The organism is Micromonospora sp. NPDC050795, assembly GCF_044456785.1.
In the GTDB taxonomy this organism is placed as follows: domain Bacteria; phylum Actinomycetota; class Actinomycetes; order Mycobacteriales; family Micromonosporaceae; genus Micromonospora.
This window is the reverse complement of the sequence record NZ_JBITGE010000004.1, coordinates 1-227094: the sequence shown is the minus strand read 5'-3', so window position 1 is coordinate 227094 and position 227094 is coordinate 1. Positions and strand designations below refer to the sequence as shown.

The following is a 227094-nucleotide window of genomic DNA, read 5'->3' as shown; positions in this document are numbered from 1 at the left end:
CGCCGCGATCTGGCACAACCGGACCACCGGCCAGCCCGTGACGAGATCCCTGATCGCCTACGACCACTGAACCAACTTCGGACTTACTCGTCTAGGTCAGACTCGATACGCTGCGTCTGACATGGACCGACCCGGCGGGTCGGGGACGGGGGAGGAATCGCATGGGTAGCATCCCGCCGCCGAGCATCGGCGACCTGCACGTCAGCGTCGAGGACCTGGACGCCGCCGCCACATACGTCGAGCGGCTCCGGCAGTACATCGACGACACCATCAAGTACGAGATGGAACGCATCAAGACGCGGATGAAGGGCGACAGCAACAACGCCCAGGCCGTCCCGAACGGCACTCCCTTCGGCGCGTACGAGGACGCCGTCATGCAGTGGCGGGCCCTGGAGGCGTCATCGGTGAACATGGAAGCGCACCTCACCACGCTCTCCCAGAAGCTCGCCGCGCTCAAGGAGGGCACTGAGGAGATCGCCAAGGCGTTCCGCGACACCGAGGCGCGCAACGGCGCCAACGGCAAGGAGATCGAGCGGCTGCTGGAGTCGGCGGCGCCGCCGCCCACGGCCAGCGGCGCGCCCACCTACCCGTACACGGCCTGAGGGGGACGTCATGGCTGGAGGAACCTGGGAGCGGTGCGTCCGCGAGGTGACGCTCTCCGCGGACCCGGAAACGGTCGGATCGGTCGGAGCGGGCTGGAGCAACCTCTCCAGCGGCCTGCAACAGCTGCGGGACGCGCTCGTCGGTCGCTCGTTCGTCGGCCCGATCGCGACCGGCCAGGAGCGCCCGCACGTCGGCGGCCTGCCCGGGATGCTCGCCGGTTGGAAGGGCAGCGGTGGTGACGCGTACCGCGAGCACCTGGGCAAGATAGGCAAGCAGATCGAGGATCTCATCACCGACGCGACCAACGTCAGTGGCGCGTTGACGCGGATCGAGGGCGACATCCGCAAGTCGGTCTCCACGATCCCGATCCCGCTGATGGACGACTTCGGCTTCAACGAGTGGAGCCTGCCCAACGGCACCGAGCTCGACGATGCCCGCGACGGCGAGAGCTCGTCGGGGTTCCTCGCCGCGCTGCGCAAGGACTACCAGAGCAACCCCGGCTCGTACGCCGACGGCGCGTTCCGGGACAAGGCCGACGACCTGGAAGCGACGATGAAGGTCGACGGCCAGGCCGGTGACCAGAAGCGGGGCGGCTGGTGGGACACCGGAGCCCACCTGGACAACTGGTACCGGGACAATCAGAACGCGGCGAACACGGCGATGGCGCCGCTGCCCCAGGCCGTCTACACGGAGCGCCCCAAGCTCACCGTCAACAGCCCGGAAAAATGGGCCGTAGAGGACGATCTTCGTCGGGACCCCCGGGTTCCGCCCTCGGGGCGGCCCGACATCGGTGGTGGCGAATTCGGCGGGAAGCCCGACATCGGTGGTGGCGGCCCCACGATCGGCAGCAGGCCGCCGGGAATCGGTGACACGGGCGGTCCGACGTCCACCGTCGACCCGTTCAACCCGACCAAGCCCGGTGGGCTTGGCGAGGGCTCGCCCACCGGCGGCACGGGTCAGTTCACACCCCCGTCGACGGGCTCCGGCTTGCCGGGCTACGCGGACGGCGACGCTGGCTACAGCAGCGGGCTGGCCGGCGCCACCCCGGGCGGGGTCGGCGGCCTGGGCGGCGGCATCGGCGGCGGCGGGGTCGGCAGCGCCGGTCTTGGTGGCGCCGGCGGTGGTTTCGGAGGCGGTGCCGGGGTCGGCTCCGCCGGGGGGATCGGCGGCGGTGCCGGCGGTGGTCTGGGCGGCGGTGCCGGGATCGGCGTGGGCGGCATCCCCGGCATGGTGGGTGGCGGCAACGGAAAACTGCCGCCGATGACGAGCGCGGCGAACGCGTTGCGCACCGCCCAGGCGGCCGGCGGCGCCGGAATGGCGGGCGGCGCGCGTGGTGCCGGCGTCGGCGGTGCCGGAGTGATGGGCGGCGGAATGATGGGCGGCGCGGGTGGCGCCGGCCAGGGTGGCAGCACCGGCTCCGAGCACTCGTCGTGGTTGACTGAGGATGACGATCCGTGGGGTCCCGGTGACGGGGCGTCCCCGGGTGTCCTTCGATGAGGATGGACGGATGAGGGTGAACGTCGGACGCCTCCGGCCGGTAGTCGCCTGTCTGCTGGCGGGGTTCCTGGTGGTGGGGGCCGCTCAGCCGGCGGCAGCCGCGCCCCGGCGGGCCGAGCAGTGGTATCTGGACGAGCTCCGGATCGACCAGGTGCACAAGATCTCGACCGGGCGGGGCGTGGTCGTGGCCGTTGTCGACACTGGCGTCGAGGCCAGCCACCCGGACCTGCGAGGTCAGGTGCTTCCCGGTGGACGCAGCTACGGTGCCTCCGGAGACGGCCGAGCCGACGAGGTCGGGCACGGCACGCACATGGCCGGCATCATCGCGGCGAAACCCAGCGGCGACGGGGTGGACGGCATCGCCCCCGGCGCGAAGATCCTGCCGATCAAGATGCTCAAGGAGGACGGGGTCTACACCGACGCCGGGATTGCCCGGGGCATCCGGATGGCCGTCGACGGCGGGGCCAAAGTGATCAACATATCCATTGGTAGCCCCGGCTTCGCCAATCCCGTGCAGCAGAGCGCAATCCAGTACGCGTTGGACCGTGACGTCGTCCTGGTCGCCTCCGCGGGTAACACCGCCCAAGGCCGCACCACAGTGGGCAAGCCCGCCAACACCCCCGGCGTCATCGCGGTGACCGGGACGACCAGGGGCGGCGCGTTCTGGTCCGGTTCGGTCCAGGGGCCGGAGGCGGTGGTCGCCGCTCCCGGCGACGGGATCTACAACGTCGCCAACGAGGGGGGCTACGGCTGGGGCGACGGAACCTCCGACTCGAGCGCGATCGTCTCCGGTCTCGCCGCCTTGATCCGGTCGAAATATCCGGACCTCAGCGCCCCCAACGTGATCAACCGGATCATCCGGACCGCGCGGGACGCCGGTGCGTCCGGGCGGGACCCGCAGTACGGCTTCGGGGTGATCGACCCGACGCGGGCGCTGACCGCGAACGTGCCAGCGGTCACCGCCAATCCGCTGCTCGACCCGGCCGTCGCGGCAACCGACCCGGGCCCGGGTCGTGCCGAGGGTGCGGACGAGGAGTTCGACGTCACCCAGCACGGCGATCGCGGTGGCCCCACCGACCAGCAGGTCATGGTGGTCGGCATCGGCATCGCCGTGGTGCTGGTGTTGCTGCTGGGTCTGGTGGTCTTCCTCATCTGGAACCGTCGTCGGTACCGGCGGGAGGCGGCCCGGGCCGCCGACATCCCGGACGAGGTGCTCGACCGGGTGGCCCAGGGCGCGTACCCCCCACCTGACGCGGGTTACGCCCCACCGCCGGGCTACCCACCCCCACCCGGCTACGCCCCTCCTGGCGGGTACGCGCCGCCTTCCGGCTACGCCCCGCCCTCGGGTTACGCCCAGCCCCCGGGCCACACCCCGCCCTCCGGCTACGGTCCGCCTCCGGGCGGGTCGTCGCCCGCGCCCCCGACGGAGCGGTAACCGGTCCCGATCATGGTGGCCGGCTGGTGACCTCCGCGTCGCCGGCCGGCCACCGACTTTCGCGATCACGCCCGTGATGACCGGTTCGTGTCCGTCCGTCAGGGCGGTTTCGGCCGCCCCGGCTGCGTACCGTCACGAGCCCTGCGCCAGGATGGGCGAACACGCAGGTACACCCGAGGAGCCCACGATCGCCAGAAAGCCTCAACCCGAGGGCGGCCAGGCACCGGTCGTCCAGCGCGTCCGCATCCGGTACGCCAAGCGCGGGCCACTGCGATTCACCTCGCACCGGGACTTCGCCCGGGCGTTCGAGCGCGCGCTACGGCGGGCGGCTGTGCCGGTCGCCTTCTCCCAGGGTTTCCACCCGCACCCGAAGATCTCCTACGCCAGCGCCGCCCCGACCGGGGTGGCGAGCGAGGCGGAGTACCTGGAAATCGCCCTTCAGGCGGCGGTCGACCCGCAGGCGTTGCGCGCCGCGTTGGACGCCGCGCTCTCGCCGGGGCTGGACGTCCTGGACGCCGTGATCGCCGAAGGGGGCAACCTGCCGGACCGGATCGAGGCGTCGCACTGGCACATCGAGTTGCCTGGGGTCGACACGGCGGTGCTGCGCGACGCGGTGGACGCCTTCGTCGCGGCCGAGGAGGTGCTGGTCGAGCGGATGACCAAGCAGGGTCGACGTACTTTCGACGCCCGAGCCGCCGTGATGTCGATCGATGTCCAACTGCCAACGCCGACGCCTTCCGGGGTGCCGGCCGTACCGTGTGCGATACTCGAACTGGTCGTGCGGCAGGTCACCCCGTCCGTACGGCCCGATGACGTCCTTTCCGGCCTCCGCGTGGTGGCCGACCTGGAGCCGCCGGTTTCGCCGAGGGTGACACGGCTGGCTCAGGGCACGTTGACCGCGCAGGGTGCGATCGTGGATCCGTTGGATGCGGACCGCGACGGGGCAGCCATCGTTGGGCACTGACCGACGGTCGGTGTTCTGGCAGGCAGACTTCGGCGGTCGCGCACCACGCGCGCCCGGCGGAAACACTTTTGCGGCGACCCTGCGTGGCAGCGCTCACCCGCGCCCGGGCTAGCCAGAACTGGAGAACGTCCATGCTCGAGAACGAGCCCGAGGGCGGCGAACGGGCCGGTTCACAGCCGGCCGGTGCAAGCGCCGACCAGAGCACCACGGCCGACGGCGGCGCCGTCGAGACCCCCACCACGGCTGTCGGTTCGGCCTCGGTGGAACCGGCCGGCGCGGAGAGCGCTTCCGCCGAGGCCGCCGAACCCGCCGCGCCGGTGCGACGCACCCGGGCGACCCGTCGTCGGGCCGCCCCGCTCAACCAGTCGGAGCAGACCGACGCCCCGATCGAGGCGCCCACCGGTGGCGCCGGCAACGTCGAGTCGCCGCAGGCGGAGGTCTTCGCCCCGATCTCCGGCGACCTGGACGTCGCACCGAAGACCCCCCGGCGTCGCCGCAAGGCCACCCCCGTCGAGACGACCGCCGAGGAGCCGCTGGTCGCCTCCGCTGCGGAGGCGGCCTCGGCCGAGGTGGTGCCGCCGGTCAAGGTGACCCGTACCCGGCGCAAGAAGGCCACCCCGGCGGCTGTCGAGGAGCCGCCCGCCGCCGAGCAGCCGCCCGCCGCCGACGAGCCGCCCGCGGTCGAGGAGCCGGTCGCCGAGGAGCCGGACGTCACCGAGGAACCGGCGGAGTCCGACCTGCGCGAGGCCGAGGCCGAGTTGAACGACTCCCCGGCCCTCCCGAGCACGTCCGCTGCCGAGCTGGCCTGGAGCAGCGGTGCGCAGGACCGCTCCGGCGAGGTGCCACCGGGTGTGGCTGTCTCCGGTGTGACGGATGAGCCGAACGAGCCGGCCGAGATCGAGCCGGAGCAGCCGCGTACCCGTCGTCGGCGCGCTGCGCTCTCCGCGCCCACCGTGCTGTTCATGGCACCTCAGCCGGACGCCGTGCCGGTGACCCGACCGGTGGAGCCCGCCGCGGCGACCGAGGAACCGGCCGTCGAGGAAGCCGCCGAGCCGTCCCGCCGCCGTCGGCGTGGTCGCCGTGAGGCCGAGCCGGTGGAGCCGATCGAGGCCGTCGAGGCCGAAGAGGAGCCGACCGAGGAGGCCGACGAGGCCGCCGAGGCGGATGAGGACGACGAGGACAGCGCCGCCGCGCGCCGCCGCCGCCGACGTGGTCGCCGGGGCCGTGGCCGGGGCAAGGGCGGAGCCGACGACGCCGAGGACGAGGAGTCCGAGGAGGCGGCGCAGGCCGACGAGGAAGAGACCGCCGAGGTCGAAGCCGAGGGCGACGAGGACGAGGAGTCCGAGGGCGGGGACGGTCTGACCCGTCGTCGCCGTCGCCGTCGCCGTCGTGGCGCCGGTGACACCGAGGGTGCGGCGGACGACGGCGTGCCGACCGTGGTGAAGATCCGCGAGCCGCGCCGGACCGTCGACGAGGTGCAGGGTGTGTCCGGCTCGACCCGGCTGGAGGCCAAGCGCCAGCGCCGCCGGGACGGTCGGGAGCAGCGCCGTACCCGCCCGCCGATCCTCAGCGAGTCGGAGTTCCTGGCGCGCCGCGAGGCCGTCGACCGGGTGATGGCGGTCCGCCAGCGCGGTGACCGCACCCAGATCGCCGTCCTGGAGGACGGCGTGCTGGTCGAGCACTACGTCACCCGCAATTCCTCCGGGACGATGGCCGGCAACGTGTACCTCGGCAAGGTGCAGAACGTGCTGCCGAGCATGGAGGCCGCGTTCGTCGACGTCGGTCGGGGCCGCAACGCCGTGCTGTACGCCGGCGAGGTCAACTGGGACACCTCCGGGTTGGAGGGGCGGGCCCGCTCGATCGAGCAGGCGCTGCGCTCCGGCGACTCGGTGCTGGTCCAGGTCACCAAGGACCCGATCGGGCACAAGGGCGCACGGCTGACCAGCCACATCGCGCTCTCCGGCCGGCACCTGGTCTACGTGCCCAACGGCAACGCCTCCGGGATCAGCCGCAAGCTGCCGGACAACGAGCGCAAGCGACTGCGGGACGTGCTCAAGAAGCTGGTCCCGGACGGCGCGGGCGTGATCGTCCGTACGGCCGCCGAGGGTGCCACCGAGGACGAGTTGGCCCGCGACGTCAAGCGGCTCCAGGCGCAGTGGGAGGACATCCAGGCCAAGGCTGCCGAGGGTGGCGCTCCGGTGCTGCTCTACGGGGAGCCCGACCTGGTCATCCGGGTGGTCCGGGACCTGTTCAACGAGGACTTCCGCGAGCTGGTGATCGAGGGTGAGCAGTCGTACGACATGGTCGAGTCGTACCTGTCGCACGTCTCCCCGGACCTGGTCGACCGGGTGCGCCGGCACGTCGGTACGAGCGACGTCTTCGCCGAGTACCGGATCGACGAGCAGATCATCAAGGGCCTGGACCGCAAGGTCTTCCTGCCCTCCGGCGGCTCGCTGGTGATCGACCGTACCGAGGCGATGACTGTCGTCGACGTCAACACCGGCAAGTACACCGGCTCCGGGGGCAACCTGGAGGAGACCGTCACCCGTAACAACCTGGAGGCGGCGGAGGAGATCGTCCGTCAGCTCCGGCTGCGGGACATCGGCGGCATCGTGGTGATCGACTTCATCGACATGGTGCTGGAGTCGAACCGTGAGCTGGTGCTGCGCCGACTCACCGAGTGCCTGGGCCGGGACCGCACCAAGCACCAGGTCACCGAGATCACGTCGCTCGGCCTGGTGCAGATGACTCGTAAGCGGATCGGCGCGGGCCTGCTGGAGGCGTTCAGCGAGACCTGCGAGTGCTGCAAGGGCCGGGGCGTCATCATCCACACCGAGCCGGTGCCGGAGAAGCCGCGTCCCGCCGGCGCGGGGGAGAAGGTCAAGGCGGTCGCCTCAGCGGTGGCTCCCGCTCCGGCGGCCGAGCAGGGTGCCCCCTCGTCCCGTCGCCGGGCCCGTAAGAACGCCCCGGCCGCTGCCGAGCGGACCGCTGTCGAGGTCGTCGACACCGACACCACGGCCGAGCCGGACGCCGACTACCAGGACACCATGGGCTACGACCTGTCCCGCTACGAGTCGGACAACGCCGCCGCACCGGCGATCTCCGACGCTCAGCAGGGTGAGTCGGCTCGGTTGGCCGCGGCGGACGACCCGGACGCGCTCGCCGACGCTGAGGGCGACGAGGAAAGCACCGAGGGCGGTGGCGGCCGTCGCCGGTCGCGTCGCGGTGGCGCCCGTCGGCGGACCCGCCCCTGAGCGCCTGACCGGCCACGTGTTTGACGAGGTCCCTTTCCCGGCAAAGTGACGGGGGAGGGATCTCGCCGTTGTGGCCACCCGGTCCTCGGTCGGCTGTCCCAGGTCAGGAGAAGAAGATGCGCCGTCTGCTCGCGGTCACCGCGCTGCTCACCCTGCTCTCCGTCGCGGCCGGCTGCTCCACCGGTGGGACCGCCGAGGACGCCGGCTCGGCGGTCGCGGGCACCCCTGGCGGCCCGACCGGCATGCCGGCCAGCGGTGGTGTGGCGGGCGGCAACGCCACCCAGGTGTGCGCCGCCGCACAGGAGGCCAGTACCACTGCCGTTCGGACGTACGTGGCTGAGCTGGGTCGGATGCTCGCGGCGGTGGGCGCCGGGGACAGCCGCACGGCCGAGGCCGCCCGGGGCCGGGCCGAGGGGGCGCTGGCGGGCTGGCGGACCGTCCTGCGGGAGCAGTCGGAGCGGACCGACGATCCGCAGCTCAAGACCCTTCTCACCGACCTCGGCACCGAGGTTTCCGCGCTCGGTGCCGACGTCGAGTCGATCGACGAGACCGAACTCGACCGGCTCCAGCAGCGCCTCGACCAGCTCTGCGCGCGCTGACCAGGGCGGGCCGGTTTGGGGTCCGGGCCAGCGATGGCGTACTCTTGCCTGCGGCCCACCTTTGGTGTGCCGAGTTCCCGTGTGCCCGCGCCGCCGTGCACTGCTACCCGGCGAGCCGCTGCGGGAACGACCGCCAGCAGCCTCAACGACAGGGAGTCCGCCTCCGATGTACGCGATCGTCAAGACCGGCGGCAAGCAGTACAAGGTCGCCGAGGGCGACGTGATCGAGGTCGAGAAGCTCACCGGTGCCCCCGGTGACGCGGTGAAGCTCACCGCGGTGCTCCTCGTCGACGGTGACGACCTGGTGACCGACGCGGCGAAGCTTGCCGAGGTCGCGGTGTCCGGCGAAATCGCCGCGCACACCAAGGGCCCGAAGATCCGGATCCACAAGTTCAAGAACAAGACTGGCTACCACAAGCGCCAGGGTCACCGTCAGCCGTTGACCCAGGTCAAGGTGACCGGCATCTCCAGCGGGAAGTAGGTCGTCCTCCAATGGCTCACAAAAAGGGTGCGTCCAGCTCGCGTAACGGTCGTGACTCCGCGGCCCAGCGACTCGGCGTGAAGCGCTTCGGTGGTCAGGTCGTCAGCGCCGGTGAGATCATCATCCGGCAGCGTGGCACCAAGTTCCACCCCGGTGACCTGGTCGGCCGTGGCGGCGACGACACGCTGTTCGCGCTGTCCGCCGGTGCGGTCCTGTTCGGCACCAAGCGCGGTCGCAAGACCGTCAGCATCGTTCCGCAGCAGTAGTTCTCTTCGCTCAAGCGGGCCGCGGACCTCCGGGTCCCGGCCCGCTTAGCCTTTTTCGCGTAGTGCGAGGTTGGACCTCGCTGGAAGGATTGACGCCGTGGCAACGTTCGTTGACCGGGTCGTTCTGCATCTGCAGGCCGGCGATGGCGGGCACGGTTGTGTCTCGATCCACCGCGAGAAGTTCAAGCCCTTCGGTGGACCGGACGGCGGCAACGGTGGGCACGGGGGCAGCGTGTCCCTGGTGGTCGACCCGCAGGTGACCACGCTGCTCGACTTCCACTTCCACCCGCACGTCAAGGCCGACAACGGCAAGGGCGGCGCTGGCTCGAACCGGGACGGGGCCAACGGCCGCAACCTGGTGCTCAAGGTGCCCAACGGCACAGTGGTGCAGACCTCCGACGGCACGGTGCTGGCCGACATGGTCGGCGCCGGCACCACCTTCGAGGTTGCCCGTGGTGGGCGCGGCGGGCGGGGCAACGCCTCGCTGGCCAACGCCAAGCGCAAGGCACCCGGTTTCGCCGAGCTGGGGGAGCCCGGCGACCAACTGGACATCGTGCTGGAGCTGAAGAGCGTCGCCGATGTGGGCCTGGTGGGCTTCCCGTCCGCCGGCAAGTCGTCGCTGATCTCGGTGATCTCCGCCGCGAAGCCGAAGATCGCCGACTACCCGTTCACCACGCTGGTGCCCAACCTCGGCGTGGTCCGGATGGACAACCACACCTTCACCGTCGCGGACGTGCCGGGCCTGATCCCCGGCGCGGCGACCGGTAGGGGCCTGGGCCTGGAGTTCCTGCGGCACATCGAGCGCTGCGCGGTGCTGGTGCACGTCATCGACTCGGCGACCCTGGAGCCCGGCCGCGACCCGGTGGCCGACATCGACGCCATCGAGGCGGAGCTGAGCCAGTACGGCGGCCTGGCCGACCGTCCACGTCTGGTCGCCGTCAACAAGGTCGACGTGCCGGACGGTCGCGACCTCGCCGAGATCGTGCGCCCCGACCTGGAGGAGCGCGGTTACCAGGTGTTCGAGGTCTCCGCGGCCACCCGGGAAGGGCTCAAGGAGTTGACCTACGCGATGGCCGAGCTGGTCGACGCGGAGCGTAAGGCCGCTCCGCCGGCCGAGCCGACCCGGATCGTCATCCGGCCGATCGCCGTGGACGACGACGGTTTCACCATCACGGCCGAGGCGGACGGCTCGTTCACGGTGCGCGGTGTGCGGCCGGAGCGTTGGGTCAAGCAGACCAACTTCGACAATGACGAGGCGGTCGGCTACCTGGCTGACCGGCTGGCCCGGCTCGGGGTGGAGGACAAGCTGGCCAAGGCCGGCGCGCAGCCCGGTGATCTGGTCCGGATCGGCGCGCGCGAGTTCGACTGGCAGCCGACGCTCTTCGCCGGCGTGGAGTTCGTGCCCGGTAACCGGGGCACCGACGTCCGCCTGGAGGAGAAGTCGAACCGGGCCTCCGCCGCGGATCGGCTCGCCGCCCGGAAGGCTCGCCGGGTGCGGCCGGAGGACGAGGTGGGCGCGGACCTCTCCGACGACGACATCGACGACGAGGACGACGCCGAGTAGTTCGTTGCGCTCCGTGGTGGGGTTGATTTCCGGAAACCTCCGCGAAATCCACGCGTCCTAGCGTGGGGTGATGCTGATCGAGTCCCGGCCTTCCATCGATCCGGAGATCGCCGCCATGGTCATCGCGCAGCAGCGTGAGCTGCGCGAAGCCGACGGCGGGTTGGACGGGCAGGTCTTCGTCCCCCATGACGACGTCCAGTACCTGGCGGTGGTGCTGAACGGTCGGGCGGTCGCCTGCGGCGGGCTCCAGGCACTTGATGCCGAGACCGGCGAGGTCAAGCGGATGTACGTCCGGCCCGCGTACCGGGGGCGGGGGATCGGTCGTCAGTTGCTCGCCGCGCTGGAGGAGTGCGCGTTCCGGCAGGGGCAGTCGGTGGTCTGCCTGGAGACGGGCACCTACCTGCCGGCCGCCATCGCTCTGTACTCCTCGTGTGGCTACCAGCAGATCCCGGTGTACGGCGAGTACGTGGGCAACCCGTACAGCGTGTGTTTCGCCAAGCGGTTGCCGGTCGCGGCCTGACGGCCGTGTCTTCGCTGCTGGCGTGCTCGACGGTCACCGGCTTCGGCCCGGCTGAGCCCCGCTGCACCGAAACCCAGGTCAGTGCCGGTTGGCTGGGTTGTCCAGGCGTCCGCCGGTGCCGGCCTGGTTCGACAGCAGCAGCCCGAGCGCGAGCATCCCGAAGCCGAGCGCCAGGTGCAGCCAGTTGTCGGCGTCGTTGACCGGCAGGATGTTCGCTCCGCCCTCCGGGTTGACCGCCTCGATCGCCAGGCCGTACAGCCAGAGAGCGAGGTAGACCGCGCCACCGGCGGCCAGGAACACGCGGGCACCGGCGACGCTGCGGGCCAGCACCAGGCCGACCAGCCCGAAGAGCAGATGCACCACGTTGTGCAGGATCGACACCTGGAACAGCCCGAGCAGGTGGGCGTCCGAGTGGTGCCCGGCGAACCGCAGCTCGCCGTAGTCGGTGGTGATGCCGGGGATGAAGCCGAGGACGCCGATCAGCAGGAAGACCCCGGCCACCACCAGCGCGGCCAGCTGGACCCGGGGTCGGGGACCGGCCGCTCGGCCGCCTCGTGCGTCTCGTGCCATCGCTGCCCCCTCCGTGGATCTGCCGATCTCGCGAACCTCACTGTCCGCAGCGGCGACGTGACGCAGCCCGACGATCCTCCATTTTGAAGACCAACCAGGGGGCCGCGCAGATAAATGCACGAAGAGGTATGGAAGCCAAAACGCAGGGTAGGTCAATGGTCAGCGGCCGCGGCAACGGGCCGCATCCCCCCAGCACAACCGCGACGACTTTCTGAGCGGAAGGGACATCATGACTTACGATCTTTCACCTACGTCTTCCACGTACGGGCAGCAGTCGACCAACGGCGGTGGCGTCCGCGACCAGGCGCGCCAGGTCGGGTCGGAGGCCGCGCAGGCTGGTGGCACGGTGGCCCAGACCGCCAAGGAGCAGGGCACCGAGGTCGGCCGTGAGGCGGCCCGGCAGGCCCGCAACCTGTACGGCGAGGCCCGCAGTCAGCTGGCCAGCCAGACCGGTGAGCAGCAGCGCCGGGCTGCCGGCGGGTTGCGTTCGCTGGCCGACGAGATGCGCTCGATGGCCGAGCAGGGTGGCCAGGCCGGCCCGGTGAGCGAGCTCGCCCGCCAGGCCGCCGACCGGGTGCACGGTGTCGCCGGCTGGCTCGAGGAGCGTCAGCCCGGCGACCTGATCACCGAGGTACGCGACTACGCGCGGCGTAACCCGGGCACCTTCCTGGTCGGCGCGGCGGTGCTCGGTGTGCTGGCCGGCCGGCTGACCCGTGGCATCTCGGCTGCCGGTGACGACTCCGGCAACGGTTCCTCGAACTTCCGGGGCGCCGGGGCGTACGACCCGGAGCAGACCGCTGTGATCCCGACGCCGCCGCCCGCGCCCCGCGCGGTGCCGGACGCCGTCCCGCCGGGCGGCTACCTCGACCCGACCCCCGGTACGCACACCCCGCCGACGTCCGGTGGCTACGCCGACCAGACGCCCGGTACCTACGCCGACTCGGCGCCCGGTGACTACGCCGAGCCCACTCGGGGTGACCACCCGGAGCACTCCGGCACCGGTCAGCCGCTGCCGCCGGTGACCCAGACCGACCCGCTGCCGGGCGTGCCGTCCAGCGGCAGCCCCCGCCCGTGAGCCGCCGAGTCATCCGAAGGGAGGCGACGGCATGAGCATGCCGACGCAGGGGTCCGGACTGGACTCCGGTTACCACCCCGACGCGGGTGCCCCGCACACCGCGTCGGAGGTGAAGAGCAGCTCGCTGGGTGACTTGATGCGTCAGGTCACCACCGACCTGTCGACGCTGATGCGTCAGGAGGTCGAGCTGGCCAAGGCTGAGATCCGGCAGGAGGGCAAGAAGGCCGGCAAGGCCGCCGGCCTCTTCGGCGGTGCCGGCTTCGGTGGCTACATGGTGGCCCTGTTCGTGTCCATCGCCATCTGGCAGTTCCTGGACAACGTCATGGACTCCGGCCTGGCCGCGCTGATCGTGGCCGTGATCTGGGCAGTGGTCGCCGCGGTCCTCTACTCGATGGCCAAGAAGAACGCCCAGCACGTACGCGGGCTCAAGCAGACGAACGACAGCGTGCAGCGGATCCCTGACGCGCTCAAGCCGCACCCGGAGGGAGTCACCCGATGAGCACCGATCCCGATCAGATCCGCCGGGAGATCGAAGCCACCCGCAACAGCCTCAGCTCCGACGTGGACGCGCTGGCGTACAAGGTCAGCCCGAGCCGCATCGTCGACGACCGCAAGCAGCGGGCCCGTTCCGCTCTGCAGAATGTGAGGGACAAGGTCATGGGAACCGCGTCTGACCTCGGCCACGGCACCGGCCAGGCCGCCCACTCGGTGGGTGACCGCGCCTCGTCGGCGGCCTCCAGCGTCAGCGACGCCGCGCACTCGGCGGCGACCACTGTCAGCGACGCCGCGCACAGCGCGCCGCGGGTGATCCGGCAGAAGTCCCAGGGCAACCCTCTCGCCGCCGGCCTGATCGCGTTCGGGGTCGGCTGGCTGGCCTCGTCGCTGATCCCGGCCTCCCGCCGCGAGCAGGAGGCCGCCGCCCAGGTGAAGGCCAAGGTCAGCGAGCACAGCGGGGCGGTGAAGGAGAAGCTGAGCGAGGTGGCCAGCGAGCTGCGCGAGCCGGCCCAGCAGGCCGCCGAGTCGGTGAAGTCCACCGCTCAGGACGCCGTGCACGCGGTGAAGGACGACACGAAGTCCGCCGCCCACCAGGTCAAGGACCACGCCACTCCCTGAAACACCCCTTACCAGCACGACAGCTCGCGGTCACCCTCGGTGCCCGCGAGCTGTCGCGTTGAGGTCAGCGCCGATCTTGCGGTTTCGGCTGGGGTTCTGTGCTTTATCGGCGGTAATGTCCCAACCGAAAGTGCAAGATCGCGGGGAGGCGTGGGTTGCGCGGGGAGGGGTTGGCGGCTCGGCGGATTCGGGTGTCGCCGTAGCGGACGCCGCCCAGCAGGAGGCGTCGGGTGACCGCCAGCCAGCCGCACACACCGCGTTCCAGCAGCCAGAGTGGGGCCGCCAACGCCGTGTTCGGCGGGAACACCCGGGTGCCGCCCGCGCGGCGGCGACCCGTCTCGGCCAGGGCGACGACACCGGCCACCGCGCCGAGCAACAGCCTGGGGCGGCGCGACGCGACCGCCACCGCCGGCAGCACCGCGAGCGCGGTCAGCAGGCGAGCCGGCTGAGCCAGATCGTCGTACGCCTGACGCACTCGCTGACCACGGAAGTGCGCGGCGTCCGGAGGCAGTCGGCGGACGTACAGCCAGGCCGGAGTCGCCTCGGTGCCGCCGTACCCGCGCACCGTGCGGATCAGCTCCAGGTTCTCGAAGAGCACGTCCGGGTCGTACCCGCCCATGGCGAGGAAGGTGCTGCGCCGCACGGCGAGGGTGCCCGGGTAGTCCGCCCCGAGCGCCCGGTTGAGCAGGGTGCGGCCGGTGTCCCACCAGGCGTGCCAGGGCAGCGGGTCGAAGTAGTTCTGTGGTCGTACCAGGTCGGCCCGGTCCAGCAGCCGGTGTACCGCGGTCAGCGCGGACTCGTCGTACCGGACGTCGTCGTCGGCGATCACCACGTGCTGGTGGCCGGCCGCGCGGACGCCGGTGTGTACGCCCAGCACCTTGCCGTTGAGCCCACGCTCACCCGGATCCGGTGGAAGGTGCCGGATCAGCCCCCGCCACGCCTCGGCGTGCCGGGCGAAGACCGGCGGAGGCGAGCCGTCGACCACGAGCACCTCCACCCGGTCACCCAGCCAGCGCAGGTAGTCGGTCAGCTCGGTCAGGCCGGTGTCGGTGTGCCAGCGCAGCGGCAGTACGTACGTCATCGGTAGGCGGGTCGGTGGGGCTTCGGTCCGCCGTGTCACGTCGTCACCTCGACCACGCACGATCATCGTCCGTTCGGGAGGAATGGCGGACGTTGGTGAGGGTCAGCCCGAGGGGCGGCAGCGCGGGCATCCGGTGCAGATCCAGGGCCAGGTTCTGGACCGGCACGTCGTAGCGCATGGTGGTGGTCAGGTTGGTGACCGCCCGTTTCATCAGGTCGATGGTGATCCACTCGCCGGCGCAGCGGTGCCCGGCCCAGTGGTCGCCACCGCCCTGCGGGATCAGCTCGAACGGGTCCACCCGGCGGCCGGCGAACCGCTCCGGGCGGAACAGCTCCGGTTGCGGCCAGAGCGTCGGGTGGTGGTTGGTGCCGTAGAGGTCGAGCAGCACCCGCCGACCCTTCGGGAAGTGGTGGCCCTGCCAGTCGAAGGACCGCCGGACCCGGGCCGCCGCCATCGGAAAGAACGGGTAGTAACGGCGTACCTCCTGGACGAAACGCTCGGTGGACTCGTCGTCGTCGCGGACCCGTTCCCGCCAGGCCGGATGGTCGTGCAGGGCGAGCGCGGCGAAGGTCATGTACTGGTCGACGGCGACCACCGGGCGCAGCACGTTGAGCAGCTCCACCGCAGCGATCCGCCGGGGCAGGAGGTTTCCGCGCCCGTCCCGGTGTTCGGCGATCACGGCCAGGGCGCTGCCGGCGGGCGCCGGGGCGAAACCGACCCGGGTCCGTTCGACGAGGTCGGCGAGCCACCGTTCGGCGCGGTACCGGGCGATCCGTCCCCGCCAGTGTCGGGGTCCCATCACCGCCGGGGCCTCGATCATCGCGTGCAGCTCGACGGCGCGGCGTTCGACCTGTGACTCGGGCAGCGGAATCCCGGCCCAGGCGCAGACCACCCGGGTCAGCAGCCGCCCCAGCTCGTCGTAGAGCGACACCGGACCGGCACGCTCCCAGGCGGCGACCCGGGTCCGCCACTCGTCGTCGAAGAGCTGACCGAGCCGCTGGATCGCCGCCGGCGTCATGATCGACATGAACATGGCCTTGCGGTCGACGTGCTCCGGCCCGTCCAGCCCCTGCACCCCGCCCCTCCCGGTCAGGGTCCGCTGCACGCGCAGCGGCATCGCGGTGGCCCGCTGGAAGCGGTCGTCGTCGTAGAACAACGCCGCCGCCGGCCGGCCGCGCAGGCAGATGGTCGGGGCGAGCAGGATCCGGGTCGTGAAGACGTCGCTGCCGTACCGCTCGCAGCGCTCGCCGATGAACCGGTAACCGGAGCGGAGCAGCGCGAGGGTGCTGTCCGGGCTGCGGTCGGCCGGCATGGTCGCCATCGGGTCTCCTCACGCGCAGGTGGGGCTGGTCGCGTTTGCGGCTGCGCTTACCCCCGTCATCGCCGCTGAACCCCCGCTTGGCTGGCCCCTCCCAGGGACGGCGGAACCTGGTTTGCTGGTGAAACGAGCACGGGGAGGGCGGATGCGTGACAACAGAGCGCCGCACTGGCGGCAGCGGCGAGTGGCCGGGGCACTGGGCGGGGCCCGCGACGGGCGGTCCCTGATCGGGCCGCCTCGGCGACCCACCCGTCCGCATCGGTTCTTCACTGTGCACCTGGGCTTCACCGCGCCCGGCCAGGTCGAGGCGCGCGAGCTGGCCGTGGCGTACGCGGAGGCTCTGAGCCTCCTGCGCTCGGAGGTGGCACTCGGTGCGGCGGCCCTGTCACCGGCGGACGCCTGGCAGCGGGCCGAGCGGCTGTTCTGCGGAGCGGTCGGCCCGGACGGAGAGCGCTGCGTCGACGTCGCCGACCATCCCGGTTTCCACCACGCCCCGGGCCCGGGTGGCCTCGGTTGGGGTGACGGCGACGGCCCCGGCGATGGTTGACCACCAGCTCCGGGTGGCCGATCCGGGAGTGCGCCGGCCAACCCGCCAGCGTGGCCGTGCCGGTGTCCCGACCACGGGCACCGGCACGGCGATCCACCACCGACTCGTCGGCGGGCGCGGTCAGTCCAGGTCGAACTCGCCGTCCTGCGCGCCGGCCACGAAGGCGTCCCATTCGGCCTGCGTGAAGACCAGCACCGGCCCGTTCGGCTCGGCCGAGTTGCGCATCCCGATCAGATCGTCGACGAAGGCGACCTCGACGGCGCTGTCGGAGGTGTCCCCCTCGGCCCGCTGCCAGACCGCCCGAGAGAGGTCGAAGTCGCCCTTGGGGTGTTGCGCCATGGTTCTTTCCTCCAGTGCCGAGGGCCGTGTGGTGACCGGGTGACGATCCCCATCGGGCAGGATAAGCGGATGCCGAGCCTGACCCGTGTAGAGGCGACCGCGCGTGGCGCGGCGATTACTGTCGAGTCCTATCAGGTGGACCTCAACCTGACCGCTGGCGGCGACCTGTTCCGCTCCCGCGTCGAGATCCGGTTCCGGGCCACCGCCGGCGCCGCTACCTTCGTCGAGGTCAGGCCCGTCACACTTCACGGTGTACGCCTCAACGACCGGGACCTGGACCCCGGCCTGCACACCGACAACCGGCTACCCCTCGACGGGCTGGCCGAGGAGAACACGCTCGTCGTCGAGGCCGACATGGCGTACTCGAAGACGGGGGAGGGGATGCACCGCTTCGACCCGGCCGACGGCGAGACGTACCTCTACGCCACGTCCTTCCTCGACAACGCGCAGCGCATCTTCGCCGCCTTCGACCAGCCCGACCTCAAGGCCCCGATCACCCTCTCGGTCACCGCGCCGTCGCAGTGGATCGTCGCGGGCAACGCCGAGCTGGCCGCCAACCCGGCCCCCGGGCGTTGGGAGTTCGCCCCGAGCGAGCCCCTGGCGACCTACTTCTTCTCGCTGATCGCCGGGCCGTACCACGTCCGGCGGGCCGAGCACGACGGCGTGCCGCTGGGCATCTACTGCCGCCGGTCGCTCGCCGAGCACCTGGACGCCGACGCCGACGAGATCTTCGACGTCACCCGGCAGTGCCTGGACCGGTTCCACCAGCTCTTCACCGAGCGCTATCCGTTCGGCAAGTACGACCAGGCGTTCGTGCCCGAGTTCAACGCCGGAGCGATGGAAAATCCCGGCATCGTCACCTTCCGCGACGACTACGTGTTCCGTTCGGCGGTCACCGACACCGAGCGCGAGCAGCGGGCCACCACCATCGCCCACGAGATGGCGCACATGTGGTTCGGTGACCTGGTCACCATGCGCTGGTGGGACGACCTGTGGCTGAACGAGTCCTTCGCCGAATACCTCGGCACCCGGGTCACCGCCGAGGCGAACCGCTTCGACCAGGCCTGGACGACCTTCGCCATGCGGCGCAAGGCCTGGGGTTACGCCGCCGACCAGCGGCCCTCCACCCACCCGATCGCCCCGCCGGAGGTCGTCGATGCCGAGGCGGGCCTGCTCAACTTCGACGGCATCTCGTACGCCAAGGGCGCCAGCGTGCTCCGGCAGCTGGTCGCGTGGCTCGGCGACGAGGCTTTCCTCGCCGGTCTGAACGCGCACTTCGCCGCACACCGCTTCGGCAACGCCACCCTCGCCGACCTGCTGGCCAGCCTCTCCGCCAGCAGCGGGAGGGACTTGTCCGACTGGGCCGAGCTGTGGTTGCGCCGCCCGCAGGTCAACACGCTGCGTGCCGAGGTCGCCGTGGACGCGGACGGTCGCTACAGCGAGGTGGCAGTGGTGCAGACCGCGCCCGAGTCGTACCCGGTGCTGCGCCCACACCGGATCGGCGTGGGCCGCTACTCGATGGACGGCAGCGCGCGGCGCGACGAGGTGGACATCGACCCGAACGCCGACGGGGGTCGTACCGTTCTCGGTGCGTTGACCGGCGAGCCGGCGGCCCGGTTGTTGCTGCTCAACGACGGTGACCTCACCTTCGCGAAAGTTCGCCTCGACCCGGCGTCGGCGGACGCCGTCCCGCAGGTGCTGCCCGCTCTGACCGACCCGCTGGCCCGGGCTGTGCTCTGGCGCGAGGCATTGGACGCGACGACCGACGGCGAGCGGCCGGTCACCGGCCTGGTCGACCTGATGGCCGCCGCGTTGCCCGCCGAGACCGAGGTGATCATCGCGGAGGACGTCCTGACGCTCAGCAGGTCCCTGGTCGACCGCTACCTCGACCCGCTGACCCGCTCCGCGGCGCTGGCCAGGGTCGCGGGAACGTGCCAGCGGCTGCTCGACGGCGCGCCGGCCGGGCAGTCGTTGCAGCTTGCCGCGGCACGGGGTTGGATAGCCGCGACCACCGACGCGGATCTGCTCGTCGGTTGGCTCGCCGGCCGCGACGTGCCGGCCGGTCTGAAGGTCGACGCGGAGCTGCGCTGGGCGGTGCTGCGTCGCCTGGTGGTGCTGGGCGCCGCCGGCGAGGCGGAGATCGCCATCGAGGCCGCCGCCGACAACAGCTCCACGGGCGCGGAACGGGCCGCCCACTGCCGGGCGGCCCTGCACGACCCGGAGGTGAAACAGGCAACCTGGGAGATCATCGTGCGGGACACCGCGCTGTCCGGTCGGCTGCTGGAGGCGATCGCCGAGGGGTTCTGGCAGCCCGAGCAGGCCGACCTGACCGCCGGGTACGTCGATCGGTACTTCGCGGAGATGCCGGCCGCCGCGCACTTGCGTACCCCCTGGACGGCTGACCGGGTGGCAGCCCTGGCGTTCCCCCGCTACGCCGTGGCGCAGTCCACCCGGGAGGCGGCCGCGGCGCTGCTGGCCCGCGACGACCTGACCCCCGGCCTGCGCCGGGTGGTGACCGACGCCGACGACGACCTGCGTCGCGCGCTGGTCGCCCGGACGGCGGTGGCAGCCGCCTCGGCCTGACCGCTGCCCGCGCCTCTCTGACGCCGTGGGTGGCCGGCCCGCGCTGGCCGCTGCGGGGTGGCTGGCCGGCCACCCCGCAGTCACCGCTCAGCGCAGGGCGGGCTCCGCCGTGACCGGCGCGTCCCAGTCGATGACGTAACGCTGCTCGTCGGCGACGGTCTTCTCCGGGTCCAGCACCGTGTGCACCATCAGCGGCATCAGCAACGGCATCAGCGTCCGGGCTACCGCACCGGGGGCCTTCGCGTGGTTGATTCGGGCCGCGCGGGCCGCGACCTTCTCCACGCGGGCACGACGCAGCCGCACGTACGCGGCGAACGCCGTCTGGGCGTCCGGTAGGTCCCGCAGGCAGCGGGCGAGTTGCACGGCGCTCTCGATGGCCAGCGACGCGCCCTGCCCCGAACTGTTCGACGGTGCGTGCGCGGCGTCGCCGACCAGCACCATCCGACCTCGATGCCAGTGCGGCACGGGCGGCATGATCTGCAACGACCCGACCACCTGGAGATCGTCGGCGTTGCTGGTCGCCATCAACTCCCGGCCCGGGTCGTCGTCGCCGTAGGTGGCGCGCAGCGTGTCCAGCCACTGCTCCGCCGGCAGCGCCCGGGCCTCGACGAGGCTCATCGGCCGCTGCTGCGGCAGGTTGGCCCCCCACCGGGTGCCGCCACCCGGCTCCGGCCAGTACAGGTAGTAGCCGCGCCGGCCAAACGCGAACGTCATCGTGCCCGGCTCGGCGTCCACGTCGTGCCGGGCGACCGCCTCGAAGCCGAGCAGCCCGGTGAACCGGGGGCCGGGCGCGGCCGGGTCGATGAGACCCCGGACCGTGGAGCGGATCCCGTCCGCGCCGACGAGGATGTCCGCGGTCGCGGTGCTGCCGTCCTCGAAACGCGCGATCACGCCGTCGCCGGTCTGCTCGGCGTCGACCAGCCGCTTGCCGTACGCGAACGGCACGCCCTCGGCGAATGCCTGGTCGTGCAGCGCCTGGTACAGCTCGGCCCGGTGCACCACGCGCAGCGGCGGCACCCCGGTCAGCGTGGGCATGGCGATGCGACGCCGGCCGACGGCCAGAGCGCTTCGTTCGATCGGTGTGGCGATCGCCGTCACCGCCTCGTGCACGCCGACCGTACGCAGAGCCGCCACGCCGTTGGGCGCGAGGGCGAGGGTTCCGCCGATGCCGCTGGCCGTGGTCGGGTACGCCTCGTAGACGGTTGCGGTGATGCCGGCGCGGCGCAGCGCGAGCGCTGTCACCGGCCCGGCGATGCCACCGCCGATGACGATCGCGGTTCGTACAGTGGTCATGCTCTCTCCCTGGTGTGGTCGTCGGTGCGCGGGCACGCGGACCTGGTGTGGTCGGTGCGCGGGCGCGCGGGCCTGGGAGGGAGCCCGGTTATCCTCGTGGTTGCCGCTTCGGGCCGGGTGCCTTCCCAGGCGTCGGTTCGGGGTCAGGGCCCCGGTGAGGTGTTGGCGCACCTCGCCGGGGCCGTTCTTCAGCCGGTGGTGTCGGTGCTCGCCTCCGGGGTGGGGGTGTCGGCGTTGGACTTCGGGGCGTGCGGCCTCTCGGCCAACTCGGTCAGTTCGGCCGGCATCTCGCCCGTCTCGTGGAAGGCCCGCCAGGTGTCCAACCCGGGGTAGCTCCCCGAGGTCAGCTCCGCGAGCAGTGCCCGCAGCCAGTCGGCCTCCGCGTTCCGGATGGCGAGGTCGTACTCCGACTCGACCAGGAACAGCCGGGGGATCTCCCGCAGGTGCGTGTCGAGCGTCTCGCGGTCCTGGCGAAGCGCGGCCTCCAGCAGGTCGAGTCGTTGCCGCAGCAGGCCGGTGGCCTCGTCCGGGTGGAGCGCGGCGAGCACCGACAACCCGGCCCGGAAACGGGGATGTTCCGCCATCGGGGTGGAGACCAGCTCGCGGGCCCAGTCGACCAGCTCCGCCCGACCGGCGTCGGTGATCCGGTAGACGGTGCGTTCCGGGCGTCGGCCCTCGCGCACGTTCTCCACCGCCTCGATGAGGTGGTGTTTGTCCAGGTTGCTGATCACCGTGTAGAAGGACCCCCACTTGAAGTCCATGTCCTGGTCCTTGCCCCAGGCTCGCAGTGTGGTGGCGATCTCGTACGGGTGCATCGGCCGCTGGACCAGGGCGGACAGCACGGCCAGCGCCAGCAGGTTGCCGACCTTGCGCCGCTTCGGCATGGTGACCCCCTCGCTCGTCAACGGTTACTCGTCGACGAATATACGCCGACGGGCGAGAAGCCGCGACCCCCTACTTGCCGAGTCGAGTCGATCACCGTACGGCGGCGGGGTGGTCGCGGCGCGCTGGACCGTGGGCTGGGGTGACGTGGTGTACGGCGGGGGCAGGCCGGGACGGTCGGCCACGACGCTCGGCCTACGATCATCGGGTGGAGGAAGATATTCGGCGGATCGGGATCATGGGTGGCACCTTCGACCCGATCCACCACGGGCACCTCGTCGCGGCCAGCGAGGTGGCGGACCGGTTCGGCCTGGACGAGGTGGTCTTCGTACCCACCGGGCAGCCGTGGCAGAAGGCCGACGAGCCGGTCAGCCCGGCCGAGGACCGCTACCTGATGACGGTGATCGCCACCGCCTCCAATCCCCGCTTCCAGGTCAGCCGGGTCGACATCGACCGTAGTGGGCCGACCTACACGGTCGACACGCTGCGTGACCTTCAGGCCGAGTACGGCCCGAAGGTGCAGTTGTTCTTCATCACCGGCGCGGACGCCCTGCAACGCATCCTGTCCTGGAAGGACCTGGACGAGATCTTCGAGTTGGCCCACTTCGTCGGCGTGACCCGGCCCGGTTTCCCGCTGAGCGACAAGCACCTCCCGGCGGACACCGTCAGCCTGATCCAGGTGCCCGCGATGTCCATCTCGTCGACCGACTGCCGCGCACGGGTCGCCCGAGGTGAGCCGGTCTGGTACCTGGTGCCGGACGGTGTGGTGCAGTACATCGCCAAGCGGAGCCTCTATCAGCGCTGAGCACGCCCGTTATGACCAGTTTAGTGGCGCTAACCGACTAGAACTGGACGATCGGGGTGCCGCCGGGTATGAGACGCTTGGAGCATCGCACGCTTGATCGAAGGAGAACGGTGACAGTTTCCGAACGCGCTCACGAGCTGGCTATCGCTGCCGCCCAGGCCGCCGCCGACAAGAAGGCGCAGGACATCACGATCATCGACGTCGGCGACCAGCTCGCCATCACCGACGCGTTCGTGCTCGCCGCTGCCCCCAACGAGCGTCAGGTGCTGGCCATCGTCGACGCCATCGAGGAGAGCCTCCTGGAGCTTCCGGAGAAGGCGAAGCCGGTGCGGCGCGAGGGCGAGCGCGGTGGCCGCTGGGTGCTGCTCGACTACGTCGACGTCGTGGTGCACGTCCAGCACACCGAGGAGCGCGAGTTCTACGGGCTCGACCGCCTCTGGAAGGACTGCCCCACCATCCCGTTCGTCGATCGCGACCTGGTCGAGGCCGACGCCAGCGGGTCCGCCGCCGCCGAATGACCCGACTGATCGTCTGGCGGCACGGCAACACCGACTGGAACGCCGCCAACCGTGTCCAGGGGCAGCTCGACGTACCCCTCAACGAGCGTGGTCGCGACCAGGCTCGCGCCGCCGCGCCGCTGCTCGCGGCGCTGCGGCCCGACGCCATCGTGGCCAGCGACCTGAGCCGCGCCGCGGAGACCGCCGCCGCGCTCGCCGCGCTGACGGGCCTGCCGGTCCGCACCGACGCCCGGCTGCGCGAGCGGCACTTCGGCCAGTGGCAGGGTCTGCACCTCACCGAGGTCGCCGAGCGATTTCCCGACGAGTACGCGCGCTGGCGGGCCGGCGACCCGGACCCGGGCGCGGATCTGGAGCCCCTGCACGACCTCGGCGAGCGGGTCGGTGCCGCGCTGCGGGAGGCGGCCGAGGCCGCAGCCGGCGGCACGGTGGTGATCGCCACCCACGGTGGCGGCTCCCGACAGGGCATGGGTCATCTGCTCGGCTGGGACACCGGTGTGCTGCGCTCCGTCGGCTCGTTGGCCAACTGCCACTGGAGTGAGCTACGGCACGACGACCGTGCGCCGGCCATCGGGCGTCCCCAGGACGTCAGTGGCTGGCAGTTGCGGGCGCACAACGTCGGCCTGATCACCGCCCCGGTCGCCGTCGACGCGGTCTGAGCACTCGCGCCTCGGCGTTCGCGGCCTCGATCGGCTAGCGTGCCGGGCATGCCCGTCGCGGTTGTCATCGACTCCACCGCCTACCTTCCGTCCGAGCTGGTGCAGGCGCACCGGCTGACCGTCGCGCCGTTGACCGTCGTGCTCAACGGCGCGGAAGGGCTGGAGGGGGTGGAGACCCAGCCGGCCGACGCCACCCGGGCGTTGAGCGCCCGCCGGGTCACCGCGACCACCTCCCGCCCGGCACCCGAGCAGTTCGCCCGCACGTACCGCCGACTGCTCGACGCCGGTGCCGACGGGATCGTCTCGGTGCACATCTCCGCCGCGCTGTCCGGCACGGTGGAGGCCGCCCGGCTCGCCGCCGCCGACCTGGACGGCCGGGTCGAGGTGGTGGACAGCCGCTCGGCGGGCATGGGGCTGGGCTTTCCGGCCATCGCCGCCGCCACCGCCGCCGAGGCCGGCCACGACCTTGCCGCCGTACGCGACGCGGCGCTCGCCGCCATCGCCCGCACCACGGTCTGGTTCTACGTCGACACGCTGGAGTTCCTCCGCCGGGGCGGCCGGATCAACGCCGCCGAGGCGTTGGTCGGCACCGCGCTGTCCGTCAAGCCGATCATGCACATGCCGAACGGGGCGATCGTGTTGCGCGAGAAGGTTCGCACCGCCAGCCGGGGAGTGGCCCGTCTCGTCGACCTGGCCGTCGAGGCGGCCGACGGCGACGACGTGGATCTCGGGGTGCACCACCTGGCCGCGCCGCAACGGGCCGAGGCGTTGCGCGCCGCACTGACCGAGCGGTTCGGCGACCGGCTGCACGACACGTACGTCTCCGAGGCCGGTGCCGTCGTCGCCGCGCACGCCGGGCCAGGCCTGGCCTGCGTGGTCGTCCACCGCCGGTCAAAGGGCTGAGCGAGCGGTGTCCACCTCACAGGTGGTGACCGGAGGCGGTCGCGGTGTCGGCCGGGCCGTGGTGGAGCGGCTGCTGGCGACGGGCGCCACCATCGTCGTACTGGAACGCGACGCCGACGCGGTCGACTGGTTGGCCGCCCATCCGGCCGCCGATCGGCTCGTCGCGGTGGTCGGCGACGCCGCCGACGAGCAGGTGGCCGAGCACGCCGCCGAACTGGCGGACCGCGCCGCGCCGCTGACCGGCTGGGTGAACAACGCAGCGGTGTTCCGTGACGCCACGCTGCACTCCGCGTCGGCCGACACGGTACTGGACCTGATCGGGTTGAACCTGCGGCCAGCCGTGGTGGGCGCGGCGGTCGCCGTCCGCCGCTTCCTGGCCCGCGAGGCTGGCGGCGCGATCGTCAACGTCTCGTCGCACCAGGCCCGTCGACCGGTGTCCGGTGCCCTGCCGTACGCGACGGCGAAGGCCGCGGTGGAAGGGCTGACCCGGGCGCTGGCGGTCGAGTACGGGCGGCACGGCATCCGGGCCAACGCGGTAGCGCTCGGCTCGATCGCCACCGAGCGGCACGCCGCATTCCTCGCCACCCAGGAGCCCACCCAGGCCCAGTGGATCGACGCCGAGCTGACCCGGCTGCACCCGGTGGGCCGCATCGGGCGGGCCGACGAGGTGGCGGAGGCGGTCGCGTACCTGCTGTCACCCGCGGCGAGCTTCATCAACGGGGTGATCTTGCCGGTGGACGGCGGACGGGCCGTGCTCGGCCTCGACCCAGAGGCCCGCTGACCGTCGGTAGCCCGCGTCCCGGTCGGAGCCTAGCTGTCCGCGACGAAGACGCCCTGACCCTGCTGACCGTAGATCAGGTTCCGCTCGTGCAGCTCCTTGACGGCTCGATAGGCCGTTGAGCGTGCCACGTTGTACAGCTCGCCGATCTCGGACACCGATGGCAGTTGTTGGCCAGGTGAGTATTCGCCCGAGCGAATCTTCTGCTCGATGTCATCCGCCACCCGGCGGTAGTGCGGTGGTCTCGTCGGCATGAGCGGCTCTCCCGGACTTCAGCGGAGATCATGGTTCCAGCCCGGGCGTGATCGAGGCAAGGCGGCAACGCAGCAAAGTGGAGATAGTGAGAACTTGACTACACCGAGACACTGGATACAGTGAGACAGTGACCGGGTGCTCCTGGACCCCCGGGGCGGGCCACTTCGAATCGCGCGGAGGCGCCGAACATGCCAATCGATGAACCGGTGTCAGCGGCGACCGAACTGTTCATGGCCAGGCGGGTGCTGGATGCTCACTGGACCCGGGCGATCGACCTGCCGTGGCGGGCGGGCGGATGCCTGGAGTGCCGAGGACACAGCGACTGCCGGCAACTCGACTGGGCGTTGGCGCTTCTGGCAGAAGTCGCCTCGGTCATGCTCCAGAAACGGTGAATGGTCCCTGCCCGCGCCGCTGTGTTAGCCTCCGTGCGCGCCCCAGATGGGCCTACCCCCCGGAGGTTCTGGCTACTTCAGCCACCACGCCGAGATCGACGCGACGCGTCTCTCGTGCGGGATCCGGGGCGTCGGCGCCCTCGGGGCTTCGTCATCTGCGGGGTGGGGTGAACGCTGCTGGGCCTCCGGTCGGGTCTTCGGATCGACCGGGAAGAAGACGATACGGATGACAGTCACGTTCAACCACATCATCATCGCCAGCAAGGACAAGAGCGCCTCCGCGGCGTTCTACCGGGAGCTGTTCGAGCTGCCGGAGGCACCGTCGTGGGGGCCGTTCGCCAACGTCCAGCTGGACGAGGGTGTGCTGCTCCAGTTCGCCGAGCCGCCGGTGGACATCCAGATGCAGCACTACGCGTTCCTCGTCGACGACGAGTTGTTCGTGCGGTGCCTGGCGTTCGTCGAGGGGCGTGGCATCACGTACTGGGCCGACCCGCAGCTGAAGCGGGAGGGCGAGACCAACACCGAGCACGGTGGACGGGGCTTCTACTTCTTCGACCCGGCGGGACACGCCATCGAGATCATCACCCGCCCGTACCTGTAGCAGGCCCGTCGGCCGGTCGGGCGCTGTCGCCCCACCGGCCCCGTCAGCCTTACGCATAACAGATCGATGCATGATCAGGGCGTTGTCCACAGTGGCGATGGTTGTCCACAGGACGAGCCGGTCACCCTCCACCGTCCCGGCCGCCGCCATAGCGTCGCGCTGTGTCGCACGACGAGGAGACAGAGGTACGCCAGCGCCTGCGCCGGCTGACGGAGCCGGCCGTCGCACCGCCGCCCCGGCCGGAGGCGCCGCACGCGGGCGTACCCCCGTCGTCCCTGATCGGCGTGCTGCCGGCGGACGTGTTGTCCTCCCCGCCTTCCCTGCCGGTCGTGGAGCCGGCTGCGGACGGCCCGGCGGTCCGGCTGGAGTCGCGGCTACCCGGCCCGGGCGCGTTCGACCCCGGGCGGCGGGGTGTGCGGGCGTTGGCGGTCGTCGCCGTGGTGGTGGTGTTGGGCGCGGCCGGTTGGGCCTGGCGCTCGCGACCGCAGTCGGAGTCGGTCGCCCCGCTGGTCGCCGAGGCCGCGTCGGCCGCACCCTCGGGTGACCCGAGCGTGCCCAGCTCCGGCGAGCTGGTGGTGGCGGTCGCGGGCAAGGTCCGAAAACCCGGTCTGGTACGCCTGCCGGCCGGGTCCCGGCTCGCCGACGCGGTGCAGGCGGCCGGTGGCGCGCTCCCGGGGGTCGACGTGGCGTTGCTCAACCCCGCCCGCAAGGTCACCGACGGTGAGCTGATCGTGGTCGGGGTGACGCCACCGCCGGTGCCGGGCGGTGCGGCCGGGCCCGCGGTGGGCGGTGCGGCTCCCGCCGCCGGGCCGGTGAACCTCAACACCGCGACACTGGCGCAGCTCGACGCGCTGCCCGGGGTGGGGCCGGTGCTCGCCCAACGGATCCTCACCCACCGGGATCAGCACGGCGGGTTCAAGTCCGTCGGCGACCTACGCCAGGTCGACGGGATCGGCGATGCCCGTTACGAGCAGCTCAAGGACCTGGTGACGGTGTGAGCGAGTCCGCCGTCGCCACTGACCCACCGCAGGTCGGCGGACCCCAGGCCGCGCCGCCGGCCGTGCCTTCTCAGGCCGCGCCGCCGGCCGGCGGGGCCCGGTCGGAGCCGCCGGATCTGCGACTGGCGGGGCTCGCCGTGGCGGCCTGGCTCACCGCGCTCGCCGGGCTGCACCTCGGCAGCCGAGCGGTTCTGCTGGTGGCCGGCGCGGCGGTCGGTCTGACGACAATCGGTGCTGTGCACCTGCTCGGCCGTCTCGGCCGTCCCCGAGCCATGGCGCTGCGCTACGGGTGGGTGGCCGTGGCGGTCGGTCTCGGTGTGGTCTGCGGGGGTGCGGCCACCGCCGCCCAACTCGCCGTGCGCGACGCGCCGGCGATCCGTGCCCTCGCCGAGCAACGCGCGCCGGTCACCGCCGATCTGGTGGTCCGGGATGACCCGCGCGCGATCCGGAGCGCCGGGCGACCGGGGATGCTGCTGGTGTCGACCGAGCTGGTCCGGCTCACCGGCCCGGATGGTCGACGGTTCCACGCGTCGGTGCGGCTGCTCGTCCTGGCGACCGACCCGGCGTGGCGGGGCCTGCTGCCCGGGCAGCGCATCACCGTCGACGGTCGGCTCGGCGTTCCGCGCGGGGGCGATCTCACCGCAGCGGTGCTCAGCACCAATGACCCACCGGAACGGCACGGCAAGCCGTCCTGGGCGCAGCGCGCCGCCGGGACGCTGCGTGCCGGCCTGCAACGCGCCTGCGCGCCGCTGCCCGATGACCCCGGCGGGCTGCTGCCGGGTCTGGTGGTGGGCGACACCAGCCGACTCCCACCCGCCGTCGAGGCGGACTTCCAGGCCACCGGGATGACCCACCTCAATGCGGTTTCCGGCTCCAACGTCGCGATCGTGGTGGGTGCGGTGTTGTTGCTGGCCCGGTGGTCGCGCGCCGGCCCGTGGCTCGCCGCCGCGCTGTGCGGCGTGGCGCTGGTGGGGTTCGTCATTCTGGTCCGCCCGTCGCCGAGCGTCGTACGGGCCGCCACGATGGGAGCGATCGGGCTCGCCGCGCTCGCCGCCGGTCGACCTCGGGCGGCGCTGCCCGCGCTGGCCGCCGCCGTGACCGTGCTGGTGCTCGTCGACCCCGAGTTGGCCGGGGATCCCGGGTTCGCCCTCTCCGTGCTGGCCACCGGTGGCCTGCTGCTGCTCGCGCCGCGTTGGCGAGACGGACTGCGTCGGCGAGGCGTTCCGCCTGGGCTGGCCGAGGCGTTGGCCGTGCCGGCGGCTGCCCAACTTGCCTGCGGCCCGGTCGTCGCCGGGATCTCCGGCACTGTGAGCCTGGTGGCGGTGCCGGCGAACCTGCTGGCGGTGCCGGCCATCGCGCCGGCGACAGTGCTGGGCGTGCTGGCGGCAGTGGTGTCGCCGATCTGGCCAGCCGGCGCCGAGTTCGTCGCGTGGCTGGCGAGTTGGCCGGCCTGGTGGCTGGTGGTCATCGCCCGGCACGGAGCCCGACTGCCAGGTGGCACCCTGCCGTGGCCGGGCGGGGTGCCCGGTGCCCTGCTGCTGACCGGGCTGACCGTCGCGCTGCTGATCGCGGTGCGCCGGCCGCTCGTACGCCGGCTGGTGGCCGTGGTCGGGGTCGCCGCCGTGCTGGGTGCCCTGCCGGTTCGACTGGTAGCCGCCGGCTGGCCGCCCGCCGGTTGGGTGGTGGTGGCCTGCGCGGTGGGGCAGGGCGACGCCCTGGTGCTCCCGGCCGGCCCCGGCCGAGCCGTGGTGGTGGACGCCGGGCCGGAACCGGGTGCGGTGGACGGTTGCCTACGTCGGCTCGGCGTACGGGAGGTGCCCCTGCTGGTGATCAGTCACTTCCACGCGGACCACGTGGGCGGGGTGGCCGGGGTGTTCCGGGGACGGCGGGTGGGTGCCGTGCTGACGCCGCCGTCCACCGACCCGGAGAGCGGTCGGGACCTGGTTCGGGCGGCGGCCACCGGCGGGCGGGCCGCGCTGCTGACCACCGCTGCCGGCGCTCGTCACCCGGTCGGCGGGGTCGACCTGCTGGTGCTCGGCCCGCCGTACCCGCTGGCCGGGACCAGGTCCGACCCGAACAACAACTCGCTGGTGTTGCGCGCCACCGTGGCCGGGGTCCGGATCCTGTTGGCCGGCGACGCGGAGACCGAAGAGCAGCACGCGATGGTGGCGCGGGCGGCCCCCGGCCAGTTACGGGCGGACGTGTTGAAGGTCGCGCACCACGGTTCGGCGTACCAGGACCAGGGCTTCCTCGATGCGGTGCGGCCGGCGGTGGCACTCGTGCCGGTGGGCACGGGCAACACCTACGGGCACCCGAGTCCGGGGCTGCTCGCCCACCTGGGCAGGGGTGGCGTGCGGGTGCTGCGTACCGACACGGACGGCGACGTGGCGGCGGTCCGGACGGACGGCGGTCTGGCGGTGGCCCGGCGAGGTGTACCCGCCGGCCGGCAGCCCTGACCCCGTGGGACGACAGGCCTCTGATCAATTGGGCGACTTGCGAATTAGAAAGGTAATTGAGTTGGATGTCTGGATTTGCGCTGTGTGCGGGCTGCGCCGATCAAGCAGCGAATGAGCAGGCACGATCCCGCCGCAGGCCGTGCGAATATGGGCGGCGTGACCCCCGCCAGCCTCGCCCCCATTCTGCTCGTCCTCGGTGACGAGGAGCTCCTCGCCACGCGAGCGGTCACCGAAGCTGTCGCGAAGGTTCGCAGTGTCGACCCCGAGGTGGACGTCCGCGAGTACCAGGCCAGCGCGCTCACCGTCGGCGAGATCGCCGAGATGCTCAGCCCTTCGCTGTTCGGCGGGCGGCGGCTGCTGATCCTGCGCTCCGGTCAGGACGCCCGCAAGGACCTGGTCGCCGCGCTGTTGGCGTACGCGAAGAATCCCGACCCGGAGGTCCAGCTGCTGGTGCTGCACCTGGGCGGCGCCAAGGGCAAGGCGTTCGCCGACGGTCTGCGGGCGGCTGGCGCGACGGTGGTCCCGGCCGCCAAGCTCAAGGGGCACCGTGACCGGTTGGCCTTCGTCCGCGACGAGATCCGCCGGGCCGGCGGGAAGTGCACCGACGACGCCGCCGAGGCGCTCATCGCCGCGGTCGGCAACGACCTGCGTGAGCTGGCCGCCGCCTGCTCCCAACTTGTCGCCGACACCGATGGGCGGATCAGCGCCGAGACGGTCTCCCGTTACTACCGGGGCCGGGTCGAGGTGACCGGCTTCACGGTGGCGGACGCCACAATGGTCGGCGACGTGCCGGCGGCGCTCGAAGCACTGCGCTGGGCCCTGCACGTCGGGGTCGACCCGGTGCCCATCGCCGATGCCCTGGCGGACGGGGTGCGCACGGTGGCCCGGGTGGCATCGGCCGGCAGGGGTAGCCCGTACCAGCTCGCCAGCAGCCTCGGAATGCCCTCGTGGAAGATCGAGCGGGCGCAACGGCAGGGGCGGGGCTGGACACCGGAGGGCCTGGTCCGGGCCATGCAGGTCGCCGCCGAGTGCAACGCGGCCGTCAAGGGCGGCTCCGACGACCGGGCGTACGCCCTGGAGCGCGCGGTCTTCTCGGTCGCGGCGGCCCGGCAGGGCAGCGCGAGGTGACGGGGGCGAACCGCCCAGCGTGGGCCACCATTCCCGTGGACGAGGCGCGTTACCGGCCGCTCTACGCCCGGCTCCTCGGCCTGCGGTTCGTCAACCCCGGTGGTGTGCTGTGCTTCCTCTTCTTCGAGGGTGCCATCGCCCTGGCGGTGCTGCTCGCCCTCGCCGAGTTGGTCAGCTGGTGGGCGGTGCTGGTGCTGCCGGTCGTGGTAGCCGCCATGGTGAAGCTCAACGACATGGTTGCCGCGATCGTGGTCCGCTCCGCCGCGCTCGTGCCCGAGCAGGAACGGGACCGGTTTCGTCGGCAGATGGAACCGGTGGTGGGCCGAGCCCGGGTGGAGTGGGTCTCGCACAGCGTCCCCGGCGTGGTGATCACCGCGGATCCGGTGCCACCGCCCCGGCGGGCCAACCCGTCAGACTGAGCGCCGCCGCCCGTCGGGCCCTCGCCCGCAACGGCCGGCTCGGTTGAACACGGCCGGCCTCTGGACACACGGAAACCCCGGGCCTGGGGCCCGGGGTTTTCCGAATCAGTCTGACTGTGAAATCGTCAGGCGGAGAGCGACACCACGCGCTTCGCGATCGCGGACTTGCGGTTCGCGGCCTGGTTGGAGTGGATCACGCCCTTGCTGACGGCCTTGTCCAGCTTGCGCGAGGCGTCCAGCATGAGCGCGGTCGCCTTCTCGACGTCACCGGCCTCGGCAGCCTCGTGGAACTTCCGGACGGCGGTCTTCAGCGACGACTTGACCGACTTGTTGCGCAGCCGGGCCTTCTCGTTCTGCCGGTTGCGCTTGATCTGGGACTTGATGTTCGCCACGCGACAGCCTCGTCTTGATAGCTCGGGTTGGTCAGCTTATTGCGCGTGATGACGAACGTGCGTCATCGCTACGCGAAGAGCCAGGTTACCAGGTCGCCCGGGACGAGCCAAAACGGCTCGGTCCGAACGGCGGTCGCCCGGGCCGCGGGGGCTCCCAGGGCGCTGAACGCTTGATCCACTCGGCTTCCTGAAAACCGGGGCAACCGACCATGGCGGAAGGCCCGACTTCAAGGAACCCGAGTCGATCATAAGCCGCCGGGCCGGCGGTCCGCGTCACCGCCAGCCCTGACGGTGGGCCAGCCAGTCGAGTGACTGCTCGCCGCTCCACCGCTGGTGGGCGGGCAGGTGCGGCGAGGCCGTCGGCGGTGCCGCCGCAGCACCGGTGAGGTAGTAGCCGGCCAACGCCGCCAGGGTCGCGTCCAGCGCGTCCGGGGGCGCGCCGGCGGTGGCCGGGTGCGCGGCGAAGAGCCGGTCCGCGTCCAGCCCGCTGGCGTACGCGGTGAGCAGCAGGCCGGCCAGGTCGAACCAGGCCGGCCCGGAGCAGACCCAGGTCCAGTCGCAGAACCAGGCTCGGCCGTCCGGGTCGATCAGCACGTTGTCGACCCGCAGGTCGCCGTGAATCAGGCCGGTCGCTCCGGCGGCGTAACGGGGGAGGAGGGATTCCAACTCCACCAGCTCGGGCAGCCGGCCGAGCAGCGGCGCGGGCAGTGGTGGGGTCGGCTCCCGACCGGCGGCGACCTCCTCCCACCAGAGGATGTCCGACCGGGCCAGGTCGGCCAGGTGCGGCAGGCCGAGCGCGGTCAGCTCGCCCGGCGGGTCGGCCAGGGCGGCGGCGACACGCGCGTATCCGGCGAGGGTGGCGTCCAACTCGGCGGGTACCCAGGGCAGGTGCGGGGTGCGGCCGTCGACGGCATCGGTGCAGAGCACGAACCAACCGGCCGCGGCGAGGGTCCACCGGGGGCGGGGCGCCGGCAGGTCCGCCGGCAGCCGGTCGAGGATCGCGGCCTCTCGGGCGTACCAGTCGACCAGGTGCGGTTGCTCGGCGGCGGGCGCGGCCTTCACGAAGGCCCGACCACCGTCGGCGGTGTCGAGCACGGCGGCGAACCCGCGGGTGAAGCCCGCGCCCGCGACCCGGGCGGTGACCACCGGCGCGCCGAGCCGTTCGGCGATTGCGGCCCGCAGCGCCGCCGGTAGCGCCGGCCACGACGGGCGCTGGGCGCTCGCGTGGTACGGCGGCAGCGGGGGAGGGGACATCACACCATGCTGCACCGGGGTACGTGCGCGACGCACGGCGACACTGCCAGACTGCCAAGCCATGAGGACCGAGGACTTCTGGCAGCTGATCGACCAGGCGCGGGCCGGCGGCGGGGGTGAGCCTGGCCCGGTCGCCGCGCGAGCCGTGGCGTTGCTCGCCGAGCGCGACCCGGCGGACATCATCGGGTACGCGCGGCACCAGACGCGGGTGCTGGCCGCCTCGCACAAGGCGGATCTGTGGGGTGCCGCGTACCTGATCAACGGTGGCGCCTCGGCTGAGGGCTTCGAACACTTCCGGGGCTGGCTGATGACCCAGGGTCGGGCCGTCTTCGCCGGCGCGGTCACCGAACCGGACTCGCTGGCCGAACTGCCCCAGGTGCGGGCGGCCTCGCTCAGCGGCGAGGAGTTCTCCGCCGAGCAGATGCTCTCGGTGCCGTGGGACGCGTACCGCAAGGCCACCGCTACCGAGTTGCCGGCGGACCGCGACCCGGTGCGGACGCCGGATCTCAACGACTTCTGGGACTTCGACGACGAGGACGAGGCGCGTCGCCGGCTGCCCCGGCTGGCCGCGCTCTTCGTCGAGCCGCCGATGGAGTGAGGGGTCCTCGGGCCGTTCCATCGCCCGCGCAGTGGGCGCACCCCGGCGGCGTGGGAACATAGAGGGGGTCGGCGGCGCGCCGGCCTGTTCACGTCAGCCGACCAGAACGGACCGCTGTGCCACCGAAGCTCGATCCCGGCGCGAACGCCCCTGGTGCCACCGACCCCGGTCGCATCCGGAACTTCGGCATCATCGCCCACATCGACCACGGGAAGTCGACCCTGGCCGACCGGATGTTGCAGCTCACCGGCGTGGTCGACCCGCGGCAGATGCGCGCGCAGTACCTGGACCGGATGGACATCGAGCGCGAGCGCGGCATCACCATCAAGAGCCAGGCCGTCCGCATGCCGTGGACCATCCGCGAGGGTGAGCGGGCTGGTGAGCAAGCGGTGCTCAACATGATCGACACCCCGGGGCACGTGGACTTCACGTACGAGGTGTCCCGGTCGTTGGCCGCCTGCGAGGGTGCCGTGCTGCTGGTCGACGCCGCGCAGGGCATCGAGGCGCAGACCCTGGCCAACCTCTACCTGGCTCTCGAGAACGACCTGCGCATCATCCCGGTGCTCAACAAGATCGACCTGCCGGCCGCGCAGCCGGAGAAGTACGCCGAGGAGCTGGCCCACCTGATCGGCGGCGACCCGGCCGACTGCATCCGGGTCTCCGGCAAGACCGGCGAGGGCGTCCCGCACCTGCTCGACGAGATCGTCCGGCAGTTCATCCCACCGGTCGGTGACGCCGTGGCGCCCGCCCGGGCGATGATCTTCGATTCGGTGTACGACGTCTACCGCGGCGTCGTCACGTACGTCCGGGTCATCGACGGGCGGATCAGCGCCCGCGACCGGATCAAGATGATGTCCACCGGCGCGGTGCACGAGCTGCTGGAGATCGGTGTCATCTCACCCGAGATGGTCAAGGCCGAGGCGCTCGGCGTCGGCGAGGTCGGCTACCTCATCACCGGTGTGAAGGACGTCCGGCAGTCCCGGGTCGGTGACACCGTCACCATCAACAGCCGGCCGGCGGCCGAGGCGTTGGGTGGCTACAAGGACCCGAAGCCGATGGTCTACTCCGGCCTCTACCCGATCGACGGCTCCGACTACCCGAACCTGCGCGAGGCGTTGGACAAGCTCAAGCTCAACGACGCCGCCCTCGACTACGAGCCGGAGACCTCCGGTGCGCTCGGCTTCGGCTTCCGCTGCGGCTTCCTCGGCCTGCTCCACCTGGAGATCATCCGCGAGCGGCTGGAGCGCGAGTACAACCTCGACCTGATCTCCACCGCGCCCAACGTCGTCTACCGGGCGATCACCGACGACGGCGAGGAAATCGTCGTCACCAACCCGAGCGAGTACCCCACCGGCAAGATCGCCGAGGTGTACGAGCCGGTGGTCCGGGCCACCGTGTTGACGCCCAACGACTACGTGGGTGCGGTGATGGAGCTCTGCCAGGGCCGGCGCGGCACCCTGCTCGGCATGGACTACCTCTCCGCCGACCGGGTGGAGCTGCGCTACACGCTGCCCCTCGCGGAGATCATCTACGACTTCTTCGACCAGCTGAAGAGCCGCACCAAGGGCTACGCCTCACTCGACTACGAGCCCTCCGGCGAGCAGGCGTCCGACCTGGTGAAGGTGGACATCCTGCTGCACGGCGAGCCGGTGGACGCGTTCAGCGCCATCGTGCACAAGGACAAGGCGTACAACTACGGCGTCACCATCGCCGCCAAGCTGCGCACCCTGATCCCGCGCCAGCAGTTCGAGGTGCCGATCCAGGCGGCCATCGGCAGCCGGGTCATCGCCCGGGAGACCATCCGGGCGATCCGTAAGGACGTGCTCGCCAAGTGCTACGGCGGTGACATCAGCCGCAAGCGCAAGCTGCTGGAGAAGCAGAAGGAAGGCAAGAAGCGGATGAAGATGGTCGGCCGGGTCGAGGTGCCGCAGGAGGCCTTCATCGCCGCCCTCTCCTCCGACTCCGGCGACGGCAAGGCCGCCGGCAAGAAGTAGTTCGCGTCGCCGTACGCGCCCGGGTGCCATCCGCACCCGGGCGCGTCGCGTTTCGGGGTGTACTCGCCCCCTGGCCCCGGTGCACCGCCGTGTCTGCCGGCCGCCCAGCGCTGCGGTGCCGTGCGTGCGACCACCAGTGCGGAAATTTTTTCGGTCGCTGCCGAGGGGCGGTGGGCCGAGGAGATGGGCTCCTACCTGTGTGGACGTACCTCCGCGCCAACCGACGCACCTTCGAAGCATTGACAACTGGCGTTGTCTTTCGAAGTGAGTCGGTTTGGGCTTTCGGTGGGTCGGGCACTTAGCCGTCACGACAGGAAGCACACACCTCGTGTGTCAGACATTCTTTGAAGGAGGGCGACCGTGGAGTTCACCGTGTGGGGCATCATCACTGCGATCGTTGTTGGTCTCATCGTCGGCGCGCTCGGCCGCCTGGTCGTCCCGGGTAAGCAGAACATGCCGATCTGGCTGCACATGCTGATCGGTATCGGCGCGGCCCTGCTGGGCACCGTCCTGGCCCGTGCCGTCGGCATCGCGACCGAGACGAACGGGGTCGACTGGGGCGAGCTGCTGGTCCAGGTCGTGCTGGCCGCGATCGCCGTCGCGCTGGTGGCCGGTGTGGGTGGCCGCCGCCGCGTGACCCGCTAACACCAGCAACTCGTAGTACCGCAACACCTTCGAGGGGCGCTCGGCCATCAGGCCGGGCGCCCCTCGGTGCTTGATCGAATTCGATCGACGGGGGTCTGATCCGGCTGGGTGCCCGTCCAGCGCCAAGATCGTGCTCCATCCTGGTTCTAGTGGCCTCCACCTGGCCGCGGTACCACTACAACCAGGATGGAGCACGATCTTGGGTGCGATACGGAACGGGCGCACTGGAGCGTGAGCGCGGGACGTGGTTCGAGCAGTACCGCGGAGTCACGGAGTCACTCCGACCGGGCCGATCTTGCACTTTCTGCTGCGACATTCCGGGTATCCCACTCCTATCGACCACCGAAAGTGCAAGATCGGCGGGCGCGGGGCGCGGGCGCGGGGCGGTTTGTGGTCCGTGCCTGTGTTCACCAAGTCGTGATCGTCTGGGCCGTGAAGTCGGTTTGGATTTTGGGTGGGTAGGGCAATTAACGGTCACGACAGGAAGCACACGCACCGTGTGTCAGACATTCTTGAAGGAGGGTGGCCGTGGAGCTCACCGTGTGGGGCATCATCACTGCGATCGTTGTTGGTCTCATCGTCGGCGCGCTCGGCCGCCTGGTCGTCCCGGGTCGGCAGAACATGCCGATCTGGCTGCACCTGCTGATCGGCGTCGGTGCCGCGCTGCTGGGCACCGTCCTGGCGCGGGCCATCGGCATCGCGACCGAGACGAGCGGCATCGACTGGACCGAGCTGCTGGTGCAGGTCGTGGTTGCCGCGATCGCTGTCGCGCTGGTGGCCGGTGTGGGTGGCCGCCGCCGCGTGACCCGGTAACGACCTGGCATCATCTGGCGACACAGCACCACCGGTAGGACAGTACGACTGGAAAGAGCGCCCGGCCGAGAGCCGGGCGCTCTTTCGTGCTGTTAGGCCCGACTTTGGCCAGATGTTGGAGTGCCGGTCGTCGGGCCGCTGCGGTACGGTCGCCACGCTTCGGCCAGTCCCTCCCACTGTCGTAAAGGAATTCTCCGTACTAGGGTGCGGCGGAGAAGGTTAGTTCCAGGCGGCGCGAGGGGAGAAGTGGCGTGAACAGGTGGAAGCGGCTGGCCCCGGTCACCGCCATGGTGGCCTCGGCCGCGATGGTGCTGACCGGCTGTGGAGGGTCCGGCGACGACGCGGCCGACGACAGCAAGCTCACGGTCTGGATGATGGGTGAGGGCGGGGACGCGCAGAACTCCTTCCTCGACGGGGTCGAGGCCGAGTTCCGCCAGAAGCACCCCGACACCGATGTGGTCGTGCAGTACATCCCCTGGCTGGAGGCGCCGAAGAAGTTCCAGGCGGCGCTCGCCGGCGGTGAGGGGCCGGACATCACCGAGTTGGGCAACACCGAGACTCAGGGTTGGGCCGCCCAGGAGGCGCTCGCCGACGTGAGTGGTCGGATGGGCGGCTGGGCCGACGGCAAGGATCTGCTGCCCGACCTGGTGCGCAACGCTCAGCTCGACGGCAAGCAGTACGGCGTGCCCTGGTACGCGGGTGTGCGGGCGATCTACTACCGCACCGACTGGTTCGCCGAGGCCGGCGTGCAGCCCCCGAAGACCTGGGACGACCTGGTCACCGTTGCCAAGACCGTGCAGGCGAAGAAGAAGGGCACCTACGGCATCGCCCTGCCCGGCAACTCCGAGCTGCCCTTCTACTCCTTCCTCTGGGGTGCCGGCGGCGAGATCGCCAGCAACCAGGGCGGCACCTGGAAGTCCGGTTACACCACGCCCGAGGCGCAGCGGGCCGTCAAGTTCTGGACCGATCTGGTGACTGTGCACAAGGTCGCCCCGCCGGCGGCGGCGGGTTGGAACGAGATCGACGCGCGTACCCAGTTCGCCACCGGCAAGGCCGCGATGGCCTTCGCCGGTAGCTGGCAGCAGGGCGCCATCAAGAAGGACAACCCCGAGATCGAGAAGGTCTGGGGTACGTTCCCGATCCCCGGCCCGGACGGCAAGGCGGCGCCCGGTTTCGCGGGCGGCTCGGACGTGGCGATCTGGAAGGACAGCGAGCGGCAGGACCTGGCCTGGGACTACCTGACCGTGCTGCTGAAAAAGAAGAACGCGCAGAGCTTCGCGAGCAGCCTCGGCTTCTTCCCCGTCTACCAGGACCTGGTCTCCGGTGACGCGTACGCGAACGACAAGGTGATGGCGTCGTTCGCCACCACGATGCAGAACACCAAGCTCACGCCGCTCACCCCGAAGTGGGTGGAGGTCAGCCGGACGAAGACGGTGACCCAGGCGATGAACAGCTCGGTCATGAAGGGTCAGAAGACGGTCGAGAAGGCTACCGCCGACGCGGCCGCTGAGATGGAAAGCATCCTCAACGCCAAGTGACCACGCTGACCGAGGTGCCGGAGACGTCCGCCGCGCGGGAGACCCCTGCGCGGCGGCGTCGCCGGGTGGACCGCCTGCCCTACCTGCTGCTCCTGCCCGCCCTGCTGATCATCGGAGTGCTGCTGCTCTGGCCGTTGGGCCAGGTGGTGGGGATGTCCTTCTACCGGCTGAACAGCGTCCGGCAACTGCGCGGCGATCGGGAGTGGCCGTGGGTGGGGCTCGGCAACTACACCGACATCCTCTCCGACCCGTTCTTCCTGACCGTGCTGCGCAACACGGTCCTGTTCGCCGCGGCGAACGTGCTGCTCACCATGGTGCTCGGCACCCTGGTGGGGCTGCTGCTCAACCGGCTCGGTCGAAAGATGGCGACGTTCGTGGCCAGTTGCGTGATGCTCGCCTGGGCCACGCCGGCGCTGACCGGCACCATCGTCTGGAAATGGATCTTCGACGACACGAGCGGCCTGGTCACGTGGCTGTTCAACGCGTTGCCGGACGGCCTCTCGACCAGCCTGTTCGGGCGCAGCGACTGGACCGGCTACGGCTGGTTCAACTCGCCGCTGCTCTTCTTCGCCATCCTCACCCTGGTGGTGGTCTGGCACTCGTTCCCGTTCATCGCGGTGAGTGTGCTGGCCGGTCTCAAGAGCGTGCCGAGCGAGTTGCACGAGGCGGCCCGGGTGGACGGTGCCAGCCCGTGGCGGGTCTTCTGGAAGATCACGTTCCCGCTGCTGCGTCCGGTCTTCGGGATCCTGATCGTGCTCTCCACCATCTGGGACTTCAAGGTCTTCACCCAGCAGTTCGTGCTGGCCGGCGGCACCCAGGACCGGCCGACGTTCATGCTCGCCATCTACTCGTACGCCGAAGCCTTCTCCCCGCCGCCCAAGTACGGGCTCGGCGCTGCGATCGCGGTGATCCTCACGCTGATCCTGCTCGTGGTCACCGGCTTCTACGTGCGGATGGTGCTCAGGCAGGAGGACGAGTCGTGAAGAAAATCGCCCTCAACGGCGCCGGGCTGCTGGTCGCGCTCTTCGCGGCGTTCCCGGTCTACTGGATGATCTCCACCTCGCTGAAGCCGAGCAACGAGATCTTCTCGGCCACCCCGCAACCGGTGCCGACCCATCCGACGTTGGCGCACTACCGGGAGATCCTGACCGGCAACCTGATCCCCGGCGTCAGCTTCCTGGACTTCTTCCTCAACAGCGCGCTGGTCGCGGTCTCCACTGTGGTGCTCAGCGGCCTGGTGGCGTTGCTCGCCGCGACCGCTGTGGCCCGGTTCCGCTTCAAGCTGCGGACCAGCTTCCTGATCATGCTGCTGGTGGTGCAGATGATCCCGCTGGAGGCGTTGGTCATCCCGCTGTTCCTGATGATCCAGCGGCTCGGGCTCTACAACACCCTGCCCAGCCTGATCCTCACGTACCTCGGTTTCTCGCTGCCGTTCGCGGTCTGGATGCTGCGCGGCTTCGTCGCCGCGGTGCCGAAGGAACTGGAGGAGGCGGCGGCGATCGACGGGGCCAGCCGGGCCCAGATCTTCCGCCGGGTGCTCTTTCCGCTGGTCGCGCCCGGCCTGGTGGCGACCAGCATCTTCTCCTTCATCACCGCGTGGAACGAGCTGATCTTCGCGTTGACGTTCATCAACGACCAGGGCAGTTACACCCTGCCGGTGGCGATGACTTTCTTCTTCGGTCGGGACGACACCAACTGGGGGCCGGTGATGGCCGCGTCCACCCTGTTCACCCTGCCGGTCATCATCTTCTTCCTGCTGGTGCAGCGCCGGATGGTCTCCGGCCTGGTGGCTGGCGCCGTCAAGGGCTGAGCCCGCATCGGGGGGCTGGGCGGTACCAACCCGAAGCCGGGTGGACTGCTCGGCGGTGCACCGCCACTAGGCTGGCCGTCATGACGGGCAGGGTGGCAGCGGTGAACCTCGGCGTGGTGACCGAGGCGGAGTGGGCCGGCGATGCGAGCGGTCGCAGCGGCATCGACAAGCGGCCGGTGGACGGCCCGGTGCCGATCCGCTTCGACGGGGTGGTCGGCGACTTCATCGGTGAGCGAGCCCATCACGGCGGCCCCGACCAGGCGGTCTACGCCTACGCGGAGGAGGACGCCGCATGGTGGGCGGCGGAGCTGGGCCGCGACGTCCGGCCGGGTGGCTTCGGGGAGAACCTGTCCACCTACGCGGTCGACGTGACCGGCGCGGTGATCGGTGAGCAGTGGCTGGTCGGTTCGGCCCTGCTCCAGGTCACCAAGCCGCGCACGCCGTGCACCACCTTCGCCGGGTTCTGGGGCGTACCAGATCTGATCAAGCGGTTCACCGCCCGGGCGATGCCCGGTGCCTACCTGCGGGTGCTGCGCGAGGGGGACGTCGGCCCGGGCGACCCGGTCGAGGTGGTAGACCGGCCGACGCACGGTGTGACCATCGGTGAGGTGTTCCGGGCGACCAGCCTGGAGCCGGAGTTGCTGCCTCGGTTGCTCGAGGCGGAGGACCTGCCGGAGTCGATCCGGGAGAAGGCCCGCCGTCGCCTCGCCGCCCGTGGCTAGCTGGTCGGCGTAAGCCCACGCGGCCGGCGACCGCCGGCGTCGACATGTGGAACGGCCCCCCGTCATCGCTGAGCGTGACGGGGGGCCGTTCCACGAGCAGGGATCAGCGGAGCCAGGGGATGTTGCGGTCGAGCAGACCGCGCTCCTTGAGCTCCCTGCGCAGCGGGATCTCGTCGTCGACGTACCCGTCCCAGTTGATGCCCCAGTAGTTGGCGGTGTGGGTGCCCTCACCGATCAGCTGGCGCTGCACGGGGGTGCGGTTGCGGTACCACTCGCCGTTCACGTCGGGGTGCAGCTCGTCCAGCGGACGGATCCACCGGTAGGTGTAGCCGACGAAGAGCATCTTGCGGGTGATGGTCGACAGGTTCGTCGACCGCGAGTGCCACTGCCGGCGGTCGAAGATGAAGGCGTCGCCCGGGTTGGCGGTGATCTCCACCGTGCCCTCCGGGTCGGGGTTCTGCACGGTCAGGTCCGCCGGCCGGGGCAGCGAGTTCTTCAGGTGACTACCCGGGATGACCTTGGTGGCGCCGCGGCCGGTCTCGGAGAGATCCGACAGCACGTACGCGACCTTCAGCGAGAACATCGGCCGAGGCAGGTTCGGGTCCATCGTCTCCGGGTCGGAGTTCTGCCGGTACCCGTCCTGGTGCCAACCCCAGTACGGCTTCTCCGGCTCGGCGGCCGGCGGGGTGACGTCCAGGTGGTTGTGGTGGGTGTAGATGTTCCAGCCGGCCAGCCCCCACATGTACGGGAAGGCGATCGGGTGGGTCAGCAGCTCACCGAAGAGCTCGTCGCGCTCCAGGAAGCCCAGCAGGTGCAGGGTGCCGTCCTTCTTGGTGGTGCCCTTGGCCTGCTCCTCCGCGTAGACGCGGTCGACAGCCGCCTCCAGCGCCGCCCGGTGGTCCTCCGTCAGGACGTTGCGCAGCAGGAGGAAGCCCTGCTCGTGGAACTCCTTGCGGTCAGTGTCGCTGATCGGTTCGTAACCGGTCCGGTCGCCGTAATCGAACACCGCGTCGTACCCCTCCCCATGAGGTGAAACCTTTTCTGGCACAGGCCGCCGATCGTAACGCGGCTGTCCAGGCCTCGGGGAGGGCGTGGTGCGGGATTGGGCCACGGCGGGACCCCACGCAGCGAGAGAAGCGCACAGAGTGAGATCTGCGTGATCAATAGTGCGAATCAGTGCGGATTGCCCGATTGTGCGGTGACTGCCGGTTAAGAGATCCGGGTCGGTCAGCCCTCGTTGAACACCTCGGCGACCACCTGGCCGGCGGGGTTCTGGCGGCCGTCCACCCGGCCCCACGAGCCGCCGCGGGCGGTCCATTCCAGGTCGCCGAAGCTGACCCGCTTCACGCCGTGGTCCTGGGCGTGCGAGACCAGCCAGTGCGCGTACCGCCAGCCGTCGCGCTGGTCGCCCGGAGTCACCGCCAACCCGGTCTGGTCGGTCGGGTCGGTGCCTTTGAGCCCCCAGTCCAGCACCAGGTTGCGGGTCAGTTGCGCGGCCGCGGCCGCACCGTGCATCGCCGGGGTGCGCCCCACGGTGCACGCGACCGCGCCGCTGGCGTCGCCGAGCAGGGCCCGGCTGAGCACCTCGGAGTCGTCGGCCCACTTCTGGTACGCCTCGGGGAACGCCGAGCGCTGCACCCGCTGGGCGGCATCGGTGACGCGCATCTTCTCCCAGCCGCGCACCTTTTTGAGGGCCGCGTAGAACCGGTTCGCCGCGTACCGCGGGTCGCGGATCTGCGCCGGGGTGCCCCAGCCCTGGCTCGGCCGCTGCTGGAACAGGCCGACCGAGTCGCGGTCGCCGTCGGCGAGGTTGCGCAGCCCGGACTCCTGGTACGCGGTGGCGAGCGCGACCACGACGGCCCGCTCGGGCATTCCGCGCTTCGCGCCGATCGCCGCGATGGTCGCCGCGTTCGCCATCTGGTCGGCGTCCAGCGCGACACGTCCGTCGGCCTGCACCGTGCACTTGCGTGCCACCAGCGGCAGTCTGAGGTTGTCGCCGACCTGTCGTACGACGAGCCAGATCGCGATCACGGCGACGAGGATGAGCACCACTCCACCCGCCACGGTTGCCCGAGTTCGCACCCACACCCCCAGATCGACAGTCCGACAAGCGTACGTCCCCGCAGGCCCCTTCCGGGTCGTCCGAGCGGTTCGGGCCCGGCCTGGCCGAGTCCGACCGGTTCGGGGCCGGCTCCGCTGCCGCGTACCGGTTGGCGACGTTCCCGCTCCGGTCGCGATCTCACCTGCCACGCCATTGCGACGTGCAGGGCTGTCGTGCGCGTCACGGGGTACGCGACATCGGGAAGCGATTGAGCGGTCAAGGACTTAACTCGGTTGACATGTCAATCTGACCTACCGCCACAAAGCCGGGCGCGTTGGTCATTGAACGAGGAGGAGTTCCATGGGAACGCTCGATGGCAAGGTCGTGCTGATCACCGGCACCGGCGGGGGCCTGGGCCGCGTCGCGGCGCTGACCTTCGCCCGCGAGGGCGCCAAGGTCGTCGGGGCCGACCTCCAGGTCGCGGGTAACGACGAGACCGTCGAACTCGTCCGGCGCGCGGGCGGCGAGATGACCGGCATCGCGCCGGTCGACCTCACCGACCCCGAGCAGGTACGCAAGCTCGTCGACGACGCCGCGGCCACCTATGGCGGGCTCGACGTGGTCTACAACAACGCCGCCGCGCTCCGCTTCGGCCCGATGCCCGACTTCTCCGTGCAGGACTGGCGCTACACCATCACCGGAGAACTCGACATTCCGTACTTCGTGTCGAAGTTCGCCTGGCCGCACCTGGTCCGACGCGGCGGGGGTGTCATCATCAGCGCCGCCTCCATGGCCGGGATGATCGGCGGCCACGTCCCGCCGATGGTCGGTCACACCGCCGCGAACGCCGGCATCATCGGCATGACGCGACAGCTCGCCCTCGAAGGTGCGCCCCACGGCATCCGCGCGGTGGCGGTCAGCCCCGGGCCCACCCTCACCCCGGCCAGCGAACGCGACCTCGGTGACAACCAGGAGGCGCGGGACGCCATCACGGCCAAGACGCTCCTCAAGCGCTTCGCGCGCCCCGAGGAGATCGTCGAGCTGGTGGTCTTCCTCGCGTCCGACCGGGCGTCGTACATCACCGGGGCGAACTACCCGGTCGACGGCGGCGCGACCGCCTGGTGACCCGGCAGGACACCGTGGGCGCCGCCGAACCACGGCGGCGCCCACATCGTCAGTCTTCGAGAGCGGGCACCCATCGAGCCGGCCGACGTTCGCGGAACGCGGAGACCCCCTCGCGCCCCTCGTCGGAGAGGAAGTAGCCCGTCGAGACGGCGGAGAGTCGGGCCAGGTCGGCCCGCAACTCGGCGGTGCCCGGTCGACGCAGCAGCTCCTTCGCGCCGGCCAGCGCACCGGGGGCGCCGCGCACCAGCGAGTCGCAGTAGCCCCGTACCGCGTCGTCCAACTCGTCCGCCGGGACCGAGGCCGTCACCAGGCCGACCTCGGCGGCCCGGCGGCCGTCGAAGGTGTCCCCGGTCAGGTACAGCTCGGCGGCGGCGCGCGGGTGCAGCCGGGGCAGCACGGTCGCCGAGATCACCGCCGGGATCACCCCGATGCGGACCTCGGTGAACGCGAAGGTCGCCTCGTCGGCGCAGACCGCCAGGTCGGCGGCGGCGATCAGGCCCAGCCCGCCGGCCCGCGCCGGCCCGCCGACCCGGGCCAGCACCGGCTTCGGGCACTCCCAGAGCGCCGCGAGCACGTCACCCAGCATCGCGGCCGGCACCGTCCCGCTGGCGTACGCCGCAGCGGTCTCCTTCAGGTCCGCGCCGGAGCAGAACACCGGGCCGGTGTGGTCGAGCACGATCACTCGCACCGCCTCGTCGGCGACCGCGTCCGCCAGCCCGGCCAGCAACTGGGTCATCAGGGCGGTGGAGAGGGCGTTGCGGTTGTGCGGGCTGTCGAGGGTGAGGGTGGTCACCCCACGGGCCGTGGCGACCCGCACGAGGACGTCGGGAGAGGTCATGCCGGGCACACTAGTGGCCATGCCCGGCGTCCTTCCAGATGGTGAGACCGTCCCCGTCGACGGATCGTTGCCCGCCACCGCCACCGCGGCGGTCGGCGCGCGCGGCTTCGGCGTGTACGTGCACGTGCCGTTCTGCACCAGTCGCTGCGGATACTGCGACTTCAACACCTACACCGCGGCCGAACTGGGCGGCGGCGCGAGCCGCGAGGGGTACGCGGACACGGTGCTGGCCGAGCTGAGGCTCGCCGCCCGGGTGCTCGGCGACACTCCGCCGCCCCGGGTCGACACCGTCTTCGTCGGCGGCGGCACGCCCACCCTGCTCCCCGCCGACGACCTGGCCCGCATCCTCGACGGCATCGACAGCACGTGGGGGCTGGCCGCCGACGCCGAGGTGACCACCGAGGCCAACCCCGAGTCGGTCACCCCGGAATCGTTGAAGCTGCTGCGGGCCGCCGGCTACACCCGGATCTCGCTGGGCATGCAGTCCGCCTCCCCGGGGGTGCTGGCGATCCTGGACCGCAAACACAGCGCCGGTCGGGCCACCGCCGCCGCCCTGGAGGCGCGCGACGCCGGGTTCGAGCACGTCAACCTGGACCTGATCTACGGCACCCCGGGGGAGCGTTCCGAGGACTTCGCCGCCTCGCTGGAGCAGGTCGTCGCCGCCGGGGTGGACCACGTCAGCGCGTACGCCCTGATCGTCGAGGACGGCACCCGGCTCGCCGCCCGGATGCGGCGCGGCGAGCTGGCGTACCCCAGTGACGACGTGGCCGCAGACCGCTACCTGGCGGCCGAGGCCGCGCTCGACGCGGCCGGGCTCTCCTGGTACGAGGTCTCCAACTGGGCCCGCACCGAGGAGGCCCGCTGCCGGCACAACCTGCTCTACTGGACCGGCGCGGACTGGTGGGGGCTGGGGCCGGGGGCGCACAGCCACGTCGGCGGGGTCCGCTGGTGGAACGTGAAGCACCCCTCGGCGTACGCCAAGCGGTTGGCCGCCGGGGAGTCTCCCGGCCTGGCCCGGGAGGTGCTCACCGTCGACGAGGCGCACATGGAGGACGTGATGCTCCGGCTGCGGTTGGCCAGCGGTCTCCCGCTGGCGGTGCTCGACGCGGCCGGCCGGGCCGGTGCCGAGCGGGCCCTGGCCGGCGGTCTGCTGGCAGCCGACGAGTACGCCGCCGGCCGGGCGGTGCTCACCCTGCGCGGGCGGCTGCTCGCCGACGCGGTCGTCCGCGATCTGCTGCCCTGAGTGGCCCACCGCTCCCGGATGAGGGACGGCGGTGAATCGGGCCGGCCGGGGGAGCGGCCGGCCCGGTTCACTTGATGAAGGTGGCAGTCATCGGGTAGCGGTACGGGGTGCCCTCATTGGCCTTCATGCCGGCGATGATCCCGAACAGGATCTGGATCACCACGACGGCGATGCTGGGCAGGAAGAGCAGGCACCAGCTCACGAAGAGCAGCACGAACGCGATGATCGACCAGAGGATCTGGAAGTTCAGGGCGGCGAGGGCGTGCGCCCGGACGGTCGGCGACTGCTGGCCGCGGGCCAGGTAGGCGATCAGCGGGGCGACGAAGCCCAGCGGGCCGAAACTGACCAGCGCGCCGAGCGCGCCGCCGAAGTGCGCGACCAGCGCCCAGGTCTTGTCCTCGTTGTTGGCGTAGCCACCGCCGGGGCCGCCGTAGGCCCCACCGGCCGGGTAGCCGCCGGGCGGGGGATAGCCCCCGGGCGGGGGGTATCCGCCTGCCGGAGGGTAGCCGCCTGACGGCGGTTGGTCACCGGTGGGCGGCGGATAGCCACCGGGCGGGGGATAGCCGGCCGGGCCGGGCGCCCCGGAGAGTGGTGCGGTGGGCGGCTCGGCCGACGGGTACGGCCCGGGGGAGGTGGGCTCCGGCGGGTAGTTGCCGGGGTCGCCCGACCCGGGAGGGCGAGGAGGTTCAGTCATGGATGTCACGGTAGGTGCCGGTGGCAACGCCGCACCAGAGCGACTTCGCCTCGCAGTGCGGGCCGATCGGCCCACCAGGGTGTCGTGGGCCGCACCGAAGGGTGGCCGTTGATCATCGCGTGGGCGGGCCCGCCGACGTAGACTGGCACTCGCTACAGTCGAGTGCCAGGACGGCCCGGCCGGCCCAGAGCGCCGGCGGCCGACGTGCGACAGGAGGTGCGGAGGATGGGTCTCGACGACCGGAAACTCGCCGTGCTCCGCGCCATCGTCGAAGACTACGTCTCCACCCAGGAGCCGGTCGGCAGCAAGGCGCTGGTCGAGCGGCACCAGCTCGGGGTCTCCCCGGCCACGGTCCGCAACGACATGGCCGTGCTGGAGGAGGAGGGCTACATCCGGCAGCCGCACACCAGTGCCGGCCGGGTGCCCACCGACCGCGGCTACCGCCTCTTCGTCGACCGGTTGTCCCGGGTCAAACCGCTCAGCCCGGCCGAGCGCCGGGCCATCGAGCGCTTCCTGGTCGGCGCGGTCGACCTCGACGACGTGGTGCACCGCACGGTGCGGTTGCTCGCCCAGCTGACCCGACAGGTCGCCGTCGTGCAGTACCCGAGCCTGGCCCGCTCCTCGGTGCGTCACCTGGAGCTGGTGCCGATCTCCACCACCCGGTTGATGCTCGTCATGATCGCCGACACCGGGCGGGTGGAGCAGCGACTCGTGGAGCTGCCCGGCCCGGTGCCCGCCGACGACGTCACCGACCTGCGCCGACTGATCAACGAGAAGCTCGCCAACGCCCGGCTGTCCGAGACGCCCCCGCTGGTGCAGGCGCTGGTCGAGGAAGCGCCGACCGGTCTGCGTCCGACCATGACCACGCTCGCCACCGTCCTGCTGGAGACGCTCGTCGAGCGGCACGAGGAGCGGATCGCCCTCGCCGGCACCGCGAACCTCACCCGGGGTGGCCTGCTCGACTTCCAGGGCTCCCTGCGGCCGATCCTCGAAGCTCTGGAGGAGGAGGTCGTGCTGCTCAAGCTCATCGGTGAGACCGAGCCGAGCACGACCCGGGTGCTGATCGGCGACGAGAACGAGTTCGACAACCTGCGAGCCGCCTCGGTGGTCAGCACCGGGTACGGCCCGGGCACCACCATCCTGGGCGGCCTGGGGGTGCTGGGGCCCACCCGGATGGACTACCCCGGCAACATCGCCACGGTCCGCGCCGTGGCACGCTACGTGGGCGAGTTGCTGGCCCAGAACTGATTGGTCAGGGCCGATGCGGCCGGCTGCGGCCGCCGACCGGCGCAACGCGAGACGAACATGAGGACACGGAACGCAGTGGCCAGGGACTACTACGGCATTCTCGGTGTGAGCCGGGAAGCCTCCGATGACGAGATCAAGCGCGCCTACCGCAAGCTGGCGCGCCAGTTCCACCCGGACGTCAATCCGGACCCGGAGGCTCAGGAGAAGTTCAAGGACATCAACGCCGCGTACGAGGTCCTCTCGGACGACCGGAAGCGGCAGATCGTCGACCTGGGTGGTGACCCGCTCGCCCCTGGTGGCGGCGGTGCCGGCGGCCCGGGTGGCCCCGGAGGCGCCGGCCCGTTCGTCGGTTTCCAGGACATCATGGACGCGTTCTTCGGCGGTGCCGGAGGTGGCGCCCGTGGCCCCCGGCCGCGTACCCGCCCTGGGGCCGACGCGATCCTGCGGCTCGAACTCGACCTGCACGAGACGGCCTTCGGCGTGGAGGCCCCGATCACCGTCGACACCGCGGTGCTCTGCACCACCTGCTCCGGCGCCGGCACGGCCGCCGGCACGCACCTGGCGACCTGCGAGGCGTGTGGTGGTCGGGGCGAGGTGCAGTCGGTGCAGCGCACCTTCCTCGGCCAGGTGGTCTCCGCCCGGCCGTGCACCGTGTGCCAGGGCTACGGCACCACCGTCCCGCACCCCTGCCCCACCTGCGCCGGCGACGGCCGGGTGCGGACCCGCCGTTCGCTGACCGTCAAGATCCCGGCCGGTGTCGAGGACGGCATGCGGATCCGGCTGGCCCAACAGGGCGAGGTGGGCCCCGGCGGCGGCACCGCCGGCGACCTCTACGTGGAGATCCACGAGCGCCCGCACGACGTGTACTCCCGCAAGGGCGACGACCTGCACTGCCGGGTCACGGTGCCGATGACGGCGGCGGCGCTGGGCACCCGGCTGACCATCAAGACGCTGGACAGCGAGGAGACCGTCGACGTCAAGGCCGGCACCCAGCCGGCCAGCACGCTGCGGCTGCGCGCCCGGGGCGTGCCGCACCTGCGCGGCACCGGCCGGGGCGACCTCTACGTCCACCTGGACGTGCGGACGCCGACCAAGCTCGACCCGGACCAGGAGAAGATGCTGCGCGACTTCGCCAAGACCCGTGGTGAGGAGGTCGCCGAGCTGTCCAAGCAGGGCGGCTTCTTCTCCCGGATGCGCGACGCGTTCAACGGGCACGCCTGAGGTGTCCGCGCCGCTGTTCCTGGTGGAGGCGCTGCCCACCGGCGACGCGCTGACCCTGGACGGCCCGGAGGGGCACCACGCCGCGACCGTCCAGCGGTTGCGCGTCGGCGAGGAGTTGCTGCTCGCCGACGGTCGGGGTGGCACGGCCGCCGCCGTGGTCACGGCCGTCGGCCGGGGCAGCCTGGAGGTCACCGTCACCTCCCGGGGGTACGCGGACGCGCCCGTACCTCGACTGGTGACGGTGCAGGGCATCGCCAAGGGCGACCGGGGTGAGCTGGCCGTGCAGGCGATGACCGAGGTCGGGGTGGACGAGATCGTGCCCTGGGCGGCGTCGCGTTCGGTGACCCAGTGGCGCGGCGACCGGGGCGTACGCGCCCGGGAGAAGTGGGTGGCCACCGCACGGGAGGCGGCCAAGCAGGCCCGCCGGCCGTGGCTGCCGGTGGTGGCCGGAGCACCGGACGAGTCCACCACCACCGTTGCCCGCCGGATCGCCGGTGCCGCCGTCGGGTTCGTGCTGCACGAGGAGGCCGACGACCGGCTCACCACCGCCGAGCTGCCCCCCGCCGGCGAGATCGTGCTGGTGATCGGCCCAGAAGGTGGCATCGCCCCGGCCGAGTTGACCGCCTTCGTCGAGGCCGGCGGGCGACCCGTACGCCTCGGGCCGGCCGTGCTGCGCACCTCCACCGCCGGGGTGGCGGCCCTCAGCGTGCTCGCCGCCCGCCTCGGCCGCTGGTGACCCGTCCGCTCCGCACTCGATCAGGGCCGGGGGAACACCGGCACCACCTCTTCCTCCGGGCCCAGGTCCAGCCCGGCCGGCCCGATGATCTGCGGGTCCGGTGTGCCGACCACAGCGGGGTCCTTGCCGGCGTAGTCGAAGCGGTTCAGCACGTGCCGAATCGCCTCGAGCCGGGCCCGCTTCTTGTCGTTGCTCTTCACCACCGTCCACGGCGCGTCGGCCGTGTCGGTCCAGAAGAACATCGCCTCCTTGGCCTCGGTGTAGTCGTCCCACCGGTCGAGTGAGGCGATGTCCATCGGGGACAGCTTCCACTGCCGGACCGGGTCGACCTGACGGATCGCGAACCGGGTGCGCTGCTCGTTCTGGGAGACGGAGAACCAGAACTTGACCAGCCGGATGCCCGAGCGCACCAGCATCCGTTCCAGCTCCGGGGCCTGCCGCAGGAACTCCAGGTACTCCTTGCGGCTACAGAAGCCCATCACCCGCTCCACGCCAGCCCTGTTGTACCAGGAACGGTCGAACAGCACGATCTCGCCGGCCGCCGGCAGGTGTGCCAGCCAGCGCTGGAAGTACCACTGGGCGGCTTCCCGCTCGTCCGGCTTGGCGAGCGCCACCACCGACGCGCCACGCGGGTTGAGGTGCTCCATGAAGCGCTTGATGGTGCCGCCCTTGCCGGCGGCGTCCCGGCCCTCGAAGAGGATCACCAAACGCTCGCCGGACTCCTTGATCCAGTCTTGGAGCTTCAGCAGCTCGATCTGGAGCAGCCGCTTGTCACGGTCGTACTCGTCGCGGTCCAGTCGCTCGTCGTACGGGTAGTCCTCGCGCCAGGTCTCGACGGGGGTGCCGTCGGGGCGGAGCAGGACAGGGTCGTCGTCGTGGCCATCGGCCACCCGGTAGTCGGCGGTGAGGTCCAGCAGCGCGGAGTCGGCCATGTCGGTGGGACTTACCCTCCCCTGACCCGCCAACCACCTCCCCGGTCGGGTGATCTGCGGACGGCGTGGACGTCAGCTGCGCAGGTAGGAAGCGCCGTTGAGGTCGACGATCGTGCCGGAGGCCCACTCGGCCTGCGGCGAGGCGAGCCAGTGCACGGCGGCGGCGATCTCCTCCGGTCGGCCCACCCGGTCGAACGGGCTCTGCGCCCGGATCGCCGCGCCCTGCTCGCCGTGCAGGTACTCGGTGACCATGTCGGTCGCCACGAAGCCCGGCGCGACGGTGGCGATCGTGATGCCGTACGGCGCGAGCGCCACGGCGAGGGACTGGCCCAGCGCGTTGAGCCCCGCCTTGCTGGCCCCGTACGCCGGCTGGTGCGGCTCGCCGCGGAACGCGCCACGGGACGAGACGTTGACGATCCGCCCCCCGCGTTGGCGCATGTGCTGGGCGGCGCACCAGATGACGTTGCCGGCGCCGGTCAGGTTGGTCTCCACCACCTGCCGCCAGCGCTGCTGCCACTCCTCGTACGACGCGCCGAAGATCGGGTGCGGGTCGTCGCGGTCGCCGTACGTCCCCGCGTTGTTGACCAGCACGTCCAGCCCGCCGAGCAGTTCGGCGGCCCGGTCGACCATGACCCGGACCGCGTCCGGATCGGTGAGGTCGGCGCGGACCACCACGTGCCCGGTGCCCGGCAGGTGCGCGCGCAGTTCCTCGGCCGCGTCGGCGGAGTCCCGGTGGTGGATTGCCACCCGGTCACCGCCGGCTGCGAACGCCTCCGCCACCGCGCGGCCGATCCCGCGCGAGGCCCCGGTCACGAGTACCGCCCGATCCGTCATGCCGGCCATCCTGCCTCAGCGTGCCTTCCCCGCGAGCAGGCCGGTGGCGGTCGCCGCGCCGGAGCGTTCCCGGCCCGTTGGTCCCTACACTGCTCCGATGGGATCCGACTGCCTGTTCTGCCGCATCGTCGCCGGGGAGATCCCGGCCACAGTGGTCCGGGAGACCGACACCACGCTCGCCTTCCGCGACATCGACCCGAAGGCGCCGGTGCACGTCCTGGTCATTCCGAAGGAGCACTACGCCGACGTCGCCACGCTCGCCCAGGGTGACCCGGCGCTGGCCGCCGACGTGCTGGCGACGTCCGCCGCCGTGGCCGAGGACGAGGGGCTGCTCGGCGACGGTTTCCGCCTGATGTTCAACACCGGCGCGTACGGCGGGCAGGAGGTGTTCCACGTGCACGCGCACCTGCTCGGTGGTGCGCCGCTCGGCCCGATGCTCGCCCGGGACCTGGCGTGACCCCAGCGGCGGCGCCCGGCTCTCCGGTGGATGAGCACCTGGCCCGGTTGGTCCGGCGGGTGCAGGCCGAATCGCGGGTGCCGGCGGTCTCCGCGGCCCTGCACCGGGCCGACCGACCGCTCTGGAGCTGCACCGTCGGCGAGACCGGCACCGACAGCCCCCTGGGCGCGGGCACCCAGTTCCGGATCGGCTCGATCACCAAGACGTTCACCGCGGTGCTGGTTCTGCAGTGCCGCGACGACGGGCTCCTGGATCTGGACGACCCGGTGGGCCGGCACCTGGACCTCCCGGCGCACGGCGAGCTGACCGTACGCCGGTTGCTGTCGCACACCGGTGGCCTGCAACGCGAGCCGTTCGGCGATGTATGGGACAGCCTGCGCGCACCGGACGACGACCAACTGGTCGCCGAGCTGGACCGGGCCGAGCGGGTGCTGCCGACCGGCCGGCGGTTCCACTACTCCAACCTGGGCGTGGCCGTGCTCGGCCAACTCGTCGCCCGGCTCCGGGGCGGCGGCTGGGCGCAGGCGCTCACCGAGCGGATCCTGACTCCGCTGGGGCTGACCGACACCACGGTGACCCCACGCCCGACGGCGGCCACCGGGTTCCTGGTCGACGCGTACTCCGACGAGGCGCACCCGGAACCGCCGACCGACTTCGGCGCGGTCGGCCCGGCCGCCCAGCTCTGGAGCACCGCCGCCGACATGGCCCGCTGGGCGGCGTTCCTGGCCGACCCGGCGGCGCTGGACCCGGCCGGCGCGGTCCTCGCCCCGGCCACCCTGGACGAGATGCGCTGGCCGCTGACCACCACCGACGAGACGCTCTGGGGCGCGGGCTTCGGGCTCGGGCTGATCCTGATCCCGCAGGGGGAACGGGTGATGCACGTGGGGCACGACGGGGCGATGCCCGGGTTCCTCGCCGGGGCGTACGGCCGTCGCGGCGGTGACGGCACGCCCGGGGCGATGGGCGCCGCCGTGCTCGGCTCGTCCGGCACGGCGACCGAACTGTTCGACCTGTCGCACCGGCTGCTCGCCGCGGCGGTCGAGCGCGACCCGGCCGAGATCGAGCCCTGGCGGCCCGGCGCACCCGCGCCGGCGGCCCTGCGGGGTGTGCTCGGCCGCTGGTGGGGCGAGGGCTCCGAGTACGTCTTCTCGTGGCACGACGGCAGCCTGCGGGCGCGCGGGGTCGGTGACCCGACCGGACGTCCGCCGGCGATCTTCACCCCGCTGCCGGACCAGCCGGACGTGTTCCGGGTGGTCTCCGGTCGGGAGGTCGGGGAGCTGCTGCGGCTGACCCGGGACGAGGCCGGCGCGGTGGTCCGGATGCACTGGGCGACGTACCGGTTCACCCGCCACCAGGAGACCTTCGACCGGTACGACTTCCGGGCCGGGAGTTGATCGCGGCCAGCGGAAATGGGCGCGATGCGGCCCGCGTTGAACCGATACGATGGGTGTAACGTCCGCACGCCAGGCCAGCAGGCCGGCGCCGAGATCGAGAGCAGGTGGCGCAGGGCCCTTCGGCCCAACCTATGACCGGCACCCCACCTCCCGGCCCGCCCCGGGTGCAGACCAGGATCACCGTGCCCGACCCGAAGATCATGGTCAATCTGCTCGGCGCAGGCGACGAGATCCTCAGACTCGTCGAACGCTCGGTCACCAGTGACGTGCACGTCCGCGGCAACGAGATCACCATCACCGGTGACCCCGCGGACAACGCCCTCGCCGAGCGGGTCTTCAGCGAGCTCCTCGAACTCATCGAGAAAGGCGAGACCCTGACCACTGACGCCGTTCGGCGTACCGTCGGCATGCTCGAGCAGGGCAGCGCCGAGCGGCCCGCCGAGGTCCTGACACTCAACATCCTCTCCCGGCGCGGGCGCACCATCCGCCCCAAGACGCTCGGGCAGAAGAAGTACGTCGACGCGATCGACACCCACACCATCGTCTTCGGCATCGGCCCCGCCGGCACCGGAAAGACCTACCTGGCGATGGCGAAGGCCGTCCAGGCGTTGCAGGCCAAGCAGGTCAACCGGATCATCCTCACCCGACCGGCGGTCGAGGCGGGCGAGCGGCTGGGCTTCCTGCCCGGCACGCTCAACGAGAAGATCGATCCGTACCTGCGCCCGCTCTACGACGCGCTGCACGACATGCTCGACCCGGAGACGATCCCGAAGCTGATGGCCGCCGGCACGATCGAGGTCGCCCCCCTCGCCTACATGCGGGGTCGGACGCTCAACGACGCGTTCATCATCCTGGACGAGGCGCAGAACACGACGCCCGAGCAGATGAAGATGTTCCTCACCCGACTCGGCTTCAACTCCAAGATCGTCGTGACCGGTGACATCACCCAGGTGGACCTTCCCGGCGGGACGAGCAGCGGCCTGCGGGTGGTTCGGGAGATCCTGGAAAACGTCGATGACGTGCACTTCTCCCAGTTGTCCAGCTCCGACGTGGTCCGCCACCAGCTCGTCGGGGAGATCGTCGACGCGTACGCCCGCTGGGACGCCGAGCGGGAGAACCAGCAGGCGCAGGGCGTTCACGCCGTGCCTGGGCGACCCGCCCAGGGCGGCCGGGCCGGCCGCCGCCGCTAAAGCAGAGGAAAGCAGTTGTCCATCGAGATCGCCAACGAGTCCGGTGTCGACGTCGACACCGACGCCGTGCTCGCCGTCGCCCGGCACGCCCTCGACGAGATGGGGGTCAACCCCCTCGCCGAGCTGTCAGTGCTGCTGGTCGACATCGACTACATGACCGAGCTGAACCACCGCTGGATGGGTGGCGACGGCCCGACCGACGTGCTCGCCTTCCCCATGGACGAGGGCAGCGTCGACCACGGCCCGGGTGAGTCCGCGCCGGCCGGCGGCGAGCCCGCCCTGCTCGGCGACATCGTGCTCTGCCCGGAGGTGGCGGCCAAGCAGGCGGCGACCGCCGGGCACGCGCCCGCCGACGAGCTGCACCTGCTCACCGTGCACGGGGTGCTGCACCTGCTCGGTTACGACCACGCCGAGCCGGAGGAGGAGCGGGAGATGTTCGCACTCCAGGCTCGGCTTCTGGCGAGCTGGCGGTCGACCCGCACCCAGTGATGTCCACTCCTCCGTTACTCGCGGCCGGCGCCACCGCCGGCCTTCCCGACTTTCAGCTGATCGTCTTCGCGGCCGGTCTCGTGGTGCTGGCCGGCCTGATCGCGATGACCGAGGCGGCCCTCGCCGCGGTCTCACCGGCCCGAGCCGCCGAGCTGGCCCGCGACGGCGTGCGTGGCGCCCGTACCCTCCAGGTCGTGGCCGGCGACGTCGTCCGGCACCTCAACCTGCTCCTGCTGTTGCGGCTGCTCGCCGAGCTGACCGCCACCACACTGGTGGCGCTCGTGGCGGTGGACAGCTTCGGCGCCGGCTGGCGGGCCGCGCTGGTGACCGCCGGCGCGATGACAGTGGTCAGCTTCGTGGTGGTGGGCGTCGCCCCGCGCACCATCGGCCGGCAGCACGCCTACGCCGTGGGTCGTGCGGTGGCACCGCTGGTCCGCTGGCTGGGCCGGGCGCTCAACCCGCTCGCGTCGCTGCTGATCCTGATCGGCAACGCGGTCACCCCGGGGCGCGGCTTCCGGGAAGGCCCGTTCGCCACCCAGGTGGAGCTGCGGGAGCTGGTCGACCTGGCCGAGCAGCGCGGCGTGGTCGAGCACGGCGAACGCCAGATGATCCACTCCGTCTTCGCGCTCGGCGACACCATCGCCCGTGAGGTGATGGTGCCGCGTACCGAGATGGTGTGGATCGAGGAGGGCAAGACGCTCGAGCAGGCGCTGGCGCTCTTCCTGCGCTCCGGTTTCTCCCGCATCCCGGTGATCGGCGAGAGCGTCGACGACGTGCTGGGGGTGCTCTACCTCAAGGACCTGGTCCGGCGCTCCCGTGGTGGGGACCCGAGGGCCGAGCAGTTGCCGGTGGCCGAGCTGATGCGCCCGGCGACCTTCGTACCGGAGTCCAAGCCGGTTGACGACCTGCTGTCCGAGATGCAGGCGGCCCGCAACCACCTGGTCATCGTGGTCGACGAGTACGGCGGCACCGGCGGTCTGGTCACCATCGAGGACATCCTCGAGGAGATCGTCGGTGAAATCACCGACGAGTACGATGTCGAGCGCCCTCCCGTCGAACGTCTGGCGGACTCCTCGGTGCGGGTGACCGCTCGCCTGCCGGTGGAGAACCTCGGCGAGATGTTCGACACCGACCTGCCCACCGACGAGGTGGAGACGGTCGGCGGTCTGCTCGCCCAGTCGCTGGGGCGCGTGCCGATCCCGGGTGCCGAGGCCGAGGTCGCCGGCCTCCGCCTGGTCGCCGAGGGCACCACCGGCCGGCGCAACCGCATCGACACCGTCCTGGTCAGTCGGGTGGAGCCCGGCGATGAGCAGGACACCACGGGGCGCGGCGAGCACGCCGGCCCCGGGGACGACACGGACAACTATCGAGACGACGAGAGGCAATCCGCCGATGCCTGACACTCCCGCCGCGCCTGCCGCCCGGCCCACCCCCACCGCGTCGGGCGCGCTGAGCGCCGAGGACGGCAAGCTCGTCGTCCTGGCCCGGGGAGCCCGCGCGCGGATCGGTGCCGTCGAGGGCGCCGCAGTCCGCGACCAGGACGGCCGGACGTACGCGGCGGCCAGTGTCGCGCTGCCGTCGCTGACGCTCACCGCGTTGCAGTTGGCGGTGGCGTCGGCCGTGGCGGCCGGCGCGAGTCGGTTGGAGGCGGCGGTGGTGGTGACCGAGGCGTCGACGCTGGATGGTGCCGGGCACGCGGCGGTACGGGACCTCGCGGCGGACGCACCGGTCCACGTGGCCGCTCCGGACGGCACGGTCCTCGGCACGGTGACCCAGTGAGCCCGGTGCAGGATCCGCAGGCGCGTCCGTACCGGGCGGGGTTCGGTTGCTTCGTCGGTCGCCCCAACGCCGGCAAGTCGACGCTGACCAACGCCATCGTCGGCACCAAGATCGCCATCACCTCGAACAAGCCGCAGACCACCCGGCACGTCATCCGGGCGGTGCTGCACCGACCGGAGTCGCAGCTGGTCCTCGTCGACACCCCGGGCCTGCACCGCCCCCGTACGCTGCTCGGCGAACGTCTCAACGACCTGGTGCGGTCCACCTGGACCGAGGTCGACGTGATCGGCCTCTGCATCCCGGCGAACGAGCCGGTCGGGCGCGGTGACAAGTTCATCACCGGCGAGCTGGCCGAGTTGAAGGCGACAGTGCTGGCGGTGGTCACCAAGACCGACCTGGTGGACAAGCGCCAACTGGCGGAGCAGTTGCTCGCGGTCAGCAAGATGGGGGAGTTCGCCGAGATCGTGCCGGTGAGCGCGGTGTCCGGGCACCAGGTGGACACCCTCGTCGACGTGATGACCAAGTACCTGCCGCCGTCGCCGCAGCTCTACCCGGACGACATGCTCACCGACGATCCCGAGCAGGTGCTCGTCGCCGAGCTGATCCGGGAGGCCGCCCTGGAGGGGGTCCGCGACGAGCTGCCGCACTCCATCGCCGTGGTGGTGGAGGAGATGATCCCCGAGGGGCAGGTCATGAAGATCTACGCCGACCTGTACGTGGAGCGGCCCAGTCAGAAGGCCATCGTGCTCGGGCACAAGGCGAGTCGGCTCAAGGAGGTCGGCACCACCGCCCGCAAGCAGATCGAGGAACTGCTCGGCGGTCGGGTCTACCTCGACCTGCACGTGCGGGTCGCGAAGGACTGGCAGCGCGACCCGAGGCAACTGCGCAAGCTGGGCTTCTGACCCACCTCGTCGGCGGTGCCCGACCGGCGGCACTGTCGCCTTCGGTCGGGCAGCCGGGGATGTTCACGTTCGGTTGAGATCAACGCTCGCTGATCGTGAGGTTGCCGCTGTCAGCCGAACCGTCGAGCACCAGGGACGCCGCCGGGTTGTCGGCGACGGTGACGGTCTCGTCGCCGGAGTCGGCGTTGGACCTGACCCGGTAGCTGCCCTGCGGCACCACCAGCGTGACGTCACCGCTGGAGGCGTGGACCCGGGCCGAGGCGGGCTTGTCCAGCTCCACGTTGACATTGCCCGAGCTGGCCCCGGCGTCGACAGTGCCGCCCAACCGGCGTGCGGTGATGTCTCCCGACGAGGCGCGCAGCCGTACCGCCGCGGCAGCCTCGTTCACCTCGATGTTGCCCGACCGGGCCTCCACGCCGACCGCGCCCGACGCACCGGAGATCCGCACGTCGCCCGAGCTGACCTGTAGCTCCACGGTGCCGACCCGGCTCAGCTCGACGTTGCCGGAGCTGGTCTCGCCCTTCACCGCCACACCCTCCGGCACCGTCACCTCGTAGGAGATGCTGCATCGCGAGCCACAGTCGGTGTCCAGCACCAACTCGCTGTCCTTGATCTCGTAGCGGGTGTTGTCCGGTTCGCCGCCCTGGTAGCGAACCACTCGCTTGATCCGCACCTCGGACGCCGCGCCGGTGCCGCGGATCACCACGTCGCCCGAACCCCCGGAGACCCGGACCGTGGTGATCCGGGCCGCCTCGGTGTTGTCGTAGTCGAGCCGACGGAACGACAGGTTGTCGCACCCGGCGAGCACGATGAGGGTGGTGGCGAGCCCCAGCGCGACGGGCGCGGCGACGCGACGACGGCGGGCGGTGGTGGTCAGGTGCAGGGCCATGACCAGCACGCTACGGTCGGGCACGACGCCGCCGCATCGGGGTTCAACCGCGCTTGCACCCCGAACCAACCCTGATTTCACACCCCGAGGGAGAATGGCCCGATGGCCGGGTATCGCCGACAGCTCTACCGCGACGACGCGGTGGTGCTGCGTGTGCAGAAGCTCGGCGAGTCCGACCGGATCATCACCCTGCTCACCCGCCGGCACGGCCGGCTACGCGCGGTGGCAAGAGGGATCCGCCGCACCACCAGCAAGTTCGGTGCCCGGCTGGAGCCGTTCGGCCACGTCGACCTGCAACTCGCCGGCGACCCTAAGGGCAACCACGGCAGTTCACTGCACACCGTGAGCCAGGTCGAGGGCATCGACCTGTACGGCAAACGGTTCCTGGGCGACTATCCGCGCTACACGGCGGCCAGCGCGATCGCCGAGACCGCCGAGCGGCTGACCCCGGTGGAACGGGAGCCGTCGCTGCGGCTGTTCCAGCTCACCATCGGTGCGCTGAAGGCGCTGTCCCGGGGCGAGCACGCCACCACCCTGGTGCTCGACGCGTACCTGCTGCGCGGGATGTCCCTGGCCGGCTGGGCGCCGGCGCTGATCGCCTGCGCGGTCTGCGGCACGCCCGGGCGGCACCGGGCGTTCTCCGTTCCGGCCGGCGGCGCGGTCTGTCCGGACTGTCGGCCCCCCGGGGCGGCTCATCCCGCCCCGGCCACCATCGACCTGATGTCCGCGCTGACCTCCGGCGACTGGGTGATCGCCGACGCCACCGACGCCGCCGTACGTCGAGAGTGCAGTGGGCTGGTCGCGGCTCACCTGCAGTGGCACCTGGAGCGCGCGCTACGCTCGCTGCCGCTGGTCGACCGGGGTCCCTCGGCGGCCGGCACGGCCCCTCCGCCGGAAGGCACCGGGGCCGTGGTGCTCCGGCCGCGCGGCGACGTCGAGGCCGGGGCGGACGGCGCGAACAGGGAGTGACCGAGTGATCCGATCGAAGAAGGCTGGCCGGCGCGAGCCGACCCCGCCGGTGCCACACCCGTCCGGGGCCCGACCGCCGGCGCTGCCCAGCGACGCGGTGCCGAAGCACGTGGCGGTGGTGATGGACGGCAACGGCCGCTGGGCCAAGGACCGCGGGCTGCCCCGCACCAAGGGGCACGAGGCGGGGGAGCACAGCCTCTTCGACACCATCGAGGGCGCTATCGAGATGGGCATCCCGTACCTGTCGGCGTACGCGTTCTCCACCGAGAACTGGCGGCGTTCGCCCGACGAGGTCCGGTTCCTGATGGGGTTCAACCGGGACGTGATCCGTCGCCGCCGTGACCAACTGGTCGACCTGGGCGTACGGGTGGTGTGGTCCGGGCGACCCGGGCGGCTGTGGAAGAGCGTGATCACCGAGTTGCAGACCGCCGAGGAGATGTCCCGCGACAACTCGACGCTGACCCTGCAGTTCTGCGTCAACTACGGCGGGCAGGCCGAGATCGGTGACGCCGCCGCCGCGATCGCACGGGACGTGGCGGCCGGCCGGCTGGATCCGGCGAAGGTCACCGAGAAGACCGTGGCGAAGTACCTCTACCACCCGGAGATCCCGGAGGTTGACCTGTTTCTGCGCCCTTCCGGTGAGGAACGGATCTCCAACTTCCTGCTCTGGCAGACCGCGTACGCCGAGTTGGTCTTCCTGGACACGCTCTGGCCCGACTTCGACCGCCGCCACCTCTGGTACGCGTGCGAGCTCTACGCCCAGCGGGACCGACGCTTCGGCGGCGCGCTGCCCAACCCGGTCGCCCCGGTTATCTGAGCCGACGTGCTTACCCGCACGTCACTCTGGGTATCAGAGACGTCAGAAGCCACTGACGGAGGTGAACCCACATGATCCAGAAGCGCATTGCCCAGTGGGCGGTGATGGCTATCGCGGTGCCGCTGGCCGCGGCCGGTGCCCGCCGACTCAGCCACACCCTGGAGGCCCGGCGTGGTCCCTCCGGGGCGACCCGGCTGCTGACCAAGGGTGCGGACCTGATCCGTCCGCAGAAGGCCAAGCGCCGCCGCTTCTTCTGACCGATCCCTTATCTGTCCTCGGCGCCGTCCGCACTCCCGTGCGGGCGGCGCCGTCGCGTCCCCACCAACTCACCCCGCCTGTGCGGGTGGGTGCGCTCGTTTCGGGGTCCTGCGCAAAGGCGGCGGGTAGGGTCCGGAGGTGGTGGGACGACGGCGGTTGGGGGCCAGATGCGGGATCTCCGCTTCAAGATGATCATGGCGTTGAACGCCGCCGACCTGGGCGACCCGATCTGCGAGCAGGTAGCCGAGATCTGTGCCGAGATCGCCGAGCAGCACTGCGCCGAGTTCGGCCACACACCCCAGTTGCGCACCGGTGAGATCGCCGAACTGGCCAGCGGCGAGCCGGCCCTGACCTGGGCGCCGTCGACCCCCGACGCCGGGCAGCGTGCCTGGTGACCGCGCCGGCGCCCGCCGTCGACGTCCGTCGTGCCGATGATCGCTTCGCCACCCGGATCTCCTGGCTGGACTCCAAGCACTCCTTCTCGTTCTCCCGGCACTACGACCCGGCCAACACCCACCACGGCCTGCTGCTGGTCAACAACGACGACGTGGTCCGGCCGGGCGCCGGCTTCGAGACCCACCCGCACCAGGACATGGAGATCGTGACCTGGGTGCTGCGCGGTTCTCTGGTGCACCAGGACTCCACCGGGCACTCCGGGGTGATCTACCCGGGTCTGGCCCAGCGGATGAGCGCCGGCACCGGCATCCTGCACTCGGAGAAGAACGACGCCTGGCGACTCAACAACCAGGAGCCGCACACCGACCCGGTCCACTTCGTGCAGATGTGGGTGCTCCCCGACGAGCAGGGCGTAGACCCCGGCTACGAGCAGTTGGAGATCGAGGACGAGCTGCTCCGCGGGGGCCTGGTGCCGATCGCGTCCGGGATGGACCGCTACGACGGCGCGTCCGCGATCCGGATCCGCAACCGGTACGCGACCCTGCACGCCGCCCGTCTCGCCCCCGGCGACGAGGTCACCATTCCGGACGCGCCCTACGTGCACCTCTACGTGCCCAACGGCACGGTGACCCTGGAGGGCAGTGGTCCGCTCGGCAGCGGCGACGCCGCCCGGCTCACCATGACCGGTGGCCGGCGGGTGAGCGCCGACGAACCGGCCGAGATCCTCGTCTGGGAGATGCACGCCACGGTCGCCTGACCGCTACCGGTTCGTACCTGCCGTCTCCCTAGATCACGCTTGAACATGGATGTAGTGGCCTCCACGGCGAGGGAGGCCACTACATCCTGGATCAAGCACGATCTTGCGGGGCGCGGGGCGCGGGGCGCGGGGCGCGGGGCGCGGGGCGCGGGGCGCGGGGCGCGGGGCGCGGGGCGTCGCGAACCGGGCGCCGCCTCAGCTACGCCGGCGACTCGGTGCGGTCGGCGGCCCAGGTGGTGTGGAACGAACCCTCGCGGTCCACCCGCTGGTAGGTGTGCGCGCCGAAGTTGTCCCGCAGACCCTGAATCAGCGCCGCGGGCAGCCGCTCCGCGCGCAACGCGTCGAAGTACGCCAGCGACGACGAGAACGCGGGCGTCGGCACACCGGCCCGGGTCGCGTCGGCCACCACCCGCCGCCAGCTCGGCACGCCAGCGCTGACCGCCTCGGCGAAGTACGGCGCCACCAGCAGCGTCGGCAGGTCGGGCTGCTCGTCGTACGCCTCACGGATCCGGTTGAGGAAGCGGGCCCGGATGATGCAGCCGCCCCGCCAGATCGTCGCGGTGCCGCCAAGGTCGATGTCCCAGTTGTATTCCTGGCTGCCCGCACGGATGTGGTCGAAGCCCTGCGCGTACGCCACGATCTTTGAGGCGAGCAGCGCCCGGCGGACGTCCTCGACGAACGTCTCCCGGTCGGTCACCTGCCACTTCTCACCCGCGTCGGGGAACGCCCGGCGGGCCGCCTCGCGCTGGTCGACGTGCCCGGAGAGCGAACGGGCGAAGGTCGCCTCGGCGATCCCGGTGATCGGGATGCCCAGGTCCAGGGCACTCTGCACGGTCCACCGACCGGTGCCCTTCTGCTCGGCCCGGTCCTGCACGATGTCCACGAACGACCGGCCGGTCGCCGCGTCGGTGTGCGCGAGCACGTCGGCGGTGATCTCGATGAGGAACGACTCAAGCTCGCCGTTGTTCCACTCCCGGAAGATCTCCGCGATCTCGGCGGGCGTCGCGTCCAGGCCGGCCCGGAGGAGGTCGTACGCCTCGGCGATGAGCTGCATGTCGGCGTACTCGATGCCGTTGTGCACCATCTTGACGAAGTGCCCGGCGCCGTCCGGCCCGACGTGCATGCAGCACGGCACGCCGTCCACCTGGGCGGCGATCTTCTCGAACATGGGCCCGAGCTTGGCGTACGACTCGGCGGAGCCGCCCGGCATGATGCTCGGCCCGCGCAGCGCGCCCTCCTCGCCGCCGGAGACGCCGGTGCCGCTGAAGTGCAGCCCCTGGGCCCGCAGCGCCTCCTCACGGCGACGGGTGTCGGCGAAGTGTGCGTTGCCACAGTCGACGATGATGTCGCCCTCGTCGAGCAGCGGCACCAACTCGTCGATCACCGCGTCGGTGGGCGCGCCGGCCTTCACCATCACGATGACCGCGCGGGGTCGTTCCAGTGACGCCACGAAATCGGCCATCGTCTCGCCGGGCAGGAACGTGCCCTCGTCGCCGTGCTCGGCAACCAGGCTGCGGGTGCGCTCCGGCGAGCGGTTGTGCACTGCCACCGTGAAGCCGTTGCGGGCCAGGTTGCGGGCCACGTTGCGGCCCATCACCGCCAGCCCGGTCACACCGATTTGTGCCCTCGCCTGATCAGCCATTCGTGCCGCCACCTCTCGTCACACCACTATCAGCGCTTGGAAACTTACCGTGATGTGAGCCGATACGGGCCAGTGATCGACGTCCCGTTACTGCACGTGATGCGGACGTTGCCCCTGGCGGCTCGGGCCCTCGGGGCCGGTCGGCGAGCCCCGCGCAGGGAAACGTGTCGTCATTGCGCGCCGCGCGCGTCAGCCTTCGGCGAGACGGGCTTCGATTCGGGCGATCTTCCCGGTCAGCGCGTCGGTGACCCCGGGTCGGACATCGGCCTTGAGCACCACACTCACCCGGGGCGCCCGCGCGGCGACCACGTCGACCGCCCGCTTCACCACCGCCATCACCTCGTCCCACTCGCCCTCGACGGTGGTGAACATGGCATCGGTCCGGTTGGGCAGGCCGGACGCACGGACCACCCGCACCGCCTCGGCGACCAGGTCACCCACAGAGTCGTCACCGCCGAGCGGGGTGATCGAGAACGCGATCAGCATCTGCCGATCGTGCCAGTAAAAACGGATGCGCGTCGGTCGGGCGGTGGCTACGGTACGAACATGCGTAACTGACGCCCCAATTCCGAGCCGGCCCGCCGCCCCGCGTCGCGGTCCGTGCGCTCCCGGGCGTCGCGCATTCCCACCCCGCCGTTCGGTGGCGATGGCCCTGCCTGGCCCGGTGAGCAGTCCCTTCCCCACTCGACCGTCGCGCAACGGCGGTCACCAGCCGATCCGACCGACCGCCGCAGCGCGGGACCGGCCGTGCCGGTCGGCATTGAAGGAGGCCCGGATGCCTGCCAGGCGTAACCCGAAGAAGACCCGTACCCCGAGAGCGACACCCCTCGGCGTCGACCCGGCGGCCGGCCACGGCCCGCTGCCAACCGCCCTCCCGGCCCTCGACCTCGCGGTCGAACCGGCCCTGCCGGCCCTGCTCGTGGAGCCTGCGCTGCGGGCTGGGTCGGCGTCGCGGGCTGGGTCGGCGCTGCGGGCTGGGTCGGCGTTGCCGGCGACATTGGTGGAGCCTGCGCTGCGGGCTGGGTCGGCGTTGCCGGCCTCCGCGCCCGACGACGTGGCGGTGCCGGACGAGGTGGCGGTGCCGGCAGCGGTCGATGTGCCAGCGGTTGTCGACGCGCCTTCGGTGGGTGATCTCCCGAAGGCGACCGGCCGACCTAAGGCACCGACGGCCGGGCCACCACAGGGCGGCGGCAACCGCTCCGGTGGCGGCCGCAGCCAGCAGGCCGGCCAGGCCCGCCGCTACGCCTTCCGTCGCAGCTGACCAAGCCACCCGGCCCCATCCCACCCACCCACCTCGCCCCACCCCACCCCGTCCCGCCTGGCCCCGCCCCACCCCGTCCCACCCCACCCCGTCCCGCCCCACCCCGTCCCGCGATCTTGCACTTTCTGCGCTCGCATACTCGGCATACATGGATGAATCGACGACAGGATTTGCAAGATCGACGGGGATGGCGCGTGGGCGGCGGGTGGTGACAACAACATCAGGGAAGTAGTGGCCTCCTTCGCCAGCGAAGCCACTACATCCCTGATGTTGTGCGGATCTTGTCGGCGGGAAGCGGGCGGGCAAGCAGCCGGCTCGCAGGGGCAGCGGGCAAGCAGCCGGCTGGCAGGGGCAGCGGGCAAGCAGCCGGCTGGCAGGGGCAGCGGGCGGCGGGCAGGCGGCTGGCAGGTGCGGCGGGCAGCTGGCCGGCACGGTGAGCGGCTGGCAGCGGGCGGCTTGCGGTGGGCGGCTTGCCGGCGGTGGCGGGCGGCTGGCAGCGGGGCGACTTGCGGTGGGGCAGCGGGCGGCTTGCCAGGCGGTGGCGTGCGGCTAGCGGCGGGCGGGCAGGGGCGGGCGGCGGGCGCGGGGCGCGGGGCGCGGGGCGGGGTCAGCTGATGAGGGGGCGGAAGGTGCCCAGGATGACGCTTGTGGTCAGGGCGGCTGCGGCGAGTACGGCAGCTCCGGCCACGAGGAGGACGTCGGCGCGGGTGAAGTGCTGCCGCCGGGCGACGGTACGGGGTGTGCCGGCGTCGAATCCGCGGGCGTCCATCGCCACGGCCAGCCGGGTGCCTCGGCGGATCGCCCCGACCAGCAGGGCGAACGCGGTGGAGGCGAACAGCCGCAGCTTGGCCACCGGATCGCGGCCGGCGTCCACCCCGCGCGCCCGGCGGGCCATGGTGATCATCTGCCACTCCTGGCCGAGGAGCGGGACCAGCCGGAACGCGGCCAGCGCACCGATGGCGAACCGGGCCGGCGCCTTCGCGTTCTGGATCAACGCGTCGGCCAGGTCGGTGGGGTCGGTGGTCGCGAAGACGATCACACCGGGCAGGGCCACCGCGAACACCCGCAGCACCAGGCCGAGCGCGGTGACCAGGACGCCGGTGCTCACCAGCACCGGTCCCACGTCCAGCAGGACCCGGCCGGACCGGTCGGCGGCGAACAGCACCAGGGTGACCAGGATGCCGGCGGCGCTGAGCAGCAGTGGCCAGGCCCGCCGGGCCAGCACCCGGTAGCGGATGCCGAACAGCGGCAGGACGGCCAGTTCGAGGGCGATGGCGATTGCCGGGGCCACCGGGTCCAGGGTCGCCAGCAGGGTGAACGAGAAGACCAGCGCGGCGGCGACCTTCGCCACCGGGTTGCGGCGGGCCAGCGGCGCGTCTGGCGCGGCGACCGGTTCGATGCTGATCATCGGTGGTCGTCCGGGGTTCGGTGCAGGGTGACGGTGCGGTCGGCGAGCGCGGTGACGAAGTCCGCGTCGTGGGTGACGGTGACCACGGCGTGCCCGGCGTCGCGCAGGTCGGCGAAGAGGTCGACCAGCTCTCGCCAGGTCCGCCGGTCCTGCCCGAAGGTGGGTTCGTCGCAGATCAGCAGACGTGGCGCGGTGGCCAGGGCGGTCGCCACGCTCAGCCGCCGCGCCTCGCCACCGGAGAGGGTGTACGGGTTGGCGGCGGCGAGCCGGGCCAGCCGTAGCCGTTCCAGCAGCCCGGCCACGGTCTCCTTGACGGCAGCCTCGGGTTGACCGGTGCGGCGCGGGCCCAGCGCCAACTCGTCGAAGACGGTGCTGGTGACGAACTGGTGCTCCGGGTCCTGGAAGACCGAGCCGATGCGTCGGGCCAGCGCGGGTGCCCGCCACCGGTGCGGGGGAGTGCGGTGGTCCGAGCCGGCCAGCTCGGCGGTCGCGGTGACGTGCCCGCTGCCCGGCCTGAGCAGACCGCCGAGCAGCAGCGCCAGGGTGGACTTGCCGGCACCGTTCGGTCCGCGTACGGCGAGTGCTTCACCGGCGCGTACCGCCAGGTCGGTGGGGCCCAGCCGGGGCGGCAGGCCGAGCCGGTCGGCGGTGAGCAACAGCTCCCCGGGGCTGGCGGTGGCCGGTCGGGGCGCGATGGGGTGACCGGGCACCCAGACCCCCTCGGCGGCCAGGGCGGCGCCGTGGGCGGCGAAGACCGCCTCGGGCGGGCCGTCCGCGCGGACGCCGCCACCCGGTTCCAGGACGACCACCCGGTCGACAAGCGGCAGTGCCTCGGCGACCCGGTGCTCGACCAGGATCAGCGTGGTGTCGGCGTCCAGCGCGCCGGCCACCGCGTGCCGGACCAGCTCGGCCCCGGCGGGGTCGAGGTTGGCCGTCGGCTCGTCGAGCAGCAGCAGGGCGGGGCGCAGGGCCAGCGCGCCGGCCAGGGCGAGGCGTTGCTGCTCGCCGCCGGAGAGCGCGGCGGTGTGGCGGTCCCGGGAGTACGGGAAGCCGACCCGGTGCAGGGCCTCGTCCACCCGGGGCCAGATCTCGTCGGCCGGTACTCCCCGGTTCTCCAGCCCGAACGCGACGTCGTCGCCGCAGCGGGCCATCACCAGTTGGGTCTCCGGGTCCTGGAAGACGATGCCGACCCGTTCCCGCCCCTTGCGGGGGTCGAGCCCGTCGATCTCGACGGTGCCCTCCTGCTCGCCGGAGTCCTCCGGGAGCAGTCCCGCCAGGGCGCTGAGCAGTGTGCTCTTGCCAGCCCCGGAGGGCCCAAGAAGCAGAACTCGTTCCCCAGCCTCGACCCGCAGGTCAACTCCCCGCACGGCCCAGGCGCGCCGCCCAGCGTGCCGCCACCCGAACCCCCGCAGCAGTACCCCGCCCACCGAACCACCCCCTCCCAGCCGTGCGCCCCCGCTCCACCCTGCACGGTCGATCATGAGGTTGACGGTGGTTGTGGAGATCCATCCGCCCGTCAACCTCATGATCGACGCGAGTTGGTGGGGGTTAGATCAGGGCTCGGTTTCGACCTGCCGGGAAGCGGTCCAGGACGCCGGTGTTGGCCAGGGCGTTGGTCAGCAGCCAACCGCCCAGGCCGGCGATCACTGTGGCGCTGACGATGGTGAGCAGCGCGTACGGGATGCGGTAGTCGGTCAGCGCGTAGTCGACGTTCCAGACGAAGAAGTCGAACAGCGCGGCGCTGAGGCCGGTCAGCGCGCCCGCGAACACCGCGGTCGGCAGGCGGAACGACCGGTACCGGAAGGCGGCGAAGGCCAGCTCGGCGCCGATGCCCTGCACGATGCCCTGCGGAATGACCGTGCCGGCCCACTGGCTGCCCAGCAGCGCGGACAGGACCGCGGCCACGGTCTCGCAGTAGAGCGCGGCGCCGGGCTTGCGGATGACCAGCCCACCGATCACCGCCGGCATCAGCCAGACGCCGTAGAGCAGCGTCTGCGCCGGCGGGAAGAAGGCGAACGCGCCCTCGGTGGCGCTCCAGACCAGGCCCCAGGCCCAGAAGATGACGCCGAAGGCGACCGCGATCACCGAGGCGACCACGATGTCGATGGTGCGCCAACGGTGCGTGTCAGTGGTGGATGTCATGTGGTGCTCCCAGTTCGTGAGTGCGAACCAGGAGAAGACGCACGCCGCGTCCGGTGGCACCGGACTGCGGCGCGGCTGGAGGTCGACCGAACTCCCTGCGCTGGCATTACCCAGATCAGGTTCGAGGGTCTGCGGGCGTGCCCGCACTCTCAGCGCTGTGCGCTCCCCTGTCGGATATGAAGTTGTCTCGCTGACGCTAACACCACCAGGGGCGCGGGCCCAGCAGGGTATCCGCCTGACCTGCGGGAGCGAGCGGCCGACCGCCGGCTGGGTAGGCTTCCGATCATGCGGGTTGACGCGCGAGGCTTCACGTTCGAGGTGACCGTCGGCGGTCCGACGGACGGCGTACCCGTCCTGCTGCTGCACGGATTCCCCCAGCACAGCGGCGAGTGGGACGACGTGGTGCCGGCGCTGCACGCGGGCGGGCTGCGCACGTACGCGCTGGACCAGCGCGGTTACTCACCCGGCGCCCGGCCCACGGTGGTGGCCGACTACCGGATTCCCGAACTCGTCACCGACGTCGCGGCGGTGCTCGACGCGCTCGGGCTGGACGCCGTGCACCTGGTCGGCCACGACTGGGGTGCGATCGTGGCCTGGGCGGTTGCCGCCCGGCACCCCGAGCGGGTCCACACGCTGACCGCCGTGTCCGTACCGCATCCGGCGGCCATGGCGTACGCCCTGAGCAACGACGCCCAGCAGAAGGCGCGCTCGTCGTACATCGCCCTGTTCCGCAAGCCGGACAAGGCGGAGAAGGTCCTGCTGGCGTGGCACGCCACCGCGCTGCGCAAGATGCTCGGCGGGGTGGGCGACACGTCCCGGGTGAACCGGTACGCCGACCCGATGCGTGAGCCGGGTGCGCTGACGGCCGCGCTGAACTGGTACCGGGCGATGTCCCGCGCCGACCTGGCCGGCGTCGGCCCGGTAGCGGTGCCCACCACGTACGTCTGGAGTGACCGGGACGTCGCCATCGGCCGGACCGCCGCCGAGGCGTGCGCGGAGAACGTCACCGGCGACTACCGCTTCGTGCAGCTGCCCGGGGTGAGTCACTGGATCCCGGACGCGGCGCCGGCCCCGCTCGCCGAGGCGATCCTGGCCCGAGCCGGCGGGACGGCCTGAGCAGCAGTGGACAGCAACGGGCCGCTGGCTCGCAACCGAACGACGGAGGACGTATGACGGTGAGTGCCGAGGACTACCTGGCCGTGGTGACCGAGACGATCGGCCGGGTGGCCGCCAGTCAGCGGGAGGCGGTGGGGCGGGCTGCCGACCTGATCGCCGAGGCCGTCCGAGCCGACGGCGTGGTGCACGCGTTCGGCACCGGGCACTCGGAGGCCCTCGCCATGGAGATCGCCGGACGGGCGGGTGGTCTGGTGCCGACCAACCGGATCGCGCTACGCGACCTGGTGCTGCTCGGTGGCGAACCGGCCGACCGGCTGGGCCCGCTGCTGGAACGGGACCCGGCCGTCGCGCACCGTCTCTACGAGCTGGCCCCGGTGCGCCCCACCGATGTCTTCGTGCTCGCCTCGAACTCCGGCGTCAACGGCGCGATGGTGGAGTTCGCCACGCTGGTGAAGGAGCACGGTCACGGGCTGGTGGCGATCACCTCGGCGCGGCACTCCGGCCACATGGCCTCCCGGCACCCGTCCGGGCGCAAGCTGAGCGACCTCGCCGACGTGGTGCTCGACAACGGTGCGCCGTACGGCGACGCGACGCTGCCCCTGCCCGGTGGTGGCGCGGTCGGCGCGGTCTCCTCGATCACCGCGGCGCTGCTGGCGCAGCAGGTGACAGTGGAGGTGGTGGCGCGGTTGCTGGCGGCGGGGGAGCGGCCCCCGGTCTACCTGTCGGCGAACATCCCGGACGGCGACGCGCACAACAACGAGCTGGAAGCGCGGTACGCGGGCCGGATCCGACGCGGGTCCTGAGGCCGCCGGCGGCCGACGTGCGTCGCCGAGATGAACGGCAGATGTCGTGAACCTGTTTCGCGCTCGGCCGGGTGGGGCATTGGCGTTGCTGCCGGCGGGCGGGACCGCCGGCAGTAGCGTCTCACCGGAGGTAGCGCGTGTCCAAGGAGACCGAGAAGCAGCGCTGGCAGCGCAACTTCGCCGACCTGCTGCAGGAGTTGCGGGTCGCCCAGACCGGCGTGCAGATCCTCTTCGCCTTCCTGCTCACCCTGCCGTTCAGTAACGGGTTCACCGAGACCACCGAGTTCCAGCGCGACGTCTACATCGTGGCGTTGCTCGCGGCGGCAGCCGCCACCGCGATGATCATCTCGCCGGTGGCGTTCCACCGGGCTCTGTTCCGGCAGGGACGCAAACCGGAGCTGGTCCGTTTCGCGCACCGGATGGCGACCGGTGGCCTCGCCTTCATGCTGATCGCCATGGTCAGCGCGGTGCTGCTGATCACCGACTTCGTGCTGGACCGGCCGATCGCCTTCCTGCTCAGCGCCCTGACCGGGCTCTGGTTCCTCACCTTCTGGATGGTGTTGCCGTTCGCCCGGCGCAACTGGGGTGAGGACGACATCGAAGACGATGACGACGACCCGGACACGACCGTCGGCCACTGATCGCGTCGATCTACACGCAGCGCTACCCCTGGGTAACAACCGGGGGTAGCGTGGTGGTAGTCGCGCACGTCGACGCAGCCGCACCGAGCTTCGAGGGGGCAGCCGTGACCACGACGCAGAACGGCCGACCGGCACCGGACGGCCCCGACTCCGAAACCACGGCCGGTGCCGCCGCGCCGCTGCCCGCCGAAGCCGGTCAGGTCACCGAGAAGGAAGCCCGGCAGGTCGCCGAGGCCGCCCGCGAATCCACCTGGGACCGGCCCAGCTTCGGCAAGGAGCTGTTCCTCGGCCGGTTCCGGCTCGACCTGATCGACCCGTGGCCCCGATCCGACCCGGACGACGTGGCCCGCGCGGAGGAGTTCCTTGGTCGGTTCCGCGCCTTCCTGACCTCCGAGGTGGATGGTGAGGCCATCGAGCGGGACGCGTCCATACCCGACTCGGTGTTCCACGGCCTGGCCGACATCGGCGCGTTCGGCATGAAGATCGACCGGAAGTACGGCGGGCTCGGGCTGAGCAACCTGCACTACTGCCGAGCGCTCATGTTGGCCGGCTCGGTCAGCCCGGCCATCGGCGCGCTGCTCTCGGCGCACCAGTCGATCGGGGTGCCGCAGCCACTGAAGATGTTCGGCACCCCCGAGCAGAAGCAACGCTTCCTGCCCCGGCTCGCCGCCGGTGAGGTGTCCGCGTTCCTGCTCACCGAGCCGGACGTCGGCTCCGACCCGGCCCGGCTGGCCACCATCGCGGAGCCGACCGAGGACGGCACCGGTTACCGGCTCAACGGGGTGAAGCTCTGGGCCACCAATGGCATCGTGGCCACCCTGCTGGTGGTGATGGCCCGGGTGCCGGCCACGCAGGGACGTCGGGGCGGCATCACCGCGTTCGTGGTGGACGGCGACAGCCCCGGCATCACCGTCGAGCGGCGCAACGAGTTCATCGGCCTGCGCGGCCTGGAGAACAGCCTGACCCGGTTCCACGACGTGATCGTCCCCGCCGAGAACGTCATCGGCGGCGAGGGCAAGGGGCTGAAGATCGCCCTGACCACGCTGAACACCGGCCGGCTCTCACTGCCGGCCATGTGCGTGGGCGCCGGCAAGTGGGCGTTGAACGTGGCCCGAGGGTGGGCCGCCGACCGGGTCCAGTGGGGACGGCCGGTGGGCGAGCACGAGGCGGTCGCGCAGAAACTCTCCTTCATCGCCGCCACCACGTACGGCATGGAGACGATGCTCGACCTCTGCTGCCTGTTCGCCGACGACGACCGCAACGACATCCGGATCGAGGCGGCACTGGTCAAGCTGTACGCCAGCGAGATGGCCTGGAAGATCGCCGACGAGCTGATCCAGATCCGAGGTGGGCGCGGCTACGAGACGGCCGACTCGCTGGCCGCCCGCGGCGAACGCCCGGCCGCCGTCGAGCAGATGCTACGCGACCTGCGGATCAACCGGATCTTCGAGGGCTCCACCGAGATCATGCACCTGCTGATCGCGCGGGAGGCGGTCGACGCCCACCTGTCGGTGGCCGGCGACATCATCGACCCGGACGCGGGGCTGGGCCGCAAGGCCCGAGCCGGCGCGCGAGCGGGCGCCTTCTACGCGAAGTGGCTGCCCACGCTCGCCGTCGGTCGAGGGCAGAGCCCTTCGGCGTACGCCGAGTTCGGCCCGCTCGCCGCGCACCTGCGCCAGGTGGAGCGTTCGTCGCGCAAGCTGGCCCGGTCGACGTTCTACGCGATGTCCCGCTGGCAGGGAAAGATGGAGCGCAAGCAGGCGTTCCTCGGCCGGGTGGTGGACATCGGCGCCGAGTTGTTCGCGATGTCCGCGGTCTGCGTCCGGGCCTCCGCCGAACGGGACACCCGCCCGGAGAACGTCGAGCTGGCCGACCTGTTCTGCCGGCAGGCGCGGGTGCGGGTGGACGCCCTGTTCGCCGGCCTCTGGGACAACACCGACTCGGTCGACACCGCCGCCGCGAAGCGCATCCTCGCCGGGCGCTACGCGAGCCTGGAGGAGGGCGTGCTCACCCCGTCCGAGGAGCTGCCCTGGGTGGCCCCGTGGTCACCCGGTCCGTCCACCTCCGAGGACGTCCGCCGCCGCATCCCGCCAAAGCCGTAAACCCCGCCGCAGGTCGGCCGCGATGCGTGTCGGCAGGGTTGGCCGCCGTGCGGGTCGGCGGCTTCGGTCAGCGGGAGACCGCCCAGGCCAGCACCCCCGCCAGGATCAGACCGTTGAGCCCGGCCAGGGCCAGGTACGCCGCAGGTGGAATCTTCTTGCCCCGGCGCAGGAAGGACACCAGGACAGCGGCGTAGCCGAGCAGCAGGACGGCGATGACGACGAGGAAGTAGAACACCCGACGACTTTAGCGGCCCCGGCTGCGTAGACCGAGTTGGCGCAGCTCCAGCGCGGCCAGGGCGTCGACTGTCGCGTCGTCGCCGCGCCGCCACGCCTCGGCGACGTCCGGGCCGATCCGGGTCAGTTGGCCCAGCGGCTGGGTGGCCAGGGCGCGCAGGGCGAGCAGGTCCCGGCCGGCCGGCCCGACGGCCAGCTTCGCGGCCGAACCGGCTCGGCGCATCCAGCGCAGCCGCAGCGGCAACCAACCGAAGAGCACGATGCCGAGCGGGAAGATCAGCACCGCGACGGCGAGGGCGAGGGCGAGCTGGTCGACCAGGTGCTGCTGGTCGCGGCCGGCGTCGGCCAGCCCACGGGCCGCGTCGGCGGCCTGCCGGAACGGAGCGGTCAGCTCGTCGCCGACCAGTGGCACCCGGCCGACCTTCCCGCCGGCTTCGGCGAGGTTGTCGGCGAGGCCGCTGCCCGCGCCCTCCAGCTTCTGTCCGGGTACGGCGAGCTTCTGCACCAGGTCGTGCAGCCACAGCGCGCCGCGGATCGCCACGTACACCCAGGCGACGACGAGCAGGTCGGTGAGCAACTGACGGGCGGCGGTCGGAAACCGATCGGCATAGATCTTCACGCCGGACAGCGTGTCACGAACGGCCTTCGCGGGGCACCCGTGACGTGAGCCCGGATCGCGATCGACCGGGCTGGTGGTCAGCGCGGGCAGGTCGGGCAGGTGCCGAAGATTTCCAGGGTGTGGCTGACGTCGGCGTAGCCGTGCTGCGCGGCGACCCGGTCGGCCCAGCTCTCCACGGCCGGCCCGGCCACCTCGACCGTACGCCCGCACACCCGGCAGACCAGGTGGTGGTGGTGCCCCTCGCTGCAGCGGCGGTAGAGGTGCTCGCCTCCCGGCGGACGCATCACGTCGATCTCACCGGCGTCGGCGAGCCCCTGGAGGGTGCGGTAGACGGTGGTCAGGCCGACCCGCTCGCCGCGCTGCCGCAGCATCGCGTGCAGGTCCTGGGCGCTGTGGAAGCCCTCCATCTCGCCCAGCAGCGCGCTCACCGCCGAACGCTGCCGGGTGTTGCGCACCGCGGCGCTGCTCTCGCTCATGATCCCTCCCCGGCGTGGCTGACCGCGTCCGCCACGATGTGCGCGACGTGCTCGTCGACCAGGCTGTAGGCGATCTCCCGGCCTCGGCGGGAGCCGCGCACCACGCCCGCTCCGCGCAACACCCGTAGGTGCTGGGAGACCAGTGGTTGCGCCGCGCCGAGCTTCTCCACCAACTCGTGCACGCACCGCTCGCCGTCGGCCAGCTCGCTGACGATGGCCAGCCGAATGGGAGCGGACAGGGCGCGGAGCAGTTCGCTGGCCCCGTCGAACCCGTCGTAGCCCGTCGCGCTGGTCATCCTGCAACGGTAACCAATACCACCGAGGTCGTGCTGACCAGGCTCAGCTCAGCACGACCTCGTGAGGTTCCGGTGTCGGTACGGCGGTCGGCGTCGTCCGGCGGCGCACGACCCGCCAGACGGCGCCGGCCACGGCCACCACCAGGAACGAGGCGATCGCCACCAGTACCACCGAGGCGCCCGGCGCGGTGTCCGCCGTGGCCGCCACCCAGACACCCGAGCCGGCGGCGAAGAGCCCGAGCGCCATGGCGGCGGCCATCGTGCTGCGGAAACCCCGGGTGACCTGCTGGGCGGTGGCAACCGGCACCACCATCAACGCGCTGATCAGCAGCACGCCGACGGCCCGCATGGCGATGGTCACGGTGACCGCCGTGGCGACCGCGATCAGCAGGTTCAGCGTGCGGACCGGCAGACCGGAGACCCGGGCGTACTCCTCGTCGTGACTGACCGCGAAGAGCGCCGGCCGCAACGCGATCATCGTGACCAGGATCGCCGCGCCGAGCGCCGCGATGGTGGTCAGGTCGGCGGGCGAGATGGTGGTCAGCGACCCGAACAGGTAGGCGTTGAGGTTCGCGCTGGTCGCGTCGGAGAGGCCGACCAGGAGTACGCCGCCCGCGATGCCGCCGTAGAAGAGCAGAGCCAGAGCCAGATCACCGGAGGTACGGCCACGGGCCCGGACGATCTCGATGGCGATCGCGCCGATGGTGGCGGCGATCACCGCGACCAGCACCGGGGAGCGGTTGAGCAGCAACCCCGCGCCGACGCCGGTCAGCGCCACGTGCCCCACACCATCGCCGATCAACGCCAGCCGGCGCTGCACCAGGTAGATGCCGAGCGCCGGCGCGGCCAGGCCGATCACCAGCGCGCCGATCAGGGCGCGCTGCATGTAGGGGTACTGGAAGAGTTCCATGGGTCAGTTGCTCCACAGCCCGGCGGGCTCGTCGTAGCAGTGCGGGTGCACGTGGTCGTGGTCGGGTTCCGCGTGATGGCCGGCCGGGTCGGGCACCGCGCCGTCGTGGGCGATGCGACCCTCGTGCACGACGACGGCTCGGCTGATCACCGGTCGCAGCGGGCCCAGCTCGTGGGCGACGAGCAGCACCGTTCCGCCGTCGGCGACGAAGTCGCGCAGCGCGCCGGCGAAGGCCTCCTGGCTGGCCGCGTCCACCCCGGCGGTTGGCTCGTCGAGCACCAGCAGCTCCGGCTGGCCGGCCAGGGCGCGGGCTATCAGGGTGCGCTGCTGCTGGCCGCCGGAGAGCGTGGACACCGGGTCACCGGCCCGGTCGGCGAGCCCGACCGCGCCCAGCGCGGCGTCGACGGCGGCCCGGTCGGCTCGACCCGGCGGACGAAGCACCCCCCGACGGGCCAGCCGGCCGGAGGCCACCACCTCCCGGACGGTCGCCGGAACGCCGCCGCCGGCGCCCAGGCGTTGCGGGACGTACCCGATGCGTGCCCACTGCCGGAACCGGCGCAACGGCCGGTCGAAGAGGGTGACCGAGCCGGCGCTGATCGGCACCAGCCCGAGCACGGCGCGGATCAGGGTGGACTTGCCCGAGCCGTTGGCGCCGAGGATGGCGACCACCTCGCCGGCGGTCACGGTGAGCGAGATGTCCCGGAGCACGGGGCGGCCGTCGTAGCCGACCACCCCGTGCTCGACGGTGATGACAGGTGAGGTCACGAGCAGCTCAAGGCCGTCTGCAGGGTCCGCAGGTTGGTGCGCATCACCGAAAGGTAGTCCCCGTTGTTGCCGGCGGCGAGCCCTTCGATCGGGTCGAGCACGGCGGTCTTCGCGCCGACCTGACCGGCGATGGTCTCGGCCACCTTGGGGCTGACCAGGGTCTCGAAGAAGATCGTGGTGGCCTGGTGCTCCTTGGCCTCCTCGATCACGTGCGCGAGGCGCTGCGGCGAGGGCTCGACGTCCGGGCTCAGCCCGGTGATGCCGACCTGGTCGAGCTGGTAGCGGTCGGCGAGGTATCCGAACGCGGCGTGGCTAGTCACGATCTCCCGCCGCTGGCAGGTCGCCAGACCGTGCTTGAACTCGCCGTCCAGTGCCGTCAGGTCGGCGCGCAGGGCAGTCGCCCGGGCGGTGTAGTCGGCGGCGTGGTCCGGGTCGGCCTTGCCGAGCCGCTGGGCGAGCTGGTCGCCGATGCCGGCCAACCGGGTCGGGTCGAGCCAGACGTGCGGGTCCTTGCCGCCGCCCTCCTCGGCGTGACCCTCTTCCTCGCCCTCGTGGTTGTGCCCGCCGGCGGACGCGTCCAACAGCGGCTGCACGCTCGTCACGTCGAACGCCCGGTCGCCGCCGTTCTGGGCCACGGCGTCGTCCACGGCCGGCTGGAACCCCTTGAGGTAGACGATCAGCTCCGCGTCGCTGACCTCTCCGACCTGGCTCGGGTTGAGCTCCAGGTCGTGCGGCTCGGCGCCGGGCTTGGCCAGGTTGGTGACCCGGACCGCGTCGCCGCCGATCCGTTCGGCCAGGAACTGGAGGGGGTAGAACGCGGCCACCACGTCGACTCGCTGGGGGTCGGCGCCGGCGGCACCGCCGGTGGAGCAGCCGGCTCCAGCGCCCAGGGCGAGGAGGGCGGTCGCGGCGGCCAGGACACGGTACGTGGCGCGGTTGGTCATGTCGTCAACTGTCCGTGGCAACGATAATGATTGTCAAAAACGCATGATTGCATGTCAGAGGAGCTTCGCGAGGCCCACTGTCACCAGCAGGGTGAGCATCACCAGCCGGATCAGCCGGGTCTGCGGCGCCTGAACCGCCCAGGTCGTCGCCAACAGGGCGATCAGGACCCCGGCGAGCGCGAGCGTGAGCAGCCCGCCAATCACCCCGGGCGTGAAAAACGCCACCAGCACCACCACGAGGGTGAGCAGGAACACCGACGTCGGGTTCGCCCCGGCCAACCGGGCGAGCAGAGGGCGCTGCGTACGCTGCATCCCACAGACTCTACGAGGAGGAACCCCCGGTGCTGGTGACCAACCGGTTCGTGGTCGACGTCGATGCCGCCGACGGCTTCACCGAACGGGCGCACGCCGCCCTCACCGCGCTGGCCGCCCGGCCCGGCTACCTGCGCGGCCAACTGGTCCGGGCGCTGGACGACCCCCGGCACTGGTCACTGGTCACCGAATGGGAGTCGGTCGGCACGTACCGGCGGGCGCTGGGCGGCTTCGAGGTCAAGGTCAGCGCCGTGCCGCTGCTCGCCGAGTCCGTCGACGAGCCCTCCGCGTACGAGGCGCTGGCCACCGCCGCCCCCGGCGGGGCCGTGGTCGTCGCCGAGAGTGATCGGGCTGCGGGTCCTTACCGCTGAGCCGCCGGACACTACGCTGCTCCTATGACCGCACCCGCCCCGCCACCCGGTCCCGGGGTGGCTCCGCCGTTCGCCGCGCCGCCCACCGAGGGCCGCCGGACTCGGCTCTGGATCGGCCTCGGCGTCGGCGCGCTCGCCGTGGTGCTCTGCTGCGGCGGCGGTGGCACCGCCGTCGTCGGCCTGGCCGTCAGCGGAGTCCAGGCCATCCGGGAACAGGCCCGCACCGTGACCGGCGACTACTACCAGGCGCTGGTCGAGCGGAACTACGGGCGGGCGTACGACCAGCTCTGCGACGACGCGCAGCGGCGTGAGTCCCGGCCGGAGTTCGAACGGCGCGCCGCCGCAGAACCGCAGGTGACAGGGTTCCGGGTGGGCGAGGTGGACACCACCTACCTGACCGTGCCGGTCGACGTGACCCTCGACGGCGGCGACCGGGAGCGGCAGCAGGTCAGCCTCGGGCAGGACGGGCAGACCGGCGGCGTGGAGGTCTGCGAGGTCAGCTGACCCGTCCCCGGTATTCTGCTGGGCTCGGGGGGACGGTGGTCGTACCGTTGTCCCGAACCGACCGTTCAGTCCACATCTCGCCCCCGCCGACCGCCAGCCGGCGTAGGAGGAAACATGCCAGCCGACCGTATCGACGCCGTCGTCAGCCTCGCCAAGCGCCGAGGCTTCGTCTTCCCCTCCAGTGAGATCTACGGAGGCACCCGATCGGCGTGGGACTACGGTCCGCTCGGCGTGGAGCTCAAGGAGAACGTTCGCCGGCAGTGGTGGAAGACGATGGTCCAGCAGCGCGACGACGTCGTCGGCCTGGACTCCGCGGTGATCCTGTCCCGCAAGGTGTGGGAGGCGTCCGGCCACATCGCCGAGTTCGTCGACCCGCTCACCGAGTGCCAGTTCTGTCACAAGCGGTTCCGGGCGGACCACCTGGAAGAGGCGTACGCCGAGAAGCACGGCAAGCCGCTCACCTCGCTGGCCGAGCTGAACTGCCCCAACTGCGGCAACAAGGGCACCTTCACCGAGCCGAAGATGTTCAACGGCCTGATGAAGACCTACCTGGGCCCGGTGGAGAGCGACGAGGGGCTGCACTACCTGCGCCCGGAGACCGCGCAGGGCATCTTCGTCAACTACAAGAACGTCGAGACGGTCGCCCGCAAGAAGCCCCCGTTCGGCATCGCGCAGACCGGCAAGTCGTTCCGCAACGAGATCACCCCGGGCAACTTCATCTTCCGGACCCGTGAGTTCGAGCAGATGGAGATGGAGTTCTTCGTCGAGCCGGGCACCGACGAGCAGTGGCACGAGTACTGGCTCCAGGAGCGCTGGAACTGGTACCTCGACCTTGGCCTCTCGGCGGACAATCTGCGCCTGTTCGAGCACCCCAAGGAGAAGCTGTCGCACTACTCGAAGCGGACCGTGGACATCGAGTACCGCTTCCAGTTCGGTGGCACCGAGTTCGCCGAGCTTGAGGGTGTCGCCAACCGCACCGACTTCGACCTCTCCACGCACAGCAAGCACTCCGGCGTCGACCTGTCGTACTTCGACCAGAGCAAGAGTGAGCGCTGGATGCCGTACGTCATCGAGCCGGCCGCGGGTCTGACCCGCGCGGTGCTCGCCTTCCTGCTGGAGGCGTACGACGAGGACGAGGCGCCGAACACCAAGGGCGGCGTGGACAAGCGCACCGTGATGCGGTTCGACCCGAGGCTCGCCCCGGTCAAGGTGGCGGTGCTGCCGCTGTCCCGCAACGAGGCGTTGTCGCCCAAGGCCAAGGATCTCGCGACCCTGCTGCGCAAGCGCTGGGTGGTGGAGTTCGACGACTCGCAGGCGATCGGGCGTCGCTACCGCCGGCAGGACGAGATCGGCACCCCGTTCTGCGTCACCGTCGACTTCGACACCCTGGACGACAACGCGGTGACGGTGCGCAACCGGGACACCATGGCCCAGGAGCGCGTCTCCCTGGACCAGGTCGAGCGCTACCTGATCGAGCGGCTCCCGGGCTGCTGAGACTCTGCGCACGGGGCCTCGGCCGACGCGATGAGCGCCGGTCGGGGCCCCGTACACTTGGCCGGTGACTGCCTCGACCGTGCCCGCGCTGCGCCCGCTGACTCTCGGCCAGCACCAGGTGTGGCCGCCGGTCGTGCTCGCGCCGATGGCTGGGATCACCAACATCGGGTTCCGTCGGCTCTGTCGCGAGCAGGGCGGCGGCATCTACGTCTGCGAGATGATCACCACTCGGGCGCTTGTCGAGCGCAACCCGAAGACGCTGCGCATGATCGCCTTCGGCGACGACGAGAAGCCCCGCAGTCTCCAGCTCTACGGCACCGATCCGGAGATCACCGCCGCCGCCGTGCGGATCGTCGTCGAGCGCAACCTGGCCGATCACATCGACCTCAACTTCGGCTGCCCGGTCCCGAAGGTCACCCGGCGCGGCGGCGGCGCGGCGTTGCCGTGGCGGCGTCGGCTCTTCGCGCGGCTGGTGCGGGAAGCGGTGGCCGCCGCGGCACCGGCCGGGGTGCCGGTCACTGTCAAGATGCGCAAGGGCATCGACGACGACCACCTGACGTACGTCGAAGCCGGGCTCGCCGCCCAGGAGGCCGGCGTGGCAGCGGTGGCCCTGCACGGGCGCACGGCCTCGCAGCGCTACTCGGGCACCGCCGACTGGGACGCGATCGCCACCCTGAAGCAGGCTCTCGACGTGCCGGTGCTCGGCAACGGTGACATCTGGGAGGCCGACGACGCGCTGCGCATGGTTGACCACACCGGCGTCGACGGCGTGGTCATCGGGCGCGGCTGCCTGGGTAGGCCGTGGCTCTTCGCCGACCTGGAGGCCGCCTTCAACGGCCGGCCGGAGCGGCGGCTGCCCACTCTCGGAGAGGTGGCCGTGACCATGCGCCGGCACGCCGAGCTGCTGGTCGACCAGTTCACTGCCGGCGCCCGCAACCCGGCCCGAGGTGAACGGGACGGCTGCACGGACTTCCGCAAGCACGTCGCCTGGTACCTCAAGGGCTTCCCCGTCGGCGGCGAGCTGCGGCGCTCGTTGGCGATGATCGAAAGCCTGGCCCAGCTCGACGACCTGCTCGGCAAGCTCGACCCGGCGGAACCGTTCCCGATGACCGCCCTCGGGCAGCCGCGCGGGCGTACCAACTCGCCCGGCAAGGTCTTCCTGCCGGAAGGCTGGCTGGCCAGCCGGGACGACGACACCGTCCCCGAGGGTGCCGAGATGGACGACTCGGGCGGCTGAGTCCTCGACCGTCGTGGGGTCGTCGCCGTCGGGCCTTCTTCGCAGGCTCCCGGCCCGGTTCCGGCCGGGAGCAGGGGGCGGACGTAGGGGTGCGGCACGGTGCGGCACGCTATCGAGCTGATGTCGTAAACGAGTCATGACCTGGGCTCGGCCGTGTGCTGTTCGGCGGTGCCACTGACTCGCACTGCCCTGCGGTTGCCGCACCCGCTTATTGCCCTGCGGCTGCCGCCCCCGCGTCGTTGCCCTAGGGTTGCCACCCACCGTTCTGCCGTCACCGTGTTGCCCTGCGGCTGCCACCACCGCGTTGCCGTCACCGTCTTGCCCTGCGGGTTGCCGTGGCGAGTTGCCCTGCAGGTGCCGCCACCGGGTTGCCCGGTAGGTCCCATTGCGACGTTGCTTCGCCGCTGCCCTGGTGACGCTGATTCGTCTACGACATCAGCTCCAAAGGGCCCGTGACGCAGACAACGGACCCCGCGCCGGGTACTTCGTCGCCGAGATCCGAGCAACATCAGGGATGTTGGTGTCTCCGGCGTGTCGGAGGCAGCAACATCGGGGATCTTGCTCGGATCTTGCTCGGATCTTGGGCGCGGGGCGCGGGGCGCGGGGCGCGGGGCGCGGGGCGCGGGGCGCGGGGCGCGGGGCGCGGGGCGCGGGGCGCGGGGCGCGGGGCACGGGGCGCGGACATGCGAAAGGGCCGGACCCCGTGGTGGGGTCCGGCCCTTCGGCGTCGGGTGACGCTCAGCTGGTGGCGTAGCCGCGGGTGGCGATCCAGTCCGCGAGGTGCTCGATAGTGACCTCGTACGAGGCGGTGTTCGGGTCGGCGGAGTCGGCGATCTTGACGATGTTGCCGTTGTCGCGGTAGCCGACGACGCTGATGTAGTGCCCACCCTCGAAGGAGTGGATACCACCGTCGGTGTCGGTGGTGGTGCCGGCGATGTTGGCGACCACGGCCCGGCCGTCGTCGACGGTCTTGACGACGTCGGCGCGAAGCTTGTCGGTCTGCTTCTCGTCGGCCTTGGGCGTGCTGATCTCGACGGAGTGGTAGGCGTCGTTCTTACCGGTCTCCTTGTTCAGCACCGGGGTGATGTCGTTGATGGAGTTGGTGCCGGCCTCGGTGGTGCCCATCTCCTTGGCCATGGCGTCCACGCTGATGTCCTTGCCCTGTACGGACAGGGCGTTGCGGGCGGCGGCGGGGCCGCAGTAGTAGAAGTTCGGCTGGGCCTCGTAGCGCACGCCGAGCTGACGCTCACCGTGGTCCTTGCGGTCGGTCTGCGCCTGCGAAGCCGGCTTGCCGGTGGTGGGTGCGGCGAACGCGGTGGTGACGGGTCCGACGATGGCGCCACCGGTGAACGCGAGGCCAGCGGCGGTCAGAGCGGTCTTACGAATCAGATCGGTACGCATGATGGCGTGCTCCTCTGCTTCATCGGGGGTGCCGCGCGGCGTGACAGGGGACAGCAGTCCGCGCGGGAGTCAGGCAGTGGTCTCGTCCCGGCGGCCCGTGGGGCCGGCGTCGGGACAGAGCACAACGGTCCGGGGCGGCGGATCATTCCGCCGCGTTCTCTGCCGGTGCTGCTGCGCTGTGCCGGGGGATGTAACCGGGGCGGCCCGGCCGGTGTTCCCGGCGGCTGCCCTGCACCGACGACCGACAGTCGCGGTGGCGTGCCAGGTATAACGACCCCGCCAGGCCGACGATTCCGCCATCCCAGTGGCCCCGGCCACGGGACGTTGAGCCAAAAATCGGACATCTGGCGTTGGGTGACCCACCGGAGCCGCGGCCTATATCGGGTTGGCACCCTCTCGGGTCGTGTTGCCCTGGCTGGGGACGGCCGGGTTGGGGTGGGTGGGGATGGTCGTCGGGGTGGTCGGCCAGGGGATCTCGGGCGCGCGGTGGAAGGTGATCCCGGCCGTCGTCCAGCGCGGGCCCTGGCCGGCCAGGCGGTCGCGGAAATCGGCCCAGTCGTGGCTTGCCCGGGGTGACCAGCCCAACTCGGCGATGGCCGGGAGGCGGGGCAGGAGCAGCAGTTCGATGTCGGCCAGCGAGGTGACCGATTCGGTCCAGAGCGGGGCCTCCACACCGAGAACCGCCTCGGTGGGTACGCCGGTGACGTGCGTGCCCGGATCCCAGTCGTACGCCTTTCGCACGTCGATGAGGCCGGCCCAGTCGTGCCCGATCGGGGTGTCCGGGGCGTACTTCATGTCCAGGTAGGCGTGGTTGCCGGGGGAGACGACCAGTCGGGCGCCCCGGCGTACGGCGTCGACGGTGGTGGGGTCTTCGCCGTTCGTGCCCCACCACTGCAGGACCCGCCCGTCGAGGTGGGCGGCTGGCGCGAGCTGGTGCCAGCCGACGACGGTCTTGCCGAGGTCGGCCACGATGCGCTGGACCCGCTCGACGAAACCGGTGTAGACCTCGCCCTTGACCTTGAACGCCTCGTCGCCGCCGATGTGCAGCCAGGGGCCGGGGGTGAGCGCGGCCACCTCGCCCAGCACGTCGGCGACGAAGTCGTACGTGCGCTCGTCGGCCGGGTCGACGTAGCTGAAGCCGACCTCGGTGCCGGTGTACGGCGGCGGTGCGATCTTGTCCGGTGCCAGCTCCGGGTACGCGACCAGCGCCGAGTTGGTGTGCCCCGGCAGGTCGATCTCCGGGACGACGGTGATGTGGCGGGCTGCCGCGTAGGAGACGATCCGCGCGTAGTCGGCCTTCGTGTAGTGCCCGCCGGGGCCGCCGCCGACCTCGGTCGTGCCGCCGATGCTGGTCAGCTTCGGCCAGGAGTCGACGGTGATGCGCCAACCCTGGTCGTCGGTGAGGTGCAGGTGCAGGTGGTTGAGCTTGTAGCGGGCCAGATGGTCGACCACCCGCAGCACGTCCTCGACGGCGAAGAAGTGCCGCGCGACGTCGAGCATCGCGCCCCGGTACGGGAACCGGGGTGCATCGGTGATGGTCCCGCCGGGCAGCACCCAGCGATCGGTGACCGGGGTGGAGCTCTCGATCGCCGCTGGCAGCAGTTGGCGCAGCGTCTGTACGCCGTGGAAGAGGCCGGCGGCGGTGGCGGCGGTGAGGTTCACCCCGTCGGTGGCGATGTCGAGGCGGTAGCCCTCCGCGCCGAGGTCGGCGCTGCCGTCGAGCACCAGCGCGATGCCACCGGCGGGCTCCGGCGTGGTGGCGTCGGTGACCGGCAGCGGGTAGCCGGTGGCCGGACGCAGGAGCTGGGCGAGCTGCTCGGCGACCGCCAACGCGGCGGGGTCGGCGCTGGACACGATGACGGCTTCGGCTGGGAGGGTCCAGTCGGCGGTCGGGTCCGGCTGGACCTGCTGTGGGGCGGGCACGACGTCGGCCAGCCGGTGGGGGGCCGCCGGGGCGAGCAACGCGCCCGCGGTCTGCTCGGCCGTGCGGGCCAGCGTGGCCACGTCCGGTTCCTCCGCCGAGCGCGGTGCGGGGACGGCGGTGGGGGCGGGGGAGGGGGTGGTCGACACGGCGGCGACTCCGGGGGTGTATTCGCGTCCGTTATGGCAAAAGTGAGGTTCACCGGCTGGCGTGGCGTCAAGCGTACGACGCTCGGCCCGGATGCGTGATGGTGCGCATGGAAGCGTTCCCAAAAACCGGTACGAACACGGATAGTCGTGATAGCTGTGCCAATTGTCACCGAACGGTCCCAGGTCACCCGATGGTCGCTTAACCTTCGCCCACCGATCGACGTCGACCCCGGGATTACCGGCGGTCCGTCCCGGGGAAGAAAGAAACTGAACCTTCGTTAAGTGTCAATCCGGCGCGTGTGTTGTGGAGGCTCTGGTGGCAGCGCAAGAGACCGTCGATCACAAGTACGTCTACGACTTCTCCGAAGGCAACAAGGAGCTCAAGGAGTTGCTCGGCGGCAAGGGGGCAAACCTCGCCGAGATGACCAATCTGGGCCTGCCCGTTCCGCCCGGCTTCACCATCACCACCGAGGCGTGCCAGGCGTACCTCGCGACGGGACGGGAGCCGGACGGGCTCGCCGGTCAGATCGAGGCGCACCTGGAGTCGCTGGAGCGCGCGATGGGCAAGCGCCTCGGTGACCCGCAGGACCCACTGCTGGTCTCCGTCCGCTCCGGTGCCAAGTTCTCCATGCCCGGCATGATGGAGACCGTCCTCAACGTCGGTCTCAACGACCAGAGCGTGGAAGGACTCGCAGCCCAGGCCGGCAACAACGAGCGGTTCGCCTGGGACTCCTACCGGCGACTCATCCAGATGTTCGGCAAGACCGTCTGCGAGGTGCCGGGTGAGGAGTTCGAGCACGCGCTCGACGAGGCCAAGCACGCCAAGGGCACCCACAACGACCTGGATCTGGACGCCGACGACCTGCGGGGGCTGGTCGACGCGTACAAGAAGATCTTCTTGAAGCACACCGGCCGGGAGTTCCCGCAGCAGCCACGCGAACAGCTCGACCTGGCCATCCGGGCGGTCTTCGAGTCGTGGAACGCCGAACGCGCCGTGCTCTACCGCCGCCAGGAGCGCATCCCGGCCGAGCTGGGCACCGCGGTCAACGTGGTGACGATGGTCTTCGGCAACCTCGGGCCCGACTCCGGCACCGGTGTCGCGTTCACCCGTGACCCGGCCAGCGGGGCGCAGGGCATCTACGGCGACTACCTGGCCAACGCCCAGGGTGAGGACGTGGTCGCCGGCATCCGCAACACGGTGCCGTTGCAGGAGTTGGAGCAGCTCGACAAGGCGTCCTACGACGAGCTGCTCGGCATCATGGCCCGGCTGGAGGAGCACTACAAGGACCTCTGCGACATCGAGTTCACCATCGAACGCGGCAAGCTGTGGATGTTGCAGACCCGGGTCGGCAAGCGCACCGCCGCCGCTGCTTTCGTTATCGCCGGGCAGCTCGTCGACGAGGGCCTGATCGACCTGGACGAGGCGTTGCACCGGGTCAACGGCGCCCAACTGGCCCAGCTGATGTTCCCGCGCTTCCAGCTCGACCACGAGTTCCAGCCGGTCGCCAAGGGCATCGGCGCGTCGCCGGGCGCGGCGTCCGGCACTGTGGTCTTCACCTCCGCCCGAGCCGTCGAGCTGGCCGCCGAGGGGAAGTCGGTGATCCTGGTACGCCGGGAGACCAACCCGGACGACCTGAACGGCATGATCGCCGCGAAGGGCATCCTCACCTCGCGCGGCGGCAAGACCAGCCACGCCGCGGTGGTGGCCCGGGGCATGGGCAAGACCTGCGTCTCCGGTGCCGACGAGATCGAGGTGAACGTGCCGGCGAAGCGGTTCACGGTCGCCGGTCAGACCGTCGCCGAGGGCGATGTGGTGTCCATCGACGGCACCACCGGCAAGGTCTACCTCGGCGAGGTGCCGGTCATGCCCTCAGAGGTCGTGCAGTACTTCGAGGGCAGCCTCGACCCCGAGCACGTCGACAACGCGCTGGTCCGGGCCGTACACCGGATCATGACGCACGCCGACGGCAAGCGGCGGCTGGCGGTCCGCACGAACGCCGACACCGGCGCGGACGCCGCCCGGGCCCGGCGCTTCGGCGCCGAGGGCATCGGGTTGTGCCGCACCGAGCACATGTTCCTCGGTGACCGGCGGGAGCTGGTCGAGCGGCTGATCCTGGCCCGGGCCCCGGGTGAGCGGGAGGCGGCTCTGGCGGCGCTGCTGCCGTTGCAGCGGGCCGACTTCGAGGAGATCTTCCGCGAGATGGACGGCCTGCCGGTCACCGTCCGGCTCATCGACCCGCCGTTGCACGAGTTCCTGCCGCCGTTGGAGCAGCTCGCCGTCAACGTGGCGGTCGCGCAGGAACGCGGCGAGGACGTGGCCAAGGAGGAGGCGTTGCTCGCCGCCGTCCGGCGGATGCACGAGGAGAACCCGATGCTCGGGCTGCGGGGTGTACGCCTCGGCCTGGTCATCCCCGGCCTGTTCGCGATGCAGGTCCGCGCCATCGCCGAGGCGGCGGTCAGTTGCGCCCGCGCCGGGGGCGTGGCCAAGCCGGAGATCATGGTGCCGCTGGTCGGGGCGGTGCAGGAGCTGGAGACGGTTCGCGCCGAGGCCGAGAAGATCATTGCCGAGGTGGTCGGGGACAGCGGCGTCGAGGTGCTGATCGGCACCATGATCGAGGTGCCCCGGGCGGCCCTGACCGCCGGGCAGATCGCCGAGGCCGCCGAGTTCTTCTCCTTCGGCACCAACGACCTGACCCAGATGGGCTGGGGTTTCTCCCGCGACGACGTCGAGGGGGCCTTCTTCTGGCGCTACCTGGAGTTGGGCATCTTCGGTATCTCGCCGTTCGAGTCGATCGACCGTGACGGAGTCGGCCGGCTGGTGCGGATCGCCGCCGAGGAGGGCCGGGCCGCCCGCCCCGGGCTCAAACTCGGTGTCTGCGGTGAGCACGGCGGTGACCCGGACTCGGTGCACTTCTTCCACGAGGTCGGCCTGGACTACGTGTCCTGTTCGCCGTTCCGGGTGCCGGTGGCCCGGCTGGAGGCCGGTCGGGCGGTCGTGGAGACCGGCGGGTCGGACAGCAGGTGACGCACGCCGGCGGCGGCCCGGTCACCGGGCCGCCGCCGGCGCTCAGATCGGCGGACGACGCCAGGTCGGTCGGGACGAGCGGCGCAACTGCGCCGGCAGGGTCGCCATCGGGGTACGCGTGGCCAGCGGGGCGTGCGCGTCCGGTACGGCTGTCGCGCCGATGCCCGCGCCGCGAATGTCCAGGAACGACCCTGCCCGACGGGCCACCACCCGCGCCTCCTCGTGCAGCGCCTCCAGGTCGTCCGCCGCCGACGCGGTGACGAGGGTCAGCAGGGCGCTGCGCCCGGCCGGATAGGTGACCACGCAGCCTGCTGTGGTGCACACGACCGACTCCCGGAACTCACCATGCCGGACCGTGTCGGCCACCCGGTGCCCGAGCCCGAAACTCGCGGCGGCGAGCGCGGCGAGATGGGTGGCGTCGGTGCTGGGCAGGTCGCTGGAGATGAGCAGGCCGTCGGTGCCCGCGAGCACCGTGCCGGCGATGTCGGGTCGGCGCTGGCGCAGCCCGCGTAGCTCCGGTCCCATCACCGTGTCTGCGTCCACGAGCGTTACCCCTCACCGGTCGGCTCTGCGTGTCAGTCGGCTGGTCACGTTCCGCGCTGGGAACGCTACCGCTGGCGACTTCCGACCGCGAGACCGTAACCCTCGGCGATCGGTCGGCAACTGGGGGCCAATCGGTGGTTGTGTGCCATTCATCGATGCGTCGTGAGCGGGTCGGGCAGTGGTGGCGGGCGTAACCTTGGCTCGCTCGTACACGGCCGATTGGGCGCCGCGTCGAACGGGAAGAGGTGACTGCATGACGAGTGTCTGGGAGAGCCTGACTGTCGACGCCCGCGATCCGGCCCGACTGGCCCGTTGGTGGGCTAAGGCGCTCGGCTATCAGGTCGTCACCGAAAAGCCCGACGAGGTGGAGATCCGCCAGTCCGCCGACCGCCTGCCCGGCCTGGTCTTCGTTCCGGTGAGCGAGGGCAAGGAGCGCAAGAACCGGCTGCACCTCGACCTGCGCCCCGCCGATCTGGAGGCTGAGGTCGAGCGCCTCGTCGACATGGGCGCCCGGCACGTCGACATCGGTCAGGGCGACGTCGAGTGGACGGTGCTGGCCGACCCCGAGGGCAACGAGTTCTGCATCCTGCGTGAGAAGTGAGCCGGGGGCGGCGGACGCCCGGCTGGTCGAGGAGCCGCCCAAGGACACCGGGCATCGCCGGTCGCCGTACGAGCGCGACCGGGCCCGGGTGCTGCACTCGGCGGCGTTTCGCCGGCTGGCCACCAAGACCCAGGTGCACACCGCCGGCACCGACGACTTCCTGCGTACGCGGCTGACCCACTCGTTGGAGGTGGCCCAGATCGCCCGGGAGATGGGTTCCCGGCTGGGCTGCGACCCGGACGTGGTGGACGTCGCGGGGCTCGCGCACGACCTCGGGCACCCGCCGTTCGGGCACAACGGCGAGGCTGCGTTGGATCTGCTCGCCACGCCGTGCGGTGGCTTCGAGGGCAACGCGCAGACCCTGCGGGTGTTGACCCGCCTCGAGGCGAAGGTGCTCGCCCCGGACGGCTCGTCCGCCGGGCTGAACCTGACCCGGGCGTCGTTGGACGCGATCGGCAAGTACCCCTGGCCGCGCCGCCCGGGGGAGCGCAAGTTCGGGGTGTACGCCGACGACGCGGCCGTCTTCGACTGGATCCGGGCCGGCGCACCCGGCGACCGGCGTTGCCTGGAGGCCCAGGTGATGGACTGGGCCGACGACGTCGCGTACTCGGTGCACGACGTGGAGGACGGCATCCACGGCGGTTATGTCACGTTGCACCCGCTGCTCACCGACGCCGACGAGCGGGCGGCGCTCTGCGCCGACGTGGCCGCCGCCTACTCCGGGGAGTCCGCGGCGGACCTGGCCGAGGTGCTCATCGATCTGCTGGCCGGTCCGCTGCTCGCCCCGCTCGCCGGCTACGACGGCAGCCATCGCGCGCAGGTCGCGTTGAAGGCCACCACCAGCGGGGTGACCGGGCTGTTCGTGTCCGCCGCGGTGGCGGCGACGGAGGAGCGCTTCGGTCCGGGCCCACACCGCCGCTACGCCGCCGACCTGGTGGTGCCCCGCCTGGTGCGGGCGCAGTGCGCGCTGCTCAAGGGCATAGCGCTGCGGTACGTGATGCGTCGCAGCGGCTTCCGGGGCCGCTACGAGCGGCAGCGGACGATGCTCGCGGAGTTGGTCGCCGCGCTGGTCCGGCGTGCCCCGGAGGGGCTCGACCCGATCTTCGTTCCGATGTGGCGGGCCGCCCCGGACGACCGGGCCAGATTGCGGGTGGTGATCGACCAGGTCGCCTCGCTCACCGACCCGGCGGCGGTGGCCTGGCACACCCGCCTGGTCGGCAAGGGGACACCCCCGGCCGACCACGAGCTAACTTAGGCTAACCTAACTGACATGACGGAACGCCCCAGGAACGTCACCTCGGCCCGGGTACTGCGCACCGAGCGGCCCACCCCGCACCTGATCCGGCTCGTCCTCGGTGGGGACGAACTGGTCGGCCTGCCGGTGGGCGAGTTCACCGACCACTACATCAAGGTGGTGTTCCCGCAGCCGAACGTCGCCTACCCGCAGCCGTTGGACCTCGCCGCGATCCGCCGGGACCTGCCCCGGGAGCAGTGGCCCCGGCTGCGCGCGTACACCGTGCGGCGCTGGGATCCGCTGGCCGGGGAGCTGACCGTCGACGTGGTGCACCACGGCGACGAGGGGTTGGCCGGCCCGTGGGCCGCCGCGCTGCGTCCCGGCGATCCGGTGCACTTCGTCGGCCCCGGCGGCGCGTACGCCCCGAACCCGGACGCGGACTGGCACCTGCTCGTCGGGGACGAGAGCGCCCTGCCGGCGATCGCCGCCGCGCTGGAGCGCCTCCCGCTGGGTGCCCCGGCCCACGTCTACGTGGAGATCGCCGACGCGGCGGAGGAGCAGAAGCTGGTCAGCCCGGGGGCGGTCGAGTTGACCTGGCTGCACCGCGGCGAACGCCCGGTGGGCGAGGCGCTGGTCGCGGCGGTGCGCGCGTTGGAGTTCCCGGCCGGCCAGGTGCACGCGTTCGTGCACGGCGAGGCCGCCTTCGTCCGGGAGTTGCGCCGGCTGCTGCGCCGCGAGCGGGGCGTACCCCTCGACCGGCTCTCCATCTCCGGCTACTGGCGGCGTGGCATGGACGACGAGGGCTGGCGTTCCACCAAGGCCGACTGGAACCAGCAGGTGGCGGCCGAGGAGACGAGCGTCGCCGAGCCGGCCCGGGTGGCCTGAGCCCGCTCATCCCTCGGGCGTCTGGTTCGCCTGGCCGGCCTTGGCCAGTCGTCGGCTGACCAGGACTGCGTACCCGACGACGGCCAGGGAGAGCAGCGACAGCATCAGCCTCGGCTGGTGCACCGTCGTGGTGATCAGCGAGACCGAAACCACCCCGTAGACGGCGATCGCCAACCGGGCGGCGCTCGGCCGGGTCCACAGCCAGTACAGGGCGAGACCGCAGAGCGTCCAGATCACCATCGACGCACCGAGCAGCAGCCGTAACTCCAGCGGCAGGTGGTTGGCGTTGTCGTCGACCAGCCGGACCACCTGCCCGAGCGCCCAACCGAGCAGCAGCAGCGCACCGCCGAGCGGAATGTGCAGGTAGCCGTACGCCTGGCCGCCGCGTAGCCGGCGCTGGAGCAGGCGGGTGGTGACGAATGTGGTGTAGACCCACCAGACGGCCGCCGGGATCAGGAAGGCCAACGCGGCGGTGAGGATCATGTGGGGCGGGGGATGGTCCGGCACGGCGAAGAGCAGGCTGGCCAGCGCGCTACCCAGCACGATGATGGTGAACTGGCCGATCCGTTCCGGCAGGTGCCTGTTGTCCACCGGCCAGCGGTTGAGCCAACGCGCCCCGACCCAGGGCGTCGCCAGTTCGCTCAGCATCGCGACGATCCACAGGACGGGCCGCAGCTCGGTCGGCACGATCAGCGACACCAACCAGATCAACCAGCCCGACCCGAAGCCGATCAGGTAGATGGTCGTCACCATCCGGGCCATCGGGCTGGTGGAACGGGCGCGTAGGTACAGCAGGAGCAGCACACCCCGCACGATCAGGTACCCGATGGGCAGGAGGACGCTCTCCGGCACCTCGTCGACCCCCAGGGTCATCGCGCCCGCGCCCACGAGCGCGACGAGTACCAGCACCCGGTGCAGCGCGTCGTCCGGGTCGAAGCGGGTGTCGTAGTAGACCTGTCCCATCCAGGCCCACTGGATCACCACGAAGAGCCCGAACACGGCCAGTACGTCGGTCGGCGACGGGCTCGGCTCGTCACCCAGCCGAGCCACCACCGCCGCCAGCGCGTACACGAAGATGAGGTCGAGGAAGAGCTCCAGCCAGGTGGCGTGGCGGTGTCCGGCCTCGTCCGCGCCCGGGGTCTGATCGGGTAGCCCGACCCGGCCGGCCAGCCATCTCGGCAGGCGGGGGGCTTGGCTGCGTACCCTGCGCATCTGGTCATGGTCCCCGCGCGGACCCGGCCGGCGGGCCGGAACCGCCCAGCCGGCAGCGGTCGCCGCCACACCGGCGTCCCCCGGCCGGCGTGTCGTCGGTCCGGCAGGGCAGGATGTACGGCGAGGGGGTGGCACATGGCTGGGCGGATCCGGGACGAGGACATCGCACTGGTCCGGGAACGCACCTCGATCGGGGATGTGATCTCCGAGACGGTCACCCTGAAGTCCGCCGGCGGCGGCAACCTCAAGGGTCTGTGCCCGTTCCACGACGAGAAGAGTCCGTCGTTCAACGTGTCCCCGGCCCGCAACGTCTGGTACTGCTTCGGCTGCGGGGCCGGCGGGGACGCGATCAAGTTCCTGATGGACGCCGACCATCTCAGCTTCGTGGAGTCCGTCGAGCGGCTGGCCGGCCGCGCCGGCATCCAACTGCGCTACATCGAGGACGACAAGGGCACGCCGCGCCCCCGACCGCAGCAGGGTCAGCGGCAGCGCCTGGTCGCCGCGCACGCCGCCGCAGTCGAGTTCTACAGCGCGCAACTGAGCACCGCCGGCGCGCGGGCGGCACGGGAGTTCCTGGCCCGCCGGGGCTTCGACCGGGCCGCCGCCGAACGCTACGGCTGTGGCTTCGCGCCGGAGGGTTGGGACCCGCTCACCAAGCACCTGCGCCAGCAGGGCTTCACCCACCAGGAGCTGGTCACCGCCGGGCTGTCCCGGGAGTCTCGTTCCGGCACCCTGATCGACAGGTTCCGTCGCCGGCTGCTCTGGCCGATCCGCGACCTCGCCGGCGACGTGATCGGCTTCGGCGCGCGCAAGCTCTTCGATGACGACGACGGCCCGAAGTACCTGAACACGCCCGAGACGCCGATCTACAAGAAGTCGCACGTGCTCTACGGCATCGACCAGGCCAAGCGGGAGATCGCCAAGCAGGGTCGGGCGGTGATCGTCGAGGGTTACACCGATGTGATGGCCTGTCACATCGCCGGTGTGACCACTGCGGTGGCGACCTGCGGCACGGCCTTCGCCGCGGACCACATCTCCGTCCTGCGCCGGCTCCTGTTCGACAGCGACGAGGTGGCCGGCGAGATCATCTTCACCTTCGACGGTGACGCCGCCGGGCAGAAGGCCGCGCTGCGCGCCTTCGAAGACGACCAGCGCTTCGTCGGGCGCACGTTCATCGCGGTCAGCCCGGACAACATGGACCCGTGCGACCTGCGGCTGGCCAAGGGCGACCTGGCGGTGCGTGACCTGGTCGCCCGCCGTGAGCCGCTCGTCGACTTCGCGCTGCGGCACGTGATCAGCCGCTTCGACCTGGACACCGTCGACGGCCGGGTGGAGGCGATGCGCCACGCCGCGCCGCTGGTCGCGCGCCTGAAAGACCGGGAGAAGCGCCCGGAGTACGTCCGCAAGCTCGCCATGGACCTCGGCATGGAGATCGAACCGGTGCAGCGGGCGGTGCTCGCCGCCGGCAACACCGCGCCGTCCGGCACCCGCGAGGCCGCCCCCGCCGCCCGGCCGACCTCGGCCCGCCCCGAGTCGGCGGTGGACAGCCCGCAGTCGATGGTCGAGCGGGAGGCGCTCAAACTCGCCCTCCAGCAACCGGTCCTGGCCGGGCCGATGTTCGACACGGTCGAGGCCACCGAATACCGCCACCCGGTGCACGTCGCGGTGCGTACGGCCATCGCGGCGGTCGGTGGTGCCGCGTCGGCGACCGGCGGCGCGGTCTGGATCGAGTCGGTCCGCGACGCCTGCGAGGACCTGGCGGCAGCGGCGCTGGTCGGTGAGCTGGCCGTCGAACCACTGCGGATCGACGGCGAACCGGACCCGCGCTACGTGTCGATCACCATGGCCCGGGTGCAGTTCGGGTCGGTGACCGCCCGGGTCCGGGACCTCAAGTCACGCATCCAGCGGATCAACCCGGTCAACAACAAGGACGAGTACTTCGCCGCCTTCGGTGAGCTGCTGTCCCTGGAGCAGCACGCCCGGGCGTTGCGCGAGCAGGCTGCGGGAGGCCTCTAGATGGGACTGTTCAGCCGCAAGCCGAAGCTGCCGCCGGCCGACCGGCCGCCGCTGACCGCCGACGAGCGGGTGGTGGCCTGGGCCGCCGCCGGCAACGGCGAAGGCGACGGGGTGGTGGTCGCCACCAACCTCGGGTTGTGGCTGCCCGGTCGAGGGCACCGGCTCGGTTGGCACACCATCCTCAAGGCGGTCTGGTCCGGCCGGCAGTTGACGGTCACCCCCGCCGAGCCGCTGGTCGAGCGCGACGGCTACACGGTGGTCGCCGACGGTCCGGCCGAGACGTACCTGCTGCTCGACCCGGGCGAGTTGCCGCATCAGGTGCGGGCCCGGGTGACCCGTTCGGTCGCGTACACCGAGCACCAGCCGGTGCCCGGCGGCGCGGCGCGGGTCGCGGCCCGACGCGTGGCCGGGGTCGACGGTCTGACCTGGACGGTCCGACTCGACCCCGGCACTCCGACCGACGACGAGGCAGTGCTCGCCGACACCGACCGGCTGGTCGGTGTCGCCCGCGCCGCCACCGCGCCGGCCGACGGCTGACTCGGGTCAGTTCGCGCCGAGGTCCTTCAGCGCCTTCTCGGCGCCGCGGTGCAGCGGCACCGGCAGGGTCCGGCGGGCCTTTTCCAGCGAGATTCCCTTGGCCGCCGGGTTGGCCTGGGCCAGAGCGTCGCGCTTGTCGAACACCGTCCGGGTGATCGCGCAGGCCACGTTGGCGTCCAGGTCCTTGCGGACCAGCAGCACGTTGGGCACGACGATGGTCGGGGTGTCGCTCGCCGTCTTGTACGCGTCCCGGCCGATCGTGCCCTCCTGGTAGCCGGGGCTCAGCATCGTCATCTTCGGCAGCAACGGCGAGATGTCGACGAACTTCACCGAGTCACCGGCCGTGGTGAACAGGTCGGTGAGGCCACCGGTGGGCAGACCACCGGACCAGAAGAAACCGTTGACGCTGCCGTCCTTGATCCCCTCGACAGTCTTGGTGAGGTCCAGTCGCTGCGCCCGGATGTCCTTGGCCGGGTTCAGGCCGGCGGCCTCCAACAGCCGGTTCGCGATCACCTCGGTGCCGGACTTCGGTGAGCCGGTGGAGATCCGCTTGCCGCGCATGTCGGCCACCGAGGTGATCCCGGAGTCGTTGCGGACCACCACCTGCGTGTAGTTGTCGTAGAGGCGGGTCAGCGCCTGCACCGGCTGCGGCGCGGTGAAGCTGCCCTTGCCCTCCACCGCGTTGACCGCCGTGTCGAACAGTGAGAACGCCACGTCGTACTGGCCACCGACCAGTTGCTCGACGTTCTGCACCGAGGTGCCGGTCTCGGCGGCGGTGCCGGTGAGCTTGCCGCCGGTCGCTCCGGACAACTGCCCGGCCAGGGCGTTGCCGACCACGTAGTAGACGCCTGTCGCGTTGCCGGTGGCGATGCCGACGCGGGTCTCCTTGGTCACCTCGCAGGTGACCTCGCTGGCCGTGTCGTCAGTGGCCGCGCCGCCCTGCTGACCTCCGCAACCCGCGACGAGGGCGAGCACGCTCAGGCCCGCAGCGAGCCGTACGTCGATTCGTCTCACAGTTTCTCCTCCACAGGATCGGACGATGACCGGTCGGCGGCGGCGCGTCGGACGACCACGCCCGCCGCCGCCACGGCGGCCAGCGCCGCGCCGACAGTGACCGGCACGGGTTCGAGCCAGAGCAATGTGACGCCGGCGAGAGCGCCCAGCACCCGCTCCGGTACGCCGGCCGGGCCCACACCGGGCAGCCAGCCACCGGCGGCGACGGCGAGCACCGCCACGCTGAGCGCTGTGACGCCGGCGGCGAAGGCGATCCGCTGGACACCACCGATGCCGAGCAGACCGAGCCCGGCCGGCGTGATGACGAACGCGATCGGGGTCAGGTAGGCCGGCAGCGCGTACCGCAGGGTCTGCCACATGGTCGGCACCAGCCGACCGCCGGTGACCGCGGCGGCGGCCACCGCGGCGAGCGCGGTTGGTGGGGACACCTCGGACAGCACCGCGAAGTAGAAGACGAACATCGCCGCCGCCGGCGCGGTGACGCCCAGATCGAGCAGGGCCGGACCGACGATCACCCAACCGATCACGAACGACGCGGTGACCGGCACGGCCAGGCCCAGCAGGCTGAGCGCGACGGCGGCGAGCAGCGCGGTGAGCACCAGCACCAGGGTCGGGTCCGACGTGGCCGCCTGCGCTCCGCCGATCAGCAGAGCCGCCGCCTGCGGCCCGAGGCCGGTCTTCGTGGTGGTCGCCGTGATGATGCCGGCGGCGGCGCAGACCGCGGTGACGGCGAGGACGCCGCGTACGCCGGTGACGAGCGCGGTCACCAGCCGGCCCGCAGTGAGTCGGTGCGCCCGGTCCAGGTAGGAGAGCACGACGGTGAGGACGATGGCGAACACGACGGCCCGCGTCGCGGACACACCGATGGCGAGGAACACGATGATGGCGATCAGTGAGGCGAAGTGGTAGCCGAATCGGGCCAGCAGCCGCCAGGGCGAGCCGACATCGATCACCACCGGGCGTACGCCGGAGCGGCGGGCGTCGATCTCCACGGCCAACAGGATGCCGAGGTAGTAGAGCACCGTCGGTACCGTTGCCCAGCCCAGCACCTGGAGGTACGAGACGCCCAGGTACTCGGCGATGATGAACGCCGCCGCACCCAGGGTTGGCGGGGAGAGGATCGCGCCCACCCCGGCCGCGGCCAGCATGCCACCGGCCCGCTCCGGCGGGTAGCCGGCGCGGCGCAGCAGCGGCCAGGTGACCGCGCCGATGCTCACCGTCGTCGCCGCGCCGGAGCCGGAGACGGTGCCCAGCAGGAAACCCGAGGCCACCGCCGTCCGGCCGGCGGCGGTCCGGGAACGTCGGAACGCCGCAGCCGACAACTCGACGAAGAACCGCCCGGCCCCGGACAACTCCAGCACCGCGCCGTAGATGGTGAACAGCACGATGTACGAGGCGGCCACGTCGAGCGGCGTGCCGTAGAAGCCGCTGTCGGAGTTGTAGAACGCGTCGACCAGCTGACTGAAGTCGAGCCCGGCGTGTGCGACCGGCCAGGACTGCGGCAACAAACCGCCGTAGTAGCCGTAACCGAGGAACAGCAGGCAGACCGCCGGCAGGATCCAACCGGTGGCACGTCGACACGCTTCGAGCAGCAGGAGCAGCAGGACGATGCCCAGCACCAGATCCGTCGCCGCCAGCAGGCCCTGCCGGTCGAGGAACGCGTTGTAGCCGCCGCCACCGCTGCCGATCCGGATCGGCAGGACGGGGTAGAGGCAGGCCGCGACCGCCAGGGCGCTCAGAGCCCAGTCGGTCACGGTGGGCCGCGTCGACGTGGGTGCCGGGACGCGCCTGTCGCTGTCGCTCCCGGTGGCCTCGGCCAGCTTGGTGCGTAGTCGGGCGCGTAGGCGCGCCGGCAGCCGCAGGTCGGCCGGGTAGGCGAGGAAGACCAGCGGGAGGACGCCGGCCAGGAAGATGATCAGGTAATACTTGCTGCCCTGCGACAGGGGGCGGAACACCTGCCACAAGGCGAGAGCGCCGACCGCCAGCGCCGCCACGGTGAGGAGCAGACCCGCCGACCCCGAGAGCACCCGCCCTGGTTTCTCGTCCTCGAACTGGGCGGCCAGGTCGCGAGTCGCCTGGTCGGCGACGCTCGGGTCGCTCGGCTCCGTCGGCTCGGCTTCAGACCGCGGTCGGGGTGGCACGCCAGGGCTCGCTGCGGGCCCGTCAACGGGAGAGTTGGCTGGTCGGGCGCGTGACGGTGAACCATCGGGCGAGCTGATGGGCGGCACGGAAGGACGATACACGTCGATTGGCCGACGGGTGGGGCATCGATCGGCGTTTCGCCGTCGGTGGTACGGAAACCACTGTGATCGGCCGGTCGCCGGCGGAAATTCGCGTGGAGGGGTGTCGGACCGGGCGGCTAGGGTCGGGCGGTGACTTCGGGGCGACCACTGATTCAGGCTCGCGGGCTGGTGAAGCGGTTCGGCGATTTCACCGCGGTGGACGGCATCGACGTCGAGGTTCGCCCGGGTGAGGCGTTCGGCTTCCTCGGGCCCAACGGAGCGGGCAAGTCGTCCACCATGCGGATGGTCGGCTGCATCTCCCCACCCAGCGCGGGTGAGCTGCGCATCCTCGACATGGATCCGGTGGCTGACGGGCCGGCCATCCGGGCGCGCCTCGGGGTGTGCCCGCAGCTGGACAATCTCGATCCAGAGCTGACCGTGCGGGAGAACCTGACCGTCTACGCCCGCTACTTCGGCATCTCCCGCCGGGCGGCCCGGGAGCGCGCCGCGGAGCTGCTCGACTTCGTCCAGCTCACCGAACGGGCCGACAGCAAGGTCGAGCCGCTGTCCGGTGGCATGAAGCGTCGGTTGACCATCGCCCGCGCGCTGGTGAACGATCCGGAGATCGTGCTGCTCGACGAGCCGACCACCGGGCTGGACCCGCAGGCCCGGCACCTGGTGTGGGAGCGGCTGTTCCGGCTCAAGCAGCAGGGCGTCACGTTGGTGCTCACCACCCACTACATGGACGAGGCCGAGCAGCTCTGTGACCGGCTGGTGGTGATGGACGGCGGCCGGATCGTCGCCGAGGGCTCGCCCCGCGCGTTGATCGAGCAGCACTCGACCCGCGAGGTGGTCGAGCTACGCTTCGCCGCCGAGTCGCAGGAACCGTTCGCAGGCAAGCTCGACGGGCTGGGGGAGCGGGTCGAGGTGTTGCCCGACCGCGTCCTGCTCTACGTGCCCGACGGCGACGCGGCGGTCGCCGAGGTCAGCGCGCTGGGGCTCCAGCCGGCGAACGTGCTGGTCCGGCGCAGCGGCCTGGAGGATGTCTTCCTGCACCTGACCGGCCGCACCCTGGTCGACTGATCCACTCGGCTTCCTGCAAGTCGCGGTGATGCGGCGCAGTGGAGAGCCCGACTTCCTGAAACCCGAGTGGATCGAGCTGCCTGACCGGCTGCCGGCGAGCACCGCTCAACGGGCTCTGGCCCAGGTGATGAATCGGTCGGACAGCCCGTCGTGCCCGGGGAGTTCGGCGGCTGCCTCATCGAGCAGCGTGGCGAGGTAGACGAGCAGGCCGATCCGATCCTCTCGGTACTCGCCCAGCAGCGCCAGGCGGGCCGGTGAGCAGGGCCACGCCGCGCCGCAGACCCGGCAGCGCCAGGACGGGCGTGCCGCGACGTGCGGGCGGTACCGGGGCATCAGAGCCCGCCGCCGTGGTGAGCCGACCAGGTGAGTCGCACGGGGAGGAACCTCCATCGGGTGGGTGGGGAGCGCCCCGGATCGGGGGTCACGGGGCGCTCCCGGCCTGGTTCCGCCCGCCGTCTGGATCCCGTGAGCGGTTCCGCTGCGTGACAGTCTGGTGAGGGCCTGGCTACTGTGGGAGGTTCCGCACGCCGACGACCAGCGCGTACGGCAATCGGCCCGGCACGGTACGGAAATGTACGGGGGTTGTCCGTGGAGAGTTCGTCCATGCTGGAGCACTTCGCCGAAGAGTTGCGACTGGCCCGGGCCGCCAATGGAATGTCGCAGACGGCGCTGGCCGAGGCGTTGAGCTATTCCGGGGCATTGGTTGCCAAGGTGGAGACATCCGAGCGCCGGCCGAGTCTGGACTTCGCCCGCCGTTGTGACGCCGTGTTCTCAGCCGACGGCCGGTTCGAGCGCATCCAGCGGCGGATCAGCCGTGAGGCGGTGGTGCCGTGGTTCCGCGACTGGGCCGGCATCGAGCAGGAGACCACAGCGCTGCGCTCGTTCGAGCCGTTGTGTGTGCCGGGCCTTTTGCAGACCGAGGGGTACGCCCGCGCACTACTGACCGGCGGCGGCTTGTTCGCGGCGGACGAGGTCGAGCAGCAGGTGGCAACCCGGCTGGACCGTCAGAGACTGCTCACCCGAGACCGGCCTCCGCTGCTCACTGCCGTGATCGACGAGCACGTGCTGCGCCGATCTGTCGGTGGGCCGGAAGTCATGCGCGAGCAGATTCAGCACCTCGTGAAGCTTGGCACGGCGTTCCCGAGGGTCCGGATCCAGGTAGTGCCGACTCCCGCCGGTGCTTACGCTGGGCTCGGAGGGCCGTTCGTGATCGCAAGCTCGTCGCAGGGGGAGGACCTTGTCTACCTCGCTGGACAGCGTCACGGGCAGGTCATCGACCGGGCCGAGTACGTCCGTCAGATGGTCGAGGTGTGGGAGTCGATCCGCGGTGAGGCACTATCGCACGGGCAGTCCCTCGATCTCATGGCGGAAGTGGCGGAGACATGGATCTAACCGGTGCCCGGTGGCGCAAGAGCATTCGTAGCGGGCCAGACGGCGGCAACTGTGTGGAGGTTGCCAGCAACCTGCCTGGGTTGGTGGCCGTCCGGGACTCCACGGACCCGACCGGCCCCGTGCTGGTCTTTGCGCCCGACACGTGGCGCGCGTTCGTCGGGTCCGACGCCGTCCGCCGGTAGCTGGCGCGCTGACCACGACCGTTCACGCCACCCGGCCTAGATCCACTCGGCTTTCAGGAAGTCGGGGTGTTGGGGCGGCTCTGACACCGCGACTTCCTGAAAACCGAGTCGATCAACGGGCGGGGTCGGGGCGACGGGGCCCAGGCCGCGTGAAACCGGGCGACACGTCGGCGGGGTCGTCGTAGGGTGACCGGCGGTCTGTCGTACCCCTTGGGTAGACAGGTCGTGGTGGCCGGCGCGGTGAGCGGGGTGATCGGGTGAGTGTGACGGGATCGGCGCGGTTCCCCTGGGTTCCGGCGTACGCGGTGTTCGAGCACTACCTGGTGGGTCTGCGGCGCACCTGGCGGGCCGGGGTGTTCTCGTCGTTCCTGCTGCCGGTGCTGACCGTCGTCGGGTTCGGGCTGGGCGTCGGCGCCTACATCGACCAGGGTGTCGGCGGGGTGCGTTACCTCGACTGGTTGGTCCCCGGGCTGATCGCCTCGACCGCGCTCCAGGTGACGGTCGGTGACTCGACCTGGCCGGTGTTCAGCAACTTCCAGTGGGTCAGGACCTACTTCGCGCAGGGCGCGTCGCCGCTTCGGGTGGGTGACATCGTGGCCGGGCACCTGGCGTTCGTGCTGTTCCGGGTGCTCACCACGATTGTGGCGTTCCTGCTGGTCACCGGGTTGTTCGGGGCGTTGCGGTCGCCGTGGGCGGTGGCGACCCTGCCGGTGGTCGCCCTGCTCGCGCTGGCCGTCGCCGCACCGACCTTCGCGTACGCCGCGTCGGTGTCGAGCGACAGTTGGCTGGCGATGCTGTTCCGGTTCGCTGTCATCCCGATGACGCTCTTCGCCGGGGTGTTCTTCCCGGTCGAGTCGTTGCCCGAGGGGCTGCGCTGGCTGGCGTACGTCACGCCGTTGTGGCACGCGGTGGACCTGTGCCGCGCGGCCACGCTGGGCGTCGTCCCACAGTGGTCGACCGTCGGGCACCTGCTCTACCTGGCCGCCTGGGCGGTCGCGGGCTGGTTGCTGGCGGTGCGCGCGTTCCGCCGCAAGCTCGTCGTCTGAAGAGCAACCCGAAGAGCAAGCAGGGAGGGTGTCGTGGTCACGCTGATCCTGCCCCGGCTGGTCGACGTCTCCGCCGCGTCCCGGCGGTCGGCGTCGGTGGTCGGGCGCAACGTCGCGGCGCTGAAGTCGATCTACTGGCTGCTGCTGCTCTCCGGCTTCGTGGAGCCGCTGCTCTACCTGCTCTCCATCGGGGTGGGTGTCGGCGCGCTGATCGGCGACCTGCCGCTGCCCGACGGGCGGCTGGTCTCGTACGCCGAGTTCGTGGCTCCGGCGATGCTCGCCTCCTCGGCGATGACCGGGGCGCTCGCGGAGACCACCTTCAACTTCTTCGGCAAGATGAAGTACATGAAGCTGTACGACGGGATGATCGCCACCCCGGTACGGCCATTCGAGATCGCCGCAGGCGAGTTGGGTTGGGCGATGCTGCGGGGCAGCGCCTACTCGGCGGCGTTCCTCGGCGTGATGGTCGCGCTGGACCTGACCAGCGTCACCCGCGCGTTGACCGCCTTCCCGGCCGCGGTGCTTGTCGGGTTCGCGTTCGGGGCGCTCGGCATGGCGATCTCCACCTTCATGCGCAGTTGGCAGGATTTCGACCTGGTGGGCTCCGCCCAGTTCACGCTTTTCCTCTTCTCCGGCACCTTCGTGCCGGCGCAGGCCTATCCGACAGTGCTGCACTGGCTCGTCGAGATCACCCCGCTGTACCGGTCGGTGCACCTGATCCGGGGGGTCGCGCTGGGCAGTGGTGGTTGGCTCTGGCTGCTCGACGTGCTCTACCTGCTGGTGATGGTGGCGGTCGGCTTGCTGGTGGCCTCTCGCCGAATGGCGAGGTTGCTCTACAAGTAGTGGTTATCCGCGCCGGTCGACGGGGCATGTCCCGAGGTGACACCGACCAAGAGGAGGGGCGATGGCCTCGGACGAGTCTTCCGCCCAGCGGGAGCGGGAGCGTGATCCCGCCACCACGCCGGTCGGGCCCGACGCCGGCCCGGACAGCCCCACCGACCTGCCCGGCAGTGGCTGGAAGGCGGCGTTGCGGCGAACGGTCACCGAATTCCAGGACGACAGCCTTACCGACTGGGCGGCGGCACTGACCTACTACGGGGTGCTGTCCATCTTCCCCGGCGTGCTGGTGCTGATCTCGATCCTCGGTCTGCTCGGCGAGAGCGCCACCGAGGGCGTCACGGACACCGTCAACCAGGCGGTGCCGGAGGGCAGCATCCGGCAGATCATCACCGACGCGATCGGCACCGCGGACAAGAACGGTGGCCTCGCCAGCATCGCCGCGATCATCGGTCTGGTGGCCGCGTTCTGGTCGGCCTCCGGTTACGTCGGCGCGTTCATGCGCGCCTCCAACACCATCTACGACGTGCCGGAGGGGCGGCCGATCTGGAAGACCCTGCCGATCCGACTCGGCGTGACAGCGGTGATCGGCGTGCTGCTGCTGGCCAGCGCGGTGATCGTGGTCTTCACCGGCCGCCTCGCCGAATCGGTTGGTGATGTGATCGGGCTCGGCTCGACGGCGGTCGCGGTATGGGACATCGCGAAGTGGCCGGTACTGCTGATCCTGGTCAGTCTGATGTTCGCGATTCTCTACTGGGCCTCGCCGAACGCGCGGCACGGAGGCTTCCGCTGGGTCAGCCCGGGCGGGGTGCTGGCCGTGGTGATCTGGTTGGTGATCTCCGGCCTGTTCGCCTTCTACGTGAGCAACTTCAGTTCATACGACAAGACGTACGGGACCCTCGCTGGGGTGATCATTTTCCTGGTCTGGCTCTGGCTGAGCAACATCGCGATCCTGCTCGGGGCGGAGTTCGACGCGGAGTTGGAGCGTGGGCGCGCCATCGCGGCCGGCCACTCGGTGGACGACGAGCCGTACGTCGAGCTGCGCGACGACCGCAAGCTCAAGAAGAAGCGCAACCAGCGCGGTTCGGCCGGTTGAGGCGACGCGTCCCTGGCTGCCGGACCCGTGCGGGTCCGGCAGCCAGGGACGACCATTTTCAGGAATTGCGCGTCAGCTACAGGCTGACGTGAGGCACCAGCCGTTGAGCGTGACCACCTGGAGATCGTTCACCTTGTGCCAGCCGGGGTAGTACTTGTTACCCACGCTGTCGTAGTAAATGTATCCGCTGGGCACCTGGAAACCGTCAGTGTCGCGGAATTCGTAGTAGTACCTCGAATCGGATGCGCTGCCCTGCCCGGCCGGCAGCCACATCGTCTTGCTGTTGGTAGGCCAGTTGCCCGAGAGCTTGATGGATCGGCCGAGCCGGTTCTTCACCTCGCCGCAGAAAATCCCGGCGGTGCAGTTCCCGAGGGTGCCAAAGTCGCCCTCGGCAGCGCTGGAAGCAGCCTGCCGGGCGGGCGCCGCAGCGGCAACACCGAGGTCAGAGCTGGTGGAGGACGGTGCCGCCTGGGCTGCCGATGATGAGAACAGCGCGACGAACGCTACTGCGGACACGGCCGCGATAAAGCGCGTCGGTCGTTTCATTGGGGTCCTTCCCGTCGGGGTATTCGGGCACGACAGAACGGAAGGTCATCGCGATTGGAGAATTGCGGTGCGCGACTCGCCCCGTAGCTGTCGATGCCCAGGAACGTTAACGACCACGTAGACGACTGTCAACGTCCCTTCCAATTACGGTGACGGTGAAGCCGACGATTCGCTGTGGTGCTGGCACCCGCCCCAGTGGCGTAATCGCTGCTTGAGCGCATCGATGCCGATGGGTGTCGGTGGTGGTCGGTGGCGACGACGCTCGCCCGTCGCACGCTCCCGGAGCCCGGCGTCGCGGCGGTGGAGTCGGAGCGGGCTCGGCGGCCGTCTCACCCGCTCGGTGGCTGCCGGTACGACGAAGTGCACAGCGAAGCCGGTCCATCCCGCCGCAAGCGCGACCGAAACTTCTGTCCGTTTGAGCAAAAGTTAGCGTCGGAACAGCCGAAGCTCTGGACAGGCGATCCGACCGCTCCTACTGTGTCGGACACAACACACCGACATTGCGTCGATGTGAACGCTGCCAAAGAAGAGGGGGCCCCGGGTGCGCACCATCGACCCCCTGCACGTCCGCCTGTTGCGGCTGCTCCGCGACGAGGGCGCTGTGTCCCGGGCCGAGCTGGGCGACCGGCTCCAGATGCCGCGTCCGCGCATGCTGGCCGAGCTGGATCGCCTGGTGGCGTTGGGTTATGTGGCCGAGGCCGGGCTGGCGGCGTCCCGAGGTGGGCGTCGCTCGACTCTCGTCGAGCTGAACCCGAAGCTGCGCTTCGCCGCCGTCGACCTCGGCGCCAGTTCGATGGACGTCGAGGTGGTCAACGGCCGCCTCGAACCGGTGGCCCACTACGCCGAGGCAGCCGACATCCGCAGCGGCCCGAAGGTGACCCTGCAACGGGTGAACGAACTGCTGCACAAGGCCCGGGTCGACGGCGCGTACGAGCGCCTGGACGCTGTCGGCATCGGCGTACCCGGCCCGGTCAGCTTCCGCGACGGCGTGCCGGTCTCACCGCCGATCATGCCGGGCTGGGACCGGTTCCCGGTGCGTGAGCTGCTCAGCCGGGAGCACGGCTGCCCGGCGGTGGTCGACAACGACGTCAACATCATGGCGATCGGCGAGCGGCACGGTGGGGTCGCCCACTCGGTGGACGACTTCCTCTTCGTGAAGATCGGCACCGGCATCGGGTGCGGCATCTACCTCACCGGCGAGGTCTACCGGGGCACCGACGGCTGTGCCGGCGACATCGGCCACATCCAGGTCGACTCGCACGGTCCGATGTGCTCCTGCGGCAACGTCGGCTGCCTGGAGGCGCTGTTCAGCGGCGCCGCGATGGCCAAGGACGCCTTGGCCGCCGCCCGCAGTGGGACGTCGCCGGCGCTGGCCGAGCGGCTGGCGCTGCGGGGTGTCGTCACCGCGCTGGACGTCGCCGAGGGCGCCGTCGAGGGCGACGTGACCTGCATCCAGCTCATCCGGGACGGCGGACGGCGGGTCGGCGGAGTGCTCGCCGGTCTGGTCAGCTTCACCAACCCGTCCATGATCGTGATCGGTGGAGGGCTGGCCCAGCTGGGCCACATCCTGCTCGCCGAGATCCGCAGTGTGGTCTACCGGCGGTCACTGCCGCTGGCCACCGGCAACCTTCCCGTCGTTCTGTCCGAGTTGGGCGGCCGTGCCGGTGTCACCGGCGCGGCGGTGCTCGCCAGCGACGTCGCCTTCGGGGAAGCCGCATGAAGCTGTTCGAGATTCCGTCGTGAGCGAGGAGGAGACTGTGGCTCTGCCCGAGGATGACCCCGCCACCGCGTCGGCCGAGGCCGTCGCCGAGGCGCCGCTGGTCGAGGCTCCCGCCGACACCGTCGCGGGCGAGGTGGTCCTGCGCCTCACCGACCTGGTGAAGACCTTCCCCGGCGTACGCGCGCTCGACGGCGTGCAGCTGGAGGTGCGTGCCGGCGAGGTGCACTGCCTGCTCGGGCAGAACGGCGCCGGCAAGTCCACCCTGATCAAGGTGCTGGCCGGGGTCCACCAACCGGATTCCGGGCTCGTGGAGTGGCGCGGCGAGCCGGCCACGTTCGCCAACCCGCAGGCCGCCATGAAGGCGGGCATCGCCACGATCTACCAGGAGCTCGACCTCGTCGAGGACCTGTCGGTGGCGGAGAACGCGTTCCTCGGGCACGAGTACCGCAACTTCGGTTTCGTCCGGCGTGGCCGGATGGCTCGGCACACCCGCCAGATCCTCAGCCGGCTCGGCCACGGTGAGATCCCGCCGAATCGGATGGTCCGGTCCCTGCCGGCGGCCGGCAAGCAGATCGTCAGCATGGCGCGGGCGCTGTCGCACGAGGCGCGACTGATCATCATGGACGAGCCGAGCGCGGTGCTGGCCCACGACGAGGTCGGCAACCTGTTCCGGATCATCCGGGAGCTGACCGCGCAGGGCATCGCCGTCATCTACATCTCCCACCGCATGGAGGAGATCCGCGAGATCGGCGACCGGGTCACGGTACTCAAGGACGGCCGGACCACGGCGGCGAACCTGCCGGCGCGCGACACCCCGACCCGCGACCTGGTGAGCCGGATGACCGGCCGCACCATCGAGTACGTCTTCCCGGACCGGCCGACCGACGACCCCGCTGGCACCGACCTGCTCCAGGTGCAGGGGCTGACCCGCACTGGCGAGTTCGCCGACGTGTCGCTGAACGTGCGTGCCGGGGAGATCGTGGGCATCGCGGGGCTGGTCGGCTCCGGGCGTTCCGAACTGCTGGAGACGATCTACGGTGCCCGCCTCCCGGAGGCCGGCACGGTGCAGATGGACGGAAAGGTCCTGCGGCCCGGCGTCGGCGCCGCGGTTCGCGCCGGCATGGGAATGGCCCCGGAGGAACGCAAGAGCCAGGCGCTCCTGCTCGGCGAGCCGATCTACCGCAACGTCACGCTGGCCACCTTCGGCCGGTACGCGCGCCTCGGCTTCACCAACGCCGCCAAGGAACGTGCCGAGGCGGACCGGATCGCGGAGACCCTGGAGCTGCGGCCCCGGGACGTCGACCGGCCGGTACGCACGCTGTCCGGCGGTAACCAGCAGAAGGTGGTGGTCGGGCGTTGGCTGCTCGGCGGCACCAAGTTGCTGCTTCTCGACGAGCCGACCCGAGGCGTGGACGTGGGCGCCCGAGCCGAGCTCTACCAGGTCATCCGGGGATTGGCCGCTCAGGGCGTGGGGGTGCTGCTGGTCTCCAGCGAGGTGCCCGAGGTGCTGGGTCTGGCCGACCGGGTGCTGGTGATGCGGGAAGGGCGTGTCGTCCGCGAAGCCGCGGCCGGCGAACTCGACGAGAACACTGTGCTTGACCTCGTGATGGCGGGGTCCTTGATGGAAGGCGCACCGGCATGAGCGACGCGACTCCCACTCCCACCGCGACACCGGAGCGCCCGCAGCTTCCGGCGCAGTCGCCTCCGGTGGATCCGGCTGAGACGGCGGTGGCCAGCGACAAAGCAGGATCCGGGGGCAAGCTCTCCTGGTGGCGGGGTGACGGTGGCGACGGCGCCAAGCGCAACCTCGGCCTGATCGGGGTGCTCGCCGCGCTCATCGTGGTCGGCGCGGTCACCAAGCCCGACCTGTACGGCGACCCGAACTGGGTCTGGAACAACGTCCTGGCCATCCTCCAGTTGGCCTCGGTCGTCGGCGTGGTCACGGTCGGGATGACCTTCGTGATCATCGGCGGTGGCATCGACCTGTCGGTCGGCGCGATAGTCGCGCTCGCCGGGGTCTGGTGCACCACTGTGGCCACCCAGAGCTACGGCGCCGCCGGCATGATCTTCACCGCCCTCGCGGTCGGCGTCTGCGTCGGCCTCGTCAACGGTGTGCTCATCTCGTACGGGCGGCTGGTTCCCTTCATCGCGACGCTCGCGATGCTGGTGGCCGCGCGAGGGCTCGCGGCTTCCATCTCCAACAAGCAGACCCAGGTGTCGAGCAGCACCTTCATCAACGACATCGCCGCGCGCAAGGTGATCGGTATCCCGATCCTCGTCTACATCCTCGGCGCGGTGGTGCTGGCCGGTTGGGTGGTGCTCAACCGCACGACCTTCGGCCGGCGGACCATCGCCGTCGGCGGTAACCCGGAGGCGGCACGGCTGGCCGGCATCAACGTCCGGCGGCACACCATGCTGCTCTACGCGCTCTCCGGTCTGTGCTGCGGTATCGCCGCCATCATGCTCACCTCGCAGGCCACCTCGGCGCAGGCGGCGATGGCCAACCTGTACGAGTTGGACGCGATCGCCGCGGCGATCATCGGCGGGACGCTGCTCAGCGGCGGCCGGGGCACGATCGTCGGCTCGCTGCTCGGCGTCATCATCTTCGCCACCATCACGAACCTCTTCGCCATCAACGGCCTCTCCATCGAGGCGCAGAACATGGTCAAGGGCGGCATCATCGTCGCCGCCGTCCTGGTCCAGCAGTTCCAGTTCAAGTCCGTCACTCGGCTCCTCGCGCGGAACAGGGTCACCACCGCAACCTGACGCACCGCACCGTTGTCCTGGCGACGTCGAGAACATTCGACGGTGGCCGGGCCCCGCACACCCTCAATAAGTCAAATCCCGCTCCCAGGAGGTCATTCATGACCCAGCACAGTCGCGACCTGTCGCGCCGCCGGTTGCTCTTCGGTGGAGCCGCAGTGGGCGCCGCCACCCTCCTCACTGCCTGCACCAGCAACGAGACCCCGGCCGCCAGCACCCAGACCAAGGCCGCCGGAAACAGTGAGGGCAACAACGCCCCGGGCAAGAAGGTCGTCATCGGCTTCTCCGCCCCGGCCGCCGACCACGGCTGGATGGGCGCGATCCACGCCAACGCCAAGGCCCAGGCCGCCGCCTACTCGGACGTGGAGTTCAAGGAGGTCGACGGTGGGTCGAACTCCGAGGCCCAGCGCTCCACGCTCGGCACCCTGATCGCCCAGAAGCCGGACATCATCGTCGTGCTGCCGCACGACGGCAAGGAGGTCAACGCCGTTGCCCTCCAGGCCATGCAGGCGGGCATCCCGATCGTGAACCTCGACCGGGCGTTCCCCGATGCGCTGGCCTCGCGGCTGGTCATCAAGGGCGACAACTACGGCATGGGCGTGTCGGCTGGTCACTTCATCGGCAAGATGCTCAAGGACAAGGGCGTCGCCAACCCGGTGATCGGTGAGATCGCCGGCCTGGAGATCCCGCTGACCGTCGAGCGCAGCGCAGGCTTCAAGGCCGCCCTGGCGACCTACGGGTTCTCGGTGCGCAACCGTCGTTCGGCCGAGTTCACCTCGGACAGCGGCCAGCGTGAGGCGTCGCAGCTGCTCCAGGCGCTGCCGAAGATCGACGCCATCTGGAACCACGACGACGACCAGGGCATCGGTGTGCTCGCGGCCATCAAGCAGGCCAACCGGTCGGAGTTCTTCATGGTCGGCGGCGCGGGCTCCAAGCTCGCGATCGACGCGATCAAGGCCGACAACACCGTGCTGAAGGCCACTGTCACCTACAACCCGTCGATGGCCTCCTCGGCGGTCTCGCTCGCGCGGCTCATCGCGCAGGGTCGGGGCCTGGGCGACCTGACGGAGCTGCAGGTGCCCAAGGAAGTGACCCTGGCCTCGGAGACGATCACCAAGGAGAACGCGAGCAGCTACGACAAGCTCGGGTTCTGACATACCGGGGGGAGACCCACCTTGTCCACGACAGACAAAGAACTGCGGGTCGGCATGGTCGGCTACGCGTTCATGGGCGCCGCGCACTCACAGGCGTGGCGCACCGTGAACCGCGTGTTCGACCTGCCGGCGCGGGCCCGGATGGCGTTGATCTGCGGCCGAGACACAGCGAAGGTGGCGGACGCCGCCGACACGCTCGGCTGGGACGCGTACACCACCGACTGGCGCGACTTGATCAACCGGGATGACATCGACGTTGTCGACATCTGCACACCGGGCGACAGTCACGCCGAGATCGCTCTCGCCGCGTTGGCCGCGGGCAAGCACGTTCTGTGCGAGAAGCCGTTGGCCAACTCGGTGGAGGAGGCACGGGCGATGACCGCTGCGGCGGACGTCGCCCGGGCTGCCGGAGTGCGGTCGATGTGCGGGTTCAACTACCGCCGGGTCCCCGCGGTCACGATGATGCGCCAGTTGGTCGCCGACGGACGGCTCGGGGTGATTCGACACGTCCGTGCGACGTACCTGCAGGACTGGATCGTGGACCCGCAGTTCCCGCTGGTCTGGCGGTTGCAGAAGGACAGGGCGGGCTCCGGCGCGCTCGGTGACATCGGTGCGCACATCATCGACCTGACCCAGTTCGTCACGGGTCAGCGGATCAGCGGCGTCAGCGCGGTCACCGAGACCTTCGTCAAGGAGCGGCCGTTGCCCGCCGAGTCGAGCGGTCTGGCGGCCTCGGTGGACGGCCACGAGGCCCCCACCGGGACGGTCACCGTCGACGACGCAGCGGTCTTCGTGGCGCGACTCGACGGTGGCGCCCTGGCCACGTACGAGGCGAGTCGGTTCGCGACCGGCCGGAAGAACGCGCTGCGCGTCGAGATCAACGGCTCGCTGGGCAGTGTGGTCTTCGACCTGGAGCGCCTCAACGAGCTGGAGTTCTACGACGCGACCCGTCCGACTGCGGAGCAGGGCTTCAGCCGCATCCTGGTGACCGAGGGCGAGCACCCGTACATGTCGGCGTGGTGGCCCCCGGGCCACATCATCGGCTACGAGCACTCGTTCACGCACGAGATGCGCGATTTCATCGAGGCGGTCGCCACCGGTGTCGACCCGACTCCCTCCTTCGCCGACGCGTTGCAGGTCCAGCTGGTGCTGGACGCTGTGGCCCGCTCGGCGGAGCTCGGCTCCTCCTGGGCCGAGGTGGAACCGACGCTGACCGCGGCGGCTCTCTGACCATTGACCATCCGCGACGGCGGTGTTCGCACCGCCATCGCCCGACCGGCTTTCCGAAGCCGACCGGCGAGGGACCAGCCACGGATTGCGCCCCGTGGCCGGGACAGAGGTCGGCATCGGAGAGCGTGCAGCCGGGCCCTACGGCCCGGTGGCGCACGAGCAGGACGGTCGTCCGGTGCGACCGGACCGGGATTCCCCGGCCGCACCGGAGGACCGCCACCACCGGTGACTTCCGGAGGACCTGATGACACCGCCCGCCGCCGCCCCCGCCCGTACCGCACCCGCTCGCCGGTTCCCGGCGGGTAGTGGTTCGGTCGGTGTTCCGGTGGGCGCGGCGGCCTGAGACGTCCGGCCGGGGCATACCAGTGCCCCGACCGGCCGGATGCGGGGGAGGCAGGGTCGAGACGCCGACCCGACCCTGCCTACCAGCCCCGTCTGCTCGCACCTGCCGGGATCCGGTCCGGCGTCGTCGCCGCCGACGCCGACGTCGGAAGCCGGTGCTGTTCCGGTGCGGGGCGAGCGGACGGGGCCCATTCCACCCGGCCCGAAACTTTTCCGAAACTGGGCCGTATCTTTCCGAAACATATTCTGATATTCCTATATTTAGCGGTACCGACGGTTCCTCGGAAATGGGGAAGGAGCACCATGCGAACAGGTGTCTGGCTGGTAGGAGCGCGCGGTTCCGTCGCGACCACCAGCATCGTCGGGGGGCTCGCGCTGCGGGCCGGCCTGGCCGGGCCGACCGGCTGCGTCACCGAGCTTCCCGAGCTGCGCGGCCCGGCCCTGCCGGCCTTCGCGGACATGGTCTTCGGCGGACACGACCTGGCCACCACTCCGCTGTGCAAGCGCGCCGAGGCCCTCGCGGACGCCGGTGTCATCCCCTGGCGGTTGGTCGCCGCGCTCCGCGACGAGCTGGGTGTGGTCGAGCAGGAGCTGCGCCCCGCGCCGGTCGGCGACACCCAGGCCGAGCGGGCCGAGGCAGTGTTCCGCGACCTGACCAGCTTCCGCGAGCGGCACGAGTTGGACCGGGTGGTGGTGGTCAACGTCTCCGCCACCGAGCCGGCCCCTCGCCCGCACCCCGCGCACGCCGACCCGGCCGCGCTACGCGCCGCCCTCGACGGGCCGGACGAGGTGCTGCCGGTCAGCTCTCTCTACGCGTACGCCGCGGTGCTCGCCGGCTGCCCGTACGTCGACTTCACCCCGTCCACCGGGCTGCGGCTGCCGGCGCTGGCCACGCTGGCCGAGGAGGCCCGACTGCCGTACGCCGGGCACGACGGCAAGACCGGGGAGACCCTGGTCAAGTCGGTGCTCGCGCCGATGTTCGCGATGCGCAACCTGGCAGTGGGCTCCTGGTCCGGGGTCAACCTGCTCGGCGGCGGCGACGGCGCCACCCTTGCCGACCCGGCCGCGAACGCGGCGAAGGTGCAGAGCAAGCAGCGGGTGCTCGGTGAGACGCTGGGCTACGTCCCGCAGGGCGGCACCCGCATCGAGTACGTCGAGGAGCTGGGCGACTTCAAGACCGCCTGGGATCTGATCACCTTCACTGGATTCCTCGGCACCGGCATGCGGATGGAGTTCACCTGGCACGGTTGCGACTCCGCGCTGGCCGCGCCGCTGGTGCTCGACCTGGCCCGACTCACCGCCGCCGCGCACGCCGCCGGGCAGGTGGGGCCGCTGGCCGACCTGGGCTTCTTCTTCAAGGACCCGCTGGGCACGCCCACCCACTCGCTGGGCGAGCAGTGGGCCCGGCTGACCGCCTTCACCCGGCAACTACACGGCGGGGACGGTGATCATGACAACGTTGGCTGATCTCGCCGAGCTGGTCCGGGCGCCGGCCGCGCTCTCGGTGCCTGGTGACGTGATCGCCGGGGCCGCGGCGGCGGGCGCGCTGAGCCCGCGTACCCCTGCCCTGGCCGGCGCATCGGTGCTGCTCTACTGGGCCGGCATGGCCGCCAACGACTGGTCCGACCGGGGTCTGGACGCCGAGGAACGGCCCGAGCGGCCGATCCCGAGCGGGCGGGTCACCCCGGCCGCCGCGGTCGGTCTCGCGGCGGGCCTCACGGCCGCCGGTGTGGGCCTGGCCGCCGCCGTGGGCGGTCGCCGCGCCGCCGCGCTCGCCGTGCCGCTGGCCGCCACCGTCTGGGGGTACGACCTGCTGGCCAAGAACACCGCGGCCGGCCCGGCCGTGATGGCCGCCTGCCGAGGGCTGGACGTGCTGCTCGGCGCGTCCGGCGGTCGGATCACCCGGGCGTTGCCGGCGGCGGCCACCGTCGCCGCGCACACCTGGACGGTCACCGCGTTGTCCCGCCGGGAGGTCACCGGCGCCGACGCCACCCTGCCGATGCGCACCCTCGCCGGCACCGCGTTGGTCGCCACCAGTGCCGCCGTCGCCGTGCCGGGCGCCTTCCGAACCGCGAACCCCGCCGGGGCCACCGACCGGGCCGAGACCGTCGACGAGACCGGCGTGCGCGCGGGTCGGAGCCGGTCAGCCACGATCGCGGCGTTGCTGCCCGCGGTGCTGGCCGGGTGGTACGCCGCCCGGTACGGCGCGGCCCAGGCCGAGGTTGTCCGGGACCCGTCGGCCACGCGCGTCCGCGCGGCCGTCGGCGCCGGGATCACCGGGTTGCCGGCCCTCCAGGGAGCGCTCACCGCACGGGGTGGAGCAGGTCTGCTCGGGGTGGCCGTCGCGGCGGCCGCGCCGCTGGGTCGACGGCTGGCCCGCAAGGTCTCCCCGACATGAGCGTCCCCGAGCCACGGCCCGGTGCGCCGGCCGCCGACGCCACCACGCTGCGCCTCGGGTACGGCACCAACGGGTTCGCCAACCACCGCCTCGACGACGCGCTCGCCGTCATCGCCGACCTCGGCTACGACGGGGTGGCGCTCACCCTGGACCATGACCACCTGGACCCGTTCGCGCCCGGGCTCACCCGCCGGGTCGCCGCCGTCAGTCGACGGTTGGAGTCGCTGGGCCTGGCGGTGGTCATCGAGACCGGCGCCCGCTACCTGCTCGACCCGTGGCAGAAGCACGCCCCGACGTTGCTGCACGACGACCCGACCCGACGGATCGAGTTCCTCCGCCGGGCTGTGCGGATCGGTGCCGACCTCGGCGCGGAGGCGGTCTCGTTCTGGGCCGGTGTCCGACCCGAGTCGGTGTCACCGCAGTGCGCCTGGGACCGGCTGGTGGCCGGCTGCGCCACAGTGGTCGACGCGGCCGACACCGCGGACGTCACCCTCGGCTTCGAACCGGAGCCGGGCATGCTGGTGCAGGACATCGCCGACTGGCGTCGGCTGCACGCCGCACTGGACAACCCGGCCCGCTTCGGCATCACCCTCGACATCGGCCACTGTCGGTGCCTGGAGCCCTGGCCGGTGCCGCAGTGCGTCGCCGAGGTGGCCGACCACCTGGTCAACGTGCAGATCGACGACATGCGCCGAGGCGTGCACGAGCACCTGGAGTTCGGCGTCGGCGAGATCGACTTTCCGCCGGTGCTGGCCGCGCTGCGCGACGCCGGCTACCGCGGCCTGGTCGCCGTGGAGCTGCCCCGGGACTCGCACGCCGCACCCGCCGTGGCGGCCCGGTCGATCGAGTTCCTGCGGGCCGCCGCGGCCACCGATCGTCACGCCACCCGCACCCTTTGCTCTGCACCCGCCGATGCGCCAGCGGCCGAGGGATCGTCCGCCGAGGCGACATCTGCGAAGGCGCCAACCGCCGAGGCGACATCCGCCAAAGAGGCCCCGGTGCACATATAGGTGCAGAGCAAAGGGTGGCGAGGCACCGGGGAGCAGCACAAGGGGAGGAGACGGGATGACACCGGATTCACTGCGGGCCGCGCTGGGAGGCGTACCCGATCCCGATTGGCTGGACACGGCGCTGCGCCGGGTCACCACCGAGCCCACCGCGATCACCCGGCTCTTTCCCGCCGTCGGGCGACGCTGCGGGCGGGCCGCGCTGCCCGACGCCCCCGGCTGGACCGCCGACGACGCGGCCCGGGTACTGCTGCTCACCAGCCTGCCCGGCGAGCACGCGGCGTACGCCGAGCGCCTCTACCAGCACGGTGACGCGGCCGAACGACGAGCGGTGCTGCGTGCCCTGCCGCTGCTGCCGATCGGCGCCGATGCGGTCCCGTTGTTGCACGACGCGATCCGGACCAACGACACCCGGTTGGTCGCCGCCGCGCTCGGCCCGTACGCCCGGCACCTCGACCAGGCCGCCTGGCGGCAGGCGGTGCTCAAGTGCGTGTTCAGCGGCGTCCCCCTGGCCGGGGTTGCCGACCTGGACTCCCGGGCCGACAGCGAGCTGACCGCCATGCTCGCCGCGCTGGCCGCGGAACGACACGCCGCCGGCCGTGACCTGCCCGCCGACGCCACCGACCTGCTCGACCGGCTCACCGCCGCACTGCCCCGGGAGGCGTGAATGCGCATCTTCGACCCCCACATCCACATGACCTCACGCACCACGGACGACTACGAACGGATGGCCGCCGCCGGAGTGCGCGCGGTGGTGGAGCCGGCGTTCTGGCTGGGTCAGCCGCGCACCAGCGCCGCCTCGTTCACCGACTACTTCGATTCGCTGATCGGCTGGGAGCCGTTCCGGGCCGGGCAGTTCGGGGTGCGGCACTTCGCCACCATCGCGCTGAACCCCAAGGAGGCCAACGACCCGCGCTGCCGGCCGGTCCTCGACCTGCTGCCCCGCTACCTGGACAAGGACGCGGTGGTGGCGGTCGGCGAGATCGGGTACGACTCGATGACGCCCGAGGAGGACGAGGCGTTCGCGGCGCAGCTCGCCCTCGCGGTGGCGTACGAACTACCGGCGCTGGTGCACACCCCGCACCGGGACAAGGCGCGCGGCTGCGAGCGGACCCTCGCCGTGGTCGCCGAGTCCGGCATCGACGCGGGCCGGGTGGTCGTCGACCACCTCAACGAGGTGACAGTGAAGCTGGTCCGCGACAGCGGCTGCTGGCTGGGTTTCTCCATCTACCCGGACACCAAGATGACACCGCAGCGGATGGTGGAGTTGCTGCGGGAGTACGGCACGGAACGGATGCTGGTCAACTCGGCAGCCGACTGGGGGCGCTCCGATCCCCTGCTGACCCGGGCCACCGGCGAGGCGATGCTCGCGGCCGGCTTCAGCGACGACGACGTCGACAAGGTGCTGTGGCGAAACCCGGTGGAGTTCTACGGGCAGTCGGGACGGCTCGACCTCAGCGACCTGGACGCCGCCGCCGCCGTGGACCCGCAGACCGGCAACTCGATCCTGCGCGGCGGCAGCTGATGCGGCTGCGACATGCCGGCGGCGAGACCGTCCACCTGGGCTACTGCACCAACGTGCACCCGGCCGAGGACCTCGCCGGGATCCTCGGTCAACTGGACACCTACGCGGTGCCGGTCCGCGAGGCGCTCGGCAGCGACCTGCTCGGGCTCGGCCTGTGGCTGGCCGCCCCGGTCGCCGCCGAGCTGGCCGCCGACCAGACGCTACGCCGCCGGCTGCGCACCGAGCTGGACGCGCGCGGCCTGGAGGTGGTCACCCTCAACGGCTTCCCGTACGCGGCCTTCCAGGCCCCGGTGGTCAAGCAGGACGTGTACCACCCGGACTGGACCACCGAGCAGCGCCTGACCTACACCCTGGACCTGGCCCGGGTCCTCGCCGACCTGCTACCCGACGACGCCGCCCGGGGTTCGATCTCCACGCTGCCGCTGGCCTGGCGTCAACCGTGGGACACCGGCCGGGCCGACGCGGCCCGACGCCGACTGGACCAGCTCGCCGCCGGCCTGGCCGACGTGCAACGCGACACCGGCCGCGAGGTGCGCGTCGCCTTCGAGCCCGAGCCCGGCTGCGTGGTGGAGAGCACCGGTCAGGCGGCCGCGCTGCTGTCCGGAATGGACACCGACCGGCTGGGTGTCTGCGTGGACCTCGCCCACCTGGCCTGCGCCTGGGAGGAACCGGCCGAGGCGCTGCACCGACTGCGGGCGGCCGGCCTGCCGGTGGTGAAGGTGCAGGTCTCGGCCGCTGTCGAGGCCGCCGACCCGGCCCGCGACGCCGAGGCGTTGCGCCGCTGGGTGGAGCCGCGCTTCCTGCACCAGACCCGGGGCGCCGGTTGCGCCGGTCTGGCCGACCCGGCCGAGCCGACGTACGCGGCCGACGACCTGGACGAGGCGTTGGACCGGGCGCTGCCCGGGCCGTGGCGGGTGCACTACCACGTGCCGCTGCACGCCCCACCCGAGGAGCCGCTCGGCTCGACCCTGCCGGTGCTTCGTGCGGCCCTGAGAGCGCTCTTCGACGGCCCGACCGCCGGCTGCGACCACCTCGACGTCGAGACGTACACCTGGGGGGTGCTGCCGGCCGCACGACGGCCCGGCACCGACGCGGAGCTGGCCGCCGGCATCGCCGCGGAGCTGGCCTTCGCCCGGAACGAACTGGTCGGCCTCGGCCTGACCGCAGAGCGAACCGTGAGCATGGGAGTGACGCGATGAGCCGGCAACTGGTGGTCCTCGACGTGGTGGGGTTGACGCCCCGACTACTGGCCCACATGCCTCGACTGCGCGGGGTGGCCGACGGCGGCTTCCGGGCCGAGCTGGGCACTGTGCTGCCCGCCGTGACCTGCTCGGTGCAGTCCACCTTCCTCACCGGCGAGCAGCCCAGCGGGCACGGGATCGTCGGCAACGGGTGGTATTTCCGGGAACTGGGCGAGGTGCTGCTGTGGCGGCAGCACAACGCGCTGGTCGGCGGGGACAAGCTCTGGCAGGCCGCCCGCCGGGCCGAACCCGGCTACACGGTGGCCAACGTCTGCTGGTGGTACGCCATGGGCGCCGACGTCAACTGGACGGTGACGCCACGCCCGGTCTACTACGCCGACGGGCGCAAGGAACCGGACTGCTACACCGACCCGCCGGAGCTGCACGACGCGCTCACCGGGCGGCTGGGCACCTTCCCGCTCTTCACCTACTGGGGGCCGACCGCCGGCCTGCCGTCGTCGAAGTGGATCTGTCAGGCGGCCGAGCAGATCCTCGCCGACGTGTCACCCGACCTGACCCTGGTCTACGTTCCGCACCTGGACTACGACCTGCAACGCTTCGGTCCCTCCTCGGCCCAGGCCGCCGCGGCGGCAGCCGAGCTGGACGCGGTGCTCGGCCCGCTCCTGGACGCCGCCCGGGCCCGGGACGCCACAGTGGTGGTGCTGTCCGAGTACGGCATCACCGACGTGTCCCGGCCGGTGGACGTCAACCGGTTGCTGCGCGCCGAGGGCCTGCTGCGGGTGCACACCCAGGCGGGCATGGAGTACCTCGACCCGTGGACGTCGAAGGCGTTCGCTGTCGCCGACCACCAGATCGCGCACGTCTACGTCAAGGATCCGGCCGACGTGCCGGCGGTGGCGAAGCTCTGCGCCGGCCTGCCGGGGGTGGCCGAGGTGCTCGACGCCGAGGGCAAGGCCGCACACGGGCTCGACCATCCGCGCTCCGGTGAGCTGGTGCTGGTGGCCGAGCCGGACGCCTGGTTCACCTACTACTACTGGTTGGACGACGCCAACGCACCGGACTTCGCCCGGCTCGTGGAGATCCACCGCAAGCCGGGCTACGACCCGGCGGAGCTGTTCTTCGACCCGGCGAACCCGGGTGCCGCGAAGGCTCGCGCCGGGGTGGCCCTGGCCCGCAAGAAGCTCGGCATGCGGTACCTGATGAGCGCTGTCGGCCTGGACGCCGGTGCGCAGGCGGTTCGCGGCTCGCACGGGCGGCTGCCGGCCGACCCGGCGGACGGCCCGGTGCTGCTCTGCTCCGACCCGACCGCGGCCCGGGACAAGATCGCGGCGACCGAGGTCAAGGCGCTGCTGCTGGAGCTGGCCGGGTTAGGCGTTGACGGCGCGAGCGGCTCGGGGGAGCGGACATGACGGTCACCGTCGCGCCCACCGACGCCAGCGAACTGCGGGCACGCTTCGACGCGGAGCTGGCCGGGTTTCTCAGCCGACAGGGCCCGGACTGGCCGGACGGGGCGCCGCGGGGCGTGTTCACCGCGCTGCAACGGTTCGTGCTGGCCGGTGGCAAGCGGTTACGACCGCTCTTCTGCTACTGGGGTTGGCGCGGCGCGGGGGCGGCCGACGGCACCCCGATCGTGGTGGCCGCGGCGGCCCTGGAGCTGTTCCACGCGTTCGCGCTGATCCACGACGACATCCTGGACGGCAGCGACCGCCGCCGGGGTGAGCCGTCGGTGCACCGGCTCTTCGCCGACCTGCACGCCCGCTCGTCGTGGCGCGGTGACCCCGAGGCGTACGGCCGCAACACCGCGCTGCTCTGCGGGGACCTCTGTGCGGCCTGGTCCGATCAGATGTTCCACGAGTGCGGGCTGAGCACCGAGCAGGTGCACCGGGGGTACGGCGTGTTCGCGCTGATGCGTACCGAGGTGATCGCGGGGGAGTACCTGGACCTGGTCTCGGGGGTGGGCGACGGTTCGGTGGCCAGCGCGCTCACCGTGATCCGGATGAAGGCTGCCCGGTACACAGTCACCCGGCCGTTGCAGATCGGTGCGGCGCTGGCCGGTGCGGGGCCGGAGCTGATCGCCGCGTTGGGCGAGTTCGGCGACCCGCTGGGTGACGCGTTCCAGCTCCGCGACGACGTCCTGGGTGTGTTCGGTGACCCGGCGGTGACCGGCAAGTCGGTCCTGGACGACCTGCGTGAGGGCAAGCCCACGGTCATGATGGCGCTGGCCCGCAGCGCCGCCGACCGGCCCCAGACCATCCGGTTGCGGGAGCTGTTCGGCAACCCGGCGTTGGACGCCGAGGGCGCGGCGGAGCTGCGCGACATCATCGAGGCGACCGGCGCGCGGGAGCGGATCGAGCAGATGATCCGGGTCCGGACCGAGGCCGCGCTCGCCGCGCTGCGGAACGCCGTGGTGGCCGACGAGGCCCGCGTGGCCCTGGTTGCGCTGGCCGGGCAGGCGATCGACCGGCGCGCCTGACCGGCGACTTTCGATCAAATGGACAAAAGTTGATGCTGAACCGCCGGAAGGTATGGACACATCGACACGTGCGACTTAGTGTCGTGACCAACACGAAGATGTTTCGTCGAGGTGAACCGGCGGCGCGGTAACCCATCGACCCCCCACCACCGCTACGGCATCCGGCGCGACGGCGCGCGCCCGGCCTGGCAGTCACACGTCAGGAAGGGACAGCACAGATGTCAATGAAGGACGCTCCCCGACAACGGTCCCGACGATGGTTCTCCGCCGGATCCGCGCTGCTGCTGGCGGTCGCCGCGGGCACTGTCACCTTCGCCGCCGGCTCGGCCCCCGCCCAGGCACACACTATCGTCGCCAGCGACTTCCAGCAGGTCGAGTTGGCTCGCGGCGTGACCGACATGGGTGAGCCGATGTCGCTGGCGGTGCTGCCGGACCGCTCGGTCCTGCACACCGCCCGCAACGGCACCCTGCGCCGCACCGACGCCAACGGCACCACCTCCGTGATCGGCACCGTCTCGGTCTACACGCACGACGAGGAAGGGTTGCAGGGCGTCGGGGTCGACCCGGGCTTCGCCAGCAACCGCTACATCTACCTCTACTACGCCCCGCCGCTCTCCACCCCCGGCGGCGACGCACCGGCCACCGGCACCGACTTCTCGGCCTTCGACGGCGTCAACCGGCTCTCCCGGTTCACCCTCAACTCGGACTTCACGCTCAACCAGTCCAGCAAGGTCGACGTGCTCGACGTCCCCGCCAGCCGGGGCATCTGCTGCCACGTCGGTGGGGACATCGACTTCGACGCCGCCGGCAACCTCTACCTGTCCACCGGCGACGACACGAACCCGTTCGAGTCGTCCGGCTACTCGCCGCTGGACGAGCGGACCAACCGCAACCCCGCGTACGACGCGCAGCGCAGCGCCGGCAACACCAACGACCTGCGCGGCAAGATCCTGCGGATCAAGGTGAACGCCAACGGCACGTACTCCGTCCCGTCAGGCAACCTGTTCGCCCCCGGCACGGCCAGGACCCGGCCGGAGATCTACGCGATGGGGTTCCGCAACCCGTTCCGGATCAGCGTGGACAAGGCCACCGGGGTGGTCTACGTCGGTGACTACGGGCCGGACGCCGGCTCCACCAGCTCCACCCGCGGGCCGTCCGGCCAGGTGGAGTTCAACCGGGTCGCGGCACCGGGCAACTACGGCTGGCCGTACTGCACCGGCACCAACACCAGCACCGAGACGTACAACGAGTTCGACTTCGCGACCAGCGCCAGCGGCGCGAAGTACAACTGCACCGGCGGGCCGACCAACAACTCGTTCCGCAACACCGGCCTGACCACCCTGCCGCCGGCCCAGCCGGCCTGGATCCGGTACGCCGGTGACGCCGGCACCCCGACCGAGTTCGGCGGCGGCTCCGAGTCGCCGATGGGCGGCCCGGTCTACCGGTACAACGCCTCGTCGACCTCCACCACCAAGTTCCCGCAGTCGTTCGACGGGCAGTTCTTCGCCACCGAGTTCGGCCGGGGCTGGATCAAGCCGATCCACGTCAACTCCGACGGCTCCCGGGGCACCATCGACACCTTCCCCTGGGTCGGCAAGCAGGTGATGGACTCGGCGTTCGGCCCGGACGGCGCCTACTACGTCCTCGACTACGGCACCGGTTACTTCAACGGTGACGCCAACTCCGCGCTCTACCGCTTCGACTACGTCGGCGGCGGCAACCGGGCGCCCACCGCGAAGGCCAGTGCCAACCGCACCTCCGGTGCGGCCCCGCTCGCAGTGACGTTCTCCTCGGCCGGCTCGTCCGACCCCGAGGGTGGCACGTTGACCTACGCGTGGGCCTTCGGTGACGGCACCACCTCGACCGCCGCGAACCCGACGAAGACCTACAGCGCCAACGGCACCTACACCGCCACGCTGACCGTGCGGGACCCGCAGGGCGCCACCGGCAGCAGCAGCGTGCAGATCAGCGTCGGCAACACCGCGCCCACCGTCACGATCAACAACCCGGGCAACGGTCAGCTGTTCGGCTTCGGGGACACGGTGTCGTACAGCATCACGGTGACCGACCCGGAGGACGGCACCATCGACTGCACGAAGGTCAAGATGACCTACGTGCTCGGCCACGACCAGCACGGGCACCAGATCACCTCCAAGACCGGCTGCTCCGGCTCGATCACCATCCCGGTCGACGGTGAGCACGACGACGCGGCGAACATCTTCGCGATCTTCGACGCCGAGTACACCGACGCCGGTGGGCTGACCACGCACACCCAGCACACGTTGCCGCCGCGGCACCGCCAGGCCGAGTTCTACGGCACCTCGTCGGGGATCAACGTGTTCAGCAAGACCCCGGCCGAGGGTGGCAAGACCGTCGGCGACATCAACAACGGCGACTGGATCGCGTTCCAGCCGTACCGGCTGGGCAACGTGACCTCGTTCAACGCCCGGGTCTCCTCGGCGGGCGCCGGCGGCACCCTCCAGGTCCGGGCCGGCTCGGCCACCGGCACCGTGCTCGGCTCGGCCACGGTCCCGGTGACCGGCGGCTGGGAAACCTTCACCACCGTCACCGGGACGATCAGCAACCCGCCGACCGGCACGACCACGCTCTACCTGACCTTCGCCGGGTCGGGCACCGGGGCGCTCTACGACCTGGACGCCTTCACCTTCGTCACCGGGACGCCCCCGGCCGGTGGGGCCGGGCCGATCAAGGGCCTGGGTGGCAAGTGCCTGGACGTGCGCAACGGCGCCACCGCCGACGGCACGCAGATCCAGATCTACACCTGCAACGGCAGCGCGGCGCAGACCTGGGCCGTGACGCCGAACTCGACGATCAAGTCGTTGGGCAAGTGCCTGGACGTGTCGGGCGGCGCCACCGCCGACGGCACCAAGATCCAGCTCTGGACCTGCAACGGAACCGCCGCGCAGAACTGGGCGGCCCAGGCCGACGGCACGTTGCGGAGCCCGGCGTCCGGCAAGTGCCTCGACGTCTCCGGCAACAGCTCCGCCGACAGCACTGTGGTCCACCTCTGGACGTGTGTCAGCGGTGCCGCCAACCAAAAGTGGATCCTGCCCTGAGCTGACAGGTGGGGGCCCCTCGGCGCGCCTAGTGTGGGGCGAGGGGCCCCTCCTAACCCGCAGTTAGGAGAGCGATATGCGCAGACGTCTGCGACCCGTCCTCGGTGCGGCCATGGCCGCACTCGCCGTCATCGCCTGCACCACCCCAGCCACCCCGGCCAGCGCCGCCGACGCCCCGTACGACGTGCTGGTCTTCTCCAAGACCGCCGGTTTCCGGCACGACGCGATCCCGGTCGGCATCCAGACCATCCGCGACCTGGGCGCGGCGAACAACTTCACGGTCACCGCCACCGAGGACGCCGCCGCGTTCACCACGAGCAACCTCAACCAGTACGAGGCTGTCGTCTTCCTCAACACCACCGGCGACGTGCTCAACGCCAGCCAGCAGACCGCCTTCGAGTCGTACATCGGCTCCGGCCGCGGATACGTGGGTGTGCACGCCGCAGCCGACACCGAGTACGACTGGCCGTTCTACGGCAACCTCGTCGGGGCGTGGTTCGCCTCGCACCCCGCGATCCAGCAGGCCAACATGAAGGTGGAGGACCGGGGCCACGCGGCCACCGCTCACCTGCCGCAGACCTGGACCCGCACCGACGAGTGGTACAACTACCGCACCAACGCCCGGTCGAGCGCCCACGTGCTGGCCACCCTCGACGAGTCGTCGTACTCCGGCGGCGGAATGGGCGCCGACCACCCGCTGAGCTGGTGCAAGAGCTACAGCGGCGGCCGGTCCTTCTACACCGGCGCGGGGCACACCCAGGCGTCGTACGCGGAGTCGGGGTTCCGGAACCACCTGCTCGGCGGCATCCGGTACGCCTCCGGTCGGAGCAAGGCCGACTGCCGGCCCGAGACCGGCTACACCCCGCTGTTCAACGGCTCGACGGCCGGTTGGTCACAGGCCGGCCCGGGCAGCTTCACCAACACCGACGCCACGCTTACCTCGGTCGGCGGCATGGGGCTGTACTGGTACAACGCGAAGCAGTTCACCAACTACTCGCTGAAGATGGACTGGAAGCTGGCCGGTGACGACAACTCCGGCATCTTCATCGGGTTCCCTCCGTCGAGTGACCCGTGGTCTGCGGTCGACAACGGGTACGAGATCCAGATCGACGCCACCGACGCGACCGACCGGACCACCGGCGCGGTCTACACGTTCAAGTCCGCCGACATCGCCGCCCGCGACGCGGCGTTGAACGCGGCGGGGGAGTGGAACACGTACGAGCTGCTGGTCGAAGGCGAGCGGCTGCAGATCTTCCTCAACGGGGTGAAGATCAACGACTTCACCAACACCAACCCGGTACGGTCGCTGGCCGGTCACATCGGTATCCAGAACCACGGCACCGGTGACGACGCCTCCTTCCGTAACATCCGGATCAAGGAGCTGGGCACCACCCCGCCGCCGACCGGGAACACCACGATCCAGGCCGAGGCGTTCAGCTCGGCCAACGGGGTCTCCGCGTTCACCAAGGCGGGCGCCAACGGCGGGCAGACCCTCGGCTACATCGAGCCGGGTGACTGGGCCGCGTACAACGGGGTCAACCTGGCCGGGGTCACCTCGTTCACGGCGCGGGTCGTCTCCGGCGGGGCGGGTGGCGCCATCCAGGTGCGCACCGGCTCGACCACCGGCCCGGTGCTCGGCACTGTCGCGGTCCCGAACACCGGCAGCTGGAGCACCTACGCCAACGTCTCGGCGGCGCTGTCCAACGTCCCGTCCAGCACCCAGAACCTCTACCTCACCTTCACCGGTAGTGGCACGGGGCTCTTCGACCTGGACGACTTCACCCTGGTCAAGGGCAGCAGTGGCGGCACCGGTGTCGGCCCGATCAAGGGTCTGGCCGGCAAGTGCCTGGACGTGCGCAACGGTGGCACCGCCGACGGCACTCAGATCCAGCTCTACACCTGCAACGGCAGCACGGCGCAGACCTGGACCGTGACGCCGAACTCGACGATCAAGGCGCTCGGCAAGTGCCTGGACGTCAACGGCAGCGGCACCGCCGACGGCACCAAGATCCAGCTCTGGACCTGCAATGGCAGTGGCGCACAGAACTGGGCTGCCGCGTCCGACGGCACGCTGCGCAACCCGTCGTCGGGCAAGTGCCTGGACGTCTCCGGCAACAACTCCGCCGACAGCACCGCAGTGCACCTCTGGACCTGCCTCAACGCGGCCAACCAGAAGTGGACCCTGCCCTAACGAACCAACCCCGGAGGGGCCGACGGCAAATGCCGTCGGCCCCCCACCCTGTCCCCCCTGCCCCCCACCCTGTCCCCCCTGCCCCCCACCCTGTCCCCCCTGCCCCCCGCCCCCCGCCCCGCCCCCCGCCCCGCCCCCTCGCCGATCTTGCAGTTTCTGTCGCGACAAAAGCCACAAGGCCGAAGTTTCGTCGACACAAAGTGCAAGATCGGCGGGGTGAGGGGTGGGGCGGGGCGGGGCGGGGCGGGGCGGGACAGGGTGGGGTGGGACAGGGTGGGGTGGGGCGGGGTGGGGTGGGGCGGGGTGGGGATGCCGGGCGGTGGCTTACAGGTGGCTGCCGTACCTTGACCTGCATGGGGTTGTTCGCGCAGTGGCGCGGGACGGTGCTGGCGCGAGGCCATCAGCTGCTCGGTGCGCTGGGCCGGGCCGACGAGCCCGACTACCCGTCCGAGCCGACGCCCAGCCTGAACCGCCTCGACGCGCTGGTGGAGGGCTTCACCGCCGGTCAACCGGTGCGGTGGACCATGGCCGGGCAGCCCCGTCCGCTACCCGGCCCGGTCGACGTCGTGGCGTACCGGATCATCGAGGAAGCGCTGACGAACGCCTGCCGGCACGCGCCGGGCGCCCCGGTCGGGGTCCGCCTGCGCTACGACGCCGCGGGCATCAGCATCGAAGTCCGCGACGAGGGCGCCGGTCCCGCTCCGTCCGGCGGCGGCACCCAGGGAGCCGGTCGGGGTCTGCTCGGGGTACGCAGGCGCGCCGAGCGGCTCGGCGGCACGTTCTCGGCCGGCCCGCGTGCCGGTGGCGGCTTCACCGTACGGGCTGTCCTGCCCGCGCCCGAGGAAATGATCGGATGATCGGCCGACTGCGGGGCTTCCCCGATGGGGTACTGCGGAAATAGGGTGGGGGTCGGCGACCGTGCTGGTGGCCGGTGACCCGGTGGGAGGCGCAACCCGCCGGGCTCAGGTGCGCTCCGCACCCACCGGTGACCGTTCGGGTGCCACGCACGTCCGGTCACCCTCGCCCCGGTCCGCACAGGAATCCCCATCACATCAGGGGAGAAGGACAATGGCGCGACCCATCACGCTCTTCACCGGCCAGTGGGCCGATCTTCCGTTCGAGGAGGTCTGCCGGCTCGCCTCCGAGTGGGGCTACGACGGTCTGGAGATCGCCTGCTGGGGCGACCACTTCGAGGTCGACAAGGCGCTCGCCGACGACTCGTACGTCGAGCGCAAGAAGGAGACCCTCGCGAAGCACAACCTGGAGGTCTTCACGATCTCCAACCACCTGGTCGGTCAGGCGGTCTGCGACCACCCGATCGACGAGCGGCACCAGGACATCCTGCCCGGCCGCATCTGGGGCGACGGGGAGCCCGAGGGGGTTCGCCAGCGGGCCGCCGAGGAGATCAAGGACACCGCGCGGGCGGCGGCGAAGCTCGGGGTGAAGACCGTCGTCGGCTTCACCGGTTCGTCGATCTGGCACACCCTCGCGATGTTCCCGCCGGTGCCGCCGTCGATGATCGAGCGCGGCTACCAGGACTTCGCCGACCGGTGGAACCCCATCCTCGACGTGTTCGACGAGGTGGGAGTGCGGTTCGCGCACGAGGTGCACCCCAGTGAGATCGCGTACGACTACTGGACGACGAAGCGGACGCTGGAGGCGATCGGCAACCGGCCCGCGTTCGGGCTGAACTGGGACCCGTCGCACTTCGTGTGGCAGGAGCTGGACCCGGTGAACTTCATCTTTGACTTCGCCGACCGGATCTACCACGTGGACTGCAAGGACGCGAAGGTGCGTACCGGCGACGGACGGCGTGGCCGGCTCGCCTCGCACCTGCCCTGGGCCGACCTGCGGCGCGGGTGGGACTTCGTCTCCACCGGCCACGGCGACGTGCCCTGGGAGGACTGCTTCCGCGCGTTGAACGCGATCGGCTACACCGGCCCGATCTCGGTCGAGTGGGAAGACGCCGGGATGGACCGGCTGGTCGGCGCTCCGGAGGCGTTGCAGTTCGTCCGCCGGCTCGCCTTCGACGCACCGAGCGCCGCCTTCGACGCGGCGTTCAGCAGCAAGGACTGACCGCGCGTCGGACAGACCACGGGCCGGTCGCCCTGCGGCGACCGGCCCGTCGACGTGCGATTGGTCAGAGCGTGCTGGCGTTCGTGCCCGAGCCGGACGGCTTGGTGCGGGGGTTCGTGGACGACGGCGACCCGGAGGTCGTGCCGACCGTGCTGGTGCCCGCCTTGGCACCCACCGTGGCGGGCGTGCCAGCGAACGCGTCGTCGGCGGCGGTCAGCTCCTGCTTGCCGGTGCTGCCGTTGCCGTTACCCAGCTTCTCGCCCAGTTTGGTCTGGCCGAGCTTGTCCTTGCCCTCGCTGTAGAGCTTGTTGGCCTGGGCCTGCGCCACCCCGGCCGCCTCCTGGACGGTCGGGTGGTCGAGCACCTTGCGGCCCTTGACCACGAGCTCTTCGTACTTCTCCCGGCCGGCACGGGCGCCCAGGACGAATCCCGCAGCCAGCCCGCCAAGAAACATGATCTTTCCGCGCATGGCGGCTCCTTCCGTACCTGACGCGCCGTCACCCCGGCGAGTTGCCCCGTCCGAAGGCGACCTGTTCGCGCCTGCGTCCTCTGTCCGCAGCTAACTACCCATCCTGCTCCCCGCTCAAGCATGGTTGTGCCGGGATGGTGATTTACCCTGTTTGTCAATGCGTCGCGGACCCTGACCTGCGCCTCTTGATCAGCTTGCGCCGGAGTGGAACCCACTGGACCGACACCGGGGAAAGTCCTGTACTCTTGTCCCGTCGCAGGGCGTCGGCGAGATCCGATTCCAGGCGGTGCACGATCCCCTGTAGCTCAATTGGCAGAGCAGCCGGCTGTTAACCGGCAGGTTATTGGTTCGAGTCCAATCGGGGGAGCTCTTCCACCCAGCGCCCGTCGGCCCCAAGTCGACGGGCGTTCTCCGTATCCGCCCCACCACCACAACTCCTTGATCGCCGCTGACGGTATGCCGGATTCGCGCCGTCTCTATGGGTTTGGGCGGCAGGATGGGCGATGGTGGCCGCGTTCAGAGCGCGCCGAACCTTGGGGTGTGAGGGGCGGATGTCCGGACGAGGCGGCAGGGCCACGCTGATCGCGGTGGCGGTCGTGCTGGCCTGGTTGGTGATCGGCGGCGTGTCCGGCCCGTACGCGGGACGCCTCAGCGAGGTCGCCACCAACGACAACGCCGCCTTCCTGCCCACCGACGCCGAGGCGACCCGCGCCCAGGACCTCGCCGGCGAGTTCGTCGACCGGCAGACCATCCCGGCTCTGGTCGTCTACGAGCGGCCCACCGGGATCACCGACGCGGACCGGCAACGGGTGAGCGCCGACGCCGCCCGGTTCGCCCAGATCCCCGGCGTGGTCACCCCACTCTCCCCACCCATCCCGAGCGACGACGGCCAGGCACTCCAGGTCGTCGTACCGGTGGACGACGCCGAGGGCGAGGAGATCGGCACCGTCGTCGAGCAACTGCGCGACATCACCGGCGGAGACCGGGACGGCCTCACCGTGGACGTCTCCGGCCCGGCCGGCCTGCTCGCCGACCTGATCGAGGTCTTCTCCGCCATCGACGGACCACTGCTGCTGGTCACCCTGGTCGTGGTGCTGGTCATCCTGCTGGTCGTCTACCGCAGCCCGGTCCTGTGGATCTTCCCGCTGCTCGCCGCCGGGATGTCGTACGCCCTCGCCTCGGTCTTCGTCTACCTGCTCGCCGACGCGGACGTGGTCAAACTCAACGGGCAGGCCCAGGGCATCCTCACCGTGCTGGTCTTCGGCGCCGGCACCGACTACGCGCTGCTGCTGATCGCCCGCTACCGGGAGGAACTACACCGGCACGAGCGCCCATGGGACGCCATGAGGGCCGCCTGGAAGGGCGCCGCGCCGGCCATCATCGCGTCCGGCGGCACCGTCATCGTCAGCCTGCTCTGCCTGCTGCTGTCCAGCCTCAACTCCAACCGGGCGCTCGGACCGGTCGCCGCCATCGGCATCGCCGCCACCCTGCTGGTGATGCTCACCTTCCTACCCGCGCTGCTGGTGCTCGGCGGACGGTGGGCGTTCTGGCCCCGCCGGCCCCGAGCCGACCAGGCCGACCCTCGGGCCGAACACGGCATCTGGAGCCGCGTCGCCCGCTTCGTCGCCCGGCACGCCCGCCCGATCTGGCTGAGCACCGCCGTCGTGCTGGCCCTGCTGACCCTCGGCCTCACCCAGCTCGGCGCCACCACCCTCGGCCAGTCCGACCTGTTCACCCAGCGCACCGACTCGGTCGACGGTCAGGAGGTGATCTCCCGGCACTACCCGGCCGGCACCGGCAGCCCGGCCACCATCTTCACCACCGAGCAGACCGCCCGACAGGTCGCCCAGGTGGCGAAGGACGTGCCCGGGGTCGCCGACGTCCGCCCCCTCACCGCCGGCCCGCAGACCGGCCCACCCCAGGAGAACGCCGCCCCGAAGGTCGTCGACGGGCGGGTGCAACTGGAGGCGACCCTGGCCGACCCACCAGACAGCGACGGCGCCGAGCGGACCATCCGCGAGCTGCGGGTGGCCGTACACCAGGTGCCCGGCGCGGACGCGGTCGTCGGCGGCTTCACCGCGATCAACGTGGACACCTCGGACGCCGCGAAGCGCGACCAGAACGTCATCATCCCGGTGGTGCTGGTGGTCATCGCGGTCATCCTGGCCCTGCTGCTGCGCGCGCTGCTCGCCCCGCTGCTGCTGATCGCCACGGTGCTGCTCAGCTTCGCGGCGACCCTCGGCCTCTGCGCGCTGCTGTTCCGCCACGTCTTCGACTTCCCCGGCGTGGACTCGTCGTTCCCGCTGTTCGCGTTCGTCTTCCTGGTCGCGCTCGGCATCGACTACAACATCTTCCTGATGAGCCGCGTCCGCGAAGAGTCGGTCAAGCGCGGCACCCGCGCCGGAGTGCTCGCCGGCCTCGCCGTCACCGGCGGGGTGATCACCTCCGCCGGCATCGTTCTCGCCGCGACGTTCTCCGCCCTCGCCGTCCTGCCACTCGTGGTGCTCGTCGAGTTGGGTACGGCGGTCGCGATCGGGGTACTGATCGACACCATCATCGTCCGGTCGCTGCTGGTGCCCGCACTCGCGTACGACATCGGGCCGAAGATCTGGTGGCCGGGCCGGTTGTCCCGGGCGAACGGTGAGCGGGAGGCGCGCGGTGCTGGCTGAAACCGATGTGGTCATCGTCGGCGGCGGCCTGGCCGGCCTCGCCGCCGCCCGCCGGCTGCACCGCGCCGGCGTGCCCTGGCGGCTCGTGGAGGCCGAGGGTCGGCTCGGCGGCCGGGTCGCCACCGACGTGGTCGACGGTCACCTCATCGACCGGGGCTTCCAGGTGCTCAACACCGCCTACCCCCGGCTCGGCACACTGCTCGACACCGACCAGCTCAACCTCGGCTATTTCACCTCCGGTGTGCTGGTCCGCAAGGGCGACAAGCTGCTGCGGCTGGTCAACCCGCTGCGCGAACCGACCGGCGGGCCCGGCACCGCGCTCGCCGGGGTCGGCTCCCTGCTCGACCGGCTGCGCTTCGCCGCCCTCGCCACCGGCTGCGCCACCCTCCCCGCGTCCCGGCTGCTCGACGCGCCGGAAACCAGCACCGAGACCGCGCTGCGCCGCGCCGGCCTCTCCGACGCCATCATCGAGGAGCTGCTGCGACCGTTCCTGTCCGGTGTGTTCATCGACCGGGAACTCTCCACCTCCAGCCACGTCCTGGCGATGGTGCTGCGCTCCTTCGCCCGCGGCCGGATCGGCCTGCCCGCCGAAGGAATGGCCGCGCTGCCCCGGGCCATCGCCGCGCCGCTCCCCGCCGACCTGCTCGACCTGAACACCCCGGTCGCCGAGGTCACCCCGGGCCGGGTCCGCACCCAGGCCGGCGACATCCACTGCCGGGCCGTCGTGGTCGCCGTCGACCCGCCCGCCGCGGCCGCGCTGCTGCCAGCCCTTGCGACGGTACGCATGCACAGCTACACCACCTACTACCACAGCGCCCCTGAGCCGCCGCTCACCGAGCCGATCCTGCTCGTCGACGGCGACCGACGTGAACTCGTCGCCAACACCGTGGTGCTCAGCAACGCCGCCACGACGTACGCGCCCACCGGGCGGCACCTCATCGCCACCTCGGTGGTCGGCCCGACAGCCCCACCCGAGCCGACCATCCGGGCCGAGTTGACCCGGCTGTACGGCCGCTCCACCGCCGACTGGACCCACCTCACCACCGTGGCCATCCCTCAGGCGCTACCCGCCGCGCCACCGCCGCAGGGACGGCTGCGCAAGCCGGTGGCGCTGGGGGAGGGCCTGTTCGTGGCCGGTGACCACCGGGACAGCCCATCGATCCAGGGCGCTCTCAGCAGCGGCTGGCGCGCCGCCGGCGCCGTACTGGACGAGCTGCGCGCCGGCTGACGGTCGTACCCGAGCACGCTGTTATATTCCTGTTGCCCATCGTGCTGGCGCAGGCGTGGGCACCGGCCGGCTCGATGCTGGCTGCTGATCGCCGAGCGGGATAAGATCCGGCGCGGTGTTTCGGGGCGGTAGCTCAGCCGGTTAGAGCAGGGGACTCATAATCCCTCGGTCGCGGGTTCGAGCCCCGCCCGCCCCACCAGCCGCTTTCCCTGATCAGCCACGCTGTCGATGACCCGGACGGATTGCGTCGGAGTCCGGACCGACGCCCTCAGTCCGCAGCAGCACGACCCGCCGCCCGGTCAAGGCGGTCCGCCAACTGGTTTAGGTCGTCCTCGAACAGGTCCGCGTACATGTCCAGGCGCGCATGTGGAGATCATCATGCTGACCGTCGTCGAGATTCGACGGTTCCTTCCCCCGTCCTCCTTGCTGGCGTCGAACAACCGACGCTCGAGTCGGACGGCTTCAATATCAGCACAGATAGGCCGAGTAACTCGAGGTATCGGCCATCTGGTGGCCGAGTTAACCATGCTGAGGTGGCTTGCAGACTGTCTGGTTTGACCGGAAGTACTTTCGTGCGATTCGGAGAGCCGAGCCACCAGAACGCTTGTCTAGAAGCCGACAAGGCTCCTGACCCTGCTTGTTCCAGCAGCAAACATCGACCAGGTCACTCTCATGCCGCCTGCTAGCTGCAGCCGTTCCTGTACTGGCCAGGCTGCAGGCTGCGTGGTTACGACACCATGCGCGCAGGCAGATTCCCGGCAGAAAGCTCCGTCCACTTAGCGCGAATGTTCTTCATTCAGCCGTCTGCCCCCGAAAGAGCAGCAATGTAACTATCTGGCGTCTTCCCCATGACGCGGCTGTCGGAAATCCGATGGATGGGCCGAGCTCATCTGAGCCCTATCCTGGAGGGCTTTGACTCGGGCGGCCGGCCCGGCGGATCAGCACTGGTGTACGTCGACTGACTTGGAGACGAGATGCTGTTGACCCAACCGGATGTACTCCACCTCGTCCAACAGGCCGCCGGCCGGTGGGCAGACCAACTGATCGACTTCGGCCCGCGCAACACGCTGCTCTACTTCAAGGAGCGACAGACCACCACCCTCGATCTCACTGACGCGGCTCCCGGCGTGGTCGCCGACCTGCTCCGAGGACAGAAGGTTCGCCTACGGGCGCTGTTCCCAGACCAGGACCGGCACAACACCGCCTGCAACACTGCCCGCAGCCTCCGTCGGAAGCTGGTCGAGCTGGAGGAGGAGCAGGGCATCCAGGCCGGTTGGGTGACCCGCGGCCTACTCTGCATGGTCGGTCCGTACACCCGCGGGTCCGTGCCGATGCAACCGCTGCGGGCGCCGCTGATCCTGCAGCAGCTTGCGCTGGACAGCAGGACGGCGACCGAGAATGACTTCACGCTGGAGCTGGCAGAGTCACCTGAGATCAATCCCGTCCTCCTGTACGCGCTGGAGCGGCAGTACGGCGTGGAGGCGGACATCAGCGCCCTGGGCGAGAAGCTGAGCGCGATGTTGTCCGAGATCGCTGAACCGGACCAGCAGTTGAGCGCCGCCTACCAGCTGATCGCCGAGGCAGTCGCTCCCAGCGGCCTGTCTCTCCGGCTCGACCCCGCAGTGGTTGCCGGCGTCTTCAGCTTCGACAAGCTCCCCATGGTCGAGGACCTGCGTAACTCGGCCGAGCTGCTCGCATCACATCTGGTCATCGGCGCGATGGCGGGCGACCGCGACGCTCGGCAACAGCTGCGCACTGAACAAGCTCAGGGGTCCAGCTCCAGCGCCGATCGGATCGATCCGGCCAAGGAGTTCCTGGTCCACGACGCGGACTCCTCTCAGCAATCGGCGATCGACGCGGTGCTGTCCGGTCGGCACGTGGTCATCGAGGGTCCACCCGGCACGGGCAAGAGTCAGACGATCGCGAACATCATCGCGTACATGGCCGCGATGGGCCGCAGCGTGCTGTTCGTCTCCGAGAAGCGGGCCGCGATCGAAGCGGTAATGAACCGCCTTGGCGACGTCGGGCTCGACAATCTCGTGTTCGACCTGCACGACCGCAAGATCAGCAAGCGGCAGGTCGCCCAGCGCATCGCCAACGTCCTCACCCAAGCCGGTGCCGAACCACCCGTCGACACCGACGAGTTGCATCGCCGCCTGCACGGCCGCCGGGCCGCGGCGAAACGGCACCCGGCCGAGCTGCACGAGGTTCGGCAACCCTGGGGGATGAGCGCTTTTCAGGTTATTGAGCAGCTCCTCGCGCTTCCGACTCTCGATGTCAGCGGCTACAACTTGCGCGCATCCGAGCTGCGGAACCTCGACCGATCGAGGCTCGAGTCCGCGAGGGAGGACCTTCGGACGTTCGTGGACTGTGGCGGCCTGAGGATTTGGCGCGGGGAGTCGCCATGGGCGAAGGCTGCCATCCGCACCCCAGACGATGTCGGCAAGGTGCTGGTGCATCTCGACGAACTCGCGGCCGGTGCCCTGCAGGGCGCACAGCGCCAGATCCGGGACTTGGTCGACCGGGCGGGGCTGGACGTACCGGACGACCTCGCTGCTTGGAGGGGCCTGTTCGACCTGCTCAGCGAGGTCGACCGCACCATCGCCAGCTACGGCGAGCAGGTCTTCGGCCCGGATCTGGACGACTTCCTTTACGCGACAGCGCCAGGCCGATCCCGGCCGCGCCGGCCGGAGCCGCTCGGGATCTTCCGCCGGTTCCAACTGCGCCGCGAGCTGCGGCGGACTTGTCCGGCCGCTCCCCGGAAGCGATCCGAGATTTATCAGGGCCTGATCGCTGCCGCTGACCAGCGTGAGCGGTGGCGGAAGCTCAGCCGTCAGGACAGCGCACCCACTGCTCTGGCGGGCGCCGACCTGTGCATGTCGTCCTTCACCCAGGTGCGTAACCACCTCGCTGCGGTGGCGGCATGTGCCCGGATCGACGGCCTTGAGCGTGGAACCACCACCACCGCGGCCAACACGCTCGCCGAGTTGAACGCCGACCGCGCGACGCTGTTCCTGATGCCCGACCTGAACAAACAGCAGCAGATGTTCCGCTCGTTGGGGCTGAGCCACGTGCTCAACGACCTGGCCGCCCGGCAGGTCTCGAGCGACGAGGCAGCCGACACTCTGTTGCGCTCCTGGTTGCAGGTGGTCCTCGACGAGATGCGCATGCGGGTCTCGTACCTCGGTCAGTTCGTCGGGCAGCAGCACGCCACGGTGGTCCATGACTTCCGCGCTGCGGACAGCCGGCACATCGAGATGGCCGCTCGGCACGTGCGCCGCAACGTGGCAGTGAACCTGCGGAAGGCCCGAGACGCCCATCCCGACCAGAACGGCCTCGTCCGGCGGGAGGCGGCCAAGAAGAGCCGGCACCTCTCTCTTCGGAAGCTGCTCAGCAGCGCACCGGAGGTGCTCCTCGCCGCCTTCCCGTGCTGGGCCATGTCACCACTGGTGGTCAGCCGCATCCTGCCGGCCGAGCGGTCGTTCGACGTGGTGATCTTTGACGAGGCGAGCCAAATCGAGCCGCACGACGCGGTCGCCTCGATCATGCGGGGCACCCAGCTCGTCGTGGCCGGCGACCCGAAGCAACTCCCACCCACGCCGTTCTTCCGGCGCCTCGTTCAGCAGAGCCCGGCTGGCGAAGACGATGATCTCGGCGACGAGAGCCTCGAGGACTACGAGTCCGTTCTTGACGTCCTCGGTGGCCTTATCTCGGACCGCTACCGCTTGACCTGGCACTACCGAAGCCGAGACGAGCGCCTGATTGCGTTCTCGAACGTCGAGATCTACAACCGATCCCTCGTCACGTTCCCTGGCGTGCAGGTCGATAGCCCGCTGCGCCTGGAGACGGTGGATGGCCGTGTCGCCCCCGGGCAGAGCGGTTCATCAACGGAGGAGGTCAACCGGGCGGTCGAGCTGATTCTCGAGCACGCCGAGCAGCGACCGACCGAGAGCCTCGGCGTCATCACGATGGGGCAGAAGCACGCCCTGCGGATCGAGGCAACCCTGCGTAGCCGACGCCGAGATGAGCGCCTCGACGACTTCTTCTCCCAGGAGCGGGCCGCGAGCCAGCGGTTCTTCATCAAGAGCCTGGAGAACGTCCAGGGCGACGAGCGGGACGCCATCATCCTGAGTATCGGCTACGCCAAGACCAGAGACGGTCGACTTCCGCTGCGCTTCGGACCGCTCAACCAGGAGGGCGGTGAGCGGCGCCTCAACGTTGCGGTCACCCGAGCGCGGAGTCGGATGACCGTGGTGAGCGCATTCTCCCACCACGACATGGACCCGAACCAGACCGCGGCAACACGGAACCGCGGACCCGAACTGCTCCGCCGCTACCTGGAGTTCGTCGACCTCGGCGGCGACCTGGGCGCGCGACAGCACACCGGGGTCGAGCTCAACGGCCTCGAACGCAGCGTCCTGAAGGCTCTCCAGCAGCAGGGCATCAACGCCGTGCCGCAGTGGGGCGTCTCCGGCTACCGCATCGACCTGGCCCTCGCCCACCCAGACCAGCCCGGCCGCATGGTCCTCGCTGTGGAGACCGACGGTCACTCGTACCACCGGGCACACAGCGCCCGGGACCGGGACCGGCTACGCCAGCAGCACCTCGAGCGCCTGGGGTGGGAGTTCCACCGCATCTGGTCGACCGACTGGTACGTCAACCCGGCAGGCCAGACAGACCGACTCATCGCCCACTGGAGGCAGGCGGTCGACCGTGCCAACCACGCCGCGAGGAGCCACCCCGTACCGCCGGCCCGCCGGCCCGCTCAGCCACAGTCGCCGCCAGCGACTCGCCGTGGCCCCCGCCCCGACGTGCCGATCGGTCTGCGGATCACCGACTACACGCGGGAACAGCTGGTGCAGATCTGCACCTGGCTGGTGAGCGACCAGCTCCAGCGTGATCGGGATGAGCGTCTCCAAGAGGTCATGAGCGAACTTGGCTTCCGCAAGCGGGGCTCAATCATCGTCCAGCGCCTGACCGAAGCACTCGACATCGCGCAGCAGCGCGCCGACCGACAGGTGTCCCGATGATTGTCCTCGACCCGCTCACTTTGGAACGCGTCGCCCGCCTGATCTGCGACGTCGATGGCCCCTACGAGCGGACCGGTACGCAGGTCGAGCGGTTCCTGCACCGGGTCCGGTGGCCTGGCGATCCGCAGTACGACGGCTCTCCGCGGATCCCCTGGCTGACTGAAGTACTCAATTGCCATGCCGATGACGCCGCCGCCCTCGACCGGCTGCTCTGTCGCATCGGCGATCCGCTGGAGTACGACGGCGGCATCGAGGCCGCCGAACCGATCGCGCAAGAGCTGAACCGGATCCTGGCGCCGGAGCAGCTCACCATCACCTACGTCGGCGGGCGCCCCGTACTCGGTCAGCTCAGCCAGACCAGCGACGTTCCTCTCTATGGGCCGCCGCCGGACCTCCACGAGCGGGTACGACGACTAGCCGGGAACGGCAAGGCAGTCGACATCCTCATGGCGCGCGCCGACGAAGCATCCATCTGCCAGAACAACGGGGCCTACGCGCTGGCGATCATCGGCATCGGCAGCTTCGTCGAAGGACTGCTGCACGTCGTGGTGACTGACCGCAACGAAACCGTGCGAAGGAACGGCCTGGTCGGCCGGAACGGCCGACGGGTTCCGGCCGAACGAGCGGGCCTTCACCTGCTCCTCGAGTACGCGCACCAACAGAAGTGGGTTCAGACCGACGCCAAGGACTTCATGGAGAAGGTCCGGGACTACCGCAACTTCGTCCACCCCCGCCACCAGATCGACTACGGGCTCGTGCCCGACCTGGACACGGTGCGCATGTGCTGGGCGCCTGTGCACGCGCTCCTCAATGACCTGGAATCTGCACCATGATCAACGGCTCATCTCGGTGACCAACAAGCAAGCGGATTGACCTCACCTTGTCCAGATGGCGACCTCGAGATCGCCGCGGCTACTCCAGCTTCCGAACCAATACCAGGTGCTGCAGTGGCAGGCGGAGGCCAGCGGGGCCGCATCGAGCGAGTGCGGCGACGCGTTCGGCGCAGCCCCCTCGCCTGTAACCCCTCGGGACGGTGCAAATGCTCGGTTTCAGGTCTGTGTTCACGACCCGCCGCGAACGGAACCATCTGCAGCCCCTGGTACGGGAACAACTCGACCGTTGGATCGCGGGCCCCAAAGGCTGGGATCCGTCTGCGCTTCATGAAAATCGGTGGGCGACCATCGGCGACAACGTCAGGGCCCTCCTACTGCAGCACGAGGGGCAGGATGGCTCGACGTCAACGCGCGTAAGGATCGTCGAAACGAAGCCGGACGGACAGTGGATCATTCAGCTGACCGTTCATTCGCCCAACGCACGGGAGCGGGCGGCGTGGGCCTGGATCGACATCGAATCCCCCGACCCCGACAGCGAGGACCCACGCGGTCGCCCCCGCCTTGCAGGCACCCCCCGCTTTCTCGCCCCCATGCTCGAGATCATCGATTCCTGGGACGGTGCCGCACGTCTGACGACGCGACCAATCGTCATCCGGGGCGACGAAGTCGACGACGTCCATCGCGCCCTCATCGACACCGAGCGACGAGGTGTCGTCTTCGTCGCGGGCAACGACGACTCGCTGCCTTCAGTCCCGTGGACTAACCGGATTGCCAACCTGACCCGGTTCACCATCGGCATGGCCTCGTGCTACGTGCTGGACGGGGAGGCCACACAGTTGCTCAATGACCGGCTCGGCCAAGCCCACGCCGTAATGCCCGGCCGACTTCGTACCTTTCGCTCCCAGGTGCAACCCGACTCCGTCGTCGACGGGCTGCGGCATCGGGTGCTGAGCGCCGAACGGATCGCCGACGACAACGAACAGCCCCGGCTCGCGCGGGTCCTCGCCTCCAACGCCCAACTGCAGGCTCTCGAACAGCCACTACCCGCATCGGTGGCGCGGGTACACCGGATGCTGGAACGTATCGCCGACGAAATGTTGGTGCACCGGCTCGGCGACGTCAGCTCGAAGCGGCCCTCGCTCGTGCCGTCGCAACCCCAGGCAGCGGACGTCGAGAGGCGAGAGAGTGATCGCCGGCGAGATGACGCCAGCGTGCAGCAAGGCATGTTGCTCGACTACCTGAAGATCAAGTTAGGGGTCGATGACCTGACCGTCGACCGGATCGACGAGATCGTGCGTCTGATCGAGGTCGGTCGGTCATCGCAGGAGGCGCAGAAAGACGTCGCATCCCGATTCGCGCAGCTTCAGGCCGAACTCGATGAGACACGGAAGGCGTATCACGACGTCAAATGGCAGCTGGATGATGAGCAGATCGAGAACCGGGACGCGGTCGACCGCCTGACCCGATCTGCGGAGACTGAACGGAGGCTACGCCACCGGCTCGCCTCTACGGGGCAAGCAGAGGTGGCCTGGACGGCGCAGCCATCGGAAGCGGACGTCTCCCGGCCGGACAGCTTCGGCGAGTTGCTCCGTTGGCTGCCAAGACTCGAGCACGTCGTGTTCACGGGCGATCCTGACTGCGCTGAGGAACTCGACAGCAACGACCCCCTGGGCGCCTGGGCTTCGAAGACCTGGGACGCGTTGTTGGTGCTACAGGACTATGCAGCGGCGAAGGCAGACGGACGCTGGGATCGGGACGTGCACGGCTTCCTGGAGAACACTCCGGATGGCTGCCACGAGTGGCCGACGCGACGACACGCCCGTGACGAGAGCGAGGAGGTCCGAACCAACCCGGCGTTCTGGAGGAAGCGGGTGCTACCCGTCCCGGCCTCCGTCATTGCGGCGGGCGAGACCTTCATGGGGGCGCATTTTAAGATCGTTCAGTTCGCGATGATCAGCCCCCGCGTGCACTATTACGATGATACGGCGCAGAGCGCGCGAATCTATGTCGGCTACATCGGCCGGCACCTACCGACCGGGCAGACCAATTGACCCAATGGATGGGGCCAGAGCAGCAGCAACGGCAGCCACGTCCGCCTATCACGATGCCCGAAACGCACCATGCTCGGACCCGTCTACAACCGTTTGTAGGATCGCTCAGCGGGACGTTGACGTGTACATTGCTCAGATGGATTGGGCTATCATGCCTCCTTCGGTACCCAGCTCGGATAGGAACGGAGGGTCGCCGCCCGTCGCGCACAGGCTTAATAAGCTGTCCATGTCTGCAGTCTGCGGCGTGGACATCTCGGATGCCACCCTTGTGTCTGGCTCCAAACTGCGCGGCGCGCTTACAGTGTGCTCGGAGTGTGAGCAGAAGCGGCACCAGCGGCTTGAGAGGCGGCGCCGTGATGAGATTTGGCGCCGTGAGAGGATGGCTCGCGATGGCTATGTGCCGAACGCCGGCCCGGTCGGTCTGGGTAAGCGTCGGTAGAGCCCCAAGTCGCCATTGTTAACAGCGGTGGACTTCCTGCCGCCTACCTGCAGTTTCGTATAATTGGCAGGCTGCATCGTAATAACGATTTATCCCGCCACCGCAGTGTCGTGTCGCGTCGCGGAGAGCGGCTGCATACCCATCCCGGTCTGCCCGCTCGAGTTGCCTGACGCGGTAGTCAATTTCGCGCTGTTGGCTATGCGGCATTCTTGAAGATTTGCTTTTGAAGTTCGAGGTGGCGACGTAGGCCCAAGACAACATCGCCGTCAGTCGGGTGGGCCAGCTCTCGAAGATCGCTCGTCTCGACCCGATTCGCTTCGGCGAGTCTCCTCGTGTAATCGGCCACCAGTTGAACGAGCGCCTTCCATTGGCCGATTGAGAAATCAATGGCGATTCTGCCACTATCGGATTCCGGTTCGACCGCATCCAGATCCGAAACCAGGCGTTCGACGTCCTTCTCGCCGAGGCGTCCGTCGCGAGCCGCGTCCAAGTACGCACGCAGCGAGACGGTGAACCTCTGGATGCAGATCGGCATCTCCAGCTCGGCACCCTGGGGACTGCCCTGCCTCTTCACTCTCGTTGCAGCCGCCAACACCGCGACTCCGACCGCCGCCACCGCTGCGACGCCCAGCCCGACAGCGATGACCTTGGAGCTTTTCCGAACTGTCGCGGCACCCTTCGAGACCGCTCGCTGCGTCTCCGCCGAACGTAGCCCGTCCTTCAGGTGCACCAAGATGGCACCCGCATGGTTCCGCACCACACCGCCGTACCTGGTCAGTTCACCGGCCGTAATACCCGCGAAGATGTCATCCGGCACGTCGAGCGGAACGTTGATGATGGGCACGGTTCTCCCCGGTCTCACGGATCGCGAGTGATTCGGCTGCCGCGCGATCCTACGGTTCCGTGTCGACAATCGGCGATCACCAGGAGAGGGTCTGTACGGTCAACGTGTAACTCCCGATCATGGAAGTAGCACTTGATGAACGACGTCATCGTCTTTTGGAGGCGGTTGAGGAAGCCCAGCCGGTTTTGGAGGCGGTTGAGGAAGCCCAGCCGGTCGGGCTGAAGTAGTTGGACGCGCTGGACTATTGGTTGATCGGGCAGGTCGTAGGCCGGGCCCCTAGCGACTGAGGCAACGGTCCCCACTAGTCAAGGACGATCTGCTTCGTCTTCCGCCTCCCCGGCCTTGGCTGCAACAACGAGGCGTCGGACATGACGTTCGGATACCCCCGCAGCCGACGCTAACGCCGGCAGGCTGGCCTGGGGGCGCTCGGCGCGTAGCCGGGCGACAACATCTACCGTTCGCTGCCCGCGCTCGGCCGTTCGCTTCCGTCGTTCAGTCCGCCGGGGCGCAGATCCTGGCACCTGACGAGTCGCCGAACCGCCGACGGCACCAGCCTGCGCGTTCCCGACCGGGGGCAAGAGGTCCGTTAGGCGCGACTTCGATGGCGCGGGCGCGGCGCCGGAGGCCAGCGGCTCTTTCTGCGGGTAAGCAGCCCTCGTCCCGCCGCAGCTGTCACCTGAGACCGGTTGCGATCTGGTCAGCATCTCCACGACCAGCAGCAGAGCGATCGCCGGCTACGCAGCGACAATTCGTGCCCCAGGGCTCGGTGCTGCGGCCGCGATGTTCGCCCCCACGCTCGCCGCCACCCCGACTACGAACGCGACCCGAGCCGACCACCGCACCGTCCGGCCAGCGCGTTTGTCCTCGACCATAGCCGCCGACGCGACGACGAGCATCCCGTCGACCGACAGCGGGAGCACGTAGGCGACCTCGGGACGCTCACCGAACCTCAACGCCACGGCGACCATGTGACTCCACGACGACCAAGCAGCAATCCCGGCCACCGCCACCGTACTCACGTCTCGGGCAAGCCGGGTCGGCGTCATCGAACCACCCTCGGCCCAAGCCGTCGCTCGATGGCACAGACCTCGACGGGGTCCACGGGCGGACATCCGCCGATGTCCAGCCGCGTTTGGACATCGACCCATCGCCGCCACCGGTCGACGGCTTCGCCCGCGTCGAGACCGGTCGCTCTCGCGACGTCCGTCAGGTCCGCGCCCACCCGCAGCGCGGTGTAGATCATTGAGGGTTGCCAGCGAGTCCACCGGGATACCACCGCAGCGGACAACGCCAGCTCCGCCAGGACGTTATCGCGTCCGGATCCCGGCGTCCGAGCGACGGCATGCTCATGAAGATCGAGAAGGAGTTGGAACGGGTTGATCTCTTCGGCATCGGCGAACCGCACCGGCGATTGGACCGGTCGAGTCGGGGTCATCGGGCACCGCCCGGCACCCGTGAGCTGGGCAAAGTCAGCGGTAGCGGATCACCGGTGATCGTGGCGGTGTGGTTCCCATGGTGGTACCTCCGGCCCACCAGCCGTTTTCCTGTGGAGGGGCGATGCTGCCGAGCAGCGCTTCACGGAGCTGGCCGAGGTCGCCGCCTGTCGGCTCGATCGCGTCCGTGGTCACGAGGTCGCCGGGGCGCGGCCCCGACGGGCTGCTCCCGGAAGCACGCCGGGCGGGATGATGCCGAACCAGGCTCCGACGGCGGCCATCGAGGCGACGACGTACGCCACCCACCACCCGAGCAGCGCCCACATACCCTGGGTGACGGCGCCGGGCAGGCAGGGCAGGACGAACAGGAGAAAAAGGTAGGCCAGACGGCCGTACGAGAGGCTGTTCCCCTTCGGCAGCCTCCGGGCCTTGCGGAACGGAATGAGTCTGACTCCGTAGGGACGACGGCGCAGCGTGAAACTCGCCGGCCAGAGCCGTCCGTACCCGACCACGTCGACCACGCTGACGCCGGACCCGTGCCGGACCGTGGCCTGACGCGGCCTGGTCAGCTCGCGCAACCACGGTTCCCAGACGACGCGTTGGTGCAGGACACGGCCGTCCCCGCCGTCCCGGCCGCTCACCGTCAGCCAGACGGCGTATCCCTTGGGACTGGTGTCGATCCCGCCGGCGGCGCTCACGGCGCCCGCCGCAGCGGTGACCCGCCCCGCACTTCCCGGCTGCGGCGACTGCGCCAGATGCGCGGTCACCATGACGCGCCTCGCGGGAGCACGAGCGGCACCCCACCACTGCATGAGGCGGACGAGCCAGGACAGCACCAGAAGGGCTCCCGAAGCCAGCGCCACGAGGATGACCTCTCCGTGCGCGAACCGCGGATCGGTACCCAGCAGGTACCCCGGCGCGATGAGGGCGGCCAACGCGACGACGCTGCCGATCACGACCATCGGCGCGCGAGCACGCCGACTCGGCAAGGCCGCTGCACTTCCGCTGCTGGCCACCGCGTCGTCCTCCCGTTTGCCCCTCCGGACGTCGCCCCGACGTTAGCAACGCCGAGCAAGGCTGACCTCCGGTCGCGGACGGGCCCTGAGCCGATCGCTTCGAGCGAGGGCCATCAAGATCTCGCTGCCGAGTGACGGCTATGTCTTTTCGCCGGACCCAGAAGGTGGCACGCCGTTGGTGCCGGACACGGCCACCCAGCGGTTCAGCCGGATGGCCGCTCGGCTCGGCGTCACCACAAACCTGCACGCCCTGCGGCACTACTCAGCCACGGAGCTAATCGCGGCCGGTGTGGACGTACGTACCGTGGCTGGTCGGTTAAGGACCTGGTCTTGGCAGACGACCCATGAAAGGGCGTTCCGATAAGCGTCACTTTAGCTGTGAGTTACCGGGCCGGTATCCTGGGTGTCGGCTACGAGGGCCGCTCGATCGATGAGTTCGTGACCGGTCTCGCGGACATGGGCGTCACGCGCCTAGTCGATGTCCGGATGACGCCTATCTCTCGTAAGCGTGGCTTCAGCAAGTCGGCCCTCTGCCAGGCACTCGCCCCGCACGGCATCGTTTACGAGCATCGCCGGGAGCTTGCTAACCCGAGGGAGAGCCGCCCTGGGTTCGCCGGCAACCTTGAAGGAGCAGCTCTTCTGCTAACCCGCAGGGCGGCATCTTGCGGGCAAGCCCCGTCACTGGACGGTGGGTCGGCGGCGGCTGGCAGTAGTGAGGCATCCCGAGTGCTCTACTGATCGCATGGCAGAAGATGAACGCTGGAGCGATTGGCAGCGCGCGAAACGCATGCTGCTTGTGGAGGAGCTGAGGTGCGGCGGTTGCTACTGGCTCGTTCTGCGGCCCCCGGCTTTCATCCAGGCAGGCGAGCGCTACCGCAGCGAGTCAAGCGGACTCAGGATCGAGCACGGCGACGGAACTCAGACCGCCCATCCCGGGAGCTGGGAAACGCGGCTCACGGCGTGGACGCTGGAAGGCGACCCAACGTAGGCCAGTAGTCGGCGTCCGCCGCCCGGTCGAGGCGGTCCGCAATCTCAAGTCCTTGTGGGCGCGCAGATCCAGGGAGCGCGCGACCTCCGCCATGATGCCGGTGAGCTGGCGGCGCTCGGGGCTCGTCGCGGGAACACCCCATACCTCGCAGCGACCTTCCCGATGCATGGTTGCTATCCAAATTCGGGACGTGCCGGAAGAGGTACGAGACGCCTTGGCTGCCCAAGCCAAGGAACGTGGGCAGTCGCTCCAGGCGTACCTGCTGGAGCTGGTGGAGACGCAGGCTCGACGTCTGCGCAATACGGCGACCCTTGATCGCTTCGCCGGCCGTTCTGATGGCACTCGATCCCTCCCGGGGGAGAGCGCTGCGGAGCTGACAGACCAGAGAGAGCAGCGAGGGCCGTGGGGTAGTGCCGCATGATTGTCGTGGACGCCTCGGTCCTGGCTGATGCTCTGGTCGACGACGGGCCGGTAGGCGACGCGGCGCGAGCGGAACTGACCGCAGATCCGCACTGGGCGGCACCAGGACATCTTCTGGTGGAAGTCATGTCAGTGATCAGAGGCAAGGCCCTCGGTGGCAAACTCAGCCCTGCCCGCGCTCAAGAGGCGGTCGACACTCTGCCTTCACTGGTTATCGACGAGGTTGACGTCTTGCTATTGCTCGACCGGATGTGGCAGTTGCGGAGCAATGTCACGGCCCACGACGCAGCGTATGTCGCGGCAGCGGAGTTGATGGCCTGTCCGCTTGTGACCGGTGATGGTCGGCTCGCCAAGGCCAACGGGGTCCGCTGCGAGATCCGACTGCTCGCACCGTTCTGACGGCGGCTGCCACCAATCAACGGTGGGAGTGCTGCAGCTCGCGTTCGGCGCCTAGATCGACGGGAGTTGAGGACCTTGCTGCTCGATCAACCGTGCGGTTCGCGTGCGGATGGGCAGGACATGGTTCACGGCACGCGCGACGAGCTGCTCGACCGCCTGGTTGGGGCGGTTGGCTGCGTCACGGTCGCCCACCCGGTGCGGGTTGCCGTCGACGGAGCGCCCGCTGCCGGTAAGACCACCCTCGCCGACGAGTTGGCCGTCGTCCTGCGCGCACAGGGCCGCGAGGTCATCCGCGCTACGATCGACGACTTCCTCTTCCCTCGGGCGCAGCGCTATCCGCGCGGCGAGTACTCGGCTGAAGGCTGCTACCACGACACCCACGACTATCACGCGCTGAAGCGGGTTCTACTCGACCCGCTGGGGCCGGGCGGGGATCGACGCTTCCAATCCGCGGTCTACGACAGCGCGACGGATGCCGTGCTGTCCCCGCCGGTCGTGACTGCCCCGGTCGACGCCGTGCTCGTCTTCGACGGCGTCTTCCTGCTGCGCCCGGAACTGGTTGACCGGTGGGAGCTGCGCGTCTTCGTGTCCACGGCATTCGACAAGACAGTGGACCGCGCCGTGGTCCGGGAGCGCCGGGCGTCGACCCGGGCCGACGTCGAACGGCGCTGGCGGGAGCGTTACATCCCCTCCCAGCAGCTCTACCTCGCTACGGCCCGGCCGACGCAGCACGCCGACATCGTCGTGCACAACGACGAGCCTCAGCGGCCGGCCTGGGAGACGCGGACGCCTTGACCGCACTCATCCCTGACTTTGGGCAGGCCGGTCGAGGGAACGGTGGCCAGTACGTCACCCACAGTCGACGTACTGGCCAAACGGCTCGACGGATCCATCCCAACCGTTCCAACCCTGTTGGGTGACCTGCCCGTCCGCGTAGGTGTAGGACCAGCGGGCGCCGTCCTCGCCTTCGATGTGGACCGTTCCGGAGCGAACGAACGGCGCGATCGCGACGTAGAAGGCAAGGGCCTGGTACGACCACTTGGGGTCGCCCTCGTCGTCATGATCGAATTCGATCCAGTCGCCGTCGCGGATGATCGAGGCTCTGGCCTCGCAGGCTATGTCGACAAGCGTGTCATCCGACGGGGACTCATCGGGTTCGTACCAACTGGCCTGTTCGGCCATGGCGGCTTTGGCGGCGGCGACCGCGGCGGCGTCTTCCGACTCCGGTAGGTGCAGACGGCCCGACGGCCACACCGTGTATCCCAAGATGGGCATCCTACGACTGTCGATGTCCTTCATGTCGAAGCCGTTGTCGGAGGCATCGACGGGTGGCACGGTCGTGCGATGATCAGCGCGAGTGCCAGGTGGCGGAGGGAAGAAGCGTGACCGATCCGCAGCACGGCTCCGGTCGACGGGAGCCGTTCTGGCAGACAATGGCCGGGATGCTCACCGCCGTCGCGGCCCTGATCACCGCGATCGTGGGTGCCGCAGCCTTCGTGCATCAGGTCGACGGCTTCGGCGCGGACGGCGGTCAGCAGACGTCGACCGGGACGACCGCCACGCCCAGTTCGGCGGGGACGGCCGGTGCCCAGGCGACTCCATCGCGTGCCGCTGCGGTGGAGGGCGCGGGCGCGGGTCCGTACGAGTTGCTGTTCACCAACAACGGTGTCGACCTCGACGCGGACCCGCCGAAGGTCGCTGCGGTCCCGGACCCCAGCATCGACATCTACGACGCCGGCACACTGATGACGAGTTACCCGGCCTGGTCCGGTCTGGCGAAGTGGGCCCAGCCCGGCGCACCACAACGACAGGACTGCCTTGCGCTGCTCAACAGCTCCGCGACGAGCAACTCCAGATATGTCAAAGGGAGCCGATACTGCGTTCGCACGCAGGGCGACCAGCATGTCGCAGCCGTCGAGTTCGTCGAGCCCATGAGCGGCGGGTGGAAGATTCGTGTGACGGTCTGGCTGGGCACCGCGAGCTGACGGGGCAGGCATTCCAGTCTCCCCGAGGCGCTGGTGCGGCGGCGTTACCGTGAGTGCGTCACACCCACCGAGGAGCGCCGCATGACCGCCGGACCGCGCAGGGCCGTACGCCGGGGTCTCATCGTCCTTCTCGTCCTGCTGGGGGTCTCCGGCTGGACCTATGTCGCCATCGGTGACCGGTGGAAGAGCAACGTCGCCTTCTTCACCCTCGACGAGGGCGACAACTATCGGCTCCGGGTCACCGGTTCGTTCGATGTCCGTTGCGCCAAACTTGAGCGGGAGACGTTCTCCGACCCGTACGTCAACTGGCGGGAGGCAGGCAAGGACTGCGCCTGGCCCCGGGTGGCTGACGGCGACGGCTGGCTGGCCGGTGGGCGGGTCGAGCAGGTCCATTCGGAACGTCTGGGCAGACGACTGCCGGAGGCGATTCTCTACGGCATCGTGCCGGCCGCCGCCACGTCGATCCAGATCACCCTTGGCGACGGGACGCCACGCGAGGCGGCCACCATCGCATCGGGTCACGACGCCTACCGGGTCTACGCCGTGTACGTACCCGATGCGGGCGACCGGGTCGAGGTCGTGTCGCTGCGGCTGCACGACGCGCAAGGCGGTGACCTGCTTGTCTACTAGCCGTTTTCGTACCGTGGTGGCCGCCGTGGTGGTGTTCGGTGGTCTTGCCGTGGTCGGTGGCCTCACCTGGGAGGGCTGGGATGGGCGGCGGCCGAGCGTCACCGGTCCCCGGTTACTCACCGAAGGCACGACCGGCGGCGTGCACTGGTCGGTGGTCCAGGTTCGGGAAAGCACCTGGGGCGAGTGTCTCTACCTGCGTCAGGACGGCGCGACAGTGGAACGCGCCTGCACCGAGTCCGGAGTTCTGCAGAACTACGAACTCAGCGTCCGTACGCTCCGCGGCGCCGCCGCCCCGATCATCTTCGGCATGCTTCCCGCCGCGGCCGCCCGAGCCGAGGTGGCCGCGGACGGCGGAGATGTCCAGGCCCGCTTCCGCAACGCCGAACTGGTGCCTCTCGAGGTGCACGGCTCCGCCGGGTCCAGGCGCTTCGTGGTGCAGGCCGCACCAACCGGCCCGGACTGGGCTGGCAGGAACTCGGTGTCAGTCGCCGTCCGGGATGCGGCGGGTCGGCCGCTCACCCCCCGCGACCTCCGGCCCCGCTAGTCGCCGGGGTGACAGGGCAGCTGGTTCGTGGCTACCGGTCACCGTGACTCTGCTCGCGGGTGCGCTTGATGCTGCCGACCTCGCCTTTGATCGGCAGCCAGTAGAAGGGGATGAACGCGATGACCACTACGAGGCCCACGACCGGATGAATAGCGCCCAGTGCGGTCCCGACGACGATCCAGAACGGTGCGGGGCGGAAGCGCCTGCTGATCGCCCGTGCGGTGTCGTCGTCGGTGGTGGAGGTCAGCAGGCGACGGCCCTGCCTGGCGTACTCCCAGATCACGTTGAAGAGGATGGCGGCCACAACATAGGTGGCCCCGTAGAAGATGAGTGCGGTGCGCTGGCCGTGGCCCGACTCGAACGCGTGGGCCAGGAGGGACGAGGCGAACGGCAGAAACGCGATCACCATCAGCAGCAGGGTGTTGAGCAGGAGCAGCATGCGGTCGGCGGAGCGGATGTGGTCGAACATGACGTGGTGGTTCACCCACATCTGACCGATCAGCAGGAAGGTGATCGCGTACGCCAGGTACGAGGGCCACAGTTCGGTGAGGCCGCGGAGCAGGTGCTCGGTGTCCTTCGGCGGCTGGATCTCCAGGACGAGCAGGGTGACGGCGATGGCAATGACCGCGTCGCTGAAGGTGACTGCCCGCTTCGGGTCTCGTTCCGCACCAATCGGGTTGCTGGCTCTGGTTGTGCCCTCGGCGGAGACGCCGCGAGCCGCACGAAACCAGCGCATGAGCCTCCCCCACGGTGGTCACCCGAGAGCCTTCCGGTTCCGCGGGTTCCCGCCGTCGCCGGAACCAAACCGGCCTGCGGGTCAGCGCCGTCTTCCGCCCGGGTGAGTCGGCCTCAGCCGATGTTGATCAGCAACACCTGGTCGTCGCGGAGCTCGGCGACGCTGTCGCGCAGCAGCCTCAGCGTGTCCAGGCCGGCCGCGCCGCTCTCCTCGAAGTCCACCCCCATCTCCTCGAAGTGGGCGACCAACTCCTCCGCGCGGTGCGCGCCGGGATCTAGCTGATCCAGTAACCCTGGTGCGGGAGTGATGAGCGTGGTCAGGCCGTACGCGCTGTTGATGGCTTCCGACTCGGCGTTGAACTCCGGCGGATCCAGGTCGATGCCGCGCTCCTCCAGATAGGTCAGGACGTACAGCATGCAGTAGCCGGACCAGTCGTACTCCTGTCGCGCCCTGCGCCCGTGTTCGGCCAGGTACGCGTGGAACGACGACGGCGATGTGCGGGCCAGGCGGGCCAGTTCAACGACGCTGTCCCTGGGGACCACTGTCAGTGACGCGATGGCGGACAACGCATCCTCCGTCGATTCAGGAGAGCACGCGGTAGGTGACGTGCAGGACCGCGCTCGCCGCCCGTGCCGTCACCTGTTCGAGTTTCAGCGACGGGACGCCGTCGAACAGCCGCACACCGGTGCCGAGGGTGAGCGGCACCATGTGCAGGCGCACCTCGTCGACGAGGCCGGCGGCGAGGTACTGGTTGATGGTGGTCGCGCCGCCGTGGATCAGGATGTCGCCGTCACCGGCCGCCGCGCGCGCCTGGGCGAGCGCCGATTCGATCCCGTCGGTGACGAAGTGGAAGGTGGTGCCGCCCGCCATCGGCTGCGGCTCGCGCTCGTGATGGGTGAGCACGAACACCGGCTTGTGGAACGGTGGGTCGTCACCCCACCAGCCGTTCCACTGCCGATCCCATGCACCGCGCACGGGGCCGAACATGTTGCGCCCCATGATGACCGCCGACGCCTGCGTGTTCTGGTCGAGCTCGGCCTGGTTCTCCTCGGCGGCGTCGAACATCCAGGCGTGCAGCCCACGGCCCCAGCCGTCACCGCCGTCGTCGCCGAACGGGCGTTCCTCGGTCTGGTTGAGCCCGGCCGAGTACCCGTCGGCGGAGATGGTCTGGTCGACGATCACCTTGCCGTTACGTGTGGTCACTGTGCTCTCCATTGACGCTTATGGGCGAGGGATCAGCCTACGGCCGCTCCTGATCCCGATCGTGCATCGACGTTCTGGCAGCTATCGGAAGGGTTGCGCTCGAGCGAACAGGAAAAGCAGGGTGGCGGCCATCACCACGGGGGCCAGGCCGCACGCGACACTCACCACCACCGCCGTGACCCGAGAGCTGGGGTCGGTCCCGGTCTCGCGTTTCGGGAAGGCGTACACGCCGACCAGGAGGAGCACGAGCCACAGTGGCACGAGCACGGGGGCGAGAGCGGGCCAGATGGGCCAGATCGGCTCGGTGACGATGCCCTGAACCACGGCCATCCAGATGAGGGCGGCACCCGGGAGGAGGCCAACCGTCACCAGGGTGCAGACCAGCAGGGGTACGGGTCGACGCCGCCGTCCCACCCACGCGAACAGCGCCGCGCCGGCTGCGGCACCGGTGAGGGTGCCAGCGACAGTGCTGGCGAGGAACGTGCCGGGCGCGGCCGGTGCGATGGTCAGCTCTGTCCCGCTCTCCGAGTAGTTGAGCGTGAACGTCAGTCCGTCGCGCTCAGCCCGCCAGCCGTCGCACAGGTAGCCGGGTACGCGGCGAAGGCCCTGCCACCCCTGCCTCCCGGCGTTGCGCCGTAGCTGCTCCGAGAGCCCACAGTCGTCACCATCGTCGTACCAGAAGGACACCCGGCCCGAGCCCAGGTCGTCGGCAGCGAGATGGACGCCCCACCGGTAGCCGTGCACGATTCGACCCGAGTCGACCGGCACCGCACCGGGAAGCAGCTGCGCCGCCACGGTCTGCGCCTGGTCGCCGGTGGGCGGAGTGACACCGCGACCGCCGTACCAGGAACCGAGGCTGTGGCCGACCGTGCCCAGCAACACCGCGCCGAGCAGCACCATCGCGACGCGCCGCAGCCGACGGCTCATCGGCGCACCTCCCTGCCGTAGTGCGCTAGAGGCTAGCGCCCGGAGTCCGGTTCTGGTGCCCCCTGGATGTTGTCCAGTGCGCGACGAACGGATCGAGCATGCCGGGGTGGAGATTTAGCCTGATTCGGTGATCTCGATGGTTGGTACGGGCGTGCGGGTCAGGCTGCTCGGGCCGGTGGAGGTGGTCGTCGCCGGCGCTGCGCAGGCGGTGAACGGCGTACGCCGCAAGGCGGTACTGGCCACGTTGGCGTTGCACGCGGGCCGTGTCGTCAGCATCGACCGGCTCGTCGACGTGGTCTGGGGCGACCAGCTACCGGCCACCGCGGCGAACACGTTGCAACGCCACGTCTCCTACCTACGCGGGGTGCTCGGTGAGCCCGGGTCGATCGTGGCGCGCCAGCCCGGCTATCTGCTCGACACCGGGCCGGACTCCACTGATGTCCAGGCCGCCGAGCGCCTCATCGAGCTGGCCCGGCGCTCGACGGACCCCAACGAGCAGGTGAAGCACCTGACGGCCGCGGTGGCACTGTGGCGGGGCCCACCGCTGGCCGACGTGGCCGGGTCGGCCTGGCTGGAGGAACAGGCCGAACACCTGGCACGCCTACGGTTGGAGGCCGAACGGTCACTCGCCGAGGCCCGGCTGTCCGTCGGTGAGCACGCCGGCCTCGTCCCCGGGTTGGAACGGCTCGTCCGACAACACCCCTTCGACGAGCACCTGCACGCCCAGCTGATGCTCGCCCTGTACCGCGACGGCCGACAGGGCGAGGCGGTCGCCACGTACCGGCGGTTGCGCGACAACCTGCGGGAGAACCTCGGCCTCGACCCGGGTCCGCGGCTACGCGACCTGGAGTGCGCCATCCTGCGCCAGGACACCGCCATCGCCGCACCGGCCGCGCCTACACCGACGCGGGTCGCGGCGCAACTGCCTCCCCCCGTACCCACGTTCACCGGACGTGACGCGGAGCTCGCCGCCCTCGACGCGCTGATCGACCGGGGCGGCGCCGTCGTGGTGTCCGGGACGGCCGGCGTCGGCAAGACCGCCCTCGCCGTGCACTGGGCGCACCGCGCGGCCGAGCGCTTCCCCGACGGACAGCTCTACGTCAACCTGCGCGGCTTCGACCCGGCGGCCACACCGACCGAACCGGCGCGGGCGCTGCACGGTTTCCTGGAGGCGCTCGGCGTTCCGGTGGCCCGGATGCCCCGCGACCTGGACGCCATGGCGAGCTTGTACCGCACGACGGTGGCGGGCAGGCGACTGCTGGTGGTGCTGGACAACGCGCGCGACGCGGAGCAGGTCCGTCCGTTGCTGCCCGGCTCACCGGACTGCCTCGCCGTCGTCACCAGCCGCGACCAGCTCATCCCGCTGGTCGTCACCGAAAGCGCCCAACCGGTGCCCCTCGACCTGCTGAGCCCCGGCGAGGCCCGCGACATGCTGGTCCGCCGGCTCGGGGAGCGCCAGGTCGCCGCCGAACCCGCCGCTGCCGACACCATCGCCGACCGGTGCGCCCGGCTGCCCATCGCCCTGGCCATCGTGGCCGCCAGAGCCGCCACCAACCGACACTTCTCGTTGACCGCCGTCGCCGGCGAGCTGGGCGACCTGGACGCCTTCCGCGCGGGTGACGAGGCCACCGACGTACGGGCGGTCTTCTCCTGGTCGTGCCGGACGCTCAGCCCGGCCGCTGCCCGGCTGTTCCGGCTGCTGAGCCTGCATCCCGGCCCGGACGTCTCCGCCCCGGCCGTGGCCAGCCTGGCCGGCGTCGACGGGCAGGCGACCGGCCCTCTGCTCACCGAGCTGACCCGGGCGAATCTCTTCACCGAGCACACGTACGGGCGCTACGCGTTCCACGACCTGCTGCGCGCGTACGCCGCCGACCTGGCCGAGGAGGCCGAGCCGCCGGCCGAGCGTCGGGCCGCCATCCACCGGCTGCTCGACCACTGCCTGCACACCGCTCACGCCGCCGACCTGGCACTGCACCCGCACTTCAGCGCGATCAGCCTCCCGCCACCCCGGGCGGGTGTGACGCCGGAACGCCCCAGGAGCCGGTCGGCCGCCGCGGCGTGGTTCGCCACCGAGGTCCCCGTCCTGCTCGCCGCCGTGCCGCTCGCGGCGCGGTCCGGGTTCGAGGGACACGCCTGGCAGCTCGCCTGGACCATGGCCGGCTTTCTGCACCGGCAGGGGCACTGGCAGGACTGGCTCGGCACGCAACAGATCGCTCTGGCCGCCGCGTCCCGCATCGGGGACCAGGCGGGGCAGGGCCACGCGCACCGCAGCCTCGGTCTCGCCTGCTCCCGGCTCCGACGGTACGACGAGGCCGACGACCACCTGCGGCGCGCACTCGACCTGTTCACCGACGTCGGCGACGACGCCGGACGGGCGCACACCTGCCTGAACCTTGGTCAACTGGCCGAGCGGCAGGGGCAGCACCAGCAGGCTCTGCACCACTCCCGGCGGGCGCTGACCCTGTTTCGGGGGGCCGGAAACCGGGCCGGGCAGGGGTACACCCTCAACGCGGTCGGTTGGCAGGAAGCGCTGCTCGGCAACTACCACAGTGCCCTCGAGTCGTGCGGCCAGGCGCTGCGGATGTTGCAGGAGGTGGACGACGTCCAGGGACAGGCCGACACCTGGGACAGCCTCGGCCACGCCCACCACCAGCTCGGCGACGACCGACGGGCCATCGCCTGTTACGAGCACGCCCTCGAACTCTTCACACAGGTCAACGACAGGTACGCCGAGGCCGGCACGTACGTCAATCTCGGCGGCAGCCACCTGGCGCTCGGCGAGGTCCCCGCCACCCGTGCCGCGTGGCGGCGAGCCCTGACCATTCTCGACGAGCTCGGCGATGCCGACGCCGACTCGATCCGCGCCGATCTCGACCAGCTCGACGCCACTCGGCTGCGCTGACGTACCCCCGCTTTCTGCGCCGTTTCCGGGCCGCTTCAGCGCCGCCCGGCACTCTTCGGACACCAGTCTCTTCCGCATCAGGAACGGAGCGTTCGATGAGTCTTCTGGCACACCGTCTCGCGGTGATCGGGGTGGTCAGCGCGACGGTGCTGGCCATGTCGTCCGCCGCCGTAGCCCAGACCGACAAACCGCCGAGCAAGGGCGCCGACTGCGTGGTCCAGCACGTCGACGAGCGCGGCAAGATCCTCCGCACCGAGACCGCGCCCGAGGGCCGGGAGTACGGCCCGTTCCGCTGCGTCGGCGGGAAGTGGACGTTCGCCTGGGCGCCCTTCGGAGCGGACGACTTGATCACGGCCGACGAGATCCAGGTCGAGCCGTCCGGTGCCGTGTCCGTTCGACGCTTCACCGGCCCCGCGCTCGGCAACGACCTCACAGTGGGCGAGATCGCCGGCATCGCCCAGGCCGTCAGCGGCAGCCGGGAGGTGTTCGTCGACCGCGCGATAGTGGCGGTCGACGACGGCAAGGAGCGGACCCCGGAGCAGATCGAGGCGCTGCTGGCCGGCAAGGACGACACCGGAGTACGGGTGTTGGACATCATCGAGAAGCCCGACGCCGTCATGTCGACGAAGGACGTCATCGACGAGGCCGGCGGGACACCCGAGACGACCGTCGTCTATTTCAGCCTCTGGGGCGCGATCAAGTCGGTTTTCGCCTGGATCGTGGACACGATCGGCGAGATCGGCGAGTGGATCGACGACCACTGCGACTGGGGTTCCCCCAACACCACTGGCGACATCGTGACGTGTCGCTGGTAGCCCGTCCCACCCCGCCGACACCGATCACGGAAATGAGGACAGCATGACAACTCTGCGGGACATCACCAGGCGCGCCACCATCGTCACGACCGCCCTGATCGTCGGACTGACGGCTTCGTACGCACCGTCGCAGGCGGCCGAGGGGGAGGCCCGGACGACGATCACCGACCACCCCGGTGCCCCGGGCACGATGCTTCGACAACTCGAGGACCTGACCGGCAGGCCCGTCGGCGACCTGGACAGGGTGCTGGCCGTCGACACCGGCGGACGGACCCTCACCAGCGACCAACTCGCGGCGCTCGCCGCCGGCAAGGAGGTCGACGGCGTCAAGGTCGTCGGCACGATCCCGGGCAGCCGGGAGGTGCTCGGCACGACAATGGCCGACCTCGCCGACGGCACGTACGACGGCACTGGCGACGGCGGGACGGCAACGTCCCTGCTCTTCGCCTCGTCCACCTCTGGCGGCCGGGAGTGGTGCCTGACCATGTGCGTCGCGTCCGGCAAGTCCGTCTGGGAATGCCTGCTGTCGCGCCGGACCGGGGAGCTGATCCTCACCCTCGACCTCGCCGGCGGCACCACGGTCGGAGGGACGAAGGCAGCCTTCGAGAAGGCGAACGGTGTCGCAGTCGACGGCCCGTCCAGCGTGCAGACGCTCATCGGCGACGGCGAGCCGACGGCGGACGAGATCAGGACGCTCCTCGACGGCAAGGACATCACGTCGTTGCGCCGGGTGGCGACAGTGGACCGACCGGACCCCGAGTGGGCGCTGGCCGACGTCGCCGAGAAGTCCGGCGTCGTCTACGCGAAGACCAAGGGCCACCTCTTCACCGTCAACCTCCCGATCCTCGGCAAGATCCTCGTGTTCTGCGTCTCGCAGGACAACGGCAAGACCTGGAAGTGCTCGGCCCGCCAGTGGGGCGGGTTCTGACCGGTAGACCGTCCACGGTCCCGCTCCGCCCGACCTCCCCGGTCGACGCGGAGCGGGGGTCCGCGCTTGAGCGGGCCGCTCATACTCACGAGATGATCAGCAGCGACCCCCGCGTCCCGTGGCCGCCTCGGGGTTCCCACCCGACAGACAGCTCGACACTGCCGCTCTACATGGTCCTTTTCTTCGTCCTGGGCGTCTTCAGCTTCGCGACCTACGGACTGAGCGACGGCGAGGGAGCGCTCATTCTCGCGAGCATCATCTCGGGAGTGTTCTTCGCGTGCTTCCTGATCCTCTTCGCGATCTACTGGGTCGGATACCTGCTCAAAGGCCACGCCATCTGGCAGGCCGAGCGCCAGGCCGCATCTGATGGGCCTCCCGTGGGTCAACAGCCGGGGGACTGAGCCCGTCGACTACGACGCCCCCGTGCAGTCTCCACTCAACCCCGGGGGCCGCCGGTGGCGTCTCACCCTGCGTCCGCGCTCAGACACGAGGTGGACGCGACCTGGAGGTGGCGTGAGTCGGCACGAGGACGACGAAGAGTTCCGGCTGTTCGTCCAACGACAGTGGGGATCGTTGCTCCGAACGGCCTACCTGCTGACCGGTGACCGGGGAACAGCCGAGGACCTGACGCAGTCGGCGTTGGAGAAGACCCATCGGCGCTGGGGGCGGGTGCTGCGCCGGGACGCGCCCGAGGTCTACGTACGTCGGGCGATGGTGAACACGGCGATCTCCTGGCGGCGTCGACGGCGGCCGTTGGAGGTGCCGCTGCTGACCTCCGACAGCCAGCCGACTCACGACGCGTACGCGCAGGTGGAGCAGCGGCAACTCCTCCTCGCCGCGTTACGGCGATTACCGCCCAGGACGCAGGCGGTGCTGGTGCTGCGCTACTTCGAGGATCTCAGCGAGGCGGACACCGCCAAGGTCCTCGGCTGCTCCGTCGGCGCGGTGAAGAGCCAGGCGTCGCGCGGGTTGGCCCGACTGCGCAGCGACTTCGTCCCATCCGCCGCTCAGTCACCGGTACGGTTCGAGGAGGAATTGGCATGACCGGAAGCTTCGCCAATTCGACGCTCGGTCCCGCGCTGCGGCAGGCCGCGCACGGCGTCAACGTACCTGAGGATCCCTGGCCTGGGTTCGTCGGCCGGGAGCGACGGCACCAGCGGACGCGGCTGATCCGCACGGCGTTGGCCGCCGCGGTCGGGGTCGCGCTCGTCGGGGTCCAGACCAACGTGGTTCCGTTGCCCGGATGGGCGCCGGGTATCGCGGTCGCCGCCACTCCGACGGCGTTGCTCGACGCGCCACCGAGGGGCGGGCTGGCCGGAGATGAGGCTTGGCTGGACACGCTACGGGCGCGGATCAGCGCCGATCCGCCGGTGCGAATCGACGCCCCGGTGGGTGCCTGGAAGATCGGCGATAGTGACCGGATCCGTCTGATCTATGGCAGTGACCAGCCGGGCCACCGGGTCGCGCTGGTCGCGGTGCCGCTGCGGTTCGGCCTGCTGACCAGGGAGGCGCTGGTCTGGTACGTGGGTCCCGCCGGGGCCGGTGCCCAGCAGATGCGGTACAGCGGCCACAGCGAGGGTGACGACGACCCGGTGATGACGCTGATGCGGGCCTACCCCGACCGGGCCGGGATCGCGGTCGCCGTCGGTCCGCCCGAATCCACTGTGACGATCAGTGGTGACCCTCAATACACGTCGAGGGGCACTGTGGAGTACCAGGACATCGCCCAGGCGGACGGAGGCGGAGTCGGCTTCGGCGTACTGCCGCCCGAGCCCCTGCCGCACGAACCCGTCGTCCGGGTCAGCCGCGGCGAACGGGTGTTCTTCCAGGGCGGACTGGGCGGCGGCCCGTACGCCGGGCTCGACCCGACCGGGCCGGAGATGGACGCCCTGCTCGTCGGTGCTCGTCAACCCGTCCGAGGTACTCCGATCGACGACACCAACCTCCGCAACTTCGTCCAGACGGCACTTCAGAACAGTCACCTCCCGGCCGGCGGCACGACAGTACGGGTGCGGTGGTCGGGCCGCGATAACGCGCAGGCCGCCGCGCTGCTCACCGTGCAACCGGCCGGTGGCGGAGTGATCGCGTACGCCATGCACGGCGACGATCGGACCGGCTGGTACATCGACCTGCGGCTGCTGCTGCCGGCCGAGGGCGCCGACCAGCGACCGATCGGCTGGCGGGTCCGGACCGAGGACGGTGCCCGACCCGCCACCGGCGAGGTGCGGGTGATCGCCCCGCCGGACGCGACCCGCGTCACGGTGACGGTCGAAGGCGCACACCCGGCCACTGTCACCCTCGACGCGTCGAACGCCGGCACCACCCGGGTACCAGCGGACCGGGCGGCCACTCTCACCGCGTACGGCAGGGACGGCGGCGTCCTCGGGACCACCCCGCTGCCGCCAGTGGAGACCGACAGCAGTGCGGGAGGTCTGCCCGGCGACAGCCCTGCCACCCGGGTGACGCCCTGACGCGACGGCAGGCGGGCCGAGCCGTCCCCGGACGGCTCGGCCCGCGTCGGCCTCTACGAAGCCGTACTCGTCGACTTCGACGGACCGATCTGCCGCCTGTTCGGCAGCAAGGCCACGCCACGCCGCGCATCGCCGCCGACCTGCGTCAGCTGATTCTCAGCCGGGGCGTCGTCCTGCCCGACGAGCTACGCGACGGAGACGACCCGCTGGCGCTGTTCCGCGCGACAGCTGCGTTCGCGCCCGAACTGGTCGGTGTCGTCGGTGCGGCCCTGGCATCGGCGAGGTCGAGGCGGCGGCGGCCGTCGGTCGACGACGATGACTCCTGGGGTGACTACGACCGGGCCTGCCGGGTCGACGGTTGCGTGTGGGTGCTTGACGTCGGTGCCGCCCAGGCGCTCGTTCTGGCCGACGAGCGAGCCTCCACCACGTACCTCCCGGACCGGCGGATCTTCGTGCGGTGGCTGTACGCCGCCTCCGAGGCAGAGGTCGTCCGCCTCGTTCCCCGGGCGGTCGAGATCGCCGACTGGGAGGACGCGGGTACGTGGACGACCAGCGGGCCAGCCGAGTTGTTCGATTCCGGCTACACCGGTGACGGGCTGGAGCACACCACCGACCTCACCGTTGACCTGGTCCGTGGCACCTACCTGATCCGCACCGCTCTCGTGCAGCCCGACACGAGGACGGCGCTGATGCTGGTCCACCTGGTCGAGCAGACGCAGCGGATCTGAGTGCCCGAACAGGTCCGAACAGGCCGGTGAGCAGCCCGGAAAGGCGCGCGGCTGTTCGGCACAGACACCGACCGTAGCGGACGCCTAACTGTCGGCAATACGGTGACTTCACAGCGGCGGCTGTCGGAGTTCTTGGCGGCCGGACCGCGGCACACACCCCAGGAGAGGGAGGCATCATGCGAGTTCGTCGTGTTATCTACGCAGCGGCCGTCGGGGCCATCGTTGCGGCCACCTGGCTGGCCGCGCCGGCTCAAGCCGGTTGGGGTCACGGTTGGTAATCGGTTTCGGGCGAATGCGGGCGGGCCGGCATGCGGTGGGACTCCGGCCCGCCCGGCACCCTCATCTGGCCGGACTTCTGTCGTCTCGCATCGTCGGATCGAGGTACAGTTTTCTGTACCCACCTGGAGGTGATCGTGCGAACCGTGAACTTCACCCAGCTTCGGCAGAACCTGGCCGCCGAACTCGACAGTGTCATCAACGACGCGGAGGAAGTGGTGGTGACCCGGTCAGGCCACGAGCCGGTGGTGATCGTGCCGCTCGCTGAGTACGAGTCGATGAAGGAAACCGAATATCTCCTGCGCAGCCCGAGCAACGCGGCCGCCCTGCGTCGATCGATGGCAGAGCTGGAGGGCGATGATGTGGCCGAGCGCGACCTGATCGACCCGGCAACTGTGCGAGACGTCGCATGAGATTGGTCTTCACCGCGACTGCGTGGAGCCAGTACCTCAGTCACACGGACCGTAAGTTGGTCAAACGCATCAATGACCTCATCTCGGATGTCATGCGCAACGGGTACGAAGGCATCGGAGAACCGGAGCCTCTTCGGGGAGAGCTGTCCGGCTTCTGGTCCCGCCGGATCGATCGTGAACACCGGCTGGTGTACCGAATCACCAAGGATGACGTCGAGATCATCGCCTGCCGGTATCACTACGGCGACAGCTAGCAAGTTCGGAGCGCCGACCGGTCGGCGTCGGGTCCTCGCACCTCGATGAGCCGCTGGGAGGTGGGTCGCCCCGGCTACGAGTCGAGCCGGGGCTCACACATGCGCAGGGCACCGGCCCACCTGGAACCGTGGCCGCCATCGCGACAGCCCAGGGCTGGCGCACGTCCGTTCACGAGGCAGCCGTGCGGATCTCCGATCGGGTGGGGACGACGCGGTGGCGGCGGACCGGGTACAGGACCGGGTGCGCCATGCTCCAGGCGGCGCCCGCGCAGACGAACTCCTTGTACCGGGCCGCCAGCTTCCCGGTGAGCTGGGCCGGCCTGGCCCGGTCGTCGGCGGTCACGTACTGGATGATGCCGTCGTGGCGGCCGAGGCTGATGCACTGGTTGAAGTAGCGCAGCGGTGCCTTGGGGAACTTCGCCCGACCGGTCAGGCGTGCGGCGATGGCATCGGCGGCCTGCCAGGCCATCGGGATGCCCGAGGCGCAGGACATCCGCAGGGGCTTGCCGCCCGGTCCTTCGGCGATCGCGGCGTCGCCCACCGCGTACACCTCGGGGTGTGAGACCGACCGCATGCTGGCGTCGACGATGATCTGGCCGGTCTGGGCGACCGCCAGGGTCGTGGCGGCGGCGATGGGGTGCACGGTGAAGCCGGTCGTCCACACCGTCACCTGGGCCGGGATCTCCCGACCGTCGCGGGTGACCGCACCGTCCGCCTCGACCCGCGTGATGTCGGCGTGCTCGTGCACGGTGATGCCGAGCCGGTCGCAGACGCCGCGCAGGTGCTGCTGCGCCCTGCCGTTGAGCCAGTCGCCGAGACCGCCGCGGGCGGCGAGCGCGACGTCGAGGTCCGGCCGGGTCTCCGCGATCTCGGTGACCGCTTCGAGGCCGGTGAGGCCGCCGCCGACGACGAGCACGGTCCCGCCGGCAGCGAGGTGGGCGAGGCGGTCGCGCAACCGCAGCGCCGAGGGCCTGCCGGCGATGTCGTACGCGTGCTCGACGACCCCGGGGACGCCGTGGTCGGCGGTGACGCTGCCGAGGGCGTAGACGAGCGTGTCGTACGCGATCTCGTCGGTGCCGTTGTCGTCGACGAGCGCGACGGTCCTGCGGTCGGCGTCGACGGCGGTGACCCGCGCCTGCCGGAGCGTGACGCCGGTGCCGGCGTAGACCTTGCTCAGTGGGCGTGGTGTGAGGTCCTGTCCGGTGGCGAGTTGGTGCATGCGGACCCGCTCGACGAAATCCACGTCGGCGTTGACGAGGGTGATCTCGGTGTCGTCCGGGTGCAGCCGCTTGGCGAGACGCCCGGCGGCCATGGCTCCGGCGTAACCCGCTCCGAGGACGACGATGCGGTGCTTCATGGTGGCACTCCTGTCTCGGTGGTGGTCGCTTCCTGAACCGGACAGCGACGCGATTCCTGACAGGAGTCGGCTATGAGCTGGATCACCAGACGCGGAGGGTGGGCTCCTCGTGCTCCTGGGCGGACCACTGCCGGGTGGCGCGGACGAGCTTGTCGGGGTTGACCTGGTTGTGGATGGCCGCGACGCCCTCGGGCGTCACCTCCAGCGACATCACGCCGATGACCCGGTCGTCGATCACGACCACCACCGCCGGAGCGCCGTTGGCGGTGGCGACGTGCACGGCTGGGCTGCCACCCACCAGGTTCCGTTTGACGTCGGCCGGCTTGAACAGGCCACGCAGGAACTTCGCCACCGCCAGTGCGCCGACGATCGGCGCGGACCGGGCCGGGATCTTGCCGCCACCGTCGGCGGTGCTCGTCGCGTCGTCGGTCAGCAACTCCACCAGCCGCTGGATCTCGCCGTTGTTGGCCGCCGCGAGGAACTCCGCGACGACCTTCCGGGCGGTGGCCAGGTCGACCTCCGCGCGGGCCCGTTCGGCGGTGACGTGCTGCTTGGCGCGCCGGTAGGTCTGCTGGCAGTTCGACTCGGTGATGCCGAGGATCTCGGCGATCTCACCGTGCGGGTAGCCGAAGGCCTCGCGCAGCACGTACACCGCGCGCTCGTTGGGTGACAACCGCTCCAGCAGGGTCAGCACCGCCATCGAGACGGATTCGCGCTGCTCGGCGGTGTCGAGCGGGCCGAGCATCCGGTCCCCGCCGAGGACCGGCTCGGGCAGCCAGGTGCCCACATAGGTCTCCCGCCTGGCCCGCGCCGAGGTCAGTTGGTTGAGGCACACGTTGGTGAGGACCTTCGTCAGCCACGCCTCGGGCGTCTCGACGTGTTCCCGGTCCGCGCCCTGCCAGCGGAGGAAGGTGTCCTGGACGGCGTCCTCCGCGTCGCTGGCCGAACCCAGCAGGCGGTAGGCGATCGCCTCCAGGCGGGGCCTGGAGTGCTCGAACACCTCGACCTCGTCCGGGTTGAGCGGCATGACTAGACAGTATCCGGGCGCGCCGCGCTGCCGTCCCGGTGCCCGTTCTCACCGCTCGCGCCATGATCAAGTGATGAAAAGTAGCTTGAGCGCTCTTCCTGACCTACTTTTCATCACTTGATCAACGGATCGTCCGGCGGCACGGGTCACCGACCTGGAAGAGCTGCTCGTGAACCGGCTGGCCGACGCTACCGGCCGCGAGCGCTGGTCGGTCTTCCTCGACCTGGACGACATCCTCGATGAGATCGCCGCCGACGCGGACCGTCGACTCGCCTTCCAGGCGACCCATCCGGTACGCGGGTGAACCCGGTCAGCGGCCTGCCGGACCCGTTCCAGCCGTCCGGCGTGGTGTGGACGCGGTCGGCGTCTCGTCGTACGGAGTCGACCGGCGGCGGAACGTAGCCACCACGGCGGTCAGGCAGATCGCCGCGGCTGCCCTGAGCGGCGGGCGGGCACCGAGGCGGACGGCCGCGGAGCCGAGCGGAATCGCCACGACGAGCGGTCCGAACATCGCGGTGTTGGCCGTCGCGGAGACCCGTCCCAGCAGCGCTGACGGCGTGTGGGTCTGCACGGCGGTCACCGCAGCGACCAGGGTCCAGGGCAGCCCGACGCCGGCCACCACCGCCCCGACGACAGTTGCCGGCCACCACGGCAGGCAACGCGTCAGGCAGCCGACCGCGAACAGCGCCGTTCCGGCGATGCCGACGGCCACGGGACCTCTCGCCGCGATGAGCCGGCCGACGATCAGGCCACCGAGAACGGAACCCGCGCCCTGCGCGCTGGCCAGCACACCGAGGAAGGTCGTCGGCAGGCGTAGCTCGTTCACGACGATCGCGTAGATTCCCGCGGTCGTGAAGCCGGACATGGCGATCGACACCGCGGCGAGCACGACCGCCAGCCGGGTCACTCGCTGTCCGAACAGGACCGCCAATCCGGCGCGCGGGCCGTCGCCGCGTGCGGTGGGCCGGACGGTGGGCGCACCGTTGAGGCGAAGGAGCGCGTACAGGGTGGCGCCCAGGACCGGCATGGCGGCACTGAGGACGGCGACCGCGTGGCCGCCCCGCCACGCGTAGAGGGCGGCCCCGGCCAGGGGAGCGACGAGCTTCATGCCCTCCTGTGCGCTGGAGCGCCACCCGTTGACGTCACCGAGTTCGGACGGCGCGAGTGCCGACGGCAGCAACGCCGTCTCGCCGGCGTCGATCAGCACGTAGCTGACGCCGTAGGCGCACCCGACGGCGAAGATGAGCCAGATCTGCCCCGGCCCGCGCACCGCGAGGAGCGCGAGCAGGGCGGCCGCCAGCATGAGGTTGACGGCGATGACCAGCGGCCGTCGGGCCGCCCGGTCGAGCAGGCCGCCCAACCACGGGCCGGTGAGCACCGGGGCGTAGACGCAGAGCCCGGCGAGGGCGGCGAGGCTGGTGGAGCCGGTGAGGTCCAGGATCCAGATGCCGGCGACCAGGGACATGGCGCTGCTGCCGAAGCCGGACAGCAGGGAGATCGCCACGAACAGGCCCGCGTTGCGACGCATGAGCACTCCGAGTTGAGTCGAGGTGACTCATATCCTCAAGCTCCAGCGGAACCGCAGGCAATGCCGCTGGCCTGTGTCAATCAATCGTTGACAGGGCGATGTCGATCTTCGTCGCGGCGGTCCGCGCGGGCGCGGGCAGTCGCTCACCCGCTTCGGCGAGATCGGTGGTGAGGTGCAGGGCCAACGCGTGCAGCGAACCCGGGGCCGCGTCCAGCGCGGCGTCCACTGTGCTCCGGACGAGCGACGCTCGACGAAATCGGCTGTCCCACCGCTGGTCGGCCCCGATCCACCGGGCCAGGTCGGCCACCGCCGCCCGCAGCGCCGCGATCTGCTGCGGCATCCGGAGGTCGAGCTGCTGCCGCCGCGACCACCGTGCCGCCACCAGCCGTTGTCGACGCTGCTCGGCGGCCTGCCGGCTGCCGAGGCCGAGTGCCGTAGCGATCTGAGCCCACGTCGCACCGTCGTGGCGTGCGCGGTCGATGAGCTCCAGCTCCTGCTCGTCCAGGCGGGCGCGGGTGGCGCGGACCTCCGCCAACCGGGCCAGCTCCGACGTCATCCGTCAACATTACATTGACACTGTCGGAGTCTCAGCGGCGATCGCCCTGGGGGCGCGAGCCATGAACACGTCCACCGCATCCTCGGTGTCGAGGGTGAAACCGTGCCGCTCGTACAGGCTCCGGGCCGGGCTGCCCCGCAGCACGTTCAGCCGCACCGGCGTGCCGGCGCTGTCGCACCGGCGTAGCAACTCGCGCAGCACTGCCGTGCCGATGCCACTGCCCTGTAGCCGCGGAGCCAGGTAGAAGTGCTCCAGCCAGTGGGCGTCCGCGGCGGGCCGCAGCGCCACGCAGCCGGCGAACGCGCCGTCCACCTCGACGACCCAGGTGTACGCCGGTGCGAAACCGTCCCGCAGGCGCTGCCGCACCCGCTGTTCGTCGTACCGCCCGAGCCGTTCCAGATCGGCCCGCAGTACCACCGCCCGCAACTCGGCCACCGCCTCGACGTCCGCCGCCGAGGCCGGCCGAAGCTCCCAGTCCGCCATGATCAAGAAGCTATCGCGGCCCGGTGACCTCGTGTTGGCGCAGCCCCGCGACGAGGAGTTCGACCATCCGACGCGCGTCATAGCGGGGTTCGCCGGCGCCGATGCAGAGATTGCCGACACCGCGCAGCAGCTCGAAGGCCCTCACGTCGGGGCGGATCTCGCCAGCCGCGGCAGCGGCGTCGAGCAGTTGGGCGCACACCGGCAGGAGTCGGTCCAGGAAGTAGGCGTGCAGCGCCTCGAAGGCCGCGTTGTCGGACTGTAGCGCCTCTGCGAGGCCGTGCTTGGTGACCAGGAAGTCGACGAAGATATTGATCCACTGGGCGAGGGCGGCGTGCGGTGTGTCGCTCTCCGCCAGCAGCGTCGGCCCGGCCTGCGCGCACGCCTCGACCTGGTGTCGGTAGACGGCGACGATGAGGTCGGCGCGGGTCGGGAAGTGGCGGTAAATGGTGCCCACGCCGACGCCGGCCCGGGTGGCGATGTCGCGTACGGGCACGTCCACGCCCGAGGTGACGAAGGCCGAGGCGGCGGCGGCCAGCAGTGTCGCCTCGTTGCGCCGGGCGTCGGCCCGCTTCCGCGGGGTCGGCCTGCCTGGTTCGCCCTCGATGTCGACCAACGCGCCGTACCTCCGTCACTCGGCAAACGGAACAGTGTCCCGTGTCATTGTTAGCGGAACAGGGTTCCACTTGCCCAGGATGCCAGATCGGGTGGGCCAGTCGCCACCGCCGCAGACGCTGAGCCTTCGGGTGCGGTGCTCGGCGCAGTACTGGGTGGTCGATCGGGACGCCGCGCAGACGGTCACCCTGCACCGGCTGAGCGGGGACGGCACCTACGAGGCGCGGGCACGGATGCCGCTGGCCTGGCTGCTCCAGACCGCCCCCACCGACCATCTCGGCTGAACACCAGCATCGACAGCCTTGGTCTGTCGTATCGTTCTCCGATGGTGCAGCCGGTGTGGGCGAACGGTGACGCGTACGAGGCGTACGTGGGTCGGTGGAGCCGCCTGGTCGCTGTGGATTTCCTGCGCGGTCTGGCAGTGCCGCCGGGGCGGCACTGGCTCGACGTGGGCTGCGGCACCGGAGCGTTGACCTCGACGATCCTCACCCACGACGACCCCGTCGGAATAACCGGCGTCGATCCGTCGGAGGGTTTCGTCGCTGTCGCGCGTACCCGGGTCACCGACCCCCGGGCGGCCTTCCAGGTCGGTGACGCCCGAGCGTTGCCGCTGCCCGACCGCGTCGCGGACGTGGTGGTCAGCGGATTGACGCTCAACTTCGTGCCGGAGCCCGCTCGGGCGGTGGCGGAGTTCGCCCGGGTGGCCCGGCCGGCCGGGGTGGTGGCCGCCTACGTCTGGGACTACGCCGAGGGAATGGCGATGATGCGGCACTTCTGGGCCGCCGCCGCACAGCTCGACCCGGCCTCGGCGCAGCGGGACGAGGGGAACCGCACCACTGTGTGTCAGCCCGACGCGCTCCGCACGCTGTGGGAACGGGCCGGGTTGTGGGACGTGTCGGTCTGGCCGGTCGACGTACCGACGACCTTCACCGACTTCGCCGACTACTGGGCACCGTTCCTCGGCGGTCAGGGGTCCGCCCCGGGGTACGTCGCGACGTTGGCCGAATCCGACCGGGCCGCGCTGCGGGAGTTGCTGGCGACCCGGCTGCCGATCGAGCCGGACGGGTCGATCCGGCTCACCGCGCGGGCCTGGGCCGTGCGGGGCACGCCGCCCGAGTAACCGTCGCGCCCCGCCCCTCCGGGCTCTTGTCGCAATTCGGACAAGACGGTAAAGCCCCTGGTGGAGCACCCTTGGGGCAGGTGGAGGTAGACGGGTGGCGGGCCACATCCCGATCCTCCGGCCCGGTGGGGACAGCATCGTCCGCACCGGTGCCGCCCTCACCCAGCCCGGCCTCGAAGCCGTGGCGGTCACGGCACAGCCGCCGTGCCGATCACGCGTACGACAGGCCGTGGCTGTCACCGACACCCCTGCGGGCGCCCGCAGCGGTGCCGCCGCCCATCGGGACAAGGACGTCAGCACCATCGGCAGTCAGGCAGCGTCGTCCGCCGGTCGTGCCCACCGTCCCCGTGCCCCGCCGGCCTTTCGCACTGTGGACCCCGCCGGGGTCCGGCGTCGCTCGACCGCGTGCCGAGGCCCGGCGACCGAGCAAGAAAGGGCCCGACATGGCCGCTCCCACAGCAACCGCAGCCCTGAACGCATCCGTCTTCGCGCCGGGTGACCAGATGCTGCTGACCGTCACCTACTCAGACGCCGACACCAAACCGCTGACCGTCACCATCGTGGTCACCGACGCGCAGGGCAACAGCAGCGCGCCGGTCAAGGTCACTGCGGTCATCGACCCGCTCACCGTCACCGTCACCGACAACTCCGGACGTACCTGGACCCGGGTCTCCGACAACGGCTCCGTGGCCGTGTACCGGTCGGTGGCGTGATGCCCCGGGTCACCGTCCAGGTCCGCGACGCCGCCGGCAACACCGCGACGGCAGCCGCCGACTACAGCCTGAGCCAACCCGTGCTCGGCGGCTACTACCTCTCCGGGGGCGCCGACCCGACCGCCGACATGGCCGGCGGCAACTTCCGGTCGCTCACCCAGTACCGCAGCTTCGCCGACGGCTTCATCTTCCCCGGCTACAACCGGCCCTGGCTGGTCAACCTGGGTAAGGCCGGTGTGCAGATGAACATGGTCCTGGAGTTGAAGCACTACGGTGCCCCGAACCAGGGGCCGCAGAGCTTCACGGTGGACGGCGTCAGCTACACGGTGCCGGCCCCGTCGATGACCATCCAGCAGCGACCCGGCACCACCTGGCCCAGGGCGTACGGGTACAACCAGGTGATCAAGGGGCAGTGCGACGGGTTGTTCGCCCGCGCCCTGTCGCAGTACCGGGCGCTCGGTTTCGGGGTGAACATCCAGCTCGCCTCGGAACTGGACACCGATCACGAGTTCGGCACCACCGAGGACGGGAAGGCGTACACCTGGGCCGAGTCGGACGCCCGCGCGGTGCAGGCGATGAACTACATCCTGACGTGGTTCAAGGCGCGGACCCTGCCCACAGGGACGACCTTCTCGGTGGGGTTGGGCGGCTTCGACCGGGAATGCTTCAAACGCACCCACCCGGAGTCGCTGATGTCCCGCCTCGACTACCTCCAGTGGAACGCGTACGCCACCAACGCCAGCCACACCGCGCTGGCCCGGTTTCGTCGCACCAAGGACTGGGCGGTGGCGGATCTCGGCCCGGTGGCGCTGTCCCGGCCCGTGATCATCGCGGAGTGGGGCGTCAGGGTCGCCGAGATCCCGAACCAGGCGGCCTGGATCGGCACAGTGCCGGCGGCGATCGCCCAGCTCAACGCCGAGCGTGGGCCACGGATCGTGCGTACCAACTACTTCAACTCCGGCTGGGGCACCCTGACCCCGAAGGCAACCGGGTTGGCAGCGCTCCGCGAGGCGTACGCCAAGCGGCCGTACGTCTGACCGGTTTCCGGCGGCTCCGGTCTCCGGGGCCGCCGGGCTGCACCGGTCAGCCCTCACCGAGCCGTTCGGCGTACGCGTCGCGCAGCTCGGGCCAGCCGTGGTCCTTGGCCTCTGCGCCGCGGATCGGGCCGACCGGGTCGCCGTCGAGCAACCGGTCGGCCACGTCGAGGCAGAGGTGCCAGCCGGCCGCCACCATCGGCAGCATGCCCTGGTCGGTGACTGTGTGCCGCAGGGTGAGCCGGGTGCCGTCGCCCAGCGGGCTCAGTTCCCAGCGCAGCAGGTCGTCGCCCCAGGTGTACTCCAGCAGGTGTGGCGGCTCGGCCCGGCGTACCGTCGCCGGGTCCTGCTGGGTGGTCTCGCCGTCGACGAGGGTGAGCACGGCGGTGCCGGCGCTGCCGAGATCGCGGTCGGCGAGGAACGGCGCCCACTGCGCGAGCTGGGCCGGGTCGGTCAGTGCCGCCCAGACGGTGGCTGGCGGATGCCGCAGGTCGCGGACGAGGACGAGAGTCGCGCCGCCGTCGTGGGGCTCGGCGCGCACGTCGGCGGGTGGGCTCGGGCGGAACGCGTCGCGGTCCATTCACTGCTCCTGACTGTCGAGGTGCCGTTCCAGGGCGTCCAGGTGCCGGGCCCAGAGCCGCCGGTACGGGTCGAGCCAGCCGTCGACGTCCCGCAGTGGGCCGGGGTCGAGGCGGTAGATCCGCTGTCGGGCGGCCGTCCGACAGGTGACGAAGCCGGCGTCGCGAAGCACCCGCAGGTGTTTGGAGACGGCTGGCTGGCTGACCCCGAGGCCATCGACCAGCTCGCCGACGCTGCGTTCGGCATCGCGGAGCTGATCGAGGATCCGGCGCCGGGTGGGCTCGGCGAGGACGGTGAAGGCGTCGGTGGACACCTTCCCAATATGCCTCATCCGTCATATGACTGTCAAAGCATACGACTACAGCCGCCGTCCCGACGCGGCACCGCCGATCGGCTCCCTATGCTCGGATCATGGAACTTCGGATCTTCACCGAGCCCCAGCAGGGTGCCAGCTACGACCAGTTGCTCGCCGTCGCCCGCTGCGCCGAGGACGCCGGCTACGGGGCGTTCTTCCGGTCCGACCACTACCTGAAGATGGGTGACGTCAGCGGCGAGCCCGGTCCCACCGACGCGTGGACCACGCTCGCCGGCCTGGCCAGGGAGACCAGCCGCATCCGGCTCGGCACGCTCATGACCGCCGCCACCTTCCGGCTGCCCGGCCCGCTGGCGATCACGGTGGCGCAGGTCGACCAGATGAGCGGCGGCCGGGTGGAGCTGGGCATCGGCACTGGCTGGTACGCCGAGGAGCACAGCGCGTACGGCATCGCGTTCCCGCCGCTGGGCGAGCGGTTCGACCGGCTGGAGGAGCAGCTCGCCGTCATCACCGGGCTCTGGGTCACGCCGCCGGGGGAGCGGTTTGACCACGACGGCCGGTACTACCCGGTCCGGAACTCGCCGGCCCTGCCCAAGCCCGTGCAGCAGCCCCGTCCTCCGATCCTGCTCGGCGGTACGGGCCCGAAGCGCACCCCTCGGCTGGCCGCCCGCTACGCGGACGAGTTCAACCTGCCGTTCGCCTCAGTGCCGGACACCGCGGCGCAGTTCGACCGGGTACGCGCGGCCTGCGTCGAGATCGGCCGGGACCCGGCCGAGATGGTCTGGTCCAACGCCCTGGTGCTCTGCTGCGGGCGCGACGACGCCGAGGTGGCCCGCCGCGCTGCCGCCATCGGTCGCGATCCGGACGAGCTACGGGCCAACGGTCTGGCCGGAACGCCCGCCGAGGTGCTCGACACCATCGGCCGGTACGCGGAGATCGGCAGCGAGCGGCTCTACCTCCAGGTGCTGGACCTCAGCGACCTGGAGCACCTGGAGCTGGTCGCCGGCGAGGTGATGGCGAAGCTCTGAGTCGGCCGGGTGGCCGTGGGACGACGCAGCCGGTCAGGCCCGGTGGATGCCCGTCCGGACCGCGTTCGGGTCACCCAGCACGGTGTCCAGCCGCCCGTCGCGGTCACTGTCCACGTAGGTGATGTCCGGGATCCCGTCACCGTCCACGTCGATCTGGACGACGTCGGCGACGCCGTCACCGTCGAGGTCGGTGACCACCTCCACCGAGCCGTCCAGGTGACGCGTCACGATCGACTGCGCGCCAGGAGCGCGCGGCGGCGGGCCGGGTGCCGGCACCGGCGTCGGGGCGGGCGCGGGCGTCGGTGTGGGCCGAGGACCGGGCGTCGGCGACGGGTGGCTCGAAAACCCGCCGGCCGGCGGCGCGCTGGCCTGCTCGACCTCGGTGCCGGTCGGGTCCAGCTCCTCCTCGGAGGGGAAGACGTCGCCTCGTGCGGCCGGATCACGGTAGCTGCTCATGGGCGTAGGGTTCCCCGACGACGACGGGAACAACCGTGCCCGATCGACCGGTGTCCCTGGTGCCCGGTCTGGCGGAAGATGTCGGGACCGACGCCACGGTCATGAAACGGGGGTCCGAGCGTGGAACTGCGCCGGAATCGGGGGGCCCGTGCGCTCGCCTCGGTGTGCGTACTCGGTGGAGTGCTTCTGTTGGTCTATCCCAGCGACGGCGCCCTGCTACGGACGATCATCGCGGTGGGGGCGATCGCGCTCGGCGCGGTGGCGCTGGTCAGCGCGATGCGGCCGTTCCGGTTCGGGATCCACTCGGAAGGGCTCAGCATCCGGCGTCCCGGCCTGCGCCGGGAGATCCGGTGGGACGAGGTCGACACGCTGGTCCTCGACGAGCCGCCCCGACGCGACGGCTACGCGAAACCGCCGCGACTGTTGCTGGTTCCTGTGCAGGGTGTGCCCCGTGAGCTGGTGACGGCGCGCCACCCGTCCGACGGTCGTCCGGCCATCGAGTTGCTCGTCCTCGACCAGGTCCGTGAGCAGCCGGAGCAGGTGTCGGCCGCGTTGACCCGCTATGCCGGCGACCGGTTCGTCGACCTGATCGCGGTGCGCCGCGCCGCCTTCGAGGCACCGGAGCTCATGATCGGTCTGCGGGGCTACCAGATGGACCGGGTCGACCGGTTGATCCGACGCGGCCAGGACGCGCTGATGTCCGGGGACACGTCAGCCCGGCAGGCGGCCCGCGGGGAGATCGAACGCGCCACCAGGGCCGGTCTGCCGATCGCCCAGCGTGGTTACAACACGTCCGAGACGGATACCGTTCTGGGTGCCCTCGTCGCCGCGTTGGCCGACCAGCAGAGCACCGATCGGGAGACCGCCACATGACCGCGCAGGGACCGCACACCGCGTCGACCACTGACGTTCCGCGCCGCAACTGGGCCGGCAACGTGCGGTACGCCGCGAAGGCGTTCCACCGCCCCACCTCCGTCGACGAGCTGCGCCGGCTCGTCGCCGGCAGCAGCCGGATCCGGGCGGTGGGCAGCGGGCACTCCTTCAACCGTCTCGGCGACACCGACGGTGACCTGGTCAGCCTCGCCGGGCTGCCCCCGGTCGTCGAGGTGGACCACGAGCGCGGGCAGGTCACGGTGAGCGGCGCGATGCGCTACGGCGACGTCGCCCAAGAGCTGCACACCCAGGGGTACGCGCTGGAAAACCTCGCCTCGCTGCCGCACATCTCGGTGGCCGGCGCGGTGGCCACCGCCACCCACGGCTCCGGCCAGACCCACGGCAACCTGGCCAGCGCTGTCGCCGGCCTGGAACTGGTCACCGCCGACGGCGGCCTGCTGCGGGTCGACCGCGACACCGACACGTTCGCCGGCATGGTGGTCGGGCTCGGCGCGCTCGGCCTGGTCACCCGCGTCACAGTGGACGTCGTGCCGACCTTCGCGCTGCGCCAGTACGTACGCCTCGACCTGGACCGGACGGCGTTGGACGAGGCGCTCGGCTCGGCGTACAGCGTGAGTGTCTTCACCGACTTCCGTACGCCCCGGCTGCGCGAGGTGTGGCGCAAGCAGGTGGCCGACGAGCCGTCACCCCCGGCGGACTGGCTGGGCACCACGGCGGCCGACCAGCCCCGGCACCCGGTGCTCGGGATGCCGGCGGAGAACTGCACCCCGCAACTCGGCGAGCCGGGCCCGTGGCACGAGCGGCTGCCGCACTTCAAGCTCGGCTTCACCCCGAGCAGCGGCGACGAACTGCAGTCCGAGTACCACGTCGCGCGCACGGCGGCGGTGGACGCGCTCGCCGCCCTGGACGACGTGGCGGACCTGATCGCCCCGGTGCTGCTGGTGTCCGAGCTGCGGACGGTGGCGGCCGACGAGCTGTGGCTCAGCCCGAACTACCGGCGCGACAGCTTCGTGCTGCACTTCACCTGGGTCGACGACACCGCGGCGGTGCTGCCCGTGGTGGCCGCCGTGGAGGAGCGGCTGGCGCCCTTCGCGCCCCGCCCGCACTGGGGCAAGGTCTTCGTCACCGACCCGGCCGAGCTGTCCGCTCGCTACCCGCGCTACGACGACTTCGCCGCGCTCCTGGCCGACCTTGACCCGAAGGGCACGTTCCGCACGGAGGCCATGGACCGCTACTTCCCCCGGTGACCCGTCGCGTGTCATAGCGCGGCGGCATGGGGCGGCTGGGATTGGTGGGGTGCGAGACCCCGAGCAGACACTGACGTCTGTCGATGAGTCTCATCGTCCGGTCCCCGTCCTGGGACCGTCGGCTCCACCCCTCGGAGCGAGACATGCAGCCCGTACCCGCCATCATCCCCGAACCAGTCGCCCCTCGCCCCCGCCCTCGCCGCAGTCTGCGCTGGGCGCTCGCCCTCGCCGTGCTCGGCGCCGGACTGGGCGCAGCGGCGCCGGCCGCCCACGCCGCCAGCCCCTACGAGCGCGGCCCGGCCCCCACCGTGGCCAGCATCGAGGCCAGCCGGGGCGCGTTCGCCATCGCCCAGAGCACCGTCGCCGCCTCCAGCGTCAGCGGTTTCCGGGGCGGAACCATCTACTACCCGACCAGCACCGCCGAGGGCACCTTCGGCGCGGTGGCGATCTCACCCGGCTACACCGCCACCCAGTCCAGCGTGGCCTGGCTGGGGCCACGCCTCGCCTCGCAGGGCTTCGTGGTGATCACGATCGACACGTTGTCCCGCTACGACCAGCCGGCCAGTCGGGGCACGCAACTGCTCGCGGCCCTGGACTACCTCACCAACACCAGCGGCGTGCGTACCCGGATCGACCGCAACCGGCTCGCCGTGATGGGGCACTCGATGGGCGGCGGCGGCAGCCTCTCGGCGGCGAACTCACGACCGCAGTTGCAGGCCGCGATCCCGCTGACCGGCTGGCACACCGTCAAGAACTGGTCCGGCGTACGGGTGCCGACGCTGGTCGTCGGCGCGGAGAACGACTCGGTGGCGCCGGTCTCGTCGCACTCGGAGCCCTTCTACACCAGCCTGCCGTCCACGGTGGACAAGGCGTACCTGGAACTCAACAACGCCAGCCACTCCGCGCCCACCTCGACGAACGTGACGGTCGCCAAGTACAGCATCTCCTGGCTGAAGCGCTTCGTGGACGACGACACCCGCTACGACCAGTTCCTCTGCCCCGCACCCCCGGCCTCAACAACCGTCCAGGAGTACCGAGACACCTGCCCCCACTCCTGACCCCGCGCCACCGTCCCCGCCGCCGCCTCGGTTGATCATGAAGTTATTGCCACTCGGCACGGCGTGTCGGCGCAATAACTTCATGATCAACGGGGTGGGGTGGGGGTGGGGGTGCGGAGGGTGCTGCGTTGGACGGCGCGGCTGATGTCGCTCGGGGAGACGATCCCGGTCAGGTGGCCGTCCTCGGTCACCACCAGGGCGCGGCCGTCGGCGCACTCGGAGAGCCGGGGGAGCAGGTCGTTGAGCTGTTCCCCGGGCTGGGCCAGCACCAGTTCGTCGGCCCGGCAGGCGATCTCGGCCAGCGTGGTCGACGCCCGCCGCTCCGGCGGCACGCTCCGCACCCGATCGACGGTGACCAGCCCGGTCGGCCGGCCGTCCTCGGTCAGCGGCAGCGCCGAATGCCGGTACGCGAACAGGTAGTGGTCGACGAAGTCCGCGACAGTCATCTGCGCCGAGGCCGTCTGCGGCTGCGGGGTCATCACGTCGCCCACCCGGATCCCGCGCAGCGCGGTGCCGGTGCGGGCCTGCCGCTCCTCCATGCCGGCCGCGCCGATCAGGAACCAGCCGATCAGCGCCAGCCAGAGCCCGCCGAAACCGACACCGGACAGGAACTGCCACAACCCCAGGCCGATCAGCAGCACACCCAGCACCCAGCCGGCCCGAGCGGCGACGACCGACGCCCGGGTCCGGTCGCCGGTGGCCTTCCAGACCGCGGCGCGCAGCAACCGGCCACCGTCCAGGGGCGCGGCCGGCAGCACGTTGAAGACGGCCAGCAACACGTTGATCCCCGCCAGCCAGGCCACCGCCCCGAACAGCAGACCGCCCTGCCCGGCCAGCGCGAGCAGCGCCGCGATGGCACCGAAGAACGCCCCGATCAGCAGGCTGACCAGCGGGCCGACGCCTGCGATGCGCAACTCCGCGCCCGGGTCACGCGGCTCGCCCCGCAACTCGGCCACGCCGCCGAACAGCCACAGCGTGATGCCGTCGACCTCCAGCCCGTTGCGTTTGGCAACCACCGCGTGCGACACCTCGTGGGCGAGCAGGCCGACGAAGAAGACCACCGCCGCGGCCAGGCCGGCGAGGGTGTACGCCACGGGCGAGCGGTCCGGGTACGAACGGGGGAACTGGTTCGCGGCCAACCCCCACGCGATCAGCGCGAAGATGACCAGCACGCTCCAGTTGACACCGACCGGCACCCCTGCGACCCGGCCAAGCCGGAAACTGGCCCTCATCGCACAGAGGTACCCCGCCAGGACGCCGGCATGCCGCATCGCCAGCGTGGTCTTGCGTGATCAGGTGCTGAGAAATAGCTGTCAGAGGCATTCCTGAGCTGTTTCTCATCACCTGATCATGGCAACCGGGCAGGGCGACCAGCCGGGCTCAGCGGCGGGGGGTTTCGCTGGCGATTGTCGCCTCGCGGGGCAGGGCCGCCGCGCGCAGCGCCCAGTCCAGCGCGTAGTCGGCGATCGGCTCCCAGCCGGGTTGTCCGACGGTGAAGTGGGAGCGGCCGGGGAACTGCTCGTACGCGGTGAGGGCCCGGGACTTCTGGTAGAGCCCGGCGTTGGCGCGGACCACCGACGCCGGCACCACGTGGTCGGCCTCGCCGGCCATCAGCAGCAGCGGTGCCCGGTCGGTGCGACCGATGTCGACCCGGGCGGGTGAGCGCGGGTCGACGTTGGCGAAGGCGCCCTCGAAGAAGACCCGGCCCGCGCCCGGGACGGCGTAGCGCTGCCAGGCCCGGTCGGAGTCCTCGCGGCTCATCGTGTTGCCGAACGTGTAGGCGAAGTCGTCCTGGGTGAACGGGACGGCCTTGCTGCGGTTGGCGGGGCTGCGCAGGATCGGGAAGCCGGAGCGCAGCTGACTCAGCGGCACCTTGAGCACCCCCTTGATCGCCGCGGGATGCACCCCCACCACTGCCGCGCCGAGACCCCGGTCGGCGAGGACCTGGGCGAACAGGCCGCCGAACGAGTGCCCCATGATGATCGGCGGTCGGGGCAGCGCCCGGATGATCTTGTCGTAGTGCGCGACGATAGTGGCCATGCTCTGTTCGGCGATGGGGCCGGGGTCGTCGCGCAACTGCTCCACGGACCGGTCCATGCCGGGCCAGGCCGGGGCGATGACGTGCATGCCGCGTTCGGTGTACCGCTGGGCCCACCCCTCCCAGCTGCGCGGCGTCATCCAGAGCCCGTGGATCAGCACGATCGTGTCGACCTGAGCCTGCGGCGTGGCACCCATCGCGTCCTCCCGGTGTCGCGGCTTCGGCCCGGCGGTTACCCGCTGCCGGGCGGGGAAACCCTCCGGGGAACGGGCCCCTGACAAATGTCACGGTCGGAGCGTGACGACCGCTCCGGGCATCGGGGTACGCGCCGCCGGAGCATGACTGGCATGACCAGTACGCATCCGGCTGTCGAGTTGGACGGCCTCACCAAGAGCTTCGGCGCGGTCACCGCTGTCGACGGGTTGAGCCTTCGGGTGCGGCCCGGCGAGGTGGTGGCGTTCCTCGGCCCGAACGGCGCGGGCAAGACCACCACCATCGACATGCTGCTCGGGCTGTCCCGCCCGGACACGGGCACCGTCCGCGTCCTCGGTGGCACCCCTGACGACGCGGTGGCCCGAGGTCGCGTCGCCGCCGTACTCCAGACCGGTGGGCTGCTCAAGGACCTCACCGTGGGCGAGACGGTGCGGATGACCGCGCACTTCTACCGGCACACCCGCCCGGCGGCGGAGGTGCTGGAGCGGGCCGGTATCACCGACATCGCCGACCGGGTGGTCGGGCGCTGCTCCGGCGGTCAGCAGCAGCGGTTGCGCTTCGCGCTGGCCCTGCTGCCCGACCCGGACCTGATGGTGCTCGACGAGCCGACCACCGGCATGGACGTCGAGGGTCGGCGCGACTTCTGGCAGGCCCTCCGCCGTGACGCCCGGCGCGGGCGGACCGTCATCTTCGCCACCCACTACCTCGACGAGGCGGACGCGTACGCCGACCGGATCGTGCTGGTCCGGCAGGGACGCATCGTCGCCGACGGCACCACTGCGGAGATCAAGAACCTGGCCGCCGGCCGTACCGTGCGGGCCACCCTGCCCGGTGCCGACCAGGCCGCGCTCGCCGCGCTGCCCGGCGTGGACGCCGTCGAGGTGCGCGGCGACAGCGTGCTGGTACGGACCGGCGACTCGGATGCCGTCGCCCGGCACCTGCTGACCCGGACCGCCGCCCGGGACGTCGAGATCACCTCCCGCAACCTCGAGGACGCCTTCCTCGCCCTGACCACAGCGCAGACCGGAGCCTGAGATGACCACCTCCACCCCCACCCGCGCCGCTGTCACCGAGCCGGACCGTCGGCTGCCCGCGCTGGGCGGGTTCGCTCCCGGCGCCCTGGGCATCGAGTTGCGCCGGGTGCTGCGCAACCGCCGCACCCTCGCCTTCACGCTGATCATGCCGGGCGTCTTCTTCCTCATCTTCGGCCTGCCGCAGGGCGGGCAGTCACTGGACAACGGTCGGCCGGTGACGGCGTACGTCATGATCAGCCTGGCCGTCTACGCGGCGATGGTGGCCACCACCAGTGTCGGTGGCGCGGTGGCCACCGAACGGGCCCTGGGTTGGAGCCGACAACTGCGGCTCACCCCGCTGCGCCCGGCGGCGTACGTGGCGACCAAGCTCATCACCGCGATGAGCCTCGGTCTGCTCGCGGTGGTCATCGAGTTCCTGGTGGGTGCCGTGGCCGGCGTCCGCGTCCCGGCGTACGTCTGGCTGCTGTCCGGGCTCGCCGCCTGGGTCGGCTCACTGGTCTTCGCCGCGTTCGGTCTCTTCATCGGCTACCTGGCGCCGGCCGAGAACGTCATGCAGATCATCGGCCCCGTGCTGGCGGTGCTGGCCATGTTCGGCGGGCTGTTCGTCCCGGTCGAGGTGCTGCCGGACGTGCTCCAGCAGGTCGCGAAGTTCACCCCGGTGTACGGCATGGGCGTGCTGGCCCGTGCCCCGTTGACCGGCGACGGGGTGAGCATGGCAGCGGTGGCGAACCTCGTCGTCTGGGCGCTGCTGTTCGGTGTCGGCGCGGCCCGGCTGTTCCGCCGGGACACCGCGCGGGTCTGACCGGCCGCGACCGCTAGCGTGAACCGATGGACCTCTCGACCGGTCAGCCGCAGCCGATGAACCGCCACTGGCGGGTCATCGGCTGGCTGCTGGGCGCCGTGTGGCTGTTCTTCCTCAACGTGCCGCTCGCCACCGCCCTGCACCAGCCGGAGCTGTGGCGGCGGATCCTCGGTGTGGTGGCTCTTGTCGTCTTCGGCATCGGCTACGTGTTGCTGTTCCAGTGGGCGCGCAAGCTGCGCCAGTCCCTGTCGCCCATCCCGGCCGGCCGGGCGCGGGCCGGGGCTGGCGCTGCTGCTCGCGGTGGGCCTGGCCAGTCTCCCGGGCACCGGAGGGGACTGGCTGGCCACCCTGGTCTACGTGGCGGCGGCGGCGGTGTTCCTGCTGCCTCCATGGGAGGCGTTGGTCACCGTCGTGCTCTGCGCGTTGACTCCCGCGCTGGCGTCCTGGCTGGTGACGGGGTGGGAGGCGGAGCACGGCATCGTCTGGGCGGTGCTGCTCGCCTCGTTCGCCATGTTCGGGGTGTCCCGGCTGGCGCAGCGCAACAGCGAACTCCGGGCCGCCCAGCAGGAGATCGGTCGGCTCGCGGTCGCCGAGGAGCGGTCCCGTGCCGCCCGCGACCTGCACGACATCCTCGGGCACTCGCTGACCGTGGTGGCGATCAAGGCCGAGTTGGCCGGGCGTCTGATCGAGGTCGACCGGGAGCGGGCCGCCACCGAGATCGCCGAGGTGGAGGCGCTGGCCCGGGCCGCGCTGGCCGACGTACGACAGACGGTCGGGGCGTACCGCGAGGTCAGCCTCGCCGCGGAGCTTGCCGGCGCCCGCTCCGCGCTGGCCTCGGCGGGCATCGCGGCGGACGTGTCGACCGAGGTGCCCGAGCTGCCGCAGGAGTGGGACCGGTTGTTCGGCTGGGCGGTACGGGAGGGGGTGACCAACGTGGTCCGGCACAGCGGGGCGCGGTGCTGCGTCATTCGGGTGCACCCGGATCGGGTCGAGATCAGTGACGACGGTGGCGAGCCGTCCACTCCCGACCCAAGCGGGCACGGGCTGGTGGGCCTGCGGGAGCGGGCGCGGCGGCTGGACGCTGTGGTGACCGTCGGCCGGCGTCCGACGGGCGACGGTTTTCTGCTGCGGGTGCACGCGCCGGGGGAGGCACGGTGAGCGGCGGCTCCACGCCGATCCGGCTGTTGCTCGCCGACGACCAGGCGCTGGTCCGGGGTGCACTGGCCGCCCTGCTCTCGTTGGAGGAGGACCTGACGGTGGTCGCCGAGGTCGGCCGGGGCGACGAGGTGGTGCCCGAGGCCCGACGCAGCGCTCCGGACGTGGCTCTGCTGGACGTGGAGATGCCCGGCCTGGACGGGATCGCCGCCACCGCGGCGTTGCGGGCCGCGCTGCCGACCTGCCGGGTGCTGGTGGTGACCACCTTCGGTCGACCCGGCTACCTGCGGCGGGCCATGGAGGCCGGTGCGAGCGGTTTCGTGGTCAAGGACACGCCGGCCCGGCAGCTCGCCGACGCGGTCCGCCGGGTGCACGCCGGGCTGCGGGTGGTCGACCCGACGCTGGCCGCGGAGACGCTGGCCGCCGGGCTCAGCCCGCTGACCGAGCGGGAGACCGAGGTGCTGCGGACGGCCCGGGGCGGTGGCAGCGTCGCCGACCTGGCCAGGGCGTTGCACCTGTCCGAGGGGACGGTACGCAACCACCTGTCGGCGGCGATCGGCAAGACCGGTGCCCGTAACCGGGCCGACGCGATCCGGGTCGCCGAGCAGAACGGCTGGCTGCTCGGCGAGTGACCGTGCGAGCCGGTGCTCAGGCGGTCGGCGGTGGGGCGGCCAGTTGGTCGACGACGACGACGCTGCTGCCGGGGCGGACCTCGGCGAGCAGTTCCCGTTGACCGCTGGGGGTCAGCCGGATGCAGCCGTTGGTGGTGTTCTCGCCCAGCTCGTCGTCGTTGTGCCAGGTGTGCACCCCGATGTGCGCGCCGCGCAGCCCGGACGGCACCGACTCGGGGTCGTCGGGCACCGAACCGAGGGCGTAGATGTCCACCCCGCCGTAGACCTCCTCCGGCGGTGGGGTGCGGCCCAGGATGAAGGTCCGCCCCAGCGGGGTCTCCTGGCCCGACTGGCCGAGGCTGACCTCCCAGGAGCGCACCGCCTTGCCGGCCCGGTACCAGGTGAGCCGGTGGACCTTGCGTTCCACCACGATCTGGTCGCGCAGCGGCACCGTCTCGAAGCCGCCGGGCGGCAGCCAGGCGAGGCGGCGGTTGGCCGAGGGCAGCAGGACCGCCGTCCAGCCGGCGCGCCGCTGGGCGATCGGCATGGTCAGCTCGACGCCGCGGATGGTCGGTTCGAGGAAGGCGCGCGGCCGACCGCCGGGCGCGTCGTACGCGGCGATCCGTCTGGTCGGGTGCGCGCCGTCGGCCAGCGGTGTGACGTCCATGGCGAACGGATCGGCGGGGAACCCACCGGGGGCGGGGTCGTAGTCGACAACCGGCAGCCCGTCCGGGGCGGGCGCGGCCGGCGGGATCGACTCCTCCGGGCTCTGCTCCACACTGCTCGGAGTGGGGTCGGCTGCCACCACGTCGCGGTCGTCGGGGGCCGTCGAGCTCGGGGTGAGGGCCTGGCCGACCAGCAGCGCGGTCACCAGCAGCGCGGGTACGCCGATCGCGGCGGCCACCCAGACGCCGCGACGGCGGTACGGAGTCTTTCGGTCAAACGGCACGAAACCACTCTATGGTGGCGGATGCTTCGGGGCCCCCGGTTCGGCGAGACCCGCCGTCCGGAGGCCCCGATCGCGTCAGACCCGCGCGCCGATGTGGATGGCCACGGCGTCGTGCGCCGGCACGTTCGCCGCGAACCAGCCGTTACCGTCCACCGTGATCACCGGACCGCTGCACGTCCCACCCGCGTAGGTGCCGTGGATGACGTCGCAGTACCGACCGGCGGGCAACCCCGTGTAGTAGGAGCGGCCGTTCACCGCCGCGTCCTCGTCGTTGACGGTGAGGAAGCCCTTGCCGCTGCGGCTGAACGCGATGTGGTTGTTGCCGTTGTCGTACCAGTTGGCCACGCCGGCACCCTCGGTGGCGTTGCGGAAGCCGACCATGTTGGCGATCACCGGCCAGCGGTGTTCGCACTCCCAGCCGGAGTAACAGGTGGCGTTGAGCGTCTTGTTGGCGCCGTCCGACGGTGGGCCGGCGTCCCGGTTGCTGAAGGTGTAGCTGGACATGACGGTCGGAGAGCCGTACGGCCAGGCCAGCATGAAGGCGTTCGCCAGCGCGTAGATGCCCCGGTCGCGGTAGGTCAGCACCCCACCGGAGTCGCGCTGGGTGTCGTGGTTGTCGACGAACACCGAGGCCGGGCCGGTGGGCAGGTGCCCCCAGCCCTCGCCGAAGTTGCGCAGGTACGCCAACCGCTCGGAGCGGAACACCCGGGCCAGGTCCTTGCCGTAGCGGAACTCGTGCACGTCACCGTTGCCGGTGTACTCGGTCGGCTGGACCGGCTCTCCGGCACCGTGGATGACCTCCTGCACGATGTACGCGGAGCGGGACAGCTTGCCCCTGATGGCGGCGATGTCGGCGGCCGGCATGTGCTTGCTGGCGTCCATCCGGAAGCCGTCGACGCCGAGCGAGAGCAGGTCGTTCAGGTACGAGGCGATCTTCGTACGGACGTAGTCCGACTCGGTCTTGAGGTCCGAGAGGTTGACCAGTTCACAGTTCTGCACCTCGTACCGGTCGTTGTAGTTGGCGATGTCGTCGCCGCCGTTGCGCCCGCAGTGGTGGAAGTCCTGGGTCTGGTAGATGCCCGGGTAGTCGTAGTGCGAGTAGGACGAGCCGGCCCAGCCGGTGCCGCCGTTGTCCTGACCGGACATGTGGTTGATCACCGCGTCGACGATCACCTTGACCCCGGCCGCGTGGCAGGTGTTCACCATCGACTGGAACTGGGCCCGGGTGCCCTTGCGGGACTCGATCCGATAGCTGACCGGCTGGTACGCCAGCCACCACTGGTTGCCCCGCACGTGCTCCTGCGGGGGCGAGACCTGCACGTAGCCGTAGCCCTTCGGGCCGAGGGTGCTCTGGCACTCGCTGGCCACGGAGGGCCAGTTCCACTCGAAGAGCTGGACGATGACCTTCTTGCCGCCGGACGGGGCGGCGACGGCCGGGGGTGCCGTCACGGCGGTGGGGACGAGCAGGCTGGCGATCAGGCCGAGGGCGAGGAGCGCCGAACCACGTCGACGTCGGTGCATGGGGACTCCTGACGGGAGCGGGGGTGGTGGTGCGGTGGGGGAGTGCCGGGCTTGCCGGGATCTTGCAAGCCTGACTGAAAATTGCTGAAAGATTACAAGCGTGTTGCGAGGACTGTCAATGCATGGGCATTCGTCACTGTCCTGATCGGTGGGTGGAAGCGGGTGGAACGCACGGCCGCGCCCCTCGGTTCGATTCCGGCCCAGAAATTTCCTTCCGCAGGTGATCCGCGCGCCGCGCCGGTCCGTACTGGATGGGGGAGCAGGGGTCGGCCGGTGGTGCGCCGCCGCGAGACGATCGAGGAGCAGATGGCCCGGGCAGAGCAGGACAAGAAGGCGGCGACGGTCCGGACCAGCGCCAGCAGTCGGGGGGTGCGCGCCCCGTCACGGTCGGCGAGCGCCCTGCTGATCGCGTCGGTGCTCGCCGCGCTCTGGGCGGCGATCATGCTGACCGGCGTCGGTCAGACGGCGTACGCGTACGGCTTCTTCTTCACCGAGTTCTTCGCCGGGGTCATCTCCCTGGTGGCGTTGAGCCTCACCGTGATGCTCGGTCTGCTCGCCACCGACCGGCTGGTGCTGCGCATCCCGCACCGGGTGCTGATGCAGTCGGCGCACCGGGCCACCGGTGTGCTGGGCGTGGCCGGGCTCGGCTTCCACGTTCTCACCAAGATCGCCACCGGGCGGGCGGCGGCGACCGACGCGGTCGTTCCGTTCGTCGGCGGCCGTGGGCTCTACATCGGGCTCGGCACTGTGGCGGCGCTGCTGATGGTCAGCGTGATCTGGACCGGCATCATCCGTGCCCGCTTCGCGGGCGTCGGTCCGAAGTGGGTGTGGCGGGCCATGCACTCCGTCGCGTACCTGGCCTGGCCCTTCGCCGTGGTGCACGGCCTCAACGCCGGTCGGGCCGCAGCACCCTGGGTGATGTTCAGCTACCTGGGCTGCATTCTGCTGGTGGTGCTGGCCCTGCTGGTCCGGTTCTCGGTCAGCATCGGTCGGCGCAGCCGCGAGCAGCACCAGGCAGCGGTGCGCAACGCGGTGATGGTCGGCCGGGCCGAGGAGGCGAAGACCGCCAGATCGCTGCTGGCCGGGTTGGGTCGGCGCCCGAAGGCCGCCGAGAAGCGTCCCGCCTGGGCGGACACCACCACCGCCACCTGGGCCGCGCCGGCCGCGCGGCGCGATCCGGAACGGTTCACCGTCCCGGTGGTGCCCGAGCCCGGTTCCCTCGTCGAGCCGGCCCGGCCGAGCCGCCGTCGGCGGGAGGAGGAGCCGGCCGCCCGCCGCGACACCGAACGGTCCTCGCGCGGCCGACGTGCCGAGGAGGAGTCGACGCCCCGCCGGTCGGCCCGCCGCAGCGTGGAGGAGACCGACACCCGTCGACGCGACGAGGAGGAGGTCGAGCCGGTGACCCGGCGGCGCGCCTCGCGTACCCGCGACGAGGCCGTGCCGACCGGACGGCGCCGCGCCGAGGAGCCGGCCGCCGAGCGGACCCGTCGCCGGTCCCGCAGCGAGGACGACGGCAGCCGTTACTCGGCGCCGCCGCTGCCGGCCCTCGACGAGCCCGAGGAGCCCTGGGACAGCCCGCGCCGGTGGCAGGCCGACGAGCCGATCTCCGCCGGCCCGGTCTCCGCCGAGCCGATTTCGTCGGCGCCCCGCAGCGGCAGCGGCCGGCACAGCATCGACGACGACCTGCCCGAGGAGCCGGACTACTGGCGTCCGCCGGCCCGGTACGTGCCGGACGAGGTGGCGCCGCCCGTCGACGACACCCCGACCCTTGTCGACCTGGCGTCCCGCCGCGCCAAGCGGGCAGCCGGCGAGGGCAAGTCCAAGCGCCGCAAGGCCAGCGCAGACGCGGTGGACGGGGCGTACTGGGCCGGGCTGCGGGGTGAGGCGAAGTGATGCGGACCGCCGTGCCACCTGTCGCCTGTGTGGGTGAGCCCCGGCTCACCGCCGGCTTCGCCGAGTACGGCCGACTCGACCTGCGCGCGCACGAGGAGGTGCACGGACCGATCGGCCCGATGGAGCCCGCGCAGCTGCTCCAGCTCGCCGAGGGCATGCAGCTCAAGGGCAAGGGCGGGGCGGGGTTCCCGTTCGCCCGCAAGATGCGCGCGGTGCTGGAGTCCTGCGAGCGGCAGGACCTGGCCGCCGTGGTGGTCGTCAACGCCACCGAGGGGGAGCCGGCCAGCTGGAAGGACAAGGTGCTGCTGACCCGCGCCCCGCACCTGATCCTGGACGGGGCCGCGCTGGCCGCGTACGCGCTGGACGCCGACGAGATCGTGATCGGCGTGGCGGACGACGGGGTCGGCCGGGACTCACTGATGGACGCGCTCGATGAGCGCCGGATGCCGGTGCAGACGACGATCGTCACAGTGCCGCACCGGTTCATCTCCGGCGAGGGCGGCGCACTCGTCAACGGCATCAACGGGCTGCCGCACATTCCGCCGGGCACCAAGAAGCGCTCCAGCGACGCCGGGGTCAGCGGCCTGCCCACCCTGCTGTCCAACGCCGAGACGTTTGCGCAGCTCGCCATCGGTGCCCGACTGGGCCCGTACGAGTACGCGGCGCTCGGCACCGACGATGAGCCGGGCACCGTGCTGCTCACGGTGACCGGCGCGGCGGGCCGACCGGCCGTGGTGGAGTGCACCGCCGGCATGCCGCTGCGCGACGTCCTCGACCTGTGCGAGGTGCCGGACGTCCAGGGCATCCTCATGGGCGGCTACCACGGCAAGTGGATCACCCCGGAGGCGGCGGAGAAGGCCGAGGTATCCCGCAAGGGTCTGGCCGCTGTCGGCGGCACCCTCGGCGCGGGCATCATCGTCCCGCTCGGCGTCGACACCTGCCCGCTCGGTGAGGCCGCCCAGGTGGTGCGTTACCTGGCCGGTGAGTCCGCCGGCCAGTGCGGGCCGTGCAAGATGGGCCTGCCGGACCTGGCCCGCGCGGTGGACCTGGCCGTGGCCGGCAGCCAACCGGCGGACGTGGTGCGCGCCGCCGCCGGCGAGGTGAAGGGCCGGGGCGCGTGCAGTCACCCCGACGGCACCGCCCGGTTCGCGCTCTCCGCGATCGAGGTCTTCGTCGACGACCTGCGGCTGCACAGCACCGGCGACGGCTGTGGCCGACGGGTGAAGGGCATGATGGGGCTGCCGGGCGCACCCGACGCGAATCCGCAGAAGCTCACCCTGGACTGGTCCCGCTGCGACGGGCACGGTCTCTGCGCGCACGTCGTACCGGACTTCATCCGGCTCGACGCGAACGGATATCCGGCCTTCCCGGCCACCCCCGTGCCGACCTGGCTGCGCGAGGGCGCGCTGAAGGCGGTCAAGGTCTGCCCGGAGTTGGCTCTCCGACTCGCCAAGGCCGAATAGCCGAGCATCAGGCCCAGCAGGGGTCCCTTCCGGACCGGAACGGAGAAACGGATGCGGATCAGCATGGCGTGGACAGGGGCCGGGCAGTCACGCCGCGGGACCGCGGCCGGGCAGGTACGCCGGGCGGCTGCCGCCGGGGCGCTCGTGGTGGCCCTGTTCGGTGTCGCCGCCTGTACCGGCACCGCGCCGGGTGGGCCCGCCGCCGCCGGGTCGGCCCCGGCGTCGACCGGTGCCCCGTCCACCACGACCGGGGCGCCACCCGCACCGACCGGGGCGGCGTCCACGCCGACCGGCGGGCCGCCGGCCGCTCCGGCGCAGGTCCCGGACGTGCTGCGCTTCACCGGGACCACGCTCGGCGGGGCGGCGTTCGACGCGGCACGGCTCGCCGGCAAACCGGTGGTGCTGTGGTTCTGGGCGCCATGGTGCGCCACCTGCGCCAGCCAGGCCTGGACGGTGGCCGAGATCGAACCCCGATACCGGGACACCGTGCCGATCGTCGGCGTCGCCGGGCTGGGCGAGCGGAAGGCCATGAAGGAGTTCGTCACCGAGTTCGACCTCGGCGCGACGTCGCAGATCGAGGACACCAAGGGCGCGCTCTGGAAGCGGTTCAAGGTGACCGAGCAGAGCATCTTCGTGATCATCGACCGGAACGGCGCTGTCGTGCACCACGGCTTCCTGGACGGTGAGGCGCTCACCGCCAAGGTCGCCGCACTGGCCGGGGCGTGACCGCCGCACTGCTGCTCGCGCTGACCGCCGGCATGCTCGGCGCTGTCAACCCGTGCGGCTTCGCGTTGCTGCCCGCGTACCTCTCGCTGTTGGTCGCCGGGACGTCGGACACCCGCGGCGCGGTCGGCCGCGCGCTCACCGCGGCGGCCGGGCTGACAGTGGGGTACGTGCTGGTGTTCGGCGCGTTCGGCCTGGCGCTGGCGCCGCTGGCCGGCTGGCTGCGACCCCGGCTGCCGTGGTTGACCGTGGCGCTCGGCGTGCTGCTGGTGGTGGCCGGCTGCTGGTTGCTCGCCGGTCGGCGGCTGCCCGCACCCGGCTGGTCGGCCCGGGCACCTCGGCTGACCCGCTCCTGGCCGTCGATGGTGCTGTTCGGTGCCGCGTACGCGTTGGCGTCGCTCGGCTGCGCCATCGCGCCGTTCCTGGCCATCGTGGTGACCAGCCTCCAGGCCGGCTCGACCGGTCAGGGGTTGGCGCTGTTCGGCGCGTACGCCCTCGGGATGGGTCTGGTGGTCGCGGTCGCCGCGCTCGGGGTGGCGCTGGTGCGCGACGGCCTGGTGGCCCGGCTGCGCGTCGCCGGCGCGCTGGTGCCCCGCCTCAGTGGACTGGTGCTGCTGGTCGCCGGCTGCTACGTCGCCTGGTACGGCTGGTACGAGCTACGGCTCGCCGCCGGCCGCCGCGACGTCCTGCACGACCCGGTCATCCGGGTGGCCGCCCAGGTCCAGCGAGCCCTGGCCGACGCCCTGGACCGGATCGGCCCGGCGGTGCTGCTGGCCGCCCTGGCCACGTTGCTCCTGGCCGCGCTCCTGCTTAAGCGCGCCCACCGCCCGACCCCAGCACCTGTTGATCATGGAGTTGTCGCCGCGACACGCCGGGGTGACGGGCGACAACTCCATGATCGACCATGAGGGCGCGGTGGGGATCTGAGGTAACGCGGTGGTCTTGACATCGGGAAACGATCATCGGAGGCTGGGCTGACAACGTTGTCACACCGAAGGGCCACCATGCGTATATCGGAATTCGAGTTGAGCAGGCGGCGGCTCCTCCTCCTTGGCAGCGCCGTCGGCGCTGGACTCGCCATCGCCCGACCCGCCGCCGCCCAGGCCGCGCCAACCACCCCCACGTCACCCGCTGCGGCCACTGGCCCGGTTGCCAACACCTACCACGCGCTGCTGCTCGCCCACACCCGATGGGCCGAGGAGCAATGGGATCCGGCGATCAACGCGTACCGCCTCGCGGACTTCCGGTTCGCGGTCGTCCTCGGTAACGCGGTCCTGCTCATCTCGCCCGGGTACGACGCGGCGGCAGCAGGCGTCGACCGGGACACGCTGCACGCCCGTACCGTCGCCACCATCCGCCGGTTCGCGGCCACCAACCGGCTCACCGGCGGCACCGAGTGGGGCCGTCAGCTGTTCTGGGACAGCACCTTCGAGCTGTACTTCGTCCTGGCCGCCCGACTGCTCTGGTCCGAACTGGACGAGGTGACCCGCAACAACGTCGACCGCATCGCCCGGGGACAGGCCGCGTACGCCCATTCCCTCGGCACCGGTAACGACCCGCTGAGTGGCAGTTGGACGCCGAACGGCCTCACCGGTGGTTGGATCGGTGACACCAAGCTCGAGGAGATGGGGGTCTACGCCCAGGCGATCGCGCCCGGCCTGGCCTGGGCGACAGACGACCCTGCCGCCGAGGCGTGGCGCGAGCGGTTCTCGATGTGGACGCTCAACGCGAGCGGACTACCGGCAGCCGACCGCGCCAACCCCGCCGTCGTCGACGGGCGGGCGGTCGCCGACTGGAACACCGCCCACAACATCCACGACTCGTTCCTCGTCGAGAATCACGGCTCCTTCGGCCCGCACTACCAGGAGGAACTGTGGCGCACCGCGGGTCGTACCGCGGCGCACTTCCTGACCGCCGGCCAACCGCTCCCCGAGGCACTCACCCGGCAGCCCAGCGGCGCCCAACTGTGGCGGACCATGCGGCTGCTGGCCAGCGACGCCGGCGAACCCTTCATGCCGATGGTCGCCGACCGCTACCACCTGTACGGCCGTGACGTCCTGCCGCTCGCCTTCCTCGCGCAGGTCCAGGGCGACCGGCATGCCGCACGAGCCGAGGCGGACCTCGCCGAGCGGCTCATGCCCTACCTGAACTACCCGCCCGAGAATCGGCTCACCAAGTTCAGCGGCGAGCCGAAGTACGAGCCCGAAGCCCGGGCCGAACTCGCCATCAGTTATCTCTTCCACTCCTGGCGGGCAGCCAACGGTGGCGTGGTCGAGCCGGTCCCCAGCACCACGTTCTTCGCGACGGCGGCGGGCACCCGGGACTTCGGGGAGCAGGCCGGGCTGACCGCCCACCAGACCCCGACCGCCTTCGCCGCGGCGGTCAGCAAGACCGGATTCGTCTCGTTCCAGTGGGCACCCGCCCACGACAACTGGTTGTTCGACACCCGGGCCGCCGCACTGCTGCCGAGGCAGTCCGCGCCGGTCCTCGGCCGCACCTCCGCCGCGTACACAGTGGCCCGGGACGGAATCGACGCCACGGCGACCGTGCTCCGCGTCGCCGGCGGCACCGCCGGATACGTCACGCTGCCCACCGGTACGGTCGTGTACGCCACCACCGGCACTGGTGCCGATGAGGGCACGCTCACCCTGTTCAACCTGGACATGCCCGGCGTACCCGGGCTCACCGGCACCCGTACCTTCACCGGCGAACAGGGGTCCGTCACCCTGGCTGGACAACAGGGCGTCGGCGACGGCGGCACCGACCAGATCAGCTTCGCGCCTCGTTCCGCCCGGTACGTGCGGATGCTCGGCCGATCACCCGTCAACCAGTACGGCTACTCGCTGTTCGCCTTCGCCGTGCTCGACGCCGGCGGGGTCGACCTCGCCGTCGGCCGGCCCACCACGGCCTCGTCCGCCGACCCCGCCTACCCGGCAGCGCGCGCGACCGACGGCAACCCCTCCACCCGCTGGGCGGTCGCCCGTGAGGAACGCGGCCGCACGGACAGCTGGCTCGCCGTCGACCTCGGCGAGCCCGTCGACATCAGCGGCGTACGCCTGGACTGGGAGGCCGCGTACGGCACCCGCTATGTCGTCCAGACCTCTCTCGACGGCACCAACTGGAGCGACGCGGCGGTCGTGCCGGACAGCCCGACCATCGCCGGCTCCTGGCTGGACGTCGACGGACGAGCGGGCCTGGTGGTCCACAACGCCCAGAATCCGATCATCGTGACCGCCACCACCGTCACCCTGTCCACCGGACCGGCCACCGGCAGCACTCGGCTGATCGTCGAGGGGTACGCGGGCGCGAACAGGTCGGCTCTGGCCGCCGCGGCGTCCCGAACCCTACCCAGCGGCGGTCCGGAGGCGTTGCGGGTGAGTGACGCGGACGGACACCTGAGCCTGTTCAACCTGTCCGACGACGACATCACGACGGCGGCCGTCACGCTTCCGCAGCACGCCACACTGCGGCTGTACCGCGGAAGCCAGGTCACCGGATCGGGGACCACCGACTACCAGGTCGACCTTGCCGCCGCGACCGCACGGGTCGAGCCGCCCCGGTTCACCGCGACCGCGGCACAGCCCGAGAAGGCGATTCCCGCCGGTACCCGGTTCGACGTCACCGACTCGCACCACCTGCGAGTCACCGCCCCCGCCGGGCACGTCGTGAAGGTGCAGGTGGAGTCCGCGGCCGGCGGTGTCCGACAGCGAGTGACGGTTCCCGCCGGACACAGCAAGGACGTCGCGTTCGCGGGTGGGACGGTGACGCCGACCAGCGACCTGGCCCGGTCTCGGACGACCTACCCGACGTCACCGCTCCCGGCCGGCATGACCGACCCGTCGGCTGCCGTCGACGGCGACCCGGGGACGGCCTGGCAGCCCGGCCCGAACGGCCGGATGGTGATCGACCTCGGATCGCTGGAGGATCTGGCCTCGGTCCGACTGACCTGGACTCCCGGCCGGCGGCCGCCGGTCACCCTGGCCACCTCGACCGACGGTCTCGGCTACCTGACGGTCGCCTCGGTCCCGAAGCCGCGACCCGACACCACCATCGCGATCACGTCCTCCGCGCGGTACGTGGCGATCGCGGTCGCCGACTGGCGGCCCGGTGACGCCCGGCTGACCCACGCGGAGGTGTTCGGTGCCTGAACCGGCACCGCCCGTGCGCGCAGGAGCCGGAACGGCTCCGCGTCGGGACTGACCACGGCGTGACACCCGTGGCCCGAATGGACGGCGGCGGGGCCGGTGCGTCCGCACCGGCCCCGCCGCCGTCGACCGCTTCGGGGGCCGGCTAGCGCAGGGGGGTCAGACGGTCGGTGCCCAGGCGGTCCTGGAGGACCTTGGGGACCAGGACACTGCCGTCGGCCTGCTGATTCTGCTCCAGGATGGCCGGGAAGAGCCGGCTGGTGGCCAGTGCCGAACCGTTGAGGGTGTGCACGAAGCGGGTCTGCTTGCCGCCCGGCTCCCGGTAACGGATGGCCGCGCGACGCGCCTGGTAGTCGCCGGCCCAGGAGACCGACGACACCTCCTTGTACTTGCCCGTGCTCGGCATCCACACCTCGATGTCGAGGGTCTTCTTCATCGAGGCGCTGGCGTCACCGGCCGAGAGCAGCGTGCGCTGGTAGTGCAGCCCCAGCCCTTCGACCAGGCTCTCGGCGTGGGCGAGCATCTCCTCCAGCGCCGCGTCGGCCTGCTCCGGCAGGGTGAACTGGAAGATCTCCACCTTGTTGAACTGGTGCCCCCGCACCGTGCCGCGCTCGTCCGAGTGCGAGCCGGCGGACTCCCGTCGGTAGCACGGGGTGTACGCGAACGCCTTCAACGGCAGCTTCGGGGTCTCCAGGATCTCGTCCTGGTACGCGCCGAGGATCGCCGTCTCCGACGTGGGCAGCAGGAACTGCCCGCGCGGGGCGGACGCCGAGTCCAGGTGGTAGACGTCGTCGTAGAACTTGGGGAACTGCCCGGCGGCGAAGCCGGCCGAATCCAGCAGCAGGTGCGGCGGGAGCAGGAACTCGTAGCCGGCCCTGATGTGCTGGTCGACGAAGTAGTTGAGCAGCGCCCACTCCAGCCGGGCGCCGACCCCGGTGTAGATCCAGAAACCGGACCCGCCGAGCTTGACCCCCCGCTCGTAGTCGACCAGGCCCAACGCGCGGCTCAGCTCCACGTGGTCGCGGACCTTCTCGATCACCGGCGGCTCACCGAAGGTCTTCACCACCCGGTTGGCTTCCTTGCCACCGGCCACGACGTCGTCGCTGGGCAGGTTGGGCAGCTCACTCATCGCGTCGCGCAGCCGGGCCTGCACCTCGTCCAGCTGGGACTCCAGGTCGGCGAGCTGCTTACGCTCCGCCTCCGGTGCGGCGGCCTGCGGCTCCTCGCCGGCCCGCAACGCCAGCGCGTACGCCCGGGCCTCGGCCTTGCGGCGCTGCCGCTCGGCGTCGATCTCCGTGATAAGGGCGCGGCGTTCCTGGTCGAGCCGCTGGATCTCGTCCAGGGCACGGGTGACCTCGGCGGGATCCAGACGCTTCGCCAGCGCGGTCGCCACCGCCTCGCGATCCTTCCGGATCAACTCCATGTCGAGCATGCTGCTCCGTACGCCTCCGTCCGGGGTTCACTGGTGAACCATCAGATGCTACCGTCGCGGCCCCCTCGGCCCGGGACGGGGAGGTTCTCCAGCCGGATCGGCATCAGCACCGAGTAGGTGTCGACGTCGTCGGGTCGCCGTACGGCCAGCGGTGCGATCGGCCCATCCAGCTCCAGCACCAGTTGCGGCGCGCCGGCCGCGTTCAGCGCGTCCAGCAGGTAACCGCCGTCCACCCCGACCCGCAGCGCGTCGGTGCCCAGCTCGGCGGCGGGAAGCAGCCGCAGCCCACCCTGGTCGTCGACGCCGAGCACGGTGACCGCCCGGGTCGTGCCGTCGTAATCGAGGGCGACAGTGGGTGCCGCCGGGTCGGCCAGCGCGGCGCGCAGAGCGGCCACGTCCACCGGGATCCGGCACGCGGTCGGCCGCTCGCCGACGGACTTACGCAACAGCCGGTGGTAGTCCGGGAAGTCGTACGGCAGGGCGGTTGCGGTCAGCGTGCGGTCGGCCACCCGCACCCGCAGGTCCGTGCCCGCCACCGTCAGCCGTACCGGCCAGGTGTCACCGGTGTCGAGCAGCGGCCGGAGCTGGTCGACGAGGGCGACCGGCAGGAACACCCGCACGGGCGGCCCGTCGACGTCGGCCGCGGCCCGAGCCAGCGCGAGCCGGTACCGGTCGGTGGCGACGAGCCGGACGCCGTCGGACTCCACGTCGAACAGCACCCCGGCCAGCATCGGCAGCTCCGGGTCGACGCCGACGGCGAAGCGCACCGCGTCGAGCGCTGCGGCCAGGGCGGTGGGGGTGACCAGGAGTGTGGTGGCGGTCGGCGGGGCCGGGTCCACCAGGGCGCGGAGCCGGTCGACCTCGCGGCGGGCGTCGCTGAGCCCGTCGGCCAGCCGACGCAGGTGCGCGTCGAGCAGGTGGTGCACCACTGCCGGCTCGGCGCGTACCGCGGCGGCGATCTCCGGCACCGGCATGCCGATCCGACGCAGCCCGGCCACCAGCCGGGCCGGGGCGATCTGCCCCTCGGTGTACCAGCGGTAGCCGGTCACCGGGTCGACCAGGGTCGGCTCCAGCACCCCCGCCGAGTCGTAGAAGCGCAGTGCGCTGACGGTCAGGCCGCTGGCTCGGGCCAGCTCGCCGATGCTGTGCAGGTCACTCACGCTGGGCATCCTGCCCCCTCGACCCGGTTGAGGGTCAAGCGGCGGGCTCCCGCGTCTCCTGCTTGAGCACCCGGAAGGTGAGGCCGGCCCGGACGAGCCGGTCGAGCAGCGCGTCACCCATCGCGGCGACCGGCGTGAGCTGGCCGGCGGTCGACGGCAGCTCGTCGAGCGCCAGGCACAGCGCCGACTCGGCGAGCATCTTCGCCGTCTCGTCGTAGCCGGGGTCACCGCCGGCGACCTCGGTGACCACCCGCTGCCCGCCGCCGGTGCCGACGAACCGGACCCGGAACCAGGACGACGCTCGTTGCTCCGCCGTGGGCCCCTGCCCGGACGCGAGCCGGCCGAGCAGCCAGCGTCGGCTGGGCGGCAGCTTCACCAGCCCGATCAGCGCGCCGAGCCCGGCCGCGCCGGCCAGCACGGTGGGCAGCCGCTTCACGGCGGCGAAGTGCCGGTAGCGGAAGTCCGGGCCGTACTCCTTGCGAGCCGCTGCCGAGCGGCGGACCACCTGCGGGTCGATGGTCGGCAGCGGCACGGTCCAGATGCCCAGCTCCGCCGAGCGGGCCAGCCGGCCGGGCACCGCCCGGACGCGCCGGTCGGTGGGGCGCGGCTCGACCGCCCGACGGTCCCGGGCGGCCTGGCTGGCCTGCCCGGTACGGGAGAACGCGGTGAGCGCCGAGTGGTAGGTGCCGCCGGAGAACCGACCGCCGGCGCGCACGTACCCGTCCACTGCGATCGGGACGTCGGCGGGCAGATGCTTGACGGTGAACCAGACGCCCAGGTCGTGCGGGACGGAGTCGAAGCCGCAGGCGTGCACCAGCCGCGCGCCGGTGCGTGCCGCCTCGGCGTGGTGACGCACGTACATGAGGTCGACGAACTCCGGCTCCCCGGTGATGTCCAGGTAGTCGGTGCCCGCCCGGGCGCACGCCCCGACCAGCGGCTCCCCGTGGTGGACGTACGGGCCGACAGTGCTGGCCACCACCCGGGCGCTCTCCGCCACCGCCCGCAGGGACTCGGCGTCGGTCACATCGGCGGTGAGCAGCGGCAGGTCGGCCAGGCCCGGGTCGATCGCGGTGAGCCGGTCCCGGACGGCGGCGAGGCGCTGCGGGTTGCGCCCGGCCAACGCCCAGCGCAGCTCGGCCGGCGCGTGCCGGGCCAGGTATTCAGCGGTCAGGCCGCCGGTGAACCCGGTCGCTCCGAACAGCACCACGTCGTACGTTCGCTCGCCAGTCATCCTCAGAGTCTGCCATTCGTGGTCGCCGATCAGCGATCACGAGGAGGCGGTCACGGCGTGAACACGGCGCGTACGCAGCCGTCGGCCCGGTCCCGGAACAGCGCGTACCCCTCGGGGCCCTGCGCCAACGGCAGCCGGTGGGTGGCCAGGTGTTCGGTCCGCAGCTCGTCGCGGGCCATCCGGTCCAGCAGCATCGGCACGTCCCGCAGATCCGGCCGACCGGCCCCGCGCAGCGTGAGCCGCCGCTCGGTCAGCGCGCCCAGCGGGAACGCGTCGACGAACCCGCCCGTCGCGCCGAGCACCACCACCACACCGCTCTTGCGGCACGCGTGCACGGCCTCACGCAGCGCGTCCGGTCGGTCGGCGTGCTGGCCACCGAACCGGTCCGCCCTCGACCGGGCCGGTGGCGTGCCGACCGCCACCACGCACACGTCCGGCCCGCGCCCACCGCTCCGGTCGCGCAGTTCGGCCGCGACGTCGGTGTGGCGGTAGTCGAGCGGCTCGGCGTCGGAGTGCCGCTCGGCCATCCGCAACCGCTGCTCGTGCCGGTCCACGACCAGCACCCGGGCGGCTCCGCGCAGCACCGCCGCCCGGGCGGTCAACTGACCCACCGCCCCAGCGCCCCAGATCGCCACCACGTCGCCGGGACGCACCGCACCCAACTCGGCCGCGAGCCACCCGGTCGGCGCCACGTCCGCCGCGAACACCGCCCGGTCGTCGGCGACGGCGTCCGGCACCCGGAAGGCGCTCACATCGGCGTACGGCACCCGCACGTACTCGGCGTGGCCGCCCGCGAAACCGCCCGCCGCCCGGGGCCGGCCGAAACAGCCCGCGTCGGAGCGGGCCCAGTCGGGGTCGGCGCTGGGCAGGTCGGCGTGGGCGTTGTCGCAGCAGGAGTGCAGGCCCTGGCGGCAGTACCAGCAGCCGCCGCAGGCCACGCTCGCACCGACGACCACCCGGTCACCGGCGCGGTGTCGGCGGACCCCGGGGCCGACCTCCACCACCTCGCCCAGGAACTCCGCGCCGAGCACCTCCCCGGGCCGCAGCAGCGGGTGCCGGCCGGCCAGCAGCGGCAGGTCACCGCCGCAGGTGGCGCTGCGCCGAACCCGGACGATGACGTCCCGCTCGTTGCGCAGCTCCGGGTCGGGGACCTCGCGTACGGCCAGTTCGCCGGCGGCCACCCAACAGAGCGCTCTCACCCGGGGACCTCGGGGCGGTCCAGCGCCGAGCGGTCCGCGCGGAGCACCTCACCGGCCTCCACCCGTTGCTTGATCTGGCGTAGGGTCCGGCGGACCAGCAGACCCGGGTCGTCGCCGACGACGTGCGCGGCGAGCCCGGTGGGCGGTGTGACGCCGGCCAGCGGTCGCGCGGCCAGTTCGGTGCCCCGGTCACCGGGTGCCGGGCGCACCCGCACCTCGACCGCCCCGTCCAGGCGGCGCATCGGCTCCGGCCAGCGGCCCTCCGGCAGCACCTGCTCCGGCGGCCGGTCGACGGTCACCACCTCCCACCGGGCCGACGCCGCGGCGTCGCCGTCCGCGCCGTGCCGGGGGCGTGCCGTGGCGTCACCGTCCGCGCCAGGCCGGCCACCCCGACGGGGTACGCGCAGCAGCCGCGCCGCCCCGGCCAGCGCCGCCCCACCGAGGGCGGGTCCCGCCCGCACCAGCCGTCCCATCGGTACCACCCGTCCTCCCGGTTCACGTCCCCCGATCGTCGGTCGCACCCGGGTGAAGCGCGCTCGCCCGGAAGGGGTGAACCGGCCCGTGCCGGGTAACCGCTCGCCGACCGGGGGCGGAGCGCGTGGTGGGGGTGGGGCTGGGTGCCGGAACAGGATCACGTACGGGTCGAACCGGCATCGGGGCCACCGCTGTTGGCGTCCCGGCTGACGCCGGCCGTGCCGCCGGAGCCGGTGGTCGCCCGGCCCCGCCTGCTGCGCCGGTTGGACGAGGGCAGCGCGGGACCGGTCACCCTGGTCGCCGCTCCCGCCGGCTGGGGCAAGACCACCCTGCTCGCGTCCTGGACACGGCTGGGCACCATCCCGCCCGACGTGGAGCCGGGCGGGATGGTGCCGGACTCCGGTGACCTGTCGGTCTCGTCGGCTGACGTCCCGGTCTCGGCGTGGATGTCGGTGGAGGCCGGCGACGACTCCGACCGGCTCTGGGCGTACCTCGCCGCGGCGCTGCGTTCGGCGACCGGGGCGACGGAGGGCGGGCCGGTGCCCGACCGGCCGCCGCGCCCCGACCAACTGGAGGCGCTGGCCGCCATGCTCGCCGCCGCCGACCGGCCGGTGCTGCTGATCCTGGACGACCTGCACCGGGTGGCCGACCCGGCGGCGTTGACCGGCCTGGAGTTCCTGTTGCGGCATGCCGGGCGGCGGCTCCGTCTGGTGATCGGCGCGCGGGCCGGACTGCACCTGCCCCTGCACCGGCTCCGTCTCGCCGGCGAGCTGACCGAGATCGGCCCGGACGAGCTGGCGTTCACCGACGACGAGGTGGCCGACCTGCTCACCGCCCACGCCGCCGCGCTGCCGGCGACCGCGGTGCGCCGACTGCGGGAGCGCACCGGCGGCTGGCCGGCCGCGCTGCGCATCGCCGCCCTCGCGGTACGCGGACAGTCCGACCCGGAACGCTGGGTGGGGCAGTTCGGCGGAGACCACCCGGAGATCGCCGGCTACCTGCGCGAGGAGGTGCTGGCGACGCTCGACCCGGCCGAGGAGGAACTGCTGCGCCGTACCGCTGTCGTCGACACCGTCTGCGCCGACCTGGCCGAGGCGCTGACCGGCCGCTCCGACGCCGGGCAGGTGCTGTCCGACCTGGCCGGGACCGGTGGTCTGCTGCACCGGGAGGACACCCGGCCGCCCTGGTACCGGTACGACTCCCTGCTCGCCGAGCTGCTCCGCGCCGACCTCGCCCGGTTGCCCGTCGACGAGCTACGCGACCTGCACGTTCGGGCCGCCGACTGGTACGCGGGGGACGGGCGGCCCGCCGACGCGCTGCGGCACGCCCTGGCCGCCGGCCGCTGGGACCTGGCCGGTGACCTGTTCGTCGCGCACTGGCCGGAGCTGACCCGCTACGACCGGGACCCGGTGCAGGCCCCGGCGCCCACCCCGCCGCCGGCGGAGGTGATCCGGGCCGACCCGGAGGTGGCGCTGGCCTGCGCCGCCGAGCGCGCGTACGCCGGTGACCTGCCGGCCGCCACCGGTCACCTGCGGGCCGCCGCCGGGCACGCCGCAGGGCTGCCGGTGCCGCGCCGGGACCGGTTCCTGCGGTTGGTCACCGCGTTGGAGCTGACAGTGGCCCGCCTCGCCGACGACCGCACCGAGGCCCGGGCCGCAGCCGCCCGCCTGCTGCGCACCCGCCCGGCGGAAGCCACGCCCACCCGGCTGCCGACGGGGGTTTCCAGTTCCGCCCCGACGGCCGGTGGCGGAGGCGCCGCCGACGACCTGGACCTGCGGGCGTTCACCGGTACGGCGCTGGGTCTGGTCGAGTTGGCCGACGGGTCCCTGCCCACCGCCCGGTTCGTGCGGGCCCGGGCAGCCGCGCGGGAAGCCGGCCGGCCGCGCACCGAGCTGGTCGCCGCAAGCCGCGCCGCGCTGCTGCTCGCTGTGCGCGGCGAGCTGCGGGCAGCCGAGCAGGCGGCCAGGGAGGCGCTCGGCATGCCGCCCTGTCGGGGCTGGTCCTGTCGGCTCGACTGCTGCCACGCGTACCTGGCTCTCGCCGTGGTGGCGCTGCTGCGCGACCAGCCCGAGGAGGCCGAGGCGAACCTCGCCCTCGCCCTTCCCGCGCTCGACGTCACGCACGGCTGGGCCGGCGACCCCTCCCTGGGCGGCGACTGGCTGGCCGCCGCCTCCGACGAGCCGGTGGCGGCGGCGGTGGCCGCGTTGTGCCGGGCACAGCTACGCCGCGACTCCGGCGACCCGGCGACCGGCCAGCGGCTGCTCGTCCAGGCCCGGGAGGCGTTGGCCGACCGGCCGTCCGCCGACGAGCTGACCGGCCTGCTGCGGGCCGCCGAGGCCGAACTACGGGCCGCGCGGGGCGACCTGGACTCGGCCCGTGACCTGCTGGCCGACGCCACCGACGAGGGGGCCGACCCGGTGCTCGCCGTGACGTTGGCGAAGGTGCAGCTGCGGGCCGGCGACGCCACCATCGCCGAGCGGACCCTGCCGGACTGGCAGGCGCCGGCCGCGACGGCCTGGCCGTTACCGGTACGCCTGGACGCCGGTCTGCTCGACGCGGTGCTGGCCCAGCGCGCCGGGGACGGGCGTCGGGCGGGTCGGATCCTGGAGCAGACGCTGAGCCTGGCCGGCCCGCAGGGCTGCCGCAGGGTCTTCACCCGCGCCGAACCGCCGGTACGGGACCTGCTGGCCGCGCACCTGGACGCGGGCACCGCGCACTTCACGCTGGTCAGTGACCTGGTGCGGGGCGCGGGACAGGGCCCCGTCGGGTCGACCGCCGGGCCGGGGGGCGGGCTCGACGAGCCGCTCACCGAACGGGAGCTGACCATCCTGCGCTACCTGCAGAGCATCCTGTCCAACGTGGAGATCGCCGCCGAGCTGTCCCTCTCGGTCAACACCGTCAAGACCCACGTCCGCAACATCTACCGCAAACTCGACGCGACCCGCCGGCGCGAGGCGGTCCGGCGGGCGCGCGAGCTGCGTCTGATCTGAGCGGGTCAGGCGTTGGCGGCGGCATCCGCTGCCGTCAACAGGTCGGGCAGGTCGTACCCGCCGTCGTGCCTGATGCCGTTCACGAACAGGGTCGGGGTGCCGTTCACCCCGCTGCGGATGCCCCCCACGAAGTCCCGACGCACCCGGTCCGCGTGCGCACGGTTCTCCACCTCGGCGTTCAACTCGTCCGGAGGCAGGCCGACCTGCTCGACGCCGAGCGAGAGGTGCACCGGGTCGAGCTGGTCCTGATGCTCGTAGAGCCAGTCGTGCATCTCCCAGAACCGGCCCCGGACCCCGGCGGCCTCGGCCGTCTCGGCGGCCCGTTCGGCGTACGGGTGCACGTTGGCGATCGGGAAGTAGCGGTAGACCAGCCGTACGGTGTCCGCCCGCTGCCGCAGCAACTCGTGCAGGTTCGGGTACGCGGCGCCGCAGAACTGGCACTGGAAGTCGCCGTACTCGACGATGGTCACCGCCGCGTCGGCCGGCCCCCGGATGTGGTCGTCGGTGGTCACCGGGTCTCGAAGTCGGGCGGTGACCTGCAGTGGCGTACTCATCGGGCCATCACCTTCCGATCGGCGGCGAGTTGGTCCAGCGCGTCGAAGATCCCGTCGGCGCCGGGGTTGACGTCGGGCGGCGACAGGTAGCTCCAGGTCACCGTCCCCGCCGGGTCCAGCACCACGAGCGCGCGGGCCGCCTCACCGTTGGGCATGTACGCGCCGTAGCGGCGGGCCACCTCGCCCTTGGGCTCGAAGTCGGACAGCAGGGGAAACTCGATGCCCCGGCTCTCCGCGAACGCCCGGTGTGACCAGATGTTGTCCACCGACAGGCCGAGCACCACCGCCTGGTACTGGGCGAAGACGGGTGCCGCCGACTGGTAGAGCGACATCTGGTCACCGCAGACCGGGCTCCAGTCGGCGGGGTAGAAGGCGAGCACGACCGGCCGGCCACGGAACTGCTCGGGCCCCAGCAGGGCCCCGTCCGGGGTGGCCGGCAGGGTGAAACCGGGTGCGGTGCGCCCCGGTTGGATCAGCCCGTTCGGATCACTCATGCCACCAGCCTGCTCCCGGGGTGGGTGAGACGGGCTCACCCACCCCGGGTGGTTCCTCGCCCGTTCAGCGCCCGCTGAGCGGGCGCCCGCGCCCGTTCAGCGCAGCACCGGGGCGACCGCGATGTGGTTCTGCACCTCCCGGATGCCCGGTGCGGACCAGGCCACCTGCTCGACCTCGGCCCGTTCGGGCATCGAGTGCACCAACCCGGCGAGGATCGCGGTGTCGCCGTGCACCCGGACGCTGACCCGTTCGGCCTCGGTCGCTCCGGCCCGGGCGAGGGCGTCGACGATCCGGTCGGCCAGGTTGCGGGCGTCCGGCGCACTGGCCGGTCGGACAGTGATGCCGTTGCTCACCCCGCGTACGCCGGTCAGCCGGGCCACAGCGCGTTCGGCCGCCCGGCGTTGGTACTCCCACTCGACGTCTCCGTGCAGCGTCACCCAGCCGGCGGAGACGGTGACCTGGAGCTTCTCGATGGGTACGAACGCGTCCCACTCCAGCCCGTGGCTGGCGGCGGCGGCCAGGTCGCTGTCGGCGCGCTCGGTGCCGTTGGTGAGCTGCACGGCCAGGTCGTTCGCGACCGCTCGGACCGAGGCGACCCGGTGGGTGGCTCGTTCGGCGGCCCACTTCTTGGCGTAGCTGTCCACGCGGCCGGTCAGGGTGACGACGCCCTCGGCGACGGTGACGCCTATTTCGTGCGGCTGCACCCGTGGTTCCCAGGTCAGCTCGTCGAGCACGGCGGACTGGATGTCCTGGTCGGTGCGACTGATCTCCGCGATGGCCATCTGTCCCTCCTCCGCTGTTCCGATGGCGGACCGGGTGCTGGCCGCGGCCGGAGGTCCGCCGTGTTGCGATCCTGCCGCCGCTCCAGGTGAGCTGCCCTCGCCCGGACCGGGTGACGGAGGGGCCCGACCTGGGCGTAGCTGTGGAAAAGCGCGTCGAACATCGATGATGGGAGCGCTTCCAAAGCGAGCTGCTTTCGGTTACGGTAATCGCGTTCCTCGATTGCGGGAGCCGTCGCGTCGGGTGGTGGAGTCAGGGCAGCTTCACCCGTTCCCGTCGTCGTGCTCGTCCCCCGGGCCACGGCGGCAGCCAGGTGATCGACCCCGTCCCCCGGGGCCCCGATCCCGAGAGGAACCGCTCTTGCGCAGATCAGTCCGGCGACCTCCACCGGCGCGACGTCCACTTCGGCCTGCCACCGACCAACAGCCTCCACGTACCGCGTCGGCAACCACCCAGACCTGCCCTCGACTCGGGCGCGAGCCACTGAGCAGGTGATCCGGACGGGACCCCCGGGTCACCACCCATGCACCGGTCCGCCGGGCCGCCTGAGGGGTCCGGCACCCGGCGGACCGGGTCCCACCCCGAGCGGGCGGATGCCCGAGCGGGCGGATGACGACAGGCCCCGCCCGACCGGGGTCGAGCGGGGCCGATGGTGGTGCTGTCGGTCAGATGGCGGGGGAGTTGGGGCGGTCGACGTCGACGAACTCCACGTCGTCGACCGTGTCGTCCCGGCTGCCAGCGGCCCGCGCGGCGGAGCCGACGGCCCAGCCGACCGCCGCGCCGACGAGCGCGGCGCCGATCAGGAGCGTCCAGGGCAGTGCCGGCTGGCGGCCGGCGAGAGCGTCGAAGGCCAGCGAGGCGCGGCGTCGCGCCTCCTCAGCGGCGGAGCCCACCAGGTCACCCGCCCCGTCGGCGAGGTCGCTGCTGTTCTGGCGGGCCGATCGCGCGGTGTCCCGCACACTGTCACCGGCATAGCTGACCGCCGAGAGCAGGTGCTCCCATGCCTGGTCCGCGATCCGCTCCGGCTTGCTGCGGCGGTCCAGCAGGTTGGTTCCGAACATCGTGGTTACCTCCTCGGGTGCCGAAGCCGCCGGCCACTTCGGACTTCGGCGTCTTTCCAGCGCGTCACGGTGTCGCCTACCCCGCAGTGCCCCGCGTCAGCCGGACGCAAACCCCGAGCTGCACGCAGCACCGGTAGCCCGGCGCGCCGGAACGCGGCACGCCACCGAATCAGCGCACCGCTGACACGGTGACACCTCGGGCAAAGTCGTCATCGTCGTCATCGTCGTCTCCGCCACCGAAACCGCAGGCCAGGACGAGGGCGAGCAGAACACCGACGCCGGCCAGCCCGGCAAGTCGCTTGATCATCGAAGATCCTTTCCGTAGCGGTGGTGTCCCGGCCGATGCTAGGGCCCGTCGGCAACCAGGGGCGCGGGCCGCGCCGGCCGACGGTGGGCGACACGCCGACGGCACACGGGGCGGGCGTACGTCACGGGCCGCATGTCGGGCGCGCCGGTTCCGGACCGCTACCCTGGTTCGGCGGCGGGCCGGTCCCGACTGATCGCCGATGGTCAGATAACGAAAAGTCTTGAGTAATCAGATACTGAAAAGTGCGGATATGGGTGGCTTTGTGGGCCCGGATCCGCGAATTGCTCATCCCGAGGGGTGGCGACCGAGGCCGTCAGAGGAATACTCTCGGTCGCGGCCCGCGTACTGATGAGGCGCCCGGGGGACGGGCGGGTGGAGGTGCTCGCGTGAGCCTGTCGATCGTGAAGTCGGTTCTGTCCGGTGGTGTCGTGGAGATCGCCCCGCGGGGTGAGATCGACGTCGACACAGCGTACGAGGTGCGCGAAGCGATCGCAGAGGTGCTGGCCAAGGGCCGCCCCCTGCGCATCGAACTCAACATGAGGTTGGTCACCTTCATCGACTCGGTCGGCATCAGCGCCATGGTCGCCGGCTTCCAGACAGCCGAGGTCAGCGACGTCAAGCTGGTGGTGACCCAGCCGAGCCGGTTCGTGCACCGGCAGCTCTGGGTGACCGGCCTGCTCGGCCTGTTCGGTGCCCCGGAGCCCTACTTCGCCGGCGCTGCTCCCACCCCCGAGGCGCTCCCCGGCGCCTGAGCGCGCCGGGTCTCCCCGTCAGGGCTGCTCGTCCAGACCGGTCAGGTCGATGTCGGTCGCCTCGGTGACCGCCCGGATGGCCGTCACCGATGCGTACCCGGCGGCCAGCAACGCCACGTCCGTGCCCGGCTGTGCGGCCTGCCCCGGCTCCTCCAGCGAGGTACGGACGAACCCGTGGCCGGATTCGGCCACCGTCATCTGCACCTGGCCGAAGCTGGCCAGGGTGCCGCGCCGCACCCCACGCAACTGCCCGTGCGGCAGGTCCGGGGTGTTCACGTTGAGCACGCTCTCCATGGGCGCGGAGGTCAGGCGGGGGAGCAGGTCCAGGGCGACCCGCGCGGCCGTGCCCCAGTGCCGCTCGGCGTCGCGTATCCGGGCTGCGGCATCCACTGCGGCACCACCGCTCGCGGCCGTCGCCTCGGCGGCGGAGAGCACGTCCAGGGAGACCGCCATCGCCCGGCAGCCGTTGCTCGCGGCGGTGAACGCGGCACCCACGGTCCCGGAGTGCAGCACCGCCCGGCCGGCGTTGGCGCCCCGGTTGACGCCGGAGAGCACCACCGACGGCGGTGGTCCGAACGCCCCGTGCAGGGCGATCAGCGTGATGAAGCCCGGGGACCCGGCGACCCCGTACGCCGGCACCCCCGCCAGGTCCGGCAGCGGATGCTCGTTCACGACGACCCGCCCGTCGCGCTCCACGGCGCTCATCGCGGCGCTGGTGCCGCTCGCCTCCTCCATCGGCGCGGCCACGACGACGTCCAGGCCCCGCTGCCTGGCTGCCCAGGCCAGCGCCTGGATGCCCGGCGCGGCGACCCCGTCGTCGTTGGTGATCAACACCCGCAGGGTCATCGCTCGACCACCCGGCCGGCCAACTCGTCCGGGGTGGTCCGCTCCTGTTGACGGCTGTCCGCCGGCACCAGCCGGACCCGGTCCACCAGGCCGGTGATCGAGTCCAGCCGCCCGGTGCCCAGGCCGTGCCGGGTCACGTTCAGCGCGCCGGCGGCGGCGCCGGTGCGGATGGCGGTCCGAATGTCGCCGCCCCTGGCCACGACGGCGGCCACTCCGGCCGTCATCGAGTCGCCCGCGCCGCGTGGGTCGGCGGCCTCCAGCCGGGGCATCTCGACCTGGAACAGCTCCCCGTCGATGAGCGCCAACGCCGGCTGGTCGGCGCGGCTCACCACCACCGTCTCGGCGCCGCCCGCGTGCAACTCGTACATGGCCCGGGTCAGCTCCTCGGTGTCCTCGCTGCGGGCGCGGCCGTCGCGGATCAACTCCTCGTGACTGACCTTGAGGAAGAACACCCCGCTCTCCAGCACCGAAGCGAGGTGATCGCCGGAGAGGTCGACCACCACCCGAGCACCGTTCGCGCCGAGGTCGGCGGCGAAGCGTCGGTACAGGTCGGCCGGTACGAGCCACGGTTCGTTCGGCCCACTGAGGATGCTCACCGAGGCCCGCAGGCCCTCGCCGAGGGCGAGGTTGTACAGCTCGTCGATCTCGTGCCGGCTCAGCGGCTGTCCGGGCACGTCGGCGATCTCCTGCCGGGAGCCGTCGCGGCGATCGTGCACGTACCCGCCGCTGCCGGAGTCACGGACCACCACCTTGAGGTCCACACCCTCGCTGACCAGCAACGGCTCCAGCACCTGGCCGATCTCACCACCGAGGGCGGCGCAGAGCACCACGTCGACTCCGAGGGAGAGCACCATCCGGGCCTGCCAGACACCCTGCCCGCCGGGGTGCAGGTGCAGCTCGGGGTGGTCGTTGGGCTGGTCCACCATCACCGTCAGCTGTGGGGTGGGCGCGAAGACCATCACGTGCCCACTCATCGGTCGTCGCCGTTCATGCTGGCCGCCCTCCGGCACCTTCGGAAGATTTCGTACTAACCGACCTTAATGGCGCAGGTGGTGGCAGGTCGCCGCATCGGCCCGGTCCGGCGCGGCGCTGAGGGTTCGTGGGGCGTTGCCAGTCAGACATCGGTACGGGACGATCGGGCGACCAGACGACGGCGGGAGACGGTGTGCTCAGCAGCGATACCTTCAGCTACACCGTCCAGGCCCGGTGTTCACCCGCCGAGGCGGCAGCGTTGCTCAGCGACCTGACCCGGCAGGGCGAGCTGCATCCGCTGATCGTGCGGGTTCGCCGGGTGCCGCCCCGGCCCGGCGCCCAGGCCAGCTACACGATCAACGACCGGTTGGCGGCCGGTCCGCTGCGCTTCCGGACCACCTACCACGCGGACGTGCTGATCAGCGAGGGCGACGAGATCGTCATGGTGGCCCGCCAGTGGCCGGCCACCACGGTGCGAAACCACACCCGACTACGCGCCGAGCCGGACGGCCTGACCCGCGTCGACGTCGAGATCACCCTGACCGCGCCGAGGCCACTGTTCCGCTACGCGTTCCGCCAGGCCCAGGCCGCCCACCTAGCCCTGGCCACCCGCCTGGGCGCCGCCCTAGACCGAACCAACAAAGCCCCACCCCCCACCCCCTGACTCGCCTCCCGACCCACCCCGTGGCCGACCCCGTCGGCGCCCCTCGCGGCGCCCTTGGCGCGCCGATCTTGCAGTTTCGGCTGTCGATATCAGTGGGATGAACCCATATGTCGGCGCAGTAAGTGCAAGATCGCGGGGGCGTAGGGCGCGGCGTGCGGGGCGGGGCGTGGGTTGGTGCGTTAGGAGATCTTGGTTGGCGCGTTGTTGCGGGTCGGGCGGGTGGTGGGACGTCGGCCCCACGGCTTGTAGGTGGAGAGCACTGTCGCGATGACCATCAGGCTGGTCGACACCGCCGGCGCGATGACCAGGTCGGCGCGATCGCGGGCGGGCAGAGCGGCGCCGACCGCTCCGGCGTGACGCAGATTCGGGGTGAGCAGGAACAGCACCAGCCCGACCATCACCGTGGTGAGCACGAGCTTGACCAGCACCCAGCGGTGGCGCAGCAGGCCCCATGGGGTGAGCAGCGAGCTGGCGACTCCGACCAGCCAGACCAGGACGCTCAGCGGCGCGAACAACACTGTGCCGACCAGGGCCGTGACCGGATAGACCACCGCCGGGTCGGCGCCCCGCTGCACGGCGACGCCGAGGGTGAGCAGCACCAGGTCAGCGCCGAGCCAGCCGAGCGAGGTGACGAGGTGCACTGTGAGCAGCGCCTTGCGGGTGGTGGGTCGGATCCGAGGCATACCGCGATGCTGCCCGCCGGCCACTGCCGGGTCGTCCGACGAGCGACGACATCAGGGGTACGCGCGGTGACGTAGCCCGGCCCCGGACGCACGTGATGCCTGTGAGCCCTCCAGTGGCTCACAGGCATCACGACGCGTGGATCAGTAGACCGACAGGTGTACGTGGTTGGTGTGGTCGGTCGACGGGGTGCCGTGCGCCCCGCTGTACGACTTCCACCCGCTGCTGGGCAGCCAGATCTGCCTGTACCAGATCACGTAGAGCACGGCGAGCCGGTCCGCGTTGCGGATGAAGTACGCGGCCAGGTTGTTGCCGTACGTCTTGTCGCCGCCGGTGGCGTTGCCGCCGAAGCCGTTCTTCTGCGCCGCGAAGTCGCAGGCCCGGCCCTTCGGGTGTTCACCCGAGCCGCTGGGGCGGTGGCACGAGACGTACCGGGTGAATCCCGCGGCCTTGGCCTGGTTGAGCGCGTGCAGGGTGCGCGGGGTGATGCAGCCGTTGGCCGGCGTGGGGTCGTTGATGCTGCACGACTCGGAGGGCCAGGAGCCGTCGGAGTTGCGCGGTGCGGCCTTCGCGTTGGCGCTGGAGGTGCCCCGGTTGGAGCCGGCGTCGGCGGTGGTCTGCGGCTTGGGCGTGGTGGCCACGGTCAGGGCCCGTTCGGCCTGCTCCTTGCGCTTGGCCATCACCGCGACCTGCTTGCGCTGTTCGTTGATCTCGCCGTCCAGGGCGACCCGGGTGCGGTTGGCCTTGTCCTTGGTGTCCAGCAGGTCGCGCAGCACCCGGTCCTCGTTGGCCGCCACCGCGTCCAGCGCGGCCGCCCGGTCCATGAAGCCTTCCGGGGTGTTGCTGTTGAGCAGCGCCGACACCGCACCGAGCCGGCCGGTGCGGTAGGCGACCTCGGCGATCTCGCCGACCTTGCCGTTGCGCTGGTCGATCTCGACCTCGATGGTCTTCAACTGGGTGCCGAGCTGCTTCTGCCGTTGTACTGAGGTGTCCAGGGCGCGCTTCGCGTCCAGGTAGCCCTTGCTGGCCGCCTCAAGCTGGGCCCGCAACGCCGGGGTGCCGCCCTCCTCGTCGGAGTCGGGTGCGGCGGCCCGCAGACCGGTCGGGGGTGCGGCCGAGGCGGTGCCGGCCGGAAGCGCGACGCCGAGGGCGAACATCGCGACGATCAGGGCCGCCAGTCGGGCGGCGGGTGGTCGTGCTGGTGCCACTGCGCATGTCCTTCCGTCAGCCGCCGACCGGGTTAGCTGACGGGTTCGGGACGGAAGATCCCTACCGCTGACGCGGATACACCCCAGGAACATGGTTCCCCGGTTCGCCCTGCTGGGCGATTAGGCGGCGACCGCCACCGGCGCCGGGTAGGCGCCGCCTGGTTACGGCCGGGACCGAGCCTACCGGTGCGGGTGGGGTCGCTGCAGCCAATGTGACGGACGGTGCGTACGTCACCACGGAAATCGACGAGCCGGTCACCATTCGATGGAGCCGCAGGCTCCAGAAGCCGCGCCGGGCTCGATCTGCAAGGTCGCGTGTTCGATGCGGAAGTCGTCGTGCAGGGCCGTACGTGCTGCGGTGAGCACCGCGCCGACCTCCGCGCCCGGTGCCATGGTCAGGTGGGCGGAGGCCACCTCCATGCCCGAGGTGAGCGTCCAGACGTGCAGGTCGTGCACCTCGACGACACCGGGGACGGCGGCGAGCCGGTCGTGCACGGCGGTCACCTGGAGGTGCTCCGGGGCGGCCTGCACCAGGATGCGGATGGCGGCGCGGGCCAGCCGCCAGGTGCGCGGCAGGATGAACACGCCAATGGCGACCGCGACCAGAGGGTCGGCCCACCACCAGTCCGTGACGGTGATCAGCAGCGCCGCGCCGATGACGCCGACCGAGCCGAGCAGGTCACCGAGCACCTCCAGGTAGGCGCCCTGGAGGTTGATGCTCTCCTTGGCTCCGGCGCGCAGCAGCGCGAATGCGGCGATGTTCGCGAGCAGGCCGAGCACGGCCACCACGAGCATCGGACCGGCGATGACCTCATGCGGGTCACCGAAGCGGCGGATCGCCTCGACCACCACGTAGATCGCGACGCCGGAGAGCAGGACGGCGTTGGCCAGCGCGGCGAGCACCTCGAGCCGGTAGAGCCCGAAGGTGCGCTGCGGGTCGCCGGTGGCCCGCCGGGTCGCCGTGATGGCGGCGAGCGCCATCCCGATGCCGAGCACGTCGGTGAACATGTGCCCGGCGTCGGAGAGCAGGGCGAGCGAGCCGGTGTGCAGTGCGACCACCGCTTCGACCACCATCAGGGTGGCGAGCAACCCGAACGCCGCCCAGAGTCGACCTCGGTGCTGGTGCGCGGCATTGGCGACGGACCCATGGTGGTGGTCATGACCTGCGCCCACGAGAACCACCTTCCGCCGCTGGTCGGGACCCGGTCAAATGTATGCTCACATCGCTATGTGTGCAAGTGTACGGGCAGGGCGTTCCGCCGGCGGCAGTCCGCACAGGTCAGCCGGTCGGGTCGATGGTGGTGAGCCGCTGGGTGGCCCGGGAGAGCGCCACGTACAGGGTGCGCACCCCGGCGCCCGGATCCGCCCGGATCTCGCTCGGGGCGACCAGCACCACCCCGTCGTACTCCATGCCCTTGGCCTCCAGGCTGGTCACCACCTGCAACCTGGGCGCGCCGAGCGCGCCCAGCCAACCGGCGACCTCGTCCCGGCGGGGGACCGGCGTGATCACCCCGACCGTGCCCTCCACCTCGGCCAGCAGGCCGGCGGCGGCCTCCACGGTCGCGGTCTCCAAGCCCGTCGAGGGCACCACCAGCTCCACCGGCTCGACCCCGGTGGAGCGGACGGCGGTCGGCAGCGGCAGGTCCGGGTAGAGCCGCCGGATCTCCGCCGCCGCCACCGCGAAGATCTCCGCCGAGTTGCGGTAGTTGGTGGTGAGCGTGAAGTCGTGTCGCTTACGCCGGCCCAGCGCCTGGTCGCGGGCCCGGGTCAGCTCCTCCGGATCGCCGGTCCACGCGGTCTGCGCGGGGTCGCCCACCACGGTCCAGGAGGCCAGTCGGCCGCGTCGACCGATCATCCGCCACTGCATCGGCGAGACGTCCTGTGCCTCGTCCACCACCACGTGCGCGTAGTCCCGGTAGTCCTCGGGACGCTCCCGGGCCGCCGCGCGGGCGGCCCGTTGGCGTTCACCGAGGGTGCTCAGCTCACGGACGCCGCCGGTGAGCTGGAACGGGTCGCGTCGCGCGCGGGCCGGCTGCGCGGGCTTGCCGAGCAGCGCGTCCAACTCGTCTAGCAGGGCCACGTCGGCGATGGTCAGCCCGGCCGAGTCCAGGTCCCGGTACGCGGCGTTGAGCAGCCGGATCTCCGCCGAGGAGAGGATCCCCCCGGCGTACCGGCGCAGCCGGTCCGGCTGCGCCAGCCAGCCGAGCACGTGCCGGGGGTGCAGCCGAGGCCACCACGCCTTGAGGAACTCCCGGAACTCCGAGCGCTCGGCGATCTCCGCCTCGAAGGCCGGTTGCTCCGGCAGCCGACCGCTGCTCAGCTCACGGGCCTGCGCCCAGAGCGCGGCGAACACCCCGTCGAAACCGGCCCGGCGCACCTCGTTGCGCCGTGCGCCGCGTTGCAGCGCGCGGTCCCGGATCCGGTCCAGCGCGACCCGGTCCAACCGCAGCAGCGTGCCCCGGTAGAGCAGCCGCAGCTCACCCGGGCCGCCCGGCACCGCGTCGCGGGCCGCCCGCTCCAGCACCCGGCGCATCCGCAGCGAGCCCTTCACCGCCGCCACCTCGGGCGGGTCGGGGCGGGTGGCTGTCATCCCCGGGAAGAGGGTGCCCAGCGAGTGCAGGGTCGCGGTGTCCTCACCGAGCGACGGCAGCACGGAGCCGATGTACTCGACGAACACCGACGACGGGCCGACCACCAGGATGCCGCCGCCGGCGTAGCGGCTGCGGTCGGAGTAGAGCAGGAACGCGGCCCGGTGCAGGGCGACAGCGGTCTTGCCGGTGCCGGGGCCGCCCGCGACGATCGTCACCCCGGAACCGGGCGAACGGATCGCCTCGTCCTGCTCCCGCTGGATGGTCGCCACGATGTCGCGCATGCCCCGGCCGGTGGCCTTGGACAGGGTGGCCAGCAACGCGCCGTCACCGACGACGGTCATCCCTTCCGGGGCGGCCGTCGGGTCCAGCAGGTCGTCCTCGATCCGGGTGACCCGCTCGGCGCGGGACTGGATGGTGCGCCGCCGCACCACGTCCAGCGGCTGCGCCGGGGTGGCCTGGTAGAACGCGGCGGCGGCCGGCGCGCGCCAGTCGACGACAAGCGTGACGGCGTTCTCGTCGCGGATCCCCAGGCGCCCGACGTGCAGCACCTGACGGTCGCGCAGGTCCAGTCGGCCGAAGACCAGCCCCTCGTGCTCGGCGTCCAGGGTGTGCCGCCGCTGCGCGGCGTGGAAGACCATCGCGTCGCGCTCGACGAGGGCGCCGTGCGTGCCCACCCGGGCCATCCGGTAGCCGTCCCGCTCGGCGCGGACGGCCGACTGCCGCAGCTCGGCCAGTCGGGCGTACACCCGGTCCAGGTGTCGTTGCTCGACGGCGATCTCCTGCTCCAGGCCGGTCTGGTCGGTCAACGCACGCTCCTTCAGAGGTCGCCGGCAGGCGGCGGAAACCGCGCGGGCCAACCGCAGAAGGGTACGGCCCCGGACCCGACCCGCCGCGCCCGAGGTGCGCGAACGTGCTCAGGCACCCGTCTCGGCGGGGGCCGCGCCACGGTGAGCCGGCGACGACGCGCCGAGGTGGGCCGGCGACGAGTCGGCGATCGCCCGTCGTACGACGCCGGTGAGCGCGGCGTTCACCTCGTCCGGGCGTTCCATCATCAGCATGTGCCCGGCACCTGGGCAGACGGTCAGCTCGGTGGCCGGCAGAACCGCCGCGATCGACTCGGCGCACGGCGGTGGGGTCAGCCGGTCCCGGTCGCCGACCAGGGCGGCGGCCGGCAGGTGGGCCAACGCGGCGAGGGTGTCCAGGCGGTGCTGGGTGCCGATGGAGGCGCGGAACCCGCCGATCGAACGCAGCGACGCCCGGGCCACCGCCGACGTCACCAGGCGGATGTCGGCCGGCTCGCAGCGGTCACCGAAGAGCATCCACCGGATGCTCGGTTGCAGCGCGTTCAGCAGTGCCCGCGGAGCACGCCACGAGCCACACCGGGCCAGCACACCTGCGCCGGTCGTCTCAGCCAGCCGGATCAACCGGGCGATCCGCGGCGAGAGCCCGTAGACGGTGTGCGTGTGCCCCTCGGCGGTGGTCGAGACGAAGACCAGGCCGGCGGTACGGGTGGCGAAGTGCGCGGGGTGGCGGTGGGCGTACTCCATGATCGTCATTCCGCCCATCGAGTGCCCGACCAGCACCACCGGGCCGGTCGGCGCGACCGCGTCGATGACCGCGGCCAGGTCGTCACCCAACTGGGCCAGGGTGGCCGTGGGCAGCGCCATGCAGCTGGACCGGCCGTGCCCCCGCGCGTCGTAGGCGACCACCCGCACCGCATCGCCGAACTGCGGCGCGGTGAGCGCCTCGACCTGCCGGTGCCAGGCGCGCCCGTCCAGCGTCCAGCCGTGCAACAGGATGGCGGTGACCTGGGCGTCCGTCGGACCCGTCGCCTCGACGTTGAGCCGTACACCGTCCGGCAGGCCGACCTCGAACCGCTCCGGCATCGCCACCTCCCCAGGGCCGCCCAGTACCACCAGCACCGGGATACCCGGCGGTAACACCGGCTACCCGCCATGACACCACGCCAATCGCACCGTGGCGAACATTCCCGACCTCGCCCGTGCGGGACGGCGGCGGGCCAAGCTGGACGGCATGGGGTCGTCGGGAGTGCCCATGGGCGCGACGTCGGGGCAGGAACGGCAGGCCGGCGGTACGCCCCGCGCCGCCCTGGCCGACCTGCTCGCCGGCAATCGGCGGTTCGTCAGCGGCCAGCCGGTGCACGGACACGACGTCACGGCCGCCGCCGCGGCCTCCGGCGACCAGCAGCCGTACGCGGTGGTGCTGGGCTGCATCGACTCCCGGGTGCCGTTGGAGGCGATCTTCGACCAGACCTTCGGCGCGATCTGCGTGATCCGCACCGGGGGGCACGTGCTCGATCGCGCGGTCTGCGGCTCCATCGAGTACGTGGTCGGTCAGCTCGGCGTACCGCTGGTGATGGTCCTCGGCCACGAGCGGTGCGGCGCGGTGCAGGCCACGGTGGAGGCGCTGCGCGTCGGCCAGCGTCCCGGCGGGTCGCTGGCGCACCTGGTGGACGAGATCGCGCCGGCGGTCACCGAGGCGGGGATCGACGATCCGGCGGTGCTGCCGCTGGCGATCCGCCGGCACGTCCGGCGCACGGTGCGCACCCTGCGCCAGGACGATCTGCTGGCCGGGCCGGTGGCCGCCGGCCGGGTGGCCGTGGTCGGCGGCCTCTACGACCTGGCCACCGGCGAGGTCGCCCTGCTCGATCCAGGCTGAGCCGTTCTGGCCCGAGGACGTCCCGCCGCCGCCCGAAGCCGATCCTCGTGCACGCGAAACCGCCCGCCGGGAACTCCCGACGGGCGGTTCGTTGGTGCGGTGGGGGAGGGCTCAGCCCTCGAAGACGCCGGCCGCGACCAGGCGCTTCTCGGTGGCCTCCCAGCCGTCACCCGGGTGGGTGGCAGCCAGGTTGTTGATCTCCGCCCGGATCTTGGCGGCGTGGCCGGCGGCGGCCAGAACGCGGATCTCCTCGACGAAGGCGTCGGAGTCCGTGCGCAGGTGCGCGGTCTTGCCGTTGGTCAGGTTCCGCACGTAGGCGTGCTTGCCGCCGTTGAGCGGGATGAGGTACTTGAACTCGCCCAGCACGCTGAGGGCGCCACCCTGGCCAGCCTGGCCGGCCCGGACTGACGCGCGCGCGGTCTTAGAGGTGTTGCTCGCCACGGAGGTACTCCTTGCAAGACGTACGGGAGGACTAGACGTCCGGGGGCTGTGTGCGGGTCGTACGTGACTCGGCCCGCGAAGGTGTAACGCGGCATAAGCCGCCGGTGGAACTGTACAGGACCACGACATCATGCTGGTCGTCGCGGTGTCCTGAGAGGCAACGGCGACCACCCGTCCGGCTATTCCACCCGGCGTTTTTTCCGATTCCCTGGCGCACCACGCGTCACAGGAGTCATCATGTGTTGCAGCAGCCACCTGGGTGGACGAGGTCGTAGGGGAAGACGCACCTCGCTCTCCGGGAGGTCACCGTGCCAACGCGTGGCGTCGTATACGTCCACTCGACCCCGCTCGCCGTGTGCTCACACGTCGAGTGGGCGATCGCGCGCGTCCTAGCCGCGCCGGTCAACCTGCAGTGGACGGCTCAGCCCGTCGACCCCGGCGCACGCCGGGCCGAGTGCGGGTGGACCGGTCGTCCGGGGACGGGCGCCGAGCTGGCCGCTGCCCTACGGCAGTGGCCCATGATCCGTTTCGAGGTCACCGAGGAGCCGAGTGCCGGCGCCGACGGTGAGCGCTTCATGTACGTGCCAGCCCGTGGCCTGTTCCGGGCGACGGTCGGCGTGGCCGGCGACATCCAGCTCGGCGAGGACCGGCTCCGGGCGCTGATGGCGGCCTCCCGGGCCCCCGAGGCGCTGGCGCACGCCCTCGACAAGGCGCTCGGCACGGCATGGGACGCTGACCTGGAGCCGTACCGGTACGCCGGAGACGGTGCCCCGGTGACCTTGCTCACTCGGGTCGGCTGATCCGGCCGGCTGGCCGCTGGCCGTACGCCGTAGCGCCGGTGACGACCGGTAAGGTCAAGTTGCCCCGATAAGGGAGAAGCTGGTGGGATGGGCGGCGTGTCGAATCGCCCGTGGCGCGCCAGTGTCGCTGTCGCCGCCCTGACCGCCCTGCTCGTCTCTGGCTGCTCAGGTGACCCGGAGCGCCCCACACCGACGCCCAGCCCGGTCGGGACGTCGGCGGGCCCGAGCGTCCCGCCCGCGCCGCCGGCCAGCGACCCCGCCGGCCGCGCCGCTGCGCTGGTGGCGACGCTGTCCGACGAAGACCTGGTCGGCCAGGTGCTGATGCCGTACGCCTACGGCGACTCGGCGACGAAGGTCTCCGCCGGCTCGGCGGCCGGCAACCAGGCCCTCGCCGGGGTGGACACCCCCGCCGAAATGATCGCCAAGTACCGACTGGGTGGTCTGATCCTGGTCGGCTTCAGCGCCGACGACCCGACCAAGGGCAACCAGGAGACCACGAACGTCGACAACCCCAAGCAGGTGCACGAGCTCACCACCGGGCTGCGTACCGCCGCCGGTCGGCTCGCCGCCGGTTCGGCGCCGCTGCTCGTTGGCACCGACCAGGAGTACGGGGTCGTCACCCGCGTGACCGACGGTGTCACGGTGCTGCCCAGCGCCCTCGCGGCCGGCGCCGCCGGTGACCCGAAGCTCACCGAGGCCGCCTGGCGGGCCGCCGGCGCCGAGTTGGCCGCGATGGGCATCAACATCGACTTCGCCCCGGTGGCCGACGTGCTGGCCACCCGCAGCACCGTGATCGGCTCCCGGTCCTACGGCTCCGACCCGAAGCAGGCCGCCGCGCAGGTGGGCGGCGCGGTCCGTGGCCTCCAGGCGGTCGGGGTCGCGGCCACCCTGAAGCACTTCCCCGGGCACGGCCACAGCGCCGACGACTCGCACAAGGACCTTCCGGTGCTGACCCAGTCCGCCGCGGCGTTGCAGAGCGGCGCGTGGCCGCCGTTCACCGCCGGGATGGACGCGGGCGCGATGGCCGTGATGTCCGGTCACCTGGACGCGCGCACGATCGACCCGGGGACCCCGGCGACGTTCTCGCACAAGCTGCTCACCGACGTCCTGCGCGGCCAACTGGGCTTCAAGGGCGTGGTGATCACCGACGGGATGAACATGCCGCCCGCGATGCGCTGGGCTCCCGGCGAGGCGGCGGTCCGGGCGCTCAACGCCGGTAACGACCTCATCCTGATGACCCCGAACGTCGGTCAGGCGTACGACGGGCTGCTCGCCGCGCTGCGCGGGGGGTCGCTGCCCCGGACCCGGCTGGTCGAGGCGGTCACCCGGGTGCTGACGATGAAGTTCCAGCTCGCCGAGCTGCCGGCGGCGCAGATGTCCACGCTCAACACCCCGGCACACCGGGCGGCGGCCGACGCGCTGGCCGCTGCCGCCGTCACCGTGCTGCGTGGCGCCTGCGGCGGAGCGGTACGCGGGCCGGTCACCGTCACCTCGTCCGGCGGCCGGGACGGCACCCGGGCCACCCTCACCGCCGCGTTGACCGCCGCCGGTGTGCAGGTCAAGCCCAGCGGCGGCACTGTCGTGCACCTGGTGGGCTACGGCGACGGCGCCAAGGACCTGAGCCCCGACGCGGCGATCACCGTCGCCATGGACACCCCGTACGTGCTGGCCGACGCGAAGTCACCGAGGCTGCTGGCCACGTACTCGTCCAGCCGGGCGTCGATGACCGCCCTGGCCGCCGTGCTCGCCGGCAAGGCCCGGCCGGGCGGCCGGTCCCCGGTGACCGTTCCCGGACTTCCCGCGACGACCTGCGCCAGCAACTGACCCGAGGGGGCCGACCTCAGCCGGCAGCCGTGAGCCCGCGCACCGCGAGCCGGTACGCCGGCAGCACGTCGGTCCGTTCGGTGATCAGGCCCTCGTTGACCGCGAAGACCAGCGTCTGCCCCGCCGACTGAACGGCCAGCGCCCAGTTCCGCGCCGCCTCCTCCCCGGCCAGCGGGCTGGTGGCGAGCCAGGTCATCTCGGTGGCGTCCAAGCCGCCGGCGCGGAGGTCGCGGAACTGCTGGCCGGTGACCGCCTCGCCGGCTCCGGTGGCGAAGCTCTCCAGCGCGGCGCGCGGAGCGGCAGTCGGCGTGTCCGTCGCCCAGATCCGCAGGAACCCGCCGCCGGCCGGCCGGCCGTCCACCTCGCACCGCACTGTGGTGCCGCCGCGCTTGGTGAACGCCTCACCGACCAGCTCGGCCAGCTCGCCCTTGGGAGGCTCGACAGCCTTCGCCGTCCACCCGTCGGCCAGCGGAAACGTCACCGGTACCGGGCAGGGGGAACCGGCGCCGCCGGTGGTGCCGCCGGACGCGGCGGGGGTCGTCTCGTCGTACCAGGGCTCGCCCGTTGCCTGTGGGGCCGGGTCGCCGGCCGAGGGCCCGGCGGGAGCGGCGGCGTCGTCGCCGCAGCCGGCCAGCAGGCCGAGGATGAGCGCCGCCGACACGGCTACGTGGGTACGAGCGTCCATTGTGGTGATCCCCGTCAGTCGATCTTCAGTCGGCCCATCTAAGCCGCGCGGTCCCTCGACGTCAATCGGGATCGAGTGCCCGCCCCGGAAATCCGGTCGCCTCCGCGCCGATCGGTCTGACAGCCTCACCCCATGGGAGCGGCAGCAGGATTCCGGCACGTTCGACGGGCGGACGGCACCGTGGTGATCACCCACCACGGCCGGGTCGCCGGCACGCTGCGCGGCGCTCGGGCCGCCGAGTTCCTGGCCGAGGTCGACGACGACCCGCAGCTTGTGATGGCCCGCTGGACCGGCAACTACCGCCACGGCAACGAGCGCACCGCGAAGCAGCACCCCCGCAACCGGGCCTGAACGACCAAAGGGCCCCTCCTCGCGACGAGGAGGGGCCCTTTCGCAGGATCTCAGGGGCGGGCGAAGACCAGAGCCACGTTGTGGCCGCCGAAGCCGAACGCGTTGTTCAACGCGGCCGGGATCTCCATGTGACGGGCCTTGTGCGCGGCGACATCCAGGGTGAGGCCTGGCTCCGGGTCGTCGAGGTTGATCGTCGGAGGAACGACACTGTCGCGGATCGCCAGGATGGTGGCGATCGACTCCAGCGCACCGGCCGCACCGAGCAGGTGACCGGTCATCGACTTCGTCGCGGACAGCACCGGGTGGTCGCCGAGCGCCTTGTGCAGCCCACCGATCTCCAGCATGTCCCCGACCGGGGTCGAGGTGGCGTGCGCGTTGACGTGCACGATGTCCCGCTTCGCCACGTCCGCGTCGGCGATCGCCTTGGCGATGGCCCGGATCGCGCCCTCGCCCTCGGCGTGCGGCTGCACGATGTCGTACGCGTCGGAGGTGATGCCGGCGCCGGCGAGGCGCGCGTACACCCGGGCGCCTCGGGCCGCGGCGTGCTCGGCCCGCTCCAGCACCACGATGCCGGCGCCCTCGCCGAGGACGAAGCCGTCCCGGCCCCGGTCCCACGGGCGGGAGGCCCGCTCCGGGTCGTCGTTGCGGGTCGACATGGCCCGCATCGAGCTGAAGCCGGCGATGGGCAGGGGGTGGATGACCGCCTCGGTGCCGCCGGCCACCACCACGTCGGCCCGGCCGGAGCGGATGATGTCCAGACCGAGGGCGATCGCCTCGGCGCCGGTGGCGCAGGCGCTGGCCACCGAGTGCACGCCGGCCTTGGCGCCCAGCTCCAGCCCGACCCAGGCGGCCGGACCGTTCGGCATGAGCATCGGGATGGTGTGCGGCGAGACCCGCCGTGGCCCGGAGGCCTCCAGGATGTCGTCCTGGGCGAGCAGCGTGGTGGCACCGCCGATGCCGGAGCCGACACTGACGGCCAACCGCTCCCCGTCGAGGTCGGAGCCGGCGAGGCCGGCGTCCGCCCAGGCCTGCTGCGCCGCGATGATCGCGATCGCCTCGGAACGGTCCAGGCGGCGCAGGCGGACCCGGTCCAGCACCTCGGACGGCTCCACGGCCAGCTGGGCGGCGATCCGGACCGGCAGTTGCTCGGCCCACTCCTGGGTGAGGGCACTCACCCCGGAGCGGCCGGCGAGCATTGCGTCCCAGGTCGACGCGACGTCCCCGCCAAGCGGGGTCGTCGCGCCGAGCCCGGTGACGACGACGTCTGGACGAGTCATGATCAGGACTGCGCCGCGATGTAGCTGACAGCGTCGCCGACGGTCTTCAGGTTCTGCACCTCGTTGTCCGGGATCTTGACGCCGAACTTCTCCTCGGCCGCGACCACGACCTCGACCATGGAGAGCGAGTCGACGTCGAGGTCGTCGGTGAAGGACTTCCCCTCGGCCACGTCGTCCGGGTTCACCCCGGCAACCTCTTCGAGGATCTCGGCGAGGCCGGTGGTGATCTCGTCACGGGTCATTGCGGTTGGTTCCTTTCATCGGGGTTCTCCGGCGGCCGGCGTCGCCGACCGCCAATCCTGGACGCGTACGCGCCCGAGGGGGTCATCAGGGGCAGCGGACGACCTGACCGGCGTAGGTCAGGCCACCGCCGAAGCCGAACAGCAGCACCGGTGCGCCCGAGGGCACCTCCCGGCGCTCGACCAGCTTGGACAGGGCCAGCGGCACGCTCGCCGCGGAGGTGTTGCCGGACTCGACGATGTCCTTCGCGATGATCGCGTCGGGGATGTTGAGCCGCTTGGCGATGCCGTCGATGATCCGGGCGTTGGCCTGGTGCGGCACGAACGCGGCCAGCTCCGACGGGTCGACCCCGGCCCGCTCGCAGGCCTGCAGCGCGAGCGGCGCGATGGCGGTGGTGGCCCAGCGGAACACCGCCTGCCCCTCCTGCTGGATGTACGGGCGCCAGCCCTCGATGCGGACCGCGTCGCTCTTGTCCGGCACCGAACCCCAGACGACCGGGCCGATGCCGGTCGGCTCGTCGTCGGCGGTGGCGGAGACCACCGCGGCACCGGCCCCGTCCGCGAAGATGATGCAGGTGGAGCGGTCGGTCCAGTCGGTGAAGTCGGACAGCTTCTCCGCGCCGATGACGATCGCGTTGCGCGACGCCCCGGCCCGGATGGCGTGGTCGACGGTGCCCAGCGCGTACGCGAAGCCCGAGCAGGCGGTGTTGAGGTCGAACGCGCCCGGCGCGGTGATGCCCAGCTTGCCGGCGACCCGGCAGGCAACGTTGGGGCTGCGGTCGATGGAGGAGCAGGTGGCGACCACGACCAGGTCGATGTCGGCGGCGGTCAGGCCCGAGTTGGCCAGTGCCTTGCCGGCAGCCGCGGCGGCCATGTCGGCGACCGTCTCAGTGTCGGCGATCCGCCGGCTGACGATGCCGACCCGGTCGCGGATCCACTCGTCGTTGGTGTCGACGAGCTGGGCGATGTCGTCGTTGGTCACCACCCGGGAGGGCTGGTAGTGCCCCATCGAGACGATGCGACTGCCAGTCATGAACGGCCTCCGATACGGGCGATCAGGTCCCGTGCGGCCGGCAGGTCGTCCGGGGTGTTGAGGGTGACGATCTCCGGGGCGCCGTCGCCCTTGAGTTCCCGCTTGACCAGGCCGGCGAGGGTGCCGGCCGGGGGTAGTTCGATCACGCCGGTGACCCCGAGGTCGGCCAGCGTACGCATGCACAGGTCCCAGCGCACCGGCGCGGTGACCTGACGAACGAGGCGCTGCACCATGGTCGCGCCGTCGTCGACAGCGGTGCCGTCGAGGTTCGACAGCAGGGTGCGGGCCGGGTCGGCGGGGATGATCCCGGCGGCTTCGGCGGCGAGCGCGGTCTCCGCCGGAGCCATGTACGGGGTGTGGAAGGCGCCGGCCACCTGGAGTCGGATGATCCGGGTCCGGGTGGGCGGCGCGGCGGCGAGCTTGTCGAGCCCGTCCAGGGCGCCCGCGGCGACGATCTGCCCGGCGCCGTTGCGGTTGGCCGGGTAGAGCCCGTTCGCCTCGATCGCGGCGATCACCTCGTCGGGATCACCACCGAGCACCGCGGCCATTCCGGTCGGCTCCAGCGCACAGGCGGCGGCCATCTCCCGGCCACGGACGCCGGCGAGGGTGATCGCGGCGTCGGCCGACAGCACACCGGCCAGGGCGGCGGCACCCAGCTCGCCGACGCTGTGGCCGGCGGTGACGGCGACGCCGTCGAGCGGCAGGTGCTCGGCCGCGAGCAACGCCGCGGCGACCAGCAACGGCTGGGTGCGGGCGGTGTCCTTGATCTCGTCGGCGTCGGCGTTGGTGCCCAGGTGCAGCAGGTCGACCCCGGCCAGCGCCGACCAGTCGCGCAGTCGCGCCTCAGTGCCGGTCAGGTCGAGCCAGGGGGTCAGGAAGCCGGGTTTCTGAGAACCCTGGCCGGGACTAAGTACGGCGAGCACGTCTATGACTCTCCCGGATAATGGCGGGTAACGCGGTGCCGCCTTCGACCAAACCACACTAGGACCTTTAGCGGGTTCCTACAAAGATCGGCGGGGATCATCCTCGGTTTGGGTGGATTTCCGGGTAGGCGGGGTCATTGTCTGAGTCGGGACCGGCGAGGCCAGCGGGGCGACCGGATCCAACCGACCCACGGTCAGCGCGACCTGAAGGGCGAACGCGTCGCGCGGCGACAGTGGCGAGAACCCGGTCACCTCGGCGATCCGCCGCAACCGGTAGCGCACCGTGTTCGGGTGCACGAAAAGCGCCCGGGCCGCGCTCTCCAAGGTGCCACCGGCCGCCAGGAAGGCATCCAGGGTGGCCAGCAGTTCCCCACCGGCGCGCACCAGCGTCGCGTACACATCGTGACGCAGCCGCCGACGGGCCTCGGTGTCGCCGGCGAGGGCCCGCTCCGGCAGCAGGTCCGCGGCCGGCACCGGCCGGGGCGCGCTCGGCCAGGCCGGTGCGGCCCGAAAGCCGGACAGCGCGGCCCGCGCCGACTCGGTCGCCTCGTCCAGGCTCGGTACGGCGGGACCGACCACCACCGGGCCGTCCCCGAACGCGCTCAGCAGCTTCGCGGTGGCGGTCAGCGGGTCAGGTGCGCCGCCCAGGACGATCACCAGCCGGTCGCCGTGGACGCCGCCGATCACCTCCACGCCGATCCGGCGGGCCTGCCGGTAGACCACGTGCAGCACCGCGGAAACCTCGCCGCCGGGCGACCGACCGACAGCCACCGCCACCGGCGGCGCGTCCGCCCAGCCGAGCGCGGCGGCCCGACTGGCCAGGACGTCCGGCGAGTCACCGCGCAACAGCGCGTCGACGAGCAGCGCCTGCAACCGGGCGTCCCAGGCGCCACGCGACTCGGCGGCCCGCGCGTACACCCGGGCGGCGGAGAACGCGATCTCCCGGGAGAAGCGCAGCACCGCCTCGCGTAGCTGCTGCTCCTCACCCTCGGCGGCCAGGTGCGACACCTGCTCCTCGACCACGTCGATGGTCACCTTGATCAACGCCACGGTCTGCTGGAGGGTGATCGACCGGGCCAGCGCCTGCGGGGCGGCGGCGAAGACCTCGTCGGAGACCTCCTGGGTGCTGTCAGTGGTGCCGCCGCCCTCGCGCAGCCACTGCACCAGCGACCTCGCGCCCGCCTGCGCCACCAGCATCACCCAGGAACGCTGGTCGGCCGGCAGCGCCCGGAACCAGGGCAGCGTCTCGTCCATCCGGGCCACGCTGGAGGTGGCCAACGCCCCCGCCGATCGTTCGATCCGGCGCAGCGTGGCCGACAGCTCCCCACCACCCGGCGTGCTCACCGCCCTAGCCTGACACGTCGTGAGCAGGCCAACCACGCCGGCACCGCTCCGCCGCGCGCCCAGCGGGCCCGACTCACGGGTGCGGGGGAGCGGGCAGGCCCACCTCCTGGGCCAGGATGGCGGCCTGCACCCGGCTGCGTAGGTCCAGCTTCGCCAGGATCCGGCTCACATGGGTCTTCGTGGTGCTCTCCGCCAGCACCAGTCGATCGGCGATCTGCTGGTTCGACAGGCCCAACCCGAGGCAGGCCAGCACGTCACGCTCACGCGGGGTGAGGGTGTCCACCGCGGCCCGCGCGTCCGCCGACGCACCCGGCGCGGTGGCCGCGAAGGCGGTGATCAACCGACGGGTCACAGTGGGCGCGATGAAGCCGTCGCCCCGCGCCACCGTCCGCACCGCGCCGACCAGGCCGTCGGCGTCGGTGTCCTTGAGTAGGAACCCAGCCGCCCCGGCTCGCAACGCCCCGAAGACGTACTCGTCCAGGTCGAAGGTCGTGAGCACCAACACGTCGGCGAGCCCGTCGCTGACGATCGCCCGGGTCGCGGAGATCCCGTCCCGGTGCGGCATCCGCACATCCAGCACCGCCACGTCGGGGCGCAACTCCCGGCACAGGCGCACCGCGGCGTCGCCGTCGGCCGCCTCGCCGACCACCTCGACACCCGCTGAGCTGTTCAGGATCAGGGCCAGACCGGCCCGTACCGCTGGCTGGTCGTCGGCGAGCACCACCCGTACCGTCGCCGGGCCCGTGTCGTCCGACGGCCGCGCCGGCCCGGTCACCCGCCCTCCCCGGTGGGCAGGGCCGCCCGCACCTGCCAACGGCCGTCGTGCGGCCCGGCGGTGAACCGGCCGGCCAGCAGCGTGGCCCGCTCCCGCATGCCGATCAGCCCGGCCCCGGCGCCCGGCAGCCCGGCCCCGCCCCGACGCACCGGGTTCTCCACAGTCAGCACCACCTCGGCCGGCCGGTACGCGATCGTCAGCTCCGCCTCACCCGTACCGTGCTTGAGCGCGTTCGTCAGGGACTCCTGCACGATCCGGTACGCGGCGAGGTCCACCCCCACCGGCAACGCGCCCGGCGTGCCATCGGTCCGGACCCGCACCGCGAGCCCGGCAGCCCGGACCCGGTCGACCAGTCCGTCCGCCTCGGCCAACCGCGCGGTGACCACCTCCGGCGCGGCCGGGTCGGCGCTGGTCCCCGGCTCGCGCAGCACCTCGATCATCTGACGCATCTCGGCGAGGCCCTGCACGCTGCTCTCCCGGATCACCCGCAACGCCGACTCCACCTGACCGCGATCCAACCCGGGTACGGAGAGCACCGCGGTGGCGTGGATGGCCACCGCGCTGAGATGGTTCGCGACCACGTCGTGCAGCTCCCGGGCCATCCGGGCCCGTTCGGCGCTGACCGCCTGCCGACGGTCCAACTCGACCAGCCGGGCGGTCTGTTCGGCCCGCGCCCGCTCGGCGGCGGCCTGATCGCGGTACTGCCGCACGCTGATACCGGTCAGGACCGGCAGGAGGCCGACGAGCACCACCAGCACGCCCATGGCCACCCCGCTCCACTGGTCGGAGAGGATCACGCCGACGACCGCACCGAGCACGCTCAGCCCGATGGTCGCCCACAGCAGCCACCGCCACAGCCGTGGCGGACCGTAGACACAGGCGTCGTAGAGGACCTGCGTGTAGATCAGGATCGCGCCCAGCGATCCCCCGAGCGCGATGTCCACCACCACTGCCACGGTGCCGACGGCGAGGCTGGCACGCGGGGCGACGAGGCGCAGACCCACCGCGACGCACATCGCCAGCAGCGACGGCAGGAACAGGACCGCGGGCACGTCCGGGTGCGGACGGATCTGCGGTTGCCAACCCAGGGTCCACAGCACCAGCCCGCCGGCCAGCGACGCCCCGGCCAGCGCCAGGTCCCGGCCGCGGGTGCCGGAGCCGAGCCACGGTGGGGGACGCATGCCCCGATCCCACCACAGCCGCACCGGCTCGGAGTCCGACCGGGGGAGGAGACCGCCGCCTGCGACATGCGCCGAAAGGGGTACGCGGGCCGCGCCTCGTCAGCCCAATAATGATCATCATGACCGATGTGGAAACCCTGGCCGCACTGGCACTGCGGGCGCTCTTCGCCCGCGCCGACCTGGAGGCTCACCGCGCCCGCTGACCGCCGGTCCGCCGCGCCACCGAAGCCCACGGTGAACGACACGAAAAGAAGCTGTGAACTGCGTAACCGCCTCCCGCGCTCAGCGGCGTCTTCGGGAACCGGCCGGTCCTGACCCCGGGTACGCTGCGCGCGGCCCGTCGGTCCCGGCCAGTACGGTGACAGGGCACCTCGGGGAGCATTCGAGGGTGAGGCGAGCGTGAGGAGACCGGGGATGGCGCACGGGGAGGCCGAGCACGGCTGCGCCCAGGGCGAGCCCTGCCGGCCGGGGCACCACGACCCGCAGGCGGCCGGCAAACCCCGCCGGCCGGTCGGCGGTGCGCCGTCGCACCCGGTGGAGCCGCTGCCGGGGCGCGTCGACGACGAGCCCGTGCTGCCGCGCCAGCGCTCTGCCGAGCCCGATTCGGACGTGCCCGCTGGTTGCCTCAGTGAACTTTCCGGCTGGGCCGGGGCACACCGGCACGGCGCGGTCCGGCCGCGTCCACGAGCCACCCGCCGGGAGCGCCCACCGCGCCGCTGGTGCTGAACACCGCGTTCCGGTGCCCGGTCGGCCGACGCACCCGCTGACCAGCGAGTGCGTCGGACCGTCGCGTGTTGCGGGCCAGCGAGAGCGTGACCTCAGCGCGTAGGCCTGCTCAGCGCTTGCGCCAGTTCAGCGTGTGCGTCTGCGGATCAGCAGGGCGATCCCGGCGAGGCCGACGGTGATGGTCAGCATCACGCCGACGTTGAGCAGCAGCAGGCGTTGCAGGTCGCCGAGCGCCTCGTCGAGATCCTTCGCCGGGTCGAGCGTGTCCTCCGGGAGGACGCGTTCGCCGCCGCCCGCGCCGCCACTGACCGTGTCGAACTGCCGCTCCAACGGCACACCGGCGGTGCGCAGGGTCTCGGACATGCTGAGCCGACCCAGGAACCAGCCGGCGCTGGTCTTCCGGCCGTCCGGCTGCTTCGCCGGGCGGAAGACGCGAGGGCCGCCGATCGCCTTGGGGTAGAGGTCGTAGGTCTGCTTCGGCGTCTCGCCGGCGAGCACCACGACGGTGTACTTCGGACCGAGGTTGGCTGCCTTCGGACCGGTCGGCATGCCGGTGCGCGCGAGGAAGTTGACCTGGTCGATGACCGCGCCCACGAGAGCGGGCTCCTTCTCCGCGCGCAACCGCAGCGGTGCGGGCAGCCCCGTGCCGGTGATGTCCACTCCGGCGGGTGCCGGCTTCGGCGCCGCCGAGGCCGAGCCGGCGGTGCCAAGCGACAGCAGTGCCACCGCCAGCGTGCCCGCCAACACGGCGGCCAACCGCCTCACGTGTCGGACCATCCCGCCTCCTCGCCCCGTTCGATGGATGGCTTCGTCGTAACGTCTGGACCGACCTGCCGGTGTGGCATCGACCGGATGGTCGCGTCCACTCCTACAGACTCCGCAGAACGTCGATGAGTTGCAGCTTTCGGAACAGTATTTGGAACTATCTGCGATCTCTGCTCGACTAATGAGGAGCCGTTTGATCAGCGGGCGGATCGTACCCTTACGGAGGGGTTCATGGGGGGCAGGGTTACACGTACGGTGCGGGTCGTGCCAGTGGTGCTCGGCGTGGCGTTCGGTGTGTCGTTTCTGGTGCCGGCGACTCCGGCCGCCGCCCACAACCAGCTGACCGGCAGCAACCCGCGCGACGGCGCCCGCGTGGCGTCGGCACCCGCCCGGGTCGAGCTGCGGTTCCTCGCCAAGCCGTCGCCGACTACGACGAAGATCACAATAACCGGACCGGACAATGTGGTCGCTGGCGGGACTCCCGCCTTCGACGGCAGTCGGGTGCGGGTGCCGTTCAAGCCGGCCGCAGCCGGGCTCTACATCGTCGGCTACCAGCTCGCGTCGTCCGATGGGCACCCGGTGAAGGGCGAGGTGCGGTTCACCCTCACCACCGGCACCGCAGCCGACCCCACTGCCTCTCCGTCGGCCACCGCCGGCACCAACCCGGCGAGCTCGCCCTCGGCTGGCGCGTCGGCCGTCGGCATACCCTCCGCCGGCTCGCCGTCGGCGGCACCCGGCAGCCCGACGGCCTCCCCGGTGCCGGCTGCCTCGGAGCAGTCCGACTCCGGCAGCCGCTGGTGGATCTGGGCTCTCGGCGGCCTGCTGCTGCTCGCCGCACTCGCGGCCGGCCTGTTCTTCCGCCGCCGCCGAGGCACCGCCTAGTCGATCATCTGATGCCCGGTCGGTCCCAAACCCGACCGGGCATCAGCGTTCCCGGGGCCGAGCTGGCCCTGCTCCGCGATCTTGCACTTCCTGTCCCGACACAAGGGGCATCCCACCCATGTCGACAACCGAAACTGCAAGATCGACGCGCCTGGGGGGTGGGAGCCTCGCGCGGGGGTGGGGACCCGGGGGGTGTCCCTATGGGTTTCGTCAAGCGGAGATCGGCGTGGCTGGGCGTGGTTGGTAGGGGATCTTGTCGCGGAGCATGGCGTAGAGGACGTCGCAGCGGCGTCGGGCGAGGCAGATGAGTGCGGCGTTGTGGCGTTTGCCTTCGGCTCTTTGCG

Annotated in this window: 224 protein-coding genes, 2 tRNA genes, 2 pseudogenes and 2 riboswitches; of the genes and pseudogenes, 140 read left to right on the top strand and 88 right to left on the bottom strand. The window is 71.3% G+C overall.

The genetic code is table 11. The annotated features are described in order from the left end of the window. Positions 1–161: 161 nt before the first annotated feature. The 10 genes from ACIBEF_RS06085 to ACIBEF_RS06040 all read left to right on the top strand — a co-directional run bounded on the left by ACIBEF_RS06085 (position 162) and on the right by ACIBEF_RS06040 (position 11183). Positions 162–602 (top strand): hypothetical protein, encoded by a 441-nt coding sequence (locus ACIBEF_RS06085; RefSeq protein ID WP_396791582.1) that lies wholly within the window; start codon positions 162–164, stop codon positions 600–602. Positions 603–612: 10 nt separating this feature from the next. Beyond that, entirely contained in the window at positions 613–2100 is a 1488-nt protein-coding gene (locus ACIBEF_RS06080) for a WXG100 family type VII secretion target (RefSeq protein WP_396791580.1), read from the top strand. A gap of 10 nt (positions 2101–2110) precedes the next feature. After that, on the top strand, positions 2111–3535 hold the full coding sequence (gene mycP, locus ACIBEF_RS06075; RefSeq protein ID WP_396791578.1) for a type VII secretion-associated serine protease mycosin: 1425 nt from the start codon (positions 2111–2113) through the stop codon (positions 3533–3535). A gap of 151 nt (positions 3536–3686) precedes the next feature. Next, positions 3687–4499, top strand: coding sequence for a TIGR03936 family radical SAM-associated protein (locus tag ACIBEF_RS06070; RefSeq protein WP_396791576.1), 813 nt, complete (start codon positions 3687–3689; stop codon positions 4497–4499). A gap of 131 nt (positions 4500–4630) precedes the next feature. Continuing rightward, positions 4631–7753, top strand: coding sequence for an Rne/Rng family ribonuclease (locus ACIBEF_RS06065; protein WP_396791574.1), 3123 nt, complete (start codon positions 4631–4633; stop codon positions 7751–7753). 116 nt (positions 7754–7869) lie between these two features. After that, entirely contained in the window at positions 7870–8352 is a 483-nt protein-coding gene (locus tag ACIBEF_RS06060) for a hypothetical protein (protein WP_396791572.1), read from the top strand. 166 nt (positions 8353–8518) lie between these two features. Further along, positions 8519–8833 (top strand): 50S ribosomal protein L21, encoded by a 315-nt coding sequence (gene rplU / locus ACIBEF_RS06055; protein WP_007464063.1) that lies wholly within the window; start codon positions 8519–8521, stop codon positions 8831–8833. A gap of 11 nt (positions 8834–8844) precedes the next feature. Beyond that, positions 8845–9099, top strand: a complete 255-nt coding sequence (gene rpmA / locus ACIBEF_RS06050; RefSeq protein ID WP_007464062.1) for a 50S ribosomal protein L27 — start codon at positions 8845–8847, stop codon at positions 9097–9099. Positions 9100–9196: 97 nt separating this feature from the next. Beyond that, positions 9197–10663, top strand: a complete 1467-nt coding sequence (obgE, locus tag ACIBEF_RS06045; RefSeq protein ID WP_396791570.1) for a GTPase ObgE — start codon at positions 9197–9199, stop codon at positions 10661–10663. A gap of 70 nt (positions 10664–10733) precedes the next feature. After that, positions 10734–11183 (top strand): GNAT family N-acetyltransferase, encoded by a 450-nt coding sequence (locus tag ACIBEF_RS06040; RefSeq protein ID WP_396791568.1) that lies wholly within the window; start codon positions 10734–10736, stop codon positions 11181–11183. A 78-nt stretch (positions 11184–11261) separates the two neighbouring features. Here ACIBEF_RS06040 and ACIBEF_RS06035 read toward each other — a convergent pair whose 3' ends face one another. Continuing rightward, entirely contained in the window at positions 11262–11753 is a 492-nt protein-coding gene (locus tag ACIBEF_RS06035) for a DUF4383 domain-containing protein (protein WP_357224235.1), read from the bottom strand. A 229-nt stretch (positions 11754–11982) separates the two neighbouring features. On the opposite strand from ACIBEF_RS06035, the gene ACIBEF_RS06030 reads away from it, so the two are divergent. The 3 genes from ACIBEF_RS06030 to ACIBEF_RS06020 are packed head-to-tail and all read left to right on the top strand — an operon-like array spanning position 11983 to position 13941. After that, positions 11983–12828 carry a hypothetical protein gene (locus ACIBEF_RS06030; protein WP_396791566.1) on the top strand — a complete coding sequence of 282 codons (846 nt, stop codon included), beginning with the start codon at positions 11983–11985 and terminating at the stop codon, positions 12826–12828. A gap of 31 nt (positions 12829–12859) precedes the next feature. Further along, complete coding sequence (locus tag ACIBEF_RS06025; RefSeq protein WP_357280365.1) at positions 12860–13327, top strand: phage holin family protein; 468 nt, start codon at positions 12860–12862, stop codon at positions 13325–13327. Continuing rightward, positions 13324–13941, top strand: a complete 618-nt coding sequence (locus tag ACIBEF_RS06020; protein ID WP_355009310.1) for a DUF3618 domain-containing protein — start codon at positions 13324–13326, stop codon at positions 13939–13941. Before ACIBEF_RS06025 ends, ACIBEF_RS06020 begins: the two co-directional genes overlap by 4 nt. A gap of 103 nt (positions 13942–14044) precedes the next feature. Here ACIBEF_RS06020 and ACIBEF_RS06015 read toward each other — a convergent pair whose 3' ends face one another. Continuing rightward, positions 14045–15061, bottom strand: a complete 1017-nt coding sequence (locus ACIBEF_RS06015; RefSeq protein ID WP_396791563.1) for a glycosyltransferase — start codon at positions 15059–15061, stop codon at positions 14045–14047. Between the two features lie 4 nt (positions 15062–15065). Then, positions 15066–16343: a cytochrome P450 gene (locus ACIBEF_RS06010; protein WP_396791562.1), complete on the bottom strand. Its 1278-nt coding sequence runs from the start codon at positions 16341–16343 to the stop codon at positions 15066–15068. Positions 16344–16485: 142 nt separating this feature from the next. On the opposite strand from ACIBEF_RS06010, the gene ACIBEF_RS06005 reads away from it, so the two are divergent. Next, on the top strand, positions 16486–16887 hold the full coding sequence (locus ACIBEF_RS06005) for a hypothetical protein (RefSeq protein WP_396791560.1): 402 nt from the start codon (positions 16486–16488) through the stop codon (positions 16885–16887). A gap of 120 nt (positions 16888–17007) precedes the next feature. Here the strand turns inward: ACIBEF_RS06005 and ACIBEF_RS06000 are convergent, their stop codons facing one another. Beyond that, positions 17008–17226, bottom strand: a complete 219-nt coding sequence (locus ACIBEF_RS06000) for a DUF397 domain-containing protein (protein ID WP_124817462.1) — start codon at positions 17224–17226, stop codon at positions 17008–17010. A gap of 69 nt (positions 17227–17295) precedes the next feature. On the opposite strand from ACIBEF_RS06000, the gene pepN reads away from it, so the two are divergent. Continuing rightward, a complete protein-coding gene (gene pepN, locus ACIBEF_RS05995; protein WP_396791558.1) occupies positions 17296–19809 on the top strand; it encodes an aminopeptidase N in 2514 nt (837 codons plus the stop codon). Between the two features lie 87 nt (positions 19810–19896). Here the strand turns inward: pepN and ACIBEF_RS05990 are convergent, their stop codons facing one another. Together ACIBEF_RS05990 and ACIBEF_RS05985 are read right to left on the bottom strand one after the other, a co-directional pair. Further along, positions 19897–21102, bottom strand: a complete 1206-nt coding sequence (locus ACIBEF_RS05990; RefSeq protein ID WP_396791556.1) for an FAD-dependent monooxygenase — start codon at positions 21100–21102, stop codon at positions 19897–19899. 188 nt (positions 21103–21290) lie between these two features. After that, entirely contained in the window at positions 21291–22007 is a 717-nt protein-coding gene (locus ACIBEF_RS05985; protein WP_396791554.1) for a PadR family transcriptional regulator, read from the bottom strand. A 185-nt stretch (positions 22008–22192) separates the two neighbouring features. Here ACIBEF_RS05985 and nadD point away from each other — a divergent pair, with 185 nt between their 5' ends. The 5 genes from nadD (at position 22193) to ACIBEF_RS05960 (ending at position 25647) form a co-directional block, all read left to right on the top strand. Beyond that, entirely contained in the window at positions 22193–22789 is a 597-nt protein-coding gene (nadD, locus tag ACIBEF_RS05980) for a nicotinate-nucleotide adenylyltransferase (protein WP_355009302.1), read from the top strand. A 110-nt stretch (positions 22790–22899) separates the two neighbouring features. Then, on the top strand, positions 22900–23307 hold the full coding sequence (gene rsfS / locus ACIBEF_RS05975; protein ID WP_238670899.1) for a ribosome silencing factor: 408 nt from the start codon (positions 22900–22902) through the stop codon (positions 23305–23307). Next, positions 23304–23963 carry a histidine phosphatase family protein gene (locus tag ACIBEF_RS05970; protein ID WP_355009300.1) on the top strand — a complete coding sequence of 220 codons (660 nt, stop codon included), beginning with the start codon at positions 23304–23306 and terminating at the stop codon, positions 23961–23963. Before rsfS ends, ACIBEF_RS05970 begins: the two co-directional genes overlap by 4 nt. A gap of 48 nt (positions 23964–24011) precedes the next feature. Continuing rightward, on the top strand, positions 24012–24866 hold the full coding sequence (locus tag ACIBEF_RS05965; RefSeq protein ID WP_396791551.1) for a DegV family protein: 855 nt from the start codon (positions 24012–24014) through the stop codon (positions 24864–24866). Between the two features lie 7 nt (positions 24867–24873). Further along, a complete protein-coding gene (locus ACIBEF_RS05960) occupies positions 24874–25647 on the top strand; it encodes an SDR family NAD(P)-dependent oxidoreductase (protein WP_396791549.1) in 774 nt (257 codons plus the stop codon). Positions 25648–25676: 29 nt separating this feature from the next. On the opposite strand, the gene ACIBEF_RS05955 is transcribed toward ACIBEF_RS05960, so the two are convergent. Beyond that, complete coding sequence (locus tag ACIBEF_RS05955) at positions 25677–25898, bottom strand: GntR family transcriptional regulator (protein ID WP_091409860.1); 222 nt, start codon at positions 25896–25898, stop codon at positions 25677–25679. A 189-nt stretch (positions 25899–26087) separates the two neighbouring features. On the opposite strand from ACIBEF_RS05955, the gene ACIBEF_RS05950 reads away from it, so the two are divergent. From ACIBEF_RS05950 to ACIBEF_RS05925, 6 genes are all read left to right on the top strand, one after another. After that, entirely contained in the window at positions 26088–26291 is a 204-nt protein-coding gene (locus ACIBEF_RS05950; protein ID WP_357204671.1) for a hypothetical protein, read from the top strand. 226 nt (positions 26292–26517) lie between these two features. Further along, positions 26518–26892, top strand: coding sequence for a VOC family protein (locus ACIBEF_RS05945; RefSeq protein WP_396791547.1), 375 nt, complete (start codon positions 26518–26520; stop codon positions 26890–26892). Between the two features lie 161 nt (positions 26893–27053). Beyond that, entirely contained in the window at positions 27054–27890 is an 837-nt protein-coding gene (locus ACIBEF_RS05940; RefSeq protein WP_396791545.1) for a helix-hairpin-helix domain-containing protein, read from the top strand. Positions 27891–27952: 62 nt separating this feature from the next. Beyond that, entirely contained in the window at positions 27953–30346 is a 2394-nt protein-coding gene (locus tag ACIBEF_RS05935; RefSeq protein WP_396791610.1) for a ComEC/Rec2 family competence protein, read from the top strand. 147 nt (positions 30347–30493) lie between these two features. Further along, positions 30494–31474, top strand: coding sequence for a DNA polymerase III subunit delta (gene holA / locus ACIBEF_RS05930; RefSeq protein WP_355009295.1), 981 nt, complete (start codon positions 30494–30496; stop codon positions 31472–31474). Then, the gene (locus ACIBEF_RS05925; RefSeq protein WP_238670907.1) at positions 31471–31893 is read left to right on the top strand and encodes a hypothetical protein; all 423 of its coding nucleotides are present in this window, start codon (positions 31471–31473) and stop codon (positions 31891–31893) included. Before holA ends, ACIBEF_RS05925 begins: the two co-directional genes overlap by 4 nt. Positions 31894–32018: 125 nt before the next feature. Here ACIBEF_RS05925 and rpsT read toward each other — a convergent pair whose 3' ends face one another. Both rpsT and ACIBEF_RS05915 read right to left on the bottom strand, forming a co-directional pair. Then, the gene (gene rpsT, locus ACIBEF_RS05920; RefSeq protein WP_030491765.1) at positions 32019–32285 is read right to left on the bottom strand and encodes a 30S ribosomal protein S20; all 267 of its coding nucleotides are present in this window, start codon (positions 32283–32285) and stop codon (positions 32019–32021) included. Between the two features lie 273 nt (positions 32286–32558). Beyond that, positions 32559–33539 (bottom strand): phosphotransferase, encoded by a 981-nt coding sequence (locus ACIBEF_RS05915; RefSeq protein WP_396791542.1) that lies wholly within the window; start codon positions 33537–33539, stop codon positions 32559–32561. A gap of 61 nt (positions 33540–33600) precedes the next feature. Here ACIBEF_RS05915 and ACIBEF_RS05910 point away from each other — a divergent pair, with 61 nt between their 5' ends. The 8 genes from ACIBEF_RS05910 to ACIBEF_RS05875 all read left to right on the top strand — a co-directional run bounded on the left by ACIBEF_RS05910 (position 33601) and on the right by ACIBEF_RS05875 (position 41659). After that, entirely contained in the window at positions 33601–34137 is a 537-nt protein-coding gene (locus ACIBEF_RS05910; RefSeq protein WP_396791540.1) for a DUF4240 domain-containing protein, read from the top strand. 116 nt (positions 34138–34253) lie between these two features. Further along, a complete protein-coding gene (gene lepA / locus ACIBEF_RS05905; RefSeq protein ID WP_396791537.1) occupies positions 34254–36131 on the top strand; it encodes a translation elongation factor 4 in 1878 nt (625 codons plus the stop codon). 360 nt (positions 36132–36491) lie between these two features. Next, complete coding sequence (locus ACIBEF_RS05900; protein WP_396791535.1) at positions 36492–36776, top strand: GlsB/YeaQ/YmgE family stress response membrane protein; 285 nt, start codon at positions 36492–36494, stop codon at positions 36774–36776. A 528-nt stretch (positions 36777–37304) separates the two neighbouring features. After that, on the top strand, positions 37305–37589 hold the full coding sequence (locus tag ACIBEF_RS05895) for a GlsB/YeaQ/YmgE family stress response membrane protein (RefSeq protein WP_396791533.1): 285 nt from the start codon (positions 37305–37307) through the stop codon (positions 37587–37589). A gap of 251 nt (positions 37590–37840) precedes the next feature. After that, positions 37841–39127, top strand: coding sequence for a sugar ABC transporter substrate-binding protein (locus ACIBEF_RS05890; RefSeq protein ID WP_396791531.1), 1287 nt, complete (start codon positions 37841–37843; stop codon positions 39125–39127). Further along, positions 39124–40110 carry a carbohydrate ABC transporter permease gene (locus ACIBEF_RS05885; RefSeq protein ID WP_396791529.1) on the top strand — a complete coding sequence of 329 codons (987 nt, stop codon included), beginning with the start codon at positions 39124–39126 and terminating at the stop codon, positions 40108–40110. The genes ACIBEF_RS05890 and ACIBEF_RS05885 overlap by 4 nt, the downstream gene beginning before the upstream one ends. Further along, positions 40107–40937 carry a carbohydrate ABC transporter permease gene (locus tag ACIBEF_RS05880; RefSeq protein ID WP_238678492.1) on the top strand — a complete coding sequence of 277 codons (831 nt, stop codon included), beginning with the start codon at positions 40107–40109 and terminating at the stop codon, positions 40935–40937. The genes ACIBEF_RS05885 and ACIBEF_RS05880 overlap by 4 nt, the downstream gene beginning before the upstream one ends. Positions 40938–41017: 80 nt before the next feature. Continuing rightward, entirely contained in the window at positions 41018–41659 is a 642-nt protein-coding gene (locus tag ACIBEF_RS05875; protein ID WP_396791526.1) for an MOSC domain-containing protein, read from the top strand. 103 nt (positions 41660–41762) lie between these two features. Here the strand turns inward: ACIBEF_RS05875 and ACIBEF_RS05870 are convergent, their stop codons facing one another. After that, the gene (locus ACIBEF_RS05870) at positions 41763–42665 is read right to left on the bottom strand and encodes a phytanoyl-CoA dioxygenase family protein (RefSeq protein ID WP_357077088.1); all 903 of its coding nucleotides are present in this window, start codon (positions 42663–42665) and stop codon (positions 41763–41765) included. Between the two features lie 221 nt (positions 42666–42886). Further along, entirely contained in the window at positions 42887–43747 is an 861-nt protein-coding gene (locus ACIBEF_RS05865; RefSeq protein WP_396791524.1) for a hypothetical protein, read from the bottom strand. A gap of 313 nt (positions 43748–44060) precedes the next feature. Between ACIBEF_RS05865 and ACIBEF_RS05860 the strand changes: the two genes are divergently transcribed. Next, on the top strand, positions 44061–44825 hold the full coding sequence (locus ACIBEF_RS05860) for an SDR family NAD(P)-dependent oxidoreductase (RefSeq protein ID WP_396791522.1): 765 nt from the start codon (positions 44061–44063) through the stop codon (positions 44823–44825). Positions 44826–44874: 49 nt separating this feature from the next. On the opposite strand, the gene ACIBEF_RS05855 is transcribed toward ACIBEF_RS05860, so the two are convergent. Continuing rightward, positions 44875–45663: an enoyl-CoA hydratase-related protein gene (locus tag ACIBEF_RS05855; protein WP_396791520.1), complete on the bottom strand. Its 789-nt coding sequence runs from the start codon at positions 45661–45663 to the stop codon at positions 44875–44877. A gap of 19 nt (positions 45664–45682) precedes the next feature. Between ACIBEF_RS05855 and hemW the strand changes: the two genes are divergently transcribed. Next, positions 45683–46906, top strand: coding sequence for a radical SAM family heme chaperone HemW (gene hemW, locus ACIBEF_RS05850; protein WP_396791608.1), 1224 nt, complete (start codon positions 45683–45685; stop codon positions 46904–46906). Positions 46907–46973: 67 nt separating this feature from the next. On the opposite strand, the gene ACIBEF_RS05845 is transcribed toward hemW, so the two are convergent. Then, positions 46974–47600, bottom strand: a complete 627-nt coding sequence (locus tag ACIBEF_RS05845; RefSeq protein WP_393222732.1) for a DUF4870 domain-containing protein — start codon at positions 47598–47600, stop codon at positions 46974–46976. A 225-nt stretch (positions 47601–47825) separates the two neighbouring features. Here ACIBEF_RS05845 and hrcA point away from each other — a divergent pair, with 225 nt between their 5' ends. The 3 genes from hrcA to ACIBEF_RS05830 all read left to right on the top strand — a co-directional run bounded on the left by hrcA (position 47826) and on the right by ACIBEF_RS05830 (position 50805). Beyond that, entirely contained in the window at positions 47826–48848 is a 1023-nt protein-coding gene (gene hrcA / locus ACIBEF_RS05840) for a heat-inducible transcriptional repressor HrcA (protein WP_354946410.1), read from the top strand. Between the two features lie 75 nt (positions 48849–48923). Further along, positions 48924–50069: a molecular chaperone DnaJ gene (gene dnaJ / locus ACIBEF_RS05835; RefSeq protein WP_366612036.1), complete on the top strand. Its 1146-nt coding sequence runs from the start codon at positions 48924–48926 to the stop codon at positions 50067–50069. Position 50070: 1 nt separating this feature from the next. Next, on the top strand, positions 50071–50805 hold the full coding sequence (locus ACIBEF_RS05830) for a 16S rRNA (uracil(1498)-N(3))-methyltransferase (protein WP_396791518.1): 735 nt from the start codon (positions 50071–50073) through the stop codon (positions 50803–50805). A 20-nt stretch (positions 50806–50825) separates the two neighbouring features. On the opposite strand, the gene ppk2 is transcribed toward ACIBEF_RS05830, so the two are convergent. After that, entirely contained in the window at positions 50826–51737 is a 912-nt protein-coding gene (ppk2, locus tag ACIBEF_RS05825; protein WP_396791516.1) for a polyphosphate kinase 2, read from the bottom strand. A gap of 72 nt (positions 51738–51809) precedes the next feature. Continuing rightward, complete coding sequence (locus tag ACIBEF_RS05820; RefSeq protein WP_396791514.1) at positions 51810–52571, bottom strand: SDR family NAD(P)-dependent oxidoreductase; 762 nt, start codon at positions 52569–52571, stop codon at positions 51810–51812. A gap of 97 nt (positions 52572–52668) precedes the next feature. Here ACIBEF_RS05820 and ACIBEF_RS05815 point away from each other — a divergent pair, with 97 nt between their 5' ends. The 7 genes from ACIBEF_RS05815 to era all read left to right on the top strand — a co-directional run bounded on the left by ACIBEF_RS05815 (position 52669) and on the right by era (position 58782). Then, positions 52669–53028 carry a histidine triad nucleotide-binding protein gene (locus ACIBEF_RS05815; RefSeq protein WP_088988083.1) on the top strand — a complete coding sequence of 120 codons (360 nt, stop codon included), beginning with the start codon at positions 52669–52671 and terminating at the stop codon, positions 53026–53028. Continuing rightward, positions 53025–54422, top strand: a complete 1398-nt coding sequence (locus ACIBEF_RS05810; RefSeq protein WP_396791513.1) for a serine hydrolase domain-containing protein — start codon at positions 53025–53027, stop codon at positions 54420–54422. Before ACIBEF_RS05815 ends, ACIBEF_RS05810 begins: the two co-directional genes overlap by 4 nt. Positions 54423–54553: 131 nt before the next feature. Then, positions 54554–55612: a PhoH family protein gene (locus ACIBEF_RS05805; protein ID WP_238670385.1), complete on the top strand. Its 1059-nt coding sequence runs from the start codon at positions 54554–54556 to the stop codon at positions 55610–55612. A 15-nt stretch (positions 55613–55627) separates the two neighbouring features. Continuing rightward, complete coding sequence (gene ybeY / locus ACIBEF_RS05800; RefSeq protein WP_030491788.1) at positions 55628–56101, top strand: rRNA maturation RNase YbeY; 474 nt, start codon at positions 55628–55630, stop codon at positions 56099–56101. Next, positions 56077–57501 (top strand): hemolysin family protein, encoded by a 1425-nt coding sequence (locus ACIBEF_RS05795; protein WP_396791606.1) that lies wholly within the window; start codon positions 56077–56079, stop codon positions 57499–57501. Before ybeY ends, ACIBEF_RS05795 begins: the two co-directional genes overlap by 25 nt. Then, positions 57494–57880 (top strand): cytidine deaminase, encoded by a 387-nt coding sequence (locus tag ACIBEF_RS05790; protein WP_396791511.1) that lies wholly within the window; start codon positions 57494–57496, stop codon positions 57878–57880. The genes ACIBEF_RS05795 and ACIBEF_RS05790 overlap by 8 nt, the downstream gene beginning before the upstream one ends. A gap of 5 nt (positions 57881–57885) precedes the next feature. Continuing rightward, positions 57886–58782 (top strand): GTPase Era, encoded by an 897-nt coding sequence (era, locus tag ACIBEF_RS05785; protein ID WP_396791605.1) that lies wholly within the window; start codon positions 57886–57888, stop codon positions 58780–58782. Between the two features lie 79 nt (positions 58783–58861). On the opposite strand, the gene ACIBEF_RS05780 is transcribed toward era, so the two are convergent. Then, the gene (locus ACIBEF_RS05780; RefSeq protein ID WP_396791508.1) at positions 58862–59695 is read right to left on the bottom strand and encodes a DUF4097 family beta strand repeat-containing protein; all 834 of its coding nucleotides are present in this window, start codon (positions 59693–59695) and stop codon (positions 58862–58864) included. Between the two features lie 78 nt (positions 59696–59773). Between ACIBEF_RS05780 and recO the strand changes: the two genes are divergently transcribed. From recO to ACIBEF_RS05755, 5 genes are all read left to right on the top strand, one after another. Further along, complete coding sequence (recO, locus tag ACIBEF_RS05775) at positions 59774–60640, top strand: DNA repair protein RecO (RefSeq protein WP_396791506.1); 867 nt, start codon at positions 59774–59776, stop codon at positions 60638–60640. Between the two features lie 4 nt (positions 60641–60644). Then, entirely contained in the window at positions 60645–61457 is an 813-nt protein-coding gene (locus tag ACIBEF_RS05770; protein WP_393222706.1) for an isoprenyl transferase, read from the top strand. A gap of 71 nt (positions 61458–61528) precedes the next feature. Then, positions 61529–61714, top strand: coding sequence for a hypothetical protein (locus ACIBEF_RS05765; RefSeq protein WP_030336441.1), 186 nt, complete (start codon positions 61529–61531; stop codon positions 61712–61714). Between the two features lie 168 nt (positions 61715–61882). Continuing rightward, entirely contained in the window at positions 61883–62110 is a 228-nt protein-coding gene (locus ACIBEF_RS05760) for a thioredoxin reductase (RefSeq protein ID WP_357227752.1), read from the top strand. Beyond that, positions 62107–62868: a pirin family protein gene (locus ACIBEF_RS05755; protein ID WP_396791503.1), complete on the top strand. Its 762-nt coding sequence runs from the start codon at positions 62107–62109 to the stop codon at positions 62866–62868. The genes ACIBEF_RS05760 and ACIBEF_RS05755 overlap by 4 nt, the downstream gene beginning before the upstream one ends. 199 nt (positions 62869–63067) lie before the next feature. Here ACIBEF_RS05755 and gndA read toward each other — a convergent pair whose 3' ends face one another. Next, positions 63068–64510 carry an NADP-dependent phosphogluconate dehydrogenase gene (gndA, locus tag ACIBEF_RS05750; RefSeq protein ID WP_357207810.1) on the bottom strand — a complete coding sequence of 481 codons (1443 nt, stop codon included), beginning with the start codon at positions 64508–64510 and terminating at the stop codon, positions 63068–63070. Positions 64511–64699: 189 nt separating this feature from the next. Further along, positions 64700–64996 carry a thiamine-binding protein gene (locus ACIBEF_RS05745; protein ID WP_030336432.1) on the bottom strand — a complete coding sequence of 99 codons (297 nt, stop codon included), beginning with the start codon at positions 64994–64996 and terminating at the stop codon, positions 64700–64702. 289 nt (positions 64997–65285) lie between these two features. Between ACIBEF_RS05745 and ACIBEF_RS05740 the strand changes: the two genes are divergently transcribed. Further along, a complete protein-coding gene (locus ACIBEF_RS05740) occupies positions 65286–65771 on the top strand; it encodes a hypothetical protein (RefSeq protein WP_396791501.1) in 486 nt (161 codons plus the stop codon). Positions 65772–66378: 607 nt separating this feature from the next. Here the strand turns inward: ACIBEF_RS05740 and ACIBEF_RS05735 are convergent. From ACIBEF_RS05735 to ACIBEF_RS05725, 3 genes are all read right to left on the bottom strand, one after another. Beyond that, a complete protein-coding gene (locus tag ACIBEF_RS05735) occupies positions 66379–67179 on the bottom strand; it encodes an energy-coupling factor transporter transmembrane component T family protein (protein WP_396791499.1) in 801 nt (266 codons plus the stop codon). Further along, positions 67176–68606, bottom strand: a complete 1431-nt coding sequence (locus ACIBEF_RS05730; protein WP_396791497.1) for an ABC transporter ATP-binding protein — start codon at positions 68604–68606, stop codon at positions 67176–67178. Before ACIBEF_RS05730 ends, ACIBEF_RS05735 begins: the two co-directional genes overlap by 4 nt. A 121-nt stretch (positions 68607–68727) precedes the next feature. Continuing rightward, positions 68728–69321, bottom strand: coding sequence for an ECF transporter S component (locus ACIBEF_RS05725; protein WP_210786970.1), 594 nt, complete (start codon positions 69319–69321; stop codon positions 68728–68730). Positions 69322–69395: 74 nt separating this feature from the next. Further along, positions 69396–69500: riboswitch (TPP riboswitch) on the bottom strand. Positions 69501–69606: 106 nt separating this feature from the next. On the opposite strand from ACIBEF_RS05725, the gene ACIBEF_RS05720 reads away from it, so the two are divergent. The 4 genes from ACIBEF_RS05720 (at position 69607) to ACIBEF_RS05705 (ending at position 73983) form a co-directional block, all read left to right on the top strand. After that, a complete protein-coding gene (locus ACIBEF_RS05720; RefSeq protein WP_396791495.1) occupies positions 69607–70437 on the top strand; it encodes an alpha/beta fold hydrolase in 831 nt (276 codons plus the stop codon). 53 nt (positions 70438–70490) lie between these two features. Then, positions 70491–71240 (top strand): sugar isomerase domain-containing protein, encoded by a 750-nt coding sequence (locus tag ACIBEF_RS05715; RefSeq protein ID WP_396791494.1) that lies wholly within the window; start codon positions 70491–70493, stop codon positions 71238–71240. A gap of 137 nt (positions 71241–71377) precedes the next feature. Next, entirely contained in the window at positions 71378–71881 is a 504-nt protein-coding gene (locus ACIBEF_RS05710) for a DUF6328 family protein (protein ID WP_396791492.1), read from the top strand. A gap of 104 nt (positions 71882–71985) precedes the next feature. After that, on the top strand, positions 71986–73983 hold the full coding sequence (locus tag ACIBEF_RS05705; RefSeq protein ID WP_396791490.1) for an acyl-CoA dehydrogenase family protein: 1998 nt from the start codon (positions 71986–71988) through the stop codon (positions 73981–73983). Between the two features lie 67 nt (positions 73984–74050). Here the strand turns inward: ACIBEF_RS05705 and ACIBEF_RS05700 are convergent, their stop codons facing one another. The 8 genes from ACIBEF_RS05700 to ACIBEF_RS05665 form a co-directional block, all read right to left on the bottom strand. After that, the gene (locus ACIBEF_RS05700) at positions 74051–74218 is read right to left on the bottom strand and encodes a hypothetical protein (RefSeq protein ID WP_167493739.1); all 168 of its coding nucleotides are present in this window, start codon (positions 74216–74218) and stop codon (positions 74051–74053) included. Positions 74219–74227: 9 nt separating this feature from the next. Continuing rightward, positions 74228–74836 carry a hypothetical protein gene (locus ACIBEF_RS05695; protein ID WP_355009249.1) on the bottom strand — a complete coding sequence of 203 codons (609 nt, stop codon included), beginning with the start codon at positions 74834–74836 and terminating at the stop codon, positions 74228–74230. A 77-nt stretch (positions 74837–74913) separates the two neighbouring features. After that, positions 74914–75312: a Fur family transcriptional regulator gene (locus ACIBEF_RS05690; RefSeq protein WP_091409697.1), complete on the bottom strand. Its 399-nt coding sequence runs from the start codon at positions 75310–75312 to the stop codon at positions 74914–74916. Beyond that, positions 75309–75608: a metalloregulator ArsR/SmtB family transcription factor gene (locus ACIBEF_RS05685; RefSeq protein ID WP_088988100.1), complete on the bottom strand. Its 300-nt coding sequence runs from the start codon at positions 75606–75608 to the stop codon at positions 75309–75311. Before ACIBEF_RS05685 ends, ACIBEF_RS05690 begins: the two co-directional genes overlap by 4 nt. 43 nt (positions 75609–75651) lie before the next feature. Next, positions 75652–76518 carry a metal ABC transporter permease gene (locus ACIBEF_RS05680; RefSeq protein ID WP_396791487.1) on the bottom strand — a complete coding sequence of 289 codons (867 nt, stop codon included), beginning with the start codon at positions 76516–76518 and terminating at the stop codon, positions 75652–75654. Positions 76519–76521: 3 nt separating this feature from the next. Next, on the bottom strand, positions 76522–77283 hold the full coding sequence (locus ACIBEF_RS05675; RefSeq protein ID WP_387354551.1) for a metal ABC transporter ATP-binding protein: 762 nt from the start codon (positions 77281–77283) through the stop codon (positions 76522–76524). Beyond that, the gene (locus ACIBEF_RS05670; RefSeq protein WP_396791485.1) at positions 77280–78227 is read right to left on the bottom strand and encodes a metal ABC transporter substrate-binding protein; all 948 of its coding nucleotides are present in this window, start codon (positions 78225–78227) and stop codon (positions 77280–77282) included. The genes ACIBEF_RS05675 and ACIBEF_RS05670 overlap by 4 nt, the downstream gene beginning before the upstream one ends. 54 nt (positions 78228–78281) lie before the next feature. Beyond that, positions 78282–78539: a hypothetical protein gene (locus ACIBEF_RS05665; protein ID WP_030338196.1), complete on the bottom strand. Its 258-nt coding sequence runs from the start codon at positions 78537–78539 to the stop codon at positions 78282–78284. Between the two features lie 29 nt (positions 78540–78568). On the opposite strand from ACIBEF_RS05665, the gene ACIBEF_RS05660 reads away from it, so the two are divergent. From ACIBEF_RS05660 to dusB, 4 genes are all read left to right on the top strand, one after another. Continuing rightward, positions 78569–78910, top strand: a complete 342-nt coding sequence (locus ACIBEF_RS05660) for an antibiotic biosynthesis monooxygenase (protein WP_366611971.1) — start codon at positions 78569–78571, stop codon at positions 78908–78910. Between the two features lie 24 nt (positions 78911–78934). Next, positions 78935–79414, top strand: coding sequence for a hypothetical protein (locus ACIBEF_RS05655; RefSeq protein ID WP_238678531.1), 480 nt, complete (start codon positions 78935–78937; stop codon positions 79412–79414). 114 nt (positions 79415–79528) lie between these two features. Beyond that, positions 79529–80908, top strand: a complete 1380-nt coding sequence (locus ACIBEF_RS05650; RefSeq protein WP_091409675.1) for a glycine--tRNA ligase — start codon at positions 79529–79531, stop codon at positions 80906–80908. 64 nt (positions 80909–80972) lie between these two features. Beyond that, entirely contained in the window at positions 80973–82145 is a 1173-nt protein-coding gene (dusB, locus tag ACIBEF_RS05645) for a tRNA dihydrouridine synthase DusB (RefSeq protein ID WP_396791482.1), read from the top strand. Between the two features lie 738 nt (positions 82146–82883). Here dusB and ACIBEF_RS05640 read toward each other — a convergent pair. Then, positions 82884–83546 carry a C39 family peptidase gene (locus ACIBEF_RS05640; protein WP_396791480.1) on the bottom strand — a complete coding sequence of 221 codons (663 nt, stop codon included), beginning with the start codon at positions 83544–83546 and terminating at the stop codon, positions 82884–82886. 375 nt (positions 83547–83921) lie between these two features. Continuing rightward, positions 83922–85709, bottom strand: coding sequence for a family 20 glycosylhydrolase (locus tag ACIBEF_RS05635; protein ID WP_396791603.1), 1788 nt, complete (start codon positions 85707–85709; stop codon positions 83922–83924). A gap of 223 nt (positions 85710–85932) precedes the next feature. Here ACIBEF_RS05635 and ppdK point away from each other — a divergent pair, with 223 nt between their 5' ends. After that, positions 85933–88641: a pyruvate, phosphate dikinase gene (ppdK, locus tag ACIBEF_RS05630; RefSeq protein WP_396791478.1), complete on the top strand. Its 2709-nt coding sequence runs from the start codon at positions 85933–85935 to the stop codon at positions 88639–88641. Between the two features lie 42 nt (positions 88642–88683). Here the strand turns inward: ppdK and ACIBEF_RS05625 are convergent, their stop codons facing one another. Beyond that, a complete protein-coding gene (locus ACIBEF_RS05625) occupies positions 88684–89184 on the bottom strand; it encodes a roadblock/LC7 domain-containing protein (protein WP_357207070.1) in 501 nt (166 codons plus the stop codon). Positions 89185–89437: 253 nt separating this feature from the next. Between ACIBEF_RS05625 and ACIBEF_RS05620 the strand changes: the two genes are divergently transcribed. Genes ACIBEF_RS05620 through ACIBEF_RS05610 form a run of 3 tightly spaced genes read left to right on the top strand, consistent with a single transcriptional unit; the run spans position 89438 to position 91904 of the window. Next, a complete protein-coding gene (locus ACIBEF_RS05620; RefSeq protein ID WP_396791476.1) occupies positions 89438–89785 on the top strand; it encodes a VOC family protein in 348 nt (115 codons plus the stop codon). Next, positions 89775–91040 (top strand): deoxyguanosinetriphosphate triphosphohydrolase, encoded by a 1266-nt coding sequence (locus tag ACIBEF_RS05615; protein ID WP_396791474.1) that lies wholly within the window; start codon positions 89775–89777, stop codon positions 91038–91040. Before ACIBEF_RS05620 ends, ACIBEF_RS05615 begins: the two co-directional genes overlap by 11 nt. Before the next feature lie 15 nt (positions 91041–91055). After that, positions 91056–91904, top strand: coding sequence for a siderophore-interacting protein (locus ACIBEF_RS05610; protein WP_396791473.1), 849 nt, complete (start codon positions 91056–91058; stop codon positions 91902–91904). Positions 91905–91910: 6 nt separating this feature from the next. Here the strand turns inward: ACIBEF_RS05610 and ACIBEF_RS05605 are convergent, their stop codons facing one another. Beyond that, positions 91911–93116 (bottom strand): low temperature requirement protein A, encoded by a 1206-nt coding sequence (locus ACIBEF_RS05605; RefSeq protein ID WP_396791471.1) that lies wholly within the window; start codon positions 93114–93116, stop codon positions 91911–91913. Between the two features lie 113 nt (positions 93117–93229). On the opposite strand from ACIBEF_RS05605, the pseudogene dnaG reads away from it, so the two are divergent. Together dnaG and ACIBEF_RS05595 are read left to right on the top strand one after the other, a co-directional pair. After that, positions 93230–95132 (top strand): annotated as a pseudogene (gene dnaG, locus ACIBEF_RS05600) (DNA primase). After that, positions 95133–95669, top strand: a complete 537-nt coding sequence (locus ACIBEF_RS05595) for a hypothetical protein (RefSeq protein WP_396791470.1) — start codon at positions 95133–95135, stop codon at positions 95667–95669. 6 nt (positions 95670–95675) lie between these two features. Here the strand turns inward: ACIBEF_RS05595 and ACIBEF_RS05590 are convergent, their stop codons facing one another. Further along, entirely contained in the window at positions 95676–96683 is a 1008-nt protein-coding gene (locus ACIBEF_RS05590) for a TAXI family TRAP transporter solute-binding subunit (RefSeq protein ID WP_396791469.1), read from the bottom strand. Beyond that, the gene (locus ACIBEF_RS05585) at positions 96680–98824 is read right to left on the bottom strand and encodes a TRAP transporter permease (protein WP_396791468.1); all 2145 of its coding nucleotides are present in this window, start codon (positions 98822–98824) and stop codon (positions 96680–96682) included. Before ACIBEF_RS05585 ends, ACIBEF_RS05590 begins: the two co-directional genes overlap by 4 nt. Before the next feature lie 231 nt (positions 98825–99055). On the opposite strand from ACIBEF_RS05585, the gene ACIBEF_RS05580 reads away from it, so the two are divergent. Next, entirely contained in the window at positions 99056–99988 is a 933-nt protein-coding gene (locus ACIBEF_RS05580) for an ABC transporter ATP-binding protein (RefSeq protein ID WP_145792454.1), read from the top strand. A 105-nt stretch (positions 99989–100093) separates the two neighbouring features. Here the strand turns inward: ACIBEF_RS05580 and ACIBEF_RS05575 are convergent, their stop codons facing one another. Then, positions 100094–100321 (bottom strand): flavin reductase, encoded by a 228-nt coding sequence (locus tag ACIBEF_RS05575; RefSeq protein WP_396791466.1) that lies wholly within the window; start codon positions 100319–100321, stop codon positions 100094–100096. 270 nt (positions 100322–100591) lie between these two features. Between ACIBEF_RS05575 and ACIBEF_RS05570 the strand changes: the two genes are divergently transcribed. The 5 genes from ACIBEF_RS05570 (at position 100592) to ACIBEF_RS05550 (ending at position 104541) form a co-directional block, all read left to right on the top strand. After that, positions 100592–101380: a Scr1 family TA system antitoxin-like transcriptional regulator gene (locus tag ACIBEF_RS05570; protein ID WP_396791464.1), complete on the top strand. Its 789-nt coding sequence runs from the start codon at positions 100592–100594 to the stop codon at positions 101378–101380. Then, positions 101371–101562 carry a DUF397 domain-containing protein gene (locus tag ACIBEF_RS05565; RefSeq protein WP_396791462.1) on the top strand — a complete coding sequence of 64 codons (192 nt, stop codon included), beginning with the start codon at positions 101371–101373 and terminating at the stop codon, positions 101560–101562. Before ACIBEF_RS05570 ends, ACIBEF_RS05565 begins: the two co-directional genes overlap by 10 nt. A gap of 257 nt (positions 101563–101819) precedes the next feature. Then, positions 101820–102608, top strand: coding sequence for an ABC transporter permease (locus tag ACIBEF_RS05560; protein WP_396791460.1), 789 nt, complete (start codon positions 101820–101822; stop codon positions 102606–102608). Between the two features lie 33 nt (positions 102609–102641). Next, positions 102642–103451 carry an ABC transporter permease gene (locus ACIBEF_RS05555; RefSeq protein ID WP_396791458.1) on the top strand — a complete coding sequence of 270 codons (810 nt, stop codon included), beginning with the start codon at positions 102642–102644 and terminating at the stop codon, positions 103449–103451. A gap of 61 nt (positions 103452–103512) precedes the next feature. Further along, positions 103513–104541 (top strand): YihY/virulence factor BrkB family protein, encoded by a 1029-nt coding sequence (locus ACIBEF_RS05550; RefSeq protein WP_396791456.1) that lies wholly within the window; start codon positions 103513–103515, stop codon positions 104539–104541. Positions 104542–104613: 72 nt separating this feature from the next. On the opposite strand, the gene ACIBEF_RS05545 is transcribed toward ACIBEF_RS05550, so the two are convergent. Next, the gene (locus ACIBEF_RS05545) at positions 104614–105087 is read right to left on the bottom strand and encodes a hypothetical protein (RefSeq protein WP_396791454.1); all 474 of its coding nucleotides are present in this window, start codon (positions 105085–105087) and stop codon (positions 104614–104616) included. A gap of 541 nt (positions 105088–105628) precedes the next feature. Between ACIBEF_RS05545 and ACIBEF_RS05540 the strand changes: the two genes are divergently transcribed. The 17 genes from ACIBEF_RS05540 (at position 105629) to ACIBEF_RS05460 (ending at position 128245) form a co-directional block, all read left to right on the top strand. After that, entirely contained in the window at positions 105629–106807 is a 1179-nt protein-coding gene (locus tag ACIBEF_RS05540; protein ID WP_396791452.1) for an ROK family protein, read from the top strand. A 133-nt stretch (positions 106808–106940) separates the two neighbouring features. Further along, positions 106941–108449 (top strand): sugar ABC transporter ATP-binding protein, encoded by a 1509-nt coding sequence (locus tag ACIBEF_RS05535; RefSeq protein WP_396791601.1) that lies wholly within the window; start codon positions 106941–106943, stop codon positions 108447–108449. After that, positions 108446–109573: an ABC transporter permease gene (locus ACIBEF_RS05530; protein ID WP_355009798.1), complete on the top strand. Its 1128-nt coding sequence runs from the start codon at positions 108446–108448 to the stop codon at positions 109571–109573. Before ACIBEF_RS05535 ends, ACIBEF_RS05530 begins: the two co-directional genes overlap by 4 nt. A 98-nt stretch (positions 109574–109671) precedes the next feature. After that, positions 109672–110724 carry a substrate-binding domain-containing protein gene (locus ACIBEF_RS05525; RefSeq protein WP_396791450.1) on the top strand — a complete coding sequence of 351 codons (1053 nt, stop codon included), beginning with the start codon at positions 109672–109674 and terminating at the stop codon, positions 110722–110724. 54 nt (positions 110725–110778) lie between these two features. After that, on the top strand, positions 110779–111954 hold the full coding sequence (locus ACIBEF_RS05520) for a Gfo/Idh/MocA family protein (protein WP_396791598.1): 1176 nt from the start codon (positions 110779–110781) through the stop codon (positions 111952–111954). A 645-nt stretch (positions 111955–112599) separates the two neighbouring features. Then, positions 112600–113763 carry an inositol-3-phosphate synthase gene (locus ACIBEF_RS05515; protein WP_396791448.1) on the top strand — a complete coding sequence of 388 codons (1164 nt, stop codon included), beginning with the start codon at positions 112600–112602 and terminating at the stop codon, positions 113761–113763. Continuing rightward, positions 113747–114694, top strand: coding sequence for an SCO3242 family prenyltransferase (locus ACIBEF_RS05510; RefSeq protein ID WP_396791446.1), 948 nt, complete (start codon positions 113747–113749; stop codon positions 114692–114694). Before ACIBEF_RS05515 ends, ACIBEF_RS05510 begins: the two co-directional genes overlap by 17 nt. After that, a complete protein-coding gene (locus ACIBEF_RS05505) occupies positions 114691–115704 on the top strand; it encodes a sugar phosphate isomerase/epimerase family protein (RefSeq protein ID WP_396791444.1) in 1014 nt (337 codons plus the stop codon). Before ACIBEF_RS05510 ends, ACIBEF_RS05505 begins: the two co-directional genes overlap by 4 nt. 55 nt (positions 115705–115759) lie before the next feature. Further along, positions 115760–116368 (top strand): EboA domain-containing protein, encoded by a 609-nt coding sequence (locus ACIBEF_RS05500; RefSeq protein WP_355009792.1) that lies wholly within the window; start codon positions 115760–115762, stop codon positions 116366–116368. Beyond that, positions 116369–117226 carry a TatD family hydrolase gene (locus tag ACIBEF_RS05495; RefSeq protein ID WP_355009791.1) on the top strand — a complete coding sequence of 286 codons (858 nt, stop codon included), beginning with the start codon at positions 116369–116371 and terminating at the stop codon, positions 117224–117226. After that, entirely contained in the window at positions 117226–118425 is a 1200-nt protein-coding gene (eboE, locus tag ACIBEF_RS05490; protein ID WP_396791441.1) for a metabolite traffic protein EboE, read from the top strand. Before ACIBEF_RS05495 ends, eboE begins: the two co-directional genes overlap by 1 nt. After that, positions 118422–119837, top strand: a complete 1416-nt coding sequence (locus ACIBEF_RS05485; RefSeq protein ID WP_396791439.1) for an alkaline phosphatase family protein — start codon at positions 118422–118424, stop codon at positions 119835–119837. The genes eboE and ACIBEF_RS05485 overlap by 4 nt, the downstream gene beginning before the upstream one ends. After that, complete coding sequence (locus ACIBEF_RS05480; RefSeq protein ID WP_396791438.1) at positions 119834–120901, top strand: polyprenyl synthetase family protein; 1068 nt, start codon at positions 119834–119836, stop codon at positions 120899–120901. The genes ACIBEF_RS05485 and ACIBEF_RS05480 overlap by 4 nt, the downstream gene beginning before the upstream one ends. Before the next feature lie 218 nt (positions 120902–121119). Beyond that, positions 121120–123978, top strand: a complete 2859-nt coding sequence (locus ACIBEF_RS05475) for a PQQ-dependent sugar dehydrogenase (RefSeq protein ID WP_396791436.1) — start codon at positions 121120–121122, stop codon at positions 123976–123978. A gap of 76 nt (positions 123979–124054) precedes the next feature. Continuing rightward, positions 124055–126169 carry a ThuA domain-containing protein gene (locus ACIBEF_RS05470; RefSeq protein ID WP_396791434.1) on the top strand — a complete coding sequence of 705 codons (2115 nt, stop codon included), beginning with the start codon at positions 124055–124057 and terminating at the stop codon, positions 126167–126169. A gap of 353 nt (positions 126170–126522) precedes the next feature. Next, the gene (locus tag ACIBEF_RS05465; protein WP_396791432.1) at positions 126523–127026 is read left to right on the top strand and encodes a sensor histidine kinase; all 504 of its coding nucleotides are present in this window, start codon (positions 126523–126525) and stop codon (positions 127024–127026) included. A gap of 211 nt (positions 127027–127237) precedes the next feature. Then, positions 127238–128245, top strand: a complete 1008-nt coding sequence (locus ACIBEF_RS05460; RefSeq protein ID WP_355009784.1) for a sugar phosphate isomerase/epimerase family protein — start codon at positions 127238–127240, stop codon at positions 128243–128245. A gap of 64 nt (positions 128246–128309) precedes the next feature. On the opposite strand, the gene ACIBEF_RS05455 is transcribed toward ACIBEF_RS05460, so the two are convergent. Beyond that, the gene (locus ACIBEF_RS05455) at positions 128310–128714 is read right to left on the bottom strand and encodes a hypothetical protein (RefSeq protein ID WP_396791430.1); all 405 of its coding nucleotides are present in this window, start codon (positions 128712–128714) and stop codon (positions 128310–128312) included. A gap of 294 nt (positions 128715–129008) precedes the next feature. Between ACIBEF_RS05455 and ACIBEF_RS05450 the strand changes: the two genes are divergently transcribed. From ACIBEF_RS05450 to ACIBEF_RS05420, 7 genes are all read left to right on the top strand, one after another. Continuing rightward, a tRNA-Asn gene (locus ACIBEF_RS05450) sits at positions 129009–129081 on the top strand. 184 nt (positions 129082–129265) lie between these two features. Next, complete coding sequence (locus tag ACIBEF_RS05445) at positions 129266–131383, top strand: MMPL family transporter (protein ID WP_396791428.1); 2118 nt, start codon at positions 129266–129268, stop codon at positions 131381–131383. Further along, positions 131373–132611 (top strand): FAD-dependent oxidoreductase, encoded by a 1239-nt coding sequence (locus tag ACIBEF_RS05440; RefSeq protein WP_396791427.1) that lies wholly within the window; start codon positions 131373–131375, stop codon positions 132609–132611. The genes ACIBEF_RS05445 and ACIBEF_RS05440 overlap by 11 nt, the downstream gene beginning before the upstream one ends. A 122-nt stretch (positions 132612–132733) precedes the next feature. Then, positions 132734–132810, top strand: a tRNA-Ile gene (locus ACIBEF_RS05435). A 775-nt stretch (positions 132811–133585) separates the two neighbouring features. After that, the gene (locus tag ACIBEF_RS05430; protein ID WP_396791425.1) at positions 133586–137641 is read left to right on the top strand and encodes an AAA domain-containing protein; all 4056 of its coding nucleotides are present in this window, start codon (positions 133586–133588) and stop codon (positions 137639–137641) included. Then, positions 137638–138474: a hypothetical protein gene (locus ACIBEF_RS05425; protein ID WP_396791423.1), complete on the top strand. Its 837-nt coding sequence runs from the start codon at positions 137638–137640 to the stop codon at positions 138472–138474. Before ACIBEF_RS05430 ends, ACIBEF_RS05425 begins: the two co-directional genes overlap by 4 nt. Before the next feature lie 224 nt (positions 138475–138698). Further along, a complete protein-coding gene (locus tag ACIBEF_RS05420; RefSeq protein ID WP_396791422.1) occupies positions 138699–140525 on the top strand; it encodes a hypothetical protein in 1827 nt (608 codons plus the stop codon). A 635-nt stretch (positions 140526–141160) separates the two neighbouring features. Here ACIBEF_RS05420 and ACIBEF_RS05415 read toward each other — a convergent pair. From ACIBEF_RS05415 to ACIBEF_RS05400, 4 genes are all read right to left on the bottom strand, one after another. Continuing rightward, positions 141161–141808, bottom strand: a complete 648-nt coding sequence (locus ACIBEF_RS05415) for a hypothetical protein (protein ID WP_396791420.1) — start codon at positions 141806–141808, stop codon at positions 141161–141163. Between the two features lie 734 nt (positions 141809–142542). Next, complete coding sequence (locus ACIBEF_RS05410; RefSeq protein WP_396791419.1) at positions 142543–142854, bottom strand: DUF2637 domain-containing protein; 312 nt, start codon at positions 142852–142854, stop codon at positions 142543–142545. Beyond that, on the bottom strand, positions 142851–143243 hold the full coding sequence (locus ACIBEF_RS05405) for a hypothetical protein (RefSeq protein ID WP_396791417.1): 393 nt from the start codon (positions 143241–143243) through the stop codon (positions 142851–142853). The genes ACIBEF_RS05410 and ACIBEF_RS05405 overlap by 4 nt, the downstream gene beginning before the upstream one ends. Positions 143244–143432: 189 nt before the next feature. Further along, on the bottom strand, positions 143433–144203 hold the full coding sequence (locus tag ACIBEF_RS05400) for a hypothetical protein (RefSeq protein ID WP_396791415.1): 771 nt from the start codon (positions 144201–144203) through the stop codon (positions 143433–143435). Positions 144204–144318: 115 nt separating this feature from the next. Here ACIBEF_RS05400 and ACIBEF_RS05395 point away from each other — a divergent pair, with 115 nt between their 5' ends. The 5 genes from ACIBEF_RS05395 (at position 144319) to ACIBEF_RS05375 (ending at position 146859) form a co-directional block, all read left to right on the top strand. Further along, the gene (locus ACIBEF_RS05395; protein WP_396791596.1) at positions 144319–144621 is read left to right on the top strand and encodes a tyrosine-type recombinase/integrase; all 303 of its coding nucleotides are present in this window, start codon (positions 144319–144321) and stop codon (positions 144619–144621) included. Positions 144622–144635: 14 nt separating this feature from the next. Further along, complete coding sequence (locus ACIBEF_RS05390; protein ID WP_396791413.1) at positions 144636–144995, top strand: DUF488 family protein; 360 nt, start codon at positions 144636–144638, stop codon at positions 144993–144995. Positions 144996–145411: 416 nt separating this feature from the next. Continuing rightward, on the top strand, positions 145412–145666 hold the full coding sequence (locus tag ACIBEF_RS05385; RefSeq protein ID WP_396791411.1) for a FitA-like ribbon-helix-helix domain-containing protein: 255 nt from the start codon (positions 145412–145414) through the stop codon (positions 145664–145666). Beyond that, positions 145663–146064 (top strand): type II toxin-antitoxin system VapC family toxin, encoded by a 402-nt coding sequence (locus ACIBEF_RS05380; RefSeq protein ID WP_396791409.1) that lies wholly within the window; start codon positions 145663–145665, stop codon positions 146062–146064. Before ACIBEF_RS05385 ends, ACIBEF_RS05380 begins: the two co-directional genes overlap by 4 nt. Positions 146065–146184: 120 nt before the next feature. Beyond that, entirely contained in the window at positions 146185–146859 is a 675-nt protein-coding gene (locus ACIBEF_RS05375) for a cytidylate kinase family protein (protein WP_396791407.1), read from the top strand. A 54-nt stretch (positions 146860–146913) separates the two neighbouring features. Here the strand turns inward: ACIBEF_RS05375 and ACIBEF_RS05370 are convergent, their stop codons facing one another. Beyond that, a complete protein-coding gene (locus ACIBEF_RS05370) occupies positions 146914–147399 on the bottom strand; it encodes a hypothetical protein (RefSeq protein ID WP_396791405.1) in 486 nt (161 codons plus the stop codon). 47 nt (positions 147400–147446) lie between these two features. Between ACIBEF_RS05370 and ACIBEF_RS05365 the strand changes: the two genes are divergently transcribed. The 3 genes from ACIBEF_RS05365 to ACIBEF_RS05355 all read left to right on the top strand — a co-directional run bounded on the left by ACIBEF_RS05365 (position 147447) and on the right by ACIBEF_RS05355 (position 149223). Then, a complete protein-coding gene (locus ACIBEF_RS05365) occupies positions 147447–148049 on the top strand; it encodes a hypothetical protein (RefSeq protein WP_396791403.1) in 603 nt (200 codons plus the stop codon). Between the two features lie 81 nt (positions 148050–148130). Next, on the top strand, positions 148131–148679 hold the full coding sequence (locus tag ACIBEF_RS05360; protein ID WP_396791401.1) for a hypothetical protein: 549 nt from the start codon (positions 148131–148133) through the stop codon (positions 148677–148679). Continuing rightward, positions 148669–149223 carry a hypothetical protein gene (locus ACIBEF_RS05355; protein ID WP_396791399.1) on the top strand — a complete coding sequence of 185 codons (555 nt, stop codon included), beginning with the start codon at positions 148669–148671 and terminating at the stop codon, positions 149221–149223. Before ACIBEF_RS05360 ends, ACIBEF_RS05355 begins: the two co-directional genes overlap by 11 nt. Positions 149224–149254: 31 nt before the next feature. Here the strand turns inward: ACIBEF_RS05355 and ACIBEF_RS05350 are convergent, their stop codons facing one another. The 4 genes from ACIBEF_RS05350 to ACIBEF_RS05335 form a co-directional block, all read right to left on the bottom strand. Continuing rightward, positions 149255–149959, bottom strand: coding sequence for a TMEM175 family protein (locus ACIBEF_RS05350; protein WP_396791397.1), 705 nt, complete (start codon positions 149957–149959; stop codon positions 149255–149257). Positions 149960–150072: 113 nt separating this feature from the next. Beyond that, on the bottom strand, positions 150073–150525 hold the full coding sequence (locus ACIBEF_RS05345) for a hypothetical protein (RefSeq protein WP_396791396.1): 453 nt from the start codon (positions 150523–150525) through the stop codon (positions 150073–150075). A gap of 16 nt (positions 150526–150541) precedes the next feature. After that, the gene (locus ACIBEF_RS05340; RefSeq protein WP_396791394.1) at positions 150542–151162 is read right to left on the bottom strand and encodes a dihydrofolate reductase family protein; all 621 of its coding nucleotides are present in this window, start codon (positions 151160–151162) and stop codon (positions 150542–150544) included. A gap of 81 nt (positions 151163–151243) precedes the next feature. Next, positions 151244–152089, bottom strand: coding sequence for a hypothetical protein (locus ACIBEF_RS05335; RefSeq protein WP_396791393.1), 846 nt, complete (start codon positions 152087–152089; stop codon positions 151244–151246). Positions 152090–152225: 136 nt separating this feature from the next. Between ACIBEF_RS05335 and ACIBEF_RS05330 the strand changes: the two genes are divergently transcribed. The 9 genes from ACIBEF_RS05330 (at position 152226) to ACIBEF_RS05290 (ending at position 160876) form a co-directional block, all read left to right on the top strand. Continuing rightward, entirely contained in the window at positions 152226–154991 is a 2766-nt protein-coding gene (locus ACIBEF_RS05330; protein WP_396791594.1) for a BTAD domain-containing putative transcriptional regulator, read from the top strand. Positions 154992–155086: 95 nt separating this feature from the next. After that, positions 155087–155806 carry a hypothetical protein gene (locus ACIBEF_RS05325; protein ID WP_396791391.1) on the top strand — a complete coding sequence of 240 codons (720 nt, stop codon included), beginning with the start codon at positions 155087–155089 and terminating at the stop codon, positions 155804–155806. A 43-nt stretch (positions 155807–155849) separates the two neighbouring features. Beyond that, positions 155850–156734: a hypothetical protein gene (locus tag ACIBEF_RS05320; RefSeq protein ID WP_396791389.1), complete on the top strand. Its 885-nt coding sequence runs from the start codon at positions 155850–155852 to the stop codon at positions 156732–156734. Positions 156735–156826: 92 nt separating this feature from the next. Continuing rightward, complete coding sequence (locus ACIBEF_RS05315) at positions 156827–157135, top strand: hypothetical protein (RefSeq protein ID WP_396791387.1); 309 nt, start codon at positions 156827–156829, stop codon at positions 157133–157135. A 112-nt stretch (positions 157136–157247) separates the two neighbouring features. Further along, complete coding sequence (locus tag ACIBEF_RS05310; protein ID WP_396791385.1) at positions 157248–157778, top strand: SigE family RNA polymerase sigma factor; 531 nt, start codon at positions 157248–157250, stop codon at positions 157776–157778. Beyond that, positions 157775–159205: a hypothetical protein gene (locus ACIBEF_RS05305; RefSeq protein ID WP_396791383.1), complete on the top strand. Its 1431-nt coding sequence runs from the start codon at positions 157775–157777 to the stop codon at positions 159203–159205. The genes ACIBEF_RS05310 and ACIBEF_RS05305 overlap by 4 nt, the downstream gene beginning before the upstream one ends. Next, a complete protein-coding gene (locus tag ACIBEF_RS05300; protein WP_396791592.1) occupies positions 159202–159933 on the top strand; it encodes an Imm21 family immunity protein in 732 nt (243 codons plus the stop codon). Before ACIBEF_RS05305 ends, ACIBEF_RS05300 begins: the two co-directional genes overlap by 4 nt. 413 nt (positions 159934–160346) lie before the next feature. Then, complete coding sequence (locus ACIBEF_RS05295; RefSeq protein WP_396791590.1) at positions 160347–160622, top strand: type II toxin-antitoxin system Phd/YefM family antitoxin; 276 nt, start codon at positions 160347–160349, stop codon at positions 160620–160622. After that, positions 160619–160876: a Txe/YoeB family addiction module toxin gene (locus ACIBEF_RS05290; RefSeq protein WP_396791381.1), complete on the top strand. Its 258-nt coding sequence runs from the start codon at positions 160619–160621 to the stop codon at positions 160874–160876. Before ACIBEF_RS05295 ends, ACIBEF_RS05290 begins: the two co-directional genes overlap by 4 nt. A gap of 169 nt (positions 160877–161045) precedes the next feature. Here the strand turns inward: ACIBEF_RS05290 and ACIBEF_RS05285 are convergent, their stop codons facing one another. Continuing rightward, the gene (locus ACIBEF_RS05285; RefSeq protein ID WP_396791379.1) at positions 161046–162233 is read right to left on the bottom strand and encodes an NAD(P)/FAD-dependent oxidoreductase; all 1188 of its coding nucleotides are present in this window, start codon (positions 162231–162233) and stop codon (positions 161046–161048) included. Positions 162234–162315: 82 nt separating this feature from the next. Next, a complete protein-coding gene (locus tag ACIBEF_RS05280; protein WP_396791378.1) occupies positions 162316–163260 on the bottom strand; it encodes an RNA polymerase sigma-70 factor in 945 nt (314 codons plus the stop codon). Positions 163261–163429: 169 nt separating this feature from the next. Between ACIBEF_RS05280 and ACIBEF_RS05275 the strand changes: the two genes are divergently transcribed. Then, a complete protein-coding gene (locus ACIBEF_RS05275) occupies positions 163430–163564 on the top strand; it encodes a hypothetical protein (protein ID WP_396791376.1) in 135 nt (44 codons plus the stop codon). Between the two features lie 6 nt (positions 163565–163570). Here ACIBEF_RS05275 and ACIBEF_RS05270 read toward each other — a convergent pair whose 3' ends face one another. From ACIBEF_RS05270 to ACIBEF_RS05255, 4 genes are all read right to left on the bottom strand, one after another. Then, positions 163571–164788: an MFS transporter gene (locus ACIBEF_RS05270; RefSeq protein WP_396791374.1), complete on the bottom strand. Its 1218-nt coding sequence runs from the start codon at positions 164786–164788 to the stop codon at positions 163571–163573. Positions 164789–164864: 76 nt separating this feature from the next. Then, positions 164865–165344, bottom strand: a complete 480-nt coding sequence (locus ACIBEF_RS05265; RefSeq protein WP_396791372.1) for a hypothetical protein — start codon at positions 165342–165344, stop codon at positions 164865–164867. 9 nt (positions 165345–165353) lie between these two features. Beyond that, positions 165354–165827, bottom strand: coding sequence for a GNAT family N-acetyltransferase (locus ACIBEF_RS05260; protein ID WP_396791370.1), 474 nt, complete (start codon positions 165825–165827; stop codon positions 165354–165356). Positions 165828–165837: 10 nt separating this feature from the next. Continuing rightward, on the bottom strand, positions 165838–166431 hold the full coding sequence (locus tag ACIBEF_RS05255; protein WP_396791588.1) for a TetR/AcrR family transcriptional regulator: 594 nt from the start codon (positions 166429–166431) through the stop codon (positions 165838–165840). Positions 166432–166519: 88 nt separating this feature from the next. Here ACIBEF_RS05255 and ACIBEF_RS05250 point away from each other — a divergent pair, with 88 nt between their 5' ends. From ACIBEF_RS05250 to ACIBEF_RS05235, 4 genes are all read left to right on the top strand, one after another. Further along, positions 166520–166723, top strand: a complete 204-nt coding sequence (locus tag ACIBEF_RS05250) for a hypothetical protein (protein WP_396791369.1) — start codon at positions 166520–166522, stop codon at positions 166721–166723. Positions 166724–166764: 41 nt separating this feature from the next. Further along, the gene (locus tag ACIBEF_RS05245) at positions 166765–167559 is read left to right on the top strand and encodes a class I SAM-dependent methyltransferase (protein ID WP_396791367.1); all 795 of its coding nucleotides are present in this window, start codon (positions 166765–166767) and stop codon (positions 167557–167559) included. A gap of 443 nt (positions 167560–168002) precedes the next feature. Continuing rightward, positions 168003–168272: a hypothetical protein gene (locus ACIBEF_RS05240; RefSeq protein WP_124859437.1), complete on the top strand. Its 270-nt coding sequence runs from the start codon at positions 168003–168005 to the stop codon at positions 168270–168272. After that, complete coding sequence (locus ACIBEF_RS05235; protein ID WP_396791365.1) at positions 168272–169309, top strand: hypothetical protein; 1038 nt, start codon at positions 168272–168274, stop codon at positions 169307–169309. The genes ACIBEF_RS05240 and ACIBEF_RS05235 overlap by 1 nt, the downstream gene beginning before the upstream one ends. Positions 169310–169355: 46 nt before the next feature. Here ACIBEF_RS05235 and ACIBEF_RS05230 read toward each other — a convergent pair whose 3' ends face one another. After that, positions 169356–169886 (bottom strand): SRPBCC family protein, encoded by a 531-nt coding sequence (locus ACIBEF_RS05230; RefSeq protein WP_396791363.1) that lies wholly within the window; start codon positions 169884–169886, stop codon positions 169356–169358. Then, on the bottom strand, positions 169887–170198 hold the full coding sequence (locus tag ACIBEF_RS05225) for a helix-turn-helix transcriptional regulator (protein WP_112699184.1): 312 nt from the start codon (positions 170196–170198) through the stop codon (positions 169887–169889). 98 nt (positions 170199–170296) lie between these two features. On the opposite strand from ACIBEF_RS05225, the gene ACIBEF_RS05220 reads away from it, so the two are divergent. Next, complete coding sequence (locus ACIBEF_RS05220) at positions 170297–171226, top strand: LLM class F420-dependent oxidoreductase (RefSeq protein ID WP_396791361.1); 930 nt, start codon at positions 170297–170299, stop codon at positions 171224–171226. A 33-nt stretch (positions 171227–171259) separates the two neighbouring features. Here the strand turns inward: ACIBEF_RS05220 and ACIBEF_RS05215 are convergent, their stop codons facing one another. Next, positions 171260–171682 (bottom strand): hypothetical protein, encoded by a 423-nt coding sequence (locus ACIBEF_RS05215; RefSeq protein WP_396791360.1) that lies wholly within the window; start codon positions 171680–171682, stop codon positions 171260–171262. Between the two features lie 189 nt (positions 171683–171871). On the opposite strand from ACIBEF_RS05215, the gene ACIBEF_RS05210 reads away from it, so the two are divergent. The 3 genes from ACIBEF_RS05210 (at position 171872) to ACIBEF_RS05200 (ending at position 174881) form a co-directional block, all read left to right on the top strand. Continuing rightward, a complete protein-coding gene (locus ACIBEF_RS05210) occupies positions 171872–172555 on the top strand; it encodes a hypothetical protein (protein WP_396791358.1) in 684 nt (227 codons plus the stop codon). After that, positions 172552–173823, top strand: coding sequence for an FAD-binding protein (locus ACIBEF_RS05205; RefSeq protein ID WP_396791356.1), 1272 nt, complete (start codon positions 172552–172554; stop codon positions 173821–173823). The genes ACIBEF_RS05210 and ACIBEF_RS05205 overlap by 4 nt, the downstream gene beginning before the upstream one ends. A 143-nt stretch (positions 173824–173966) precedes the next feature. Further along, positions 173967–174881 (top strand): alpha/beta hydrolase, encoded by a 915-nt coding sequence (locus tag ACIBEF_RS05200; RefSeq protein ID WP_396791355.1) that lies wholly within the window; start codon positions 173967–173969, stop codon positions 174879–174881. Between the two features lie 86 nt (positions 174882–174967). Here the strand turns inward: ACIBEF_RS05200 and ACIBEF_RS05195 are convergent, their stop codons facing one another. Together ACIBEF_RS05195 and ACIBEF_RS05190 are read right to left on the bottom strand one after the other, a co-directional pair. Then, a complete protein-coding gene (locus tag ACIBEF_RS05195; RefSeq protein WP_396791353.1) occupies positions 174968–176113 on the bottom strand; it encodes a site-2 protease family protein in 1146 nt (381 codons plus the stop codon). Between the two features lie 148 nt (positions 176114–176261). Next, positions 176262–177116 (bottom strand): alpha/beta hydrolase, encoded by an 855-nt coding sequence (locus ACIBEF_RS05190; protein WP_396791352.1) that lies wholly within the window; start codon positions 177114–177116, stop codon positions 176262–176264. A 150-nt stretch (positions 177117–177266) separates the two neighbouring features. Here ACIBEF_RS05190 and ACIBEF_RS05185 point away from each other — a divergent pair, with 150 nt between their 5' ends. The 4 genes from ACIBEF_RS05185 to ACIBEF_RS05170 all read left to right on the top strand — a co-directional run bounded on the left by ACIBEF_RS05185 (position 177267) and on the right by ACIBEF_RS05170 (position 180755). Then, positions 177267–178166 carry an ABC transporter ATP-binding protein gene (locus ACIBEF_RS05185; RefSeq protein WP_396791350.1) on the top strand — a complete coding sequence of 300 codons (900 nt, stop codon included), beginning with the start codon at positions 177267–177269 and terminating at the stop codon, positions 178164–178166. A 1-nt stretch (position 178167) separates the two neighbouring features. Then, positions 178168–178968 (top strand): ABC transporter permease, encoded by an 801-nt coding sequence (locus tag ACIBEF_RS05180; protein ID WP_396791348.1) that lies wholly within the window; start codon positions 178168–178170, stop codon positions 178966–178968. Positions 178969–179268: 300 nt separating this feature from the next. Next, positions 179269–180126: a sensor histidine kinase gene (locus ACIBEF_RS05175; protein WP_396791346.1), complete on the top strand. Its 858-nt coding sequence runs from the start codon at positions 179269–179271 to the stop codon at positions 180124–180126. Further along, a complete protein-coding gene (locus ACIBEF_RS05170) occupies positions 180123–180755 on the top strand; it encodes a response regulator transcription factor (protein ID WP_357195996.1) in 633 nt (210 codons plus the stop codon). Before ACIBEF_RS05175 ends, ACIBEF_RS05170 begins: the two co-directional genes overlap by 4 nt. A 16-nt stretch (positions 180756–180771) precedes the next feature. Here the strand turns inward: ACIBEF_RS05170 and ACIBEF_RS05165 are convergent, their stop codons facing one another. Together ACIBEF_RS05165 and ACIBEF_RS05160 are read right to left on the bottom strand one after the other, a co-directional pair. After that, positions 180772–181683, bottom strand: coding sequence for a L,D-transpeptidase (locus tag ACIBEF_RS05165; protein WP_396791344.1), 912 nt, complete (start codon positions 181681–181683; stop codon positions 180772–180774). 75 nt (positions 181684–181758) lie between these two features. After that, positions 181759–183204, bottom strand: coding sequence for an alpha-amylase family glycosyl hydrolase (locus ACIBEF_RS05160; RefSeq protein WP_396791342.1), 1446 nt, complete (start codon positions 183202–183204; stop codon positions 181759–181761). A 273-nt stretch (positions 183205–183477) separates the two neighbouring features. Here ACIBEF_RS05160 and ACIBEF_RS05155 point away from each other — a divergent pair, with 273 nt between their 5' ends. The 5 genes from ACIBEF_RS05155 to ACIBEF_RS05135 all read left to right on the top strand — a co-directional run bounded on the left by ACIBEF_RS05155 (position 183478) and on the right by ACIBEF_RS05135 (position 191431). After that, complete coding sequence (locus ACIBEF_RS05155) at positions 183478–185097, top strand: hypothetical protein (RefSeq protein ID WP_396791340.1); 1620 nt, start codon at positions 183478–183480, stop codon at positions 185095–185097. Then, positions 185097–186560 carry an NADH-ubiquinone oxidoreductase-F iron-sulfur binding region domain-containing protein gene (locus ACIBEF_RS05150; RefSeq protein ID WP_396791339.1) on the top strand — a complete coding sequence of 488 codons (1464 nt, stop codon included), beginning with the start codon at positions 185097–185099 and terminating at the stop codon, positions 186558–186560. Before ACIBEF_RS05155 ends, ACIBEF_RS05150 begins: the two co-directional genes overlap by 1 nt. A gap of 51 nt (positions 186561–186611) precedes the next feature. Beyond that, entirely contained in the window at positions 186612–187286 is a 675-nt protein-coding gene (locus ACIBEF_RS05145) for a TlpA family protein disulfide reductase (RefSeq protein ID WP_396791337.1), read from the top strand. Further along, positions 187283–188191: a cytochrome c biogenesis CcdA family protein gene (locus tag ACIBEF_RS05140; RefSeq protein WP_396791336.1), complete on the top strand. Its 909-nt coding sequence runs from the start codon at positions 187283–187285 to the stop codon at positions 188189–188191. The genes ACIBEF_RS05145 and ACIBEF_RS05140 overlap by 4 nt, the downstream gene beginning before the upstream one ends. A 96-nt stretch (positions 188192–188287) precedes the next feature. Next, positions 188288–191431 carry a discoidin domain-containing protein gene (locus ACIBEF_RS05135; RefSeq protein WP_396791335.1) on the top strand — a complete coding sequence of 1048 codons (3144 nt, stop codon included), beginning with the start codon at positions 188288–188290 and terminating at the stop codon, positions 191429–191431. Between the two features lie 142 nt (positions 191432–191573). Here the strand turns inward: ACIBEF_RS05135 and serS are convergent, their stop codons facing one another. The 5 genes from serS to ACIBEF_RS05110 are packed head-to-tail and all read right to left on the bottom strand — an operon-like array spanning position 191574 to position 196923. Then, the gene (gene serS, locus ACIBEF_RS05130) at positions 191574–192860 is read right to left on the bottom strand and encodes a serine--tRNA ligase (protein WP_396791333.1); all 1287 of its coding nucleotides are present in this window, start codon (positions 192858–192860) and stop codon (positions 191574–191576) included. Between the two features lie 41 nt (positions 192861–192901). Then, entirely contained in the window at positions 192902–194029 is a 1128-nt protein-coding gene (locus ACIBEF_RS05125) for a MerR family transcriptional regulator (RefSeq protein WP_396791331.1), read from the bottom strand. A 25-nt stretch (positions 194030–194054) separates the two neighbouring features. Then, positions 194055–195251 carry a saccharopine dehydrogenase family protein gene (locus tag ACIBEF_RS05120; RefSeq protein ID WP_396791329.1) on the bottom strand — a complete coding sequence of 399 codons (1197 nt, stop codon included), beginning with the start codon at positions 195249–195251 and terminating at the stop codon, positions 194055–194057. A 50-nt stretch (positions 195252–195301) separates the two neighbouring features. Further along, on the bottom strand, positions 195302–196450 hold the full coding sequence (locus ACIBEF_RS05115) for an alcohol dehydrogenase catalytic domain-containing protein (protein ID WP_396791328.1): 1149 nt from the start codon (positions 196448–196450) through the stop codon (positions 195302–195304). After that, the gene (locus tag ACIBEF_RS05110) at positions 196447–196923 is read right to left on the bottom strand and encodes a hypothetical protein (protein WP_396791326.1); all 477 of its coding nucleotides are present in this window, start codon (positions 196921–196923) and stop codon (positions 196447–196449) included. Before ACIBEF_RS05110 ends, ACIBEF_RS05115 begins: the two co-directional genes overlap by 4 nt. A 144-nt stretch (positions 196924–197067) precedes the next feature. On the opposite strand from ACIBEF_RS05110, the gene ACIBEF_RS05105 reads away from it, so the two are divergent. Then, positions 197068–199914 carry a LuxR C-terminal-related transcriptional regulator gene (locus ACIBEF_RS05105; protein WP_396791324.1) on the top strand — a complete coding sequence of 949 codons (2847 nt, stop codon included), beginning with the start codon at positions 197068–197070 and terminating at the stop codon, positions 199912–199914. 5 nt (positions 199915–199919) lie between these two features. Here the strand turns inward: ACIBEF_RS05105 and ACIBEF_RS05100 are convergent, their stop codons facing one another. The 5 genes from ACIBEF_RS05100 to ACIBEF_RS05080 all read right to left on the bottom strand — a co-directional run bounded on the left by ACIBEF_RS05100 (position 199920) and on the right by ACIBEF_RS05080 (position 203111). Continuing rightward, positions 199920–200468: a DsbA family protein gene (locus ACIBEF_RS05100; RefSeq protein ID WP_091409221.1), complete on the bottom strand. Its 549-nt coding sequence runs from the start codon at positions 200466–200468 to the stop codon at positions 199920–199922. Next, positions 200465–200962: a redoxin domain-containing protein gene (locus tag ACIBEF_RS05095; RefSeq protein ID WP_396791322.1), complete on the bottom strand. Its 498-nt coding sequence runs from the start codon at positions 200960–200962 to the stop codon at positions 200465–200467. Before ACIBEF_RS05095 ends, ACIBEF_RS05100 begins: the two co-directional genes overlap by 4 nt. 96 nt (positions 200963–201058) lie before the next feature. Beyond that, positions 201059–201745, bottom strand: a complete 687-nt coding sequence (locus ACIBEF_RS05090) for a BON domain-containing protein (protein ID WP_396791320.1) — start codon at positions 201743–201745, stop codon at positions 201059–201061. Between the two features lie 663 nt (positions 201746–202408). Continuing rightward, positions 202409–202804, bottom strand: a complete 396-nt coding sequence (locus ACIBEF_RS05085) for a hypothetical protein (protein WP_366608973.1) — start codon at positions 202802–202804, stop codon at positions 202409–202411. A 169-nt stretch (positions 202805–202973) separates the two neighbouring features. After that, positions 202974–203111: a hypothetical protein gene (locus tag ACIBEF_RS05080; RefSeq protein ID WP_396791318.1), complete on the bottom strand. Its 138-nt coding sequence runs from the start codon at positions 203109–203111 to the stop codon at positions 202974–202976. 386 nt (positions 203112–203497) lie between these two features. Here ACIBEF_RS05080 and ACIBEF_RS05075 point away from each other — a divergent pair, with 386 nt between their 5' ends. Continuing rightward, on the top strand, positions 203498–203863 hold the full coding sequence (locus tag ACIBEF_RS05075) for an STAS domain-containing protein (RefSeq protein ID WP_396791316.1): 366 nt from the start codon (positions 203498–203500) through the stop codon (positions 203861–203863). Positions 203864–203881: 18 nt separating this feature from the next. On the opposite strand, the gene surE is transcribed toward ACIBEF_RS05075, so the two are convergent. Together surE and ACIBEF_RS05065 are read right to left on the bottom strand one after the other, a co-directional pair. Further along, entirely contained in the window at positions 203882–204709 is an 828-nt protein-coding gene (gene surE / locus ACIBEF_RS05070; RefSeq protein WP_396791314.1) for a 5'/3'-nucleotidase SurE, read from the bottom strand. Next, complete coding sequence (locus ACIBEF_RS05065) at positions 204706–205683, bottom strand: 1-phosphofructokinase family hexose kinase (protein ID WP_396791312.1); 978 nt, start codon at positions 205681–205683, stop codon at positions 204706–204708. The genes surE and ACIBEF_RS05065 overlap by 4 nt, the downstream gene beginning before the upstream one ends. A 191-nt stretch (positions 205684–205874) precedes the next feature. Between ACIBEF_RS05065 and ACIBEF_RS05060 the strand changes: the two genes are divergently transcribed. Continuing rightward, positions 205875–206345: an SRPBCC family protein gene (locus ACIBEF_RS05060; RefSeq protein ID WP_396791310.1), complete on the top strand. Its 471-nt coding sequence runs from the start codon at positions 205875–205877 to the stop codon at positions 206343–206345. A 179-nt stretch (positions 206346–206524) separates the two neighbouring features. Here the strand turns inward: ACIBEF_RS05060 and ACIBEF_RS05055 are convergent, their stop codons facing one another. From ACIBEF_RS05055 to ACIBEF_RS05035, 5 genes are all read right to left on the bottom strand, one after another. After that, positions 206525–207028: a hypothetical protein gene (locus tag ACIBEF_RS05055; protein WP_396791308.1), complete on the bottom strand. Its 504-nt coding sequence runs from the start codon at positions 207026–207028 to the stop codon at positions 206525–206527. Between the two features lie 141 nt (positions 207029–207169). After that, positions 207170–208234, bottom strand: coding sequence for a coiled-coil domain-containing protein (locus ACIBEF_RS05050; protein ID WP_396791306.1), 1065 nt, complete (start codon positions 208232–208234; stop codon positions 207170–207172). A 5-nt stretch (positions 208235–208239) separates the two neighbouring features. Further along, a riboswitch (cyclic di-AMP (ydaO/yuaA leader) is annotated at positions 208240–208371 on the bottom strand. Positions 208372–208489: 118 nt separating this feature from the next. Next, positions 208490–209407, bottom strand: coding sequence for a cation diffusion facilitator family transporter (locus ACIBEF_RS05045; RefSeq protein WP_355008808.1), 918 nt, complete (start codon positions 209405–209407; stop codon positions 208490–208492). Between the two features lie 106 nt (positions 209408–209513). Beyond that, positions 209514–211631 carry a HelD family protein gene (locus ACIBEF_RS05040; protein ID WP_396791304.1) on the bottom strand — a complete coding sequence of 706 codons (2118 nt, stop codon included), beginning with the start codon at positions 211629–211631 and terminating at the stop codon, positions 209514–209516. Positions 211632–211739: 108 nt separating this feature from the next. Continuing rightward, on the bottom strand, positions 211740–212711 hold the full coding sequence (locus ACIBEF_RS05035; protein ID WP_396791302.1) for an alpha/beta fold hydrolase: 972 nt from the start codon (positions 212709–212711) through the stop codon (positions 211740–211742). Between the two features lie 169 nt (positions 212712–212880). Here ACIBEF_RS05035 and ACIBEF_RS05030 point away from each other — a divergent pair, with 169 nt between their 5' ends. Next, the gene (locus tag ACIBEF_RS05030; RefSeq protein WP_396791586.1) at positions 212881–213504 is read left to right on the top strand and encodes a carbonic anhydrase; all 624 of its coding nucleotides are present in this window, start codon (positions 212881–212883) and stop codon (positions 213502–213504) included. A 111-nt stretch (positions 213505–213615) separates the two neighbouring features. Here ACIBEF_RS05030 and ACIBEF_RS05025 read toward each other — a convergent pair whose 3' ends face one another. Beyond that, the gene (locus ACIBEF_RS05025; RefSeq protein WP_030330285.1) at positions 213616–213945 is read right to left on the bottom strand and encodes a hypothetical protein; all 330 of its coding nucleotides are present in this window, start codon (positions 213943–213945) and stop codon (positions 213616–213618) included. Between the two features lie 308 nt (positions 213946–214253). Between ACIBEF_RS05025 and ACIBEF_RS05020 the strand changes: the two genes are divergently transcribed. Together ACIBEF_RS05020 and ACIBEF_RS05015 are read left to right on the top strand one after the other, a co-directional pair. Then, entirely contained in the window at positions 214254–214745 is a 492-nt protein-coding gene (locus tag ACIBEF_RS05020) for a DUF3145 domain-containing protein (protein WP_355422641.1), read from the top strand. Between the two features lie 87 nt (positions 214746–214832). Further along, complete coding sequence (locus ACIBEF_RS05015) at positions 214833–216569, top strand: glycoside hydrolase family 3 protein (protein WP_396791300.1); 1737 nt, start codon at positions 214833–214835, stop codon at positions 216567–216569. A gap of 16 nt (positions 216570–216585) precedes the next feature. Here the strand turns inward: ACIBEF_RS05015 and ACIBEF_RS05010 are convergent, their stop codons facing one another. Beyond that, a complete protein-coding gene (locus tag ACIBEF_RS05010) occupies positions 216586–217254 on the bottom strand; it encodes a lipoprotein (protein WP_396791298.1) in 669 nt (222 codons plus the stop codon). A gap of 132 nt (positions 217255–217386) precedes the next feature. On the opposite strand from ACIBEF_RS05010, the gene ACIBEF_RS05005 reads away from it, so the two are divergent. Continuing rightward, entirely contained in the window at positions 217387–217605 is a 219-nt protein-coding gene (locus ACIBEF_RS05005; RefSeq protein ID WP_396791296.1) for a hypothetical protein, read from the top strand. A gap of 50 nt (positions 217606–217655) precedes the next feature. Here ACIBEF_RS05005 and fabF read toward each other — a convergent pair whose 3' ends face one another. The 7 genes from fabF to ACIBEF_RS04970 form a co-directional block, all read right to left on the bottom strand. Further along, the gene (fabF, locus tag ACIBEF_RS05000; protein WP_355422632.1) at positions 217656–218882 is read right to left on the bottom strand and encodes a beta-ketoacyl-ACP synthase II; all 1227 of its coding nucleotides are present in this window, start codon (positions 218880–218882) and stop codon (positions 217656–217658) included. 2 nt (positions 218883–218884) lie between these two features. Beyond that, complete coding sequence (locus ACIBEF_RS04995) at positions 218885–219124, bottom strand: acyl carrier protein (RefSeq protein ID WP_030330276.1); 240 nt, start codon at positions 219122–219124, stop codon at positions 218885–218887. An 85-nt stretch (positions 219125–219209) separates the two neighbouring features. Beyond that, positions 219210–220154: a beta-ketoacyl-ACP synthase III gene (locus tag ACIBEF_RS04990; RefSeq protein ID WP_355008814.1), complete on the bottom strand. Its 945-nt coding sequence runs from the start codon at positions 220152–220154 to the stop codon at positions 219210–219212. Then, positions 220151–221077, bottom strand: a complete 927-nt coding sequence (locus ACIBEF_RS04985) for an ACP S-malonyltransferase (RefSeq protein WP_396791293.1) — start codon at positions 221075–221077, stop codon at positions 220151–220153. Before ACIBEF_RS04985 ends, ACIBEF_RS04990 begins: the two co-directional genes overlap by 4 nt. 78 nt (positions 221078–221155) lie before the next feature. Further along, positions 221156–222484: a PucR family transcriptional regulator gene (locus ACIBEF_RS04980; RefSeq protein WP_396791584.1), complete on the bottom strand. Its 1329-nt coding sequence runs from the start codon at positions 222482–222484 to the stop codon at positions 221156–221158. 10 nt (positions 222485–222494) lie between these two features. Continuing rightward, positions 222495–223196 carry a response regulator gene (locus tag ACIBEF_RS04975; protein ID WP_396791291.1) on the bottom strand — a complete coding sequence of 234 codons (702 nt, stop codon included), beginning with the start codon at positions 223194–223196 and terminating at the stop codon, positions 222495–222497. After that, positions 223193–224377, bottom strand: a complete 1185-nt coding sequence (locus tag ACIBEF_RS04970) for a sensor histidine kinase (protein WP_396791289.1) — start codon at positions 224375–224377, stop codon at positions 223193–223195. The genes ACIBEF_RS04975 and ACIBEF_RS04970 overlap by 4 nt, the downstream gene beginning before the upstream one ends. Positions 224378–224791: 414 nt before the next feature. Between ACIBEF_RS04970 and ACIBEF_RS04965 the strand changes: the two genes are divergently transcribed. Next, complete coding sequence (locus ACIBEF_RS04965; protein ID WP_355008819.1) at positions 224792–225103, top strand: hypothetical protein; 312 nt, start codon at positions 224792–224794, stop codon at positions 225101–225103. A gap of 126 nt (positions 225104–225229) precedes the next feature. Here ACIBEF_RS04965 and ACIBEF_RS04960 read toward each other — a convergent pair whose 3' ends face one another. Further along, positions 225230–225880 (bottom strand): hypothetical protein, encoded by a 651-nt coding sequence (locus tag ACIBEF_RS04960; protein WP_357201114.1) that lies wholly within the window; start codon positions 225878–225880, stop codon positions 225230–225232. A gap of 252 nt (positions 225881–226132) precedes the next feature. Between ACIBEF_RS04960 and ACIBEF_RS04955 the strand changes: the two genes are divergently transcribed. Further along, positions 226133–226750, top strand: coding sequence for a copper resistance protein CopC (locus ACIBEF_RS04955; protein ID WP_396791287.1), 618 nt, complete (start codon positions 226133–226135; stop codon positions 226748–226750). Positions 226751–226960: 210 nt separating this feature from the next. On the opposite strand, the pseudogene ACIBEF_RS04950 reads toward ACIBEF_RS04955, so the two are convergent. Further along, a pseudogene (locus tag ACIBEF_RS04950) lies at positions 226961–227094 on the bottom strand (IS110 family transposase); the annotation flags it as partial.

Bases quoted from the DNA above. Each gene is read 5' to 3' on its own strand.
- surE (WP_396791314.1), bottom strand. From the start codon at position 204,709: ATGACCCTGCGGGTGTTGATCACCAACGACGACGGGGTCGCCGCGCCG.
- ACIBEF_RS06065 (WP_396791574.1), top strand. From the start codon at position 4,631: ATGCTCGAGAACGAGCCCGAGGGCGGCGAACGGGCCGGTTCACAGCCG.
- ACIBEF_RS05745 (WP_030336432.1), bottom strand. From the start codon at position 64,996: ATGCTGATCGCGTTCTCGATCACCCCGCTCGGCGGTGACGACTCTGTG.
- ACIBEF_RS05285 (WP_396791379.1), bottom strand. From the start codon at position 162,233: ATGAAGCACCGCATCGTCGTCCTCGGAGCGGGTTACGCCGGAGCCATG.
- ACIBEF_RS05650 (WP_091409675.1), top strand. From the start codon at position 79,529: ATGCCAGCCGACCGTATCGACGCCGTCGTCAGCCTCGCCAAGCGCCGA.
- ACIBEF_RS05375 (WP_396791407.1), top strand. From the start codon at position 146,185: ATGGTTCACGGCACGCGCGACGAGCTGCTCGACCGCCTGGTTGGGGCG.
- ACIBEF_RS06030 (WP_396791566.1), top strand. From the start codon at position 11,983: ATGACTTACGATCTTTCACCTACGTCTTCCACGTACGGGCAGCAGTCG.
- ACIBEF_RS05525 (WP_396791450.1), top strand. From the start codon at position 109,672: ATGACCCAGCACAGTCGCGACCTGTCGCGCCGCCGGTTGCTCTTCGGT.
- ACIBEF_RS05550 (WP_396791456.1), top strand. From the start codon at position 103,513: ATGGCCTCGGACGAGTCTTCCGCCCAGCGGGAGCGGGAGCGTGATCCC.
- serS (WP_396791333.1), bottom strand. From the start codon at position 192,860: ATGCTCGACATGGAGTTGATCCGGAAGGATCGCGAGGCGGTGGCGACC.
- ACIBEF_RS05965 (WP_396791551.1), top strand. From the start codon at position 24,012: ATGCCCGTCGCGGTTGTCATCGACTCCACCGCCTACCTTCCGTCCGAG.
- ACIBEF_RS05475 (WP_396791436.1), top strand. From the start codon at position 121,120: ATGTCAATGAAGGACGCTCCCCGACAACGGTCCCGACGATGGTTCTCC.
- ACIBEF_RS05480 (WP_396791438.1), top strand. From the start codon at position 119,834: ATGACGGTCACCGTCGCGCCCACCGACGCCAGCGAACTGCGGGCACGC.
- ACIBEF_RS05610 (WP_396791473.1), top strand. From the start codon at position 91,056: ATGACGGAACGCCCCAGGAACGTCACCTCGGCCCGGGTACTGCGCACC.
- ACIBEF_RS05845 (WP_393222732.1), bottom strand. From the start codon at position 47,600: ATGACTGAACCTCCTCGCCCTCCCGGGTCGGGCGACCCCGGCAACTAC.
- ACIBEF_RS04995 (WP_030330276.1), bottom strand. From the start codon at position 219,124: ATGACCCGTGACGAGATCACCACCGGCCTCGCCGAGATCCTCGAAGAG.
- ACIBEF_RS05190 (WP_396791352.1), bottom strand. From the start codon at position 177,116: ATGGGTGCCACGCCGCAGGCTCAGGTCGACACGATCGTGCTGATCCAC.
- ACIBEF_RS05510 (WP_396791446.1), top strand. From the start codon at position 113,747: ATGACAACGTTGGCTGATCTCGCCGAGCTGGTCCGGGCGCCGGCCGCG.
- ACIBEF_RS05195 (WP_396791353.1), bottom strand. From the start codon at position 176,113: ATGAGGGCCAGTTTCCGGCTTGGCCGGGTCGCAGGGGTGCCGGTCGGT.
- ACIBEF_RS06005 (WP_396791560.1), top strand. From the start codon at position 16,486: ATGCGTGACAACAGAGCGCCGCACTGGCGGCAGCGGCGAGTGGCCGGG.
- ACIBEF_RS05260 (WP_396791370.1), bottom strand. From the start codon at position 165,827: ATGGCGGACTGGGAGCTTCGGCCGGCCTCGGCGGCGGACGTCGAGGCG.
- ACIBEF_RS05545 (WP_396791454.1), bottom strand. From the start codon at position 105,087: ATGAAACGACCGACGCGCTTTATCGCGGCCGTGTCCGCAGTAGCGTTC.
- ACIBEF_RS04965 (WP_355008819.1), top strand. From the start codon at position 224,792: ATGGCGCACGGGGAGGCCGAGCACGGCTGCGCCCAGGGCGAGCCCTGC.
- ACIBEF_RS05215 (WP_396791360.1), bottom strand. From the start codon at position 171,682: ATGAGCAGCTACCGTGATCCGGCCGCACGAGGCGACGTCTTCCCCTCC.
- gndA (WP_357207810.1), bottom strand. From the start codon at position 64,510: ATGGCTGATCAGGCGAGGGCACAAATCGGTGTGACCGGGCTGGCGGTG.
- recO (WP_396791506.1), top strand. From the start codon at position 59,774: ATGGCCGGGTATCGCCGACAGCTCTACCGCGACGACGCGGTGGTGCTG.
- ACIBEF_RS05505 (WP_396791444.1), top strand. From the start codon at position 114,691: ATGAGCGTCCCCGAGCCACGGCCCGGTGCGCCGGCCGCCGACGCCACC.
- ACIBEF_RS05315 (WP_396791387.1), top strand. From the start codon at position 156,827: ATGATCAGCAGCGACCCCCGCGTCCCGTGGCCGCCTCGGGGTTCCCAC.
- ACIBEF_RS06035 (WP_357224235.1), bottom strand. From the start codon at position 11,753: ATGGCACGAGACGCACGAGGCGGCCGAGCGGCCGGTCCCCGACCCCGG.
- ACIBEF_RS05595 (WP_396791470.1), top strand. From the start codon at position 95,133: ATGGGACTGTTCAGCCGCAAGCCGAAGCTGCCGCCGGCCGACCGGCCG.
- ACIBEF_RS05350 (WP_396791397.1), bottom strand. From the start codon at position 149,959: ATGCGCTGGTTTCGTGCGGCTCGCGGCGTCTCCGCCGAGGGCACAACC.
- ACIBEF_RS05815 (WP_088988083.1), top strand. From the start codon at position 52,669: ATGGGATCCGACTGCCTGTTCTGCCGCATCGTCGCCGGGGAGATCCCG.
- ACIBEF_RS05570 (WP_396791464.1), top strand. From the start codon at position 100,592: ATGCTGGAGCACTTCGCCGAAGAGTTGCGACTGGCCCGGGCCGCCAAT.
- ACIBEF_RS05280 (WP_396791378.1), bottom strand. From the start codon at position 163,260: ATGCCGCTCAACCCGGACGAGGTCGAGGTGTTCGAGCACTCCAGGCCC.
- ACIBEF_RS05305 (WP_396791383.1), top strand. From the start codon at position 157,775: ATGACCGGAAGCTTCGCCAATTCGACGCTCGGTCCCGCGCTGCGGCAG.
- ACIBEF_RS04970 (WP_396791289.1), bottom strand. From the start codon at position 224,377: ATGCGTCCCCCACCGTGGCTCGGCTCCGGCACCCGCGGCCGGGACCTG.
- ACIBEF_RS05860 (WP_396791522.1), top strand. From the start codon at position 44,061: ATGGGAACGCTCGATGGCAAGGTCGTGCTGATCACCGGCACCGGCGGG.
- ACIBEF_RS05330 (WP_396791594.1), top strand. From the start codon at position 152,226: ATGGTTGGTACGGGCGTGCGGGTCAGGCTGCTCGGGCCGGTGGAGGTG.
- ACIBEF_RS05005 (WP_396791296.1), top strand. From the start codon at position 217,387: ATGGGAGCGGCAGCAGGATTCCGGCACGTTCGACGGGCGGACGGCACC.
- ACIBEF_RS05910 (WP_396791540.1), top strand. From the start codon at position 33,601: ATGAGGACCGAGGACTTCTGGCAGCTGATCGACCAGGCGCGGGCCGGC.
- ACIBEF_RS05425 (WP_396791423.1), top strand. From the start codon at position 137,638: ATGATTGTCCTCGACCCGCTCACTTTGGAACGCGTCGCCCGCCTGATC.
- ACIBEF_RS05855 (WP_396791520.1), bottom strand. From the start codon at position 45,663: ATGACCTCTCCCGACGTCCTCGTGCGGGTCGCCACGGCCCGTGGGGTG.
- ACIBEF_RS05235 (WP_396791365.1), top strand. From the start codon at position 168,272: ATGCCCCGGGTCACCGTCCAGGTCCGCGACGCCGCCGGCAACACCGCG.
- ACIBEF_RS05990 (WP_396791556.1), bottom strand. From the start codon at position 21,102: ATGACCACTGTACGAACCGCGATCGTCATCGGCGGTGGCATCGCCGGG.
- ACIBEF_RS05455 (WP_396791430.1), bottom strand. From the start codon at position 128,714: ATGCGCGGAAAGATCATGTTTCTTGGCGGGCTGGCTGCGGGATTCGTC.
- ACIBEF_RS05970 (WP_355009300.1), top strand. From the start codon at position 23,304: ATGACCCGACTGATCGTCTGGCGGCACGGCAACACCGACTGGAACGCC.
- ACIBEF_RS05120 (WP_396791329.1), bottom strand. From the start codon at position 195,251: ATGACTGGCGAGCGAACGTACGACGTGGTGCTGTTCGGAGCGACCGGG.
- ACIBEF_RS06040 (WP_396791568.1), top strand. From the start codon at position 10,734: ATGCTGATCGAGTCCCGGCCTTCCATCGATCCGGAGATCGCCGCCATG.
- ACIBEF_RS05740 (WP_396791501.1), top strand. From the start codon at position 65,286: ATGCCTGCCAGGCGTAACCCGAAGAAGACCCGTACCCCGAGAGCGACA.
- ACIBEF_RS05160 (WP_396791342.1), bottom strand. From the start codon at position 183,204: ATGCACCGACGTCGACGTGGTTCGGCGCTCCTCGCCCTCGGCCTGATC.
- ACIBEF_RS05205 (WP_396791356.1), top strand. From the start codon at position 172,552: ATGACCGCGCAGGGACCGCACACCGCGTCGACCACTGACGTTCCGCGC.
- ACIBEF_RS05720 (WP_396791495.1), top strand. From the start codon at position 69,607: ATGCGGGTTGACGCGCGAGGCTTCACGTTCGAGGTGACCGTCGGCGGT.
- ACIBEF_RS06085 (WP_396791582.1), top strand. From the start codon at position 162: ATGGGTAGCATCCCGCCGCCGAGCATCGGCGACCTGCACGTCAGCGTC.
- ACIBEF_RS05515 (WP_396791448.1), top strand. From the start codon at position 112,600: ATGCGAACAGGTGTCTGGCTGGTAGGAGCGCGCGGTTCCGTCGCGACC.
- pepN (WP_396791558.1), top strand. From the start codon at position 17,296: ATGCCGAGCCTGACCCGTGTAGAGGCGACCGCGCGTGGCGCGGCGATT.
- ACIBEF_RS06070 (WP_396791576.1), top strand. From the start codon at position 3,687: ATGGGCGAACACGCAGGTACACCCGAGGAGCCCACGATCGCCAGAAAG.
- ACIBEF_RS06020 (WP_355009310.1), top strand. From the start codon at position 13,324: ATGAGCACCGATCCCGATCAGATCCGCCGGGAGATCGAAGCCACCCGC.
- ACIBEF_RS05085 (WP_366608973.1), bottom strand. From the start codon at position 202,804: ATGTTCGGAACCAACCTGCTGGACCGCCGCAGCAAGCCGGAGCGGATC.
- ACIBEF_RS05915 (WP_396791542.1), bottom strand. From the start codon at position 33,539: ATGTCCCCTCCCCCGCTGCCGCCGTACCACGCGAGCGCCCAGCGCCCG.
- mycP (WP_396791578.1), top strand. From the start codon at position 2,111: ATGAGGGTGAACGTCGGACGCCTCCGGCCGGTAGTCGCCTGTCTGCTG.
- ACIBEF_RS05030 (WP_396791586.1), top strand. From the start codon at position 212,881: ATGGGCGCGACGTCGGGGCAGGAACGGCAGGCCGGCGGTACGCCCCGC.
- ACIBEF_RS05240 (WP_124859437.1), top strand. From the start codon at position 168,003: ATGGCCGCTCCCACAGCAACCGCAGCCCTGAACGCATCCGTCTTCGCG.
- ACIBEF_RS05095 (WP_396791322.1), bottom strand. From the start codon at position 200,962: ATGAGTGATCCGAACGGGCTGATCCAACCGGGGCGCACCGCACCCGGT.
- eboE (WP_396791441.1), top strand. From the start codon at position 117,226: ATGCGGCTGCGACATGCCGGCGGCGAGACCGTCCACCTGGGCTACTGC.
- ACIBEF_RS05380 (WP_396791409.1), top strand. From the start codon at position 145,663: ATGATTGTCGTGGACGCCTCGGTCCTGGCTGATGCTCTGGTCGACGAC.
- ACIBEF_RS05670 (WP_396791485.1), bottom strand. From the start codon at position 78,227: ATGACCAACCGCGCCACGTACCGTGTCCTGGCCGCCGCGACCGCCCTC.
- holA (WP_355009295.1), top strand. From the start codon at position 30,494: ATGGGCGGCGTGACCCCCGCCAGCCTCGCCCCCATTCTGCTCGTCCTC.
- ACIBEF_RS05680 (WP_396791487.1), bottom strand. From the start codon at position 76,518: ATGGAACTCTTCCAGTACCCCTACATGCAGCGCGCCCTGATCGGCGCG.
- ACIBEF_RS05805 (WP_238670385.1), top strand. From the start codon at position 54,554: ATGACCGGCACCCCACCTCCCGGCCCGCCCCGGGTGCAGACCAGGATC.
- ACIBEF_RS05495 (WP_355009791.1), top strand. From the start codon at position 116,369: ATGCGCATCTTCGACCCCCACATCCACATGACCTCACGCACCACGGAC.
- ACIBEF_RS05520 (WP_396791598.1), top strand. From the start codon at position 110,779: ATGGTCGGCTACGCGTTCATGGGCGCCGCGCACTCACAGGCGTGGCGC.
- ACIBEF_RS05055 (WP_396791308.1), bottom strand. From the start codon at position 207,028: ATGCCTCGGATCCGACCCACCACCCGCAAGGCGCTGCTCACAGTGCAC.
- ACIBEF_RS05460 (WP_355009784.1), top strand. From the start codon at position 127,238: ATGGCGCGACCCATCACGCTCTTCACCGGCCAGTGGGCCGATCTTCCG.
- ACIBEF_RS05400 (WP_396791415.1), bottom strand. From the start codon at position 144,203: ATGGTCGTGATCGGCAGCGTCGTCGCGTTGGCCGCCCTCATCGCGCCG.
- ACIBEF_RS05010 (WP_396791298.1), bottom strand. From the start codon at position 217,254: ATGGACGCTCGTACCCACGTAGCCGTGTCGGCGGCGCTCATCCTCGGC.
- ACIBEF_RS05065 (WP_396791312.1), bottom strand. From the start codon at position 205,683: ATGAGTGGGCACGTGATGGTCTTCGCGCCCACCCCACAGCTGACGGTG.
- ACIBEF_RS05015 (WP_396791300.1), top strand. From the start codon at position 214,833: ATGGGCGGCGTGTCGAATCGCCCGTGGCGCGCCAGTGTCGCTGTCGCC.
- ACIBEF_RS05640 (WP_396791480.1), bottom strand. From the start codon at position 83,546: ATGCGTACCGATCTGATTCGTAAGACCGCTCTGACCGCCGCTGGCCTC.
- ACIBEF_RS06060 (WP_396791572.1), top strand. From the start codon at position 7,870: ATGCGCCGTCTGCTCGCGGTCACCGCGCTGCTCACCCTGCTCTCCGTC.
- ACIBEF_RS05200 (WP_396791355.1), top strand. From the start codon at position 173,967: ATGCAGCCCGTACCCGCCATCATCCCCGAACCAGTCGCCCCTCGCCCC.
- hrcA (WP_354946410.1), top strand. From the start codon at position 47,826: ATGGGTCTCGACGACCGGAAACTCGCCGTGCTCCGCGCCATCGTCGAA.
- ACIBEF_RS06025 (WP_357280365.1), top strand. From the start codon at position 12,860: ATGAGCATGCCGACGCAGGGGTCCGGACTGGACTCCGGTTACCACCCC.
- ACIBEF_RS05125 (WP_396791331.1), bottom strand. From the start codon at position 194,029: ATGCCCAGCGTGAGTGACCTGCACAGCATCGGCGAGCTGGCCCGAGCC.
- ACIBEF_RS05955 (WP_091409860.1), bottom strand. From the start codon at position 25,898: ATGCCGACGAGACCACCGCACTACCGCCGGGTGGCGGATGACATCGAG.
- ACIBEF_RS04990 (WP_355008814.1), bottom strand. From the start codon at position 220,154: ATGACTGGCAGTCGCATCGTCTCGATGGGGCACTACCAGCCCTCCCGG.
- ACIBEF_RS05665 (WP_030338196.1), bottom strand. From the start codon at position 78,539: ATGCAGCGTACGCAGCGCCCTCTGCTCGCCCGGTTGGCCGGGGCGAAC.
- ACIBEF_RS05035 (WP_396791302.1), bottom strand. From the start codon at position 212,711: ATGCCGGAGCGGTTCGAGGTCGGCCTGCCGGACGGTGTACGGCTCAAC.
- ACIBEF_RS05410 (WP_396791419.1), bottom strand. From the start codon at position 142,854: ATGACGCCGACCCGGCTTGCCCGAGACGTGAGTACGGTGGCGGTGGCC.
- ACIBEF_RS06010 (WP_396791562.1), bottom strand. From the start codon at position 16,343: ATGGCGACCATGCCGGCCGACCGCAGCCCGGACAGCACCCTCGCGCTG.
- ACIBEF_RS05185 (WP_396791350.1), top strand. From the start codon at position 177,267: ATGACCAGTACGCATCCGGCTGTCGAGTTGGACGGCCTCACCAAGAGC.
- ACIBEF_RS05690 (WP_091409697.1), bottom strand. From the start codon at position 75,312: ATGAGCGAGAGCAGCGCCGCGGTGCGCAACACCCGGCAGCGTTCGGCG.
- rpmA (WP_007464062.1), top strand. From the start codon at position 8,845: ATGGCTCACAAAAAGGGTGCGTCCAGCTCGCGTAACGGTCGTGACTCC.
- ACIBEF_RS05725 (WP_210786970.1), bottom strand. From the start codon at position 69,321: ATGACATCCACCACTGACACGCACCGTTGGCGCACCATCGACATCGTG.
- ACIBEF_RS05245 (WP_396791367.1), top strand. From the start codon at position 166,765: ATGGTGCAGCCGGTGTGGGCGAACGGTGACGCGTACGAGGCGTACGTG.
- ACIBEF_RS05620 (WP_396791476.1), top strand. From the start codon at position 89,438: ATGACGAGTGTCTGGGAGAGCCTGACTGTCGACGCCCGCGATCCGGCC.
- ACIBEF_RS05405 (WP_396791417.1), bottom strand. From the start codon at position 143,243: ATGACCCCGACTCGACCGGTCCAATCGCCGGTGCGGTTCGCCGATGCC.
- ACIBEF_RS04960 (WP_357201114.1), bottom strand. From the start codon at position 225,880: ATGGTCCGACACGTGAGGCGGTTGGCCGCCGTGTTGGCGGGCACGCTG.
- ACIBEF_RS05820 (WP_396791514.1), bottom strand. From the start codon at position 52,571: ATGACGGATCGGGCGGTACTCGTGACCGGGGCCTCGCGCGGGATCGGC.
- ACIBEF_RS05655 (WP_238678531.1), top strand. From the start codon at position 78,935: ATGACCGCACCCGCCCCGCCACCCGGTCCCGGGGTGGCTCCGCCGTTC.
- ACIBEF_RS05270 (WP_396791374.1), bottom strand. From the start codon at position 164,788: ATGCGTCGCAACGCGGGCCTGTTCGTGGCGATCTCCCTGCTGTCCGGC.
- ACIBEF_RS05735 (WP_396791499.1), bottom strand. From the start codon at position 67,179: ATGATCAGCATCGAACCGGTCGCCGCGCCAGACGCGCCGCTGGCCCGC.
- ACIBEF_RS05230 (WP_396791363.1), bottom strand. From the start codon at position 169,886: ATGGACCGCGACGCGTTCCGCCCGAGCCCACCCGCCGACGTGCGCGCC.
- ACIBEF_RS05565 (WP_396791462.1), top strand. From the start codon at position 101,371: ATGGATCTAACCGGTGCCCGGTGGCGCAAGAGCATTCGTAGCGGGCCA.
- ACIBEF_RS05500 (WP_355009792.1), top strand. From the start codon at position 115,760: ATGACACCGGATTCACTGCGGGCCGCGCTGGGAGGCGTACCCGATCCC.
- ACIBEF_RS05385 (WP_396791411.1), top strand. From the start codon at position 145,412: ATGGTTGCTATCCAAATTCGGGACGTGCCGGAAGAGGTACGAGACGCC.
- ACIBEF_RS05445 (WP_396791428.1), top strand. From the start codon at position 129,266: ATGTCCGGACGAGGCGGCAGGGCCACGCTGATCGCGGTGGCGGTCGTG.
- ACIBEF_RS05080 (WP_396791318.1), bottom strand. From the start codon at position 203,111: ATGATCAAGCGACTTGCCGGGCTGGCCGGCGTCGGTGTTCTGCTCGCC.
- ACIBEF_RS05290 (WP_396791381.1), top strand. From the start codon at position 160,619: ATGAGATTGGTCTTCACCGCGACTGCGTGGAGCCAGTACCTCAGTCAC.
- ACIBEF_RS05320 (WP_396791389.1), top strand. From the start codon at position 155,850: ATGACAACTCTGCGGGACATCACCAGGCGCGCCACCATCGTCACGACC.
- ACIBEF_RS06000 (WP_124817462.1), bottom strand. From the start codon at position 17,226: ATGGCGCAACACCCCAAGGGCGACTTCGACCTCTCTCGGGCGGTCTGG.
- ACIBEF_RS05150 (WP_396791339.1), top strand. From the start codon at position 185,097: ATGCGGACCGCCGTGCCACCTGTCGCCTGTGTGGGTGAGCCCCGGCTC.
- ACIBEF_RS05430 (WP_396791425.1), top strand. From the start codon at position 133,586: ATGCTGTTGACCCAACCGGATGTACTCCACCTCGTCCAACAGGCCGCC.
- ACIBEF_RS05715 (WP_396791494.1), top strand. From the start codon at position 70,491: ATGACGGTGAGTGCCGAGGACTACCTGGCCGTGGTGACCGAGACGATC.
- ACIBEF_RS05485 (WP_396791439.1), top strand. From the start codon at position 118,422: ATGAGCCGGCAACTGGTGGTCCTCGACGTGGTGGGGTTGACGCCCCGA.
- ACIBEF_RS05110 (WP_396791326.1), bottom strand. From the start codon at position 196,923: ATGGGACGGCTGGTGCGGGCGGGACCCGCCCTCGGTGGGGCGGCGCTG.
- ACIBEF_RS05465 (WP_396791432.1), top strand. From the start codon at position 126,523: ATGGGGTTGTTCGCGCAGTGGCGCGGGACGGTGCTGGCGCGAGGCCAT.
- ACIBEF_RS05090 (WP_396791320.1), bottom strand. From the start codon at position 201,745: ATGGCCATCGCGGAGATCAGTCGCACCGACCAGGACATCCAGTCCGCC.
- ACIBEF_RS05180 (WP_396791348.1), top strand. From the start codon at position 178,168: ATGACCACCTCCACCCCCACCCGCGCCGCTGTCACCGAGCCGGACCGT.
- ACIBEF_RS05790 (WP_396791511.1), top strand. From the start codon at position 57,494: ATGCCTGACACTCCCGCCGCGCCTGCCGCCCGGCCCACCCCCACCGCG.
- ACIBEF_RS05605 (WP_396791471.1), bottom strand. From the start codon at position 93,116: ATGCGCAGGGTACGCAGCCAAGCCCCCCGCCTGCCGAGATGGCTGGCC.
- ACIBEF_RS05470 (WP_396791434.1), top strand. From the start codon at position 124,055: ATGCGCAGACGTCTGCGACCCGTCCTCGGTGCGGCCATGGCCGCACTC.
- ppk2 (WP_396791516.1), bottom strand. From the start codon at position 51,737: ATGGCCGACTCCGCGCTGCTGGACCTCACCGCCGACTACCGGGTGGCC.
- ACIBEF_RS05360 (WP_396791401.1), top strand. From the start codon at position 148,131: ATGACCGCCGGACCGCGCAGGGCCGTACGCCGGGGTCTCATCGTCCTT.
- ACIBEF_RS05250 (WP_396791369.1), top strand. From the start codon at position 166,520: ATGCCAGATCGGGTGGGCCAGTCGCCACCGCCGCAGACGCTGAGCCTT.
- ACIBEF_RS05220 (WP_396791361.1), top strand. From the start codon at position 170,297: ATGGAACTTCGGATCTTCACCGAGCCCCAGCAGGGTGCCAGCTACGAC.
- ACIBEF_RS05950 (WP_357204671.1), top strand. From the start codon at position 26,088: ATGCCAATCGATGAACCGGTGTCAGCGGCGACCGAACTGTTCATGGCC.
- ACIBEF_RS05945 (WP_396791547.1), top strand. From the start codon at position 26,518: ATGACAGTCACGTTCAACCACATCATCATCGCCAGCAAGGACAAGAGC.
- ACIBEF_RS05685 (WP_088988100.1), bottom strand. From the start codon at position 75,608: ATGACCAGCGCGACGGGCTACGACGGGTTCGACGGGGCCAGCGAACTG.
- ACIBEF_RS05145 (WP_396791337.1), top strand. From the start codon at position 186,612: ATGCGGATCAGCATGGCGTGGACAGGGGCCGGGCAGTCACGCCGCGGG.
- ACIBEF_RS05575 (WP_396791466.1), bottom strand. From the start codon at position 100,321: ATGCCCCGGTACCGCCCGCACGTCGCGGCACGCCCGTCCTGGCGCTGC.
- ACIBEF_RS05765 (WP_030336441.1), top strand. From the start codon at position 61,529: ATGATCCAGAAGCGCATTGCCCAGTGGGCGGTGATGGCTATCGCGGTG.
- hemW (WP_396791608.1), top strand. From the start codon at position 45,683: ATGCCCGGCGTCCTTCCAGATGGTGAGACCGTCCCCGTCGACGGATCG.
- ACIBEF_RS05875 (WP_396791526.1), top strand. From the start codon at position 41,018: ATGACGGGCAGGGTGGCAGCGGTGAACCTCGGCGTGGTGACCGAGGCG.
- ACIBEF_RS05760 (WP_357227752.1), top strand. From the start codon at position 61,883: ATGCGGGATCTCCGCTTCAAGATGATCATGGCGTTGAACGCCGCCGAC.
- ACIBEF_RS05530 (WP_355009798.1), top strand. From the start codon at position 108,446: ATGAGCGACGCGACTCCCACTCCCACCGCGACACCGGAGCGCCCGCAG.
- ACIBEF_RS05325 (WP_396791391.1), top strand. From the start codon at position 155,087: ATGAGTCTTCTGGCACACCGTCTCGCGGTGATCGGGGTGGTCAGCGCG.
- fabF (WP_355422632.1), bottom strand. From the start codon at position 218,882: ATGACTCGTCCAGACGTCGTCGTCACCGGGCTCGGCGCGACGACCCCG.
- ACIBEF_RS05335 (WP_396791393.1), bottom strand. From the start codon at position 152,089: ATGAGCCGTCGGCTGCGGCGCGTCGCGATGGTGCTGCTCGGCGCGGTG.
- ACIBEF_RS05100 (WP_091409221.1), bottom strand. From the start codon at position 200,468: ATGAGTACGCCACTGCAGGTCACCGCCCGACTTCGAGACCCGGTGACC.
- ACIBEF_RS05265 (WP_396791372.1), bottom strand. From the start codon at position 165,344: ATGACGTCGGAGCTGGCCCGGTTGGCGGAGGTCCGCGCCACCCGCGCC.
- rplU (WP_007464063.1), top strand. From the start codon at position 8,519: ATGTACGCGATCGTCAAGACCGGCGGCAAGCAGTACAAGGTCGCCGAG.
- ACIBEF_RS06080 (WP_396791580.1), top strand. From the start codon at position 613: ATGGCTGGAGGAACCTGGGAGCGGTGCGTCCGCGAGGTGACGCTCTCC.
- ACIBEF_RS05135 (WP_396791335.1), top strand. From the start codon at position 188,288: ATGCGTATATCGGAATTCGAGTTGAGCAGGCGGCGGCTCCTCCTCCTT.